The organism is Nonomuraea sp. 3N208 (genome assembly GCF_052245935.1).
Taxonomy (GTDB): Bacteria; Actinomycetota; Actinomycetes; order Streptosporangiales; family Streptosporangiaceae; genus Nonomuraea.
The window spans coordinates 281,733-443,635 of record NZ_JBQQBR010000002.1; the positions used below are offsets into that span (position 1 = coordinate 281,733).

The window sequence follows — 161,903 nt, forward strand, 5'->3', positions numbered from 1 at the left end:
GCCCTCGTCGGGCCCACCGGATCCGGCAAGTCCACGCTGGTGCAGCTGCTCGTGCGGCTGGTCGACCCCGACACGGGACAGGTGGTGCTCGACGGCGTCGACCTGCGGGAGCTGGCTTACGGCGGCGTCGCCGCGTCGGTGACGCTGGTGCCGCAGCAGACGTTCCTGTTCGACGACACCGTGCGCGGCAACGTCGCGCTCGGCCTGGAGACCGCCGACGAGGACGTGTGGGGCGCGCTGCGGCTCGCCCAGGCCGACGGCTTCGTCGCCAGGCTGCCCGACGGCCTCGGCACCCGCGTCGGCGAGCGCGGCGCGACTCTGTCCGGCGGTCAGCGCCAGCGCCTGGCCCTGGCCCGCGCGATCGTGCGCCGGCCGCGCCTGCTCGTGCTCGACGACGCCACCTCCAGCGTGGACCCCCAGGTCGAAGCCAGGATCCTGTACGGGCTCCGGGACGCCGCCGAGGCCTCAACCGTCGTGGTCGTCGCCTACCGCATGGCCACGATCGCGCTCGCCGACGAGGTCGTCTACCTCGACCACGGCCGGGTCGTGGACCGCGGGCCGCACGAGGAACTGCTGGCCCGCTGCGCCGGCTACCGCAACCTGGTGACCGCCTACGAACGCGAGGAAGCCGAGCATGCCGCCATCGACGTCCTGACAGAAGAAGACGTCCTGGAGGGACAGGAAGAAGTGACGGCGGGAGAGGAAGAAGAGGTCAGCGCATGACGGCGCAGAGCATCCAGCGCGACTCCGGTCGCTCGGCGCTGGCCACCATCCGCACGGGCCTGTCGCTGACGCCCGAGTTCCGCAAGGGACTTGTGGGCACGATGATCCTGGCCGTCGTCGCGACCGTCGGCAAGATCATCGTGCCGATCGCCGTCCAGCAGACGATCGACACCGGGCTCAAGGGCGGCGTCCCGGACATCTCGTACATCACCGGAGCCGTCCTGGTGTGCGCGGCGGCCGTCGTGCTGACGGCGCTTGCCGGATACATCATGAACGTCCGCCTCTACAAGGCCACCGAGTCGTCACTGGCGACCCTGCGGGTCCGCGGCTTCAGGCACGTGCACGACCTGTCGGTGCTCACCCAGAACACCGAGCGTCGCGGGTCCCTGGTCTCGCGCGTCACCAACGACATCGATCAGATCAGCACCTTCATGCAATGGGGCGGGCTGATGATCATCGTGGCGTTCGGGCAGCTGCTCGTCGCGACGGTGCTGATGTTCGTCTACTCCTGGCAGCTGACGCTCCTGGTATGGGCCAGCTTCATCCCGCTGATGATCGCCTTGCCGCGCTTCCAGCGGCTGCTGTCGCGGGCATACACGGTGGTGCGCGAGCGCACCGGCGACATGCTCGCCGCGATCAGCGAATCCGTCGTCGGCGCCGCCGTCATCCGCGCCTACGCGTCGGAGCGGCGTACCGCCGAGCGCATCGCCAAGTCCGTGAACGCCAACAGGTCTGCCCAGGTCAGGGCGCAGACCATCGTCGGCTTCGTGTTCCCGCTGACCGAGATCGTGGCCGCCATCGCGATCGCCGGCATCGTGCTCCTCGGGGTGCGGCTGGGCCTGTCGGGCGACATCACGCAGGGCGAGCTGGTCGCGTTCCTGTTCCTGGTCACGCTGTTCGTCTCGCCGCTGCAGACCGCCACCGAGGTCCTCAACGAGGCCCAGAACGCCGTCGCCGGCTGGCGGCGCATCCTCGGCGTGCTCGACACGCCGGCGGACGTGGCCGACCCCGGTGACAAGGGTGTGGAGCTGCCGCGCGGCCCCATCTCCGTCGCCTTCGAGGAGGTGCACTTCTCCTACCCCGGCGGCGCCCCCGTGCTGCGCGAGGTCACGCTCGAGATCCCGCCCCGTTCCCGCATCGCGGTGGTGGGGGAGACCGGCTCGGGCAAGACCACGTTCGCCAAGCTCCTGACGAGGCTGATGGACCCGGGCTCAGGCCGGGTCACGATCGACGGCCACGACCTGCGCGACGTGCGCTTCTCCTCGCTGCGCGAGCGCATCGTCATGGTGCCGCAGGACGGGTTCCTGTTCGACGGGACGCTGGAGGAGAACATCCGTTATGGCAAGCCGGATGCCACCCGCGCGGAGATCGAGCTCGCGCTGACCGAGCTGGGCCTGGCCGACTGGCTCGAGGGTCTGCCGGCCGGCCTGGACACGCCTGTCGGCCAGCGGGGCGAGTCGCTGTCGGCAGGGGAGCGCCAGCTCGTCGCCCTGGCCCGCGCCTACCTCGCCGACCCCGATCTGCTCCTGCTGGACGAGGCCACCTCGGCGGTGGACCCGGCCACGGAGGTACGGCTGGCCCGCGCGCTCGAAGGCGTCACCCGCGGCCGCACCGCCATCTCGATCGCCCACCGCCTGTCCACGGCCGAGAACGCCGACGAGGTGCTGGTCTTCGACGCGGGCCGCCTGGTGCAGCGCGGCTCGCACGCCGAGCTGGTGATCGAGCAGGGCGTGTACGCCGACCTGCACGCCTCCTGGGTCTCCGCCGCCCACTCGTGACGATCACTCGCAGACCGCGGCGAAGGTCACGGTCGTCCCCCGGGGCCCCGAGACGATCGTGATGTGATCGCACAGCATCCGTGTCAGCCACAACCCCCGCCCGCGGCTCTCGAACCCCGCGGGCGGGCGCATGTCGCCCAGCCATCCCGGCGGCAGCCCCGGCCCGTCGTCGCTCACCTCGCACCACAGCCGCCCGCCGTGCGCCCACAGCCGCAGCCGCCCGTGCCCGCCGCCGTGCACCACCGCGTTGGTGGTGATCTCGTTGGCCACCAGCACGAAGTCCTCAAGGCGCCGCCCCGTCATCCCCTCGTAGGCGGCGTGCTCCGCGATCGCCCTGCGCAAATCCGTGACCCGCCCGCGCGCGAAGCTCGCGCACCATACGTGCATGGCGGCTCCTCCTAGCACGTGTCGCCGAAGAAAATACCCCGCGCCACGCCATTACGTAGTGCATTCTCTGCAAAACCCACCGTGATGTGACGCTGATCGGTGTACCTTTTCGGCCGGGGCCGTCCACGCGCCGCAGATCGCGCCGACGTGGGCAGGGGGATGAGGAGCATGAGTGTGGATGTGCTGGAGATGACGCGACGCCGACATGGCGAGCTCGTGGTGGTCAGCCTGGCGGGAGAGGTCGACGTCGACAACGCGTCCGAGGTCCGGCGGTGCCTGGGCGAGGCGGTGGAGACCCACGGTCCCCGGCTGGTGGTGGACCTGACCTCGCTGACGTTCATCGACACGACGGGGCTCGGGGTCCTCGTGCGCCAGCTCGCCGACCTGCGCGCGCGGGACGGCAGCATGGCGCTGGTCGCGCCGGACGGCCAGGTGCTGCGGCGGCTGCGCAGGACCAACCTGGCTCCGCTCTTCCCGATCTACGACACCCTCTCCCAGGCCCTGGCCTGAGGCACGGGAGCGGGCCGGTTGAAGGGGCTGGTTGAATGGATGCCATGTCCCTCGACCCCAAGATCGCCGCACGGTTGAAGCGCAACACCGACGGCCTCGTCGCCGCCATCGCCCAGCAGTACGACACCGGCGAGGTGCTCATGCTGGCCTGGATGAACGACGAGGCGCTGCATCGGACGCTCACCACCGGCAAGGCAACCTACTGGTCGCGCAGCCGCGGCGAGTTCTGGGTGAAGGGCGGCACCTCCGGCCACGTCCAGCACGTCAAGTCGGTGGCGCTCGACTGCGACGGCGACACCGTCCTCGTCAAGGTCGACCAGGTCGGCGGCGCCTGCCACACGGGCGATCGCACCTGCTTCGACGCCGACCAGCTCGAGATCGCGCTCGGCTAGGTGCGCCCTATGGACTCCAGCGGCAGCTCGCCGACGGCCCGCAGGGAACTGTGGGCCTGGCTCGCGTTGACCGTCCTTGGCTGTCTCCTGGTGTTGCTGGCCGCCGGGCGAGAGTGGGCGCGGGTCGCCCACGCGGCGGCGATCGCGCCCACCGGCGGCGACCTCAGCCCAGTCCTGACGCCGGTGGCGCTGGCCGGGCTGGCCGGGGTGGTGGCCGTGCTGGCGACCAAGGGCGCGGGCCGCCGCGCCGTCGGCGTGCTGCTGGCCCTCTGCGGCGTCGGCGGGGCCTGGGGCGCGTGGACGGCGCTCGACGGCGCCACCGTGACCGACTGGGTCACCGAGCGCAACGCGCTGCGCACCTCGCTCGGGCACCTGACCTGGGAGATCGCCCCGCTCTGGCCCATTGTGGCGGGCGCCGGAGCGGCCCTGATGATCGCCGGGGGAGCCGTCGCGATCGTGCGCGGCGGCAGGTGGGCGGGCATGTCCGCCCGGTACGAGCGCGGCGGAGCTCGCGCGGACAAGAGCGGCGTGAGCCCCGCCGCGCCGGCGCACGACGACAAGGCGCTCTGGGACGCCCTCGACCGGGGAGACGACCCCACCCGGTAGCCACAAGGCCCAATGTCACGAACTATTCACTGTTCTGAACCTCCGTCGGCTTGCCCGCCGCTTCCTCAATAAGCTGCCGTTGCAACTCGCCACGAACAGTAGGAGCCAGGCGCATGAGCTACGGGGACCAGGGCGGAAACGGCGGTTATGGCGCACAGCCGCCCGGCGGAGGATACGGCCAGCAGCCGCCCAGCGGCGGGGGCCATGGCGGTGGCGGCTACGGCCAGCAGCCGCCGAGCAGCGGCGGGTACGGCGGGTATGGGCAGCAGCCTCCGAGCAGCGGCGGGTATGGGCAGCAGCCTCCGAGCGGTGGTGGTTACGGCGGTTATGGGCAGCAGCCGCCCAGCTATCCGCAGGAGCAGCTCGGCTATGGCCAGCTGCCGCCCAGCGGCGGGTTCGGCCAGCCCGGGGGCTACGGCTACAACCAGTACGGCCCTCCGCAGCAGCCCAGGTCGACCAACGGTATGGCGGTGGCCTCGCTCGTCCTGGGCATCATCGGCCTGATCTTCTGCGGATTGACCAGTCTCCCCGGTGTGATCCTCGGCCACGTCGCGCTCAACAAGATCAAGCGCACGGGTGAGGAGGGCCAGGGGATGGCCGTGGCGGGCCTCGTCACGTCGTACATCACGGTCGTGTTGTGGCTCCTGTGCTGGCTCATTTTCGGCGGCATGTTGCTGTCGCTGATCGGCCTCAGCGCCGCCGCCTCTTCCTCCGTGGACTACTGACGAGTAACTGTCATCTGCGTAGCCGGACCGTGACGGACCGCTTGCGTTCCGATTACGAATTGTCCGCAGATTGGGTGTTGCTCCACGTAGGAGATGGTTTCTCGCTAGGCTGCCGCGCACTCGCCACAAAGATGACTAACTGAGGAGTCACAGGATGACCTACGGTAACCAGGGCGATGGCGGCTACGGCTCGCAGCCGCCCGGCGGCGGCTACGGCCAGCAGCCCCCGAGTGGTGGTGGCTACGGCCAGCAGCCGCCCAGCGGCGGCGGCGGGTACGGGGGTGGCGGCTATGGGCAGCAGCCCCCGAGTGGTGGTGGCTACGGCGGCGGGTACGGCCAGCAGCCGCCGAGCGGCGGCGGTGGCTACGGGGGTGGCGGCTATGGGCAGCAGCCCCCGAGCGGCGGTGGCTACGGCGGGCAGCAGCCGCCGGACAACCAGCTGGTCCCTGCTATCCTCACCACGCTGTTCTGCTGCCTGCCTTTCGGCATCGTGGCGATCGTCAAGTCGTCGCAGGTGAACCAGAAATGGCAGATCGGTGACTTCCAGGGTGCGATGAAGGCGGCCGAAGAGGCCAAGACCTGGTGGAAGCGCAGCCTCATCTTCGGCGCCATCGCCATCGTGCTGGGCATCATCTTCTACATCGTCGTGTTCCTCATCGCCGCCTCGAGCCTGCCGTCCGGTTCGTACTAGGCCGGTACGAGGACGACCGGCGACAGGGAAGGCGGATACTGGAAACATGGGTATCGCAACCACCGAGCGGCGCGGCACCGACCGGCTCAAGGGCCTGCTGGCGCCGCTCGGTGTTGCGGCCGGGACGGGCGTCGTGTTCGCGTTCGTGGGCGCGGTGGACCCCAACGAGCCCGGCCACTACCCGACCTGCCCGTTCTTGTGGCTCACCGGCCTCTACTGCCCCGGCTGCGGCACGCTGCGCTCGATGCACGCCCTGGCCCACCTAGACCCGGTCGCGGCGCTCGGGCTCAATCCACTCGCGGTGGTGATGATCCCGTTCCTGCTGTTCTGGTGGGGCAGGTGGGTCGTACGCGCCTGGCAGGGCAGGCCCAGACGCACGACGCTCGCCCACCCGGCGTGGCTGTGGGCCTTCCTCGGGGTCGTCATGGTGTACTGGGTTGTCCGTAACCTGCCGTTCGGGGCGTTCCTCGCCCCCTAGTCCTGCCCCTGTGGTGAGGCGACCCCGCGGGGGCCGATACCATCGCAGGACAGGCTGAAGAGCGGACGCGACGCGAACTCTCAGCCACCCCCACAGTCGACCGGAGGGACCCCAGCGCGTGAGTGAGCGGACGGAAGGGCCGAGTGTCCTCGACGACATCCTCGACGGGGTGCGCGCCGACCTCGCAGCACGTCAGCAGGCTGTGTCCATGGACGAGCTCAAGCAGCGGGCGGAGCGGGCGCAGCCGCCCAGAGACGCGATGGCCGCGCTCGGGGGTGACAGGATCTCGGTGATCGCCGAGGTCAAGCGGTCCAGCCCGTCCAAGGGCGCGCTGGCCGCGATCGCCGACCCCGCCGCGCTGGCGGCCGACTACGAAGCCGGCGGCGCTCATGTCATCAGCGTGCTCACCGAGCGCCGCAAGTTCGGCGGCAGTCTCGACGACCTGGCCGCGGTCCGCGCCAGGGTCGACATCCCGATCCTGCGCAAGGACTTCATCCTGACCTCCTACCAGCTGTGGGAGGCCAGAGCCCACGGCGCCGACCTGGCGCTGCTGATGGTCGTCTGCCTGGAGCAGGAGGCCCTGGTGTCGCTGATCGAGCGGGCCGAGTCGATCGGGCTCACCCCGCTCGTCGAGGTGCACACCGAGGATGAGCTCGAGCGGGCAGTCGCCGCCGGCGCCCGGGTCATCGGGGTCAACGCCCGCAACCTGAAGACACTCGAGGTCGACCGCGAGGTCTTCGCGAAGCTGGCGCCGAAGATCCCCGATAATGTGATCAAGATTGCCGAGTCGGGCGTCCGCGGCCCGCACGACCTGCTCGCCTACGCGAGGGGCGGCGCCGACGCCGTCCTGGTGGGGGAGAGCCTGGTCACCGGCAAGGACCCGCGCAAGGCAGTGGAGGCGCTGGTGACCGCCGGCGCTCATCCGTCGACGCGCCCCGACCACTCAGCAGAGGGATAGCAGTGGCAAACGAAGGCTCCATCCTGACCGCCGCGGACCTGGCGGGCAACGGCGCGCGCGGGGACGACCCCGACGTGCACGGCAAGTTCGGCATCTTCGGCGGCCGGTTCGTGCCCGAGGCGCTCATCCCGGCGCTGGACGAGGTGGCCGCGGTCTACGACAAGGCCAAGAGCGACCCGGAGTTCCTGCGCGAGTTCGACCACCTGCTGCGGACCTACGCGGGCCGGCCCACCACGCTGACCGACGTGCTGCGCTTCAGCGAGCAGGCCGGTGGCGCCAGGATCGTGCTCAAGCGCGAGGACCTCACCCACACCGGTGCCCACAAGATCAACAACGTGCTCGGCCAGGCGCTGCTGACCCAGCGGCTGGGCAAGAAGCGGGTGATCGCCGAGACCGGCGCAGGCCAGCACGGCGTGGCCACCGCCACCGCCGCGGCCCTGCTCGGTCTGGAGTGCGTCATCTACATGGGCGCCGTCGACTGCGAGCGCCAGGCGCTCAACGTGGCCAGGATGAAGCTGCTCGGCGCCACCGTGGTGCCGGTGACGAACGGCTCGCAGACCCTGAAGGACGCCATCAACGAGGCGTTCCGCGACTGGGTGACCAACGTCGACACCACCCACTACCTGTTCGGCACGGTGGCAGGGCCGCATCCGTTCCCCGAGATCGTGCGCGACTTCGCCCGCATCATCGGCGTCGAGGCCCGCCGCCAGATGCTGGAGCTGACCGGCAAGCTGCCCGACGCGGTGTGCGCGGCGGTCGGCGGCGGCAGCAACGCGATCGGCATCTTCCACGCGTTCATCGGCGACGAGGGCGTCCAGCTGCACGGCTACGAGGCCGCCGGGCACGGCCTGGAGAGTGGCGAGCACGCGCTCACGCTCACCGCCGGCTCGGTCGGCGTGCTGCACGGCTCACGTACCTACGTGCTCCAGGACGACGAGGGCCAGACCATCGAGTCCCACTCCATCTCGGCCGGGCTCGACTACCCGGGCGTCGGTCCGGAGCACGCGTGGCTCAAGGACTCGGGACGCGCGACCTACCACGGCGTCACCGACGACGAGGCGATGGCCGCGTTCTCGCTACTGGCCAGGACCGAGGGCATCATCCCCGCCATCGAGTCCTCCCACGCCCTGGCGGGCGCGCTGCGGCTCGGGCGCGAGCTCGGCCCGGAGGCGACCATCCTGGTCAACCTCTCCGGGCGCGGCGACAAGGACATGGGCACGGCGATGAAGTACTTCGGCTTGTAGGCCGGGCCGGCACTGGGGCCGGGCTCGCGGCCTGGCCGCCGGCGCAGGCGACGGTTGACCCCGGCGCGACCCGCCCGCCGAGGCACGGCAGGCGTGCAGCCGGCGCGGGAGGCCGTGCGGTGCAGCTCCGGGCCGGGCCGGGCTCGCGCCGTCTCGGCGGCGCGGGGGATTTCGGGCCGGTGCGACGGCAGGGCATCATGGTGGGATCAGACCTTTGAAACGGACAGACATGACGACTCTTCAGACGGTGTTCGCCAAGGCGAAGGCGGACAACCGGGCCGCGCTCGTCGGCTACCTGCCCGCGGGCTTCCCCTCCAAGGGTGGCGACGTCGCCGCCGCGGCGGCCCTGGTGGAGGCCGGCTGCGACGTCATCGAGATCGGCCTGCCCTACTCCGACCCGCTCATGGACGGGCCGACGATCCAGGACGCGGTGCACAGGTCGCTGACCAACGGCACCCGCATCGCCGACGTCATGCGCACGGTCGAGGGCGTGGCCGCCACCGGCGCCGCCACGCTCGTCATGACGTACTGGAATCCGGTCGACAAGTACGGCGCCGAGCGGTTCGCCCGCGACCTGGCCAACGCCGGTGGCGTGGGCACGATCACGCCCGACCTGACGCCCGAGGAGTCCGAGCCGTGGCGGGCGGCCTCGGCGAGCGCCGGCATCGACACGGTGTTCCTGGTGGCGCCCAGCTCGACGGAGGCGCGCATCAAGGCCGTCGTCGACTGCTGCACCGGCTTCGTCTACGCGGCGTCGCTGATGGGCGTCACGGGCGCCAGGGAGAGCGTCAACGTAGCCGCTGAGGGCCTGGTCAAGCGGACGCGGGCGCACACGGATCTGCCGGTGTGCGTGGGCCTCGGGGTGGGCACGGGCGCGCAGGCGGCCGAGGTGGCGGCCTACGCCGACGGGGTCATCGTGGGGTCGGCGTTCATCCGGCGCGTTCTGGACGCGCCCGACGAGGCGGCCGGGCGGGAGTCGATCGCCGCGCTGGCCAAGGACATGGCGCAGGGCGTGCGCCGCTGACGTGTTCGCGGAGCGCGGTTCCCGGTGACCCGGGGGCCGCGTTTTACCGTTTTTGTCAGAAGATGCAAAGATCTGGCGCGTAGGTCCTTGGCGTGCGTGCCGTGCCGGGTGATGATCGGGGCTCCCGAGCGGTGTGACGCATGACCCGGAAGGACACCTATGCGTCAAGGTCCCGTTGTCTTAGCAGCCCTCGCACTCGCGGCCACGGCCATGGCCGCCCCGCCCACCCCAGCTCCGTCGCCCACGTACGAGCTGCCATCCCCTGACTCCTCGCCGACCGGCCCGCCGCCGCCCAGCCCCACGGCGCAGAACCTGTCGCCCAGGCCCGCCCAGGTGGCCGAGCCGATCGCGATCACGTCGGCGGACTTGCGCGTCGAGCTGGACCCGGGCTTCCCGCGCGTCCTGCGGTACACCGACCTGGCGAGCGGCGCGACGCTCGGCGGCGGCGCCGGCGTGCCCGCCGTCGTGCTGAACGGCCAGCCGCGCACCGCCACCGTGGCACTGACCGGGAACGACGGCGCGACCGCCAGCTACCGGCTGACCTTCCCCGACCTGCAGGGTGTCGCGCTGGGGGCGAGCATCGGGGTCAAGGGCCGGGTGACGACGTTCAGGATCGACTCGGTGTCCGACACCGAGGCGTTCCGCGTCGGCACGATCGACCTGCCCGGCCACGACCTGGTGTCGGTCTCGAGCGGGCAGCCGGGCGCCGCCACCGCGTTCACCAGGCTCGACCCGAACTCGACCCGCACCGCGGACGTGTTCGCCCAGGTGACCGGGGACACCGCGGCCGACGCGGCCCCGGTCGGGGCGACGTATGCGATCGTGAACACCGACCGGCTGGCCGCGGCGATCGAGTCGAACTCCACCTACGACCGTCCCTCCGGCGTCACCGACCGGGACGCCGCCAGGTTCTGGCACCAGGCCAGGAAGGACGCGGCAGGCACGGTCACGGTGGGGGTGTGGAGCGGGCAGTGGACGTACCGGGCGGCGGGCTCGCCGTTCACCGAGGAGGCGCCCTGGGCCAAGGTCGTGGTGACCCCCGACGCCAACGGCGACGGGACGCTGGACTGGCAGGACGGCGCGGTCGCGTTCCGGGGCATCGGCGTCAGAGCGCTCGGCGCTGAGCGGACCAGGGACCGGGTGGTGATCCACATCCCGTTCAACTTCTCCAGCCAGGCCACGCACCCGTTCCTGCGCACGCTCGACGACGTCAAGCGGATCTCGCTGGCCACCGACGGGCTCGGCCAGCTGGCGCTGCTCAAGGGCTACCAGTCCGAGGGGCACGACGCGGCGCACCCCGACTACGGCGGCAACTACAACCGCCGCGCCGGCGGCCTGAAGGACCTGAACACGCTGCTCAAGGCCGGCAAGGGGTGGAACGCCACGTTCGGCGTGCACGTCAACGCCACCGAGTCCTACCCCGAGGCCAAGAACTTCAGCGAGCAGCTGGTCAACAAGGACACCAAGGGCTGGAACTGGCTCGACCAGGCGTACCTGATCGACCAGCGCGGCGATCTGACCAGGGGGACGCTCGCCAGGAGGTTCGGGCAGCTGCGCGAGGAGGCCGACAGAAATCTCGCCGTGCTGTACGTGGACGTGTTCCGGCCGTTCGGCTGGGTCGCCGACCGTACGCTCGCGGAGCTGCGCGCGCAGGGCTGGCAGGTCACCACGGAATGGTCGGACAAGCTCGAACGGTCGTCGCTGTGGGCGCACTGGGCCAACGACCTCAACTACGGCGGGGTCACCAACAAAGGGCTGAACTCGCAGATCATCCGGTTCATCCGCAACGACGAGAAGGACGTCTGGAACGCGCATCCCATCCTCGGCAACGCCCGCATCGTCGAGTTCGAGGGCTGGACGGCGGAGAACGACTTCACCGCCTTCTTCCGCAACATCTGGGAGCACAACCTGCCTGCCAAGTTCCTGCAGCACCACAAGATCATGGACTGGAACGCCGACGAGATCGTCTTCACCGGCGGGGTGCGCGGCACGAACAGCAACGGCCGGCGGGAGTGGTTCGCGGGCGGGCGCAAGGTGCTCGACGGCGGCACGTACCTGCTGCCGTGGCAGGGCAGGCATTACCACTACAACCCGGCGGGCGGCGAGACCACATGGGACGCCGACCGGCCGATGACCGTCTACAAGCTCACCGACCAGGGCCGCGTCCCCGCGGGCACGGTCACCCCGGCGGGCGGGAAGATCACGCTGCGGGCCGAGGCCGGCGTGCCGTACGTGCTCTACCCGGGCAAGGCGCCCAAGCAGCCCGATCCCGGATGGGGGCAGGGCAGTGGCGTGCGCGACCCCGGCTTCAACGGCGACCGCCTCGACGGATGGCGGGTCATCGGGCCCGTGAGCGTCGAGACGAACGGGCTGGGCCATCGGGTGGCCCGGCTGGCCGGCGGTGCCCAGGCACGGCTTGAGCAGCGGCTGACCGGCCTGGAGCCGGGCCGCACGTACACAGCGTCGGCGTTCGTCGAGGTCGAGCCGGGTAAGACGCGTGCGACCACGCTCGAGGCCGGTGGGGCGGCGGTGACGATCGACCGGTCCACGGCCAAGAACTACATCGCCTCGGACGAGAAGCACGACACCTACTTCCAGCGGGTCAAGGTCACGTTCACGGCGGCAGGCGAGGCGGCCACGATGCGGATCACGGCCGCCGACGCGGCCGGGGACGTGCGGGTGGACGACGTACGGGTGTTCCGGCGGGAGCCGCCCGGCCGGGTCGAGACGTTCGAGTCGGCCGAGCCCGGGTGGGGGCCGTTCGTGAAGGGGGACGCGGGCGGGTCGTTCGACGCGCGCACGCACCTGGCCGAGCGGCACGAGCCGTACACGCAGTCCGGGTGGAACGGCAAGGCGGTCGACGACGTGCTGAACGGCGACTGGTCGCTCAAGGCCCACGAGGAGCGGCAGGGGCTGATCTACCGTACGTTGCCGTGGACCGCGCGGTTCGAGCCAGGGCACGCGTACGAGGTGTCGTTCAGCTACCAGAACACGCAGGCGGACACGTACCAGTGGGTGACCGGCTACGACGCGGGCGGCGCGAGCGTGGAGACGCGGCGCACGCCGATCCCGGAGCGGCGGACCACGGACACCTTCACCGAGCGGGTGGTCGGCGGCTGCGGCGACGTGTGGGTGGGGCTGCGCTCGCTCCGGCCCGAGCAGGCCGGGGCCGACTTCATCCTGGACGACTTCTCCGTCACCGACCTCGGGCCCGCGCAGGACGCGCAGGCATGCGGGTCGCTGGAGCTGACGCCCGCCTCGGCGGCGTTCGAGCAGGGCGCCGCCAACGACGTCACCACCGTGTTCACGAACCTGGAGGACGCGGCGGCCCAGGACGTGCGGGTCTCGCTGGACGTGCCGGAGGGATGGGCCGTCACCGGCGACGGGACCGGCACGATCGAGCCCGGCGCCACGCTGACCACGGCCTGGAGGGTCACCCCGCCCGCCGACGCCCCCTACGGCTTCTACGACCTGAAGGCCACCGTGGCCTACACGGTGAGGGGCGCGGCCAGGACGCTGACGGCCTCGGCACGGGTGCGGACCCTTCCGCCGCCGCCCCAGGCCGACGCCTACGCCGGCGACCTGGAGTGGGTCAGCGCCGACAACGGCTGGGGGCCCGTCGAGCGCGATCGGTCCAACGGCGACACCGGCGAGGCCGACGGCGGGCCGATCGTCATCGGCGGGCGGACCTTCGCCAAGGGGCTCGGCACGCACGCCCCCGCCAAGATTCGCTTCTACCTGAACGGGCGGTGCTCGGGGTTCAGCGCGTTCGTCGGCGTGGACGACGTGCAGGCAACGCGGGGGTCGGTGCGGTTCGGCGTGGTCGCCGACGGCGTGGAGCGGGCGCGCAGCCCGGTGCTGCGGGCCGCCGACCCGGCGTACGAGCTGGTCGCCGACCTGACCGACGCCAGGTACGTCGACCTCGTGGCCGACGACGCGGGCGACGGGAACGGCAACGACCACGCCGACTGGGGGGAGGCCAGGTTCACCTGCGGCTGAGCCCGGGAGTCCGCATCGGGATCCCATGCCCGTAACAGCCGTAAAGGCCGCAGGTCAGAGTGGGGAAATCCCGCTTAGCTGACGCTTATCCCCGGCGTGGTCGGATGGATCCCGGTACTGTGCGCCTCCCGGCACAGAGGCAGAGGAGAGTGACCCGTGGCCGCGTCGCAGCCATCACACAATGTCAGGAGAGCTGTACCCTGGGTGACGACCGTCGCGCGGCTCGTTCTGGGCGGAGTGCTGATCGTTGCGGGCGCGCTCAAGATCGGCAACCCGTCGGACTCCGTCGTGGCGGTCAAGGCTTACCAGCTGCTGCCCGAGTCGATCGCCGTCCCGGTGGGCTACATCCTGCCGATCCTGGAGATCGTCATCGGCGTGCTGCTGGTCGTCGGTCTGCTGACCAGGGTGGCCGCCGTGATCGCGGGGCTGCTCATGTTCGCGTTCGTGTTCGGCATCGCCTGGGCGTGGGCGAACGGCCTGCGGATCGACTGCGGCTGTTTCGGCGGCGGCGGCCAGCTGGGGAAGGGGCAGGAGCCCACCTACCTGCTCGACATCCTGCGTGACTTCGGCCTCGTGTTGCTCGGCGCCTGGACCGTCCGTTTCCCGCCGGGCCGCTTCGCGCTCGACGGCGCCCTCGGCCTGGGGGGCGACAGTGCAGACGACGAGGAGGACCAGCGATGAGCAAGGGCGACCGTGCGAAGACGAAGTCCGCGCGCGACAAGATCAAGGAGCAGCAGGCCGCGGCACGGGTGCGCGACCAGCGCCGGCGCGTGGTGACGTACGTGACCGCCGGCGCGGTCGCGGTGGCCGCGGTCGGGCTCGGCTGGTGGTACGCGGCCAGCACATCCCAATCGGAGGAGGCCTCCACCGCGCTCGCGCCGATCACCCCGCAGCCCGACGGCAGCGTCGTGATGGCGAAGAGCGGCGTCACGAAGCCCGTTGTCGACATTTACGAGGACTTCCAGTGCCCGGCCTGCAAGGAGGCCGAGCGGGTCAGCGGGCAGACGTTCAAGAACCTCGCCGCCGAGGGCAAGGCCAAGGTTGTCTACCACCCCATCACGATCTTCTCTCAGGAGCCGACCAAGTCCAACTCCGTACGCGCGGGCAGCGCCGCCAGGTGCATCGCGGACGGTAAGCAGTGGATGGCCTTCCACGACCTGCTCTTCGCGAACCAGCCGGCCGAGACCGTCGAGGGCTTCAAGAACGGACAGCTCGTGCAGTGGGGCAAGGAGGCCGGGGTGACCGCGCCGGACTTCGAGCAGTGCGTCACCTCGGGCAAGAACACCCAGGCGCAGCTGTCGTACAGCGAGAAGATCATGCAGAACCAGAAGCTGACCCATACGCCGACGGTGAAGTTGAACGGCACGGAAGTGGACAATGCGGTGCTCTTCAGCCCGCAACAACTGCGCGAAGCGATTACGAAGGCGGCTAAGTAGGCTCGCTTCCGCTACCCTCACCTGACATGCCCCTTGCCTCGATTCCCAGCCCCTCCGAAGGGGTCTGGTATCTCGGAATCATCCCGATCCGGGCTTATGCGCTGTGCATCGTGCTCGGCGTCGTCGTCGCCGTCTGGCTGAGCGAGCGGCGCTGGCGCGCCCGCGGCGGCCAGAAGGGGACGATCGTCGACATCGCCGTCCCCGCGGTCATCTTCGGCCTTATCGGCGGACGCCTCTACCACGTCATCACCGACTGGCAGACCTACTTCGGCAGCCGTGCGATCAAGGAGCCTTACCAGGCGCTGTTCATCTGGGAGGGCGGCCTCGGCATCTGGGGCGCGATCGCGCTCGGCGCCCTCGGCGTCTGGCTGGCCGTGCGCAGGCGCGGCCTCTCCTTCAGCGCCATCGCCGACACGGTCGCGCCCGGCATCGCCTTCGCCCAGGGCATCGGCCGGTGGGGCAACTGGTTCAACCAGGAGCTCTACGGCTCGCCGACCACGCTGCCGTGGGGCCTGGAGATCGACGCCGACCACGGGGGAGAGCCCGGCGTGCTCTACCACCCGACCTTCCTGTACGAGTCGATCTGGGACGTGGCACTCGGCTTCGCGCTCATCTTCGCGGGCCGGAAGTTCGCGCTGCACTACGGGCGGCTGTTCGCCCTCTACGTCGCCGGCTACACGCTGGGCCGCTTCTGGATCGAGGGGCTGCGCATCGACCCGGTCGGCGGGGTGGACCACGCGGTGACGTTCCTCGGGCTGCGGATCAACCAGTGGACGTCGATCGTGTTGTTCGTCGGGGCGCTGGTCTACTTCTGGGCGACCAGGAACAAGCAGGGGGTCGAGGTGGTCGTGCCGCCGTCGCCCGCCGTGGCGGACCCGGCACACCCGGCCGATCAGGCCGACGCCGACTCCCCGGACTCGACCACCGAGGACGGCGACCCCGCCACGACGGAGTCGGCCGAGCGGGGCGATGACGCCGCGGAAGCGACCGGCGAGGACGGGAGCAAGGCATCGGCTGACACCGCGGCGGAGAGCGGCGCAGACGAGAGCGGCACGCCCGGGGGCGGGGAGGCTGGCGACAGCGGGACCGAGGACGGCCGTTCGGACGACGCCCCCGGATCCCGTGGGTCCGCCGGGTCCGCGGACGCCTCTGAGGTGTCGGACGCGGACACCTCTGACCCTGTGGACGCGGACACCTCTGACCCTGTGGACGCGGACACCTCCGCCCCTGCGGACGCGGACGCGGCCGCTGCCGACCGTGCCGAATCCGACCGTGCCGAAGAGGTGACCGCGGAGCGGCCTGAAGCCGTGACCAAGGAGAAGAATTCGCGATGAGTGGCCGCGCGGAGGCGCACCACCAGCATCGCGACGTCACTGGGGGCTGGTTGCGGCCCTCGGTGTTCGGCGCGATGGACGGCCTGGTGTCGAACTTCGCGCTCATCGCGGGTGTCGCGGGGGGCACCGCGAACACCAAGGTCATCGCCCTCGGCGGCGTCGCCGGACTGGCCGCCGGGGCCCTGTCCATGGCGGGCGGCGAATACGTCTCGGTGGCCAGCCAGCGTGAGCTCGCCCAGGCCGAGATCGCCGTCGAGCGGCGCGAGCTCGACCGCCACCCCGACGACGAGCGGGCCGAACTGGCTCAGACCTTCGTCGACAAGGGTGTGGAGCCGGGACTGGCCGCCGAAGTGGCCAGGCAGATCTCCCAGAACCCGGACCCGGCGCTGGAGGTCCACACCCGCACAGAGCTGGGCGTCGTCCCCGGTGAGCTGCCGTCGCCGATGGTGGCCGCGGTGTCGTCGTTCTTGTCCTTCGCGGTAGGGGCGGTGCTGCCGCTACTGCCGTACGTGTTCGGGGCCGAGGGGCTGGTGGTGTCGGCAGTGGTGTCCTGCGTGGCGCTGTTCGCGGCGGGCGCGATGGTGTCGGCCGTGACGGCGCGCAGTTGGTGGTATTCCGGACTGCGCCAGCTCGTGGTGGGCGCCGTGGCGGCCGGGGTCACGTTCGGCGTGGGCAATCTGATCGGGGCGACGGGGCTGTGATGGCCCGCAGACGAGCCGGATCCCGACACAAGGGCGGCCGTCCGGCACCAGGGACGGACGAGACGGGCCTGAGCGGCGGCGTGCCCAGCGGTGGTGTGCCGGCCGGTGGCGTGCCCGGCGGTGGTGAGCCGGGTGGCGGCGCGCCCAGCGGCGGAGTGCCCGGCCGCGGTGTGCCGGGTGGTGGTGCCCGTTCGTTAACGGGCATGGACGGCGTCGGCCAGGTTGCTGGTGGCGAGTACGGCGGCTGGTCGGCGGGTGCGCATGGCGGCGCCGCCGGAGGCCCTCAGCCGACGGCGGGCGGATATGGCAACGCTGCCTCCGCCGGTCCCCTGCCGGCGGCTGGATATGGCAACGCAGCGCCGGTCGATGGCCGCCATTCGATCACCAGCGCTGACCGCGGTGAACGGGCCGCGGCTGCCGGCAGCGGGACGGCGGCGAATGCCGATCCGCGCGGCTACCCCGCTACCCCAGGTGGTGAGAGCGGTGCGTCGCTGGGGAATGCGGGCGAGGGCCGTCGGTCGTCGTCCCGCCTCGGCAGGCGCAGCCGGTCATCGGCGGGCTTTGGCGAAGACGCTCGGTCGTCGGCGGGCCTCGGTGACGGCGGGCCGTCGGCGGCTCATTTCGACGACAGCGGCCGGTCGGCCTCTCCTCGTGCGGACGGCGGCCGGTCGGCCTCTCGTCGCGCCGACGGCGGCCGGTTGGCGTCTCGTCGCGCTGACGGAGGTCGGTCGGCGTCTGGCAGGGGCGACGGCGGTCGGCCGGCGGACGTCGGCGACGATGACGGCCCATTGTTTTCCGGCATCGATGACGGTGGCCGGTCGGCAGGAGGCACCGATGAGGGTGGCGGCCAGGCAGTGGCCGCGTCCCGCGAGCGGCGGCGTACCCCGCGCTCCGACTGGCAGTTCCCGCTGCTCACCGACTGGGGTATGCGCCCTGAGCGGCAGCGGCTGCTCGTCATCATCGCCGCGGTCGTCGGCGTGCTGGCGAGCGGCGTCGGACTGGTGGCCATCCTCGGGTCGATCGGTGACTACTCGCCGGAACGGCAGGCCGGCGCCGCCGTGCCGGATGCCGACACCGCGTTGCCGCAGGTGTTCCGCGGGTGGGGCTCACCCAAGCTGTTCGACCCAGTCGCCGACAGGACCAAGGACGGCCGGGCGCTCACGGAGAAGGAGGTATTCGCGCAGAGTGAGCTGGCGGTGACCAAGAAGCTCAAGCTCAAGCTCGTCGCCAAGCGGCTTGACGCCGACTGCTCGGCCGCACTGTGGGGCGAGAACCTCCTCGAACAGGTGTCGGAGGCCGGATGCACTCAGGTCGCGCGAGGACTCTACGCCAGCTCCGACGGCCGCTACGTCGGCCAGTACACACTGCTCAACCTGAAAGACGGGCAGTCGGCCGCCGGGCTGGTCGAGTCGTTGAGGACCCTTTACCGCGGCGGCTGGGCACGTCCCCTGACCTCGTCCAAAGGCGCCTTTCCCGCGGGCGGGTATTCCGAGGCGGGCGGTTACGCCCTCGGCCACTACGTCGGCCTGGTCTGGCTCGGCAGGATCGACGGCACCGAGCCCGGTGCCAAGGACGACTTCGTCTCGCTCGCGCTGGCCCTGCGCGGGGCCGAGAAGGCCGTCTACCGCCGCGTCGTCTCCATCACGGGGCCGTCCTCCTGATGTCCGCCGAGCCAAGCGTCCGCGGTCGCCACACCGTTGTCCCGACGCCCGGCCGGGTCATGCGGGTCCGTCATGTTGTCAGCTGCAGGGGAGCGGTCGGCTGATGTCCCGACGTGTCGTCATTTCCGTCGTGATCGCCAACGTAGTGATCATCGCCGTGGTCGGGTGGCTGTGGTTGCGACGTGACGATCCGCGGCCGACCGCGTTCCACGGCGAATCCACGTCCGCCTTCTACACGGCCATCGACAACCGCCAGAACGACTCCGAGCCGCTGACCGGGCAAGAGGTCTTCACCCCCGCCAACCGGACCCTGGGCACCATGCGCCTGGACTCCACGCAGGAGTTCACCGACTGTGACGAGGTTCTCTGGGGCACCTCCGCCATGGGGTGCACGCAAGCGCTGCAGGGCACGTACAAGGGGAGCGCGGTGGCGGGCCAGTTCGTCATCTTCAACCTGAGCGACGGGCGGGCGGCCGACGCGCTGGTGGCGGCGCTGGGCAAGGACGGTTTTGTACGGCAGGGCATCATGTTCGACGCCGCCGGCAGCCGTGCTCAGGCCCGTGCCATGGGCCATTACGTGACGGTGAGCTGGGTCGGCGGCCCGGCGCCCGCTCAGGAGCTGGTCGCCGCCCTCGTCGCGCTGGACGGACTCGGGCGTGTGGTCCAGGGGCGGATCGTCGCCGCGACCTGACGACTCTCACATCGGGGCCGTGGCGAGGCTCCCAGGCTTGTCACGCTGAGCGCGCTCGGTTCGTCGTGCTGAGCGCCGCTCGGTTCGTCGTGGTGAGCGTTCTCAGGTCGTCGTGGTGAGGGCTGAGATCGTCGCCGCGACCGCCTGCGGGAGGGCGGCCAGGCGGTGGAGCGGAGCTTCCAGCGGGGTGAGGTCGTCCGACCACGGGGCGGCCTCGCGGATGAGGGTGCGAGCCTCGTTCTTGGTGAGCGTCGTGCCCTGGACGCGGGTCACGGCGATGAGCCCCTCACGCCACGTGTTGGCCAGCTTGGCGTGTCCGTTGTCCAGGATCCTGCGCAGCACGCCAGGTGCGTCGTCTTCCGGTGACGGGAGGCGTACGGCGTCGACAGAACCGGCGTCTGCGCTGAGCTTGTAGACGGCGGCCAGCACGTCGGGGACGGGCGGTAGCGAGGTCCCGAGTATGCGTACGTGGGCGGCGCGGGTGGCCAGGAGCAGGCGGGGGAGCGCGGCCTCCAGACCGGGCGGCACGGCGATCGCCACGCGGTCCACGGCGGCCGCGTAAGGCTTGGCCAGCCAGGTCGACAGCTTGACGCGGGGCTGGCTCAGGCCCTTCGGCCAGTCGCCCACCAGCAGGTCAGCGTCGAAGTCCGGCGGCAGGTCAGGGGTGGGAGGGGAGGCCGGGCGGGGCTTGTGCGGCGCTGAGACGGTGGTCTGGGCGGATTCGACCGACTGGGGGCCCTGAGTATAGATGGCGGTCGTCAGGCGGCTCAGACGGGATGTCACGGCCGGACGCGTCTTGGTGGTGGGGCGCAGAATGTACAGGTCAGCGGCGGAGCCGATGGCCTCAGCGCCGAAATAGCGATTGAAATCCGGGTAGATCGCCTCGTACGTCAGGTTGAGCTCCGACAGGGCCTGCTGCACCTTGAAGGCCAGCATCGGGGTGCGCTCGCTCGCCCCGTACGCCAGCAACACCCGCCCCTCGTCCGTCAACCCCTCCACGGCGCGTGCCACGAACAGGCCGGTGCCCTCCGGCGTGTACGGGGGATCGGTGAGCGCCAGGTCGTGGTCCCGGGCCGAGGCCGGCAGGCCGAGGCGCAGGTCGGCCCAGCGGGTGCGGACGCCCAGGTCCTGGTCGTCGATGTAGGCGAGGATGCGCTCGTCGAGGTCCACCACGGTGACGTCGGTCTCCGGGTGGACGAGTTTGACGGCCAGCGAGGTGAGGTCGTGGTCGCCGACGCACAGCAGGCGCGTGCCCGGGAGCCAGAAGCGGGCGCCGAGCAGGAGCGCGCGTCGCAGCACGGTGTCCGGCGTGGCGGAGACGTGGTCCAGCACGTGACGGGCGTGTGGGGCGCCGGCGACGAGTGCGGTGAGGCGTTCCAGCACGTGGGCGTAGTGGGGGACCAGGTGGGCCACGGGGTCCTCGGGCGGCGGGGCCACGGCGAGGAGGTCCTGATAGTCGGGGGTGTGGGTGAGCGGCACCCGGAAGCGGTCCCCCTCCTGCTCCAAATGGAGCTCGCGGAGCAGGGTCTCGATGGTACGCCTCGACGTGGCGCCGGCCCTGACCAGCTCCGCGAGCGTCCACCACTGCCCGTCGCACAGGAGCGCCAACGCGTGCCGCAGCCGCCTGCTGTCCGCACCCGCGGCGTCGAGCAGCCGTTCCAGGCCCTCCCGCTCCGTCCGGTCCTGCCCTACGCTGTCACGCTCCGCACCGACCTGCTCCATGGTTCAACCCTATCGAGGGTGCAGGGCCGGTCTCTGCTGTGCGGCAGGCAGGCGGGATCCCGCCCGACCGCCGGCTTCCGGCCGGGCTGGGTCGTCCCGGCATCCCGTGCGTTCCGCGTTCGCCCGCGGCGAGAGGGGCTCAAGGGATCGCAGGGAAGAAGAGTGCGAAGACGAACAAAAGAGGGTTTAGGGATAGGCGGGAACGACGTGGCGGCAAGGCTCTGCATGGGTGACAGGGAGCGTATGTGGCGACGGGGGAAGGGGTATCGGGTGATCGGCAGCGGTGTGGGCGTGGCCGGCCGGGAGGCGGAAGGAAATCGCTCCCTGTGGCGTAAATCGCTGCTCAGATCGGGAATTTCGCCGCCCTCGCCCGAGGTTTGGGATAGAGAGTTCGGATGCTGGGACGGGTTCGAATGTTCGCAATGCGGACGTGGCGGGCACCATTCCGGCAGGGTGCGGTAACCTCTACCCACGATATGCAGCAGGGCCAACGTCGTCCCCGCCTGTAGCCGGTTTTGAGACAGACGATGACGACGGGAGGGATTCAATGCCTGCTGCCCACCTCGGGTTCCCCGAGCCCCAGGGCCTGTACCACCCCGCCAACGAGCACGATGCCTGCGGTGTCGCCATGGTCGCCGACGTCGCGGGACGCCGGGGGCACGGGATCGTGGTCAAGGCGCTGACGGCGCTGTGCAATCTTGATCATCGGGGGGCCAAGGGTAGCGAGCCGGACACCGGCGACGGAGCCGGGATCCTGACGCAGATCCCGGATGCGTTCTACCGCGTCACCGTGCCGTTCGCGCTGCCCGCCGCGGGCGCGTATGCGACCGGCATCGCCTTCCTGCCGTTCGACGAGCAGGCCAGAAGCGTCGCGACGGGCCTGATCGAGGAGATCGCGGCCGAGGAGGGCCTCACCGTGCTCGGCTGGCGTGAGGTGCCGGTCGACCGCGAGCTGCCGGGGCCGAGCGCGCGGGCCGTCATGCCGCATTTCGCCCAGCTGTTCGTGTCGAGCCCCGACGAGCTCGAGGGGCTGGAGCTGGACCGGCTGGCGTTCTGCCTGCGCAAGCGGGCCGAGCACGAGGCGGACGTCTACTTCCCCTCGCTGTCGGCGCGCACGATCGTCTACAAGGGCATGCTCACGCCCGACCAGGTCGAGCCGTTCTTCCCCGACCTGTCCGACGAGCGCTACGAGAGCGCGATCGCGCTGGTGCACTCGCGCTTCTCCACCAACACGTTCCCCAGCTGGCCGCTGGCCCACCCATACCGCTACATCGCCCACAACGGCGAGATCAACACGGTCAAGGGCAACCGCAACTGGATGCGGGCCCGTGAGGCGATGCTGGCCTCCACTCACATCCCGGGCGATATTTCGCGACTTTTCCCCATCTGTGACCCGGATGGCAGCGACACCGCCAGCTTCGACGAGGCCCTGGAGCTGCTCCACATCGGCGGACGCAGCCTGCCCCACGCCGTGCTGATGATGATCCCGGAAGCCTGGGAGAACCACACGGAGATGGACCCGGCCCGCCGGGCCTTCTACGAGTTCCACTCCTCGATGATGGAGGCCTGGGACGGCCCCGCGTCGATCACGTTCACCGACGGCACCCTGGCCGGCGCCGTGCTCGACCGCAACGGCCTGCGCCCGGGACGCTTCTGGGTGACCGCCGACGGCCTGGTCGTGCTGGCCTCCGAGGCCGGCGTGCTGGACATCAAGCCCGAGGACGTCGTACGTAAGGGCCGCCTGCAGCCCGGCAAGATGTTCCTCATCGACACGTCGCGCGGCAAGATCATCGAGGACGACGAGATCAAGGCCGAGCTGGCCGCCGAGCTGCCGTACGAGGAATGGCTGCACGCCGGCCTGGTCCGCTTCGAGGAGCTGCCGGCCCGCCAGCGGGAGATCCCCACCCACGAGGCGCTCGTCAAGCGGCAGCAGACCTTCGGCTACACCGAGGAAGAGCTGCGCATCATCCTGTCGCCGATGGCGAAGGTCGGTCAGGAGCCGATCGGCTCGATGGGCACCGACACGCCCGTCGCCGTGCTGAGCGAGAAGCCGCGGCTGCTGTTCGACTACTTCACCCAGCTGTTCGCGCAGGTCACGAACCCGCCGCTGGACGCCATCCGTGAAGAGCTGGTCACCTCGCTGGCCAGCACCATCGGGCCTGAGGGCAACCTGCTCGACCCGGGGCCGAGCTCGTGCCGTCAGCTGGTGCTGCCGTACCCGGTGATCGACAACGACGAGCTCGCCAAGATCATCCACATCAACGACGAGCACGACCTGCCCGGCTTCCACCCGCACGTCATCAGCGGCCTGTACGAGGTCGCCGGCGGCGGCGAGGCGCTGCTGCGCCGCCTGGAGGAGATCAGGGCCGAGGCGTCCCAGGCGATCGCCGACGGCGCGCGCATCATCGTGCTCAGCGACCGCGGCTCCTCCGAGACCCTGGCGCCGATCCCGTCGCTGCTGCTGACCGGCGCGGTGCACCACCACCTGATCCAGGAGAAGACCCGCACCAAGATCGGCCTGGTCGTCGAGACCGCCGAGGCCCGCGAGTGCCACCACATGGCGCTGCTGATCGGGTACGGCGCCGGCGCGATCAACCCGTACCTGGCGATCGAGACCGTCGAGGACCTAGTCGACACCGGCGTCCTGCAGCTCGACAAGCGCAAGGCCGTGCGCAACCTCATCAAGGCGTACGGCAAGGGCGTCATCAAGGTCATGTCCAAGATGGGCGTGTCGACGGTGGCCTCCTACACCGGCGCGCAGATCTTCGAGGCGCTCGGCCTGAGCCAGGAGGTCATCGACTCCTGCTTCACCGGCACCACCTCGCGTCTCGGCGGCGTCGGCTTCGACGTGCTGGCTGAGGAGGTGGCGCAGCGGCACCGCCACGCCTACCCCCGCGTGGAGAACGCCCACCGCAGGCTGCAGGTCGGCGGCGAGTACCAGTGGCGGCGCGAGGGTGAGCCGCACCTGTTCAACCCCGAGACCGTCTTCAAGCTGCAGCACGCCACCAGGACCCGCCGCTACGAGATCTTCAAGGAGTACACGAACCTCGTGGACTCCCAGGCGGAGCGGCTGATGACCCTGCGTGGCCTGTTCAAGCTGCGCAAGGGCAACCCGATCCCGATCGAAGAGGTCGAGCCCGTCGAGAGCATCGTCAAGCGGTTCTCCACCGGCGCGATGTCGTACGGCTCCATCTCGATGGAGGCGCACGAGACGCTCGCCATCGCGATGAACCAGCTCGGCGGCAAGTCCAACACCGGCGAGGGCGGCGAGGACCCCGAGCGGCTCTACGACCCCGCCCGCAGGTCCGCGATCAAGCAGGTGGCCTCCGGCCGCTTCGGCGTCACCAGCGAATACCTGGTCAACGCCGCCGACCTGCAGATCAAGATGGCCCAGGGCGCCAAGCCCGGCGAGGGCGGCCAGCTGCCCGGCCACAAGGTCTACCCGTGGATCGCCAAGACCCGGCACTCCACGCCCGGCGTCGGCCTCATCTCGCCGCCGCCGCACCACGACATCTACTCGATCGAGGACCTGGCCCAGCTCATCCACGACCTGAAGAACTCCAACCCGGAGGCCAGGGTCCACGTGAAGCTGGTCGCCGAGGTCGGCGTCGGCACCGTCGCCGCGGGTGTGTCGAAGGCGCACGCCGACGTGGTGCTCATCTCCGGGCACGACGGCGGCACCGGCGCCTCGCCGCTCACCTCGCTCAAGCACGCGGGCGCGCCGTGGGAGCTCGGCCTGGCCGAGACCCAGCAGACGCTGCTGCTCAACGACCTGCGCGACCGCATCGTCGTCCAGGTCGACGGCCAGCTCAAGACCGGCCGCGACGTCGTCATCGCCGCGCTGCTCGGCGCCGAGGAGTACGGCTTCGCCACCGCGCCCCTCGTCGTCTCCGGCTGCGTGATGATGCGGGTCTGCCACCTCGACACCTGCCCCGTGGGCGTCGCCACGCAGAACCCCGAGCTGCGCAAGCGCTTCACCGGCAAGCCCGAGTTCGTGGTCAACTTCTTCGAGTTCATCGCGGAGGAGATCCGCGAATACCTGGCCGAGCTGGGCTTCCGCTCGCTCGACGAGGCGATCGGGCACGTCGAGCTGCTCGACATGACGGCGGCCGAGGAGCACTGGAAGGCGAGCGGGCTCGACCTGTCGCCGATCCTGCACCAGCCCGAGCTGCCCGCCGGCACCGCGCTGCACCGGGTCATCGAGCAGGACCACGGGCTGCAGCACGCGCTGGACAACACGCTCATCCAGCTCGCCGAGGGCGCGCTCAACGAGGGCACCCCGGTCACGCTGGAGCTGCCCATCCGCAACGTGAACCGCACGGTCGGCACCATGCTCGGCTACCAGGTCACCAAGCGGTACGGCGGCAAGGGCCTGCCCGACAACACCATCGACATCTCCTTCACCGGCTCGGCGGGCAACTCGTTCGGCGCGTTCCTGCCGCGCGGGATCACGCTGCGGCTGACCGGCGACGCCAACGACTACCTCGGCAAGGGCCTGTCCGGCGGCCGGGTCACCGTCCGCCCGCACGAGGAGGCCCCGCTCGACGGGCACATCATCTCCGGCAACGTCGCCCTGTACGGGGCCACGTCCGGAGAGGTGTTCATCCGCGGCGTCGTGGGCGAGCGGTTCTGCGTGCGCAACTCCGGCGCAACGGCGGTCGTCGAGGGCGTGGGCGACCACGGCTGCGAGTACATGACCGGCGGCCGGGCTGTCGTCCTCGGCCCGACCGGGCGCAACTTCGCGGCCGGCATGTCGGGCGGCATCGCGTACCTGCTGGACCTCAAGCCCGAGCGGGTCAACCGCGAGATGGTCGCCATCGAGGAGCTCACCGAAGAGGACACCGAGTTCCTCAAGGAGACCGTCGAGAAGCACTTCGCGGAGACCGCCTCGCCGGTGGCCAAGCAGCTGCTGGCGGAGTGGGACGAGGCGGTCGGCAGGTTCAGCAAGATCATGCCGACGGACTACAAGAGGGTGCTGGCCGCCGCCGAGGCCGCCCGCATCGAAGGCAGAGACATCGACGAGGCCGTCATGGCGGCTGCGGTTCAGGGTTAAGGGAGGCGTACCGAATGGCTGACCCCAAGGGTTTTCTCACGCACGACCGGGAGCTGCCGGCGCGCCGCCCTGTCGACGTGCGCATCAGCGACTGGCGTGAGGTCTACCAGGACTTCTCGCAGGAGAAGCTGACCAAGCAGGCGGCCCGCTGCATGGACTGCGGCATCCCCTTCTGCCACAACGGCTGCCCGCTGGGGAACCTCATCCCCGAGTGGAACGACCTCGTCTACCGCACCGACTGGCGCGAGGCGATCGAGCGGCTGCACGCCACGAACAACTTCCCGGAGTTCACGGGCAGGCTCTGCCCGGCTCCGTGCGAGGCGGCGTGCGTGCTCGGCATCAACTCCGACCCGGTGGCGATCAAGCGGGTCGAGGTCGAGATCATCGACCGGGCGTTCGCCGAGGGCTGGGTGACCCCGCAGCCCCCGGCCGTCAAGACCGGCAAGAAGGTCGCGGTCGTCGGCTCGGGCCCGGCGGGCCTGGCCGCCGCCCAGCAGCTCACCAGGGCCGGGCACGACGTGGTGGTGTTCGAGCGCGCCGACCGCATCGGCGGCCTGCTGCGCTACGGCATCCCCGAGTTCAAGATGGAGAAGCGGCACATCGAACGCCGCCTGGAGCAGATGCGGGCCGAGGGCACCGAGTTCCGCACGAGCGTCAACGTCGGAGTCGACGTCACCGCGGCAGAGCTGCGCCAGGAGTTCGACGCGGTCGTGCTGGCGGGTGGCGCCACCCAGTGGCGTGACCTGCCGGTGGCCGGGCGCGAGCTCAAGGGCATCTACCAGGCGATGGAGTACCTGCCGCTGTCCAACAAGGTCCAGGAGGGCGACTACGCGGTCCCGCCCATCTCGGCCGAGGGCAAGCACGTCGTGGTGATCGGCGGCGGCGACACCGGCGCCGACTGCATCGGCACGGCGATCAGGCAGGGCGCCAAGTCCGTCACCCAGCTCGAGATCATGCCGCAGCCGCCCGCGTCCCGGCCCGGCGGCCAGCCGTGGCCCACGTTCCCCATCCTGTTCAAGATGGAGAGCGCCCACGAGGAGCTGGCCGACGGCGGCGGGCAGCGGGTGTACGCGGTGTCCACCACCGAGTTCGTCGGCGACGCCGACGGCAACGTGCGGGCGCTGCGCCTGGTCGAGGTCGAGGGACCGCAGGCCGGGTTCAAGCCCATCCCCGGCACCGAGCGGGAGATCCCGGCCGAGCTGGTCGCCCTGTCCATGGGCTTCCTCGGCCCCGAGAAGGGCTCGCTGCTGCAGGACCTGGCCGAGGTCGGCGGTGACGGCTTCTACGACAAGCGGGGCAACGTCTCACGCGACAAGACGTACATGTCCAAGGTGGACGGCGTGTTCGTGGCCGGCGACATGGGCCGCGGGCAGTCGCTCATCGTGTGGGCCATCGCCGAGGGGCGTGCCGCCGCCTCGGGCGTGGACCGGCACCTGACCGGGGAGACGGCGCTGCCGTACCCGATCCTGCCGACCGCGCGCCCGCTGGTCTGATTTCGCCTGCCCCGGCCGCCGGGCGCGCCGCCGTCAGGCGCGTCCGGCCGCCGGGGCTTCGGCGCTCACGAGAGGTCTCGCGCGGCCGCACGTGGCCGTGACGGCGTCCAGAGCGCGCTGGGAGGCCGGGTCGGCGGCGCGGTAGATGACCAGCCGCTGGCCCGGAGCCTGCAGCGGGGCCAGCACCTCGTATTCGATGGTCAGCGGACCGGCCGTGGCATGCCGCAGCCGCTTCTTGCCCCGGCCGTTCACGCGGACGTCGCGCAGCGCCCACAGGCGGGCGACCTCCTCGCTACCGGAGGTCAGCTCGTCGATCAGCTCCGACAGGGCGGCGTCGTCCGGGTGGGCCGCCCACGCGGCCCGCAGGTCCGCGATGCCTTCGCGCAGCGTGCGCTCCCGATCGCGGTAGAAGTCGCGCAGACCCGGGTGCAGCACGCAGAGCCACATGCTGTTGCGCTGCTCCGGCGGCAGCGCGTCGAAGTCGACCACCAGGGCGGCCATCTCCGGGTTCCACGCGATGATGTCGAACCGGTGGTTGAGCAGCATGGCCGGCAGCGGGGACAGGTCGAGGACGAGCCGGGAGACCGGGCCGGCCTCGTCGGCGGTGGCCCGCCGGGGCGCCGTGCGCCGGGCGGTCGGCCGCTGCTCGGCGAGGTCGAACAGATAGACCCGCTCGTCCTCGCTCAGGAGCAGCGCCCCGGCCAGCGCCTCCAGCACCTCAGGGGAAGGACGCAGGCCACGGCCCTGCTCCAGGCGGATGACGTAGTCGACGCTGACGCCGGCCAGTTCGGCGACCTCCTCCCGGCGCAGGCCGGGGGTGCGGCGCTGGGTGCGGCGGGCGGGGAGCGCGACGTCGCGGGGATCCAGGCGTTCGCGGCGGGTGCGCAGGAAGGCCGCCAGTTCGCGGGTCTGGTCCACGGTGCTCATCATCATCTCGATCCTATGCCTGGGATAGCCCGTCCCAGGAAGAGCTTTCCCTTCTCCGCGCCTGGTGGGCGGAGCAGCCTGGAAGGCATGACGACTCTTGACACCTACCGCTTGCTGGGCCGTTCCGGGCTGCGGGTCTCCCCGCTCGCGCTCGGCACCATGACGTTCGGCACGGATTGGGGCTGGGGCTCGGACAAGGACGAGTCCCGCCGGATCTTCGACACGTACCTGGACCGGGGCGGCAACTTCGTCGACACCGCCAGCCAATACACAGAAGGCACCGCCGAGACGCTGGTCGGCGAGTTCGCGTCGGGCCGGCGCGAGCAAGTGGTGATCGCCACGAAGTACACCATGGCCAGGCGGCAGGGTGACCCGAACTCCGGCGGGAATCACCGCAAGAGCATGGTCCAGTCGGTCGAGGCCAGCCTGCGGCGCCTGAACACCGACTACATCGACCTGCTCTACCTGCATGCCTGGGACTTCACCACCCCGGCCGAGGAGATCCTGCGTGCCATGGACGACCTCGTCAGGATGGGCAAGGTGCTCTACGTCGGCATCTCGGACACGCCCGCCTGGCAGGTCTCCCGCATGCAGGCCATCGCCGAGCTGCGGGGTTGGGCGCCGCTGATCGCCCTGCAGATCGAGTACAGTCTGGCGCAGCGCACGGTGGAGCGCGACCTCATCCCGATGGCTCGCGAGATGGGGCTCGGCGTCATCCCGTGGTCGCCGCTGGCCAGCGGCGTGCTGACGGGCAAGTACACCAGAGCCGACCTCGACGCGGGTGCGGGCACCGCGGATCCCGCCGGGACCCGCAAGAACGTCGCGGCGGCCAACGGCGCGCTGACCGAGCGTGCCCTGGACATCGCCGACGTGGTCAAGCAGGTCGCCGCAGAGCTGGCCGTGAAGCCGTCACAGGTCGCGCTGGCCTGGACGACGCTCGATACCGCCGTGACGGCTCCCATCGTCGGGGCGCGCACGCTGGCGCAGCTCGAGGACAACCTGGGCGCGCTCGACGTGACGTTCAGCGAGAGCCAGCTGGCCGCCCTGGACGAGGCGAGCCGGATCGAGCTCGGCTTCCCGCACGATTTCCTCGCCTCGCCCATGCCGCGCCAGGTCATGTTCGGCGGCGTCGAGATCGACCTCACCCGCTGACCCACCGCCGTTATCAACCGTGCTGTTCACGCTGGTGGAGCGGGCGGTGGGCCGAGCTGGTGCGGCCGATGCTGCTGTTTCGCCCCTATCGACCGAAATTTCATCGCTAAGTTGCATCAGCCGGTAAGTGTCGGGAAGATGCAGGTTCTGCGGCAAGTCGGCGGATGGGGGAACAATGCGGCGAGTCGCTTCCGGCATGACGGCGTTGGCCGCCGTCGTCGCGCTCGCCGCCTGCTCACCCACGCTCCCCGCAGAGCGCGGCACGCAGGGCAAGCCGGCCACCCCCTCCGTCCAGCACGCCGACTACCTCGTCTTCTACGCCACGGGCCGGCACCAGCAGGCGCTGGCGGCGGTCGAGCGCGCGGGCGGCACCACCGTGGGGGAGGACGTCAGGCTCGGCTATCTCCTGACCCAGGGCGGCGGCAGCAAGTTCGCAGAGAACCTGGGGACCGACCCGGCCATCGTCGGCGTCTCCCCGGACCGGGTCATCGGCTCTGCCACGGCCCGCCGTACCCGGCCCGCGGCCTTCCCCGACGCGTCGTCGCTCATCGCGAGCCACGCGGGCGAGCCGCTCGCCGGCCGCCAGTGGGACATGCGGATGATCGGCGCCGACCGGGCGAACACCAAGGTGCCCGGCAGCAAGCAGGTGCTGGTCGGGATCATCGACACCGGCATCGACGGCAAGCACCCCGACATCGCCGCCAACTTCGACCGCGAGCTCAGCCGCAACTTCGTCATCGACAAGCCCAAGGACGAGAACGGCGAGACGCTCGACGGCCCCTGCGAGGCCAAGGACTGCAAGGACCCGATCGATGAGGACGACGACGGCCACGGCACCCACGTGGCCAGCACCATCGCCGCCCCGATCAACGGCATAGGCATCGCCGGCGTCGCCCCGGGCGTGCGGCTGGTGAGCATCCGGGCCGGCCAGGACTCCGGGTTCTTCTTCCTCAAGCCCAGCCTCGACGCGCTCACGTACGCCGCCGACATCGGCGTCGACGCCGTCAACATGAGCTACTTCGTCGACCCCTGGCTGTTCAACTGCGCGAACAACAGATCCGACACCAGAAAGCAGCAGCTCGAGCAGCAGGCCATCATCACCGGCATGCAGCGGGCGATCGACTACGCCCGTGGCAAGGGCGTCACGCTCCTCTCCGCGCTCGGCAACGGCGCCACCGACCTCGGGCGACCCGCGGTCGACGACAAGAGCCCCGGATACCCCGAAGGCGATCAGAAGGTCCGCAGGGTCGACAACTCCTGCATCAACGTGCCCGCCGAGTCCAACGGCGTCATCTCCGTCTCCTCGCTCGGCCCCTCCGGGCGCAAGGCCATCTACAGCGACTACGGCGTAGAGCAGGCCGACCTGTCCGCCCCGGGCGGCGACGTGCTCGACGGCACGGGCGCCAAGGCCACCCGGTCGATCCTGGGCGCCGCTCCCGAGCGCGTGCTGCGCGCCGCCGGCCGGATCGACGCCTCGGGCAACCCCAAGGGCGCGGACGTCGTACGCGACTGCACGCGCAGCCCCTGCTCCTACTACCAGTACCTGGACGGCACGTCCATGGCCGCCCCCCACGCCACCGGCGTCGCCGCCATCCTCATCAGCCGCTTCGGCAAGCCCGGCACCGGCGGCCTCGCCCTCCCCCCCGCCAACCTCGAGGACCTGCTCTACAAGAGCGCCGTCCAGAAGGCGTGCCCGACACCCCGCCAGTACGTCTACAAGGCCTACGGGCAGACCGACACGCACGTGTGCGAAGGGAACCAATCCCGTAACGGTTTCTACGGCCATGGCATGGTGGACGCCTGGAAGGCGGCTACCTTCGAACCATGATGTATCGCCTTGTCGCGGACGCCGCGATGGTGGTGCACTTCTTATTCCTCGCCTACATGGCGGTGGGTGGGTTCCTGGCCTGGCGGTGGCGGCGCACGATCTGGGCCCATCTCGCCGTGGCCGCCTGGGGCGTGTTTTCGATCGTCACCGGGGTAGAGTGCCCGCTGACACTGGCCGAGGACTGGGGGCGGCGGCAGGCCGGGACAGAAGGGCTGCCGGCGTCCGGCTTCATCGACCACTACATCGAGGGCGTGATCTACCCAGAGGCGTACACGAACTTGGCACGCCTGGGGGTAGTCGTTCTCGTGCTGTTCTCTTACGTCGGGTACGTTCTCCGGCGTCAGTGACTGCCAAGTGGTCTGTACCAATTAAGGTAGGACTCGTGACTCGTCGCGCGAAAATCGTCTGCACCCTAGGCCCCGCCACATCGTCCGAAGAACGCCTCCGCGAGCTGATCGCCGCGGGCATGGACGTGGCGCGGTTCAACCTCAGCCACGGCAACCATGACTTGCACCGAGAGGTCTTCGACCGGGTGAGGAGAGTGGCGGCCGATCTCGGCCGCGGCGTAGGCGTGCTCGCCGACCTGCAGGGCCCCAAGATCCGGGTTGGCACCTTCGAAGAGGGCCCCGTCAGGCTCGGCTTCGGCGACGTCTTCGCCATCACCACCGAAGACGTGCCGGGTGACCGCGAGCAGGTCTCCACCACCTATAAGGGGCTGCCCTACGACGTGCGGTCCGGTGACACGATCCTGGTCGACGACGGCCGCCTCGTGCTCGAGGTGACCCGGGTCGACGGCGATCGCATCGTCACCCGCGTCGTCATCGGCGGCATGATCTCCGACAACAAGGGGCTCAACCTTCCCGGCGTCAACGTCAGTGCGCCCGCGCTGACCGACAAGGACGAGGCCGATCTGCGCTGGGCGCTGCGCACCGGCTTCGACATGATCGCCCTGTCCTTCGTCCGCCGCCCGTCCGACGCCGACGTGGTGCGCAACATCATGGAGCAGGAGGCCGTGCGCCTGCCGCTGCTCGCCAAGATCGAGAAGCCGCAGGCCGTCGACCGCCTCCCCGAAATCATCGAGGCCTTCGACGGCATCATGGTCGCCCGCGGTGACCTCGGCGTCGAGCTGCCCTTGGAGCAGGTGCCGATCGTGCAGCGGCGCATCATCGAACTGTGCCGCGAGAAGGCCCGCCCGGTCATCGTCGCCACCCAGATGCTCGACTCGATGATGAGCGCCCCGCGCCCCACCCGCGCCGAGGCCTCCGACGTGGCCTACGCCGTCATGGACGGCGCCGACGCGATCATGTTGTCGGGCGAGACGTCAGTCGGCAACTACCCGATCGAATCCGTCTCCACGATGGACCGCATCGCCTGCGCCGCCGAGGCCTCCTCCCTGCGGGCCACCCACACGCTGGAGCGCATGCCCGAGACCACGGGCGGCGCCATCGCGCGGGCCGCGGCCGAGGTCGGCGCCATCGTCGGCGCGAAGGCGCTGATTGCCTTCACGATGTCGGGCGAGACGGCGCGGCGGCTGGCCCGCTACCGCTCGCCGATCCCGCTGCTGGCCTTCACGTCGGCGCCCCACGTGCGGGGACAGCTGTCGCTGACGTGGGGGGTGGAGACGTTCCACGTGCCGTTCGTGCATCACACCGATGACATGGTGCGGCAGGTCGAGGCGTCGTTGCTGTCGCTCGGGCGGCTGGAGAAGGGGGACAAGGTGGTCATCGTGGCCGGCTCGCCTCCCGGCACCCCGGGCTCCACCAACGCCCTCCGCGTCCACACCATCGGCTCGGCGGTGTCACACGCGAGCTAAATTTTTATTTTCTTTTACGGCAAGCCACGTGGGCTCCAACCGCCGACGCTGGTGACCGGCCCTCCAGGGGGACAGTTACCAGCTTCACCGGCGCGCCGCCGTAACGGCGCATCGTCGACCGAGGCCGTGGTTCGCCGCTGGGCCGGTGTGGTGCGCCGGCCCTGAGCCCCCGGCCAGGACATCCGCCGGCGGGGAAGAGCCGCTTGCCGCCGGCTCCCAGGCCGCGTCGGCCTGCTCCCAGCCCGGCCCCACGTGCTCCGAGTGCCCCGGTAGGGGCCGGGAGACATGGTCCCCAGCCCCCGTCACGACAACATGACGACAAGCTGTCTCAGTTGGCGTGGAGTGCGGCGTTCAGCTCGATGCCGGTGCCCGTGCGGGGCACCGCCTCGACGGCGCCCGACTGCGAGTTCCTCCGCAGGAGGATCCCGTTCGCGCCGGACAGCTCGGCCGCCTTGACGACCTTGCCGTCGGGGAGGGCGACCTTCGTGCCCGCCGTCACGTAGAGGCCGGCCTCCACCACGCAGTCGTCGCCCAGCGAGATGCCGATGCCGGCGTTCGCGCCCAGCAGGCAGCGCTGCCCGATCGAGATGACCTGCTTGCCGCCGCCGGACAGCGTCCCCATGATCGAGGCGCCGCCGCCCACGTCGGAGCCGTCGCCGACCACGACGCCCGCCGAGATCCGGCCCTCGACCATCGACGAGCCCAGCGTGCCGGCGTTGAAGTTCACGAAGCCCTCGTGCATGACCGTGGTGCCGCTCGCCAGGTGCGCGCCCAGGCGTACCCGGTCGGCGTCGGCGATCCGCACGCCCGACGGCAGCACGTAGTCCACCATCCGCGGAAACTTGTCCACCCCATAGACGGTCACCGCGCCCCTCGCCCGCAGCCGCAGGCGGGTCTGCTCGAAGTCCGGCACGGGGCACGGGCCGAAGTTGGTCCACACCACGTTCGCCAGCAGGCCGAAGACGCCGTCCAGGTTGGCCCCGTGCGGCCTGATCAGGCGGGCGGAGAGCAGGTGCAGGCGCAGGTAGACGTCGTGGGCGTCCACGGGCGCCTCCGACAGCTTGGCGATGCCGGTGCGCACCGCCACCACCTCCACGCCCCGCGCCGCGTCAGGGCCCGTCAGCGAGGCCAGCTCACCGGCCTCGGCGGCGGACAGCCGCTCGGTGCCCGAGAGGGGCGCCTCGCCCAGCTCAGGGGCAGGGAACCAGATGTCGAGTACGGTGCCGTCGGCGGCGATGGTCGCGAGGCCGACGCCGAACGCGCCGGTCGAGGTGGGATCGATAGCAGTCGTCACGGGGCCCAAAATACCGGTCCGCGGCTCAGGCCAGACCATCAGGCCGGGGGCAGGTCAGCCGAGGGCGCCCAGGTCGGCCGAGAGCCAGCGTTCCGGGCGCATCCTGAACGTCACGAGCGCGTGCAGGTCCGAGCCCTGCACATAGCCGGACACCGCATCAGGCGGCAGGTAACGGGCGGAGATGCGGGTCAGGTCCTCCAGCGTCGTGGGATCGGCACGCAGGACGGGCCCCTCCACCGAGACGTACCGATAAGTCGGGCTTACCCGCTGGACCAGCATCGAGAACCGGCCCGCCTTCGCGATCAGCCTCGCCTTGACCGAGTCGCCGTCCGTCAGGAACCGGACCTCCCCGCCAGGGCTGTAGTCGTACCAGACGGGCACCGCCAGCGGCGCCCGGCCCTCACCCGCCTCGACGGCCAGGCCCCCGATGTGCGGCTCCGCCAGGAACGCCTCCCGCTCCGCCACGCTCAACGGCATCCCGCCCCACCCCCCGTATTCGTTGATCTCGAGTCGGCTATTCCCGGTGGGAGCGGTCCCGAAAGCTGCCGCCGTTGTCAGGCCGGCGCGGGGGACAGGCGTTCGGCGACGGCCGAGGCCGTGCGGACGAAAGCCGCGAGCGCCCGCGACCGCGTCCGCTCCGGCCAGGCCAGCACCACCGTTGTCGGCGTGCCGTCCAGGACCGGCACGCACGCCAGGTCACGCCGCAGGTGAGGCGTCACCGACTCCGGCGCCATCGCGATCAGCCGCCCCAGCGCGACCAGCTGCATCAGCGTCGCGGGATCGTTGATGTCCGCATGCTGCCTCGGCCACAACGGGGTCGGGTCGGCCTCCAGCTCAGCCACACGTACGTACGCCCGCCCCGCCAGCCGGTGTCCCCGAGGGACGATCGCCACGCTGCCCTCGACCCGGAGCGGCTCGCTGTCGAACCCCGTCAGATCCTCGTACGGAATGTGCAGGAACGCCACGTCCGCCGTACCGTCCCGGACCAGCCGCGCCCGCTCCGCCACCCCGCACAACAGCAGCTCCACCTCGACGGCGTCCGGATGAGCGCGGTACGCCTCCAGGATGTCCGGCAGCAGCCCGCCGTCCCCGCCCGGCTTGAGCGCCACGACGAGCCGGGGATCGGCTCGCCCTGCCCGCCGTGTGCGCGCCGTCGCCGCGGCCACCGCGTCGAGGACCTTGGCCGCCTCCCTCGCCAGCACCTCGCCCGCCGCGGTCAGCGAGACCCCGCGGCTGGACCGGTCGAACAACCTGACCCCCAGCCGCCGCTCCAGCTTCTGGATCGCCCGTGACAATGGCGGCTGCGCCATCCCGAGCCGCTCTGCCGCCCGCCCGAAATGCAACTCCTCCGCCACCGCCAGGAAGTAGGCCAGCTCGCGCGTCTCCATACCCTCAGGGTATTGCCCATGACCCAGCCGGTGTTGGCCCCCCGATGCCACCCGGTGATGTGCTTCCCGACATGACCGACAAAACCACCGCCTTGGTGACCGGGGCGAACAAGGGAATCGGATACGAGGTCGCCGCCGGGCTCGCCGCCAAGGGCATGACAGTGCTGCTCGGCTCCCGCGACCGCACGCGCGGCGAGCAGGCCGCCGCCCGCCTGCGTGCGGCAGGAGGCGACGTGCGGTCGATCCTGCTCGACGTCACCGACCCGGCCACCATCGAAGCCGCGGCCGCCGCTCTGGGCCGCCTCGACGTGCTCGTCAACAACGCCGGCATCTCCGGCCCCTTGCACGGGCTTCCCAGCGCGACGTCAGCCCGGACCGTGCGGGAGGTGTTCGAGACGAACGTCATAGGCGTCCTCATGGTCACCAACGCCCTGCTGCCCCTCCTCCGGCGCTCACCCGCGGCCCGTATCGTCAACGTCTCCAGCGGCGTCGGCTCCCTCGCCCACCACACCGACCCCGATCACTACATGTCCGGCCTGCCGGCCTCCGCGACCTATCCGGTGTCCAAGACCGCGCTCAACCAGCTGACCGTCCAATACGCCAAAGAGCTCCGCAAGGACGGCATCCTGGTCAACGCAGCCGCCCCCGGCGCCTGCGCCACCGACTTCACCAAGGACCTGCCGTTCCCGATCACGCGCACGGCCGCCGAGGGCGCCGCCATCGTCGTCGAACTCGCCACCCTCCCAGCGGACGGCCCGACGGGCGGCTTCTTCGACGACGCGGGGACGGTGCCCTGGTAGATCAGTATTCGGGGCCGACGTAGAGGGCGCGGATACTCGTGCCAGTGGACGCCGCTCGGGAGCGCGCGGCGGACGAGATTCAACGCCCGGCAGCCGTCCGAGTGGAACAAACCCCGAGGATGTATGAGGCCAGAGCGACAAACGTCACTGACGGTTCTTGCGTTGCTACGGTGCCGGAAGCGGGATTCGAACCCGCACGCCCTTTCGAGCAGACGCTTTTGAGGCGTCCATGTCTGCCATTCCATCATTCCGGCTGAAAAATCCGGACTTGTCCGGATTGTTGACGCACTCTACCGCCAATGTTGATCAGCTGCAGGGGCGCCAGCGTGGCTCCAATGTACCGGACATCGGTACTCTTCTGCTCGTGAGTACGCAGCGGCGAGTAGTGATCGCGGAAGACGAGGCTCTGATCCGCCTCGACCTCAAGGAGATGCTCCAGGAGGACGGCTACGTCGTCGTGGGCGAGGCCGGGGATGGTGAGCAGGCGATCCGGCTGGCCGCCGATCTGAGGCCCGACCTCGTCATCCTGGACGTCAAGATGCCAGTGCTCGACGGCATCTCCGCGGCGGAGCGGATCGTGGCGGAGCGGATCGCCCCGTGCCTGATCCTGACCGCTTTTTCCCAGCGTGACCTGGTGGAGCGGGCACGGGACGCGGGGGCGATGGCCTATTTGGTGAAGCCGTTCACGAAGGCGGATCTGGTGCCGGCCATCGAGATGGCGGTCAGCAGGCACGAGGAGATGGTGGCGCTGGCGGCCGAGGTGTCGAGCCTGTCGGAGCGGCTGGAGACCAGGAAGCTGGTGGAGCGGGCCAAGGGTCAGCTGATGACGCAGCACGGCTGGTCGGAGCCGCAGGCGTTCCGGTGGATCCAGAAGGCGTCCATGGACCGGCGGTTGAGCATGCGTGAGGTTGCCCAGATCGTCATAGACGACACGGCCGAGCGGGGCTGAGCGGGGTCGTCCGCGATCCGCCTCGCACCGGGTGCCGGTTGCCGTTTCGTGAGGCCGGCGAGGCGGGCCGGCGGTCAGCCCTCCAGGCCGCACACCTTGGCCGCCCACTTGATGAGGCGATCCTGCTCCGGCTGGGGCGGCGTCACGATGACCACGCGCTCCTGGCCACCGTCGACGCTCGCCCGCACGGGGAACAGGAAGGCCTTCTTGGCCTCGGCGAAGGCGTGGAAGTCGCAGCGGGCGGGAGTGAGCCTGATCGGCACCTCCAGCCGCTGCCGGCCGGCGTCAAGCGTGCCGAGCGGCCGGTGCTCGGGCGTGACGATGTAGTGGGTGGTGCCGCCCATGTCGTTCAGTGTCACGTTGCCAGGGGTGCGGCGGGTGATCACCAGCGTGCCGAGCATGGCTTTGCCCGACTGCTTCCATTCCGGGCCGAACTCGATGCCGGCCACCTGCCTGATCAGGTATTCGGAGCATTCGTCGCGCAGCAGTCTGGCCAGCAGCGGGTCGGGGTGGGGGACGTTGAAGACCACCTTGTGCGGCTGTTCTGAGCCGGTGCTGAGGTGGGCCACGACCGTGGCCGGGCGCACCTCGGGCAGGCCCTGAGGCAGGCAGTTGCCGGCGCCGTAGGGGATGCGCAGGTCCGTACGCTCGGTCCGCTTGATGATGGCGTCGGTTTTTTGCGCGGGGAGCGTTTTGAACGAGGGCGTGACCAGTTGGAGGTCGGCGAAAAACACTGGCGTGTTCGTCGTATTGCGGACGGCTACGTGGAGCGCGTGCAACGGCTCGTCGGAGCGCCACTGCACCAGTGAGACGGATACGCCGGCGGGCGGTGTGGCGGGAGGCGGCGAGGGTGGCTCGGACGTGGAGCAACCGGCGGCGAGCATGGCGACGGCAAAAGCCCGAGTAAAACGCTTCACTCGATGCACTTTAAGCGTCCTTGCCCAGGTCCGTAAGTTGAGGACTGATTACGACTCCGCATCCAAGTGCCGACAGTTCCTCCCAGGATCTGGTTGGAACACGCGACGTTTTGTACGTTTCGGTTATTCGATCGGGAACGCTCAGCGGTGCTGAGGGATCCCGAACTGATTGAAGGAGACACTTCATGATCCGCATTGCTCCCGTGGGGCGGGCGCTGGCTGTCGTGGCTGCCACCAGCCTCGCCCTGACAGCCTGCGGCGGTGGCGGCGGCGACACCGCCACGCAGACTTCGCCAAGTTCTGCGGCCCCCGCCTCATCGGCACCCGCGGCGAAGGGTGACGGCACTCTTACCCTCGGCACGCTGCTGCCCCAGACCGGTTCGCTCGCCCAGCTCGGCCCGCCCGAGTTCGCGGGAGTCGACCTCGCGCTCAAGGAGATCAACGAGGCCGGTGGCGTGCTCGGCAAGCCGGTCGCGAAGTTCGACACCGACTCGGGCGACACGACCACCAACATCGCCTCGCAGTCGGTGGACAAGCTCCTGGCGCAGAAGTCCGACGCCATCATCGGTGCGGCGTCGTCGTCGGTGTCGCTGTCGGTGATCGACAAGATCACGGGTGCGGGCGTCGTGCACTTCTCGCCGGCCAACACCTCCAACGACCTCAGCACGGTCAACGACCGGGGGCTGTACTTCCGTACGGCGCCGCCGGACAAGCTGCAGGGTCGCGTGCTCGGTGACCTCGTCGTGTCCGACGGCAACGACACGGTCGGCATCCTGGCGATGCAGGACTCCTACGGCACGGGCCTGGCGGACCAGGTGCAGCAGACCGTCGCCGATGGCGGTGGCGAAGTGGTCGAGCGCGTCGACTACGACCCGAAGGCCGCCGACTTCTCCGCCGACGTTGCCAAGATCAAGGCGAAGAACCCCAAGGGCATCGTCCTGATCGGCTTCGAGGAGACCACCAAGGTCGTGAACGAGCTGATCAAGCAGGGCCTGACCGCGGACAAGCACAAGTGGTACATGGTCGACGGCAACATGTCGAACGAGAACTTCCTCGAGCTTCCGAAGGGCTCGCTCGACGGTGTCAAGGGCACGTACCCCGGTGCTGCGGCTCCTGACGAGTTCCGTAAGAAGCTCCTGGGCGTCAACAAGGGCCTCAAGGACTACACCTACTCCGCCGAGTCCTATGACGCGACGAACCTGATCGCGCTGGCTGCGGAGTCCGCCAAGAGCGACGCGGGCGTCGACATCGCGGCCAAGCTGATCGAGGTCAGCAAGGGCGGCGAGAAGTGCACCGACTTCAAGTCGTGCGTGGACCTGCTGAAGGCCGGCAAGGACATCGACTACGAGGGCGTCAGCGGCCCGGTCGAGTTCAACGATGTCGGTGACCCGGCCGTCGCCACCATCGGCATCTACCAGTACGGCAAGGACAACACCTACCCCGCCAAGGCGCTCGAGTACCGCAACGGCAACATCTCCGGCTAGATCGCCACAAGTCAGGGCCCGGTCACCTGACCGGGCCCTTTCGCGTGCCTGCTCATGACGCCGGCGTTCGGCTGCCTTCACACCCTGCCACGATCTCGTCGGCGGCCTCCCGGTACTGCTTCAGCAGCGCCACCTGCCGCTCTCGCGGCACGTCGCTCCTGGACAGGCCTGCGGTCGCCGTCTCGAACCGTGCCACGGCGCCCTGCAGCGATCGGGGCAGCCGGTCGCCGAACTCCAGCGTGATCCCGCGCGCCTCCGCCAGGCGGCCGATCACGGCGTCCTCGAAATTCTGGCCGTCTTCCTGACCTTTCGGCTCCAGCATCAGGCCGGCGTAGCCGATGGCGGAGACCACGCGCGCGCAGGGGTCGTCGGCGGGGTCGCCGCCGGTGCTGTACTTGGCCGTGGAGGGCGCGTTCTGCTGGCAGCCCGTGAGGAGGACGGACAGGGAGAGCGCTATTCCCGCCAGACGTTTCACACCGGACATTAAAGACGGCGAAGGGGCCCCGCGGGGAGCCCCTTCGCCGTCTCGATCGTGATTTACGCCTTGGCCAGCGTGCCCAGGTACAGCTCGATGACCTTGGGGTCGTTGGCGAGCTGCCGCCCGGTGCCGGTGTAGGCGTTGCGGCCCTGGTCGAGGACGTAGCCGCGGTGGCAGATCTGCAGGCAGCGGCGCGCGTTCTGCTCCACCATGATCACCGTGACGCCGGCCTTGTTGATCTGCTGGGCCTGGAGGAACACCAGGTCCTGCAGCTTGGGCGACAGGCCGGCCGAGGGCTCGTCCAGCAGCAGCACGGAGGGCTCGGTCATGAGGGCCCTGGCCATCGCCACCATCTGCCGCTCACCGCCGGACAGGGAGCCTGCGCGCTGCTTGCGCCGCTCCTTGAGGGCGGGGAACAACTCGGAGACGAACTCGAAGCGCTCCTTGAACTTCCCCGGCACCTGGAAGGCGCCCATCTCAAGGTTCTCCTCGATGGTGAGGCTGGGGAAGACGTTGTTGGACTGCGGTACGTAGCCGACACCGCGGGAGACCAGTGAGTGGGCCTTCATGTTCGTGATGTCCTCACCCTTGAGCAGCACTGTGCCGCTGCGGATGTTGACCAGCCCGAACATGGCCTTGAGCAGCGTCGACTTGCCGGCGCCGTTGGGGCCGATGATGCCGATCAGCTCGCCGTCCTTGACGTAGAGGTCGGAGCCGTTGAGGATGTTGACGCCCGGCAGGTAGCCGGCGATCAGCTCGTCGCACCGCAGCACGGCGTCCTCGGCGCCCTCCAAGTGGGCGCTGCGGTCGGTGACGGCCGCCTTGGATTCCGGGACGGTCACTTCTGCGTCTCCTCTTCGATCTCGGCCTCCAGCGCCGCCTCTGCCTCGTGGAGCTGGGCCTCGAGCTCGGTTTCCGACAGCGGCGCGTCGTGGTGCGCGCCGAGGTAGGCGTCGATCACGCGCTCATCGGACATGATCGTCTCGGGCGGCCCCTCCGCGATGACCGTGCCCTGCGCCATGACGATCACCCAGTCGCTGATGTCGCGGACCATGTCCATGTCGTGCTCGACGAACAGCACCGTCATGCCCTGTTCGCGCAGGTCCTTGACGTGGCCGAGCAGCGACTGCGTCAGCGCCGGGTTCACGCCGGCCATCGGCTCGTCCAGCATGACCAGCTCGGGCCTGACCATGAGCGCGCGGGCCATCTCCAGCAGCTTGCGCTGGCCGCCGGAGAGCGACCCGGCGAAGTCGTCCTGCTTGGCGAAGAGCTTGAACCGCGTCAGCAGCTCCTCCGCCCGGTCGGTGATCTCCTCCTCCTGGGCGCGCCAGAACCACGGTATGAGGGCCCGCCAGAAGGTCTCTCCGAGCTGCCGCTGAGCGCCCAGGCGCATGTTCTCCAGCACGGTCAGGCGCGAGAGCGCCTTGGTGAGCTGGAACGTGCGCACCATGCCGGCGCGGGCCACCTTGTGGGCGGGCACGCCGTTCATGGACCGCCCGTTGAAGGTCCACGAACCGGAGTCGGCCGTGTCGAAGCCGGTGAGCTGGTTGAAGAACGTGGTCTTGCCCGCGCCGTTGGGGCCGATCAGCGCGGTGATGGAGCCGCGCTGGACCTCGATGTGGTCGACCTCGACGGCGGTGAGACCGCCGAAGCGGCGCACCACGTTGTCCACCACGAGGATGGGGTCGGGCTTGGGCACGCCGGGCTCGCGCGCCAGGTCCTTGAACGCCGCCAGGGCCGCGGCCTTGCGATCGGTGGTCGTGGTTTCAGCGTGCATCGATTGCTATCTCCCTCTTGTCACCGAAGATGCCCTGTGGCCGGAAGATGAGCAACAGGATCAAGCCGAGGCCGACCAGGATCCAGCGCATGGCGCCGACCTGGTTGACGTCCATGAACGTGATGTACCCCGCGCCGACCGCCTCGGCGAACACGCCATAGACGAGGACCAGCAGCACCCAGAAGATCATCGAGCCGACGACGGGGCCGAGCACGCGTGCCGCGCCGCCGAGGATGACCATCGTGTACATGTAGAAGGTGGTCTCGGTGCCGAACACGTCGGGCTGCACGGAGGCGTAGGCCAGGCCGTAGAGGAAGCCGCCGAGAGCGCCGATGACGCCGCCCAGGACGAGTGACTGCATCTTGTACGAGAAGACGTTCTTGCCCAGGCTGCGCACGGCGTCCTCGTCCTCGCGGATGGCCTTGAGCACGCGGCCCCACGGGCTCTTCATGAGCAGGTAGACCAGGGCGCAGCACAGGGCGACGAGCACCCAGCCGACGAGGACGACCCACAGCTGCCTGTGGCTGAAGAACAGGGGCACGGGGCCGAGGTTGAAGCCGTACTGCCCCTCGGAGAACGGATTGAGGGCGTAGAAGGCGTCGGTGAAGCCGCGCCGGCCGTCGGAGCCGCCGAAGACGCCCTTGAACGCCACTGAGCGGAAGACGAGCCGGACGATCTCGGCGGCGGCGATGGTGACGATGGCCAGGTAGTCGGCGCGCAGCTTCAGGGTGGGTATGCCCAGCAGGATCGCCAGGAGCACGGCCGCGGCCAGGCCGACGATGAGGCCGAGCCAGAACGGCAGCCCGAAGGTGCTGACGGTGACGGCCATGCCGTAGCCGGCCACGCCCATGAAGGCGGCCTGGCCGAAGTTGAGCAGTCCGGTGTAGCCGAATTGCACGTTGATGCCGATGGCGGCGATTCCGTACAGCACCGTCTCGACGCCGATCGCGGCCTTGAGCGTGGTGCTGATGATCGTGATCCAGTCCATTCTGATCCTCCCCCGATCAGCCGATCCGCTCGCGGCGGCCCAGGATGCCCTGCGGCCGGACGAGGAGCACGATGATGAGTACGACGAGCGCGCCGACGGACTTGAGCTCCGGTGGCACCCACAGCACGGAGACCTGGATGAACAGGCCGACCACGAGCGAGCCCACCAGCGCGCCGAACGCGGTGCCGAGCCCCCCGAGCGTCACACCGGCGAAGATGAGCAGCAGGATGTCCTGGCCCATGGTGTATTTCAGGTTCTGCGACAGGCCGAGCATGATGCCCGCCAGCGCGGCGATGGCGCCGCCCACGGTCCAGATGATCCGGATGACCCGGTCGACGTTGATGCCGGACGAGGCCGCGAGCGCGGGGTTGTCGGCCACGGCGCGCGCCGCCTTGCCGGTGCGGGTGCGCAGCAGCGCGATACCGACGATGATCAGGACCGCGAGCTCGATGCCCATGGCGATGAAGTTCTTGGGGGCGGCCGAGATGGGGCCGACCTCAATGCCGGGCTGGCCGGTGTACTGGGCGAAGGACTCGTTCTGAGCGCCGAAGAAGATCAGGAACACGTAGCGCAGGAAGAGCGCCACGCCGATCGAGATGATCATCATGGCGATGGTGCCGGTGCCGCGCCTGCGGAGCTGGCCCCAGAACAGGCGGTCCTGCAGATAGCCGAGTATGGCGGCGACCACGACAGCGATCGCCGCGGCGGGGATGAGATGCAACCCCATACCCGCGTTGAAGGCATAGGCCAGAATCGCGCCTAGCGTGACCAGCTCCCCGTGGGCGAAGTTGGTCAGGCCGGTCGTGCCGTAGATGAGTGAAAGTCCGAGCGCCGCCAGGGCGATGATCAGGCCGAGGTTGAGCCCCTCGAAGGCCAGTTGGGCGGCCTGCCCCCAGAAGGTGGTCTGCCCGCTGGTGTCCTCCTGTGGCTGGCCCGGGGCGCCCTTGGGCTGGAGCGCGAACAAGACCGTCGAGCAGTTGCCCTCGTAGACGGTCGGGGTGCGGACATTGGTGCCGCCACGCACCGCGGCGTTCTGTGGAAGGCTGCCGACATCCAGGGTGACCTTGTACTTGCCTGGTTTGTCGATCTGAACGTCCCACGCGCCTTGCGCGTTGCTTGTGACCTCCTGGACGGGTTGTCCGCTCTCGGTGGTCACGGCAATTTTGGCGCCGTTCACTGGCTGGCCTTGGAGTTTGAGTGTTCCCCTCAGTCCCTGGCAATCGGCGGGACCCGCATGGGCGGGTCCTGCCAGCAGGATGACGAGTCCACCCAGGAAGGCCGTGAACGCGATCACGGCTCTGCGCAATGGTGCTCCCTCAAAGTTAGGTCAAGGCGGGGTTGTGCCCCTCCATCTCGACACGCGCGCATCGCAGGCACAACTGGGATGCAATGGCGGGAGCCTAATCCGGTGACGCCCGGTTCAGTATCGGTCGTCACCAATTAGTGACAACTGTGTGTCACTCATGTGAGGAAACAACACGCCAGGTCAGGGGCTACATCGGGGTAGACGCCTGGCGCTTGGCAGAGACAGATCAGCAATGATTTTACGAAAACATGGACGAGCCCACGGGGTGGCCTTTGGGGCCGTGTAGGGCGGAACATCCCGCTTGCGCGAAGCCAACACATTATCCACTGGGCCTCCGCGCGGGCTCACGGGAGCATCCCCGCAGGCGCGGGCCGGTACACGTTATCTACTGGGCCTCCCCGCAGGCTCGCCCGTCCACACAACCGTAGCGACCCGCGGGGGCGCTGCGCAAAGGATCCACCGAAGTGACCGAAGGGTCAGCGGTCGCGCAACATGCATGTGAGACGGGAGGTGCAGACGCGTCGTCCCTGCTCATCGGTGATCTCGATGTCGTACGTCGCCAACGTGCGACCGCCGTGCAATCTGGTCGCGACGCCCGTGACATACCCCGACGACGCCGCGCGGTGGTGCGTCGCGTTGATCTCGATGCCCAACGCGAGACGGTCAGGGCCGGCATGGATGGCCGCGGCCACCGAGCCCAGAGTCTCGGCGAGCACCGCCGAGGCGCCGCCGTGCAGCAGCCCGTACGGCTGCGTGTTGCCCGTGACCGGCATCCGGCCCACGACCCGCTCAGGGCCGGCTTCGAGGAACTCGATCCCCATGCGCTGGGCCAGTGTGCCGTCGTGCATGCCGCTCAGCACAAGGAGGTCCTGGGGGTTGGTCTGCGTCAAAGGGACGTCTCCACTCTTCCGAGCTCAGGTTTTCTGTCGCAGTCGCAGACTAGGCTGCGGGTGTGCCAAAGAGTGAAGTGACCCCCAACCGCCCGTGCCTGTTGCTGCTCGACGGGCATTCGCTGGCCTACCGCGCCTTTTTCGCGCTCAAGGACGCCAACCTCATGACCACCGACGGTCAGCACACCGAGGCGGTCTACGGGTTCACCTCGATGCTGACCAACGTCCTGCGCGACGAGCAGCCGACCCATGTGGCGGTGGCCTTCGACAGGTCGGAGCCGACGTTCCGCCACGAGGAATACTCCGAATACAAGGCCAACAGGAGCGAGACGCCCGAGGACTTCCGCGGCCAGATGCAGCTCATCTTCGAGCTGCTCGACACGCTGCGCATCCCGCGCCTGTCCAAAGCCGGGTTCGAGGCCGACGACCTCATCGCCACGCTCGCCACCCGCGCCTCCGCGCAGGGCATGGACGTCCTCATCGTCACCGGTGATCGCGACGCGCTGCAGCTGGTCGACGGCCACGTCACCGTCCTGATGACCCGGCGTGGCATCAGCGACATGACCAGGTTCACGCCCGAGGCGGTCGAGGAGAAATACGGCCTGACCCCGGTGCAATACCCGGACTTCGCCGCCTTGCGCGGCGACCCCAGCGACAACCTGCTGAGCATCCCCAGCGTGGGGGAGAAGACCGCGGCCAAGTGGGTGCGCGAGTTCGGCTCGCTGACCGCCCTCGTCGACCGCGTCGACGAGGTCAAGGGCAAGGTCGGCGACAAGCTGCGCGAGCACGTCGCCCAGGTGCTGATGAACCGGCGGCTCACCGAGCTGCTGCGCGACGTCCCGCTGGAGGCCGAGCTCGAGGACCTCAAGCAGGGCACCTGGGAGCGCGAGGAAATCAACAAGCTGTTCGACACCCTGCAGATCCGCGGCGAGCTGCGGGAGCGCGTGTTCAAGGTGCTCGGCACCGGTGAGCAGGAGCCCGACCAGGGCTTCGAGGTCGAGACCGTGCTGCTCGGCCCCGACCGCGTGGCCGGCTGGCTGGCCGCGCTGCCCGAGGGCCGCGCCGGGCTCGCCGTCAAGGGCGTCTACGGCAGCGGCACCGGCCGCATCGACGCCATCGCCATCGCCTCGCCCGCCGGCACCGCCGCCCACATCGACCTCGTCAAGCTCACCGAGGCCGACGAGGCGGCCCTGCGGGACTGGCTGGCCGACGAGACCAAGCCCAAGGCCGTCCACGACGCCAAGGGGCCCATCCTGGCCCTCTGGGCGCAGGGCATGGAGCTGCGCGGCCTCAGCTGCGACACCGCCCTGGCCGCCTATCTGGCGATGCCGGGGCAGCGCACGTTCGCGCTGGAGGACCTGGCCCGCCGCTACCTCAACCGCGACCTGCGGGCGGAGGAGGAGTCCACCGGACAGGCCGCGCTGTTCGGCGACGACGAGGACGCCCCCGCCAAGGACCTCGCGCTGCGCGCCCACGCCGTGAGCGAGCTGGCCGAAGCCCTGGAGCGCTTCCTCGCCGGGCGCGGCGGCACCCACCTGCTCGGCGAGGTGGAGCTGCCGCTGCTGAGCGTGCTGGCCGAGATGGAGCACGCCGGCATCGCCGTCGACAGCGAATACTTCGCCGGCCTGGAGGCCGAGTTCGGCGCCGCGGTCAAGCACGCGGTGGAGGAGGCGCACCGCGCCGTAGGCGAGCAGTTCAACCTGGGCTCGCCCAAGCAGCTGCAGGAGATCCTCTTCGTCAAGCTCAACCTGCCCAAGACGAAGAAGATCAAGACCGGCTACAGCACCGACGCCGACCAGCTCGCCTGGCTCGCCACCCAGACCGACCACGAGCTGCCCACGATCATGCTGCGCCACCGCGACCAGCAGAAGCTGCGCACCACGGTCGAAGGGCTGATCAAGGAGGTCGGCGACGACGGGCGCATCCACACCACGTTCAACCAGATCATCGCCGCCACCGGCCGGCTCTCCTCGGAGAAGCCCAACCTGCAGAACATCCCGATCCGCACCGCCGAGGGCCGCCGCATCCGGCAGGGCTTCGTGGTCGGCGAGGGCTACGAGACGCTGCTGACGGCCGACTACAGCCAGATCGAGCTGCGCATCATGGCCCACTTGTCCGGTGACGAGTCGCTGATCGCCTCCTTCGAGTCGGGGCACGACTTCCATCAGGCCACCGCGGCCCGCGTGTTCGACCTGCCGCCGGAGCAGATCGACGGCGACCTGCGGGCCCGCATCAAGGCCATGAACTACGGCCTGGCCTACGGGCTGTCCGACTTCGGGCTGGCCGGGCAGCTCAACATCCCGGTGGCCGAGGCGCGGGCGCTGAAGGAGGAATACTTCCAGGAGTTCGGCGGCGTACGCGACTTCCTGCACGCGATCGTCGCCCAGGCGCGCACCGACGGCTACACCGAGACGATCATGGGCCGCCGCCGCTACCTGCCCGACCTCACCAGCGACAACCGCCAGCGCCGCGAGATGGCCGAGCGGATGGCGCTCAACGCCCCCATCCAGGGCTCGGCCGCCGACATCATCAAGGTCGCCATGCTCCACGTGCACCAGGCGATCCGCGAGGAGCAGCTGGCTTCCAGGATGTTGCTGCAGGTCCACGACGAGCTCGTGTTCGAGGTGGCGCCAGGGGAGCTGGAGCAGCTCACACAGCTCGTGCGCGACCAGATGAACGCCGCCTACCGGCTGAGAGTGCCGCTGGAGGTCTCGGTGGGCGTCGGGCGCACCTGGGAGGACGCCGGCCACTGACCTCCCGTGTGGCCTGCCCACGGCGCCGGGCACCTGACCCTCCCGCCCGGCCGCCTGTGGGCCGGCCCCACGGCGCCGGCACCTGACCTTCCCGCCCGGCCGCCTGTGGGCCGGCCCCACGGCGCCGGCACCTGACCTTCCCGCCCGGCCGTCTGCGGGCCGGCCTCACGGCGCCCGTACCTGACCCGCCCCGGCCGTTCGCGAGGGCCTGGCCCCAGGGCCATCTGCACTACCCTGAAGTGACTTTTCCCCGAGCGGCACGGGAGTTCTGTGCGGATCTCAGCGTCCCTCACGCGGATCATCGGCATCGCGAACGTCGTCGTGGTCTCCGTGGCGATCACCGGGCTGAGCCTCATGCCGGCGGAGGACCGGCCGCACGCCAAGCCGCAGGTCGCGGCCAAGGCGCAGGAGACCGTCCCGCCACTCAACCCGACCCCGGTCGGCCAGCCGCCCGGGGTGGTGGCCACCCCCGAGTTCGCCAGGCAGGTCGGCGCCAACGAGTTAGGACTGGTGCCGGTCCTCATGTACCACCGGATCCTCCGCAAGCGGAAGGCCTCCCTCGACCGGACGCCCGACCAACTCAGGACGGAGCTGGAGAAGCTGGCGAAGAAGGGCTACGTGCCGGTCACCGCCACCGAGTTCGCCACCGGCGACATCCACGTGCCGGCGGGCAAGTTCCCGGTGGTGCTGACGTTCGACGACGGGCATCCCAGCCACTTCGCGTTGGACGGGACCGGCAACCCCGCTCCCGGCACGGCCGTGGCGGTGATCCAGGACGTGGCGGCCCGATATCCGGGATTCCGGCCGGTCGCCACGTTCTGGATCAACAAGGAGCCGTTCGGGCTGCGTGACCACGCCTCCCAGGCGGCCGCCATACGGTGGCTGGTCGAACACGGCTACGAGGTGGCCAACCACACCTGGGGCCACACCAACCTGCGCGCGCTCAAGAGGAAGCGGGTCCGCGAGCAGATCGTCCGGCTCGAGCGGCTGCTCAAGAAGCTCGGCGCGCCGCCGGCCAAGACCATGGCGCTGCCGTACGGGGCGTTACCCGGGGACAAGAAGGCGGCTCGGACCGGATCTTGGGACGGCACACGGTATGATTTCGCCGGCGTGTTCCTCGCGGGAGCCGAGCCGTCGGTTTCGCCCTACGCGAAAAAATTCGACCGAGGGGCGATCCAGCGCATCCAGAGCAACGGCAAGACAGGCGAGTGCCGCAAGTGGTGCTCGCAATACTGGCTGGAATGGCTGGATAGGCACCCTGGGGAGCGCTATGTCTCCGACGGAGACCCCGACCGGATCTCTATGCCAGGGGAACTTCGGGGTAATATCGGCGCCAAGCGAGGGCTCCAGGTCATCGCGTATTGACCGCTCCCCGGATTGACCCCGTGCGCCAGGTCTCATATGCTGATCGCTGCGCTGTGGGCTCGCGCGCGCCTCAGACGGAGCGGGCTCGCGCTCGGTCACGTCGATGTCGTAATTCACTCGGCTTGATGCGGAAGAGGGCCTGCCGCGCATCCGCCACATCGACATCCTGTCCGCGTTCGGAGCAATTCCACACATGACGTCCAGCACTGAGGCCACCTCGAGCACCCCGCAGGTAGCGGTCAACGACATCGGGTCCGAGGAAGCCTTCCTCGCCGCGATCGACGAGACCATCAAGTACTTCAACGACGGTGACATTGTTGAGGGCACCGTCGTCAAGGTCGATCGAGACGAGGTCCTTCTCGATATCGGCTACAAGACCGAGGGTGTCATCCCCTCGCGCGAGCTTTCGATCAAGCACGATGTCGATCCGGCTGACGTCGTGGAGGTCGGCGAACATGTCGAGGCCCTAGTTCTCCAGAAGGAGGACAAGGAGGGCCGGCTGATCCTGTCCAAGAAGCGCGCCCAGTACGAGCGCGCCTGGGGCACGATCGAGAAGATCAAGGACGAGGACGGCATCGTCACCGGCACCGTCATCGAGGTCGTCAAGGGCGGTCTCATCCTCGACATCGGGCTGCGGGGCTTCCTGCCGGCGTCCCTGGTCGAGATGCGCCGCGTCCGCGACCTGCAGCCGTACGTCGGCCGCGAGCTCGAGGCCAAGATCATAGAGCTCGACAAGAACCGCAACAACGTGGTCCTGTCGCGCCGCGCCTGGCTCGAGCAGACGCAGTCCGAGGTTCGCCAGACGTTCCTCAACACCCTCCAGAAGGGTCAGGTCCGCAAGGGCGTCGTCTCCTCGATCGTCAACTTCGGCGCCTTCGTCGACCTCGGTGGGGTCGACGGCCTGGTCCACGTGTCCGAGCTGTCCTGGAAGCACATCGACCACCCGTCCGAGGTCGTCGAGGTCGGCCAGGAGGTCACGGTCGAGGTCCTCGACGTCGACATGGAGCGCGAGCGCGTCTCCCTGTCGCTGAAGGCGACCCAGGAAGACCCGTGGCAGCAGTTCGCCCGCACCCACCAGATCGGCCAGGTCGTGCCGGGCCGCGTCACCAAGCTGGTGCCGTTCGGCGCGTTCGTCCGGGTCGAGGAGGGCATCGAGGGCCTGGTCCACATCTCCGAGCTGGCCGAGCGCCACGTGGAGATCCCGGAGCAGGTTGTCCAGGTCGGCGACGAGATCTTCGTGAAGATCATCGACATCGACCTCGACCGTCGTCGCATCAGCCTCTCGCTGAAGCAGGCCAACGAAGGCGTGGGCACCGAGGTCGAGTTCGACCCGACGCTCTACGGCATGGCGGCCACCTACGACGACCAGGGCAACTACATCTACCCCGAGGGCTTCGACCCGGAGACCGGGGAGTGGCTCGAGGGCTTCGACAAGCAGCGTGAGGAGTGGGAGCGGCAGTACGCCGAGGCCCAGCAGCGCTTCGAGGCTCACAAGAAGCAGATCGAGGAGGCCCGCAAGGCCGAGGCCGAGGCGGGCGAGGCTGCTCCTTCGTCCTACAGCGGCGAGACGCAGCCCCAGCAGGGCGGCACCACGTCGGCGGCTCCCGCCAGCGGCGCGCTCGCCTCTGACGAGGCGCTTGCGGCCCTTCGCGAGAAGCTCGCGGGCGGCCAGAGCTAAGGCATCCCGGCCTTCCTGAAGGCCCCGCACGGTTCGCCGTGCGGGGCCTTTTGCGTGCTCCTGCAGTGGCGGTGTGGGGATCCCCGTGGTTCGGCGTCAGGGGCGGCGCCTTCGGTGCGCTCGCCTCCTGGCGTCGTGCACCGGGGCGCCGCCGTGCCATGCGTGAGTGGCGATATGACGGGGAAACGCGGAAGGGCCCTTGCCGCTTTTGGTCCTAGCGTCGTGCGCATGGACGAGATCAAGCGTTTCCGCATCGATATCCCGCAGGCCGACCTCGAGGACCTGAAGGAGCGGCTGGGGCGGACCAGATGGGCCGGGCAGCTGCCGGGCGGGTGGAGCAGGGGCGTGCCGGTGGAGTACCTGCGCGAGCTGGCCGCATACTGGGCCCGCGGGTTCGACTGGCGGGCCCAGGAGGCCAGGCTGAACGCCTTCCAGCAGTTCACCACCGAGATCGATGGGCAGACGATCCACTTCATGCACGTGCGCTCCCCGGAGCCGGACGCGCTGCCGCTGATCATCACGCACAGCTGGCCGAACTCCGTCGCCGAGCTCCTCGACGTCATCGGGCCGCTCGCCGACCCGCGCGCCCACGGGCTCGACCCCGACACGGCCTTCCACGTCGTGGCGCCGTCGCTGCCCGGGTTCGCGTTCTCACCCTTCCCCGAGCCCGCCGACGAGCGGCCATGGAGCATCGAGCGAGTGGCGCGCACGTGGGCCGAGCTCATGCGCAGGCTCGGGTACGACCGGTACGGCGCGCAAGGCAACGACGCCGGAGCGCTGGTGACGCCGCAACTGGCCGTGCTGGACCGCGAGCACGTGGCCGGCGCGGTCATCACGGCCGGACTCGGAATCCCTACCGGCGACCCCGCCGAGATGGAGGGGATGAGCGAGGAGGAGCTGGCCGAGATGAAGGAGCTGACCGCTTGGATGACCGGCGGCAGCGGCTATGGGCCCTATCTCGCCGCCCGGCCGCAGACGCTCGCCTACGGGTTCGCGGACTCGCCGGTGGCGCAGCTGGCCTATCTGGTCGAGCGGTTCAAGGAGTTCGACGGATGGGGATCGGAGGCCGAGCCCATCGATCGCGACCTGGTGCTGACGAACGCCAGTCTGTACTGGCTGACGGCGACCGGCGGCTCGTCGTCGTGGACGTACTACGAGGGGGCGGCCGGCATGCCCATCGACCAGACCGTGGTGCCGACGGGGACGACACACGGCGGGCCGGCGCTGCTGCGGCGGATCGCCGAGCGCAAGAACGACATCGTGTACTGGGGCGAGGCTCATGCCCCCAGCCACATGGTGGCGATGGCGTCACCGGACTCGCTGGTAGAGGGCATTCGCGCATTTTTCCGAATTATTGGGTAACCGGGGCGTGCTCGACTCTCTTGGGGTTTGCCTGGCCGACATGCCCGCCGCGGCGACGCCCGACCGGATAGGGTGCCGACCGGATAGGGTGCTGCGCGTGATGATCGAACGAGCGGTGGCGGCGGACGCGGGGGAGATCCTCACCGTGCAGCGGGCGGCGTACGTGAGCGAGGCCCAGCTCTACGGAGATCCGTTCATCCTGCCGCTCGTCGAGTCGCTGGAGCAGCTGCGCAAGGTCATCGAGACCGCCGTCGTGCTCAAGGCGCTCGACGCCGGCCGGATCGTCGGCGCCGTACGCGGGCAGGTGTCCGGCACCACCTGCCTGGTCGGTCGCCTTGTCGTCGCCCCCGACCGGCAGGGCGAGGGGCTGGGCACGGCCCTGCTGACCGCGCTGCACGAAGAGGTGCCGGAGGCCGCGGCGTTCGACCTGTTCACCGGGCACCTGTCGGAGGTCAATCTGCGGCTCTACCGCCGTCTGGGCTACCGGGAGACGCATCGTGAGCGGATGGACGATCATCTGACGATGGTTCACCTCCGGAGGCCGCGGCCAGATCGATCCCCTCCTCAGCAATGATCATGGCACGGCCCATGTCGTCGTCGACCCAGTTCCAGCCCCACCGCCACTCCGAGCCCGCCGGATGCTCGGCGTTGAGCCGGTCGAGCACCTGCTGGAGCCTGGACGCGGGCACGACGATCTGGTGCCGGCCCCGCCAGGGTACGTAAACCGGCGGGTCGAGCGGCGGCACTCGGACACCGCGCCCGCGCAGCGCCTCGACCACCCGTGCCGGGTCAAGGCCGAACATGTGCAGCGGTGTCGCCTCCCTGTTCTGCGCCTCGTACGCCAGCGCGAGCAGCCAGTGCTCGGGTGCCGGGCTCCGGTCCCCGGCGGCCAGCGCCAGGCCGGTGGCGATGCCGTACAGCTTGTGGAAGGCGGGGTTGGCGAAGCCGCCCGCGCCGTGTCCGGGCCTCGTGCGGCGGCGCGGCAGGCACTCCAGCGCCCGCGCCCGGTCGAGCCCGGCGTCGGCGAGCACGCGGGCGGCGATCGAGTCGCGGGCCAGCAGGGCCAGCACGATGTGCTGTGGCCCCACCCAGTCGTCGCCGACGGCCGTGGCCTGGTCGTGCGCGGCCTCTACGATCGTGGTGGTCATACTTTCGATGATGACCCCGTACGCCACGATGGTGGATAGGCTCTTCCGGTGTTGAAGATTGGGCTCACCGGAGGCATCGGTTCGGGCAAGAGCGAGGTGTCCAAGCGGCTCGCGGCCAGGGGCGCCGTCGTGATCGACGCCGACAAGATCGCGCGCGAGGTGGTCGAGCCCGGCACGGCTGGCCTGGCGCGGGTGGTGGCCGCGTTCGGGGACGAGGTGCTCCATCCCGACGGCTCGCTCAACCGGGAGAAGCTGGGGTCGATCGTCTTCGCCGACTCGGAGCGGCTGGCGACGCTCAACGCGATCGTCCATCCGCTGGTGGGGGAGCGGGTGGCGCAGCTGCAGGGCGCGGCGGACGATGACGCGATCGTCGTGTACGACGTGCCGCTGCTGGCCGAGAACAATCTGGCCCCGATGTACGACGTGGTCATCGTGGTGGACGCGGCCGACGACGTACGGATCAGGCGGCTGGCCGAGCACCGGGGGATGGCGGAGGCCGACGCCAGGGCCCGCATCGCGGCGCAGGCGAGCCGGGAGGAGCGGCTGGCCGTCGCGGACATCGTGGTCTCGAACGAGGGCCGGCTGGAGGAGCTGGACGTGCGGGTGAGCGAGGTGTGGGAGGACCTGCGCCGGCGCGCCGCCCGCGGCTGACCGGGGATCGCCGGCGATCGGGTTCGAGCCCGGTTTCTGGCCTTGCTCGACGGCCAGGTGTATCTTCGTGGTCAACCCGCCCTGGGATGGACTGACTCCCAGCGTCGGCGGGGCTCGGTGGCGATTCCGCCGGTTTTCTTCCTTCGCTCGTCCCTCTTTCTCGCGCGCCCCGACCGCGCCCCGACCGCGCCCCGACCGCGCCCCGACCGCGCCCCGACCGCGCCCCGACCGCGTTCCGGCGCGCGCGGACGCTCGTGGAATCCACCGACAGGTCCCAGGTGATCTACCCGATCGCGTCCGCGCGCGCTCACGAGCAAGATCATTCCGGCTTGTTCAGAAAGGCGATCAGACGACGATGAAGCGCTACATCCTCACCGGCACCCCCGGTGCCGGAGCTTCGAAGACTCCCTGACGTTCGAACGCCTCCACGAGCAGACCTACCGCGCATTCGGCTATCACCTCATCGACGTCCCCGCCGGGCCGCTACCCGAACGAGTGACCGCGATCCGCAGTGTGATCTCCCAGCTCGCGGACCTCTGATGCGCGCCCTAGTCGGAGGCGGTCCCGTCCGTCCCGGGGTCGGCTTGCTGCTCCTGAGCCTGGGCCGAGGCCTGGCCGGACAGTTGCCCCGAGCGGCGCTGAGCGGCCGGCGCGGACGGGGAGGTCGCCGGTTCGGTGGTCAGGGTGGCAGACGGGGTCGTAGAACTGCTCACGACCACCTCGGCCGTGTGCCGGGTCACGACCGACTTCTTGGGGCGGACCGCTCGCGGGCGGATCGAGCGCGGCCGTGCTTCACGGGTTCTTGTCGTCGTACGCGCCCCCTGCGGCTGGACGGCGCCGGGCGTGTCCGGGAGGCCGGAGGCCGTGGCCCCCGTGGAGGCCGGGGCGGTGGTGGAGGGCGGGGCGGCGGGGGCCGGGCTGCTGGAGATCCGGGTGCCCGCGTCGGGGAGGCCGGAGGTCGGGGCGGGGGTGGCGGCGGGACTGCGGCTGAGGGCCGCCGCGGGAGGTGTGGCGCGATCGCCGGCCGGGGTGGGAACGCTGTCCAGCGTCGTCCTGATCCCGGGGATCCCGATCAGGATCCCCGCCGCGACCAGGTTGACCACGCCGGCCAGCACGACTGCGATCTTGACAGCCCGCGATCGGCCCGCGGGGTCCCGCTCACCGGTCACGGCCGGCCAGGGCGCTAAGTTCGGCTCGGCGACCACAGACCCGGGCTCGGAGTCCCGCTCACCAGTCACGAGCGCAGCTTCCGGCAGGTAGCCATGCGTGATCCCCTTCGCGATGCTCGGCGCCACCGAAACGATCTGGACATGGATCTTGCCACAGTCGCCACTGTCCCGGGACCTCGTGCCCATTCGGCCGGCACGTCAGAAGGGTGAGTCGAGCGGGACCTGCCGCACCGCCGTCAGGTACGGGTCCAGCTCGCCCAGCTCGAACCGCGACATCCCGATGACGTGCCAGAACTGCCCGGCCGGCGCCCCATGGATCTTGTAGCGGCCGTCGGGCGCCAGCGCCGCCCACCCCTCGGGCAGCCCGAGCAGCGTCGCCTGCCGCTCGCCTCCTTTCCAGAGGATCACCACGCCGTCGTCGCCCGCGCTCGCCAGCAGATCGGAGGTGGGGCTGAAGGCGACCGACCACACGCGCCGGGCGTGCCCGGCCAGCTCGTGCAGCAGCCGCCCGGCGGCGGTGTCCCACACCCGCACCATCAGGTCGTCGCCCCCCGTGGCCAGGCGGTCGCCCGTGGCGTTGAACGCCACGCTCCACAGCCGCCCGTCGTGCCCGTCGAGCGTGTGCGTCAGCCGCGGCTGCCAGGGCTGGCCGGGCCGCAGCTCCCACACCATGGCCCGGCCGTCGTTGCCGGCGCTGGCCAGATGGCGCCCGGTGGGGGAGAAGGCCACCGAGTACACCCGGTCGGTGTGCCCCTCGAGGGTCGCCACCCGACCGCCCGAGGCCACGTGCCAGATGCGGACGAGCTTGTCGTCGCAGGCTGTGGCCACGTACACGCCGTCCGGGCTGAACGCGATCGAGCGCACCCGCCCGCGGTGGTCCATCAGGTGGACCGCCAGCCGCCCGGTCGGCCGGTTCCAGATCTTGACGCTGTCGTCGTCGTTGGCCGTGGCCAGCATGTTGCCGTCGGGGCTGAACGCCTCGGCCCAGACGTGGTCGGTCTCGGCGTTGAGCTCGCGCGCGTAGTCGCCGGTCGTGGCGTTCCAGAGGTGCACGCCGCCGTCGTTGCTGGAGGTGGCCAGCAGCGGCTCGGCGGGGGAGAACACCGCGGAGATCAGCCGGTCGGAGGTGCCGGTGAACTCCCTCAGCCGCCGCCCCGTACGCGGCTCCCACACGCGGACGACGCCGTCGTTGCCGCTGGTCGCCAGCATCGAGCCGTCGGCGCTGAAGCGGACCGACGAGATCCGCCGCCCGTGCCCGCGCAGCACCCGCTGGCACTTGCCCGTGTCCGGGTCCCACAGCCGCACCGTGCCGTCGTTGCTGCTGGTGACGAGCTGACGCCCGTCAGGACGGTACGCGAACGGCCAGACCGAGCTGCGGTGCCCGGACAACTCCACCCGCTGCCCGCCGTCCACCTGCTGCAACCTGATCACGCCGCTGGAGTCGCCGCTGGCCACGGTACGGCCGTCCGGGCTGAACGCGACGTGGTAGACGAACGCCGGATGCGTGGTGAGCACCCCGCGGGCCACACCGCCCACCGGGTCCCACAGGCGGACGCTGCAGGCCGTGTCGCCGGAGGCCAGCAGCGAGCCGTCGGGCGAGAACGCCACGCAGTAGACGCTGCCCTGGTGACCGGTCAGCGTGTGCAGCAGGTCCCAGCCGGAGGTGTCCCACACCCTGAGCGCGCCTGCCTCGTCGCCGGTGACCAGCAGACGGCCGTCGGGGTCGGCCACCACGCGGTAGACCTTGCCGCGGTGGCCGTCGAGCGTGCGCGTCATCCGCCCGGAGGCCAGGTCCCAAACCCGCACCACAGCTGCGGCGTCGCCTGTCACCAGCGCCCCATGGATGAACGCCGCCGTGTAGATCGGCGCCTGGTGTCCGTCCAGCTCGTGGACCAGCCGCCCCGTGGCGGTCTCCCACACACGCACGACGCCGTCCCCGCCGCCGGCCGCGACCAGGTCGCCCGCGGGGCTCAGGCGCAGCGGCCAGACGCCGTCGGCGTGGCCCGTCAGCGTGTGCCGCAGCTCACCGGTAAGGGCGTCACGCAGCAGCACGACGCCGTCGCTGGCACCCGTGGCCAGCAGGTCGCCCACGAACGTGACCGCATAGACGCGGCCACGATGCCCCTGCAGCGTACGCACGGGTGCGCCGCCGGCGCACAGCAGCACGCTGCCGTCCTCGTTGCCGATCGCGATCGTGGCGCCGTCGGGACTGTAGGCGATCGGCTCGGGCAGGCGGCTGGTCTGGAAGTGGTAGCCGTACGGGACGCCGATCGCGGCCGGCGCGAACTCCACCTCCACCGGCTGCCCGGGCACCACCGCCGCGCCGGGCAGGCGCGGCAGCGTCCCGGTCACGTTGATGAGCGAGGCGCGGTGCCAGCGGGCGCCCTCCACGGCCGCGTCGCTCAGGTCCACCTGCGCCAGCCGCGCCCCCGACAGATCCGCGCCGGTCAGGTCGGCCCCGGTCAGCGCGGCGCCGTCCAACCGCGCCCCCACCAGCTTGGCGTCACGCAGGACGGCCCTGGACAGGTTCGTGCCCGCCAGCGTCGCCTCCGACAGGTCCGCGCCGGTCAGGTCGACCTCTCGCAAGTCCCTGGCCGACAGGTCCTCGCCCTTGAGGTTCGCGCCGCGCAGGTCGGCGCGGGCAGGGGTGCGCAGCCTGGCCGCGATCTTGACGGCGTTCGCCCTGGACACGTCGTCGCCGGGCGGATCCGCCACCCACGCCCGCAGCACCCGCATGTCGGCCAGGTCGCACAGGAACTCCACCGTGAGCGCCGACAGCGGCCTGCGGGACAGCAGCGTGACGTCGTCCACGGCGATGTGCCGGGCGATCAGCCACTCCATTACCGACGCGTGGATGAACCCGAACATGCCCTCCTCGGTCCGCACCAGCAGGCTGCCCGAGCCCATCGCGTGCGCGGCGTGCGCGGCCGACAGCTGCCCGCCGGCCAGGTCGGTCAGCGTCTCGCCGATCTCGGTCAGCTCGTCCAAGCCCAGCAGCGACTCCCCGGACTCCCATAGCCGCAGCGCCAGCGCGGTCACGGCCCGCCGCAGCTCCTCGACGCTCAGCGCCGTCGCCGAGCCGGGAACCCTGGCCCGCCGCTCCTCGAACGCCAGCCATGAGCCGAGGATCTCCTGGTACAGCAGCGCGGGGCTGAGCGTGTGGCGGGCGCCGGCCACCGTACGCAGCCGGTCGGCGTCGAGGTCGGCGATGAAGCTCAGCATCCGCGGGTTCTGCGCGAGCGCCAGCAGGTCCTTGATCTCGCCCATCAGCGACATGCGGGCCCTGGACTCGGCGGCGTCGTCGAACCTGTTGTCCAGGTAGGAGCGGATCTGGTCGGGCGTGAAGTCCTCGACGCTGAGCACCCGCCGCTGCGGCAGCACCCCGACCATCTCGCCGAGCGAGGTCAGCACCTGGCTGTTCGACTTGAAGTGCTGGGTACGGCTGGCCACCACGATCTTCGCCTTGTCCTCGGCCGCCGACAGCAGCGTGGCCAGGTGGTCGGCCGCCCGGTCGTAGGTCAGCCGGTTCACCAGCTCGTCGAACCCGTCGAACAGCAGCACGATCCGTCCCTGCCGAAGCAGGTAGCGGAACGCCTTGAGGTCGATGAACTCCTCGCCGTGGTTGGCCAGGTGGGCCGCCACGAGTGCGTCCACCGAATGCGCCTTGTCCAGCGCACGTAGCTCGATGAGGATCGGCGTCAGGTGCGGCAGCTCGGCGGGGATGCGGCGGGCGAGCTCGCGCAGCGCGAACGTCTTGCCGTGCCCGAAGTCGCCGAGCAACAGCAGGAACCTGCCGTGGTCGGTGGCCAGCAGGCGCATCAGCTCGTCGGTCAGCCCGTGCCTGACCTGGCTGCCCGGCCGGTCCAGCTCGCGGTAGCGCTGCGGCACGTACAGGCCGGGCGGGTAGCGGCGGTCGGTGGTCAGCCTGGCCGTCTGGTCGGTGACGTATCCGGTCAGGTCGAGCAGGCCCTGGAACTCGGTGAAGCTGCGCAGCCGCACCCCTTTGCGCATGAGGTCGTCGCGGACCGCGCGCGAGACCGGCGGACCCTGGTAGACCAGCTCGGCGGCCAGACCGGTGGCGTGAGCCTGCCGGGCGAAGGCGTCGGCCGCCTCCGCGGTCACCTCGCCGGCGTGCGCGCCGATCATCGTCTGGCGTACGAACCCGTCCTCCGGATGGGTGACCACGAGATGGGCGGCGAACCTGCGGATCTTGGCCCGCTCGTGCCTGGCCTCGCAGACCTCGGTGATCCGGTCCAGCAGCAGCTCGACCGGGCTAGGCTCGCGCTCGTCCGGCTTGGGTCCGGGCGGCGGGGCGGGCGGGGCCTCGCCGGTGAACGTCGCCCGCGCGGCCCGCCACTTGTACGGCACGAGCTCGGGCTCGCGCTCGTCGGGCCGCCACGTGCGCAGCCCGTCCGGGGTGATCTCCAAGACCTGGTGCAGCCCGGCCCGCGGCGCGGCGATCCGCCCGTCGGCGGCCTCCCGGGATCCGCCGTGGAAGAGCAGGTTGAGCCGGTGCGCGAGCAGCCGCTCGAACGTCGGCGCGTCCCGCAGCGCGCCCGGCGGGTGCCCGAGCGCGCCGAGCCGCAGCCAGGAGCTCTCCTCGTACGGCCGCAGCCGCTCGGCGAACCAGGCCGCCTGCGCCTCGCCCAGCAGCGCGTACGCGTCCCGTTCCAGATGGCTCATCGCCATCGTCGAGTTGAGCCCCGCCACGACCACTTTCAGGTCGGGCACCTCGAACAACGTCCACGGCTGCCCGCCGTCGAACACCCGGTCGTCCAGCCCCTGGTACACCTCGCCGAACAACCCCGCGTAATGCCGCCACTTGGGCCAGTAAGGAGGCTGCGGGCTTACGTCGTCGGCCTCGCACGTCATGAAGTAGGCGCTGGCCGCCGCCTTGGTGACGTCGCGCGGCCCCGGCAGCAGCACCAGCCGGTGCGGCTCCAGCCCGATCAGCAGCCGCAGGTCGGTCACGAACCGCGTCGCCTGCCCGAACTGCCCCAGGCTGCCGGACTCGGTCAGGTCGCCGCTGACGACCATCAGATCCGGGCGGGGCATGCCCCGGTCGTACATGGCGGTCAGATCCGCCCAGATCCGCGCCTGCATGTCCTCCGGCGTGAACGGGTCGCCCGGGTCGGGCAGCGCCCTGCCGAACCGCGGGCCGCCGATGTGCAGCACGCTGATCGACTCCCGCCCGCTGTCGGAGCTCGCCGCGGGCGGGAACTTGGGCGCGGTGACCGGCGCGCGGCGCGCCCTGGCCCGCTCCTCGCCGGGCGGCGGCAGCGTCGGCGCGGCCAATGGCGCGCCGGACCCGTCGGGGAACGCCGGCGCCGCCTCGGGCTTGGCCCGGCCCGCCAGCGCCTCCCTGACCCGGCCCAGCAGCAGAGCCCTGGCCTGCCCTGGGTCGGTGACGCCGAGCAGGTCGACCCAGGTGATCGTGGACAGCAGGCCCTCCAGCTGGACGTCCTCCAGCCGGATCGTGACGAGCTTGTTGGAGGGGTTGTCGGGGTCGGCCCGCAGCGCCGCCTGCCACTCCATCCGGCCGTACCGGGAGGTCAGGTAGTTACGCGAGAGCACCGCCACGACCAGCTGCGCCTCAGTGACCCCGCGGTCCATGAAGTCGATGAAGTTGGTGCCCGGCACGAAGTCCCAGGCCTGGATCATGGTCTTGTAGCCCGCCGCTTCGAGCTCCCAGGCGATCCACGTCGCCCAGGCCGTGTCGGCCGGGGAGTAGCTGACGAAGATCGCGGTCCGCCTGCCGTCACGTGCCATGCCGCCCAGTATCCCTTGCCCCGTCGGCGTTTTGGAGACTGTGTGCGATCATCGACGGGTGTGGCGGCGTTTTGGGGTGCTCGACTGGATCAGGATCGGGCTGCTCGTTCTGGGTGTGGTCTCGGTGCCGGTCGGGTGGCTCCCCTGGGAGGCCGCGGCCGAGAGTCTGGATGACATCGGCCCGCTGCTGATCTTCGTGGTCGCCGTCATCGTGCTGGCCGAGCTGACCAAGGAGGCCCAGGTCTTCGACGCCATCGCGGCACGGATGGCGGTGCTGGGCCGCGGCAATTACGCCGCCCTTTTCTTTCTTTGTGCGGCTTTCGCGTCTTTTGTCACGATATTTCTGAACTTGGACACCACGGCGGTGCTCCTCACCCCGGTCATGCTCGCCCTGGCCCCCAAGGCCCGCATCGCCGCCCTTCCCTTGGCGATGACCACGATCTGGCTGGCCAACACGGCGAGCCTGCTGCTGCCGGTGTCCAACCTGACGAACCTCCTCGGCATGGAGAAGATCGGCCTCGACGCGCAGGAGTTCGCGGCCCGCATGTGGGCGCCCCAGATCGTCTCCATCGCCGTGACGATGGTCTTCCTGTGGGTGTTCTTCTGGCGTCGCGGCGAGCGGCGCGACCTGCGCTACACGCCGCCGCTGCTGGAGCCGGTCGCCGACCGGGTGTTGTTCGGCGCGGCGTCGGCCGGGTGCCTGCTGTTCATCGTCCTGCTGCTGCTCGAGGCGCACGTGGCCGTCGCCGCCACCGCGGCCGCCGCGATTGTGCTGGGAGCCTTCCTGGTGCGCGCCCGCGAGCGCCTGACGTGGAGCCTGTTCCCGTGGCAGCTGGTGATCTTCGTGACCGGGCTGTTCCTGGTGGTGCCCATGCTGAGCAGGAACGGCCTGTCGGACCTGATGACGTGGATGATCGGCACCGAGGGCGATCCCTACCGCACGGCCGCCGTGGGCGCCGGGTTGTCCAACCTGATCAACAATCTGCCCGCCTACCAGGCGGTCGAGACCGTCATCCCGGCCGCCGAGCGGGACCGCCTGTTGTCCCTGCTGGTCGGGACCAATGTGGGCCCGGTCGTGACGCCTTGGGCGTCGCTGGCCACGCTGCTGTGGTTCGAGTCGTGCCGCCGGCACGGCGTCAAGGTGCCGATGCGGCGCTTCCTGCTCACCGGCGCCGGGCTGGCCGTCGTGGGGTTGCTCGCCACGGTGTGGGCGCTGGTCGAGTTATGAGCTTCACGCGGCGGCCAGGGCGTAGGCGCCGGCGACGGCGTTCAGCGCCCAGCGCATCCGCACCACGTACGTCTCGGGGTGGTCGCCGGCCTCCTGCGCCACGTACGCGGTGCACCACGCGGGGTCGCCGCCGCACGCGCACAGCCGCTCGTCCACGGCCTCGCGGATCTGGCAGGGGGACAGCTCGTCGGACGGCTGCAGGGTGGTCGTGAAGAGCACCTGCGCCAGCTCGGTCGTGGTCATCATGTCGGGCTCCTCTAGCGAAGTGCCGTTGTCCGGCTTCCTCTAAATAGACGTCGAACGGCGGCGGAACTCATCGACATTCGACACACTTCATTCGCGTACTTTTCCTCACTGGACGAGTGCGAGGAGCCCGGGGATGGCACGCGGGTGTGCGGCGACGAAACTGCGCTGCTCGGCGGTGGTGTCGATGCACGCCTCGAACGGGCCGCCGTCCAATGTCCTGATCTCGATGCCGGCCTCCTGGGCGAGCAGCGCGCCCGCCGGCAGGTCCACCAACTCGGCCCGGTAGCCGACGATGCCGTCGATGTCGCCGCGCGCCAGCATCGCCCACGCCAGCAGCGGCGCCCATAGCTGCAGCACCCTGCGCGCGTTGAGCTCCAGAGCCTGCTTCAGCGCGCGTACGGTCGCGTCACCTCTGCTCACTCCGTGCCCCTGGGTCCAGGCCAGCAGCGGCCCGTGCGGCCGCGGCGCGTACGGCGGCGCCAGGCGCACCCCTTCGGACGAGTGCGCGCCGCGCCCCCTGACGGCCGACCACGTCTGGGCGGAGACAGGATCGTGCACCACGCCCAGCACCGGCAGCCCGTCCCGGCACAGCCCCACCCCCACCACGAACGCGGACAGCCCGATCGCCACGTTGTTGGTGCCGTCCAGCGGATCGACCAGCCACGTCCATTCGCCGCCCGCCGCGCCGACCAGCCCCGACTCCTCGGCGATCACCGAGTGCGCGGGATAGGCGGTCAGGATGCGCTCCAGCAGCAGCTTCTCCGAGGCCAGGTCGAGATCGGTGACCACGTCGCCCGCCTCGCCCTTGGCACGCACCCCGATCGCGCCCCGTGTGCCCTCCAGGAGCAGCGCCCCAGCGGCCTCGGCGGCTTCGACGGCGACCGTGCGAGCGTGGTCCAGGTCCATCGGGTACCTCTCAGGTCAGGTGCGCGGTGATCAGTTGTACGGCCAGGGCCGTCTCGGCGGCGTCCAGCGGCTGCCTGGACACATGGTGCGGGCCCGCGGCCAGCGGGCCGAGGGACAGGTCGCGGCTGCCGGGCCGGCCGCGCCCCAGCGCGATCGTGGCCGCCTCGCCGCCCTCAGGGACGACGCTGCTGTGGAAGCGGCCGGACGGCAGCGTGTAGGTGTCGCCGGGCCCGAACACCTCCACCAGGCCGGTCGCGTGCCGCACGGTGCGGCCGGTCGGTGCGATGCGGTCGCCGTCGGCCCCGCTGACGACCTCGAACACCCGGTGGGTGGCCTCCGCGCCGGCGTCGGTGACCACCGCGTGCACGTTGCGCACCTGGCCGTAGAGCACGTGACTCACCAGGTCCCAGCTGTGGCAGTGGATCTGCGAGGTGGTGCTCTCGGCGTGTGCGAGCGAGTCGGACCACAGGTGCAGGCATACCCCCTCGCCTGCGTCCCGCTCCAGCGGCAGGCAGACGAACCCGAGCGGGTGGCGCACGGCCGTCAGGTCAGCCCTCGACAGCGTCTCCAGGGCCCAGGACCTTGCGTCCCCTTCATGTAACAGCTCGTGGACTCCCTGGTAGCTCATGGGGCACCGTACGGATCCACGGCCCGCAGCGCCTTGCGGGCGATGTCCACGACGTCATGGCCGTTGTAGGACTTGGGCAGGGGCATCCCGATGCGCTCGAACAGCTCCTGCACCTCCTCGATGGTGGGCTCGTCGCTCAGCGGCGCCTTCTTGTACATCTCCAAGGGCACCCGCCGCGCCTGCTCGAAGCTGAGCCGCAGCTCGGTGTCGCAGTTCTCGTAGTAGAACGTGCCCGCCAGCGCCGTCATCGCCATGTTCGGGTCCTCGACCGTCATGATCAGGCGGGTGGTCGACAGGTCCCAGCGGAACGTCGTCATCGTCCGCGACAGGCCCACCGCGATGTCGAGCAGGCCGTAGCGCTGGCGGTGCCAGAAAGCGGCCAGGACCGTCGCGTACGACTCCTTCCTGACCCGGTCGGTCGTCCACGTCTCGCCGGTGCCGTCGGGCACGTCGGACAGCGAGCGGCGGTAGTGGGCGTACGTCTCGCACACCTCGGCGTCGGACGGGTCGATCACCTCGATCCTGATCGTGAGATGGCGCTTGTCCCTGCGGGCCGCGGCCACGCACTCGGGGAGGGTGACCGCGCGCATGTAGGTGCCGGTGCCGCCCTTGAAGCTCCATCTGGCGGTGTCCTTGCGCGACTCGGCGTGCGACTGGGCGATCTCCTGCCTGCTGCCCAGCACCCGTACCAGCTGCAGCGTGTCCAGGGCCCGGCGGGTGCTGTGGACCAGCGTCTCGATCTGCTCCAGGCGGGCCAGCCGCACCGGCAGCTCGGCCAGCACGCCCGAGGTGATCGTCTTCTCGACGGGGGCCTGGCGGGCGCGGTCGCGCAGCAGCGCGGTGGCCACCAGCGCGAGGATGACCAGGGTCGCGGCGGTCACGAGCTGGCGCTGGACCTCCTCGCCCTTCGGGCCGAAGATGTCGTCCGGCATGATGCCGAGCACGCCGACCACGATGGCCAGGCCGAGCGCGATGGCGCCGTCGGCGTTCCGCGCCGCCCATGGGGCGACCCGCTTCATCGCCGCCATGAACCGTGCCATCGCTCGCCCCGTCGTTCGACGATCAGTCAGTTCCCGAGGTCATGGTAACGACCATGCCATCGGACCACCAGAGAACGATCACGTGGCGAAAGGTGCCGGGGAATATTGCCTCGAGCCGGATGAGGGCCGCTCGATAGGATTCCTGGACATGATCTTGGATACTGACGTCCTCGGCTATTACGAGCGCGGTGGCGAGCTGACCAGGCTGCGGCACGGCCGCAACCGGCTGGAGTTCCTGCGCACGCGTGACGTGCTGCGCCGCACCCTCCCGCCGGCGCCCGCCCGGGTGCTGGACGTGGGCGGTGGCGCGGGCGTGCACGCGGAATGGCTGGCGGCGGATGGGTACGAGGTCGAGCTGATCGACCCCGCCGCGCCGTCCGTCCGGGTGGGCTGGTCGCGGTGGCGTTCATCAGCCGGTACGCCGCCCTCCACGACAGCGTCTACCACGGGTATTTGACGCGCGAGGAGCAGCGGGCGGCCGAGTACCACGCGATGGAGACAGGTGTGATGATCTCGCCCCGGGCGGCCGGGTTCCGCGGTTACCTCCACGACCCCGACGAGATCATGGCCGAGTTCGCCGACGCCGGCCTGCCCGAGCCACGCCGCTATGGCCTGGAGGGCGCGTTCTGGCTCTATGGCGACATCGACGCGTGGCTGGACGACGACGAGCGGCGCGAGCTGCTGCTCGACGCCGCCCGCCGCCTGGAGTCCGAGCCGTCCCTCCTGGGCGTCAGCGGCCACCTGCTGGCCGTCACGCCGGTGTGAGCACGACCGTCAGCCGCTCCAGCTTCTCGGTCATCCGCCGCAGGATCGTCCCCTCCTCACCGTGGACCCGGCCCAGCTTGCGGGCCTCGGCCAGGACCTGCCGCGCCCGCGTGGCGACCTGGGACAGCTCGCCCGGCAGCTCGCGCAACCGGTCCCAGGCCTCCACCACTGCCTGACGGATCTCCTGGACCACGGCCGCTGCCTCGGGTGACAGGGAGGTGACGACGGGCGGCTCCTCCCGCTTGCGGCGGGAGAACAAGCCCATCAGAACCATCCGCGATGGCGGGCCATCTGCTCCAGACCCCGCTGCAGGGTCGCGTCGGCCGAGTTCGGCGGGTCGTCGTAGCGGACCGTGAAACGGTTGTAGGCGTCGTGGCTGGAGGTCAGGAAGCCGCCCCGCTTGTCGGCCTCCAGGATGACGTCCATCTGCCGCGGCCCGGCGATGAACGTCAGCTCCAGCTCGTTGAAGTACCGCCGCCACTGCCCGCCGGCGTAGTACTCGATCTCCTGGAAGAACGGCATCGTCGAGCCGTACAGCGTGCCGCGTTCCAGGTCGGCCTTCTTGAACTGGAAGCCCAGCCGGTCGAGCGCGCCGATGACGTTCTCCTGAGCCGGCAGCGGGCTGACGAACAGCGGGTCGAGGTCGCCCTTGTCGAGCGCGCCCGCCAGCGCCAGCTCCGTCTGCACGCCCAGCTTCATCCCGTGCAGCGGGTGCCCGGCGATCGCGCTGATCGGCGTCTCCCACGGCATCATGATCTCGAAGGTCTGCTGGTGCTGTGCGCCCTTGGCGAGCTGGAACGTCCCCGCGACCTGCTGGCGCAGGAAGCTGTATGTCGTCTTGTACTCGTTGTCGCCCGACTCGATCTCGACCACCGCGGTCAGGTCGATGTAAATGCCCTCGACCTTGTATTCGGAGTTGCCGCCGCGGAAGTGCACGACGCCGCGCAGCGGCTCGCCGGGGCGCACGCCCGTGTTGGTCAACACCGTGTCAACCTCGACGCCCGCGCCGAACGCGGCCATCAACTTGCGGAACACCATGGGGTTCTCCTATGCGGAAGGTGTGTGGCCGTTCACTTGACCTGTTCCCGTGCCCGAGATGCGGGGGAGCAACTGGGCCAGGAGGAGGGTGGAGAGCGCGGAGTCCGACTGCCCCTGCTGGGTGCGTACGACCAGCGCCTGGGGTGCGTTCTCCGCCAGTTTGGCGCCCACGTCGAGGCGCTTGCGGGCCAGCTCGTACTGCAGCACGGCCCGGTTGTCCCGGTATGACTCGGCCAGCCGGCGCAGCGCCTTGGCCTCGTTCTCGGCGGAGGTCAGGTCGGCCCTGCCCCGCGCCTCGATCTCCCACGTCACCCGCTGCGCCTCGGTCTCCTGCTCCTCCAGCATGCGCGCCACATTCTTGCGCGCGTTGTTGTGGGCGGCCTTGACCTCGACGACGCGGGCGTCACGGGTCTTCTTGGAGCGCTCGATCTCCATCAGCAGGGTGTCGATGCGGCGCTTGCGGGTCAACTCCCACTCGCGCTCGTACGCCGACAGCTCCTTGGCGACCTTCTCGCGGGTGGCCAGGTGCTGCTGGTACTGGTCGGGCAGCTGCACGTCGGGGATGTTCGCGCCGGTGATGCGCACGCCGTAGCGGCCGAGCTGGCGGTTGAGCGCGTCCTGCATGTCGCCGACGTCGGAGCCGCGCAGGTCGTACGCGCGCTCGGTGTTCACCCTGCGGCTGCGCTGCCTGATCGCGTCCTGCACCGCGCTGGACAGCACCAGGTCGAAGTTGCCCGCGCCGATGGTGCGCACGAACGCGACCGGGTCCACGATGCGGAACTTCAGGAAGAACTCGATCGACTTCAGCGGCACGTTCTCGGCCGTCGGGCAGGCCACGATCGGTGCCGAGTACGGGATCTCCGTCGAGGTGTCGACGACCGCGTCCACCCGGTCCCACGGCAGCCACAGGTAGTGGCGGCCCGGCGGGAGCGTGCCGGTGATGGCCCCCCAGCGGCTGCGTACGCCGGTGGTGCCCTCCTCGATCTCGATGATCGCCTTGCGCCACATGGTGACCCCCGCCAGCAGCAGGAAGGCCAGTGCCGCCAGCGCCGCGATCATCGTGAGCTCGGTCAGCGCCGCCATGCCGGCGAAGTAGAGCGCCAGGAACACCAGTGACATCCACGCGAAGCCGCGCCGGTCCTTGGGGATCACGACGGGCACGAGTTGCCCCTGCTCGCCGCCGCGCAGCAGCTGGCGGATCTCACCCCAGGAGGCCAGCGACTCCTTGATCTTCGAGAACTCGCGTGTCATATCAGATCTCCCCCTTGCCGGGCAGCAGGCGTTCGACGGTGCGTGCCAGGTCCGCGTCCGGCTCCGGCGGGTCCTGGGGCACGGTCACGTCGGCGGCGGCCTTCTTGAGCAGGGCGGCGATCTCGGCCTCGCGGCCTGCCACGCGGGAGGCGATCTCGTCGAGCCTGGAGCGGATGGCGGCCATGTCCTCGGCCGAGAACAACGCCGTGCCCTTGCCGCCCACGAGCTGCTGGGCCAGGGCCAGGAAGTCGATGTCGGTCTGCTCGCCGATCTGCACCACCTGGGGCAGCCTGGTGGCGACCGATTCGAGCTTGTTCAGCAGGTCCTGCTGGAAGCGGTAGTCGAGGATCTCGGGCGCCTCGGCGGCCGACAGCGCCCTGATGTCCAGCGCCTGCGCCTCAAGGAGCGCGGCGTTGGCGTTGGCCGTGGACTCCGCCTCGACCAGGCGCTGCCCGGCCTGCGCCTTGGCCTGGTGGCTGGCGCGTTCGAGCGCGGTGTCCATGCGGGCCTGGTAGCCGGCGATCTCCGCCTGGATGGCGCTCAGCGTCTCCTGAAGCCCGGCCAGCTCCTTGATCAGGTCGCCCTCGTTCTGCTCCTTGCGCAGCTGGAGCTCGTACTCGTAGGTGTAGGCCTCCTTGGCGACGCGGACCATCTCGGGGGCGGCCAGGTCCATGCGGTATTCCTGGCTGGACGGCTCGGCGTGGGTGATGTTCACGTCGGTGAGCCGGACGGCGGGCAGGAACTGCTGGTTGAGGCTCTCCAGCATGCCGAGCGTGCTCTCGCCCACGAGGTCGTAGATCTCCTCGGCCCGCTGGGCGTAGATGAGGGAGCGGGTGACCTCGCTGATGGCGTTCTGCAGCTTGGACTGGAAGCCGCTGACCGAGCCGAGCACGAAGATGAACTCCGCCGGGTTCTCGATCCTGAACTGCAGGAACAGGTCCACGCTGGCCTTGACGCCCTGCTGGGTCGGGGCCTCGCTGATCGGCGCGTTGAACGGGTACTCGCGGGTGGTGTTGACGATGTAGCTGACCCGCTTCCACGGGTTGAACAGCGTCACCCGGCCCGGGTCCGCGATGTGCACCAGCTTGCCGAACTGGGTGATCAGCGCCTTGCAGCCCTCAGGCACCATCACCACGCTGCGCCGCCACCACAGGAACACGGCGGCCAGGACCAGCACCGCCCAGTAGTGCGGCCCGAAGATCAGATCGGTGTTCGGGATGACGTTGCCGAGCGCGCCGATCAGGCCGAGCACCACCAGGATGCCCAGCGGCACGATCACCTTCGCGGTGCTGCCCTTGGGGATCACCACCGGCGAGATGACGTGCATGCCGTTTTCGGCGAAGCTGCGGTTGACGATCTCCCCGGCCTCGGTCAGCGACGCCGTCCTGGCCTCGATGAGCGTGCCGACGGAGGCGCCTCCGTCACGCGCGGCGGCGAAGTCGTGCGGGTTCAGCGCGAAGCCGCGGCCCTGGCCGGCCAGTTGCCCCGCCTGGTCGACGACCTGTCCCACGGCCTGGCCCATCGCCTGTCGTACATCACCCCCTTGGGCGACCGCTTGGGCTATGCCCTGACCTGCCTGGATCAGTGCCTCTCTGGGTCGTGACATTAGACCTTCCTTTTCCGCTACAGGCGAATCCGACCGTATCGGGTGTGACTTGCTGTTCGCTTGCAATGCCCTGTCACAGGTCTATTGCGTCTCGTAGTAGGTGTGCTATCTCTGTAGTAGACGTACTACTTGGAGGTCTCATGGAGGCGGTGAGAGCGCTTGAAGGAGGCCTCGACCGCGTGAACACGGGAGCTGCGATCGAGGTCCGCGGCCTGCGTATGGCGTACGGCCCGAAGCAGGTGTTACAGGGTGTCGGCTTCACGGTGGGCGCCGGCGAGGTGCTCGCCTTGCTCGGGCCGAAGGGCGCGGGCAAGACCACGACGATCGAGATCCTGGAGGGCTTCCGCGCGCCCTCGGCGGGCCACGTGCGGGTGCTCGGGCATCGAGCCGGTCCGCGGCGACGAGCGCTGGCGGGCCAGGCTGGGCGTGGTGCTGCAGTCGTGGCGCGACCACGCAGGATGGCCCGGCGCGAGTCGGGCTCGCTGATGGAGGCGCGGCGCCGCCGGGCACTCCAGCGGGCCGGCTGAGAAGATACGCGGTGATGAGCGAGACCGTCTACAACCGCATCGCGCTGCTGCGCGCGGAGCGAAACGTAACCCGCAGGCAGCTGTCCGATGCCCTGGGCGTGCACTACCAGACCATCGGTTACCTGGAACGGGGGGAGTACAGCCCGAGTCTTTACCTGGCGCTGAAGATCGCCGGATACTTCGAGGTGCCCGTCGAGGTCGTCTTCTCCACCACCCCGTTCCCGCGGATCGGGGAGCGGCCAGCCTGAGAACGAATTCTGTCAGCCGCGCCGCCTACAGTGGCAACATGCGACCGGTCACAGATTTGCAGCGGAAGGTGGCGCCGTTCGAGGTCGTCACCGAGATGACTCCCTCTGGCGACCAGCCCACGGCCATCGCCGAGCTGGAGCGCCGCGTCAAGGCCGGGGAGAAGGACAACGTCCTGCTGGGCGCCACCGGCACCGGCAAGACGGCCACGATCGCCTGGCTGATCGAGCGGCTGCAGCGGCCCGCGCTGATCATGCAGCCCAACAAGACGCTCGCCGCGCAGTTCGCCAACGAGCTGCGGGAGATGTTGCCCAACAACGCGGTGGAATATTTCGTCTCTTACTACGACTACTACCAGCCCGAGGCATACGTCCCGCAGAGCGACACCTACATCGAGAAGGACTCCTCGATCAACGACGAGGTCGAGCGGCTGCGCCACTCGGCCACCAACTCGCTGCTCACCCGCAGGGACACGATCGTGGTCGCCTCCGTGTCCTGCATCTACGGCCTGGGCACGCCGCAGGAATACGTCGACCGGATGGCCCGGCTGCGCGTCGGCATGGACGTCGACCGCGACCAGCTGCTGCGCCGCCTGGTCGACATGCAGTACACGCGCAACGACCTCGCCTTCACCCGGGGCACGTTCCGGGTGCGCGGCGACACGATCGAGATCATCCCGAAGTACGAAGAGCTCGCCGTGCGCATCGAGATGTTCGGCGACGAGATCGAGAAGCTGTCGACCATGCACCCGCTGACCGGCGAGGTCATCACCGAGGACGAGGAGCTCTACATCTTCCCCGCCTCCCACTACGTCGCCGGCGAGACGCGCATGGCGGCCGCGGTCGCGGGCATCGAGGCGGAGCTGGCCGAGCGGCTGTCGGAGCTGGAGCGGCAGGGCAAGCTGCTGGAGGCGCAGCGGCTGCGGATGCGGACCACATACGACATCGAGATGATGCGGCAGATCGGCACCTGCTCCGGCATCGAAAACTACTCACGCCACATGGACGGGCGTGAGGCCGGCAGCGCGCCCAACACGCTGCTCGACTACTTCCCCGAGGACTTCTTGCTGGTCCTGGACGAGTCGCACCAGACGGTGCCGCAGATCGGCGCCATGTACGAAGGCGACGCCTCCCGTAAGCGCACGCTGGTCGAGCACGGGTTCCGGCTCCCGTCGGCGCTCGACAACCGGCCGCTGAAGTGGGAGGAGTTCCTGGAGCGCATCGGCCAGACCGTCTACCTGTCGGCCACGCCGGGACCTTACGAGCTGGGGCGGGCCAAGGGCGAGGTCGTCGAGCAGGTCATCCGCCCGACCGGCCTGGTCGACCCCGAGATCGTCGTCAAGCCCACCAAGGGGCAGATCGACGACCTGGTCCACGAGATCCGCGACCGCGCCGAGCGGGACGAGCGCGTGCTGGTCACCACGCTGACGAAGAAGATGTCCGAAGACCTCACCGACTACCTCCTGGAGCTCGGCATCCGGGTCCGCTACCTGCACAGCGAGGTCGACACGCTGCGCCGCATCGAGTTGCTGCGCGAGCTGCGCACCGGCGAGTTCGACGTGCTCGTCGGCATCAACCTGCTGCGCGAGGGCCTCGACCTGCCCGAGGTGTCGCTGGTGGCGATCCTTGACGCCGACAAGGAGGGCTTCCTGCGCTCCGAGACGTCCCTGATCCAGACCATCGGCCGGGCCGCCCGTAACGTGTCGGGACAGGTCCACATGTACGCCGACAAGGTCACCCCGTCGATGGAGCGGGCGATCGACGAGACCAACCGGCGGCGGGCCAAGCAGGTCGCCTACAACCAGGCCAACGGCGTCGACCCGCAGCCGCTCCGCAAGAAGATCGCCGACATCCTGGACTCGCTGCAGCGCGAGGACGCCGACACCGACAAGCTGCTCGGTGGCGGTGGCCGTCAGCAGTCGCGCGGCAAGGCGCCCATGCCGGGGTTCGCGTCGCGGCAGGCCGGGCAGCACGCCAAGACCATCGCGGGCGAGATGCCGCGGGCGCAGATGGAGTCGTTGATCGAGTCGCTGACCGAGCAGATGCACCAGTCCGCGGCCGATCTGCAGTTCGAGGTGGCCGCCCGGTTGCGCGACGAGATCAAGGAGCTCAAGCGCGAGCTCAGGGACATGCGCGAGGCCGGAGTGCAGTAAGGGCACCTGGCCTGGGCGAACGTGCTCAGGGAAACCACGTGACGGGGCCTCCGGCCGCGCCGACAGGCTTTGCCGCGGCCGAAATGTTCGCGGGTCATGGGACTGTGGACCGGCCAGGTGGTGGACGCGAAGATCCTGCGCCGGTCGGTGGTGTATAGGCGCGAGGCCGGGCCGGCGGAGAGGCGGTCGGCACGGCATGGGCCTAGGTGAGAAGGGTCCTGAGGGTCTGGGCGAAGGCCTCAGGGTTGTCCAGCATGATGTTGTGGCCGGACTCGGGAATGCCGAGGACCTGGACACCGGCCGCCCGTAGGTCGTCGGCCGCCTCCGGCGGGTCGCCCTCCGGGTGCAGGAAGGCGCGGGGGATCGTCAGGGCCTTGAGCATCTCACGCATCGTGGGGTCTGTGCCTTGGGCGAGGCTGACGGCCGTGCGGTGCAGGCCGCGCAGGTCCGCCAGCCGCATCGTGGACCACCAATGCGGCCCCACCCGGTCGCGGACCTCCTGCCACCCATTTGCGACGAACTCCTCCTCCGTGTAGCTCGCGATGCCGCTGGTGCCGGGCCGTACCGGAATCGGGGAGTACGGGTCCAGGTTGGCGTCCACGAGGATCAGATTGGCGACCAGCTCGGGGTGGTGGGCCGCCAGAACGATGGCCACCGCCCCGCCCATGCTGTGGGCGATCACGGACGCACCCGCGACCCCTGCCTTGCCCAGCGCTTCGGCCAGGGCGTCGGCGTGGGCTTCGAGTGTGTAGGCGAAGTCCGGCGGCCGGTCGCTGATGCCGAAACCGAGCAGGTCGATCAGGAGAGAGCGGTGGCGCGCCAGGAGGGGATGGGCGGCGACCTCCGCGTAGTAGGGGGCCGAGGTGGCGCCGAGGCCGTGAACGTAGACACGGGCCGGCTCCGCGCCCGGCAGCTCTACCCAGCGCATGCGAGCGCCGCTGGGGTGGACGATGGCATCGTGCATGGCGATCTCCTTATGTATCGGGGCCAATATATATCGGTCCCGAGGTATGATCGTCGTCATGCTGGAGCTGGCGATACTCGGGTTCCTCAGAGATAGGCCACTACACGGATACGACCTGCGTAAACGTGTGGCGGCTCTGATGGGGCACGTGCGCCCGGTGGCCGATGGCACGCTCTACCCGGCGATCAAACGCATGGCCGCGGCCGGATGGCTCATCAGGAAAGATGAGCCAGGCGCCGCGGCCGCGCCACGGCGCACGCTCTACCTGACGGACGAGGGCCGTGCGGAGCTGGAGCGGCGGCTGCGGGAGCCGGGCGATCTCGACATCAGCGATGAGAACCGGTGGTTCACGTTACTGGCGTTCCTCCGCCATCTGGGCGAGCCCAAGGAGCAGGGGGTCGTGCTGCGCAGGCGGCTGGCGTTCCTGGAAGAGCCGACCAGCTTCTTCTACGACGGGGACCGGCCGATGGCGGCCGAGGAGTTCGGGGATCCGTTCCGGCAGGGGCTGCTGACCATCGCCCACGCCACGAGCCAGGCCGAGCTGGCCTGGCTCCGCGCCACCATCGAGTCCCTTGAGGGCTCCCTTTGACGGTGCGTCACCGGGAGATTCCGGCCTCGGTACGCAGGAGTGCGGCCAAAGCCTCCGGGTCCGCCGCTGCGACGCCCTTGGCGGCGAACCAGGTGGCGACGTTGCGGGCGTCGCGGTCCAGGAACGACGGGCCGGTCGGGTGGGCGATGACGTCCACGATCTGCGGCAGGTCGATGATCACCAGCCTGCCGTCGTGGACCAGCAGGTTGTACGGAGACAGGTCGCCGTGGGCGAGGCCTTCCCGGGCCAGCGTGACCATGGCGGCGACCAGCTGTTCCCACAGGTCGTCGAGGCCGTCGGACACCTGGGCGAGGCGCGGGGCCGCGTACCCGTCCGGTGTTCCGATGAACTCCTGCAAGATCTCCGTCCCCACGATCTGCACCGGGTACGGCACCGGAACCCCCAGCTCCCACAACCTGCACAACGCCCCGAACTCGGCCACCGCCCACTGGGCGGCGATCGCCTGCCTGCCGAACGCGGTGCGGCTGGCCATGGCCCGGTTCATGCGGTCGTCGCGAGTCCTGCGGCCTTCCAGATAGCCGGAGTCGCGATGGAAGAGGCGATGCTCGGTGGAGCGGTATCGCTTGGCGGCCAGCAGGCACACCCGATCCGTGCCCGGCACGCCACGGGAGATCAGATGGACGTCGGCTTCCTTGCCGGTCTTGAGCACGCCGTGCTCGGTGTCGACGGCGGCCAGCTCGGTGACCAGCCAGCCGGGGTACGGCCGGGGGCCCTTCTCCGTGGGCGTGCTCTGGTCCCAGGTGGACCAGCGGTCACCCTCGGGCGGGCCGTCATCGGCGACGGCGATGTCGGGAGTGCTCTCGAGCCATTCGATGTCGTCGGTGTCGAGGGCGTACTTGCCACGGCGGCGGTGTTGCGAGTGCTTCGGCACGGTGGGATTGCTCCAGGTGTGAGGCCCACCGGCACGTCGATCAGATCAATGAGCACGCGGTGGGAAAGAATGAGGACGCGGAAAACGGCACGCGAACAGTCGTCGTCACGGTCTCACCCTCCCCTCGGGTCGCGGCAAACGATCAACGTGGCCGAGTATGCCGGGGTGTGTTCCGGTGCCGCAAGCGATTTATTCGCCCGCTGATGGTTTCCAGTCCGCCGGCCGATAATGCGGTGCGGCGGGTCCGGAGCCGCTTGTAGCGTGCGGGCATGCGGCGATGCGGGATGTGCGATCACTGGGAGCCGGCCGGGGCGCCTGCTTGTGCCCGGTGTGCCGCGCTGGTGGACGAGATCGTCGAGGAGGGCTGGCGGGCCTTTCTCGAGCGTGAGTTCGGAGCGGCGAGCCTGGGGCGGAGAGCGGTAGCTTGCGTGACCAGCGGAGCCCCGTGCGAGCGCGACCATGGGCAGGGTACGGCCGAGCCGCTCGAGCAGGAGCGTCTGATCGCCGAAATGGTCGTGGACGAGCCCGACAAGCATCCGTGGCGAGTGGTCGACGCCGCTTACGACCGCCTGACCTGTGCGGAATGCGGCGGCAGACTCAGCAGGGGACCGGCCTCGTGCGCCGCCTGCAACCTGGCGAACGGCTTCCGGTATTCGGCCATCGAGGTCGATCGTCCAGGTGTTCCACCGGGAAACGAGCATGCGCTGCGGGTGAACGTGGCCGTGACGCGCAGACCGTACGGGATCTCGGAGTCGGAGGTGCTGTTGCGGCGACTGTCACTGCCTGTGCTGCTGGACGGCCTGCTGCCCACGAAAGCCCAGGCCCAGGCCACCAAGGCCAAGGCCAATGAGGGCGCCACGGAGGCCGAGCTCGCCGCGCTGGTTTACGGGGAGTGGGGCCGTGCCTAAGCGGGTCGCTGTCCCAATGTGAGGTCGATGTCCACGTCGAACCCGATGGTGGTCTGCAGTCGCTTGCGATGGATGCCGGTGGGGACATAGGCCCTGACCGTCGGCTCGAGCTCGAAGGTGTACGCGACAGGGAGGCCGCCTTCTTCCTCCACCCGCCAGAAGTACTTGATTCCGGCGTTCGAGTATTTGATCGGCTTCGTGGTCCGGTCCCGCTCCCTGGACTCATCCGAGACAACCTCGACCACGAGGTGCACATCCTCCGGCTTGAAGGAGGTGAGCCTCATGGAAGTGGTCGCCGACCTTTTCACCACGAGGATGTCGGGCTCCGGCCGCTGGCGCAGGCCCAGAGTGACCGTCATCTCGCGCAGGACCTCCAAATGCGCGGGCGGTTTGATGGATTGCTTAATCAGCTCGACCGTATAGAGGTGAAAGAGCGTCTGCGGCGACATCATGATGAGTGACCCATCGATCAGCTCGACGTGCTGTGGCGCGTCGGGGGGAAGATGATCGAGCATGTCGGCGGTCCAGCCACCGGGGGGGCCGGGATAGAACCACTCAGGAAGGGCCATAGTCATCAGTCTGCCTCCTCAGCGTGTTCACGCGGCGCATCTATTGTGCCACGCTTAGTAGCCGTCAGGGGAGGTCTTTGCGTTCCTCCATCGAGCGGCGGTAGAGCTCGTCGATCTCCTCCAGCGGGTCCGGCGCGCGGCGGCGGGCCTCGATCTCCAGGTCCGTGCGGGAGCCGAGGTCGGCGATGCCGGCGGACGTGTGGTGGACCTGGTCGCCGAGGAGGTCGGCGCGGATGCGGGCGCACATGGCCGTCAGCTTGGCCTGGTGCTCGCGCAGCCGGTCCAGGGTGGCATGGTCGATGTACGGTGACACGCGCCGCTGCTGGGCGTACATGCCGAGCTGGCCGTCGTGCACGTTGGCCTGTGCCTCGAGGTCGGCCAGTAGCCGTGGCAGGTCGCCGAGCCCCCATCCCTGATGCTGCGCCTGCTCGACCGCCTGGCGGGTGAGCGACACCTCGCGGCGCAGGTCGAGGCGCAGGCGCTCGACCTCGGCGGCGTCGCCGGTGCCCATCGCGTTGACATGCGTGCTCAGTCGTGTAGCCGCCTGCTTGGCCTTGCCTGCCGCCTTCTTGCCCACCTTGACCAGCAGGTAGACGCCCACGCCCATCAGCAGCAGGAGGAACGCCAGGATCACTAGCACGATGACAAGGACTTCGCCGATCTTCGCCACCCCCTGTTGGTGTTGATGCCTAGAGGATAGTGCGCCCGGGCGGTTCTGGCGCGCGCGACCAAGCAAGCCCTTGATACGCAACGGACGGCTGTGTTTCAGTGCACTTGTTCGCGGTCAGGGCGGAGAAGGGGCGGTGGCGCGTGCTGGACGGCAAAGTTGTGATCATCACCGGAGGTGCGAGGGGGATGGGGGCGGCGACCGCACGGCGGTGTGTCGCGGCCGGTGCGCGGGTCGTGCTCACCGACGTGCTCGTGGAGGAGGGCACGGCCACCGCCAAGGAGCTCGATGCCCGCTTCATTCCGCACGACGTGACGAGCGAGGACCAGTGGGCGGAGGTGGTCACGCGGACCGTGGAGGAGTTCGGACGGCTCGACGGCCTGGTGAACAACGCCGGCATCGCCACCATGGTGCCGATCGAGCAGCAGCCGCTGGAGGAGTTCCAGCGGGTGCTCCAGGTCAACCTGGTGGGTGTTTTCCTGGGGCTCAAGGCCGTGGCCGGCGCTATGCGGACATCGGGCGGCGGCGCCGTCGTCAACCTGTCGTCGGTCGCGGGGCTGTTCGCGCTGCCGGGTACGGGCGGGTACGGCGCGTCCAAGTGGGGCGTGCGCGGCCTCACCAAGATCGCCGCCCTGGAGTTCGGCAGGGACCGCATCCGGGTCAACTCCGTGCACCCGGGCATGATCGTCACCCCTATGACCCAGCAGTTCGGCGCCGTGTCGGGCGAGGGCACCTTCCCCCTGGCCCCTGCCGGGCGGTGGGGCGAGCCGGAAGAGGTGGCGGAGGCGATCGTGTTCCTGCTGTCCGACGCCGCCTCGTACGTCACCGGCGCCGAGCTCGCCGTCGACGGCGGCTGGACGGCGGGGGAGTCGGCGCTGCTGCCCCGCCAGGAAGACGTGGGGTGAGCCATGCCGTACGCGGACGTCGGCGACGACATCAGGCTCTTCTACACCGACGACGGGAGTGGCGACGGGCCGCCGCTGCTGCTGGTGCACGGCTGGGGAACCGACTCCCACCAATGGTCCTGGCACATCGACGCGCTGGCGGCCGCCGGGCGCCGCGTGATCGCCGCCGACCTGCGCGGGCACGGCTACTCGTCGGTCCCGGAGACGGGCAACACACCCCGCATGATGGCCGAGGACCTGAACGCCCTGCTCGACCGCCTCGACGTCCCGCAGGTCGTCGCCGTCGGGCACTCGATGGGCGGCCAGGTGGTGTCGATCCTGGCCGTCGAGCACCCGGACCGGGTACGCGCGCTCGTCGCCCTCGACCCGGGTTACGGCATCACCGACGACATCGCCCAGGGTTTCCCCCAGATGATCGAGGGCCTGCGCGGCGAGCGGCCCCACGCCGTCGCCGAGGCGATCGACGAGTGGTGCACGAACGCCGCCACGCCAGCCGTCATCCGCCGCTGGCACAAGCGCAGGCTGTACGGCATGCCGCCGCACGTGCTCGCCGAGGCGTTCGAGGCCATGTTCACGGCGCCGGACGCCATCGGGGTGCGGCCGGCCAGCGACGACTACCTGGCACGCAGGCGGTGTCCGGTGTTGTCGATCTGGGCCGATCAGGGGCGCGCGACCTGGGAGTCGGGCCTGCTCAAGGTGCCGAAGTCGAAGGTCGTGTGCTGGGAGGGCTCCAGTCATCGGCTGCACGAGGAGCGCCCGGCCGAGTTCGTCCACCTCGTGGGAGGGTGGCTGCGGCGTTTACGCGTGTGAGGAGCCCGGCGGTGCGGATACCGCCGGGCCCTCGGTCGTGTGAGCGTGCCAGGGGCGGGGGCCACGGTGCCGCTCACACGTCTGTTGTGGTTTGTTCGCTAACCGGGATCACCGTATGAGGCGGGGAGCGGCGGCGGATCAGCCCGCAGGGGGAGTGGGGGTCAGCCCGGAGGCTGACCCCGGGCGGCTCGGCGGCGGGCCCGGAAGCGGCGTACCCTCCTGATCAGCCACCAGGCCAGGACGGCGAGCACCAGCAACGCGACGATCACCAGGATCGGGGCGAACACCGCGATCAGGCTCATGCCGAGCGACCCCGCGTCCTCCGCCGTGCTCACCACCGGCGCCCCCACGCCTGCCGTGCCCGCGTTGACCACGGGGCGGGCCGCCGCCTTCATCGCGTGCACGGCCAGGGCCACGACGATGCCCAGCAGCCAGCCCACCCAGGGGTTCTCCGTCATCCACGTGGACTTCTCCAGCTCGGCGGCGGCGTTCGTGGCCGAGAAGACCACGCCGCCGGAGGCCGGGCGGATGACGGTCTGGATGGCGTCGTTGACGCTGTCGACGGCAGGCACCTTGTCGAGGACCATCTCCGCGAGCAGCAGCACCGCGATCACCGCGAGCACGCCCCAGTTGGACAGCCAGGAATAGCCGTCGGGCAGCTTCACGGCGTCGGTGACGTTCGACAACACGCCCACCACCAGCAGCGGGATGTAAGCGTTCAAACCGGCGGCCGTGGACAGGCCCAGACCGGTCAAAGCGGCAAGCATGCCCCTAGTCTGCCCTCGCCGCCTCGTTCATGAGGGACGTCAGCTCAGGCCCGGTGAACTCGGCCACGGCCCGCTCGTACTTCGCCATCCCCCACGACCAGAAGTCGAAGTCGATGCTCTCGTTGGCGCCGTCCTGGATGGAGGCCCACAACGTCCAGCCGTACTTGGACATGAGGCCGAGCAGCCGGGCGCGGGCGATCTTGTGGCGGAGCCGGCGCCCGTAGTACGCGGTGACGAGCTCCTCCAGGTGGCCCAGCGGCAGGTCGGACTCGCTCCAGACGTTGCCGAGCTCAAAGCAGGGGTCGTTGTTGCCGGCGTACTCATAGTCGATCAGGCGGAGCCGCTCGCCGTCATCGAGGATGTTGCCCGGCAGCAGGTCGTTATTGCAGGGAACGGTGCCTTCGTCGCGCAGGGCCAGACATTTCTGGATTTGAGCGACAGCGGGCATGAAGTCGAGATATTTGGCGGGAAGTCGGAAACCGCGACTCTGGACGATCTCCAGATAGCGCTGCTGGACGTCGAACATGTCGAAGTCGCGGACGAAACGCGGCCCGGCGTGGAGGCGCCGGCAGGCCTCCGCCACGCGGGGCAGGTTCGCCGGATCCCGCAGATCGGCCTCCGTGAACGTCCGCCCCGGCAGGAACCCCACCACCAGCACCCTGAGCTCGGGCAGGTACGCGTGCACCGGCGCGCCCACCCCGGCGGCCGCCGCCGCGATCGAGTTCGCGTGCTCGGCGTCCCTGTCGATGGCCAGCAGCGCACCGTCGCTGGCCCACACTCGCACCACGTACGCCCCGCCGGGCGTGACGACCTTGTAGTTGTGGTTGGTCAGCCCGCCGGGCAACTCCTCGACGGTACGCGGCGCGCCGGACAGCAAGGGGATACGATCGAGCACCTCGGGCACGGCCATGCTCGATGCTAGGACGACCCGCGCTAAACGGTCTAGACCTTTTACGGCGTGGCGGCTAGCCTCGCGACCATGAGCGACTCGGCCCGCATCGTGATCATCGGCGGCGGCGTGGGCGGCGCGTCCGTCGCCTACCACCTCACCCAGCTCGGCGAGCGCGACGTCGTCGTACTCGAGCGGGACGAGCTGACCAGCGGCTCCACCTTCCACTCCGCGGGGCTCGTCGGCCAGCTGCGCGCCGACCCCACACTGACCAGGATGAACCAGTACTCGGTCGAGCTCTACCGCACCCTCGACGCCGGCTGGACCGAATGCGGCGGCATCAAGCTAGCCTCCACACCCGAGCGGATGGCCGAGATCCGGCGCCAGATCGGCTGGGCGCGGACGTTCGGGCTGCCGCTGGAGGAGATCTCGGTGGCCGAGGCCGTGGAGCTGTTCCCGCTCATGGACCCCGAGGGCGTCGTCGGAGCGGCATACCTGCCGACTGACGGCCAGATCGATCCGTCGCAGCTGTGCTACGCCCTGGCCGCGCGGGCCCGCGAGGGCGGCGCCGTCATCCGCACCGGCACCCGCGTGCTGGGCATCGACACCGTGAACGGCCGGGTCACCGGGGTCCGCACCGACCAGGGGGACATCGCCTGCGAGATCGTGGTCAACTGCGGCGGCATGTTCGCGGCCGAGATCGGCCGCATGGCCGGTGTGCGGGTCCCGATCGTGCCGATGTCGCACCAGTACGTGGTGACCGACGCCTTCCACGACCACACGGGCCTGCCCACGCTGCGCGACCCCGACCTGCTCGTCTACTACCGGCAGGAGGTGCAGGGCCTGGTCATGGGCGGGTACGAGCGCACGTGCGCGCCCTGGACGGCCGGCCCCAATGCCTACGACGCGGTGCCCGGCGACTTCAACGGCCGCCTGTTGCCCGAGGACTGGCCCAGGCTCGAGGAGATCTTCGACAACTCCCGGATCCGGGTGCCGGAGATGGCCGACGTCGGCATCCGCAAGCTGATCAACGGCCCCGAGGCGTTCACCCCCGACAACGAGTTCTGCCTCGGCGAGACCGAGGTGGCCGGGTTCTTCGTGGCCGCAGGGTTCTGCGCGCACGGCATCGCGGGCGCGGGCGGCATCGGCAAGGTCATGGCCGAGTGGATCGTCGAGGGCGAGCCCAGCATGGACCTCTGGCACATGGACGTGCGCCGGTTCGGCCGCCACTACCGCTCGCCGTCGTACACGCTCAAGCGGGCGGTCGAGAACTACGAGACGTACTACGACATCCGCTACCCCGGGCACGAGCGGTCGGCGGGGCGGCCGCTGCGGGTCTCGCCCGCCTACGGCTGGCACGCCGCCCACGGGGCCGTCTTCGGGGAGAAGTCGGGCTGGGAGCGGGTCAACTACTACGCGTCCAACGAGGACGGGGGAGGGCAGCGGCCGGCAGGCTGGGCGGGCCGGCTGTGGTCGCCCGCGATCGGGGTCGAGCACCGTGCCACCCGCACCACGGCGGGGCTGTTCGACGAGAGCTCGTTCGCCAAGATCGAGGTCACCGGCTCCGGCGCGGCGGAACTGCTGGAGTGGGTCTGCGACAACCGGGTCGCCCGTGAGGTGGGCGCGGTCACGTACACGCAGGCGCTCAACCGGCGCGGCGGCATCGAGTGCGACTTCACCGTCACCCGGCGCGGCGAGCAGGAGTTCCTCATCGTCACCGGCACCGCGTTCGGCTCGCACGACCTGGGGTGGCTGCGCAAGCAGGCCGCGCACACCGGCTCCACGGCCAGGATCGCCGACGTGACCGGCCAGTACGCCTGCTTCGCCCTGTGGGGTCCGCGCGCCCGCGACATCGTCAAGGAGCTGACGCCGGACCCGATGGACTTCCCGTTCATGTCGTCGCGGGAGATCACCGTGGGGGACGTGCCGGTGCTGGCGCTGCGGGTGACCTTCGTGGGCGAGCACGGCTGGGAGCTCTACTGCTCCAGCGAGTACGGCCTGGCGTTGTGGCAGGCCTTGTGGCGGGCGGGGGAGCCGTACGGGCTGGTGGCCGGCGGGTACAAGGCCATCGACAGCCTGCGGCTGGAGAAGGGGTACCGGGTGTGGGGCGCGGACATCGGGCCGGAGACCACGCCGTACGAGGCGGGGCTGGGGTTCTGCGTCAAGCCGGACAAGGACTTCCTCGGCAGGGACGCCCTGGACCCCGCTCCCGAGCGGCGTCTGCGGTGCGTGACGCTGAGCGATCCGCGGGCCGTGGCGCTCGGCAACGAGCCCGTCCGGCTGGACGGGCGGATCGTGGCCCGCGTCACCTCCGGCGGGTATGGCTACACCGCCCGTGAGTCCATCGCCTACGCCTACCTGCCGGCCGAGACGGGGGCTGAGGTCGAGATCGAGGTGGAGGGGGCATGGGTGCCGGGCACTGTGGTCAAGACCCCGCTGGTCCCGTGACGCCGCTGCGCACCGAGATGCGGACCCGGTCGGGGCGGAACAGGTCGCGCGCGAACTCCACCGGCGTGCCGTCCACCGCGTAGGCCGTGCGCTCGATCAGCATGAGCGGCGTGCCCGGCGCGATGCCCAGCTCGGCGGCGTCCCCGGGACGGGCGATCACCGGGTCGAGGTGCTCGACCGCGGTGCGCGGCTCCAGGTCGTAGTGGGTGGCGAGCAGCGTGTAGAGGGAGCCGGTGAGGTCCTGGTCGAGCAGCCCGGGCAGGTCGGGGAAGTAGGAGCGCTCGAGCGCCACCGGCGAGCGTCCGGCCGAGCGCACTCTGGCCACCTCGTGCACCGGCGAGCCCGCCTCGACCTCCAGCGCCCTGGCCACCGTGCCCGTCGCCGGCACCGTCCTGGCCGTCAGGATCCTCGCCTCGGCCCGCAGATGGGCGCGCCGCATCTGCTCGGTGAACCCGGCCAGTCCCGTCAGGTCGCACTCGATGCGCGGCTCGGCCACGAACGCGCCGCCCGCCCTGCCGGGCACCCTGACCAGCACGCCGTCGTGCTCCAGGGTTGCCAGGGCCTGTCTGAGCGTCATCCTGCTCACGCCGAGCCGCCCGGCCAGCTCCCGCTCGCCGGGCAGCCGGTCGCCCGGCGCCAGCTCGCCCCGGTCGATGGACTCGAGCAGCCATCGTTCGATCTGCACGTGCGCGGGGACGCCGGTGCCACGCTCCAGCTCAGGCGGGGTCCCGACCACACCGCATCTTGACACGGGGGGTGGCACGAACGCCAAAAACCCAGCCCCACGCCCGGACCATCCCGCCGACAGTGGCCGAGGGTCCTTTCGTGGGGAGAGCGTGGAGGAGTGCGCCGATCGGATCCGTTTCCAGGGGAGGTCAGCCCTTGATGGCGCCCTGGGTGATGCCGCTGACGAAGCTGCGCTGGAAGAGGAGATACACCACGACGATCGGCGCGATGACGATCAGGCAGGCGGCCCCCAGCAACGGGATGTCCGTTGTGTACTCGCCGACGAAGAGCCCCAGCCCGCTCGGCGCGGTGCGCCGGTCCGGATCCTGCATCATCACCAGTACCAGCATGAACTGGTTCCACGACCACATGAAGTACAGCACCGACAGCGTGGTGATCGCCGGCCACGAGATGGGCACCAGCACCCGCGCCAGCACCACGAGATCCCTGGCGCCGTCGATGCGCGCCGCCTCCACGAGCTCCTCGGGCACGTTCGAGAAGTGCGTCTGCATCCAGTACACCCCGAACGGCATGAACAGGGCCGCCTCGGCCAGGATGATGCCGACGTAGGAGTTGGTGAGGCCGACTTCGCGGAGGTTGAAGTAGAGCGCCACCACGATCAGCTCGATCGGCAGCGTGAGCCCCATCACGAACCCGAACGACAGCGTCCGGTGCCCCCACACCCTGAGGATCGCCAGCCCGTAGCCGGCGAGCGTGGCCAGCACCACCGACAGCGGCACCACGAAGACCGCGATCAATAGGCTCGAGCGCATGAGGGCGGTCATGTTGCCGCGCTCCCAGGCGAGCGCGAAGTTCTCCCACGACCATCGGTCTGGGATGCTCAGCCCGTTGAGCTGCGAGCCGGGCGGATGCAGGGCGGCCAGGATGATGCCGACGAAGGGCACCAGCACCATGACCGCCAGCAGGACCAGCACTCCGTACCTGAGACTGACACCGCCGCGCATGCTCAACTCTCATCCCTGGTGAAGTATCGGACGGCGCTGACGACGGCGACCACGATCACGGTCAGCACGACGGCCAGCGCGCTGGCGCCGCCGATGTCGCCCTCGTTGAAGGCCAGCCGGTAAACCAGCAGACCGGGCACGTTGGTCTGACCCGCCGGACCGCCGTTCGTCGTGACGAAGACCAGGTCGAAGCTGGCCAGCGCGGCGATCGTGGTGATGACGCCGGCGACGGTGATCTCCCTGCGCACCCCGGGCAGCGTGACGTGGCGGAACTGCCGGAACGACCCCGCGCCGTCGAGCTTGGCCGCCTCGTACAGGGAGGGGTCGATCTTCTGTGCGCCGGTCAGGAAGAGCATCATGCAGAGCCCGCTCATCACCCAGGTGCCGATGAGCCCGAGCGCGATGAGCGCCAGCTGGTAGTCGCCCAGCCAGGCGCGGGTGATCGCGCCCAGGCCCACCAGGTCGAGGAACTGGTTGACGACGCCGGACTCGCTGTAGAGCCACCGCCAGGTGATGCCGACGGCGACGAGCGGCAGCACCTGGGGGAGGAAGAAGACGACGCGGAAGAACGTCATCCCCCGGCGCACCTTCCCCATCAGCAGCGCCGTCATGAGCAGCCCGACGCCGATGGGGATGAACGAGAAGAAGATGATCAGCACGAGGCTGTGCAGGATGGCCTCGTACAGCGCCGAGTCCTGAAAAATCTCGACATAGTTGTCGAAGCCTGCCCAGGTCGCCGGCAGGATGCCGTCCCACGTCAGGAGGGACAGGCGCAGCGTGTTCAGCGCCGGCCAGATGGCGAATCCCAGGTACACCGCGAGCGCGGGCAGCACGTAGAGCCAGCCGCGTGCGCGCCGCCCGCGCCAGCGCGGCGGGCGGGCGGGCGCGTGGGGCGCCCGCCCCCCGTCGCGTGCCTCGACGGCGCGCGGCGGGGAGACGGACGAGGTCAGCTCACGAGCCATGGTGGGCGTCCCACGACTCCTGCAGGGAGCGGAGGAAGGCGTCGGGGGCCATCTTGTCGTTGATGAGGCCCTGGATGCCGGGGGTCAGCTTGTCGATCATGCCGGGGGAGGCGAAGTCGGGGAAGGGGACGATCCCGTTGTTCTGCGCCACTTGCGCGAAGACGGTTGCGATCTCGCTGCGCAGCCCTTGGGCGCCCACCTCGGTCTTGGTGTCGACCGGCATGAACCCGCCGTCGAACTCGATCTTCGCCGCTTCCGGCGAGCCCAGGTAGTCGAGGAACGCCGCGGCGACGTTCGGGTTCTTGCTCTTCGCCGAGATCGCGTAGGCGACGCTCGCCCCGGAGGCGACGTTCGCCGGCTTGTCCGCCGACTCCGTCGGCATGAGGAAGAAGCCGACGTCGTTCCCCATCTCGGTCTCCAGGGTGGAGGCGGCCCAGTTGCCGGTGATCAGGAACGCGCTGCCGCCCTTGGCGAAGCTCGCCAGCGCGTCGGCGTCCGCGGTGGCGCTCGCCGAGCTGGAGATGTATCCCTTCTTCGCCCAGTCGGTCAGCATCTGGGTGGCCTTCAGCGCGGCGGGGTTCTCAATCGTCGAGCCCGGCTTGCCGTACACCCAGGACCGGTAGTCGGCGACGTCGCCGGTGACGTTGAGCAGCGCGTTCCACAGGTGGAATCCGCCGACCTGGAGCGCGCCGTTGCTCAGCGGGGTGTGGCCGGCGTCCTTCGCCTGCTTCATCGCGGCCTCGAACTCGGCCAGCGTCTTCGGCGCCTCCTTCACGATCTTCTTGTTGTAGAAGACGCCGAGCACGGAGAGTCCGCCGGGCGCGGCGTACAGGCCACCGGTCCCGAACTGCTTGGCCGACTTGTCGGAGCTGAGGACCTCGAGGCTGGCCGGCGGGAACTTGGTGTTCCAGCCGTACGCCTTGGCCCACGGGCCCAGGTCCAGGATGAGTCCGGCGGGGACCAGGGAGTTCATCGCGCCCGGGTTGTACTGGGCGATGTCCGGCGCCGCGTCGGACGACATCGCCAGTTTGATGGACTTGATGTAGTCGTTGAACGGTGTCATCTGGGGCTTGATGGTGACGTTCGGGTGCTTCTTGGTGAAGCCGTCGATGAGCGCCTTGGTCGGCGGGTCGTTGGTATAGGCGAGGGTGAGCGTCACCGGGTCGCTGGGGATGGTCGTCGAGACGTCGACCTTCGGCGCCGGGTTGCCGGCCGTGCTGCTGGTGCCCGCGCAGGCCGTCAGGGCGAGTGTCGCCGTGACGCCCAGCGCCACGAGCGCGTGCCGCCGGGCTGGTGTCGTAATACGCATGACCTTTCTCCTCTATCGGGGGGTGGTGGCGTCAGGTCCTCAACGGCCCTCATGACGACCGGTTCTCACCAGGCCGAACCTGGTGCGCTCGATCTCCTCCAGCGAGTGGCGCAGCGCCCCGTGGACGACGGCGTCCTCCTGGAGCGTCGAGACCTCCAGCGCGGGCTGGTCCAGCGGCTCGCCGGACAGATGCCGCCGGAGCGCCGCCAGCAGCGTCTCGCCGCATCTGGCCAATGGGCCGCCGATGACCACGAGCCGCGGGTTGAGAATGGCTCGGAGCACGGCGATGCCCTTGGCGAAACGGCGTGCCACCACGTCCATCGCCTCCAGAGCCGCCGGCCGGCCGTCGACGACGGCGTCCAGCACGGTCTCGAACGCGCGATCTCCCGCGGCCTCGATCCCAGCGCGGAATTCAGCGTCGCCGGCCCGTTCGGCCGCCGCGGCGGCCTGGCGCACGATCTCCTCGCCGCCCACCCGGTACTCGAACGGGCCGAGGCCATGGGGATGGCGGGACTCGGCGGGGCCGCCGCCCGCCGCGTCGGTGAACAGATCGAGGAAGCCAACGTCGCCCGCGTCGTTGGAGGCGCCGCGGTAGAGCTCGCCGTTGAGCACGATCCCGGCGCCGACGCGTTCGCCCCAGTGGACCATCACCAGCGAGTCCTCGCGCCGCTGCGCGCCTCGCCACCGCTCGCCCTGCGTCGCCAGCTTGACGTCGTTGTCCAGGTAGATCGGGCAGCCGAGCGTCTCCTGCAGCCGGCGCAGGAGGACGTCGCCGGTCAGCCCCGGCATGCTCGGGATGAGCTTGATGATCCCGGACGCCGGGTCGACGATGCCGGGGGTGCCCGCCGAGGCGAACCAGAGGTCGCCGGTCGTGAGGCCGGCCGCCCGCAGCGTCAGCGCCACCGTGGACAGCAGCGTCTCCACCACCTGGGCCCCGCCGGAACCGGGGCCGAGCTGCACCGCGTCGGCAGCGATGACCGTGCCGGACAGATCCGCCACCGCAACGCGCACGTCCTGTGGGCTGATCGACAGGCCCAGCACGTGGCCGGCCTCCGCCCGGAACCGCACCAGCTGCGCCGGCCGGCCCGCGCGGTTGGTGTCGCGGTCGAGGGGGCCGAACTCGACGAGGCCCTCTTCGGCCAGGGCGTTGAGCGAACGGGTGACCGCCTGCCTGGACAACCCCACCGCCTTGGCCAGCGCCGACACGCTCATGCTGGTCTCGGCCCGCAGCCTGCTCAGGATCGCGGCCGCGTTGACCTCCCGCATGAACTGCGTGCCCGCGGCGACCAGCTGTTCCATGAACCTCTCCGAGCCCTTCGACCGATGTCCTGGCACGCTAGCATAATAATTATGTATCGTACGGAACTAATTCGTCGAGGGGTGTGATCTGCGATGTTGCCCGGTGACGGCGAGCATGTGCCACTGTGGGCGGACACCGTCCGAGGCCTCGCCCATCGCGTTCTGGGGCCGGTGGCTGAGTCGGTCCGGTTCGCTGGCTCGGCCGCGCACGACGGAGCTCGCGGCGAGGGGCGCGAGTACGCGTACGAGGCGAGGGGCGGCATGCTCACCGTCGCCGCAACGGACGGGGTGAGCGCCGCCGTCGCGCTGCATCACTATCTCCGGGAGCATTGCGACATGTCCGTGGGCTGGGACACGGTGCTGCCCCTGCGGTTGACGTCGTTTCCCGACGCCCCGCTCCGCCGGGGCTCGGCCCGAGTGCGGGAGGGGTATTACTTCAACTTCTGCACCTTCAGCTACACGATGCCTTACTGGGACTGGGCCGACTGGGAACGCGAGATCGACTGGATGGCCCTGCACGGCATCACCATGCCGCTCGCCGTCACCGGCCACGAGGCCGCACTGCACGCCGCCTACTCCCATCTCGGCCTCGACGACGACCGGATCCGGAGCTTCCTGGGCGGACCAGGCTACCTGCCGTTCCAGTTCATGGGCTGCCTGGACGACTTCGCCGGCCCGCTCTCCTCGTCCTGGATCGAGAGTCATCGCGAGCTCGGGGCACGCATCCTCGACCGTGAGCGGGCCTTCGGGATGACGCCCGTGCTCCCGGCCTTCACCGGACACGTTCCACGCGAGATCGCATCGACGGCGCGTGCCGGCCGCCGCCAGTGGCAGGGGTTCGAGACCTGGGCCCTCGATCCGGCCGACCCGCTGTACGAGCGCATCGCCGCCGAGATCGCCCAAGCCCAGATCAAGCTCTTCGGCACCGACCACCTGTACGCCGCCGACCCCTTCATCGAGATGATCCCCATTGACGCCGACCCGGCCTTTCCCGGCGCCGTGGCGGCGGCGACGCTGGCCGGTCTGCGAGCCGCCGATCCGGACGCGGTCTGGCTCATGCAGGCCTGGCCGTTCTCCTACCAGCGGGACTTCTGGACCGAGGACCGCGTCACCACGTTCCTCGACGCCATTCCACACGACCGGATGCTCGTGGCCGACCTGTGGGCCGAGCACGATCCGCTGTGGCGCACCTTCGAGGGGTTCTCCGGGAAGCCGTGGCTCTGGTGCGCGCTCCTCAACTTCGGCGGCCGGACCGATCCCGCCGCCGACCTGCGTAGTGTGCCGGCCGGGATCGACGCGGCCCTGGCCTCGCCGAGCCCGCCCGCCGGGCTCGGCCTGTCCATGGAGGCCACCCGCAACAACCCCGTCTTCTTCGAGCTGGTGGCCGACCAGATCTGGAACCGGGTCCCCGACCTCGACGGCTGGCTCGACGCCTTCGTGACCCAGCGCTACGGGGGCCAGGGGACGGCCGAGCTACGGGCGGCCTGGCACGGGCTCCTCGGCACCGTCTACGCGCAGGGCGTGCGGATCACTCCCGACCAGTTCAAGGGCGTGCTCACCGCCAACCCCTCCTACGCGCTGACACCCGACGTCTCTCGTGCCCTGTGGTACCGGCCGGCCGTGCTGGCGCAGGCCTGGGAGCGGATGATCGAGGTGGCCGAGCAGGATCCCGGCCTGGTGGCCGGGCCGCTCGGGCACGACCTCGTGGAGACCGGCATCGCCTACATGGCCAGGGTGGCCGACCGCCTCTACTTCGACGTCGTGGAGTCGGCGGGCGACCCGCGGCGTGCCGCCCGGTTCCTGAAGGTCTTCGAGGACCTCGACCGGATGCTGGCCTGCCGTCCCGAGTACACCTTCCGGCACTGGGAGGACAAGGCCGTGTCATGGGCCGCCGGGCCGGCCGACCGCGAGGTCCTGCGGGACAATGCCCGCCGCATCATCACGGTGTGGGGCACCGCGGACAGCCCTCTGCTCGACGACTACGCAGGCCGGCACTGGGCGGGACTCGTCGGCGGCTACTACCGCGACCGCTGGGAGCTGTGGGCGCGGGGCCTCGCCCGCGCGCTCGCCGGCGATCCCGGCGCCGAGACGGAGCTGCGCGAACGGCTCCGCGAGCGGGCCGAGACCTTCCTGCGGGACGGCGCGGCCCCGGTGCGGCCCGGAGACCTGGCCACGGAGTCGCGCCACCTGCACAGCACGTACGCGGGCACACTCGACGCAGCACACGAATGACGAGGAGCACGATGAGTCAGGCGGCACCGCCCACGGAACTCCGCAACCCCCGCACCGCCGACATCGACACCCTGGAGTCCGGCGACGTCCTCCGGCTCCTGCTGGACGAGGACGCCCGCGCCGTCGAGGCGGCCCGCGCCGCCACCGGGCCGCTCGCCCTCGCGGTGGACGCGGCGCATCGCCGGCTTGCCGCGGGCGGTCGCGTGCACTACTTCGGCGCCGGCGCGTCGGGGCGGCTCGCGGTGCTGGACGCCACCGAGATCACGCCGACGTTCGGGGTGGCGCGTGAGTTGTTCACGGCGCACTTCGCCGGCGGGGCCGTCGCGCTCACCGACTCCTCCATCGACCGCGAGGACGCCGAGGCGCTGGGAGAGGCCGACGCCCAGGCCCTCGGGTCAGGGGACGTGGCGGTGGGGATCACGGCGTCGGGTTCGACGAGATACGTCGCCGGCGCCCTGCACGCGGCCGGCGCCGCGGGCGCCCTCACGGTGCTGGTCACCTGCAACCCGGACGCGCCCCTGCGTGACCTGGCCGAGATCGTGGTCGTCGCCGACACCGGGCCGGAGGCGCTGACCGGGTCCACCCGGCTCAAGGCCGGCACGGCGACCAAGGTGATGCTGAACGCGTTCTCGACGGCGTTGATGATCAAGGCAGGGCGGACGTACGGGAATCTCATGGTCGGGCTGGTGGCCACCAACGCCAAGCTTGCCGAGCGTGCGGTGAGCCTGCTCATGGAGGCCACCGGCGCCGGCGTGGATGCCTGCCGGGCCGCACTCGCCGAGGCGGACGGGGCCATTCCTGAGGCGCTCGTACGGCTGCTCACCGGCTGCTCCGCCGCCGAGGCGCGGGCGGCGCTCGGCACGCGCCAAGGCGTCAGGGCGGCCGTGGCGGCGCTCACCGACCCGGCACACGGCGGGCGGGCTCGGTGAGCCGGGTGAGCCGGGCCGGATTCGCCGGCGTCGACGTCGGCGGCGGGGGAGTCAGGGCCCGGATCGAGGCCGGAGGGGTGATCGCCTACGGGGAGGACTCGGCGCCGGTGCCACGGGACCAGGGCCGCGTCGACCTCGACCGGCTCGCCGCCCGGATCGCCGCGGTCGTGGAGAACGCGACCCCGGCCAGGACCGCCGGGTTCGAGCACGCGACCCCCGCTCGGATCGCCGGGTTCGGGCAGGAGACCGGTGCGCCAGGGCGGAACGCCCTGCCGGCTCTCGACCGGTTCGCCGGCATGGCGGTGGGGGTGACCGGGCTGCCCGGCCTGGTCAAGGATCCCGGCACGTTGTGGCGGGCGCTGCGGGAGCGGTTCGCGCTGGGCACGCTCGTGGTCGCCGGTGACATGGTGACGACGCACGTGGGCGCGCTCGGGTTCCAGCCGGGGGTCGTCGTGGCCGCGGGCACGGGGGTCATCACGCTCGGCACCGACCTGAACGACGTCTGGAACCAGGCCGACGGGTGGGGGCACCTGCTCGGCGACCACGGCGGCGGCGCCTGGGTCGGCACGCAGGGCCTGCACGCCGCCCTGCGTGCACACGACGGCCGGGCCGGTGGCTCGGCCGCCCTGCTCGAACGCATGACGGCCCGCTTCGGCCACCCCCTCGACCTGGTGGCGCTCGTCTACGAGTCGGGCTCGGCGGCACACCATCTGGCGTCGTTCGCGCCGTGCGTCGGCGAGGCTGCCCGCGCCGGCGACCCGGTCGCCCGGCGGATCTGGACCGAGGCCGGCCGGCAGCTCGGCCAGACGGCCGTCGCCGCCGCGGCCGGTCTCGAACCCGTCTTCTCCTGGGGCGGACGCCTCTTCGACGCCGCGGACTTGCTGATGGACGCGTTCCAGAGCACCGTGCGCGAGTCGCTGCCCGGCGCCCGCTTCACGCCGCCGCTCGGGACCTCGGCCGACGGCGCGCTCGCCCTGGCCAAGGCCGCCGCGGACGGCTCGGTCCGGCCACGCCACCCCTACCTGTACGTCTTCACTCGGACAGGCGCGCCAGACGCTCCAGAGCCGCACCGAACTCGCTGATCATGTCGTACACCACCTCGCGGGCCGGCTTCACCTGGTCGAGCTGGCCCACGACCTGGCCCACGTAGTAGTTGACCAGCTCCACCGCCCCCGGCTCGCCCTTCTCCGCCGCCGCCCCGATGCGGGCCATCGCCCCCTCCGACAGCAGGATCTGCAGCGGCATCCCCAGCGGCCCCGGGCTCTCCGGTCCTGAGTCCCACTCCTCCGTCCAGGCCGACTTGAGCTGGCGGGCCGGCTTGCCCGTACGCGACCTGGACCTGACCGTGTCCAGTGACGACGCGGCCAGCAGCTTGCTCTTGACCGCGGGCGCCGTCTCCGCCTCCTCCGTGGTCAGCCACACCGAGCCGCACCACACGCCGTCGGCGCCGAGCGCCATGGCCGCCGCCATCTGCCGCCCCGACGCGATCCCGCCGGCCGCCAGCACGGGCACCGGGGCCACCGCGTCCACCACCTGAGGCACCAGCACCATCGTGGCGATCTCGCCGGTGTGCCCGCCCGCCTCGGTGCCCTGCGCGACGATGAGGTCCGCGCCGGCCGCCACCTGCCTGCGGGCGTGCTCCACCGTGCCGACCAGCGCGGCCACCGGCACGCCTGCCTCTCTGGCTTTGGCCACCATCTCCTGCGGCGGCGGGCCCAGGGCGCTGGCGATCAGCCCGATCGGGTGCTTCAACGCCACGTCGATCAGCCCCGTCGCCCCCGACGCCGTCACCCGCCTGCCGAGCTCGTCCGCCGCCGCGGTCAGAGGCTGCGCCGGAGCGCTCACGCCGTACTTGGCCAGCAGGTGCGTGACGAAGTCGCGATGCCGGTCGGGGATGAAGTCCAACAGGTGCGCGCGCCGGTCCAGCACCGAGTCGTCGATCTTGCCGGGTACGAGCACGTCCACGCCGTAAGGCCGGCCGCCGACACGCTCGTCGATCCACGTCAGCTCGGTGTCGAGCTGTTCCGGTGAGTACGCGATCGCGCCCAGCACCCCGAACCCGCCCGCGTTCGTGACCGCCGCCACCACATCCCGGCAGTGGCTGAAGGCGAACAGGGGGAACTCGATGCCAAGGCGCTCACTGATGGCGGTCCGCATGACACGACGCTAACGGTTAGAAGGATGTTCGGTCCATCCCCGGTTCGACGGCCACGGCGCCGTTCGGGGCGTGCCAGCCCAGCTCCGGCGTGTAGCCGCGCACCCGCTTGGCCGGCACCCCGGCGACCACGCTGTGGTCGGGGAAGGTTCCGCGGACCACGGCCCCGCCCGCCACCACGCACTGGCGGCCCAGCGTGGTGCCCGGCAGGATGATCGCCCCCGCGCCCAGCCACGAGCCCGAGCCGATCGAGACCGGGCTGTTGCGCGGCCACTGCCGGCCGATCGGCACGCCCGGGTCGTCGTAGACGTGGTTCTGGTCGGTGATGTAGACGTACGGGCCGGTGAAGACGTCGTCGCCGATGTCGATCGAGGTGTGGGCCACGATGTGCGAGCCTCGGCCGATCGAGCAGCCGCGGCCGATCCGCAGGATCGAGTCGGGGCCGAGGTCGGGGCCTGGCATCATGCCGCACGAGAGTGACACGCGCTCGCCGATCAGCGTGTGGTCGCCGATCTCGATCCACTGCTCGCCGAAGATCGCGCCGGGGGGGAACGCGATGCAGGCGCCGTCGCCCAGCCGCCGGAACCGGTGTCCGCCAGGCGAGGCCGGAGTGATCGCCCCGGCGTGGCGGATCGCCCGATAGGCTCGGTGAATCAGCGTGCCCACTGCCCGCCGTACTAATGACATAGGGACCAAAGTTACCGCTAGGTCATGTCTGTTCGGGCATGTGAGGGGCGTTGTTTGATATCCTGAGAGCCCGTGGACACTTCGACCACACCTCGAGCCACGGGAGCCCCTTTGCGCAGCGCATCGCAAACCAAGCATCTGTTCGTCACCGGCGGTGTCGCCTCCAGTCTCGGCAAGGGGCTCACGGCATCCAGCCTCGGTCGCCTCCTCAAGGGACGCGGTCTCCGGGTCACCATGCAGAAGCTCGACCCGTACCTCAATGTCGACCCCGGGACCATGAACCCGTTCCAGCACGGCGAGGTGTTCGTCACCGACGACGGCGCCGAGACCGACCTCGACGTCGGCCACTACGAGCGGTTCCTCGACACCGACCTGCACGGGTCGGCCAACGTCACCACCGGCCAGATTTACTCCAACGTCATCGCCAAGGAGCGGCGGGGCGAATACCTGGGCGACACCGTCCAGGTCATCCCGCACATCACGAATGAGATCAAGGACCGGATCAGGGGCATGGCCGGTCCTGAGGTGGACGTGGTCATCACCGAGGTCGGTGGCACGGTCGGCGACATCGAGTCGCTGCCGTTCCTGGAGGCCGTGCGGCAGATCAGGCACGAGGTGGGGCGGGACAACGTGTTCTTCCTGCACGTGTCGCTGCTGCCGTACATCGGTCCCTCCGGGGAGCTCAAGACCAAGCCGACGCAGCACAGCGTGGCGGCGCTGCGCAGCATCGGCATCCAGCCGGACGCGATCGTGCTGCGGTCCGACCGGCCCGTGCAGACGGCGATCAAGCGCAAGATCAGCCTCATGTGCGACGTGGACGAGGACGCCGTGGTCTCCGCCGTTGACGCCGTCTCCATCTACGACATCCCGAAGGTGCTCCACTCCGAAGGGCTCGACGCGTACGTGGTGCGGCGGCTCGGGCTGCCGTTCAGGGACGTGGACTGGAAGGAGTGGGAGCAGCTCCTGCGCCGCGTGCACCGCCCGGCCAAGGAGGTGACGATCGCGCTGGTCGGGAAATACATCGACCTGCCCGACGCGTACCTGTCCGTGACCGAGGCCCTGCGCGCCGGCGGGTTCGCCAACGACGCGCGGGTCAACATCCGCTGGGTCAAGAGCGACGACTGCGAGACCTCCGACGGCGCCGAGCGGGAGCTCGACGGCGTGGACGGCGTGCTGATCCCCGGTGGGTTCGGCGTGCGCGGCATCGAGGGCAAGATCGGCGCGATCCGCCACGCCCGCGAGAACAAGGTCCCGCTGCTCGGCATCTGCCTCGGCATGCAGGGCATGGTCATCGAGGCCGCCCGCAACATTGCCGGCATCGAGGGAGCCAACTCCGCCGAGTTCGACCCCGACACCAAGCACGCGGTCATCTCGACCATGGCCGACCAGGAGGACGTCGTCGCCGGCGAGCGCGACATGGGCGGCACCATGCGCCTGGGCATCTACACCGCCAAGCTGGGCGAGGGCACGCTCGCCCGGCAGCTGTACGGTGGCAAGGCCAAGGCCGACGAGCGGCACCGCCACCGCTACGAGGTCAACAACGCCTACCGTGAGCAGCTGGAGAAGGTCGGCATGGTCTTCTCCGGCGTGTCGCCCGACGGCCGCCTGGTCGAGTACACCGAGCTGCCCGTCGACGTCCACCCGTTCTTCATCGGGACCCAGGCGCACCCGGAGTTCCGCTCCCGCCCCACCCGCGCCAACCCGATGTTCAAGGGTCTCATCGGCGCCGCTTTGATCTATGCCGACGGCCGCGTCGGCGCGAAGGTCAGCCCGTGAGAACAACCAGAGCGGCGAGCCGGGGGCGGAGAGCGGTAGCTTGCGTGACCAGCGGAGCCCCCGAGGGAGCGCGACCATGATCGCAGACACGCCCGAGGCGTGGGACGTCGTCGAGACGAAGGAGCGGTTCGAGGGTCGCGTCATCCGCGTGGTCACCGACACCGTCAAGATGCCCCGCGACGAGGTCGCTGACCGCGACTACGTGGTGCATCCCGGCGCCGTCGCCGTGCTGGCGCTCGACGACGAGGACCGGGTCCTCATGATCAGGCAATACCGCCATCCCACCCGGCAGCTGATGTGGGAGCTGCCGGCCGGGATCCGCGACGTCGAAGGCGAGCCGCTCGTGGCAGGCGCCGCCCGGGAGCTCGCCGAGGAGGCCGGGTACCGGGCAGAGACCTGGCAGACGCTCATCGATCTGCGTTCCTCGCCCGGCATGAGCGACGAGCGCATCCGGGTCTTCCTCGCCCGCGGCCTGACCAAGATCCCCGACGAGGAGAACGGCTTCGTCCACCGGCACGAGGAAATCGACATGCCGGTCGAATGGATCCCCCTGGCCGACGCGGTCGAGAAAGCGCTCATGGGAATGATCCACAATTCCCCGGCCGTGGCCGGTATCCTCGCCGCATATGCGGCTTCGGTTGAGGGATTCGATTGCTTGCGTCCCGCCGACGCCCCGGAGGCGTGACGGAAGGACCGGTTCGTGGAGGCAGTGCTCTCCAGCTACCTCGCCCATCTGGCGGTGGAGCGGGGCCTGGCCGCCAACACGCTCGCGTCCTACCGTCGTGACCTGCGCCGCTACTTCGAGCACCTGCAGGCTCGCGGCCGCGCCGAGCTCGACGAGGTGGGGGAGGCCGATGTCCAGGCCTTCCTCGCCGCGTTGCGCGAGGGCGACGGCGAGCACCCGGCGCTGGTCGCCAGCTCGGCCGCCCGCGCCGTGTCCGCTGTGCGCGGGCTGCACCGTTTCGCCCTCCGGGAAGGCGTCACCGCCCACGACCCCGCCCACCAGGTACGCCCGCCGCGCCTGCTCCGCAGGCTCCCCAAGGCCATCGCCGTGGACGAGGTCGAACGGCTCATCGCCGCCTCCGGCCCCGACGGCGCGCCTCTCACGCTGCGCAACCGCGCCCTGCTCGAGGTCCTGTACGGCACCGGCGCCCGCATCTCCGAAGCCGTCGGGCTGGCCGTGGACGACCTCGAGGACGACCAGGTACGCCTGCGCGGCAAGGGAGGCCGTACGCGAGTCGTGCCTTTGGGGCGTTATGCCCGCTCCGCCCTGGACGCGTACCTGGTGCGTGCCCGGCCCGGGCTGCTCGCCCACGGACGTGGTACCCCCGCCGTTTTCCTGAACGCCCGGGGCGGGCGTCTGACCAGGCAGGGAGCCTGGGAGGTGCTCCAGGCAGCCGCCGAACGCGCCGGACTCGACGGGATAAGTCCACACGTTCTCCGGCATTCCTTTGCAACTCATCTGTTGGACGGCGGCGCTGACGTTAGGGTGGTGCAGGAGTTGCTCGGCCATGCCTCGGTGACGACCACCCAGGTCTACACACTGGTCACGGTCGACAAGCTCCGCGAGGTCTATGCCGCCGCGCATCCTCGCGCCCGTCAGTGATCTATAGTCTTTTGCGACGTGCGGCGCTCTCGGCGTGCCGCCTTGCCGCGTTAAGTGGTGACGCCATAGTGTCCGTCCGGACGGTCCGGTTCGGGATCGTCAGGGAGGTTCGAGCTGGTGACTGTGACGACCAAGGGTTCTACCCCGGGGACCCCCGACAACCCCTGGGGCGACACGAAGACCAACGCGCCTTCCAATGGCGTCAACCTCGGGCCCACGCGGCGGCCCAGACCGGTGTTCCCAGAACCGGTGCCCCCTGCCGTGCACGGCCCCGCGCGCGTGGTCGCGATGGTCAATCAGAAGGGCGGGGTCGGTAAGACCACGACCACCATCAACCTGGGCGCCGCGCTGGTCGAATACGGCCTCAAGGTGCTGCTGGTCGACTTCGACCCGCAGGGCGCGCTCTCCGTCGGGCTGGGCATCAACCCGCTCCAGCTCGACCTGACCGTCTACAACCTGCTCATGGAGCGCAACGTCACCGCCGAGGACGTGCTGCTCGGGACCGGTGTCGAGGGGCTCGACCTGCTGCCGAGCAACATCGACCTGTCGGCCGCCGAAGTGCAGCTCGTCACCGAGGTCGCCCGCGAGCAGGTGCTCGGCCGCGTGATCAAGCCGCTGCTGCCGCACTACGACGTGTGCCTCATCGACTGCCAGCCGTCCCTGGGCCTGCTCACGATCAACGCGCTGACCTGCGCCCACGGGGTGATGGTGCCGCTGGAGTGCGAGTTCTTCGCGCTGCGCGGCGTGGCGCTGCTCATGGACACCATCTCCAAGGTCCAGGAGCGCCTCAACGAGGACCTCGAGATCGAGGGCCTGCTCGCCACCATGTACGACGCCCGGACCCTGCACGGGCGCGAGGTGCTCGCCCGCGTGGTGGAGGCGTTCGGCGACAAGGTGTTCCACACCGTGATCAACCGTACGGTGCGGTTCCCCGACGCGACCGTGGCCGGCGAGCCGATCACCACGTTCGACCCGTCGTCCCTCGGCGCCAACGCTTACCGTGAGCTGGCCCGTGAGGTGCTGTCGCGCTGGCCGGCGCCTGCGACAATGACCAGGTGACCACCGCTGAGCAGAGCGAACCTCAGGGCTTCCAGGTCCACCTGGACGTCTTCGAGGGACCCTTCGATCTGCTCCTTGGCCTCATCGCCAAGCACAAACTGGACATCACCGAGGTTTCGCTCTCCAAGGTCACCGACGAGTTCATCGCGTACATCCGTTCGCGCGGGCCCGAGTGGGACCTCGACCAGACCAGCCACTTCCTGCTGGTGGCGGCGACGCTGCTCGATCTGAAGGCGGCCCGGCTGCTGCCGTCCGGCGAGGTGGAGGACGAGGAGGACCTGGCGCTGCTGGAGGCCAGGGACCTGCTGTTCGCCCGGTTGCTGCAGTACAAGGCGTACAAAGAAGTGGCGAAGATCTTCGCGGGGCGGATGGCGGAAGAGGCGCTGCGTTTTCCGCGTACCGTGACGATGGAGCAGCAGTTCGCCAACCTGCTGCCCGAGCTGGTGCTGGGCATCGGGCCCGAGCAACTCGCCAAGATCGCCGCGCGCGCCTTCACCCCCAAGCTGCCGCCCACCGTCAACGTGGGGCACATCTACCAGCCGCTGGCGAGCGTCAAGGAGCAGGCCGCGATCCTGGTCATGCACCTGCGCCGGATGCGGCGGGCCACCTTCCGTGCGCTGGTGTCCGACTGCGATGGCACCTTCGAGGTCATCGCGCGGTTCCTGGCGGTGCTGGAGCTGTTCCGGGAGTCGGCGGTCACCTTCGAGCAGGTGGAGCCGCTCGGGGACCTGCACGTGACCTGGACGGGCTCCGACGACGGGGACGTCGCGGTGGGGGACGACTACGAGGAATCCGCGGAGAAACCAACGCAATGACTGACAACCCCAACTCGCTGCCCAACCCCCGCCGGTCCCCGGACTCCGAACCTCCGCTCCCCGTCTGGATGACCTTGCCCGGCGCCCTCGCACAGTCGCCGCCGCCGGTTGCGGAGGACGACACGTCCGAGGACACGCCCGTCGCGGAGGCGGATTCGGCGTCTGCGGACGCGCCGGTCAGAGAGGCGGACGCGCCGGTCATGGAGCCGGACGCGCCGGTCGCGGAGGCGGATGCGGCGTCTGCGGATGCGGCGCCGGAGGACGTGCCGGCTGCAGAGGCGGCGGCGGCGTCGGAGGACGCGCCGGTTTCGGGCGTCGCGCCGGACGAGGGCGCTCCGGTCTACGATCCGGCGTCCAGCCCTCCGCCTACGGTCCTGGACGCGGCGTCTGCGGGCGCCGGGTCGAAGGACGGCCCTTCGGTCGCCCACGGGCCGAAGCGCGCCGGGCCGGCGGGGCGTAGTGCGGTGGAGACCGGCGCAACGCGCGCGGCTGAAGACATGGGTGCCGGTGAGGACGCCGGCCTCGATGTGACGGACGCGCCGGAGGACGACGCGGCGGAGGCGTCGGAGGAAGGAACGGGGGGGCCGACGCTTCAGGCGGCATTGGAGGCTATCCTGCTTGTCGTTGACGAGCCTGTCGCTGAAGTGATGCTGGCGCAGGTGCTGGAGCGGCCCACCCATGAGGTGGCCGCGGCCTTGCGCGGTCTGGCGGCGGAATATACCGCTGCCGGGCGGGGTTTTGATCTGAGAGAAGTGGCGGGCGGCTGGCGGTTCTACACGCGGGCCGACTGCGCGCCGCTGGTCGAGCGGTTCGTACGCGACGGCCAGCAGACGCGGCTGACCCAGGCCGCGCTCGAAACTCTCGCGGTCGTGGCCTACCGGCAACCGGTGAGCCGTGCCCGCGTCGCCGCCGTGCGCGGCGTCAACAGCGACGGCGTCATGCGGACGCTCGTCGCCAGGGGGCTGGTCGAAGAGGCCGGCACCGACCCGGAGAGCCAGGCAGTGCTCTACCGGACAAGCTCATACTTCCTTGAACGTCTGGGACTGCGGGATCTCAGCGAGCTCCCCGAGCTCGCCCCCCTCCTCCCGGACGACGTGGAAAATCTCGAGGAGACAACAAAGTGATCAACAGGCGAAGCACCCCGTCCGGTGATGGACGCGGTCGTGGACGTACCGGCGGCTCTGGCCGTAGTGCCGACCGCGGCGGACGTCCCGCCTTCCGCTCCGACCGCGACGACTTCCGCGGCGGCTCTCGACGCGACGACTCTCGACGTGACGACTCTCGACGTGACGACCGCGGCCGTGGGTACGGCCGCGACTCCGTGAGCGACACCCGCCGCTCCGACGCCCGTCCCTCCCGTGACTCCTTCCGCGCCGACCGGTCCGGGACCCGCGCCCCGTACGGCAGGTCCGGCGAGCGTGAGAACCGACGTGACGATCGAAACGGACGTGACGACCGCGAGGCTCGTTACAGCTCGCGTGGTGACAGCGACTCATGGCCGCGCGGTGATCGAGACGACCGGGATGCGCGCGGCGACCGCAACGAGCGTTCCCGCGGTGACCGGGATGGTTACCGTTCCGACCGCCGTGACGAGCGCGGCGGCTACAGTGCCCAGCGTCGTGATGATCGCGGTGGCTATGGTGCCGCCCGTCGTGATGACCGTGGTGGCTATGGTGCCCCGCGTCGTGATGACCGTGGTGGCTATGGTGCCGCCCGTCGTGACGAGCGTGGTGGCTATGGTGCCCCGCGTCGTGATGACCGTGGTGGCTATGGTGCCGCCCGTCGTGACGAGCGTGGTGGCTATGGTGCCGCCCGTCGTGACGAGCGTGGTGGCTATGGTGCCCCGCGTCGTGACGACCGTGGTGGCCACGGTGCCCCGCGTCGTGACGAGCGTGGCGGCTACGACGCCCCGCGTCGTGATGACCGTGGCGGCTACGGTGCCGGCCGGCGTGACGAGCGTGGCACCACCGACAGGGGCGGGTTCCGGGCCGACCGCAGCGGGCGCAGGGACACCGAGCGTACGTCCCGCGGCGGTAGAGACGATGTCGCCCCCCGGGCCGCGTCCGCGAGCCGCGCCCGTTACGGCAGGCGGGACGGCGACGCCGCCCGCGACACCCGTACCGGCCGCACCCCCAGGCGCGACGACGTGCAGACCGTCGGCAAGAGCTACGGCAGCCCGCAGCGGGACCGGATCAAGGCGGCCCGCCAGCCCATCCGCGACCGCGACCTCTACCCCGAGGGCTACACCGACGAGCGCGACACCACCGAGGTGCCGGACGGCGTACGGCTGCAGAAGGTGCTCGCGCAGGCGGGCGTGGCCAGCCGCAGGGCCTGCGAGGAGATGATCGGCGAGGGCCGCGTCACCGTGAACGGCCAGGTCGTACGGCGCTTCGGCGCCAAGGTCGACCCCGCGACCCAGGTCATCCACGTGGACGGCAAGCGCATCCCCACCGCCCCCGATCTGGTCTACTACGCCCTGAACAAGCCCATCGGCATCGTGTCCACCATGGACGACCCGCAGGGCCGCCCGTGCCTGGCGGACTTCGTACAGGAGCTGGCGCCGCGGCTGTTCCACGTGGGCCGGCTGGACACCGAGACCGAGGGCCTGCTGCTGCTCACCAACGACGGCGAGCTGGCCAACCGGTTGACGCACCCCAGCTACGGGGTGCAGAAGAAGTACTGGGCCAAGGTGCCGGGGCCGATCCCCAGGGACCTGGCGCGCCGGCTCAAGAAGGGCATCGAACTGGAGGACGGCATTGCGAAGGCCGACGATTTCAGCATCGTGCAGGAGCATGGCCAGCAGGCGCTGGTCGAGATCGTGCTGCACGAAGGGCGCAATCACGTCGTCAGGCGCATGCTGGAGGAGGCCGGGCACCGCGTGATCGACCTGGCCAGGATCGAGTTCGGCCCGGTGAAACTGGGCCGTACCAAGCCCGGGACCGTACGCGCGCTGAGCTTGAAAGAGGTCGGCGAACTGTACGCTGCCGTGAAGCTGTAATCTGGCCGGAACGCAGGAGCCCGTGCGCATCTCCGCACGGGCTCTCCGGCTATGAGAAGGGGACAAACCAGATGGTGCGGGCGATCCGCGGGGCGATTCAGGTGGACGCCAACGATCGTGACTCGATCGTCGCGGGCACGACTGAGCTGGTCAGCGCGATCATGGAGCGCAATGAGCTGACCACGGATGACGTGATCAGCGTGCTGTTCACGGCGACGCCCGACCTGACGGCCGAGTTTCCCGCGCTGGCGGCGCGGAAGCTGGGCTTCCACGAGGTGCCGCTGATCTGCTGCACCGAGATCGACGTGCCGGGCGCGCTGCCTCGCGTCGTACGCCTGATGGCGCACGTCGAGACCGATCGCCCCCGGGCCGAGATCCAGCACGTCTACCTGCGGGGCGCCGTGGCGCTCCGGCAGGACATCGCGCAGTAACCCGCCGGCAAGCACGACCAGAGATACTCACCTCACCCCAACGGCCCGAAATATCAGGACATCGAGATGGAACTTCGTACCGTGCTCGTCGTCGGCACTGGTCTGATCGGCACCTCCGCGGCGCTGGCGCTGCGCAAGCGCGGCGTGCGCGTCCTGATCGCCGACCGTGACCAGGGAGCCGTACGGCTGGCACGGGAGCTCGGCGCGGGCGAGGAATGGGACGGCCACGAGACGGCGGATCTGGCGGTCATCGCGGTGCCCCCGGCCCACGTGGCGACCGAGTTGCTGGAGCTGCAGCGGCACGGCGTGGCCAGGTTCTACACCGACGTCGCCAGCGTGAAGGTCGAGCCCATCGACCGGGCCACGCAGCTGGGCTGCGACCTGGCGACCTACGTCGCCTCCCATCCGCTGGCCGGCCGCGAGAAGTCAGGGCCCGGCGCCGCGCGGGACGATCTGTTCCTGGGCCGCCCGTGGGCGCTGTGCCCCACGAAGGAGGCCGGCCGCGACGCGAAAGCGGCCGTGCTGCGGCTGATCGAGCTGTGCGGGGCCAACCCGGTCGAGGTCAACGCCGATGACCACGACCGCGCGGTGGCCGTCGTCTCGCACGCGCCACACGTGGCCTCCTCCGCCGTGGCCGCGCGCCTGGCCGACGCCACGGATGTCGCGCTCGGCCTGGCCGGGCAGGGCGTACGCGACGTCACCAGGATCGCCGGCAGCGACCCCGGGCTGTGGATCGGCATCCTGTCCGGCAACGCCACTCCCGTCGCCGAGGTACTCGAGGCCGTCGCGCACGACCTGGCCGAGGCCGCGACCGCGCTGCGTGCCCTGGCGGAGGGCGACGGCACCGCCACCGGCGAGCTGACCCAGCTGCTCAAGCGCGGCGTCGCCGGGCACGACCGCATTCCGGGCAAGCACGGCGGCCCGGCCTCCGCCTACGCCGCGGTCCAGGTCGTCATCGGCGACCGGCCCGGCCAGCTCGCCCGGCTGTTCCAGGTGTGCGACGAGGTGGGGGTCAACGTCGAGGACGTGCGCCTGGAGCACGCGCCTGGGCTGCCGCTGGGCATCGCGGAACTGTCCGTGCAGCCCGACGCCGCCACCCCGCTCACCGACGCGCTGCGCGAACGCGGCTGGCACGTCCCCTAAAGGTGCGGCCCGGTGGCCTGCGCTCGCGCCGCCGAGCTTCCTCGCGACGGCTGAACCATGCCGGCCACAAGTGCCGGCCACAAGTGCCGGCCACAAGTGCCGGCCACAAGTGCTGCGCTGCAGGTCCACGCGAATTTTCGCCGCGGGCTAGGCGGCATGTCACATCCGAGCCTCCTCGATACGTCCGTGCTTTGAATCGAGGAGGTAAGGAAAATGAACGACATTCTCGTTCTGGGCGCCGGTTACACCGGCATCGCGGCGGCCATCCGGGTCGCCGTCAGGACCCGCCGCATCGGTGGCAAGGTCACGCTGGTGAACGCCTCGGCGCGGTTCACCGAACGGCTCCGGCTGCATCAGACTGCGGCCGGTGAGAAGCTGGCCGACCATTCACTGAAAGACCTGCTCGCGGGCACCGGCATCCGGTTCGTCCAAGGCAGGGTGGCAGGGCTCGACGCCGGGCGGCATGAGGCACGGCTCGACGACGGGCGCGTGCTCGGCTACGACAAGCTGATCTACGCTCTCGGCACCGTCACCGACGCCTCGGTGCCAGGTGTGGCCGAGCACGCCCACGTCTACGACGACTACGAGGGCACCAAGCGGCTCGCCGAGCGCCTCGCCGCACTCCACGACGGCACCGTGGTCGTCGCCGGCGGCGGGCTCACCGGCGTGGAGTCGGCCACCGAGCTGGCCGAGGCGTACCCGGACCTGCACGTCGTCCTGGTCACCCGGGGCCGGCCGGGCGCCATGATGGGCAAGCAGGCCCGGGCCTACCTGGACGCGGCGCTGGAGCGGCTCGGCGTCGAGGTACGCGCCGGCGTGGACGTCGCCAAGGTCCTGCCCGACGCGGTCGAGCTGGCCGGCGGCGAGCTGATCCCGTCCGACGCCACCCTCTGGACCACCGGGACCAGAGGGTTGCCGGTGGCCGCGAAGTCCGGGCTGACCGTCGACGAGCGCGGCAGGATCGTCGTGGACTCCGCGCTCCGCTCGGTGTCACACGCGGACGTCTACGCCGTCGGCGACGCCGCCGCCGTCGCCCAGCCGTTCGGGGTGCTGCACGGCACCTGCCAGGGCGGCATCCCGACCGGGCTGCACGCGGCCGACTCCCTGGCCGCCACGCTGCGCGGCAAGACGCCCAAGCCGTTCAGGTTCGGGTACATACACCAGCCTGTCAGCTTGGGGCGTAAGGACGCGGTCATCCAGTTCACCCGACCGGACGACAGCCCGCGTCGGTGGTTCCTTACCGGGCGGGCGGCGACCGTGTACAAGGAAACGGTGTCCAGCAGCCCGATCCCAACGTTCAAGCTGCTCAAGCGCGGTCTGGCGCCCGTCTGGGCGTTCGCCCTGACGGCCGGGCTCGCATGATCGGACAAAGCGCGGCGGACGAGCCGGTGATCTCGCCCGCCGCGCCCCCATGTCATTTCTTGGTGACCGCCTGACTGACGGCGTTCGGGCCGTCGTACTGGCGGTCCGGCATCTTCTCCAGGGCCTTGACTATGTCCTCGCCCGCGCCGTGGTCGCGGGCGGCCTTGACGAGATCGTCCTTGCTGGCGGGGTAGTCCACGCCGCTCAGGTGTTTCTGCAGGTCGATCGGATTCGGTGCAGTATTCATGACTGCCTGCTACCCCTCGTTCACGAGACGTAACGGCGGGCGTGCGAGCCGGCCTGCGATGCCTCCAGACTGGCGACCTCGCGCCGCACCACCGACGCCCCGGCCAGGAAGCTGCCCAGCACGGGCCCGGGAAGCCACGAAGGGCCTGGTACGGGCGAGTCGCGCAGCTCCTCCACGATCGGGTCGTCGTGGCCGCCGGGCTCGGTCAGGATGCGAGCCGTGACGACGGCCAGCCGGGGGTGCGCGTCCTCGGGGGAGGCGGCGGTGACGGCCTGGGCGATCCCGTCGCCGGAGCCGTTGTCCACCAGCACCACGTGCGGTCGTTCCGGCAGGGTGAGCAGTCTGCCGAGCGAGGTCAGTGCCTCCTCCCGGCGGTTCCACGTGATCACGACCGCCCCGACCCGCTGATCAACCATCGGCGCGCTCCAGCCGGCGGCGGGCCCGTTCCACCGCGAGGGGGAGTTCGCGTCGCTCAGCCAGCGCCCGGGGGAACCGCCGCACCGCCGTACGCAGCCCCTCCCAGCCGGCGGGGCCGCCGCGCAGCGCGTCGAAGGAACGCCGGGCCACCACCCGCCACGGCCGCCGCAGGACGGCGGTCAGCACGGCGTTGCGTGCCGCCAGCACCTGCCTCCCCCGCGGATCCCGCGCGGGCGACGGATGATGGTGCGCCACGACGTCGTCCACGTACGCCAGCCCCCACCCTTTCGCCGCCAGGTCCACGGCCAGCCGCTCCTCCTCGCCGAAGAAGAAGATCACGTCATCGAACCCGCCGGCATCGAGGAACGCCTCCCTGCGCACCACCACCCCGCACGCCAGGAACCCCAGCACGCTCGGCCCCGGCAGATCGGGCTCCACGCCGAGCGGCGAGCGTGCCATCTGCTCCGACACCGGATCCAGCCGCTCCTCCGGCCCCACCAGCACCCGCGCCCCCAGCACGGCCAGCCGCGGATGAGCGTCCAGCACGTCGGCGGCCCGCTCCAGCGCGCCGGGCGCCCACCATGAGTCGTCGTCGGCGAAGGCCACGTACGGGGTCTCGGCCAGCCGCACGCCGACGTTGCGCGCGGGCGCCCCCAAGTTCGTGCCCGCCTCGACGACGTGGACGTCGGGGAAGTGCTTGCGGACGAACGCCGCCGTCCCGTCGCTCGAGCCGTTGTCGACGAGGATCACCGGGCGCGGGTGCAAGGGAAGCGAGCGGGCCAGCGCCCGCAGCCTGTCCCTGCTGGCCACGACCACCGTGACCCGGGCTCCGTCTGCCACACGAGGTCACTTACCAGGAGGAATGCGCTTAGTCCTCGGCAGCGCCGTCGACACCTGGGCGGAGCAGGCGTACAAAGGGCGGGTAACAGTGTTACCGAGAAGAAACGGCGTTACCGACATGACGAGCACCGCGTACCAGCAAGCGCAGCAGGAAGGGCAGGACGTCGTCCGGGCGGCCATCCTCGACGCCGCCACGCACCTGCTCGTCACCGAGGGCCCGGCGGCGCTGACGGTGCGGCGCATCGCCGGTGAGGTCGGCTGCTCCACGAAGGTGATCTACACGCTGTTCGGCGGTAAGGACGGCCTCGGCGAGGCGTTGTGGCTGGAGGGGTTCGCCAGGTTCGAGCGGTGGTTGCTCGCCGTGCCCGCCCAGGGCGACCCGCTGGCCTGCCTGCGCGCCGGCCTGGAGGCCTACCGGGACTACGCCCTCGCCGAGCCCGACTACTACCGGGTCATGTTTCAGGGCGCCCTGCCGGGGCTCCAGCCTGGGCCCGAGGCCGTGGCGACGGCCAAGCGCACGTTCGAGCTGCTCGTCCGCCGCGTCCAGTACTGCCTGGAGCCGGGACTGCTGCGCGGTGGCACCGCCGAGGAGATCGCCGACCTGCTGTGGATGGCGATCCACGGCGCGGTGAGCCTGGAGATCTCCGGCTTCTTCCACGAGCCCGATGCGGCGCGGCGCTACCGGGTGCTGTGCTCCTCGGTGCTCTCGCCCTTCCTGCTTCCCCCTGACCTTCCTCCCGACGAGAGGACCACGCCATGACCACGACACCGTTCAAGGGCGGCTTCACGCCCGTGACCGAGGAGATCACGGCCTTCGACCTCGAGGTCACCGGGCGCATCCCGGCCGAGCTCAACGGCCGCTACCTGCGTAACGGCCCCAACCCGCTCAGCCTCGACGACCCGAGCGCGAGCCACCTGTTCATCGGCGAGGGCATGGTGCACGGCGTGCGGATGCGGGACGGCCGCGCCGAGTGGTACCGCAACCGCTGGGTCCGCAGCGCCGCCGTCGCCCGGCGGCTCGGCGAGGAGCCCCGGCCGGGCCCCACACACGGCGGCATGGACTTCGCGGCCAACACGCACGTCATCGGGCTGGCCGGGCGCGCGTTCGCGACCGTCGAGGCGGGGTCGCTGCCGTACGAGCTGAGCTACGAGCTCGGCACCATCGGCTCGTGCGACTTCGACGGCGGCCTGCCCGGCGGGTACGCCGCCCACACCCACGCCGACCCCGCCACCGGCGAGCTGCACGCCATGGCGTACTTCTTCGGCTGGGACCACCACCAGCACATCGTGATCGACGCCAAGGGCACCGTGACGCAGGTCAGGGACATCCCCATCGCCGGCGCGCCGATGCTGCACGACTTCGCGCTCACCGAGCGGTACGTCGTGATCTACGACCTGCCGGTCACGTTCAGCATGGCCCACGCCGAGAAGGGCATCGCGCTGCCGTACGCGTGGAACGACGCCCACGGCGCCAGGGCCGGCCTCATGTCCCGCGCGACCGGCGAGGTGCGCTGGGTCGACGTGGAGCCGTGCTGGGTGTTCCACACCCTGAACGCTTACGACGACGGCGACGAGGTGGTCGTGGACCTGGTGCGTTACCCCAAGAGGTTCGTGGACGCGCGGCTCGACCTGGGCGGCACGCCCACGCTCGACCGGTGGCGGATCGACCCGCGCGCGGGCAAGGTCGTCCAGAAGCGGCTGGACGACCGGGCGCAGGAGTTTCCGCGCATGGACGAGCGGCGCACCGGCCGCGCCTACCGCTATGGCTACACCGCGACCACCCGCGACCTGAACGACCTGGTCTACCCGGCGGACACTGAGCTGGAGGACCTGCCCGACGAGGCCTTCGACAACACGCTCATCAAGCACGACCTGGAGCGCGGCACGCAGGAACAGCGGCAGTTCGGGCGGGGCGCGTACGTGGGGGAGCCCGTCTTCCTCGCCTCCGGCGAGGCGGAGGACGGCGGGTACGTGCTCTCCTACGTCAACAACCCGGCCAGGGGAGCGGCCGACCTGGTGATCCTGTCCGCGCAGGACTTCACCGGCGAGCCGATCGCCACCGTACACTTGCCCGCCCGGGTGCCGCTCGGCTTCCACGGGAGCTGGATCGCCGACTGAGCCGGAGGCGGTACCCTCTTCAAGTTGGACTGAAACGTGAAGAGGGAGAGACCCGTGGCCGGTCTGGTCATCGCCATGGACGGCCCTTCGGGGTCGGGCAAGTCGAGCGTCTCGCGCGGGGTCGCCCGCGCGCTGGGGCTGCGCTACCTCGACACCGGGGCCATGTATCGCGCGATGACCTGGTGGGTGCTCCAGCAGGGCGTCGACCTGGCCGACCCTGCCGCGATCGCGGCCCGCTGCGGCGAGCCGCGGATCGTCTCCGGCACCGACCCCGACGGTCCCACGATCCACGTCGACGGCGTCGACGTGGCCGGGCCGATCAGGGAGTCCGAGGTGACCGGCGCGGTCTCCGCCGTCGCCGCCGTCCCCGAGGTGCGGGTGCGCCTCGTTGAGCGCCAGCGGGAGATCATCGGCGCCGGTGACATCGTGGTCGAGGGCCGCGACATCGGCAGCGTCGTCTGCCCGGACGCCACCGTCAAGGTCTACCTGACGGCCAGTGCGGAGGCGCGTGCCCAGCGGCGCAGCGCCGAGCTGGCCGGCACCACGGCGGAGGCGCAGCAGGAGGCCATGGCCAGGCGTGACACCCTGGACTCGACACGTAAGACGGACCCACTCTCGATGGCGGCTGGCGCCGTCGAGCTCGACACCACCGCGCTGACCTTGGAAGAGGTCATCGCGGAGGTGTTGAGGCTGGTCAAAGAGCGCACCTGACTCCCATGTCGGGTGCGGTACTCACATTAAGGATGAAATTTCGTGACAACGGGGGACTGGGTCGAGGCCGAACTCGACGAACTTGAGATCACCGAGCACGGCGACGCCACGCCGGTGCCGGTCGTCGCCATCGTAGGACGGCCGAACGTCGGCAAGTCCACGCTGGTCAACCGCATCATCGGCCGCCGTGAAGCGGTCGTCGAAGACGTGCCGGGCGTCACCCGCGACCGCGTCACCTACGACGCCAACTGGCGCGGCCGCCGCTTCACCGTGGTCGACACCGGCGGCTGGGACCCCGACGCCACCGGCATGAGCCTGCGCATCGCCGAGCAGGCCCAGGTCGCGGTCGAGCTGGCCGACGTGATCGTGTTCGTGGTCGACGCCACCGTCGGCGCCACCGACGCCGACGAGATCGTGGGCTCGATCCTGCGCCAGTCGGGCAAGCCGGTCATCTTGGCCGCCAACAAGGTCGACAACCAGCAGATGGAGCTCGAGGCCGCGGGGCTGTGGTCGCTCGGACTCGGCGAGCCGTACCCCGTCTCGGCCCTGCACGGGCGCTCCAGCGGCGACCTGCTCGACGTGGTGCTCGACGCGCTGCCCGAGACGCCGCAGGTCACCTTCGAGGCCCAGCGCGGCCCGGCCAGGGTGGCGCTGCTCGGCAAGCCCAACGTGGGCAAGTCCTCGCTGCTCAACAAGCTGGCGGGGGAGGAGCGCGTGCTGGTCGACCCCATGGCAGGCACCACCCGCGACCCCGTGGACGAGCTGATCGAGCTGGGCGGGCGCACCTGGCGCTTCGTCGACACGGCCGGCATCCGGCGGCGCGACCGCGAGCTGCAGGGCGCCGACTTCTACGCCGCCATGCGCACCCGCGCCGCGCTGGAGCGCTCGGAGGTGGCGATCGTGCTCATCGACGCCAGCGAGCCGCTCACCGAGCAGGACCTGCGCATCATCGGCCTGGTCATCGAGTCGGGGCGGGCCATGGTGGTCGCGTTCAACAAGTGGGACCTGGTCGACGAGGACCGCCGCTACTACCTGGAGAAGGAGATCGACCGGCAGCTCGTCCGCACGCCGTGGGCGCTGCGGGTCAACATCTCCGCCAAGACGGGGCGGCACGTGGACCGGCTGGTCCCGGCGCTGGAGAAGGCGCTCGACTCGTGGTCCACGCGGGTGCCGACGGCCCGGCTCAACGCGTTCCTGACCGAGCTGGTGCACCAGACGCCGCCGCCGGTGCGGGGCGGCAAGCAGCCGAAGATCCTCTTCGCCACGCAGGCGTCGGTCGAGCCGCCCAAGTTCGTGTTGTTCACCTCCGGCTGGCTGGAGGACACCTACCGGCGCTTCGTCGAGCGGCGCATCCGCGAGGAGTTCGGCTTCGCCGGCTCGCCGATCGAGGTCACGATGAAGATCCGCGAGAAGCGGGGGAAGAAGGACAAGTAATCGCTTTGCCGGTGGCTCGGGCGTGACCGTAAGATCGACGGCAAACGTCGAGGGAGATGAGTAGCCGCGGACCCGCGCGGGTCCAGAGAGCCGCCGGCAGCTGCGAAGGCGGCCCCGCGTCCCGCGGGCGAAGACACTCCTGAGTGCGGGGAGGAAATGCCCCGCCGGTCTGACCCCCGTCATCGGGTCGTCCGAGGCCGCCCCGTTTTCGGCGGGGCGGTGAAAGTGCGGTGGCACCGGGAGCAACCCTTCTCCCCCGCACTTCCAAGGGATCATGCACATCCTTCTCCGAGGAGCTGTAATGATCTCTCGTGTCATGACCGCGGAGCTCGCCGAGCACGCGGGTCAACGAGTGACGATCGCCGGCTGGGTCCATCGCCGCCGGCAGCTGAAATCCGTGTCCTTCCTCGTGGTCAGGGACCGTACCGGCCTGGCGCAGGTGGTCGCCGAGGGTGACCTGCCGGGCGAGGAGAACGTCGTCCAGGTCACCGGCACCGTGACTGCCTCCTCGCAGGCGCCGGGAGACGTCGAGCTGGTCAAGCCGGAGATCGAGGTGCTGGCCGAGCCGGACGCGCCGCCGCCGTTCGACCTCTACCGGCCGGTGGTGCCGGCGGCGCTGCCGACGATCCTGGACCACCGCCTTCCCGCGTGACCTGCACCGGCTCTCGCCATAGGCCTTTCCTCAGGCAAACGCCCTGGGAGTGTCGCCTCGACACGCAATTCGACATCCACTAGAAAGGATCAAAGCCAGGATCTGGGGAAATGACGTCCGACGAACCCCAGCGGAATTCACGTGGTGTTCCACATCGGATGTGGGATCGGGGCGCGGATGGACCCACCCTCCTTTAGGTGGCCCCGGTACGTCTGGTTCATACCGGCCGCCCTGATCGTCATCGGCACGGTCCTGAATATTCTGTCTCCGCGTGACTATTGGGGCGACTACCAGCTGGGTGCCGCGGTCGTGCTGGCCGGAGCACTGCTCTCGCTACGGCACACGATCGCGGCCGGATTGGCCCTTGTCCTGGTCGAGCTGGCACTGTTGATCAAGGACGGTTACTTCGGTCATGCCGCCGGCACCTTCTCATTGGTCAACGCGGTGTTCACGGCGCTCGTCGGCCTCGGGGTGAACCGCGTGGTCGCTCGCCATGGGCGCCGGCTGGAAGCGGTGCGTTCCGTCGCCGAGGCCGCCCAGCGTGCCGTGCTGCCCGCTCCGCCGGCACGTGTCGGCCCGCTGGCGATCGCCGCCGTCTACAAGACCGCGCAGATCGAGGCCTTGATCGGTGGAGACGCGTACGCCGTGCAAGACACGCCGTACGGCACCAGGCTGCTGATCGCGGATGTGCGGGGCAAGGGCCTGGGCGCGGTCGGCATCGTGTCCGTACTGCTGGGCACATTCCGGGAGGCGGCAGACCGGGCACCCGACCTTGTGGTGCTGGCCGAGCGTATAGAGCGCGCACTGGTCAGAGAGGCCTCATCGCGCGAGGAGAACGTCCGGATGGAAGGGTTCGTCACGGCGGTGCTCGGCGAGATCCCGGCGGGCGCGGACCGTGTGTGGCTGCTGAACTGCGGCCACCCCTCGCCGTATCTCCTCGAAGGCGACACGGTGTCCTCGCTGGATCCAGGCGAGCCTGGTCTTCCACTGGGCATGAGCAGCCTGGGTGTGCCGCAGGCGGAGCCCAGGGACTGGCCGTTCCCGGCCGGGGGCACGCTCCTGCTGGTCACCGATGGAGTGACGGAGGCCCGAGACCGTTCCGGCACTTTCTACGACCCGGCGAGCCGACTCGCCGGGTGGGGCCCGTTCCGGAAGCCGGACGAGGTGGTCGGGGTCCTGGTACGTGATGTCGAGCGCTGGACCGGCGGTCCGCGCGATGACGACATGGCGATTCTGGCGATCACCCGGTGCGGCTGATGTCCATGCCCGTTGTGCGGGGCATCAACAGCGCGACGGCTGCGCCCAGCAGGCAGATGAACGCCGTGACCAGGAACATCTCCGTGTATTCGGTGTGCAGCGCCGCCTGCACCTTCGCGGTGTACTCGGCCAGTTGCCGCTGGTAGACGGCCGCGTCCACGCCGAACGGGAGCGGCGTGTCCAGGTGCGCGGTCAGCGACTGGAACCGGTAGAAGCCCCACGCCGACACGGCTGCGATGCCCACCAGCATGCCCATCATCCTGGCCACCACGACCGCCGCCGACGCCACGCCGTGCTGGGTCGCCGGGCTCACCCGCAACACCGCGGAGGAGACCGGGGCGATGACCACACCGAGGCCCAGCCCGGCCACGACCAGGTCCACGTCGACGACGAGTCCCGCGCCCGCGAGGTCGAGCGGCCAGCGGCTCATCAGCCAGTAGCCGATCGCCGCGACCGCCATGCCCGCCACCGCCACGAGCCGCTCGCCCAGCCTGCGGGCCAGGAGGCCGCCGAGCAGGGCGCCGACGGTGAGCGCGGCCAGGAACCTGGCCAGCACCAGCGCGGCCTCCCACTCGTCCTTGCCGAGCAGGGTCTGCGCGGTGAACTGCACGAACACCATGGTGACCAGGAGCGCCGCGCCCGCCAGGAAGCTCACGCCCAGCGTCGCCAGCAGCGGGCCCTTGCGCGTGCCGGACAGGTCGAGAAGGCGGACCGGGGAGCGGATCTCCCAGACGATGAAACTCGCGGCCGCCACTACTCCCGCCACGATCGCCGGCAGGCCCCACGGTGGCAGGACCGCCTTGGCCGGGTCGGGGTTGTAGAGGCCGACGACCAGGAGCGCGAGCGTCAACGCCAGCAACCCGCCGCCCACCAGGTCCACGCGCCCCGCCCCACGGGTCACGGTCGCGGTTCGCCGCGCCCCACCGCGGCCGGCCACCGAGCTCTCCTGCCCGTCGGCGTCCGCCGACGGCGTTCGCGTGCTGCGGCCGGGGACCGTCAGGTGGACCGCCACCGCCGCCAGCGCCGCCAGCGGCACGTTGATCCAGAAGATGGCGTGCCAGCCGCCCAGCTCCACCCCCGCCACCGTGACACTGGAGATCTTCGCCAGCAGGGCGCCGTACAGCGGCCCGAGCGCGCTCCCCAGCTCTTGAGCCGCCCCCACCGCCCCCAGCGCGACCGGCCGCTCGTGTTCGTCCCACTGGTCGCCGATGAGCGCCATGGTGATCGGCAGCAGCGCCCCGCCGGCCACTCCCTGCACGGTACGTCCCGCCACCACCATCACGTCGCCCGCCGCCAGCGCCGTCAGCACCGACCCGAGCGCGAACACCGCCAGGCACGCGTGGATGAGCGGCCGCCGCCCGTAGCGGTCGGACAGGCCGCCCAGCAGCGGCATCGCCGCCACGTAGCCCAGCAGGAAGCCGGTGACGATCGGGGTTGCCCGCTCCAGGTGGTTCAGTGGGATGCCCACGTCCTTGGCGATGGAGATGAGGACGGACGCCACCACGTACGCGTCGAGCGCGGCCAGCAGCACCACCGCGCCCCCGGCGCCGAGGGCGACCCGGCGGGCGGCCCTCATCCGGCGGCGGGCGGCGTGATCGTGACCGGCGCGTCGTAGTCGCTGAACGACACCGTCACCGTGCCGTCCTGCAACGGCAGGCTGGCCTTGGTGAGCCTGCTGGTGGCCTGGTCGACCCAGACCTGGCCGTTGACGCCCTGCGTGACGCCCGGGACGATCTGCCCGACCACCTGGCCGGGGAACGTCGTGGCGACCCGGTACGAGCCGCTCTCCAGGGCCTCGACCTTCGGGTCCGTGGCCGCGGACAGCAGCTGCGCGATGCCCTTGGTGGGCTCGAGGATGACCGATGGGTCGTAGAATTGCGCCAGCTGCTGCCTGGTCATCTTCTGGAAGCCGCCGGTCGGTCCCTTGAAGTGCACGGTGTCCCCGACCAGGGCGAAGGTGACCTCCTGCAGGTTGCCCAGGATGTCGATCGTGATCGTGCCGTCGGCGTCGCCGGTGGCGGTGAGCCGGCCGTCGGCCTTCTTGACCGGCACTTTCGGCTTGCCCTCTGTGGCGATCGAGAAGGTGGCCGACTTGACCGTCTTCATGGCCTCCGAGGCCTTCTTCATCAGGTCGGGACCGGCGGGCAACTCGGCTCCGCCACCGCTCGACGAGCATGCGGACGCCAGCGCGAGAACGGCCACGATCAGTAGCTTTCTGAGCATGCCCGGATCGTAGCGAGCGCTTGGGAACGCCGTGAGCCGTCGCGGATATCGGTTGGGTGTCAGCGCAGCTTCTTGAGATGCTCGACGATCGGCGCGAACGCCGCCTCGATCGCGTTGAGCTGGTCGTCGGTGAGCCGCTCGACGAAGTGCTCGCGCACGCTCGCCACGTGGTCCGGCGCAACCCGCTGGATCGTCTCCCAGCCCTCGTCGGTCAGCACCGCGAACGTGCCCCGCCGGTCGTCCCGGCAGTCCTCCCTGGTCACCAGGCCCTTGGCCTCCATGCGCGAGATCTGGTGCGACAGACGGCTGCGCGACTGGATCGTCGCGTCCGCCAGGTCGCTCATGCGCATGCGCCGCTCTTGGCTCTCGGACAGGTTGACGAGGATCTCGTAGTCGTTCAACGAGAGGGAGTGCTCCTGCAGCTCTCGGTCGAGCCGGTGCATGAGCAGCTTGTGTAGCGCCAGATGCGTACGCCAGGCACGCTGTTCGGCGGGAGATAGCCAGCGAGGCGCGCTCATGATCTCCAATCTAGCGCACGTCCTCGAACCGGCCACGGCTCAGGCGAACTCCATGACGATCGCGAGCCCGACGACGTGCATGAGGACGACCGCCACGATCAAGGAGATGAACACGAACTTGGCGGGCCCGTGCTCGAAGGTCTTGCCCTCTTCGAGCGGCCGGCGCTTGGCCATGCGGTCGGCGATCCGCTCCTCGACCGATTTCCGGTAGAACATGCCTTCAGCCTATCCGCGGGATGGGCAGCCTCTTGACCGGGGCGTCCGCGATGACCGCCACCCTGATGCCGGGCTCGGCGCGCCACTCCAGCAGATGCCGGCCGTTGAGGTCGTCGCCGCCCGAGCCGAGCCGGTCGAGCGACAGCTCGCCACGTTTGATCAGCGCCTCCTTGCGCGTCCAGTGCTTGATCAGGTCGTCGTTCCCGGTGACCAGCGCGCGTTCGCGAGGGGTGAGCACGCGGTCGGCCAGCATCTCGTCCAGCGGGCCCGCCGGCACGTGCTCGGCGTCCACGCCGACCTTGCCCAGGCCGGCCGCGGCGCACACGTACCGGCGGGTGTGGCTGAAGCTGAGACCGAGCTCGGGGGCCTGTTCGAGGTACGGCCTGCCGTGCCCGGGTCCGTGCAGGTCGCAGTGCTGCAGGAGCGTCAGCTCGCCGGGTTCGGCGCCGAGCGCGGCGGCGGCGCACAGGCGGGCGAGGAGGTGGGCGGCGACGAAACTGGCGCGGTCCTCGGGGAACCTGAACCGGTCCGCTCGCTCCCGCTCCACGGCGGTGAGCCAGTCCTCCGGAGCGCGCACCTCGTCGGGGTGGCCGCCCATCGCAACCGGGTCGATGGTCAGTCCTTCTTCTTCTGGTCGCCGCCGTCGAGGTTGTACTGGTCCTCGGAGGCCGCGCCGAGCACGGTCACGTCGTGGACCTTCCAGATGCCCTTGTCCTTCACAAGAGAGATCTTAAGGTGCGAATCCTTCACCGAGCGGATCGCTTCCGAAGTGTTCACCTGTTGATCGACTACGACGATGGCGTGCGCGGTGGCCTCGTCCACGTCGGCTAGATACACCTCGCGAACGGTTGCCTGCGAGACGGCCTTCAGTTTCACGATGACCTGTGCCATCGCCCCGCCGAACGCGGTGTCGTAGGTGGTCAGGAAGTCGCCCGTGGCCTGGGCGGTGAGGGTCGCACGGGTGGTCTGGAGATCCCGGTAGTCGTAGCTGAGCAGGGCCTTGCTGAAGGCGCTCGCCGCGCCCGACACCTCCAGGCGCAGCGCCCGCTCGGCCTCCAGCGTGGCCCGCGCGTCACCGGCCTGAGCGGCGGCGACCCACTGCAGCACGGCGGTCGCCGCGACGGCGGCCACCAGCATGGCGGCCAGCGCCCCGACGATGCGGGCACGGGTCACCCGCCCGACCCGCCGCCCGCCGCTCTCGGCGGCCGTCGCCGCAGCACCGTCCGCCGCGGTGGATGGGGCGTCTTCGGAGATGTCGGCATCCGTCGTGGTCGCGGAGGCGACGGTGGTCGCCGTGGTAGAGGCGGCGTCGTCTGCGGTCACGGCATCGGCGTCGGCGCTCACGGCATCGGGCGCCTGCGATGCGTCGCCGGGGGCGGGTGCGGTGGGGGGCTCGTCGGTGCTGGTCGCGTCGGCGAGGTCCTGCTTGGGGGTCACGGTGACTCCTCACGGCGGCGGGCGGCCCGGCCCGCCGCGATCCAGCCCACGATGCCACCACATGCCACAACGGCGAGGAATATCGCGACAATCAGCGGGACGGGGTTCGGTGTGGTGCGAGACGACGCGGCGCCGGTGGCGGCCACGCCGCTGGGGGACGTCTTGGCGACGTGCTCGCTTTCCTTGGTGGGCTCCTCGGTCTTCTTCGCCGCAGGCCCCGGGGATGCGGCGGCGTCCTGGCGGCGGTCGGTGCCACGGTCGGCGACGTCGTCGTCGGCGGCGTCGGCGGGATCGGACACGGCCGGGCGATCGGGACACGCACGCAGCCGGGGCACCTTCGGCGGTCCTATCGGCCCCGCGTACTCCTCGGCAGGTGTCGGCCCGCCCGGCACGCTGAACACGAACGCCGCCTTCGCGTAGACGGTGCCGTCACGCCGGTCGCTGACGTCGTCGGTCAGGCTCAGCGCGGTCGGGACGATGCTGAGCAGATGGTGCACGTTCCGCTCGGTCTCCGCCGAGAACGCCGGCCGGTGCGGCAGCCCCGCCGCCGTCAGCAGGCATGAGAACCCGGGCCTGGAGGCCCTGATCGCCGCGTCGAGCTGCGCGAACACCCCAGGCCCTTGGTCCAGGATGGTGTTCAGGTCGGTACGTGACGCGCGCAGCGTCGCCGTTACCGTGCTCAGGTCCGTGATCCCGGACGCCAGTTGCTCCCTCTTGCCCGCCAGCGTGTGCGTCAGCTGCGTGAGCTGTACCGACAGGTCGTCGAGGACGTCGGCGTTGTCGGCGAGGGTGTCGGTCAGGGAGTGGGCGTCGTCGATGAGGTTCCTGATCGCCGGCGCCCGGCCGTCCAGCGCGACCGCCAGCTCATGGGTGATCGTCTTGGCGTCCCGCGGCGGCACCGCGTTCAGGAGCTTGCCGACGCCCTCGAACAACTTCTTGTAGTCGAGCGGGACGGTCGTCTTGGTGAGCGGGATCGTGTCCCCGGCCGCGAGCGACGGCCCTCTGACGCCGGTGGCCGGCGGTGAGAGCTCCACGTACGGCTCCCCGATGGCGGACTTGCGCCGCACCTCGGCCGTCACGCCCTTCGGCAGCCTGATCTCCTTGTCGATGTCCAAGCCCACGACGATCTTGCCGGGCGCCAGCCCCACGTCGCCGATCTTGCCGACCCGTACGCCCAGATAGGCCACGTCGAAGCCGCGCACGAGACCGGGGGAGGAGATGAACTCCGCCGACACCCGGTACGGCCGCTCGATCGCGTCGAGCCGGATGATCGTGCTGAACGCCCAGATCGTCATCACGATCCCCAGCACCACGAAGAACCCCAGGTTCAGATAAATCCGGTTTCTCATCGCGGCGGCTCCAGCAGCAGGCGGAAGTCCTCGGCCCGGTTCGGCCGCGGCCCCTCGTCGGACCTCTGGGGCAGCAGCACACCCTTCAGCCAGACGTAGATCAGCACCTGGCCGTTGGCCGTGATCGGTGGCGCGTCGAGGAACGTCTGGACCTTGGCCACCAGCGCCTTCAGATCCTCCTTGCCCCGCTGGATCGAGGACGAGATGGCCCCCAGCTCGCGCAGCAGTGTACGCAGCCGCGCCGCGTGACGCGGGTACACGGTGAGGTTGGCCTCCCTGGCCAGGTTCGTCAGCGCGACGATGGTCTTCTTGATGTGCTTGCGCCCGTGCGCGACCCGCGAGGTGGCCGCGGCGAGCGTGCCCGGCAGCCGGTCCAGCTCGTCGCTGCCCGCCGCGAGGTCGTCGCCCAGTCTCGCCAGCGCGTCGATGGTGGTGGCCAGGTCGGCGCGGGCCGCGGAGTAGGCGTCGGTGACCTCGGCGGTCTGCTTGATGAGCTTGTTGACGTCGTCGCCCTGCCCGGCGAACGCGGTCGAGGCGGCGTCCAGGATGGCGTTGACGTCCTGCGCGCCGAGCGCCTCGATGAGCGGCCCCGCCTTGGCGGTGACCTGCTCGATGTCCGGCTCGACCGACGTGTCGTCGATCGTGGCCCCGTTCGCCAGGTACGGGCCCGTGGACAGGTCCTTGCCCTTCGGTGGGGTGAGCAGCACGTAGTTCTCGCCCAGGACCGAGGTCTTGGCCACGGTCGCCGTGCTGCCCTGGGGCACCCGGTGCTCCGACTTGACCGACATCGTCACCTTGGCCCGGTAACCCTGCAGCCGGATCTCGGTGACCGTGCCGACCCGCACGTCCGCGATCTGCACGCTGTGCCCGGCCACCAGGCTCTGCACGTCGTCGAAGACCGCGTGCAACGTGAGGTCGCCCGTGGTCGCGCCGAGCGTCTGCAGCGAGCACGACGCGGTGACGGCCAGCGCGAGCGCCGCGGCGATGACCCTCATTGCCGCCTCCCCTGCCGCTCGGAGGGACAGTTGCTCAGCCCGCCGGGCAGGCACGGCACCTGGCCCAGGTTCAGCGCCTCGAAGAGCGGTGTCAGCCACGCCTTCGTCATCGCGTTCAGCACGACGCGGATCTTCAGCACGTGCTGCTTCTTGTCCCACGCCTCGATGATCACGTCGGCGAAGTCGGCCGCGCTCTTGACCGCCTGCGCCATGGACGCGCTGTTGGCCCGGACCGTCAGCACCAGCTCGGCGAGCGTCCCCGCGGCCTGCGGCAGCCGTTCCGCGTACTGCTCGATGATCACGTCGCCGCGCCGGACGAACCCGGCCATGCTGGTGACGAAGCCGCGCAGCCGCCGCCGTTCGTCGGCCAGGATCGCGCTGGCCTCGGAGAAGGAGTCGATGGCGCCCGTCACCTGGCTCTCGCGCTCGTTGAGCGTGGTGGCCAGCCTGTTCAGGCCCTTGGCCAGATCGATGAGCTGCTGGTCCTGTTTGGCGAGGGTGCCGGTGAGGTCGGCGGTGTCGGCGATCGCGTTGTTGATCGTCTTGCCGCGGCCCCTGACGCCGTCGGCCAGGTCCCCTGCCACGTCGCCCAGTTTGTCGTCGTCGAGCGCGTCGGTCAGCTTGGTGAACGCGTCGAGCGCGTCGTCGATCTCCACCGGCAGGTCGGTCCGCTCAAGCGGGATGGTCGTCCCCGGTGTGATCTTCGCATCGCCGGGCTTCCACGGCGGGTAGAGCACGACATTGCGCTCGCCGAGGGTGTTCTGCGGCGCGACCACGGCCTTCACGCCGGCCGGGAGCGGCACGTCCCGGTCCACCCGCAGCTCGACCCGGACCTTGTCGCCGTCGATGCGGATGCTGTCCACGTACCCGGCGTCGAGGCCCATCACCTTGATCCGCGCCTCCTCGTACAGGGAGGGCGCCTTGCTGAAGATCGCCACCAGCCGGTACGGCTCCGCTCCCAGCACAGAGCACCCGGAAGCCAGGAACGCCCAGGCGACCAGCACCGCCGCCAGCCGCCTCATCGGGCCTCCTCTCCACCCGACGGAGGCCGGGGGCCCTCGGCGGGAAATCCGGGCCGCCCCCTCCGGCAGGAGGCGGGAACATTGGGCTGGGTGCGGTGGCGGAGAGCGCGGTGGCGCATGCCCGGGCAGGGAGGGCCAGGGTGCGGTGGTCGCGAGGGCGGCGGGGAGGAGATCAACGGTCGTTCCTCCTGTCCTTGGCGATGGCGGCGAGCACCTCCGGGTTGATGGGGCCGAGGCCCGTGGCTATGGCCTCGAGCCACGGGCCCTGACCGCCCATCGTGGACAGCCCGGAGAACGTCGGGCCCGCCCATGCCAGGAGCGAATTGAGCTGCTCGTTGCTGTCGCTGAGCCGGGTGGTGATGGCCGCGTTGTCGTCGAGGACCTGGACGAGCGACCGCTCGTGCTCGTTGATCAACCGGGTGGTGCTCTGCACCAGGTCGCTGCCGTCACCGAGCAGGACGCGGAGTTCGTTCCTGCGTTTGCGCAGCTCGTTCAGCATGATCTCGATGCCGTCGATGAGCCGGACGAGCTGTTTGTCCTTCTTCTCCAGCAGGTCCATGATCTTGGTGCCATGGTCGAGCAGCCGCTCGAGCTGCGGCTCGCTCTTGCTGATCGTGTCCGACAGGTCGCCGATGTTCTTCATCAGCCGGGTGATGCGACCGCGCTTGGCGAGGTCGACCTTGCCGAGCTCGGTGAGCAGGTCGTCCACCGCCTCGGTGTCCAGGCGCTCGACCAGGCGGGTCGCGTCCTTGATGGCGTCGTTGATCAGCGTGGGCACGCCGGTCCTGTCCATGGGGATGCGCCGCTGCGCCTCGGGCAGCTGGTCCATGTACGGGGCCGACACGGCGCCGGTGAGCTTGACGTAGCGGCCGCCGAGCAGGTTCGACAGGGTGATGTCTGCCCGGGTGCCGCGCCCGAGCCGCACCTCGTCGTCGACCCGCCAGGTGACGATCACGTGGCCCTGTGCGTAGTCGGGCCGCACCTCGGTGACCTCGCCGACACGCACCCCGGCGACTCTGACGTCGTTGCCGGTACGCACACCGCCGGAGTCGGCGAACACACCCGACATCAGGTAGCCGCCCTCCAGCAGACCGAGGTTCCCGACCAGGAACGTGGCCACCAGGATCACGGTGAGCGTGGCCACCGACACCAGACCGACGGCGTACTTGTTGCGATCGCGGAAGGACTTGAGCGCCATCACCCACCCACCATGAGCTTCTGGAGGTCCTTGGTGCTCTGCACCCGGGTGTTGCGCAGCGGTGGCGGGGTCTGCATCCCGTACGGGCACGGCGCCGGGCTCAGCGCCAGACAGGGGACCGCGGTGATGAAGTAGTGGCCGCGGTTGACGGTGGAGTAGCCGCGGGCGAGCGACGGCTGCAGCGTGCCGACCGCCTTGTCGATCTTGCCGACGTTCCGCCGGATGCCGCCGGTCAGCCCGGTCAGGTTGTCGACCAGCGCGCCCAGCTCGCCGGCGTTCTTGCCGAGCACCTCGTTCTGGGTGTGGATCGTGGTGGACAGCTCCACCAGCGAGTCGTCGATCAGCTTTCGGTTGTCGGCGAAGGCGTCCGACAACACGACCAGGTTGTCGATGAGCTGCTCGATCTGCTTGTCTCGCTGCGCGACCACGCCGGTCACGGTGGCGTAGTCCTCCAGCAGTTGCTCGATGGTCTTCTTGCGTTCGTTGACGGTCGTGGTGATGGCGTTGACGTTGTCGAGCAGCCGCGGGATGTTGTGCTGGTTGCCCTTCAACGCCTTGGCGGCGGCGGTGAGCAGCTGGTTGATCTGCTCGGGGTCCAGGCTGCGGGTCAGCGGGCCGAGGTCGCTGACCAGCTCGCCGATGTCCACCACGGACGAGGTGCGGGCGATGCGGCCGCCGGCCGGCAGCCGGCCGGGGGCGGTGCCGGGCAGCAGATAGACGACACGCTGGCCGACGGCGTTGCGCCAGCGGATGGCGGCCTCGGTGTCGGCGGGCACCGTGACCGCGTCCTGCACCTCCATGGTCACCTCGGCCCGCCCGTCGACGACCCTGATGCCGGAGACCTGGCCGACGGGAGTTCCGGCGATCTTGACCTGGTCGCCCTCGGTCAGCCCGGACACGTCGTCGAACGTGGCGACGAGCCGGTAGCCGCCGCCGGTGACGATCCGCTCGATCTGCACGCTGATCAGCACGATCAGCGTCATGGTCAGCCCGATGAACAGCGCGAACCTGACGAACAACCATCCCCGGCGGGCCATGTCAGCGCCTCCCGTCGGTGGGTCCGCAGGAGCCGACGATCAGCTCGCAGACGTCGGTCGCGAGGAACGCCTCGACCTGGAGCTGGCGGGTGTTGCCTGGGCCCTGGGCCTCGATCAGCTCGTTGAGCAGGTCTACCAGCCGGTTGATCCCGCGCACGCCGTCGCCGGCCAGGCCGAGCTGGGCGTAGATGAGCGCGGCCACCCGCTCGCCCGAGTGCACCCCGGCCCGCAGGTTCTGGCGGTGCTTGCGCAGGCCGTGCGCCGCCTGGCCGGAGACGGAGGTGACCTCGTCGAGCAGGACGCGTACCTTGTCGGCGCGCTTGAGCAGGTCGGGCGTGATGACGTTGACGTCGGAGGAGATGGAGACGAGCTCGTCGCCCTTGTCCGACAGCGCCGTGCCGAGCGCGGCGGTGTCATGCAGGAACTGCCTGGCCCGCCCGCGGTGCCGGTGCGCGACGTCGACGACGGTGCCGGCGTCGCCGATCAACTCGCGCAGGTGCTCGCCCTTGCCGTCGAGCCCCTTGGCGATGGTGTGCACGATCACGGTGACCTCGCGCGGGTCGACGGCGTCCAGGCCGCGATAGGCGGCGCCGAGCGTGTCGGACAGGTCCAGCGGTCCCTCGGTGTCGGTGATGACGGCGCCACTGGCCAGGTAGGGACCGGTGGTCTCGCCCGTGCCGGGCGTGAGCGCGAGGAACTTCGGGCCGAAGACCGACGACGGCTCGATGGAGGCGACCGCGGTCTTGGGCACCTTGACGCCGGGCTCGATGTGCATGGTCACCACGGCCTGGCCCTTGGCGTCGAGCGACACGGCCGTCACGTCGCCGACCGTGATGCCGCGGATCTTGACCGGTGAGTTCGTGTCCAGGCCCTGGCCGGACCGGGCGAAGACCGCGTCGATCCGGGTCCCGCTGATCTGGGTGGCGGTGCGCACGACGTACACCGTGGCCGCCGCCAGCAGGGCGAGCACAGCGAAGGCGATGCCCACCCGGGCGGCGAGGGAGAGTTCGAATCGGGCCACCGGCTCACCCCGTCAGCGGTATGTTGCCGCCGCCGCCCCAGAACAGGTACGACAACAGCAGGTTGAGCAGCACGATCGTGACGATCGACTGGCGGATGGCGCGGCCCGCCGCCACTCCCACGCCCACCGGCCCGCCGGTGGCGTAGAAGCCGTGGTAGCAGTGGATCACGATGACCGCGAAGGCGAACACGCCCACCTTGGCGACGCTGAACACGATGTCGCTGACCGGCAGGTAGAGGTAGAAGTAGTAGTCGTAGACGCCGGGCGCCAGCCCGAACAACACCGTGCACATCAGCCGCGTGGCGAAGAAGCTGGCGAACAACGCGATCAGGTAGATCGGCATGAGCGCCAGCAGCGCCGCCACCACCCGGGTGCAGATCAGGTAGGTGAAGGCGTTGATGCCCATCACCTCCAGCGCGTCGATCTCCTCCGAGATCCGCATCGCGCCCAACTCCGCCGTGAACGACGAGCCGACCTGCGCCGCCAGCGCCGTCGCCGCGATGATCGGGGTGATCTCGCGGACGTTGGCGAAGCTGCCCACCAGGCCCATGAACGACTCCGCGCCGATCGCCTGCAGCCCCTGGTAGCCCTGCAGACCGACGGTCGCGCCCACGACGAACGCCATCGTGAACACCACGAAGATCATGCCGCCGCCGATGACGGTCGCGCCGACGCCCACGACGACGTCGCTGACCTGCCGTAAGACGACCTTGAAGTACCGCAGCCGCAGCACGACGTCGCGGACGGAGTAGTACAGCACCTTCCACACGAACAGCGGCCAGTCGGCCAGCGTCGCGAACCGCTCGGCGAGATCCCGCCCCCGGAGGGCGAGTCTGAGGCCGGCCGTCCGCGTCACCATCAGAGCGACCTCGGCGGGTAGGCCAGGAAGTACACCGCGGAGATCACATAGTTGAACGTGAACACCAGCATGAACGTCACCACGGTCGACTGGTTGACCGCGCGCCCCACGCCGACCGGGCTGGTCGCGCAGGTCATGCCCTTGTAGCAGGCGACCGCCGCCGCGATGAAACCGAAGATCCACGCCTTGAACAGCGTGACGTACAGGTCGGAGGCGACCACCAGGGACAGGGCGCCGTCGAAGTACGCGCCCGGCGTGACGCCCTGCACGACCACGTTGAAGAAGTAGCCGCCGCTCGCGCCGGCCAGGATGACCAGCGGGCACAGGCACACCGCGATCGTGCTGGCCGCCCACATACGCGGCGTGACCAGGCGATGGATCGGGTTGACCGACATGACCTCCATCGCGGACAACTCATCGCGGATGTGGCGCGCGCCGATGTCGGAGGTCATGGCGCTGCCGCCGGCGCCGGCGATCAGCAGGGCGCTGGCCAGCGGCGCCACCTCGCGGATCAGGCCGACGAAGACCGCGCTACCGGTGGCCGAGCCCGCGCCGAGCTGCCAGGCCAGCTCACCCACCTGCAACGCCACGGTGGCGCCCAGCGGCAGGGAGACGAGCAGGACGGGCACACTGGTGACCCGGGCCAGGAACCAGCACTGGTCGACGAACTCCCACCACCAGCTCTTGACGTCCCAGCTGCGGCGCAGCCCCTCCAGGGCGATGACGAACAGGTCGCCGACCTGCCCGAGCACCGACCCGGCCTTTCGTCCGACATATCCGGACAAGGCCATGAGCTGACCACCTCCGCCGCCTACGGATCAGTCACCCTACTGACGGGTTGTCCAGTAGTCGACGCGTTTCGCGGAATTTGAGGAAAAGGTATGAGACGCAGCTCACACCTTGTCAGCCCAGCACTAAACGTGATGGCTTCGTTACGCCAGGGCACTCATCCAGGACTCGATCTCGTCCGCGCGCCGCGGCAGCCCGGAGGACAGCAGGGTGGAGCCGTCTGCGGTGACGACCAGGTCGTCCTCGATGCGGATGCCCATGCCACGCAGCTCTTCGGGCAGGGTCAGGTCGTCAGGCTGGAAGTACAGGCCCGGCTCCACGGTGAGCACGTGGCCCTCCTCCAGGACGCCGTCCAGGTAGACCTCCGCCCGCGACTTCGCGCAGTCGTGCACGTCCAGGCCCAGCATGTGGCCGCTGCTGCAGAGCGTGTAGCGCCGGTAGAGCCCGGTCTCCATGAGCTCGTCGGTCGTGCCCTTCAGCAGGCCCCAGTCGCGCAGGCCGTCGCAGATCACCCGCATGGCCGCCAGGTGGAAATCGCGGAAGCGGGCGCCGGGGCGGAGTGTCGCGATGGCCGCCGTCTGGGCCTCGTACACCAGCTCGTACGCCTGCCGCTGCACCGCGCTGAACCGCCCCGACAACGGGAACGTGCGCGTCACGTCGGCGGTGTAGAGCGTGTCCGCCTCGACGCCCGCGTCGAGCAGCAGCAGGTCCCCGCCGTTCAGCGCGCCGTCGTTGCGGATCCAGTGCAGCACGCAGGCGTGAGATCCGGACGCCACGATGCTCTCGTAACCGACCGCGTTGCCCTCCAGCCTCGCCCGCAGCCCGAAAACACCCTCCAGGTACCGCTCCCCGCGCGGATGCCCGACCGCCTGCGGCAGCGCCCGCACGACATCCTCGAAGCCGCGCACGGTGGCGTCCACGGCCGAGCGCAGCTCGCCGACCTCCCACTCGTCCTTGACCAGCCGCATCTCCGACAGGAACGACTCGAACTCGGCGTCCCCCTCGCCCCGCGGCGCCCGCGCGTCCACCGAGGCGTCCACGCCGCGCAGCACCCGGGCGGGCCTTTCGAGCTCCAGGTCGCGGATGTGCCGGCACGCCACCTGGTACAGCTCCGCCGCCTCCGCCAGGTCAGGGCGGCGTCCGGCCCAGAACTCGCCGTAGCGGCGGTCGCGGTAGAACTCCTGGCCCTCCTCGCGGGGCGAGCGCGGCCGCACGTACAGGACGCTCTCCCCGGACGGCTCGATCACCAGCACGTCGTCCGGCTCGCCCGCGCCCGTCAGGTACGAGTACGCGCTGTGCGGCCGGAACCGGAAGTCGCTGTCGTTGCTGCGGACCTTGAGCGTGCCCGCCGGAACCACCAGCCGCTCACCGGGGAACCGGGCGGCCAGCGCGGCCCGGCGCTTGGCCGCCCACGGCGCGATCGGCAGCGCCGCCACATCGAGGCGCCGGGTGTCCGCCCAGCCGGTGCGCATGAACGCAGCCAGTTCCTCGGTGATGGGAAGGTCATGACTTCCGATGTTGAGCGGCTCGGTCATCTAGTCTGTGTCCTTATATCGGATTTAGTACGGCAAGCAGCCTACGTGACGCCTTGACGGCGTACCCGCATGGTTGTTTGCCTGGACCCAGGATTTGGAACACTGAGGGCAGAGGTGGTGCACATGCTCATCGGGACGATCCTTCGCGGCAAAGGCAGTGACGTGACGACGGTGGCGCCTGAGGCGTCCGTCCGGGACCTGCTTGCCAAGCTGGCCGAACACAACATCGGCGCCGTCGTCGTCTCCACCGACGGTGTCACGATCCAGGGGATCGTCTCTGAGCGTGACGTCGTGCGCCACCTGAACGACCGCGGCGCGGCGGTCCTCGACGAGCCGGTCTCCGCGATCATGACGACGGACGTGCGCACAGTCGGGCCGGGGGAGAACGTCGACGCGCTGCGGCGGATCATGACCACGCAGCGGTTCCGGCACATGCCCGTGGTCCAGGACGGCCGGCTGGTCGGCATCGTCAGCATCGGCGACGTGGTGAAGAGCGCCATCGAGGAGCTGGAGACGGAGAAGGCGTCGCTCGTCGACTATCTCCACCGTTGACAGGGGTGGCACGCTTAAGTCCGTGATGTACGGACCTCCTGAATACCCGCCTCCCTATCCGCGGGCGACGAGCAGTCCGACGATCATTCTGCTCGTGTCCGGGCTCGCCGCGTTGCTGGGCTTCCTCCTGGGCGTCTTCGTGGGGTTCGGCGCGGGGACGGTACCGGAAGGGTCCGCGCCCACGATCACGATCACCGCCAAGGACACCGCCCCGCCCGCCGACCAGCCGACCACAGGGCCGACCGAGAACACGCCGCCCTCGAGCGCGCCCCAGCAGAGCGCGCCGACCCAGCCCGGTGCGACCCAGCCCGGTGCCACACAGCCCGGTGCCACACAGCCGGGGGGTACGCAGCCGCCCGGCGGGGGGACCACCGCTCCGGTGACCAACCCCGCCTCGCTGCGCACGTTCGTCGTCGGCAAGGACATCCAGCCGGGCACCTACCGCACGGCCGGGCCCACCACGGGCTTCACCATGTGCTTCTGGGCCCGGATGAAGAGCACGTCCGCCGACCTGGCCGACGTCATCACCTCCGGCATGCCGACCGGCCCCGACACCGTCACCATCGAGCCCACCGACAAGGCGTTCCAGACCGGCGGTTGCGCGGAGTGGACCCGAGCGTGATGACGGTGTTTGCAGTGGTTGATCGCGCGTAGGAGGATGCGCTCAGCCCACCAAGGAGGATGACATGTCGGTGTTGCAGAGCTTCGTGGACCACGTGCGCAGCGGCGCGATCGAGGTGATCGACCTCACCGCCCCGCTCTCCGCCGAGACGCCGATCCTCCAGCTGCCCGAGCCGTTCGGCAACACGATCCCGTTCCGGCTGGAGGAGATCAGCCGGTACGACGACCGCGGCCCCGCCTGGTACTGGAACGACATCCACACCGGTGAGCACACGGGCACCCACTTCGACGCCCCCGTCCACTGGATCACCGCCCGCGACGGTCAGGACGTCTCCCAGGTGCCCGCGGGGAAGCTGATCGCACCCGCAGTCGTCCTCGACTTCTCCGCCGAGGCCTCCAAGGACCCCGACTTCCTCCTCCAGATCGACCACGTCAAGGAGTGGGAACGCGCCAACGGGCCGCTGCCCGAGGGCGGCTGGCTGCTCTACCGGACCGGCTGGGACACCCGCGCCGCCGACCAGGCCGCCTTCCTGAACGCCAACGAGACCGGGCCGCACACGCCGGGCGTCTCCGTCGAATGCGCCTCCTGGCTGGCGTCCGACACGCCGATCATCGGGCTGGGTGTCGAGACCGTCGGCACCGACGCCGGCACCGCCCACTCCTTCGACCCCGCGTTCCCCTGCCACTCGTTCCTGCTCGGCGCCGGCAAATACGGCCTGACCCAGCTGCGCAACCTCGACCGCCTGCCGGTGACCGGCGCCGTCGTGGTCGCGCCGCCGCTGCCCATCGTGGGCGGCTCGGGCAGCCCTGTGCGCGTGCTGGCCCTGGTGGAACGTTGATCGTCGCCGAGGCCGTGGGCCGGGCCCTGGCCGCCTGCGGCGCCGGGACCGTCTTCGGCGTGGTCGGCAGCGGCAACTTCCACGTCACGAACGCTCTCGTCGCCGCCGGCGTGCGGTTCGTCGCGGCGCGGCACGAGGGCGGGGCGGCGACGATGGCCGACGCGTACGCCCGGATGAGCGGACGCGTCGGGATCGTGTCCGTGCACCAAGGGCCCGGGCTCACGAACGCGCTGACCGGCATCGCCGAGGCCGCCAAGAGCCGGACCCCGTTGATCGTGCTCTCCGGTGAAGTCACCGATCCCCGTTCGAACTTCCACATCGACCAGGACGCCCTGGTTGCGGCGGTGGGGGCGGTGCCGATGCGGGTCGCGTCGAGGCAGGGGGCGTGGGAGCAGGCGGTGGAGGTGTACCGGGTGGCCGTGGAGGAGCGGCGCACGGTCCTGCTGAACCTCCCGCTCGACGTTCAGTCGATGCCCTGCGACCCACCCCCTGCAGCCCCACTGACGGCCCACCGATCCGGCGGCCCCAGGATCGCGGCCTTCGGCGAGCCCGGCGCCACGCCGGAGGCCTTCGGCGAGTCAGGCCCCGCGCCTGCGGTCTTCGGTGAGCCCGGCCCTTCCCTCGTGGACGGGGAGGAGGCGGCGGCGCTGGCGCGGTTGCTCGGGGAGGCTCGGCGGCCGGTGTTCATCGCCGGGCGCGGCGCCCGGCACGCGCGCCGGGAGCTGGAGGCCCTGGCCGACCGGGTGGGCGCCCTGCTGGCCACCTCGGCCGTGGCCAAGGGGCTGTTCCGCGGCAGCCCATGGGACCTGGACGTGAGCGGCGGCTTCGCCACCCCGCTGGCCGCCGAGCTGATCGGCGGCGCGGACCTGATCGTCGGGTGGGGATGCGCGCTCAACATGTGGACCACCCGCCACGGCACCCTGATCCCGAGGGACGGGAAGGTGGCGCAGGTCGACCTCGACCGGTCCGCGTTCGGCACGCACGTGCCCGTGGACCTGGGCGTGGTGGGCGACGTGGCAGCCGTCGCAGCCGCCCTGACGGAACATCTCACCACGCCCGCCACCGGGAGCGGAGCCGCCGCGCCCGCCACTGGGGCCGAGGCCGGCACGCCGAGCGCCAGGGCCGCCACGCAGGACACCAGAGCTCCCCAGCCGACCGACGTCCGGGGTTATCGTTCCCCGGCGCTCGCGCACCGCATCCAGGCCGAGGGCCGCTGGCGGGACGTGCCGTACGAGGACGAGAGCGGCGACGGCCGGATCGACCCGAGAACGTTCAGCATCGGCCTGGACGACCTCCTGCCGATCGAGCGCATTCTCTCCATCGATTCCGGAAATTTCATGGGATACCCGTCGATGTTCCTCGACGTCCCGGACGAACGTGGGTTCTGCTTCACGCAGGCGTTCCAGTCGATCGGGCTGGGCCTGGCGACGGCGATCGGCGCCGCCCTGGCCCAGCCGGACCGGCTGCCGGTGGCCGCGCTCGGCGACGGCGGCGCCCTCATGGGTGCCGCTGAGCTGGAGACCGTCGTCCGCCTGGGCGTGCCGATGGTGATCGTGGTCTACGACGACGAAGCGTACGGCGCCGAAGTGCACCACTTCGGCCCGCACGGCCACCCGCTGGACACGGTGACGTTCCCGCCCGCCGACCTCGCCGCCATCGCCCGAGGCCACGGCTTCGCCGCCGTGACCGTCACAGCGCCGGCCGACCTGGCAGGCGTGGCCGACTGGCTCAAGGGCGGCAGGGACCGCCCGCTGCTGGTCCACGCCAAGGTCACGAGGAGCCGCGGCTCCTGGTGGCTGGAGGAGGCGTTCAAGGGGCACTGATCGCCGGGTGTCCGAGAGGCTCCGAAGCCGCGGATGACCTGCGCCACCTCGTGCCCATGCCGTGCGCGGGACGGCGGCCGTCGACGGTGGGCGTGTTCCTAGAGCTTGCGGACGGTACGGGCTTCCTCGGCGGCGGCCAGCACGTCGGCCAGCGGCGCGCCCGCCCCCGCTGCCACGGCCGCCGCGATCGCGCCCTCCACGAACGGGACGTCCGCCACCACGATCCGCTCGGCCTCCTCCAGCAGGCGGGCAGTCAGCACCGCGCTGCCGAGGTCGGGCACGATCACCACCCCGTCGCCCTGATCGACGGCCCGCACCGCCGCCTCGATGAGGTCCAGGCTGGTGCCCAGCCCGCCGTCATCCGTCCCACCGGCCGCCGCCACCGGCGGGCCCACACCGGCGATGCCCCGGACCAGCGCCACCGCCTCCGCGGCCAGCCCCGCACTGTGGGACACCAGCACCACTCCCACCATCACCGGGCCCCCGTCAACGCGCTGATCCGGTGCCTGGTCATCGACACCCGGCCGCCCTCATCGCCCAGGGGATCGCCGCCCTCCGTCGCACGGTCGACACGACTCTGCCCGAGGGGACGCACCCTCAGGCGCCTTGGCCGGGACGGGACGGTCGTCGCGGGCCGCCGCCGGATGGGGGCGGCGCGAGGCAACACGATGCGCGGGCCGGGCATCAGGACGCCACGGTGGCGAGTGCCTCCATGAACAACGCCGCCGAGGCCGCGCCCGGGTCCTCGTGCCCGATGCTGCGCTCGCCCAGGTAGCTGGCCCGGCCCTTGCGGGCCTGCATGGGGATCGTCGCCTGCGCGCCCTCCGCCGCCGCCCGCGCCGCCTGCTCAAAGGCCTCCCGAACCCCCACTCCGTCCCGTACGGCCAACGCCAGCGCGCGGGACGCGGGTGCCAGCGCGTCCACCATGGTCTTGTCACCCAGAGCCGCCTTGCCCAGCCGCTCCAGCGCCACGACCCCCTCCTCGAACGCCGCCGAGAACCCCGCCAGCGTCACCGGCGCCCGCAACGCCTTGCCCGCTTGCCGGAACACCGATCCGTACAGCGGCCCGGAAGCCCCGCCCACCCGCCGGATCAGCGCCGCCCCGGCCGATGTCAGCACCTGCACCGGCGTTTCGGGCGGCCACTCGGCCAGCGCCTTGGTGACCTCGGTGAGCCCGCGGTCGAGGTTCGTGCCGTGGTCGGCATCGCCGATCGCGGCGTCCAGCTCCGTCAGCCGGTCACGATCCCGGCGCACCAGCCTGGCCGCCTCCTCGAACCACGCCACGAAGAAGGCGGTGTCCAAGGTGTCCATGGTGTCCATCAACGCCCCCAGCGCAGCCCCGGCGTCTCGACCGGCGCGTCCCACAGGCGCGTCAGCGCGTCGTCCAGCAGGCAGATCGTCACGGAGAAGCCCTGCATGTCCAAGCTTGTCACGTAGTTGCCGACCAGCGAGCGCGACACCCGCGCCCCTTTGCCCTTGACGAACGCCGCCACCTCCGCGAAGACCACGTACAACTCCATGAGCGGCGTCCCGCCCATGCCGTTCACCATCACCAGCAGATCGCCGTGGAGCGGCAGGTCGCCGTGGATCGCCTCCATCGCGATCCCGGCCAGCTCGCGTGCCGACACCATCGGCGCCCGCGTGCGCCCAGGCTCGCCGTGGATGCCGATGCCCAGCTCCACCTCGTTCTCCGGCAGGTCGAAGGTCGGCTTGCCGGCGTGCGGTGTCGTACACGAGGTCAGCGCGATCCCGAACGACCGGCTGCGCTCGTCCACCTCCCCCGCCACCGTGGCCACCTGGGCCAGCGGCGCACCTTCCTCGGCGAGCGCGCCCGCGATCTTCTCCACGAACAGTGTGGCGCCGGTGCCGCGGCGTCCCGCCGTGTAGAGGGAGTCCCGCACGGCCACGTCGTCGTCGACCAGCACGCTCGCCACCTCGACGCCCTCGACCAGTTCGGCGGCCATCTCGAAGTTGAGCACGTCGCCGGTGTAGTTCTTGACGATGTGCAGGACTCCGGCGCCGCCGTCGACCGCCTGCGTCGCGTCGATGATCTGGTCGGGCACCGGCGAGGTGAAGACCTCGCCTGGGCAGGCCGCGTCGAGCATGCCGTACCCGACGAAACCGGCATGCAGCGGCTCATGCCCGGAGCCGCCGCCCGAGACCAGGCCGACCTTGCCGGGGCGCGGGCCCTCGGCCCGGTAGACCACCTGGTCGCGGATCCGCAGCGAGCGGTGGGCCGCGGCCATGCCGTTCAGCGCGTCCTCAACGACGGAACCTGCCGTGTTGATGAGCTTCTTCATGGTGCCAAGATCTGCCCGTTTTCACGAAGGCGCAAGCGTCGTAGCGTGGACGGAGTGGATGTCGCCTACACACCTTACGATCCGTCGATCAACGACGATCCGTACCCCGTCTACGCGCGGCTACGCCGGGAAGCGCCGATCTACCACAATCCGGACCTCGACTTCTGGGCGTTGTCCCGCCACGCCGACGTCTCCGCCGCTTTCACGGACTCCGCCCGCTACTCCAGCGATCATGGCCCCATGCTCGACCCGGGCGCGTGGGGGCCGCACGCGCGGACGTTCCTGTCGTTCGTGGCCATGGATCCGCCCGAGCACACCCGGATGCGGGCGATCGTGTCGCGCGCTTTCACACCGCGCCGCGTCGCCGCCCTCGAACCCATGATCAGGGAGATCGCCCGAGGCTACATCGCACTGGGCCTCGAGAAGGGCACGTTCGACTTCGCCCGCGATCTGTCGGCCAAGCTGCCCTTCGACGTGATCTCCGAGCTGATGGGCGTGCCGCCGTCCGACCGGGCCGAGGTACGCCGCAAATCCGACACCCTGGTCAGGTACGACCCGCAGGGCCAGATGGCCGACGACGGGCTCAAGAGCATCCTGTCGCTCGGCGACTACTACGCCTCGATCATCGCCGACCGCAAGGCCACGCCGCGTGACGACCTCGTCTCGGCGCTCGTGGCCGATGGCGGGCTGACCGACGAGGAGATCGTGGCGTTCATCTTCCTGTTGATCGGGGCCGGCTCGGAGACCACGACGCACCTGCTCAGCGCCGCCTGGTACTGGGCGTGGCGCAATCCGGACCAGCGCGCCGCCGCCTTCGGCGGGGCGATCACGCAGTGGGTCGAGGAGTCGCTGCGGTACGACACCCCGGCGCACGGCCTGGCCCGCCGCCTCACCGAGCCCACCGAGCTGCACGGCACGCTCGTACCCGAGGGCGCCAAGATCTGGCTCCTCGTCGGCGCCGCCAACCGGGACGAGTCAGTCTTCCCCGATCCCGACGTCTACGATCTGACCCGCGACACCTCCCATGCCATCAGCTTCGGCGTCGGCCGCCACTACTGCCTCGGCGGCCCGCTGGCGCGGCTGGAGGCGCGGGTGACGCTGGAGGAGCTGACGAAGGCGGTCTCGCCGAGCTACGAGGTTCACGAGGAGGGCATCAAGCGCACGGCGCACGGTAACGTGCGGGGCATGGTCCGCCTTCCGACCACCGTCAGAGCAAGCTGAAGAGACTGCTACCTTCTGGTCATGGCTGAGATCGTGTACCCGCCGGTTATCGCCGCCGCGCGGACCTTGTTTCGCGCGCTCGACATCCGCTTCCACCTAGAGGGAACCGAGCACGTGCCGCGGTCAGGGGGAGCGGTGCTGGTGAGCAATCACATCAGCTACCTCGACTTCATCTTCGCCGGGTTCGGCGCGGTGCCGTCGAAGCGGCTGGTGCGCTTCATGGCCAAGCAGGACGTGTTCGAGCACCGGATCTCGGGGCCGCTGATGCGGGGCATGCACCACATTCCGGTCGATCGGGGGGCGGGTGCGGGGTCGTACGCGACGGCGCTGCGGATGTTGAAGGCCGGTGAAGTGGTGGGCGTCTTCGCCGAGGCCACAATCAGCCGGTCGTTCACCGTCAAGGAGATCAAGAACGGCGCGATCCGGATGGCGCAGGCCACCAACACGCCGATCATCCCGGTGGCGTTGTGGGGCAGCCAGCGGCTCTGGACCAAGGGGCGGCCGCGCAAGCTGCTGCAGCGGCACGTGCCTCTCACCATCCTGGTGGGGGAGCCGATGCACCCGAAGCGGGGCGAGGACGTCAACCAGCACACCGCCGACCTGCATGCCCGCATGTCGGAGTTGCTGGACCGGGCCCAGCGCTCCTATCCGGAGATCCCCCCTGGGGTGTGGTGGCAGCCGGCCCACCTGGGCGGCACCGCCCCGACGCCGGAAGAGGCTGCGGCCATGGACGCCGCGGAGGCCGAGGCACGAGCGAAGAAGGCGTAACCCCGGCCCCGGCGGTTGCGCTGGGGTGCGGGACCGATGATGCTGCGGTGCTCTAGATGCGCGGGCTGCGGCGACACGACCGGCCGAGGCCTGCGGGGTGTGTCACAGAGCCCCGCGGCGCTCGGTGGGTCAGATGGCGGCCTGGAACGTGCTGGCGCGCATGCCGGCCAGCAAACCGGCCGTCTGCTCAGGCGTGAACCGGCGTACCGGGTCGTGGTGCAGCAGTCCTTCGATCAGCGGCCGCATCACCCCGGCCCGGCGGGGCGGTGGATAGGGGCCGCTCCTCGCCATGCCGAGCACTGTGGCGGCGTCCTGGCCCGGGTAAGGCGGCTGGCCCTCGACGGCGCTGTAGAGAGTGGCGCCGAAGGACCACATGTCGGCCTCCTTGCTGGCCGGCCCGCCGTGGAGCCGCTCGGGCGCCATGAAGGCAGGCGTGCCGCGCAGCCGCCGCGACGTCGTCATGCGGATGTCGCCCTCAGCCGTGGCGATGCCGAAGTCGGTCAGCACGACCCGGTCGCCGGTCAGCATCACGTTGGCGGGCTTCACATCGCGATGCAGCACCCCGGCCTGGTGGGCGGTCCGCAGCGCGGCGAGCAGGTGCTGCCCGATCGCGGCGACCGACTGGGCCGGTAACGTGCCGACTTGGGAGAGTAACTGGTGCAATGAGAGCCCGTCGAGATACTCCATCACGATCCAGAGCTTGCCGCCCTCTTCGATCAGGTCGTGCACCGTGACGATGTTGGGGTGCGTCAGCCCAGCAGCCATCCTGGCCTCACGCAGCACCCGGCGGCGCACCATCTCGACCTCACCGGCCAAGGTCAGCTCCTTAAGCGCCACCGTACGGTGGAGGAGCTGATCGAACGCACGCCAGACGACTCCCATACCTCCACGACCGGCCTCCTCATTCAGGAGGTACCGTCCGCCGATCTTCCGCATACCATCCCCTCAAGCTCGGGGATAATCATGTCACTTCAGCACAGTGTCTAGGGTGACTAACGTGATCCGGATATGTCGGAAAGTGTTGATGCGCTGGTCAGCGGCCTAGAAATTCGTTCCGACAACGCGCGCCACACCAGTCCGACACCGGCCAAACATACTCCTGTCGCGCCCACGAGGACGGCGGCAATGCCCGCGAACTCGGCCACGACGCCCCCGAGCGCCGCCCCCAAGGGCATCCCGCCCATCCCGACGAGGCGGTATGCCGAATTGACCCTCCCGAGCAATTCCGCCGGGATGAGCCGCTGCCGCGCCGAGATCACCAGCACATTGCCCCCCGCCCCTACCACGCCCCACAGCACGGCGGTCGGGTAGAGCGTCCACGGAGACGGCACCAGTACGGGCACCAGGAGAAGGAGGCTGCTGATCAGCCAGGCCCACGCGAGCGTGCGGAACTCCCCGAAGATCCCCGCGACACGCCCGCTCAGCAGGGACCCGAACACCGCACCGGCCGCGAACGCCGTCATCATCAATCCGTAGCCGCCCGGCTCCAGCCCGACCGCTGATCCGTCGCCCACGGCCCACAGCACGAAGACGGCGAAATAGGCGGCGTTGGCGAGGTTGAGTATGCCCGCCGTGATCGCCAGGCTCCGCAGCACATGGTGAGAACGCAGAAAGCGCAGTCCTTCGCCGATGTCCTGCCGCAGCGGGCGGCGGTCCGCGCGGGGCTCGGCTAACCGGTACGTGCCACGCATGCCCAGCAGGAGTAGCCCCGCGGCGCCGTACAGCAGGGCCGGGGCGCCGAACAGGGCGGCGGGCAGCACCGCGACGAGGAGCCCGGCCACGGGGGCGCCAACGAAGTCGTTGCCGATCAGCTGGGCACTGGACACCCGGCCGTTCGCTCTGGTCAGGTGATCCGCAGGGACGGTCATCGGCAGGATGGACTGCGCCGAGGTGTCGGCGAAGACCTCGCTCACCCCGGCCGCCAGCACCGCCGCGAGCAGGACCCACAGGTCGAGCAGGCCGAACGCGGCGAGCAGCGCCGTGGTGGCGAGGATCGTGGACCGGGCGGCGTTGGCCAGCACCATGACGCGGCGCCGGTCGGCCCGGTCGGCGATCGCCCCCGCGTGCAGCGCCAGGAGCAGCCACGGCGCCGTCGCGGCGGCGCCTACCAGGGAGACCAGGGTCGGAGAGCGGGTCATCGACACCGCCAGCAACGGCGCGCCGATCTTCAGCACGCCGTCCGCGAGGTTGGACAGCGCGGTGGACGACCACAGGAAGGCGAACGGACGCCCAAGACCTGCCACGACTCACTCCTATAGGGTGGAAGTGTCCAAAAGAAAGTGTGCATAGATTCCTTTGCAAAGATAGGCTTGCACAGTGAAGCAAGGCAAGAGCTTTTCCGCTCGTACGCTCGATGCGAACGCGCTGAAGTCGTTCGCGCACCCGCTGCGACTGCGGATCTACGAGCTGCTGGACGAGCGGGGACCGGCCACGGCGACCGGGCTCGCCGGCCTGCTCGGGCAGAACACCGGGGCGACGAGCTATCACCTGAGGGAGCTGGCCAGGCACGGCATGATCGAGGTCGTGCCCGATATGGGGCGGGGGAAGGAGAAGTACTGGCGCATCGTGCCCGGCGGCTTCAGCTACGGTGAGACCCCGCCAGATCCCGAGGCGGCCAGCGCTCTGGAGCTCCTGCTCGACGACCTGGTGCGCCAGCGGGGCGCGGAGCTGGCCAGGTGGCGCGAGGAGGGGGCGCGGGCGCCGGAGGAGTGGGTGCAGGCCAGCGGATTCGGGCGGCGGTCGCTGCGGCTCACGGTGGCGGAGACGACCCGGTTGCGGGACGAGGTGCTGGAGGTGCTGGAGAGCTACCGCACGGTTTCCGATCGCCGCGAACACGAGCCGTCGCCGAGTGAAGGGTCGGCTGGCCATGTGGTCATCCACTTCGACGTGCTGCCGCTGGGGGCGATCGCCGACGAACAAGACGCTGAGAGGGCACTCTAGGGTCTTCCCGGGCGTCGCTCTGCCGTCAGGGCGACGCCCCTGATGCGCGACCATGACGTTGCCCTGGTGCCAGGCCACCAGCTCTGGAGAGAGCGCAGCCAGCCAACCGACAGCGATCTGCATGTGGACGTTGGATCACTGAAAGCGAGTTGCAGGCGGCGTACCTGTCAATGGTGACGCGAGCCCCAACAGGCTCCGCACGGTTCACACCATCACATGGGAGATTCCGATGAGCCGCACCATCCGCACCCTGCTTGGAGTCACCGCCACCGCGGGCGTCGTCGCCCTGGGCATCCCGGCCCTCAGTGCCGCCGCGAACGCGTCGACCATGTCCGCCGCGGGCGTCACCAGCACGGGCTCCGCCGGCACCTTCGACGAGGCCAGGCAGGATCGGCCCTTCCTGTTCAATTACACCTTCAACGGCCACCTCAAGATCGCTGGCGGCGATTTCACCATGGGAGGCCGCGTCTTCCTGACCGTCAAGTACGACTCCGGGCGGGCGGCGTTCTCCAAGTGGCAGATCGCTCGGCCGCATTCCATCACGCCCGGCGGAACAATCTATGTCGACACGACCATCGCCGCTCCCTGTGCCGGAAGCAAGAACGGGTACGCTCGCGCCTACGACGAGGCCACCAAGAGGTGGTCTGCTCGGCTGCCGGTGAGCATCTGCCAGCGGATCGACTGAAGCCCGTTGCTATAAGCGCCGCCCCAGAGACCCGGGAGCTGGGTGAGGCCGGCACGGAGCCCCCGCGCGGGGCCGCCACCTCCACCCGGTACCCGTTCGGACGCGCGACCAGGTGCGCCGTCGCGAACACGTCCGCCGGGCCGCCAAGTCGACCAGTTGGAAACCGGGGAAGACGACGATCAGGACCCGTTGCGGCATGCCCTCATGCTGTTGCGGGCCTTTCATGGCGTCAACGACACGTCTACTGCAGATTACGCCACGAGCAGCAAATGCATGCATGTTGCATGCTAGAGTGCTGACATGGGGATCATTCAAATCAGAGATGTTTCTGACGAGACCGAGCGGATTCTGAAGGCCCGGGCCGAGCGTGAGGGCAAGTCGCTGACGGCCTACCTTCGAGACCTGCTGAATGAAGAGGCGTCCACGCTGACCTTGGACGAGGTGATGACCAAGATCGCGGCTGACGAGCCGGTGCCGTACGACCCCGATTTCGTGCGCGAGACTATGCATGAGGGACGCCGATGAGCTTGGTCGTAGACGCCTCGATCGTCTTCCGCTTGCTGGCCAACGTGAAGGGCGATGAGCTACTCCGGCAGCGGTTGGCCCGCAGGGTGCACGCCCCGGCGTTGATAGATGTGGAGATCGCATCGGTCGTGCGCGGGCACGTGATCACCAGCAAGCCGGAGGTGCGGATCTCCGAGACCCGGGCCAAGGTCATGTTGGAGCGATATGGCCAGCTCAAGATCGTGCGGCACCCCATGCTGCCCCTGCAGTCGCGGGTGCTGGAACTGCGGAACAACCTCACCGCATATGACGGCATGTACGTGGCACTCGCCGAACTGCTGGGCGTGCCGTTGCTCACCGATGACGCCAAGTTCGCCGGCTCGACGGGACATCAGGCAGACATCCATCGATACCCGCCGCCGATTGCGCTGTAGGGCTTCGCGCCGGGCCGCCGCGCGGTCTGGCGGAGGTTTCCGCCAGAGCTCGGACCGCAGCGCGCCCCTGGCGGAGGCCCGTGCACCGACCCGCTGCCTCTGCCGGCGGCCTACGGTGGCACGCATGCGCACGTCCTTGCAGTGACGACTTGGTGCGCCAGCGCGGGGAGGAAATGGCCCGGTGACGCGAGGAGAAGGCGGGGGCGCCCGAGGAGTGGGTGCGGGGCCGCTCTAAGGGGAGGATGGGCCGAGGCTCCATCCTGTGACGTTTCCCTTGACGTCGCCCGCGGCCAGCCAGGACTCCCCGTCGTCCTCGGCGATCACCACTGAGTAGACGCGCCCGCCGGGAGACTTCAGCGGGTCGCCGATCGGCTTGCCGCTGCGCAGGTCCCACACACGGATGGTCCCGTCGAACCCCCCGGAGGCGACGACCGCGCGACCCTTGACCCGCCCCACCGCCAGGCAGGCGACCTCGGCGGTGTGACCGGAGAACGAGGTCACCTCCTGGCCGCTGCGCAGGTCCCAGACGCGGACCTTGTGATCGGAACCGCCGCTGATCCCCAAAGGCTGGCCGTCCATCACCGCGGTCGCCACGGTGAAGACGTCACCGATGTGACCGCGGAAGGTGGCGGCCAGGGCGCCGGTCTCCAGGTTCCACACCTGCGCGGTGTCGTCGGCCGACGCGGTCACCGCGAACGGGTGCCCGTCCATCGTGCCGGTCGCGACACCGAACACCGGGTCGTCGCCCGCCGTCTTGGGCTGGGGCCCGGAGTCCTTGCCCGTCTCCGGGTCCCACACGTGGACCTTTCCGGCCTCGTCACCGCTGACCAGGACCGTCTTGCCCGACACCTGCGCGGCGGCGATCGTGTAGACGATCTTCTGGTGGCCTTTGTAGGCAGGGCCGAGCGGCTCGAGGCTCTCCCCGCCGGAAACGATGACCCCACCGTTCTGCAGGCGCTGGAACATGGCCGCCTGCCCGTCCACCTCGCCCACGTCGATGGCGGCGTCCGTCTCCTCGCCGCCGGAGTTCTTCAGCTCGGCCATCTCGCTGGGGCGCGTATCGAACCTCCACGCCTTGGCCACGCCCTTGGTGCTGCCGGCCAGCACCGCTCGCTGACCGCCGTAGGTGCTCACCGCAAGGCTGTTCACCTCGCCGCCGAGGGTGGTCTTCGCCACCAGCCTGCCGTACGGCCGGGCGGCGACGCTGACCGTCGCCGACGGTATGCCCGTGTTCGCCGAGCGCGTGGGTGTCGCCGTGGAGTCGCTCCCTCCCCCTTCCAGGGCCACCACGATCACGCTCACCAGCACCGCCACGGCGGCGGCCGAGCCCGCCACCAGGAGCCTGGACCGCCTCCGCTGGCGCTGGTCTGTGGTGAGGTCGGCGGGCGGAACGCCACCCGTGGGCGGCGTTCCCCGAGTGGGTGTCCCGGCGGGCCAGACGGAGGACGGCCCGGCCGGCGGCATGCCGGCAGAAGGCGCCCAGACGGGGGTCACTCCGGTCTCAGGAGCCCCGGCTGGGGGAGCTCCGGTCGGGTGCGCGGCCGAGTCACCGCCGACGGGCTTGGTCGAGGTCTGGCCATGGCCGAGGAGGAGGTGGAGGACCTCGGCTGCCGTGGGACGTTCCTGCGGCGCCTTGGCCAGGCAGCGGGCGAGCAGGGCGCGCAGGGGCTCGGGAACGCCGTCCAGATCCGGCTGGGCGTTGAGGATGCGGTACATCACCGCGGGCAGCGTGTCCTGGCCGAAGGGCGCGCGGCCGGTCGCGGCGAAGGCCACGGTCACCGCCCAGCTGAACACGTCGGACGCGGGCTGCGCCGGCTCACCGTGGATCAGCTCGGGAGCCATGTACGCCGGGGTGCCCACCGAGCCGCCGGTGGCGGTGAGGTCGATCGCGCGCGCGATGCCGAAGTCGATCACCCGGGGGCCGTCGGAGCCCAGCAGGACGTTGGACGGCTTGAAGTCACGGTGGACGATCCCAGCCCGGTGGATCGCCGCAAGCGCGGTCGCCGTGCTGACCGCGATGCGGTCGAGCGCGCCGCCGGACCTGGGCCCGTGCTCGCGGACGGAATTCTCCAGCGACAAGCCGTCGATGAACTCCGACACGATGTAGGGCCGGTCGCCGTCGACCGCCACGTCCAGCACGCGGGCCGTGCAGAACGCCGCCACCCGCATGGCCGCGTCCACCTCGCGTAAGAACCGCTCGCGCGCCTCGCTGCTCCCGGCCAGCCTGGCGTGCAGCACCTTGACTGCCACCCGCTCGCCCGAGGCGTCCTCGGCCAGGTAGACCACGCCCTGCCCGCCCTCACCGAGGCCCGCCACGATGCGGTAGTCACCCAGCCGGGTCGGCTCTCCGGCGTGCAGAGGGCGGAACATGGTTCCCGACGATACACGTCCCGTGCGATCAACGGCGATGCCGCGATCTTACGGCCTGGCGAGTCCCTCACCGTCGCCACAGTCGCCCGCTCCGCGACCGTCACTCGGGCGTGCGGTTACCCATTTCCACGTGCTCCCGGGTGGGAGCCGGCCGAGACAGGCCAGGGGAGATCACACCTTAGGTGATGAGCTTGAGCGCGCGCTCGGACGTCCCTTCCGGCGCGGTCTTCGGCGATCCGGCGTGGAACGGCGGGTGCGGGTCGTACTCGATGGCCAGCTGCACGGCCTGCGCCGTTGCCACGTCGGCGGCCTGCCCCAGCAGCGTCAGCGCCATGTCGATCCCCGCCGACACACCTGCGGCGGTCACGATCTTGCCCTGGGCCACCACGCGCTCGCTCACCGGCTCCGCCCCGACCTGCCGGAGCATGTCCAGGACGGCCCAGTGGCTGGTCGCCTCCAGCCCTTCCAGCAGTCCGGCCGCCCCGAGCAGGAGCGAGCCGCTGCAGACGGAGGTCGTCCACCGCGTGTGCTCGTGGGCCTGCTGGATCCACGCCAGCAGTGCCTCGTCGGACATCGCCTCGAGGGTCCCCAGGCCACCCGGCACCACGATCACGTCGGGGCGGTCCACATCCGCGTACGAGGCGGTGGCGGTGAGGGTGAGGCTGCCCTGGTCGTCGGTCACCGGCCCGGCCTGCGCCGCGACGAGCGTGACCGTCCAGCCGGGTGCGAAGGCCAGCACCGTGTACGGGCCGACCACGTCGAGCGCGGTGAAACGGGGATAGAGCGGGATGGCCACGTGCATGGCTACTTCTCCTTCGATTGGAAACGCCGGCGGTGATCGCCGGGTGAGATCCGCCAGTGGCGGCGGAAGACGCGGTAGAGGGTCTCTGGTGTGCCGAGCCCCGACTCCCTGGCCACCGTGTCCAGGGGATGATCGGTGACCTCCAGGAGCCGCCTGGCGGCGTCGGCTCGGCTGCGTTCGACGTACCGGCCGGGGGAGAGGCCCGTCTGCTGCGTGAAGACGCGGGAGAAGTGGCGCTCGCTCATCCCCGCACGCCGCGCGAGCGCGGGCACGCTCAGGTCCGCCTCCGGATGGGCGTCGATGTACGCCTGGAGCTCCCGCAGCGGCTCGCTGCGCGGCGTGAGCGTCCGCATCGGGGTGCTGAACTGGCTCTGCCCGCCCGGCCTGTGCAGATAAACCACGAGCCCGCGGGCGACGTCGCGGGCCAGCGCGTGGCCGTGGTCCCTGGCCACCAGCGCCAGCGCGAGGTCCACGCCGGACAACACGCCCGCCGAGGTCCACACGTCGCCGTCCTCGATGTAGAGAGGATCGGCGTCCACCTCGACGCACGCGTACTGGGACTGGAGGTCATGGGCGGCCAGCCAGTGCGTGGTGACCCGGCGGTGGTCCAGCAGCCCGGCCTCGGCCAGCAGGAACGCCCCGTTGCACACCGAGGCCACCCGCCGCGCCGTGCCCGCCAGCTTGGCGATGCCGCCGACCAGTTCCTCGTCCTTCACCTGCGCCGGCATGGACAGGCCGCCCACCACGAGCAGCGTGTCGACAGGACCCTCGACCTCGCCGAGCGCCGCCGCCGTGACCTCGATGCCGTTCCCGGCTCGGATGGCGCCCCCGCGCGGGGCCGCCACCTCCACCCGGTACCCGTCCTCGGATACGAGCAGGTTCGCCGTCGCGAACACGTCGGCAGGACCGGCCATGTCGAGCAGCTGGAAACCGGGGAAGACAACGATCAGGACCCGCCGATGCATGCCTTCATGCTGGTCGCGGCCCGGGGATGGCGTCAACGACACAGGTATTGCACATTACGCCGAACCCGGTTCTCTGGGTCACGCGTCCAGGTGGTCGAGGATGATGACGGGAGCGTCTTCCACATCCACTGAGTCGCTCTCGAGTCCCACGCCGGTTTCCGCCTCGATGAACGCGAACGCCGCGCCGCGCTTGCCGCTGTAATCCTCTGGGCCGAGGCTGTCGAGCATGGCGCGGAAGCCGGCCAGGACGCCGGGATCGCCGTCCTCGATCCGGTGCGCGACGAAGATGAAATCGCGCATCCGTGCCCTGATCTTGCCGTCGGCCGCGTAGAGGATCGTCCATCCCCCGTTGAAATGCCAGGTCGTCATCCACACGCGCGAGTCCCTGCTGAGATCGGTGATGATGTGGTCCGGCGTGGCGTAGCCGTAGGTGAACTCGAGGAAACCCCATGATCCTTCGCCCTCGACGACCAAGAGGACAGGTCGGTCTTCTCCCAGGGCGTCCTCCCTGGGGTAGGCCATGACGCGTTCCTCGGGATCACGGCCTCCGTTCAGCCGCCACAGGAGATCGTCGACCGTCAGCTCCTCGTCGCGGGGTTGCACGACGGTCCAGCAGAGTGAGTCTTCCAGCCACCCGTGCCGCTGGAAGAGATCGCGGTAGTGATCGATCACGCGATCATTGTGGCGGGAAGTCGCCCGGCCGACATGCCGAGAGCCCCCGGGGGCAGGACCCAGGGGCTCTCGGAGCGGGATGAGCTGAGAAATCAGCCCATGTGCGGATAACGGTGGTCGGTGGGCGGGACGAACGTCTCCTTGATCGTGCGGGCGTTCACCCACCGGATCAGGTTGAAGATCGAGCCCGCCTTGTCGTTGGTGCCGGAGGCGCGGGCGCCGCCGAACGGCTGCTGCCCCACGACCGCCCCGGTCGGCTTGTCGTTGACGTAGAAGTTGCCCGCCGCGAAGCGCAGCCGGTCCGAGGCCGCGGCGATGGCGTAGCGGTCCTGCGCGATGATCGACCCGGTCAGCGCGTACGGGGCGATGCCCTCCATCTGGTCGAGCACCTGGTCGAAGTCACGGTCCTCGTAGACGTGCAGGCCGAGGATCGGGCCGAAGTACTCCTTGACGAAGATCTCGTCGGCGGGGTCGGCGCACTCCAGGATGGTCGGCTTCACGAAATATCCGACGCTGTCGTCGTACGAGCCGGTGAGCATGTCGATGTTCGAGGCCGCCCGCGCCCGGTCGATGGCCGCCTTGTGCTTGGCGAAGGCCCGGCCGTCGATGACCGCGCCCATGAACGTCGACAGGTCCCCGGAGACGTCACCCACGGTCAGCGACTCGGTGGCGGCGACGAAGTCGTCGCGCATCCGGTTCCAGACCGAGCGCGGCACGTAGGCCCGCGAGGCCGCCGAGCACTTCTGCCCCTGGTACTCGAACGCCCCCCTGACCAGCGCCGTCGCGAGCACACCCGGGTCGGCGGACGGGTGGGCCACCACGAAGTCCTTGCCGCCGGTCTCGCCGACGAGCCGCGGGTAGCCGTGGTAAGAGGCGATGTTGGCGCCGACCGTGCTCCACAGGTGCTGGAACGTCGCGGTGGAGCCGGTGAAGTGGATGCCGGCCAGCGCGGGGTGTGTGAGGGCGACGTCGGAGACAGCCTGGCCGTTGCCGGTGACCATGTTGATCACACCGGGAGGCAGCCCGGCCGCCTCCAGCAGCCGCATCGTGAAGTGCGCGGCGAACTGCTGCGTCGGCGACGGCTTCCAGACGACGACATTCCCCATCAAAGCGGCAGATGTCGGCAAGTTTCCGGCGATGGCGGTGAAGTTGAACGGCGTGATCGCGAGCACGAACCCCTCGAGCGGCCGGTACTCCATCCTGTTCCACACGCCGGGCGACGACATCGGCTGGTCGGCGTAGAGCTGCCGGGCGTAGGCCACGTTGAACCGCAGGAAGTCGATCAGCTCACAGGCTGCGTCGATCTCCGCCTGCTGCACCGACTTGGACTGGCCCAGCATCGTGGCCGCGTTCAGCGTCGCCCGCCAGGGACCGGCCAGCAGGTCCGCCGCCTTGAGGAAGATCGCGGCCCGCTCGTCGAACGACAGCGCCCGCCACGCGGGTGCCGCCTGGAGCGCAGCGGAGATCGCGTCCCGCACGTCCTGGGCCGTAGCGTCGTTGGTACGGCCCAGGACGGAGGCATGGTTGTGCGGCTGCACGACGTTGATGGGCGCGCCGCCGCCGAGCCGCTGCTCGCCGCCGATCGTCATGGTGAGGTCGACCGACGCCCCGGCCAGCTCCTTGACGCGGTCCTCGAGCGCGCTGCGCTCGGCGCTGCCCGGCGCGTAGCCGTACACCCGCTCGTTTGCGGGAACGGGGACGTTGCTGATGGCATCCATTACTTACCCCCAAGGGCGCGAAGGAAGAAGGCGACGTTGGCCGGGCGCTCGGCCAGGCGGCGCATGAAGTAGCCGTACCAGTCGTCGCCGTACGGGACGTAGACGCGGACCGTGTGACCGGCCCCGGCCAGGGCCTCCTGCCGGTCGGTCCGGATTCCGTAGAGCATCTGGAACTCGTGGTCGCCGATCGCTCGCCCGTATCGGTCGGCGAGCAGCTCCGTGATCGCGATCATGCGGTCGTCGTGCGTCGCCACCATGGGGTACCCCTTCCCCGCCATGAGGATCCGCAGGCATCGCACGTACGCCTTGTCCACGGCGCTCTTCCCCTGGTGGGCGACCGAGGCGGGCTCGCGGTAGGCGCCCTTGACCAACCGCACCCTGGAGCCCTCCGCCGCCAGGTCGCGGCAGTCCTCCTCGCTGCGGAACAGGTACGCCTGGATCGCCACGCCCGTCGACGGGTGGTCCTCGCGCAGCTTGCGCAGGATGCCGAGCGTGGAGTCGACCGTGGTGTGGTCCTCCATGTCGAGCGTGACGGCCGAGCCGTTCGCCGCGGCGGCGGCGCAGATCTCGCGGGCGTGCTCCAGCGCCATGGTCTCGTCGAGCCGCTGCCCGACGGCCGACAGTTTCACCGACACCTCGCCCTTGGCGCCGAGCTCCAGCGGCCGCAGCGCCTCCAGCAGCTTGATGTAGGCGTTCGCGGTGGCCTCGGCGGCACGCGCGTTGCGCGTCTCCTCGCCGAGGTGGTCGATCGTGACGGCGAGGCCGGCGTCACGCAGCCGTTCGACGGCGTCGCGGGCCTCCCCGACGGTCTCGCCCGCGACGAACCGCCCCACCACCTTTCTGGTGAGCGGGAGGCCGGAGACGGCACGACGTACGACGCCGCTCCCTGAAGCGGCGAGCAGCAGTTGACCGAGCATGCACTCAGTTTAAAAACGCAGCTCAGAGGGGGCCATCGACGCGCGTAACGCGGCGTGTGGCAGGCTGTTGTACAAATGCACAACTCGGCCGACCTACAAGAGCTCGTCGACGAGATCGCCACCCGGCTGGGGGCGTCCGCGACGCTGGAGGACCGCTCGTTCCGGCTGCTGGCCTACGGCGCGCAGCACGGCGACATCGACACGGTCCGCCAGGAGTCCATCCTGCGCAGGCGCGCCACCGGCGAGGTGCGCGACTACTTCGAACGCTACGGCATCGCCAAGGCCGAAGGCCCGGTCAGGATCCCCGGCGACGCCGACCTCAAGGTCCTGGCCAGGGTGTGCTGGCCGCTGCGGCACGGCGACGTCGTCTACGGCTACCTGTGGCTGCTCGACTCGGGCGTGCTCACCGGCGAGCGGCTGCGCTCGGCCGCGCCGCTCGTGGCCAGGGCCGCCGCCGCGCTCGCCCAGGAGGCCAGGAGCCGCCGCGACCTAGGGCGCGGCCTGCTGGCGCTGTTCTCGCCCGACCCCGAGGAACGCGCCGGGGTGTCCATCGAGCTCACCGGGCCGGTCACGGCCATCGCCGTACGCGAGTCGCAGGAACGCCTCGCCGAGCTCTGGACGCTCCCGCGCGGCGTCCTGTCTCGCCCCGGCTCGCCGGTCGCCCTGCTCGCCCCCGCCCACCTGGCCGGCGAGGTGGCGCAGACCGTCCAGAGCGCGTACGGCACCGCGGCCGGCGTCGGCGCGCCCAGGGCCGACTCGGCCGACGCCTGGCTGAGCTGGCGCGAGGCCCGCCAGGCGTTGCGCATCGCCGAGCACTTCCCGCGGCACTCTCCCGTCGCCCGCTGGGAGGACCTGGGCGTGCACCGTCTGCTGGCCCGGCTCGGCCGGCCGGACCTACGCGAGCTGGCCGCCGAGACCGCCGCGTTGGACGCGGAGCTGGCGCAGACCGTGGAGGTCTACCTCGACCGCGGCGGCCACGCCCAGAAGACGGCCGCCGAGCTCGGCATCCACCGGCAGACGCTCTACTACCGGCTGGGCAAGGCCGAGCGGCTCACGCACAGGGACCTGTCGGACGGCGACGACCGCCTGGCCGTGCACCTGGGGCTCAAGGCCGCCAGGCTGCTGGGTCACGACGCTTTGTAGACCTTCACCCAGTCGACGTACATCGACACGGTGGCCGGCGTCGAGGCGTCCCGGCAGCGCGGCTCGCACACCACGTCGTTCTGCAGCGCCAGCCCCATCCGGCCGCCGTCGGGGGCGTACGCGCCGCGGTAGTCCCACACCTTCCTGCCGTCCAACCAGAACGTCAGCCGCCCCGGCAGCCAGTCCACGGCCGCCGTGTGCCAGCGGGTGAAGTCGGCACGCAACAGTCGCTGGGCCCGGCCGTGACCGCCGTGCACGAAGATGCCGCCGCCCTGCCGCTTCGGGTCCACGATCTCGGCGAAGTTGACCTCGGCGTAGCCGCCGCCCTGGCCCTGCGCCGTCGGCCACAGCAGCGCCACCGGCGTGTAACCGGCGCCCGCCTCTGCCCGGAACCTGACCTCCCACCGGCCGTACTTCTGCGCGTGCCGGGTGGCCACGCCGCCCGACAGGTCCTTGCCGCCGTACATGCCGCCTTTGAGGCGCAGGACGCCGTTCGCGACCGTGGCCGCCCGGCCTGTGCGGGGATTCCGCTCGGCGTTGGGGGAGTGGTAGATCATCCACTTGCTCGTGTTGATCGAGGAGCCGTTGAAGTTCTCCACGAGGACGGGTGGGCCCCACGTGTGTGCTTGCGCGGTCTGGGGGAGCGCGGCGACGCTCAGGAGCGCCGCCGCAGCCGTGATCGAACTGCGTCTGAGCATGCGCCCCATAGAAGCAAAGATTTCACTCCGGTAACACCCCATCCATCTCATCCATCACTTCGGTCACCGGATCCGTGGCTCCGAGCAGGGAGCGGGTCAGCGCCTCGTGGTCGCGCAGCATCTCCTCCTCGCACACGCCGCCCGTTCCCGGCCACGAAAAACGGCCCCGGCAGAGCCGGGGCCGTTTCGCGGAGGGGGTCAGGCGCAGGCCGCCTCGTAGACCCGTACCAGTTCCTGGCTCACCCGCTCCCAGGAGTAACGCGAGCGGGCCCGGTCGGCGCCCGCGTACCCGAGCGCGGTCCGCAGGGTCGGGTCCCACAGCAGCTCGCGGGCCAGCCGCGCGGTACGTGCCGGCCGGTCGGGCGGCACCAGCAGGCCGGTGACGCCGTCGATGACCGAGTCCAGGTGCGCGCCGACGGCCGAGGCGATCACCGGCACGCCACAGGCCATGGCCTCCAGCGCGACGATCCCGGTGACGGCCTCGCGCGGCACCGACACCACGGCGTCCGCGCTGCGCATCAGCTTCGGCACCGCCGCCCGCTTGACCTGGCCCAGCAGCGTCACCCGGTCGTCGACGCCGAGCTGCTCGGCCAGGGAGCGCAGGCGGCGCACGTCCCTGTCGTCGTCGAGGTCATCGGGCTCGGGCCCGCCGGCGATGATCAGCTCGACGTCGGAGAGTCCCTGCAGCGCCCGCACGATGGTGTACGCGCCGCGCTCCGGCGTGAGCGGGCCGACGTGCAGCAGCCGCTTGCGCGAGCCGCGCGTGGCCATCGGGCCGCGCCGCTGGAAGCGCTCGGTGTCGACGCCGTAGGGGACGATCGCGATGTTGCCGCGCGGCACGCCGAGCCGGATCAGCGCCGACTCCTCGTCGCCCGAGCCCGCGATGACCGCGTTCGCCCTGCGACCCAGGGCCCTTTCCACGTCCTTGTGCAGCGTGTCGACGGTGTGGAACGTCTGCGTGACCGGCACCGACAACCCCTTGGCGCCGGCCACGGCGGCCAGGCCCCAGGTCCAGGTGTGGGCGTGGATCACGTCGGGACGGTCCTGGTTCCATCGTCGCATGAGGTGGTCGCCGAGGTCGTTGAGGTACGGCACCACGTCGTCGGCCGGCAGGTCCTTGGGCGGGCCCACCTGGAGCTGCTCCAGCGTGACCCCCGGGGCCACCCGCGTCCTGGGCTTGCCCTCGGCGTTGTCACGGCGGGAGTAGATGGTGACGTGATGCTCGCGCCCCAGCTGGCGTGCGACCGCGAGTATGCGGTGGCGCTGGTTTCCCCCGGCAGATGCGACGATCGCAATATTCATGGCACACCTCAGCAGCGTGGAAAGCGTTTAAGGTGTGCCTGCGTCTTAGGCACATGCGTCTACGTCTACGACGATACCCAGGTTTACTGCGTTCGCAAACCCCTACAGATCAGACACCTCGGAGGGCCAAAACCACGATCTCATCCCACACCTGGCCGGCTGAGAACGCGTTCCGGTCCGACTCCACCGCCTTGACCACGGTGGACGGCGCCTGGCCCGCGCACCGGCCGAGCACGTCGGCCAGACGCTCCTCGCCGTACGGCTCGCCCTGCTCGTTCCTGGAGGAGATCAGCCCTTCCGAGTACAGCAGCAGCGTCTCGCCCGAGCAGACCGTCAGCGTCTCCACCCCGGTCTCAGCCTCGGGCGCGATGCCCAGCGGCACACCGCCGCCGGCCGCGTACCGCACGCCGCCGTCGGGCTGCAGCAGTATGGCGGGATGGTGCCCGGCCGACGACAGCCGGATCTCACGACCTCGTACGAACCCCGCCACCGCCATCACGAACATGCCGGTGCCCTGCGCGACCAGCGCCTCATTGACCTTGCGCATCACCAGGTCGGGATCGGACTCCCAGGTGCTCAGCACCCGCAGCCCGCCGCGCACCATGGCGCTGACCGACGCCGCCTCCTCGCCCTTGCCTGCCGCGCCGCCCAGCGCGAACCCCCACCCTTTGGAGACCGGGAACACGTCGTAGAACTCCGCGCCCACCGACGAGCCCGGGTGGTAGACGGCCGCCGCCTCGTAGCCGGGCACGTCGGGCAGGTTGCGCGGCGCGACGCTCGCCGAAAGCGCGTCCGCCGCCCGCGAACGGCTCTGGTAAGTGCTCTGCGCGCGGACCGCCAGCCCGAGCTGCAGCCCCACCTCCTGCATCACGGCCAGGTCCGCCAGCGTGAACGGCGGCCTTTCGTGTGTGCGCACCAGCGTCAGCGCCCCGTCGCCGGCCCCGATCGGCACGCACACCATCGAGCCCGCGCCCATCGCCGTCAGCACCGGGCCCTCGGCGCAGAAGCCCAGCATGGTCTCGTCGTCCACCATCTCCTGCACCACGCCGGAGCCCCGCTCCAGCACCTGCAGCACCACGTGGCCGGCGGCCGGATCGGCCGCCTCGATCTGGCGTACGAGCTCGCCGACCGGATGATCCTTGGGCCCCATCACGACCGAGCGGCGCGGCAACCCGCCGCGTACAAGATCGGCGACCACCCAGTCCGCCCACTCGGCCGCCAGCAGCCGGGTCGCCCGCGCCATCGCGACAGGACGCAGCAGCGCCTGCTCGTCGAGCAGCAGCTTGCCCATCTTGACCAGCAGGTCCTGCCGCTTGGCCGCGGCGATCAGCAACGCTCCGTCGGACTGCTCGGGCCGCCGCGCGCCCGGCTCGGGCAGCTGCACCTCGGTCGGCAGCGCCACGGCCGCCACCATCTGCTGCGGCTCGCCCGGCATGGTCAGCCGGGTCAGCGCCACCTGCACCGTGTGGGTGCGCCCCTGGTGCGCCAGCCGGGTCTCGAACGCCGACGGCTGCCCGGTCTGCAGCACCGACGTCAGATGCGAGCGGAACGCCGCTCGCCGCGACACGTCCACGAGTAGCGGGAACGAGCGCCCCACCAGGTATCCGTCGGGGCTGCCGAGCATCCGCGAGGTCTCCGGGTTGATCCTCCTGACCACGCCCCCGCCGTCCAGCACGATCACCGGCACCGGGAACGCCCGGAACACCTGGCGCAGCAGCTTCAGCTCCCGCTGCGCGCCGTCCTTCTTGCCCCCGCCCCGCTTGGCGCCCTTGCGTAGCTGCTCGCCGGCCTCGGCCAGCAACTCGACCGCCGTGTCGAGCTCGGCGAGCGCGGCGTCCAGGGTTTGCGCCAGGTCGGCGGGGTAGGCGGTCCTCGCTTCACGCAGCGACGAGACGCGCCCGGCCAGCGCGTCCAGCGCGTGTTCGAGGTCCGGCATGGTCACCCTCTGACGCTACGCCACTCAGGATATTGACTGCTATATGGGGGTAGAGCCTTATCGCTATGGAATCAACCGCGATGATCACCCCCGGTCTCGCCCGCGATCTGGCCACGCTGGGCCGGCTGGGCGAGGACACGTCGACGGAGAGCGTGCTGCGCGGGCTGACCACGGCGCTGGCGGCCGGCGTGCCGGGCTGCTCGGGGGCCTCCGCCGAGCACTGGCGCGACCACCGAGTCCTGGTCTCCGGCTCGCACAGCGAGCTGATCATGCTCGTTGAGGGCGAGCGTGAGCTGGGTGAAGGCCCGTCCATCGAGGCCAGGAAGAGCGGGGCCCGCGCCTCCGTGGCGGACGTGCTGACCGACAGCCGATGGCCGCGCTACGACGCGCTGGCCACCCGATGGGGCGTGCGCTCGGCGCTGGTCGTGCCCATCGACGTGGCGCCCGCCGAGCTGGTCGTCGGCCTGTACTCCGTACGCCCTGGCGCGTTCTCGGCACAGGGCGCCCACTCGCTCACCGACATGCTGACCGAGCAACTCGGTGTGGCCATGGCCAACATGTCGGAGTTCGACGAGGTCCGTACCGACGCCGCCCAACTGCAGGCGGCGCTCGCCGGGCGGTCCGTCATCGACCAGGCCAAAGGCATCATCATGCAGACCAGCGGATGCACGGCCGAGGCCGCGTTCGAGGAGCTGCGCAGGATCTCCCAGCACCACCAGGTCAAGGTGGCCGACCTGGCCAGGCTCCTGGTCGACGAGCACCAGCGCAAGTCGCGCCGCTGAGGTCGGGTATTCAGCCGACCTCAGCTATCCAATGGCGGCGAGAGCGTCGTCGAGCGAGTCGTAGAGCGGCAGCCGTTGAGCCAGCCCCGTGATCCACATCACCTTGGACTTGGAGTATTCCACTCCGATGAGCGCGAACCGCGCGCCCGACGCCAGGCTCGTCTGCCAGTGGTGCACGATCAGGCCGAGTGCGCGCGAGTCCATGAACGTCACCCCCGCCAGGTCGAGGATCACATCGGAACCCGCCATCGACAGGTAATCGGCGAACTGCTCGCGCGTGGTCGCGTCGAGCACGCCGTCGACTCGGATCACGGTGATCCCGTCGACGGTCGACGACGTCAGGCTCAGGGCGGCCGCGGGCCCGTCGCCGTTCTCCGGCATTGTCACGCAGCAACCCTACTGTCACCGCACGAGGGAGGAATACTTCTGACGACACGGGGGACACTGGATCCGAAGTCCAGCAGCGGGCTTTCGTCTCGAGAGAAGAGCGAGGCGCGCCACTGCATGGGCTTTTCTGCTCAGCAGAGGCCGCCTGCGTCCATATGAGGAGCAGCGATGGCTGTGCAGGAATACGTCCTCGAGGAGATGACAGCAGAAGAGCTCCTGGCCGAGATGGCCAGGGACGAGACACCGGACAGCCATAAGGAGCGGCTGCGCGAGCGCATCGTCGAGATGCACCGGCCGCTCGCCATGGAGATTGCCAGGCGATACCGGTATCGGGGCGAACCTTTGGAGGATCTCCTCCAAGCCGCGTATGTTGGCCTGATGAAGGCCGTCAACGGCTTCGACCCGAGCCTCGGGCACGCCTTCAGGGGCTACGCGGTCGTCACGATGACCGGCGAGGTCAAGCGTCACTTCCGCGACCGCACCTGGGCCATCCGAGTGCCCCGCCTCTATCAGGAACGGCGCTCCGAGCTCAACAGGCTCGTCGCCGACCTCAGCCAGGACCTCGGCAGGTCGCCGACCGTGGCCGAGCTGGCCGCCAAGATGAACATCACCGAGGAGGACGTCCTGCTGACCCTCGACGCCTCCGCCGCCTACAGCACGTTGTCGCTCGACGCGCCGCTCGGCACCGACGACGACGCCGCCTCCCTCGGCGACGTCATCCCGGAGGACGACGACACGTTGAGCACGATGGTCGACAGGGAGGCCGTCAAACCCCTCATCGACGCGCTTCCCTCGCGCGAGAAGCACATCCTGTTGCTGCGGTTCTTCGGCAACATGACGCAGGCCGAGATCGCGGCCGAGTTCGGGATCTCCCAGATGCACGTCTCGCGCATCCTCCGCAAGGTCCTCGACCAGCTACGTAGCGAGCTGGTCGGCTGAGAAGAAGGTCGCCGGGTGAACGAGGACGTAGAGCCTCCTTCGGGCTACACGAGCCCGCCACCCGGCGCGCCCGTGAGACGGCTCCGTTTCCGACTGCCGGATCTGCCACGGGTCCGGCAGTTCGCTGAGGACGAGGCCCGTGACGCCGGTATGGCCGAGGAGGCCGTCGGCGACTTCGTCATCGCCGTCAACGAGGTCGCGACCAACGCCGTCACCCACGGGGCCGAGCCCGCCACCCTGCGCACCTGGACGGCGAGCGGGGACCTGGTCGTCGAGGTGCACGACGAGGGCTCGTGGAAACCGGGGCCGATGCCGGGCGCCGTGGGCGGCATGGGCCTGTGGGTGGCCCGTCTGCTGTCGTCCGACCTGACGCTGCGCGTGGGCAACGGCGGCAGCACGGTGATCATGCGCTTCCCGGGCAAGGACTGAACGCGTCCGTCGCCCGAACACGCGTCCGCCGCCGGTGCTCACCGGCGGCGGACGTTGCTGTTGCCGGGGGCGGGCTGGACCCGCCACCTGCTGCCTTGGGCGGGCTGAACCCGCCACTTGCTGTCTTGGGCGGGCTGAACCCGCCACTTGCTGCCTTGGGCGGGCTGAACCCGCCCGAACTGCTGTCAGCGGCGGGCCCGGCCGCGCCAGTTGCTGTACCCGGTGCGGATGCCGGCCGTGCCGACCCCTGCCTGATGCAGGGCCAGCAGGCACAGCCCCAGCAACGCGAACGTCATCCCCGAGAACCCTCCGGGAATCCGCACACCGACCAGGTCGAGCAGGAAGCCCAGCCCGAAGATGATCGCTGCCACTATCGCGAGCATGTCATGTCACCTCGATCCCTCACTCGGGTGGCCTGACGCCTGGTACGTTTGCGTGCCCTGCGTTCCGGACAGGGCCAGCAGGCGTTCCAGGACGTTCCTGTAGTCGCGCAGCGCCAGGCGCAGCTGCTCGGTGTCGGAGGACTCGGTGTCCTTCCAGCGGTCGCGCAAGGCGTCCATACGGGTGGCGAGGCTGCTGGTGAGCGACTCCACCACCTCGCCCACCAGGCCGTCGGCGCGCTGCACGGCATCGCCGGGATCGTCCACGAAGGACGCCTGCAGGTCGCGCCAGCGGGCCTGCACCTGGGCGGGATCCTGATCGAACAGGACGACGTCCTCGGGAGCGGCGTGCCCCGGCGCGTGGGCCGGATCCGGTTCGGCCGCAGACTCGGGCTCCGGCTCGGCCGCAGACTCCGGCTCGGCCGCAGACTCCGGCTCGGCCGCAGACTCGGGCTCGGCCGCAGACTCGGGCTCCGGCTCGGCGACAGACTCCGGCTCCGGCTCCGGCTCGGACAGCATGTCACCACCGCCGGTCCTGGCGTACGGATCCCGGTAGGGGGCGTCTTCGTCCTCGGGAGCGGGAGTCACGACGGCGCCCGGGACGGCCGCCGCATATTCGTCGTCGTTCCTGGGGCTCTCGGCCCTCAGCTTGTCGTCGTCCTCTTCGTCCACCTGCCCAGAGGCGGGCGTGGTGGCCTGCTCGCTTCGAGCGAATTCCTCCTCATCGGCGAGATCGCCGCCGGGCTGACCGCTTGGGGAGCGCCCTTCCGTCACGTCAGCACCCTCATCAGTCCGCTTATCGGCGTACTGATCAGCGCGCTCATCGGCGCGTTGCGACGGCACTTTCAGCTCGTCGCTGCTCATATCGTGTCACCGTCCTCCTCGGGTGGTTTTCTGCAGCAGCTCCTCGAACAGCGCGCGGTAGTGCACCATGGCCTGCCGGAGCTCCTCTGTGGAGGCCTCCTTCCTGGCCGCCCGCCCGCTGATCTCGTGAGCCGTCCTGTAGTGATCGAGAGTCGCCGCGTGCCCCACCGACAGGTCGGACAGCCGCTGCTCGAAGTCCTCCGTCGGGTAGCCCCGTTCCGCCATGACCGCCGTGACCAGCTGATCCGCCTCGGTCACCGCGAACCCCGGCGCGTCCACGAAGCGCTCCTGCACCTCGGTCCACCGGTTGGCGTAGGTGTCGCGGGCCTCCGCGGGGAGGGGCCGGATGTCGAGCTCGGCGTGACGCTGCTCGCGGGCGAGCAGCTCCTGCTCGGCTTCCCGCCGGTTCTCACGCTCGGCGACCATGCGTTCGTACTCTGGGCCGAAACGTTCGCGGAGATGGTTACGGCGCTGCTGCCGCTGAAGCATGACGTACACGACTGCGGCGACCGCCACCACCGCGACCACGACGACGGCCACCCAGACATAGGTGGTCATGATGTTCGCCTCCGGTCTCTATGTTGAGACCGCGACTGCCCTCGAACAGGCATGTGAAACTCACCCGGCCATACCGGCCAGGGCGTGCTCAGCGGCCTTCGAGCCCTTTTCTCGCCGCCGCGAGCACGGCTGCGACATGTGAGCCTGATGGGGGAGCGGGGACCTCGCTGAACCCTTCAGCGGCGTCGTACCGGACATCCAGTCCGGCATCGACGAGCCGCTGCGCCCACCGCAGCGCGGTGTTCATCCGCTCGGCCGCCGGCGGCTTCCCCTGCGCGGCCGCCGACAGGTTACGCAGATTGGTCGCGGGCCCCGACTGGGCATGCGCCCGGGCGAGCTTCCACGGCACGGCGTCACCGTGGTCCATCATCGGCTTGGCCAGCCCCGCAGCCCGCTTCGCCTGCAACACCCCGGACTCGCTGACCCCGAAATGAGCAGCCAGCTCCTGCACGCTCATTCCCTGGGCGACCAGCTCGGCCAGCTCCCTTCGATCGATGGTCGGCTTACGCCCCACCGGCCACCTCCGCTCCCGCTTCACGTGTGCGCGTACACCTCCGATGTGCGCTAAGGTTATGACGTCGCGCTCCACAGGGAGCAACCGACACAACCGGGACGTAGCGCAGCTTGGTAGCGCACTTGACTGGGGGTCAAGGGGTCGCAGGTTCAAATCCTGTCGTCCCGACCAGGTTTTCGCTGGTCGAGCAGGGTGTCACTCATCAGGGTGGCACCCTTTCGCATTGCTGAGTGACCAACTGAGTGACTACCGGGCGAAGAGGGTGTCCATCGCCGCAGCTCCTTGCAGGAGTACGGGGCGGATCTGCTTACGGTAGACGGCTTCGGTGACGGCGGTGCCACTGTGGCCGACGAGGCGGGCGATGTCCTCCAGGGGGACGCCGGAGTCGGAGAGCAGTGAGACGAAGCTGTGCCGCATCTCGCGGGGTGTCCAGTAGTAGGCGGGCATTCCGGCATCCTTGACGATCTTCCGGAAAGCGCGGCGGACGTTGTGGGCGGCGAGGGGTGTACCGACGAGCGAGGCGAAGACGAGCCCATGATCCTGCCACTTCTCGCCTGCCTCCTTCTTGTCCCTGCGCTGCTGCTCCCGGTGCGTCTTGAGCGCTTCCACGCATCGCTTGGGCAGCGCTAGTGATCTCCGTGAGCGCTTGGTCTTGGTGTCGCCTCCTTCGCGTACCGAGCGCCACACGGCGATCCACGGCGGGATGTCCTTGTCCGGATCGCCGACGAGATCCACCTCCTTCCACGTGAGCGCCCGCAGCTCTTCCGTACGGGCACCGATCAGCAGCGACAGGACGACGTAGGCGTATAGGCGTGTGCCCTCGGCCGCGTCGAGGAGGGCGGTCGCCTGGTCGAGGGTGAGGGACTTGGACGGGCGGCCTTCCTTGCCTTCCGGGATCTCGCACAGGCCCACCACGTTGCGCTTGACCTTGTCGCGGGCCTGGGCAAACTTCACCGCGCGGTTCAGGCACGAGTGGAGCAGCCGCACCGTGCGGGCGCTGAGGAGCTTGGCCTTGCTGACGGGCCACCGGTCCACGTCCTCGGCGCTCAGCTCGCGCAACTTGCGGGCGCCCAGGTCGGGGAGGATGTGCTTGTCGCACAAGGTCCGGTAGTTGATAACCGTGGTCTGGTTGCGGCCATGCAGGCCGTAGGCGAGCCAACTCGTCACGGCGTCCGCCACGGTGTAGTTCGCCGGGCCGCTGGCAAGCCCGTCCTCATGGTCGCGGATGATCTCTTTGAGCTTGGCCTTGGCTTCAGTCTTGGTCTTGCCGCTGGTCCGTCGAGCCGGACGATGGCGTGAAAGTGGATCAGGCCCCGCCGCTGGTACTCGGCGACTTTGGCGAACGACACCCGGACCAGACGGCTGAACTGCCGTCGGCTCAGACCGGCTTCACTCGCCAGGCTGCGGCGCACTTCCAGGGCGAAGCGATGCCAGAGCCCGCCCGCGTGCGCCTGCCAGAGCGCGGCCCCGACGTAGTCGTAACAGTCTAGACAGAGCGGCTGACCGAGGCACGGATCGTGCGGCTCATGCCGGACACTGCAGCCGACCGGCCGCCCGTGCTCACACACCCCCTCTCGCCTACGCGGACGGCAAGGCTTTCCGTCACGCAGGGAGTGGACGGGCCCGAACGAAGGAGCCGTCAGGGTCACGAAGACCCGAGGATGGCTGCTCACGGTCTCGGGGGTGCCTTTGCCGCCCGACAGTCCAGCACGGATGAGCTGGAACGTGTCGGCGCGGTAGACCTCTGAACAGGAGGGGCAGACCGAGGCGCGGCGATTGCCGCAAGCCACCAGGAGCCGCCCGGACGGCTCGTCCTCCGTGCGGTAGCTGTGTAGCACCTCGCCCGTACCCGCATCCACGATCATGGACTCTCCCGTCAGGTGGATCGGGTGAGCGCATCCGCCAATGGCGGCGACCATGGACTTCCACCGCGAGTAGCCGGGATCGTTGACGACTCGCGCGAGATCAGCCAGCCACTCCGGCTGGCCGCCGTTCACTACCTCCTTGCTGCTGATGACAACCTCCTTCGCATCGGCTCCGACTGTTGCTTCAACACGTGCTACGTCTTGGCCCATATCGACATGGTAGCCAAGACGTGCTACCTCTTGTAAAGAGCAAATGTAGAGCGGGAGGTAAAGAGCATGACCGACGACAAGACAGCGGCCCGGTGGCGGGTCATCGCCGACCTACTGCGCACCGACGTGCTGCAAGACCACTACAAGCCTGGCCAGGCGCTACCAGGCGAGGCGTTCCTCGCCAACGAGTACGCCACTTCGCGGCCCACCATCCGGAAGGCCATCGCCCAGCTCGTCGGCGAAGGACTCCTCACCGTCGCGCACGGAAGGGGCACCTTCGTCCGCCCGACCCCCGACCGCCGGCTCATCCTCCTGGGCGCCGCAGAACGGGAAGATCTTCTCAGCCCGGCCTACGACCCTTCGCGCCAGGGCTGGGAACACGTCACCGTCCCCAGCGACGCAGAGCGTGCCGACTCGCGGCTTGGCCCCAATATGCCGATCTTCATGAGCATCGAAGGCTCAACGGCCGACACCCTGAACGTGCGCCGAGGCCGCATGGGCCTCTACCGCTACGCCCACTGGCAGCACACCAAGACACACGCCCGCATCCACCTCAGCTCCTACGTCCTGGCCGACCAGGTAGGCACCGTCACCACCCACGAAGGCCAGCCACGGCTAGAGGATGAGGTCGCGCCGGAGGAGTACTACGTCCGCCTGGAGCGCATGCATGGCTCGCTGCGCTGGATCACCAGCGTCCACGCGCAAATGCCGTACGGCGACACGTGGGAAGACCTCAACATGGAACCCATCGGCACCCCGCTTCTGATCGTCCGCCGAGTCATGCTCAGCAGCGACGGACGCCCCTTGGAAGTCACCGAGATTGAGGCTCCCGGCGACCGCTTCGAGGCGATCCCAGCCAGCGAAGCGGAGCAGGCCGGGGGCGACAGCCAGATCACCCTCCGAGTTTGATGGGCTCAAAGTTTCTTCACTCGGCCCGCCGATCCCGTACTGGCAAACGGAGGCAGCCCGAACAGGTTGGCCGTGGACATCACGTTGCCCGCGCGGCGTTCCAGGTCGGTCAGTGGTACTCGCTTGGCGAAGACCGGCACGCCGTCGATGGCCAGCAGGGCGGAGGTGCCGCCTATCCCCGTCCCCAGAAGCTGCGCTTGCTCCAGCAACTCACCGAGCCGCCGGTCGCTGTGCAACGCCAACGCGCTGGCGACATCGCTGTATCTGCTGACACGCTCACTCTGAGACATGTCCAACCGTGTATCTTGCAGTTCCAATGGCAGGCACCCTTCTGATCAACTTCGCGTGTCAGACGCTACCTCCGAGGGAAGTGCTCGGACGGCTGATTTCGAAGTGGGTTGGGGCCGTGACGATCGCCGACTTCGGGACTTACCGCACGTGGCTGGGCGATCGGCTGCCGCGGACCGACTTCGTCGGCCCTTGCCATCGAGCCCGAAGGCTGAGGTCTGCTGTACAGCAACCAGTACAGCAACCAGTACAGCAACGCCGACGCATTCAACCGCACGGCGACCATCCGGATCCGCTGGTCAGGTCCGTTCGAGGGCGATCGACGTGGTGTCTGCCCTGCCCTTGTAATCAAGGATTCATCAGAGCCCGTGTCGATTTCGCGGGCGTAAACCTGGGCCTGACGGGCTCTGGGAACTTCAAGATCTGATGTTCGTTGGCCTGTGTAGATCCGTCCGTTGGTCGATCGGGCAGGCTGTCGGTTCAATTCCGGCCGGGATTGCAGCATGGGTGATCCTTGTGGTGACACTGACCGTAGTCCGCCATTTGCTTGATCGGTCCTCGGGAAGCCCGAGCCAAGAAGGCTCTTCGAACTTGATCGGGGTTGAAGCCTGACTGCTCGTGCTCGCGTGGCTGGGGTGCGGTCGGCTCTTGAGCGAGCTCGCGGCTCCCGTCGATCATTTCTGTTGTCGACGCAGAAGATCACAAC

General features: G+C 70.1%; 154 protein-coding genes, 2 tRNA genes and 3 pseudogenes (1 of these 159 only partly in view). 81 read left to right on the forward strand and 78 right to left on the reverse strand.

Going from position 1 to position 161,903, the window contains the following annotated elements; genetic code table 11:
- Together ACTWPT_RS03705 and ACTWPT_RS03710 are read left to right on the forward strand one after the other, a co-directional pair.
- Window positions 1-723: the final stretch of an ABC transporter ATP-binding protein gene (locus ACTWPT_RS03705; protein ID WP_443175938.1), read on the forward strand. The gene continues 1,104 nt to the left of window position 1, outside the view; 723 of the gene's 1,827 nt are visible here — the last part of the coding sequence; its start codon lies off the left edge, out of view; it ends in the stop codon at window positions 721-723.
- Entirely contained in the window at window positions 720-2,501 is a 1,782-nt protein-coding gene (locus ACTWPT_RS03710) for an ABC transporter ATP-binding protein (protein WP_443175787.1), read from the forward strand. The genes ACTWPT_RS03705 and ACTWPT_RS03710 overlap by 4 nt, the downstream gene beginning before the upstream one ends.
- Window positions 2,502-2,504: 3 nt before the next feature.
- Here ACTWPT_RS03710 and ACTWPT_RS03715 read toward each other — a convergent pair whose 3' ends face one another.
- Complete coding sequence (locus tag ACTWPT_RS03715) at window positions 2,505-2,888, reverse strand: ATP-binding protein (protein ID WP_443175788.1); 384 nt, start codon at window positions 2,886-2,888, stop codon at window positions 2,505-2,507.
- 168 nt (window positions 2,889-3,056) lie between these two features.
- On the opposite strand from ACTWPT_RS03715, the gene ACTWPT_RS03720 reads away from it, so the two are divergent.
- From ACTWPT_RS03720 to ACTWPT_RS03795, 16 genes are all read left to right on the forward strand, one after another.
- Window positions 3,057-3,398: an STAS domain-containing protein gene (locus tag ACTWPT_RS03720; RefSeq protein WP_443175789.1), complete on the forward strand. Its 342-nt coding sequence runs from the start codon at window positions 3,057-3,059 to the stop codon at window positions 3,396-3,398.
- A 35-nt stretch (window positions 3,399-3,433) separates the two neighbouring features.
- Window positions 3,434-3,790: a phosphoribosyl-AMP cyclohydrolase gene (gene hisI / locus ACTWPT_RS03725; RefSeq protein ID WP_443175790.1), complete on the forward strand. Its 357-nt coding sequence runs from the start codon at window positions 3,434-3,436 to the stop codon at window positions 3,788-3,790.
- A gap of 9 nt (window positions 3,791-3,799) precedes the next feature.
- Window positions 3,800-4,396, forward strand: coding sequence for a Trp biosynthesis-associated membrane protein (locus ACTWPT_RS03730; protein ID WP_443175791.1), 597 nt, complete (start codon window positions 3,800-3,802; stop codon window positions 4,394-4,396).
- 113 nt (window positions 4,397-4,509) lie between these two features.
- Entirely contained in the window at window positions 4,510-5,121 is a 612-nt protein-coding gene (locus ACTWPT_RS03735) for a DUF4190 domain-containing protein (RefSeq protein WP_443175792.1), read from the forward strand.
- Between the two features lie 154 nt (window positions 5,122-5,275).
- Window positions 5,276-5,812 (forward strand): CD225/dispanin family protein, encoded by a 537-nt coding sequence (locus ACTWPT_RS03740; RefSeq protein ID WP_443175793.1) that lies wholly within the window; start codon window positions 5,276-5,278, stop codon window positions 5,810-5,812.
- A gap of 46 nt (window positions 5,813-5,858) precedes the next feature.
- Window positions 5,859-6,290 (forward strand): DUF2752 domain-containing protein, encoded by a 432-nt coding sequence (locus tag ACTWPT_RS03745; protein ID WP_443175794.1) that lies wholly within the window; start codon window positions 5,859-5,861, stop codon window positions 6,288-6,290.
- 118 nt (window positions 6,291-6,408) lie between these two features.
- The gene (gene trpC, locus ACTWPT_RS03750; protein ID WP_443175795.1) at window positions 6,409-7,248 is read left to right on the forward strand and encodes an indole-3-glycerol phosphate synthase TrpC; all 840 of its coding nucleotides are present in this window, start codon (window positions 6,409-6,411) and stop codon (window positions 7,246-7,248) included.
- A gap of 38 nt (window positions 7,249-7,286) precedes the next feature.
- Entirely contained in the window at window positions 7,287-8,492 is a 1,206-nt protein-coding gene (gene trpB / locus ACTWPT_RS03755; RefSeq protein WP_443175939.1) for a tryptophan synthase subunit beta, read from the forward strand.
- A gap of 229 nt (window positions 8,493-8,721) precedes the next feature.
- On the forward strand, window positions 8,722-9,516 hold the full coding sequence (gene trpA, locus ACTWPT_RS03760; protein ID WP_443175796.1) for a tryptophan synthase subunit alpha: 795 nt from the start codon (window positions 8,722-8,724) through the stop codon (window positions 9,514-9,516).
- Window positions 9,517-9,675: 159 nt separating this feature from the next.
- Window positions 9,676-13,515: an endo-alpha-N-acetylgalactosaminidase family protein gene (locus ACTWPT_RS03765; protein WP_443175797.1), complete on the forward strand. Its 3,840-nt coding sequence runs from the start codon at window positions 9,676-9,678 to the stop codon at window positions 13,513-13,515.
- A gap of 204 nt (window positions 13,516-13,719) precedes the next feature.
- On the forward strand, window positions 13,720-14,196 hold the full coding sequence (locus ACTWPT_RS03770) for a DoxX family protein (RefSeq protein ID WP_443175798.1): 477 nt from the start codon (window positions 13,720-13,722) through the stop codon (window positions 14,194-14,196).
- Window positions 14,193-14,951, forward strand: coding sequence for a DsbA family protein (locus tag ACTWPT_RS03775; RefSeq protein WP_443175799.1), 759 nt, complete (start codon window positions 14,193-14,195; stop codon window positions 14,949-14,951). Before ACTWPT_RS03770 ends, ACTWPT_RS03775 begins: the two co-directional genes overlap by 4 nt.
- A gap of 26 nt (window positions 14,952-14,977) precedes the next feature.
- Window positions 14,978-16,285 carry a prolipoprotein diacylglyceryl transferase gene (gene lgt / locus ACTWPT_RS03780; RefSeq protein ID WP_443175800.1) on the forward strand — a complete coding sequence of 436 codons (1,308 nt, stop codon included), beginning with the start codon at window positions 14,978-14,980 and terminating at the stop codon, window positions 16,283-16,285.
- Window positions 16,282-16,986 (forward strand): VIT1/CCC1 transporter family protein, encoded by a 705-nt coding sequence (locus ACTWPT_RS03785; protein WP_443175801.1) that lies wholly within the window; start codon window positions 16,282-16,284, stop codon window positions 16,984-16,986. The genes lgt and ACTWPT_RS03785 overlap by 4 nt, the downstream gene beginning before the upstream one ends.
- Window positions 16,987-17,840: 854 nt before the next feature.
- Entirely contained in the window at window positions 17,841-18,647 is an 807-nt protein-coding gene (locus tag ACTWPT_RS03790; RefSeq protein ID WP_443175802.1) for a hypothetical protein, read from the forward strand.
- A 103-nt stretch (window positions 18,648-18,750) separates the two neighbouring features.
- A complete protein-coding gene (locus ACTWPT_RS03795) occupies window positions 18,751-19,338 on the forward strand; it encodes a hypothetical protein (protein ID WP_443175803.1) in 588 nt (195 codons plus the stop codon).
- Between the two features lie 102 nt (window positions 19,339-19,440).
- Here the strand turns inward: ACTWPT_RS03795 and ACTWPT_RS03800 are convergent, their stop codons facing one another.
- Complete coding sequence (locus ACTWPT_RS03800; RefSeq protein ID WP_443175804.1) at window positions 19,441-21,060, reverse strand: bis-aminopropyl spermidine synthase family protein; 1,620 nt, start codon at window positions 21,058-21,060, stop codon at window positions 19,441-19,443.
- 547 nt (window positions 21,061-21,607) lie between these two features.
- On the opposite strand from ACTWPT_RS03800, the gene gltB reads away from it, so the two are divergent.
- Complete coding sequence (gene gltB / locus ACTWPT_RS03805; RefSeq protein ID WP_443175805.1) at window positions 21,608-26,113, forward strand: glutamate synthase large subunit; 4,506 nt, start codon at window positions 21,608-21,610, stop codon at window positions 26,111-26,113.
- 14 nt (window positions 26,114-26,127) lie between these two features.
- A complete protein-coding gene (locus tag ACTWPT_RS03810) occupies window positions 26,128-27,606 on the forward strand; it encodes a glutamate synthase subunit beta (protein ID WP_443175806.1) in 1,479 nt (492 codons plus the stop codon).
- Between the two features lie 33 nt (window positions 27,607-27,639).
- On the opposite strand, the gene ACTWPT_RS03815 is transcribed toward ACTWPT_RS03810, so the two are convergent.
- A complete protein-coding gene (locus ACTWPT_RS03815; protein WP_443175807.1) occupies window positions 27,640-28,536 on the reverse strand; it encodes an MmyB family transcriptional regulator in 897 nt (298 codons plus the stop codon).
- Between the two features lie 84 nt (window positions 28,537-28,620).
- Between ACTWPT_RS03815 and ACTWPT_RS03820 the strand changes: the two genes are divergently transcribed.
- From ACTWPT_RS03820 to pyk, 4 genes are all read left to right on the forward strand, one after another.
- On the forward strand, window positions 28,621-29,685 hold the full coding sequence (locus ACTWPT_RS03820) for an aldo/keto reductase (RefSeq protein ID WP_443175808.1): 1,065 nt from the start codon (window positions 28,621-28,623) through the stop codon (window positions 29,683-29,685).
- Window positions 29,686-29,860: 175 nt separating this feature from the next.
- Window positions 29,861-31,513, forward strand: coding sequence for a S8 family peptidase (locus ACTWPT_RS03825; RefSeq protein ID WP_443175809.1), 1,653 nt, complete (start codon window positions 29,861-29,863; stop codon window positions 31,511-31,513).
- Complete coding sequence (locus ACTWPT_RS03830; RefSeq protein WP_443175810.1) at window positions 31,510-31,860, forward strand: DUF2784 domain-containing protein; 351 nt, start codon at window positions 31,510-31,512, stop codon at window positions 31,858-31,860. Before ACTWPT_RS03825 ends, ACTWPT_RS03830 begins: the two co-directional genes overlap by 4 nt.
- A gap of 35 nt (window positions 31,861-31,895) precedes the next feature.
- Window positions 31,896-33,326 carry a pyruvate kinase gene (pyk, locus tag ACTWPT_RS03835; protein ID WP_443175811.1) on the forward strand — a complete coding sequence of 477 codons (1,431 nt, stop codon included), beginning with the start codon at window positions 31,896-31,898 and terminating at the stop codon, window positions 33,324-33,326.
- A 328-nt stretch (window positions 33,327-33,654) separates the two neighbouring features.
- Here pyk and dapD read toward each other — a convergent pair whose 3' ends face one another.
- The 3 genes from dapD to ACTWPT_RS03850 all read right to left on the reverse strand — a co-directional run bounded on the left by dapD (window position 33,655) and on the right by ACTWPT_RS03850 (window position 36,008).
- Window positions 33,655-34,620: a 2,3,4,5-tetrahydropyridine-2,6-dicarboxylate N-succinyltransferase gene (dapD, locus tag ACTWPT_RS03840; protein ID WP_443175812.1), complete on the reverse strand. Its 966-nt coding sequence runs from the start codon at window positions 34,618-34,620 to the stop codon at window positions 33,655-33,657.
- A 54-nt stretch (window positions 34,621-34,674) separates the two neighbouring features.
- Complete coding sequence (locus tag ACTWPT_RS03845) at window positions 34,675-35,097, reverse strand: pyridoxamine 5'-phosphate oxidase family protein (RefSeq protein WP_443175813.1); 423 nt, start codon at window positions 35,095-35,097, stop codon at window positions 34,675-34,677.
- Between the two features lie 77 nt (window positions 35,098-35,174).
- Window positions 35,175-36,008, reverse strand: a complete 834-nt coding sequence (locus ACTWPT_RS03850) for a LysR family transcriptional regulator (RefSeq protein WP_443175814.1) — start codon at window positions 36,006-36,008, stop codon at window positions 35,175-35,177.
- A 71-nt stretch (window positions 36,009-36,079) separates the two neighbouring features.
- On the opposite strand from ACTWPT_RS03850, the gene ACTWPT_RS03855 reads away from it, so the two are divergent.
- Window positions 36,080-36,808 (forward strand): SDR family NAD(P)-dependent oxidoreductase, encoded by a 729-nt coding sequence (locus tag ACTWPT_RS03855; RefSeq protein ID WP_443175815.1) that lies wholly within the window; start codon window positions 36,080-36,082, stop codon window positions 36,806-36,808.
- 171 nt (window positions 36,809-36,979) lie between these two features.
- Here the strand turns inward: ACTWPT_RS03855 and ACTWPT_RS03860 are convergent.
- Window positions 36,980-37,062 (reverse strand) — tRNA-Leu (locus ACTWPT_RS03860).
- 110 nt (window positions 37,063-37,172) lie between these two features.
- On the opposite strand from ACTWPT_RS03860, the gene ACTWPT_RS03865 reads away from it, so the two are divergent.
- Complete coding sequence (locus tag ACTWPT_RS03865) at window positions 37,173-37,757, forward strand: ANTAR domain-containing response regulator (protein WP_443175816.1); 585 nt, start codon at window positions 37,173-37,175, stop codon at window positions 37,755-37,757.
- A 74-nt stretch (window positions 37,758-37,831) separates the two neighbouring features.
- Here ACTWPT_RS03865 and ACTWPT_RS03870 read toward each other — a convergent pair whose 3' ends face one another.
- Window positions 37,832-38,674: a hypothetical protein gene (locus ACTWPT_RS03870; protein ID WP_443175817.1), complete on the reverse strand. Its 843-nt coding sequence runs from the start codon at window positions 38,672-38,674 to the stop codon at window positions 37,832-37,834.
- A 185-nt stretch (window positions 38,675-38,859) separates the two neighbouring features.
- Between ACTWPT_RS03870 and ACTWPT_RS03875 the strand changes: the two genes are divergently transcribed.
- A complete protein-coding gene (locus ACTWPT_RS03875) occupies window positions 38,860-40,158 on the forward strand; it encodes an ABC transporter substrate-binding protein (protein ID WP_443175818.1) in 1,299 nt (432 codons plus the stop codon).
- Window positions 40,159-40,210: 52 nt separating this feature from the next.
- Here ACTWPT_RS03875 and ACTWPT_RS03880 read toward each other — a convergent pair whose 3' ends face one another.
- The 6 genes from ACTWPT_RS03880 to ACTWPT_RS03905 form a co-directional block, all read right to left on the reverse strand.
- Window positions 40,211-40,633, reverse strand: coding sequence for a hypothetical protein (locus ACTWPT_RS03880; protein ID WP_443175819.1), 423 nt, complete (start codon window positions 40,631-40,633; stop codon window positions 40,211-40,213).
- Between the two features lie 62 nt (window positions 40,634-40,695).
- Window positions 40,696-41,478: an ABC transporter ATP-binding protein gene (locus ACTWPT_RS03885; RefSeq protein WP_443175820.1), complete on the reverse strand. Its 783-nt coding sequence runs from the start codon at window positions 41,476-41,478 to the stop codon at window positions 40,696-40,698.
- On the reverse strand, window positions 41,475-42,413 hold the full coding sequence (locus ACTWPT_RS03890) for an ABC transporter ATP-binding protein (protein WP_443175821.1): 939 nt from the start codon (window positions 42,411-42,413) through the stop codon (window positions 41,475-41,477). The genes ACTWPT_RS03885 and ACTWPT_RS03890 overlap by 4 nt, the downstream gene beginning before the upstream one ends.
- The gene (locus ACTWPT_RS03895) at window positions 42,403-43,401 is read right to left on the reverse strand and encodes a branched-chain amino acid ABC transporter permease (RefSeq protein ID WP_443175822.1); all 999 of its coding nucleotides are present in this window, start codon (window positions 43,399-43,401) and stop codon (window positions 42,403-42,405) included. The genes ACTWPT_RS03890 and ACTWPT_RS03895 overlap by 11 nt, the downstream gene beginning before the upstream one ends.
- Before the next feature lie 16 nt (window positions 43,402-43,417).
- Window positions 43,418-44,707 (reverse strand): branched-chain amino acid ABC transporter permease, encoded by a 1,290-nt coding sequence (locus ACTWPT_RS03900; protein ID WP_443175823.1) that lies wholly within the window; start codon window positions 44,705-44,707, stop codon window positions 43,418-43,420.
- Between the two features lie 476 nt (window positions 44,708-45,183).
- Window positions 45,184-45,555: a PaaI family thioesterase gene (locus tag ACTWPT_RS03905; RefSeq protein ID WP_443175940.1), complete on the reverse strand. Its 372-nt coding sequence runs from the start codon at window positions 45,553-45,555 to the stop codon at window positions 45,184-45,186.
- Between the two features lie 104 nt (window positions 45,556-45,659).
- Here ACTWPT_RS03905 and polA point away from each other — a divergent pair, with 104 nt between their 5' ends.
- The 5 genes from polA (at window position 45,660) to ACTWPT_RS03930 (ending at window position 53,329) form a co-directional block, all read left to right on the forward strand.
- Entirely contained in the window at window positions 45,660-48,350 is a 2,691-nt protein-coding gene (gene polA / locus ACTWPT_RS03910; RefSeq protein ID WP_443175824.1) for a DNA polymerase I, read from the forward strand.
- 270 nt (window positions 48,351-48,620) lie between these two features.
- A complete protein-coding gene (locus tag ACTWPT_RS03915; protein WP_443175825.1) occupies window positions 48,621-49,715 on the forward strand; it encodes a polysaccharide deacetylase family protein in 1,095 nt (364 codons plus the stop codon).
- Window positions 49,716-49,908: 193 nt separating this feature from the next.
- Window positions 49,909-51,393 carry a 30S ribosomal protein S1 gene (gene rpsA, locus ACTWPT_RS03920; protein ID WP_443175826.1) on the forward strand — a complete coding sequence of 495 codons (1,485 nt, stop codon included), beginning with the start codon at window positions 49,909-49,911 and terminating at the stop codon, window positions 51,391-51,393.
- Between the two features lie 228 nt (window positions 51,394-51,621).
- Window positions 51,622-52,755 carry an epoxide hydrolase family protein gene (locus ACTWPT_RS03925; RefSeq protein WP_443175827.1) on the forward strand — a complete coding sequence of 378 codons (1,134 nt, stop codon included), beginning with the start codon at window positions 51,622-51,624 and terminating at the stop codon, window positions 52,753-52,755.
- Window positions 52,756-52,855: 100 nt separating this feature from the next.
- Window positions 52,856-53,329 (forward strand): GNAT family N-acetyltransferase, encoded by a 474-nt coding sequence (locus ACTWPT_RS03930; RefSeq protein WP_443175941.1) that lies wholly within the window; start codon window positions 52,856-52,858, stop codon window positions 53,327-53,329.
- A gap of 433 nt (window positions 53,330-53,762) precedes the next feature.
- On the opposite strand, the pseudogene ACTWPT_RS03935 reads toward ACTWPT_RS03930, so the two are convergent.
- Window positions 53,763-53,903 (reverse strand): annotated as a pseudogene (locus ACTWPT_RS03935) (Clp protease N-terminal domain-containing protein); the annotation flags it as partial.
- A 48-nt stretch (window positions 53,904-53,951) separates the two neighbouring features.
- On the opposite strand from ACTWPT_RS03935, the gene coaE reads away from it, so the two are divergent.
- Window positions 53,952-54,554 carry a dephospho-CoA kinase gene (gene coaE, locus ACTWPT_RS03940; protein WP_443175828.1) on the forward strand — a complete coding sequence of 201 codons (603 nt, stop codon included), beginning with the start codon at window positions 53,952-53,954 and terminating at the stop codon, window positions 54,552-54,554.
- A gap of 548 nt (window positions 54,555-55,102) precedes the next feature.
- Here the strand turns inward: coaE and ACTWPT_RS03945 are convergent.
- The gene (locus tag ACTWPT_RS03945) at window positions 55,103-55,792 is read right to left on the reverse strand and encodes a hypothetical protein (RefSeq protein WP_443175829.1); all 690 of its coding nucleotides are present in this window, start codon (window positions 55,790-55,792) and stop codon (window positions 55,103-55,105) included.
- A 129-nt stretch (window positions 55,793-55,921) separates the two neighbouring features.
- Window positions 55,922-61,492, reverse strand: coding sequence for a TIR domain-containing protein (locus ACTWPT_RS03950; protein WP_443175830.1), 5,571 nt, complete (start codon window positions 61,490-61,492; stop codon window positions 55,922-55,924).
- 58 nt (window positions 61,493-61,550) lie between these two features.
- Between ACTWPT_RS03950 and ACTWPT_RS03955 the strand changes: the two genes are divergently transcribed.
- Window positions 61,551-62,720 carry an SLC13 family permease gene (locus ACTWPT_RS03955; protein ID WP_443175831.1) on the forward strand — a complete coding sequence of 390 codons (1,170 nt, stop codon included), beginning with the start codon at window positions 61,551-61,553 and terminating at the stop codon, window positions 62,718-62,720.
- 3 nt (window positions 62,721-62,723) lie between these two features.
- Here ACTWPT_RS03955 and ACTWPT_RS03960 read toward each other — a convergent pair whose 3' ends face one another.
- The 4 genes from ACTWPT_RS03960 to ACTWPT_RS03975 all read right to left on the reverse strand — a co-directional run bounded on the left by ACTWPT_RS03960 (window position 62,724) and on the right by ACTWPT_RS03975 (window position 65,540).
- Window positions 62,724-62,966: a hypothetical protein gene (locus ACTWPT_RS03960; protein WP_443175832.1), complete on the reverse strand. Its 243-nt coding sequence runs from the start codon at window positions 62,964-62,966 to the stop codon at window positions 62,724-62,726.
- Between the two features lie 105 nt (window positions 62,967-63,071).
- Entirely contained in the window at window positions 63,072-63,872 is an 801-nt protein-coding gene (locus tag ACTWPT_RS03965; protein ID WP_443175833.1) for an inositol monophosphatase family protein, read from the reverse strand.
- Between the two features lie 10 nt (window positions 63,873-63,882).
- On the reverse strand, window positions 63,883-64,500 hold the full coding sequence (locus ACTWPT_RS03970) for a hypothetical protein (RefSeq protein WP_443175834.1): 618 nt from the start codon (window positions 64,498-64,500) through the stop codon (window positions 63,883-63,885).
- The gene (locus ACTWPT_RS03975; RefSeq protein WP_443175835.1) at window positions 64,497-65,540 is read right to left on the reverse strand and encodes a hypothetical protein; all 1,044 of its coding nucleotides are present in this window, start codon (window positions 65,538-65,540) and stop codon (window positions 64,497-64,499) included. Before ACTWPT_RS03975 ends, ACTWPT_RS03970 begins: the two co-directional genes overlap by 4 nt.
- 148 nt (window positions 65,541-65,688) lie before the next feature.
- On the opposite strand from ACTWPT_RS03975, the gene ACTWPT_RS03980 reads away from it, so the two are divergent.
- Both ACTWPT_RS03980 and ACTWPT_RS03985 read left to right on the forward strand, forming a co-directional pair.
- The gene (locus ACTWPT_RS03980; protein ID WP_443175836.1) at window positions 65,689-65,997 is read left to right on the forward strand and encodes a methyltransferase domain-containing protein; all 309 of its coding nucleotides are present in this window, start codon (window positions 65,689-65,691) and stop codon (window positions 65,995-65,997) included.
- A complete protein-coding gene (locus ACTWPT_RS03985; protein ID WP_443175837.1) occupies window positions 65,940-66,305 on the forward strand; it encodes a hypothetical protein in 366 nt (121 codons plus the stop codon). The genes ACTWPT_RS03980 and ACTWPT_RS03985 overlap by 58 nt, the downstream gene beginning before the upstream one ends.
- Here ACTWPT_RS03985 and ACTWPT_RS03990 read toward each other — a convergent pair.
- From ACTWPT_RS03990 to ACTWPT_RS04005, 4 genes are read right to left on the reverse strand one after another with little or no spacing between them, the layout of a single operon-like run.
- Window positions 66,292-66,570: a hypothetical protein gene (locus ACTWPT_RS03990; RefSeq protein ID WP_443175838.1), complete on the reverse strand. Its 279-nt coding sequence runs from the start codon at window positions 66,568-66,570 to the stop codon at window positions 66,292-66,294. The two genes, ACTWPT_RS03985 and ACTWPT_RS03990, sit on opposite strands and share 14 nt — an antisense overlap.
- Window positions 66,570-67,343, reverse strand: a complete 774-nt coding sequence (locus ACTWPT_RS03995) for a sporulation protein (protein ID WP_443175839.1) — start codon at window positions 67,341-67,343, stop codon at window positions 66,570-66,572. Before ACTWPT_RS03995 ends, ACTWPT_RS03990 begins: the two co-directional genes overlap by 1 nt.
- A gap of 9 nt (window positions 67,344-67,352) precedes the next feature.
- Window positions 67,353-68,594, reverse strand: coding sequence for an SPFH domain-containing protein (locus tag ACTWPT_RS04000; RefSeq protein ID WP_443175840.1), 1,242 nt, complete (start codon window positions 68,592-68,594; stop codon window positions 67,353-67,355).
- A 1-nt stretch (window position 68,595) separates the two neighbouring features.
- Window positions 68,596-70,200: an SPFH domain-containing protein gene (locus ACTWPT_RS04005; protein WP_443175841.1), complete on the reverse strand. Its 1,605-nt coding sequence runs from the start codon at window positions 70,198-70,200 to the stop codon at window positions 68,596-68,598.
- Between the two features lie 140 nt (window positions 70,201-70,340).
- Between ACTWPT_RS04005 and ACTWPT_RS04010 the strand changes: the two are divergent.
- The 3 genes and pseudogenes from ACTWPT_RS04010 to uvrB all read left to right on the forward strand — a co-directional run.
- Window positions 70,341-70,662: pseudogene (locus tag ACTWPT_RS04010) on the forward strand (ATP-binding cassette domain-containing protein); the annotation flags it as partial.
- Between the two features lie 79 nt (window positions 70,663-70,741).
- Window positions 70,742-70,975 carry a helix-turn-helix transcriptional regulator gene (locus ACTWPT_RS04015; protein ID WP_443175842.1) on the forward strand — a complete coding sequence of 78 codons (234 nt, stop codon included), beginning with the start codon at window positions 70,742-70,744 and terminating at the stop codon, window positions 70,973-70,975.
- 38 nt (window positions 70,976-71,013) lie between these two features.
- Window positions 71,014-73,125 carry an excinuclease ABC subunit UvrB gene (uvrB, locus tag ACTWPT_RS04020; protein WP_443175843.1) on the forward strand — a complete coding sequence of 704 codons (2,112 nt, stop codon included), beginning with the start codon at window positions 71,014-71,016 and terminating at the stop codon, window positions 73,123-73,125.
- A gap of 202 nt (window positions 73,126-73,327) precedes the next feature.
- Here uvrB and ACTWPT_RS04025 read toward each other — a convergent pair whose 3' ends face one another.
- The gene (locus tag ACTWPT_RS04025) at window positions 73,328-74,089 is read right to left on the reverse strand and encodes an alpha/beta fold hydrolase (RefSeq protein WP_443175844.1); all 762 of its coding nucleotides are present in this window, start codon (window positions 74,087-74,089) and stop codon (window positions 73,328-73,330) included.
- 58 nt (window positions 74,090-74,147) lie between these two features.
- On the opposite strand from ACTWPT_RS04025, the gene ACTWPT_RS04030 reads away from it, so the two are divergent.
- Window positions 74,148-74,678, forward strand: a complete 531-nt coding sequence (locus ACTWPT_RS04030) for a PadR family transcriptional regulator (protein WP_443175845.1) — start codon at window positions 74,148-74,150, stop codon at window positions 74,676-74,678.
- 7 nt (window positions 74,679-74,685) lie between these two features.
- Here ACTWPT_RS04030 and ACTWPT_RS04035 read toward each other — a convergent pair whose 3' ends face one another.
- Window positions 74,686-75,570: a serine protein kinase RIO gene (locus tag ACTWPT_RS04035; protein ID WP_443175846.1), complete on the reverse strand. Its 885-nt coding sequence runs from the start codon at window positions 75,568-75,570 to the stop codon at window positions 74,686-74,688.
- Between the two features lie 269 nt (window positions 75,571-75,839).
- Here ACTWPT_RS04035 and ACTWPT_RS04040 point away from each other — a divergent pair, with 269 nt between their 5' ends.
- Complete coding sequence (locus ACTWPT_RS04040) at window positions 75,840-76,478, forward strand: hypothetical protein (protein ID WP_443175847.1); 639 nt, start codon at window positions 75,840-75,842, stop codon at window positions 76,476-76,478.
- Here the strand turns inward: ACTWPT_RS04040 and ACTWPT_RS04045 are convergent.
- Window positions 76,475-77,047: a Uma2 family endonuclease gene (locus tag ACTWPT_RS04045; protein ID WP_443175848.1), complete on the reverse strand. Its 573-nt coding sequence runs from the start codon at window positions 77,045-77,047 to the stop codon at window positions 76,475-76,477. The two genes, ACTWPT_RS04040 and ACTWPT_RS04045, sit on opposite strands and share 4 nt — an antisense overlap.
- A gap of 64 nt (window positions 77,048-77,111) precedes the next feature.
- Window positions 77,112-77,717: a hypothetical protein gene (locus ACTWPT_RS04050; RefSeq protein WP_443175849.1), complete on the reverse strand. Its 606-nt coding sequence runs from the start codon at window positions 77,715-77,717 to the stop codon at window positions 77,112-77,114.
- A 98-nt stretch (window positions 77,718-77,815) separates the two neighbouring features.
- Here ACTWPT_RS04050 and ACTWPT_RS04055 point away from each other — a divergent pair, with 98 nt between their 5' ends.
- Together ACTWPT_RS04055 and ACTWPT_RS04060 are read left to right on the forward strand one after the other, a co-directional pair.
- Window positions 77,816-78,619 (forward strand): glucose 1-dehydrogenase, encoded by an 804-nt coding sequence (locus tag ACTWPT_RS04055; protein WP_443175850.1) that lies wholly within the window; start codon window positions 77,816-77,818, stop codon window positions 78,617-78,619.
- 3 nt (window positions 78,620-78,622) lie between these two features.
- The gene (locus ACTWPT_RS04060; protein ID WP_443175851.1) at window positions 78,623-79,429 is read left to right on the forward strand and encodes an alpha/beta fold hydrolase; all 807 of its coding nucleotides are present in this window, start codon (window positions 78,623-78,625) and stop codon (window positions 79,427-79,429) included.
- A 161-nt stretch (window positions 79,430-79,590) separates the two neighbouring features.
- On the opposite strand, the gene ACTWPT_RS04065 is transcribed toward ACTWPT_RS04060, so the two are convergent.
- Both ACTWPT_RS04065 and ACTWPT_RS04070 read right to left on the reverse strand, forming a co-directional pair.
- Window positions 79,591-80,196, reverse strand: a complete 606-nt coding sequence (locus ACTWPT_RS04065; protein ID WP_443175852.1) for a DUF4126 domain-containing protein — start codon at window positions 80,194-80,196, stop codon at window positions 79,591-79,593.
- A gap of 4 nt (window positions 80,197-80,200) precedes the next feature.
- Window positions 80,201-81,106: a phosphotransferase gene (locus ACTWPT_RS04070; RefSeq protein ID WP_443175853.1), complete on the reverse strand. Its 906-nt coding sequence runs from the start codon at window positions 81,104-81,106 to the stop codon at window positions 80,201-80,203.
- A gap of 69 nt (window positions 81,107-81,175) precedes the next feature.
- Between ACTWPT_RS04070 and ACTWPT_RS04075 the strand changes: the two genes are divergently transcribed.
- Window positions 81,176-83,533, forward strand: a complete 2,358-nt coding sequence (locus ACTWPT_RS04075; RefSeq protein WP_443175854.1) for a GcvT family protein — start codon at window positions 81,176-81,178, stop codon at window positions 83,531-83,533.
- On the opposite strand, the gene ACTWPT_RS04080 is transcribed toward ACTWPT_RS04075, so the two are convergent.
- From ACTWPT_RS04080 to ACTWPT_RS04100, 5 genes are all read right to left on the reverse strand, one after another.
- Window positions 83,511-84,269: a GntR family transcriptional regulator gene (locus ACTWPT_RS04080; protein WP_443175855.1), complete on the reverse strand. Its 759-nt coding sequence runs from the start codon at window positions 84,267-84,269 to the stop codon at window positions 83,511-83,513. The two genes, ACTWPT_RS04075 and ACTWPT_RS04080, sit on opposite strands and share 23 nt — an antisense overlap.
- Before the next feature lie 139 nt (window positions 84,270-84,408).
- A complete protein-coding gene (locus ACTWPT_RS04085; protein ID WP_443175856.1) occupies window positions 84,409-85,224 on the reverse strand; it encodes a carbohydrate ABC transporter permease in 816 nt (271 codons plus the stop codon).
- Between the two features lie 2 nt (window positions 85,225-85,226).
- Window positions 85,227-86,186 carry a carbohydrate ABC transporter permease gene (locus ACTWPT_RS04090; RefSeq protein WP_443175857.1) on the reverse strand — a complete coding sequence of 320 codons (960 nt, stop codon included), beginning with the start codon at window positions 86,184-86,186 and terminating at the stop codon, window positions 85,227-85,229.
- Window positions 86,176-87,495 (reverse strand): ABC transporter substrate-binding protein, encoded by a 1,320-nt coding sequence (locus ACTWPT_RS04095; protein ID WP_443175858.1) that lies wholly within the window; start codon window positions 87,493-87,495, stop codon window positions 86,176-86,178. Before ACTWPT_RS04095 ends, ACTWPT_RS04090 begins: the two co-directional genes overlap by 11 nt.
- 39 nt (window positions 87,496-87,534) lie before the next feature.
- Window positions 87,535-88,794 (reverse strand): ROK family protein, encoded by a 1,260-nt coding sequence (locus tag ACTWPT_RS04100; protein ID WP_443175859.1) that lies wholly within the window; start codon window positions 88,792-88,794, stop codon window positions 87,535-87,537.
- Window positions 88,795-88,887: 93 nt separating this feature from the next.
- Here ACTWPT_RS04100 and ACTWPT_RS04105 point away from each other — a divergent pair, with 93 nt between their 5' ends.
- The 3 genes from ACTWPT_RS04105 to ACTWPT_RS04115 are packed head-to-tail and all read left to right on the forward strand — an operon-like array spanning window position 88,888 to window position 93,037.
- Window positions 88,888-91,026, forward strand: a complete 2,139-nt coding sequence (locus ACTWPT_RS04105; RefSeq protein WP_443175860.1) for an alpha-N-acetylglucosaminidase TIM-barrel domain-containing protein — start codon at window positions 88,888-88,890, stop codon at window positions 91,024-91,026.
- 11 nt (window positions 91,027-91,037) lie between these two features.
- Window positions 91,038-91,955 (forward strand): N-acetylmuramic acid 6-phosphate etherase, encoded by a 918-nt coding sequence (locus ACTWPT_RS04110; RefSeq protein WP_443175861.1) that lies wholly within the window; start codon window positions 91,038-91,040, stop codon window positions 91,953-91,955.
- Window positions 91,952-93,037 carry a BadF/BadG/BcrA/BcrD ATPase family protein gene (locus ACTWPT_RS04115; protein ID WP_443175862.1) on the forward strand — a complete coding sequence of 362 codons (1,086 nt, stop codon included), beginning with the start codon at window positions 91,952-91,954 and terminating at the stop codon, window positions 93,035-93,037. The genes ACTWPT_RS04110 and ACTWPT_RS04115 overlap by 4 nt, the downstream gene beginning before the upstream one ends.
- On the opposite strand, the gene ACTWPT_RS04120 is transcribed toward ACTWPT_RS04115, so the two are convergent.
- Window positions 92,988-94,112, reverse strand: a complete 1,125-nt coding sequence (locus ACTWPT_RS04120; protein ID WP_443175863.1) for an NAD(P)H-dependent flavin oxidoreductase — start codon at window positions 94,110-94,112, stop codon at window positions 92,988-92,990. The two genes, ACTWPT_RS04115 and ACTWPT_RS04120, sit on opposite strands and share 50 nt — an antisense overlap.
- Before the next feature lie 16 nt (window positions 94,113-94,128).
- Window positions 94,129-94,797, reverse strand: a complete 669-nt coding sequence (locus ACTWPT_RS04125) for a DapH/DapD/GlmU-related protein (protein ID WP_443175864.1) — start codon at window positions 94,795-94,797, stop codon at window positions 94,129-94,131.
- A 111-nt stretch (window positions 94,798-94,908) separates the two neighbouring features.
- Between ACTWPT_RS04125 and ACTWPT_RS04130 the strand changes: the two genes are divergently transcribed.
- The 12 genes and pseudogenes from ACTWPT_RS04130 (at window position 94,909) to ACTWPT_RS04185 (ending at window position 105,987) form a co-directional block, all read left to right on the forward strand.
- Entirely contained in the window at window positions 94,909-96,573 is a 1,665-nt protein-coding gene (locus tag ACTWPT_RS04130) for a CTP synthase (protein WP_443175865.1), read from the forward strand.
- 76 nt (window positions 96,574-96,649) lie between these two features.
- A complete protein-coding gene (locus tag ACTWPT_RS04135) occupies window positions 96,650-97,258 on the forward strand; it encodes an NUDIX domain-containing protein (protein ID WP_443175866.1) in 609 nt (202 codons plus the stop codon).
- A gap of 15 nt (window positions 97,259-97,273) precedes the next feature.
- On the forward strand, window positions 97,274-98,179 hold the full coding sequence (gene xerD, locus ACTWPT_RS04140) for a site-specific tyrosine recombinase XerD (protein WP_443175867.1): 906 nt from the start codon (window positions 97,274-97,276) through the stop codon (window positions 98,177-98,179).
- A gap of 123 nt (window positions 98,180-98,302) precedes the next feature.
- A complete protein-coding gene (locus tag ACTWPT_RS04145; protein WP_443175942.1) occupies window positions 98,303-99,238 on the forward strand; it encodes a ParA family protein in 936 nt (311 codons plus the stop codon).
- Window positions 99,235-100,053 carry a segregation and condensation protein A gene (locus tag ACTWPT_RS04150; protein ID WP_443175868.1) on the forward strand — a complete coding sequence of 273 codons (819 nt, stop codon included), beginning with the start codon at window positions 99,235-99,237 and terminating at the stop codon, window positions 100,051-100,053. The genes ACTWPT_RS04145 and ACTWPT_RS04150 overlap by 4 nt, the downstream gene beginning before the upstream one ends.
- A 497-nt stretch (window positions 100,054-100,550) precedes the next feature.
- Window positions 100,551-101,177 (forward strand): SMC-Scp complex subunit ScpB, encoded by a 627-nt coding sequence (scpB, locus tag ACTWPT_RS04155; RefSeq protein ID WP_443175943.1) that lies wholly within the window; start codon window positions 100,551-100,553, stop codon window positions 101,175-101,177.
- A gap of 27 nt (window positions 101,178-101,204) precedes the next feature.
- Window positions 101,205-101,378, forward strand: coding sequence for a hypothetical protein (locus ACTWPT_RS04160; RefSeq protein ID WP_443175869.1), 174 nt, complete (start codon window positions 101,205-101,207; stop codon window positions 101,376-101,378).
- A pseudogene (locus tag ACTWPT_RS04165) lies at window positions 101,375-102,139 on the forward strand (pseudouridine synthase); the annotation flags it as partial. The gene ACTWPT_RS04160 and the pseudogene ACTWPT_RS04165, both read left to right, overlap by 4 nt.
- Before the next feature lie 60 nt (window positions 102,140-102,199).
- A complete protein-coding gene (locus ACTWPT_RS04170) occupies window positions 102,200-103,051 on the forward strand; it encodes a pseudouridine synthase (protein WP_443175944.1) in 852 nt (283 codons plus the stop codon).
- A gap of 71 nt (window positions 103,052-103,122) precedes the next feature.
- Window positions 103,123-103,482: a chorismate mutase gene (gene aroH / locus ACTWPT_RS04175; protein WP_443175870.1), complete on the forward strand. Its 360-nt coding sequence runs from the start codon at window positions 103,123-103,125 to the stop codon at window positions 103,480-103,482.
- A 66-nt stretch (window positions 103,483-103,548) separates the two neighbouring features.
- On the forward strand, window positions 103,549-104,625 hold the full coding sequence (locus ACTWPT_RS04180; protein ID WP_443175871.1) for a prephenate dehydrogenase: 1,077 nt from the start codon (window positions 103,549-103,551) through the stop codon (window positions 104,623-104,625).
- A 213-nt stretch (window positions 104,626-104,838) separates the two neighbouring features.
- On the forward strand, window positions 104,839-105,987 hold the full coding sequence (locus ACTWPT_RS04185) for an NAD(P)/FAD-dependent oxidoreductase (RefSeq protein ID WP_443175872.1): 1,149 nt from the start codon (window positions 104,839-104,841) through the stop codon (window positions 105,985-105,987).
- A gap of 52 nt (window positions 105,988-106,039) precedes the next feature.
- Here the strand turns inward: ACTWPT_RS04185 and ACTWPT_RS04190 are convergent, their stop codons facing one another.
- The 3 genes from ACTWPT_RS04190 to ACTWPT_RS04200 are packed head-to-tail and all read right to left on the reverse strand — an operon-like array spanning window position 106,040 to window position 107,491.
- Window positions 106,040-106,234, reverse strand: a complete 195-nt coding sequence (locus ACTWPT_RS04190) for a DUF2795 domain-containing protein (RefSeq protein WP_443175873.1) — start codon at window positions 106,232-106,234, stop codon at window positions 106,040-106,042.
- A 20-nt stretch (window positions 106,235-106,254) separates the two neighbouring features.
- Window positions 106,255-106,650 carry a glycosyltransferase family 2 protein gene (locus ACTWPT_RS04195; protein WP_443175874.1) on the reverse strand — a complete coding sequence of 132 codons (396 nt, stop codon included), beginning with the start codon at window positions 106,648-106,650 and terminating at the stop codon, window positions 106,255-106,257.
- The gene (locus tag ACTWPT_RS04200) at window positions 106,643-107,491 is read right to left on the reverse strand and encodes a glycosyltransferase family 2 protein (protein ID WP_443175875.1); all 849 of its coding nucleotides are present in this window, start codon (window positions 107,489-107,491) and stop codon (window positions 106,643-106,645) included. Before ACTWPT_RS04200 ends, ACTWPT_RS04195 begins: the two co-directional genes overlap by 8 nt.
- 118 nt (window positions 107,492-107,609) lie before the next feature.
- Between ACTWPT_RS04200 and ACTWPT_RS04205 the strand changes: the two genes are divergently transcribed.
- From ACTWPT_RS04205 to ACTWPT_RS04230, 6 genes are all read left to right on the forward strand, one after another.
- The gene (locus ACTWPT_RS04205; protein WP_443175876.1) at window positions 107,610-108,251 is read left to right on the forward strand and encodes a TetR/AcrR family transcriptional regulator; all 642 of its coding nucleotides are present in this window, start codon (window positions 107,610-107,612) and stop codon (window positions 108,249-108,251) included.
- Window positions 108,248-109,609 (forward strand): carotenoid oxygenase family protein, encoded by a 1,362-nt coding sequence (locus tag ACTWPT_RS04210; protein WP_443175877.1) that lies wholly within the window; start codon window positions 108,248-108,250, stop codon window positions 109,607-109,609. Before ACTWPT_RS04205 ends, ACTWPT_RS04210 begins: the two co-directional genes overlap by 4 nt.
- A gap of 54 nt (window positions 109,610-109,663) precedes the next feature.
- A complete protein-coding gene (cmk, locus tag ACTWPT_RS04215) occupies window positions 109,664-110,320 on the forward strand; it encodes a (d)CMP kinase (RefSeq protein ID WP_443175878.1) in 657 nt (218 codons plus the stop codon).
- Window positions 110,321-110,362: 42 nt separating this feature from the next.
- Window positions 110,363-111,754: a ribosome biogenesis GTPase Der gene (der, locus tag ACTWPT_RS04220; protein WP_443175879.1), complete on the forward strand. Its 1,392-nt coding sequence runs from the start codon at window positions 110,363-110,365 to the stop codon at window positions 111,752-111,754.
- 301 nt (window positions 111,755-112,055) lie between these two features.
- Complete coding sequence (locus ACTWPT_RS04225; RefSeq protein WP_443175880.1) at window positions 112,056-112,406, forward strand: OB-fold nucleic acid binding domain-containing protein; 351 nt, start codon at window positions 112,056-112,058, stop codon at window positions 112,404-112,406.
- Between the two features lie 177 nt (window positions 112,407-112,583).
- Entirely contained in the window at window positions 112,584-113,663 is a 1,080-nt protein-coding gene (locus tag ACTWPT_RS04230) for a PP2C family protein-serine/threonine phosphatase (protein WP_443175881.1), read from the forward strand.
- Here ACTWPT_RS04230 and ACTWPT_RS04235 read toward each other — a convergent pair.
- The 15 genes from ACTWPT_RS04235 to ACTWPT_RS04305 all read right to left on the reverse strand — a co-directional run bounded on the left by ACTWPT_RS04235 (window position 113,647) and on the right by ACTWPT_RS04305 (window position 127,862).
- The gene (locus ACTWPT_RS04235; RefSeq protein WP_443175882.1) at window positions 113,647-115,239 is read right to left on the reverse strand and encodes an MFS transporter; all 1,593 of its coding nucleotides are present in this window, start codon (window positions 115,237-115,239) and stop codon (window positions 113,647-113,649) included. The genes ACTWPT_RS04230 and ACTWPT_RS04235 overlap by 17 nt on opposite strands.
- Window positions 115,236-115,886: an LppX_LprAFG lipoprotein gene (locus ACTWPT_RS04240; RefSeq protein ID WP_443175883.1), complete on the reverse strand. Its 651-nt coding sequence runs from the start codon at window positions 115,884-115,886 to the stop codon at window positions 115,236-115,238. The genes ACTWPT_RS04235 and ACTWPT_RS04240 overlap by 4 nt, the downstream gene beginning before the upstream one ends.
- A 59-nt stretch (window positions 115,887-115,945) precedes the next feature.
- Window positions 115,946-116,404, reverse strand: coding sequence for a MarR family winged helix-turn-helix transcriptional regulator (locus ACTWPT_RS04245; protein ID WP_443175884.1), 459 nt, complete (start codon window positions 116,402-116,404; stop codon window positions 115,946-115,948).
- A 39-nt stretch (window positions 116,405-116,443) separates the two neighbouring features.
- Window positions 116,444-116,620: a hypothetical protein gene (locus ACTWPT_RS04250; RefSeq protein WP_443175885.1), complete on the reverse strand. Its 177-nt coding sequence runs from the start codon at window positions 116,618-116,620 to the stop codon at window positions 116,444-116,446.
- 4 nt (window positions 116,621-116,624) lie between these two features.
- Window positions 116,625-117,218: a 4'-phosphopantetheinyl transferase family protein gene (locus ACTWPT_RS04255; protein WP_443175886.1), complete on the reverse strand. Its 594-nt coding sequence runs from the start codon at window positions 117,216-117,218 to the stop codon at window positions 116,625-116,627.
- A 17-nt stretch (window positions 117,219-117,235) separates the two neighbouring features.
- Entirely contained in the window at window positions 117,236-118,057 is an 822-nt protein-coding gene (locus ACTWPT_RS04260; RefSeq protein ID WP_443175887.1) for a hypothetical protein, read from the reverse strand.
- The gene (locus ACTWPT_RS04265; protein WP_443175888.1) at window positions 118,054-119,406 is read right to left on the reverse strand and encodes an MCE family protein; all 1,353 of its coding nucleotides are present in this window, start codon (window positions 119,404-119,406) and stop codon (window positions 118,054-118,056) included. The genes ACTWPT_RS04260 and ACTWPT_RS04265 overlap by 4 nt, the downstream gene beginning before the upstream one ends.
- Window positions 119,403-120,401: an MCE family protein gene (locus ACTWPT_RS04270; RefSeq protein ID WP_443175889.1), complete on the reverse strand. Its 999-nt coding sequence runs from the start codon at window positions 120,399-120,401 to the stop codon at window positions 119,403-119,405. The genes ACTWPT_RS04265 and ACTWPT_RS04270 overlap by 4 nt, the downstream gene beginning before the upstream one ends.
- On the reverse strand, window positions 120,398-121,423 hold the full coding sequence (locus ACTWPT_RS04275) for an MCE family protein (RefSeq protein WP_443175890.1): 1,026 nt from the start codon (window positions 121,421-121,423) through the stop codon (window positions 120,398-120,400). The genes ACTWPT_RS04270 and ACTWPT_RS04275 overlap by 4 nt, the downstream gene beginning before the upstream one ends.
- A 172-nt stretch (window positions 121,424-121,595) precedes the next feature.
- The gene (locus ACTWPT_RS04280; protein WP_443175891.1) at window positions 121,596-122,621 is read right to left on the reverse strand and encodes an MlaD family protein; all 1,026 of its coding nucleotides are present in this window, start codon (window positions 122,619-122,621) and stop codon (window positions 121,596-121,598) included.
- A complete protein-coding gene (locus ACTWPT_RS04285; RefSeq protein ID WP_443175892.1) occupies window positions 122,621-123,658 on the reverse strand; it encodes an MCE family protein in 1,038 nt (345 codons plus the stop codon). The genes ACTWPT_RS04280 and ACTWPT_RS04285 overlap by 1 nt, the downstream gene beginning before the upstream one ends.
- A 1-nt stretch (window position 123,659) precedes the next feature.
- Window positions 123,660-124,679 carry an MCE family protein gene (locus ACTWPT_RS04290; RefSeq protein WP_443175893.1) on the reverse strand — a complete coding sequence of 340 codons (1,020 nt, stop codon included), beginning with the start codon at window positions 124,677-124,679 and terminating at the stop codon, window positions 123,660-123,662.
- 4 nt (window positions 124,680-124,683) lie between these two features.
- Window positions 124,684-125,538: an ABC transporter permease gene (locus tag ACTWPT_RS04295; protein ID WP_443175894.1), complete on the reverse strand. Its 855-nt coding sequence runs from the start codon at window positions 125,536-125,538 to the stop codon at window positions 124,684-124,686.
- Window positions 125,538-126,329: an MlaE family ABC transporter permease gene (locus ACTWPT_RS04300; protein WP_164903553.1), complete on the reverse strand. Its 792-nt coding sequence runs from the start codon at window positions 126,327-126,329 to the stop codon at window positions 125,538-125,540. Before ACTWPT_RS04300 ends, ACTWPT_RS04295 begins: the two co-directional genes overlap by 1 nt.
- Window positions 126,330-126,470: 141 nt before the next feature.
- Window positions 126,471-127,862, reverse strand: a complete 1,392-nt coding sequence (locus ACTWPT_RS04305) for an aminopeptidase P family protein (protein ID WP_443175895.1) — start codon at window positions 127,860-127,862, stop codon at window positions 126,471-126,473.
- Between the two features lie 123 nt (window positions 127,863-127,985).
- On the opposite strand from ACTWPT_RS04305, the gene ACTWPT_RS04310 reads away from it, so the two are divergent.
- From ACTWPT_RS04310 to ACTWPT_RS04325, 4 genes are all read left to right on the forward strand, one after another.
- Window positions 127,986-128,414: a CBS domain-containing protein gene (locus ACTWPT_RS04310; protein WP_443175896.1), complete on the forward strand. Its 429-nt coding sequence runs from the start codon at window positions 127,986-127,988 to the stop codon at window positions 128,412-128,414.
- 22 nt (window positions 128,415-128,436) lie between these two features.
- Window positions 128,437-129,036, forward strand: a complete 600-nt coding sequence (locus ACTWPT_RS04315; protein WP_443175897.1) for a hypothetical protein — start codon at window positions 128,437-128,439, stop codon at window positions 129,034-129,036.
- 64 nt (window positions 129,037-129,100) lie between these two features.
- Window positions 129,101-129,874, forward strand: a complete 774-nt coding sequence (locus ACTWPT_RS04320) for a cyclase family protein (protein WP_443175898.1) — start codon at window positions 129,101-129,103, stop codon at window positions 129,872-129,874.
- Window positions 129,871-131,697 carry a thiamine pyrophosphate-binding protein gene (locus tag ACTWPT_RS04325; RefSeq protein ID WP_443175899.1) on the forward strand — a complete coding sequence of 609 codons (1,827 nt, stop codon included), beginning with the start codon at window positions 129,871-129,873 and terminating at the stop codon, window positions 131,695-131,697. The genes ACTWPT_RS04320 and ACTWPT_RS04325 overlap by 4 nt, the downstream gene beginning before the upstream one ends.
- A 98-nt stretch (window positions 131,698-131,795) precedes the next feature.
- On the opposite strand, the gene ACTWPT_RS04330 is transcribed toward ACTWPT_RS04325, so the two are convergent.
- The 3 genes from ACTWPT_RS04330 to dhaK all read right to left on the reverse strand — a co-directional run bounded on the left by ACTWPT_RS04330 (window position 131,796) and on the right by dhaK (window position 133,997).
- Window positions 131,796-132,170, reverse strand: coding sequence for a PTS-dependent dihydroxyacetone kinase phosphotransferase subunit DhaM (locus ACTWPT_RS04330; RefSeq protein WP_443175945.1), 375 nt, complete (start codon window positions 132,168-132,170; stop codon window positions 131,796-131,798).
- Between the two features lie 211 nt (window positions 132,171-132,381).
- The gene (gene dhaL / locus ACTWPT_RS04335) at window positions 132,382-133,008 is read right to left on the reverse strand and encodes a dihydroxyacetone kinase subunit DhaL (protein ID WP_443175900.1); all 627 of its coding nucleotides are present in this window, start codon (window positions 133,006-133,008) and stop codon (window positions 132,382-132,384) included.
- 8 nt (window positions 133,009-133,016) lie between these two features.
- Window positions 133,017-133,997, reverse strand: coding sequence for a dihydroxyacetone kinase subunit DhaK (gene dhaK, locus ACTWPT_RS04340; RefSeq protein ID WP_443175901.1), 981 nt, complete (start codon window positions 133,995-133,997; stop codon window positions 133,017-133,019).
- Window positions 133,998-134,042: 45 nt separating this feature from the next.
- Here dhaK and ACTWPT_RS04345 point away from each other — a divergent pair, with 45 nt between their 5' ends.
- Both ACTWPT_RS04345 and ACTWPT_RS04350 read left to right on the forward strand, forming a co-directional pair.
- Entirely contained in the window at window positions 134,043-135,218 is a 1,176-nt protein-coding gene (locus ACTWPT_RS04345) for a cytochrome P450 (protein WP_443175902.1), read from the forward strand.
- A 21-nt stretch (window positions 135,219-135,239) separates the two neighbouring features.
- Window positions 135,240-135,986, forward strand: a complete 747-nt coding sequence (locus ACTWPT_RS04350; protein WP_443175903.1) for a lysophospholipid acyltransferase family protein — start codon at window positions 135,240-135,242, stop codon at window positions 135,984-135,986.
- A 129-nt stretch (window positions 135,987-136,115) separates the two neighbouring features.
- On the opposite strand, the gene ACTWPT_RS04355 is transcribed toward ACTWPT_RS04350, so the two are convergent.
- Both ACTWPT_RS04355 and ACTWPT_RS04360 read right to left on the reverse strand, forming a co-directional pair.
- Window positions 136,116-136,922 (reverse strand): serine/threonine-protein kinase, encoded by an 807-nt coding sequence (locus tag ACTWPT_RS04355; protein ID WP_443175904.1) that lies wholly within the window; start codon window positions 136,920-136,922, stop codon window positions 136,116-136,118.
- Between the two features lie 56 nt (window positions 136,923-136,978).
- Window positions 136,979-138,229 (reverse strand): MFS transporter, encoded by a 1,251-nt coding sequence (locus ACTWPT_RS04360; RefSeq protein ID WP_443175905.1) that lies wholly within the window; start codon window positions 138,227-138,229, stop codon window positions 136,979-136,981.
- Window positions 138,230-138,302: 73 nt separating this feature from the next.
- Here ACTWPT_RS04360 and ACTWPT_RS04365 point away from each other — a divergent pair, with 73 nt between their 5' ends.
- From ACTWPT_RS04365 to ACTWPT_RS04380, 4 genes are all read left to right on the forward strand, one after another.
- Complete coding sequence (locus ACTWPT_RS04365; RefSeq protein WP_443175906.1) at window positions 138,303-138,926, forward strand: ArsR/SmtB family transcription factor; 624 nt, start codon at window positions 138,303-138,305, stop codon at window positions 138,924-138,926.
- A gap of 229 nt (window positions 138,927-139,155) precedes the next feature.
- Window positions 139,156-139,611, forward strand: coding sequence for a hypothetical protein (locus ACTWPT_RS04370; RefSeq protein WP_443175907.1), 456 nt, complete (start codon window positions 139,156-139,158; stop codon window positions 139,609-139,611).
- Window positions 139,612-139,911: 300 nt separating this feature from the next.
- Complete coding sequence (locus ACTWPT_RS04375; RefSeq protein ID WP_443175908.1) at window positions 139,912-140,136, forward strand: FitA-like ribbon-helix-helix domain-containing protein; 225 nt, start codon at window positions 139,912-139,914, stop codon at window positions 140,134-140,136.
- The gene (locus tag ACTWPT_RS04380; protein WP_443175909.1) at window positions 140,133-140,549 is read left to right on the forward strand and encodes a type II toxin-antitoxin system VapC family toxin; all 417 of its coding nucleotides are present in this window, start codon (window positions 140,133-140,135) and stop codon (window positions 140,547-140,549) included. The genes ACTWPT_RS04375 and ACTWPT_RS04380 overlap by 4 nt, the downstream gene beginning before the upstream one ends.
- Window positions 140,550-140,780: 231 nt before the next feature.
- Here ACTWPT_RS04380 and ACTWPT_RS04385 read toward each other — a convergent pair whose 3' ends face one another.
- From ACTWPT_RS04385 to ACTWPT_RS04410, 6 genes are all read right to left on the reverse strand, one after another.
- Window positions 140,781-142,919: a protein kinase domain-containing protein gene (locus tag ACTWPT_RS04385; RefSeq protein WP_443175910.1), complete on the reverse strand. Its 2,139-nt coding sequence runs from the start codon at window positions 142,917-142,919 to the stop codon at window positions 140,781-140,783.
- A gap of 178 nt (window positions 142,920-143,097) precedes the next feature.
- Window positions 143,098-143,721 carry a DJ-1/PfpI family protein gene (locus tag ACTWPT_RS04390; protein WP_443175911.1) on the reverse strand — a complete coding sequence of 208 codons (624 nt, stop codon included), beginning with the start codon at window positions 143,719-143,721 and terminating at the stop codon, window positions 143,098-143,100.
- Between the two features lie 2 nt (window positions 143,722-143,723).
- Window positions 143,724-144,686: a GlxA family transcriptional regulator gene (locus ACTWPT_RS04395; protein ID WP_443175912.1), complete on the reverse strand. Its 963-nt coding sequence runs from the start codon at window positions 144,684-144,686 to the stop codon at window positions 143,724-143,726.
- Between the two features lie 78 nt (window positions 144,687-144,764).
- Window positions 144,765-145,358: a hypothetical protein gene (locus ACTWPT_RS04400; protein WP_443175913.1), complete on the reverse strand. Its 594-nt coding sequence runs from the start codon at window positions 145,356-145,358 to the stop codon at window positions 144,765-144,767.
- A 92-nt stretch (window positions 145,359-145,450) separates the two neighbouring features.
- Window positions 145,451-147,076: an L-glutamate gamma-semialdehyde dehydrogenase gene (pruA, locus tag ACTWPT_RS04405; RefSeq protein ID WP_443175914.1), complete on the reverse strand. Its 1,626-nt coding sequence runs from the start codon at window positions 147,074-147,076 to the stop codon at window positions 145,451-145,453.
- The gene (locus ACTWPT_RS04410; protein ID WP_443175915.1) at window positions 147,076-147,993 is read right to left on the reverse strand and encodes a proline dehydrogenase family protein; all 918 of its coding nucleotides are present in this window, start codon (window positions 147,991-147,993) and stop codon (window positions 147,076-147,078) included. Before ACTWPT_RS04410 ends, pruA begins: the two co-directional genes overlap by 1 nt.
- Window positions 147,994-148,068: 75 nt before the next feature.
- Between ACTWPT_RS04410 and ACTWPT_RS04415 the strand changes: the two genes are divergently transcribed.
- Window positions 148,069-149,136 carry a PucR family transcriptional regulator gene (locus ACTWPT_RS04415; RefSeq protein WP_443175916.1) on the forward strand — a complete coding sequence of 356 codons (1,068 nt, stop codon included), beginning with the start codon at window positions 148,069-148,071 and terminating at the stop codon, window positions 149,134-149,136.
- Here the strand turns inward: ACTWPT_RS04415 and ACTWPT_RS04420 are convergent.
- The 3 genes from ACTWPT_RS04420 to ACTWPT_RS04430 form a co-directional block, all read right to left on the reverse strand.
- Window positions 149,121-149,834 (reverse strand): glycoside hydrolase family 16 protein, encoded by a 714-nt coding sequence (locus ACTWPT_RS04420; RefSeq protein ID WP_443175917.1) that lies wholly within the window; start codon window positions 149,832-149,834, stop codon window positions 149,121-149,123. The genes ACTWPT_RS04415 and ACTWPT_RS04420 overlap by 16 nt on opposite strands.
- A gap of 198 nt (window positions 149,835-150,032) precedes the next feature.
- Complete coding sequence (locus ACTWPT_RS04425; RefSeq protein WP_443175918.1) at window positions 150,033-151,136, reverse strand: glycosyltransferase; 1,104 nt, start codon at window positions 151,134-151,136, stop codon at window positions 150,033-150,035.
- 109 nt (window positions 151,137-151,245) lie between these two features.
- Window positions 151,246-153,072: a SpoIIE family protein phosphatase gene (locus ACTWPT_RS04430; RefSeq protein WP_443175946.1), complete on the reverse strand. Its 1,827-nt coding sequence runs from the start codon at window positions 153,070-153,072 to the stop codon at window positions 151,246-151,248.
- Window positions 153,073-153,137: 65 nt separating this feature from the next.
- On the opposite strand from ACTWPT_RS04430, the gene ACTWPT_RS04435 reads away from it, so the two are divergent.
- The gene (locus tag ACTWPT_RS04435; RefSeq protein WP_443175919.1) at window positions 153,138-153,854 is read left to right on the forward strand and encodes an ANTAR domain-containing protein; all 717 of its coding nucleotides are present in this window, start codon (window positions 153,138-153,140) and stop codon (window positions 153,852-153,854) included.
- A gap of 24 nt (window positions 153,855-153,878) precedes the next feature.
- Here ACTWPT_RS04435 and ACTWPT_RS04440 read toward each other — a convergent pair whose 3' ends face one another.
- On the reverse strand, window positions 153,879-154,235 hold the full coding sequence (locus ACTWPT_RS04440) for an STAS domain-containing protein (protein ID WP_443175947.1): 357 nt from the start codon (window positions 154,233-154,235) through the stop codon (window positions 153,879-153,881).
- Window positions 154,236-154,409: 174 nt separating this feature from the next.
- Between ACTWPT_RS04440 and ACTWPT_RS04445 the strand changes: the two genes are divergently transcribed.
- Window positions 154,410-155,180 (forward strand): SigB/SigF/SigG family RNA polymerase sigma factor, encoded by a 771-nt coding sequence (locus tag ACTWPT_RS04445; protein ID WP_443175920.1) that lies wholly within the window; start codon window positions 154,410-154,412, stop codon window positions 155,178-155,180.
- A 15-nt stretch (window positions 155,181-155,195) separates the two neighbouring features.
- On the forward strand, window positions 155,196-155,609 hold the full coding sequence (locus tag ACTWPT_RS04450; RefSeq protein WP_443175921.1) for an ATP-binding protein: 414 nt from the start codon (window positions 155,196-155,198) through the stop codon (window positions 155,607-155,609).
- Between the two features lie 185 nt (window positions 155,610-155,794).
- Here the strand turns inward: ACTWPT_RS04450 and ACTWPT_RS04455 are convergent, their stop codons facing one another.
- The 4 genes from ACTWPT_RS04455 to ACTWPT_RS04470 form a co-directional block, all read right to left on the reverse strand.
- Entirely contained in the window at window positions 155,795-155,992 is a 198-nt protein-coding gene (locus ACTWPT_RS04455) for a hypothetical protein (RefSeq protein ID WP_138668425.1), read from the reverse strand.
- Window positions 155,993-155,998: 6 nt separating this feature from the next.
- Entirely contained in the window at window positions 155,999-156,763 is a 765-nt protein-coding gene (locus ACTWPT_RS04460; protein ID WP_443175922.1) for a hypothetical protein, read from the reverse strand.
- Window positions 156,764-156,859: 96 nt separating this feature from the next.
- On the reverse strand, window positions 156,860-157,411 hold the full coding sequence (locus tag ACTWPT_RS04465; RefSeq protein ID WP_443175923.1) for a hypothetical protein: 552 nt from the start codon (window positions 157,409-157,411) through the stop codon (window positions 156,860-156,862).
- A gap of 88 nt (window positions 157,412-157,499) precedes the next feature.
- Window positions 157,500-157,925: a hypothetical protein gene (locus ACTWPT_RS04470; protein ID WP_443175924.1), complete on the reverse strand. Its 426-nt coding sequence runs from the start codon at window positions 157,923-157,925 to the stop codon at window positions 157,500-157,502.
- A 94-nt stretch (window positions 157,926-158,019) separates the two neighbouring features.
- On the opposite strand from ACTWPT_RS04470, the gene ACTWPT_RS04475 reads away from it, so the two are divergent.
- Window positions 158,020-158,096 (forward strand) — tRNA-Pro (locus tag ACTWPT_RS04475).
- A gap of 75 nt (window positions 158,097-158,171) precedes the next feature.
- On the opposite strand, the gene ACTWPT_RS04480 is transcribed toward ACTWPT_RS04475, so the two are convergent.
- Together ACTWPT_RS04480 and ACTWPT_RS04485 are read right to left on the reverse strand one after the other, a co-directional pair.
- Window positions 158,172-159,092: a tyrosine-type recombinase/integrase gene (locus tag ACTWPT_RS04480; protein WP_443175925.1), complete on the reverse strand. Its 921-nt coding sequence runs from the start codon at window positions 159,090-159,092 to the stop codon at window positions 158,172-158,174.
- Complete coding sequence (locus ACTWPT_RS04485; RefSeq protein ID WP_443175926.1) at window positions 159,089-159,922, reverse strand: replication initiator; 834 nt, start codon at window positions 159,920-159,922, stop codon at window positions 159,089-159,091. Before ACTWPT_RS04485 ends, ACTWPT_RS04480 begins: the two co-directional genes overlap by 4 nt.
- A 144-nt stretch (window positions 159,923-160,066) precedes the next feature.
- On the opposite strand from ACTWPT_RS04485, the gene ACTWPT_RS04490 reads away from it, so the two are divergent.
- Window positions 160,067-160,909 (forward strand): GntR family transcriptional regulator, encoded by an 843-nt coding sequence (locus ACTWPT_RS04490; RefSeq protein WP_443175927.1) that lies wholly within the window; start codon window positions 160,067-160,069, stop codon window positions 160,907-160,909.
- Between the two features lie 5 nt (window positions 160,910-160,914).
- Here ACTWPT_RS04490 and ACTWPT_RS04495 read toward each other — a convergent pair whose 3' ends face one another.
- Complete coding sequence (locus ACTWPT_RS04495; RefSeq protein WP_443175928.1) at window positions 160,915-161,226, reverse strand: hypothetical protein; 312 nt, start codon at window positions 161,224-161,226, stop codon at window positions 160,915-160,917.
- Between the last annotated feature and the right edge of the window lie 677 nt (window positions 161,227-161,903).

What these genes read in the sequence shown, in the direction of transcription:
- ACTWPT_RS03710 (WP_443175787.1), top strand. Translation starts at nt 720, where the DNA reads ATGACGGCGCAGAGCATCCAGCGCGACTCCGGTCGCTCGGCGCTGGCC.
- ACTWPT_RS03715 (WP_443175788.1), bottom strand. Translation starts at nt 2,888, where the DNA reads ATGCACGTATGGTGCGCGAGCTTCGCGCGCGGGCGGGTCACGGATTTG.
- ACTWPT_RS03720 (WP_443175789.1), top strand. Translation starts at nt 3,057, where the DNA reads ATGAGTGTGGATGTGCTGGAGATGACGCGACGCCGACATGGCGAGCTC.
- hisI (WP_443175790.1), top strand. Translation starts at nt 3,434, where the DNA reads ATGGATGCCATGTCCCTCGACCCCAAGATCGCCGCACGGTTGAAGCGC.
- ACTWPT_RS03730 (WP_443175791.1), top strand. Translation starts at nt 3,800, where the DNA reads ATGGACTCCAGCGGCAGCTCGCCGACGGCCCGCAGGGAACTGTGGGCC.
- ACTWPT_RS03735 (WP_443175792.1), top strand. Translation starts at nt 4,510, where the DNA reads ATGAGCTACGGGGACCAGGGCGGAAACGGCGGTTATGGCGCACAGCCG.
- ACTWPT_RS03740 (WP_443175793.1), top strand. Translation starts at nt 5,276, where the DNA reads ATGACCTACGGTAACCAGGGCGATGGCGGCTACGGCTCGCAGCCGCCC.
- ACTWPT_RS03745 (WP_443175794.1), top strand. Translation starts at nt 5,859, where the DNA reads ATGGGTATCGCAACCACCGAGCGGCGCGGCACCGACCGGCTCAAGGGC.
- trpA (WP_443175796.1), top strand. Translation starts at nt 8,722, where the DNA reads ATGACGACTCTTCAGACGGTGTTCGCCAAGGCGAAGGCGGACAACCGG.
- ACTWPT_RS03765 (WP_443175797.1), top strand. Translation starts at nt 9,676, where the DNA reads ATGCGTCAAGGTCCCGTTGTCTTAGCAGCCCTCGCACTCGCGGCCACG.
- ACTWPT_RS03775 (WP_443175799.1), top strand. Translation starts at nt 14,193, where the DNA reads ATGAGCAAGGGCGACCGTGCGAAGACGAAGTCCGCGCGCGACAAGATC.
- lgt (WP_443175800.1), top strand. Translation starts at nt 14,978, where the DNA reads ATGCCCCTTGCCTCGATTCCCAGCCCCTCCGAAGGGGTCTGGTATCTC.
- ACTWPT_RS03785 (WP_443175801.1), top strand. Translation starts at nt 16,282, where the DNA reads ATGAGTGGCCGCGCGGAGGCGCACCACCAGCATCGCGACGTCACTGGG.
- ACTWPT_RS03795 (WP_443175803.1), top strand. Translation starts at nt 18,751, where the DNA reads ATGTCCCGACGTGTCGTCATTTCCGTCGTGATCGCCAACGTAGTGATC.
- ACTWPT_RS03800 (WP_443175804.1), bottom strand. Translation starts at nt 21,060, where the DNA reads ATGGAGCAGGTCGGTGCGGAGCGTGACAGCGTAGGGCAGGACCGGACG.
- gltB (WP_443175805.1), top strand. Translation starts at nt 21,608, where the DNA reads ATGCCTGCTGCCCACCTCGGGTTCCCCGAGCCCCAGGGCCTGTACCAC.
- ACTWPT_RS03810 (WP_443175806.1), top strand. Translation starts at nt 26,128, where the DNA reads ATGGCTGACCCCAAGGGTTTTCTCACGCACGACCGGGAGCTGCCGGCG.
- ACTWPT_RS03815 (WP_443175807.1), bottom strand. Translation starts at nt 28,536, where the DNA reads ATGATGAGCACCGTGGACCAGACCCGCGAACTGGCGGCCTTCCTGCGC.
- ACTWPT_RS03820 (WP_443175808.1), top strand. Translation starts at nt 28,621, where the DNA reads ATGACGACTCTTGACACCTACCGCTTGCTGGGCCGTTCCGGGCTGCGG.
- ACTWPT_RS03825 (WP_443175809.1), top strand. Translation starts at nt 29,861, where the DNA reads ATGCGGCGAGTCGCTTCCGGCATGACGGCGTTGGCCGCCGTCGTCGCG.
- ACTWPT_RS03830 (WP_443175810.1), top strand. Translation starts at nt 31,510, where the DNA reads ATGATGTATCGCCTTGTCGCGGACGCCGCGATGGTGGTGCACTTCTTA.
- ACTWPT_RS03845 (WP_443175813.1), bottom strand. Translation starts at nt 35,097, where the DNA reads ATGCCGTTGAGCGTGGCGGAGCGGGAGGCGTTCCTGGCGGAGCCGCAC.
- ACTWPT_RS03850 (WP_443175814.1), bottom strand. Translation starts at nt 36,008, where the DNA reads ATGGAGACGCGCGAGCTGGCCTACTTCCTGGCGGTGGCGGAGGAGTTG.
- ACTWPT_RS03855 (WP_443175815.1), top strand. Translation starts at nt 36,080, where the DNA reads ATGACCGACAAAACCACCGCCTTGGTGACCGGGGCGAACAAGGGAATC.
- ACTWPT_RS03875 (WP_443175818.1), top strand. Translation starts at nt 38,860, where the DNA reads ATGATCCGCATTGCTCCCGTGGGGCGGGCGCTGGCTGTCGTGGCTGCC.
- ACTWPT_RS03890 (WP_443175821.1), bottom strand. Translation starts at nt 42,413, where the DNA reads ATGCACGCTGAAACCACGACCACCGATCGCAAGGCCGCGGCCCTGGCG.
- ACTWPT_RS03895 (WP_443175822.1), bottom strand. Translation starts at nt 43,401, where the DNA reads ATGGACTGGATCACGATCATCAGCACCACGCTCAAGGCCGCGATCGGC.
- ACTWPT_RS03905 (WP_443175940.1), bottom strand. Translation starts at nt 45,555, where the DNA reads ATGCACGACGGCACACTGGCCCAGCGCATGGGGATCGAGTTCCTCGAA.
- rpsA (WP_443175826.1), top strand. Translation starts at nt 49,909, where the DNA reads ATGACGTCCAGCACTGAGGCCACCTCGAGCACCCCGCAGGTAGCGGTC.
- ACTWPT_RS03925 (WP_443175827.1), top strand. Translation starts at nt 51,622, where the DNA reads ATGGACGAGATCAAGCGTTTCCGCATCGATATCCCGCAGGCCGACCTC.
- ACTWPT_RS03930 (WP_443175941.1), top strand. Translation starts at nt 52,856, where the DNA reads ATGATCGAACGAGCGGTGGCGGCGGACGCGGGGGAGATCCTCACCGTG.
- ACTWPT_RS03950 (WP_443175830.1), bottom strand. Translation starts at nt 61,492, where the DNA reads ATGGCACGTGACGGCAGGCGGACCGCGATCTTCGTCAGCTACTCCCCG.
- ACTWPT_RS03960 (WP_443175832.1), bottom strand. Translation starts at nt 62,966, where the DNA reads ATGATGACCACGACCGAGCTGGCGCAGGTGCTCTTCACGACCACCCTG.
- ACTWPT_RS03965 (WP_443175833.1), bottom strand. Translation starts at nt 63,872, where the DNA reads ATGGACCTGGACCACGCTCGCACGGTCGCCGTCGAAGCCGCCGAGGCC.
- ACTWPT_RS03970 (WP_443175834.1), bottom strand. Translation starts at nt 64,500, where the DNA reads ATGAGCTACCAGGGAGTCCACGAGCTGTTACATGAAGGGGACGCAAGG.
- ACTWPT_RS03975 (WP_443175835.1), bottom strand. Translation starts at nt 65,540, where the DNA reads ATGGCACGGTTCATGGCGGCGATGAAGCGGGTCGCCCCATGGGCGGCG.
- ACTWPT_RS03980 (WP_443175836.1), top strand. Translation starts at nt 65,689, where the DNA reads ATGATCTTGGATACTGACGTCCTCGGCTATTACGAGCGCGGTGGCGAG.
- ACTWPT_RS03990 (WP_443175838.1), bottom strand. Translation starts at nt 66,570, where the DNA reads ATGGGCTTGTTCTCCCGCCGCAAGCGGGAGGAGCCGCCCGTCGTCACC.
- ACTWPT_RS03995 (WP_443175839.1), bottom strand. Translation starts at nt 67,343, where the DNA reads ATGGTGTTCCGCAAGTTGATGGCCGCGTTCGGCGCGGGCGTCGAGGTT.
- ACTWPT_RS04000 (WP_443175840.1), bottom strand. Translation starts at nt 68,594, where the DNA reads ATGACACGCGAGTTCTCGAAGATCAAGGAGTCGCTGGCCTCCTGGGGT.
- ACTWPT_RS04005 (WP_443175841.1), bottom strand. Translation starts at nt 70,200, where the DNA reads ATGTCACGACCCAGAGAGGCACTGATCCAGGCAGGTCAGGGCATAGCC.
- ACTWPT_RS04015 (WP_443175842.1), top strand. Translation starts at nt 70,742, where the DNA reads ATGAGCGAGACCGTCTACAACCGCATCGCGCTGCTGCGCGCGGAGCGA.
- uvrB (WP_443175843.1), top strand. Translation starts at nt 71,014, where the DNA reads ATGCGACCGGTCACAGATTTGCAGCGGAAGGTGGCGCCGTTCGAGGTC.
- ACTWPT_RS04025 (WP_443175844.1), bottom strand. Translation starts at nt 74,089, where the DNA reads ATGCACGATGCCATCGTCCACCCCAGCGGCGCTCGCATGCGCTGGGTA.
- ACTWPT_RS04030 (WP_443175845.1), top strand. Translation starts at nt 74,148, where the DNA reads ATGCTGGAGCTGGCGATACTCGGGTTCCTCAGAGATAGGCCACTACAC.
- ACTWPT_RS04040 (WP_443175847.1), top strand. Translation starts at nt 75,840, where the DNA reads ATGCGGCGATGCGGGATGTGCGATCACTGGGAGCCGGCCGGGGCGCCT.
- ACTWPT_RS04045 (WP_443175848.1), bottom strand. Translation starts at nt 77,047, where the DNA reads ATGGCCCTTCCTGAGTGGTTCTATCCCGGCCCCCCCGGTGGCTGGACC.
- ACTWPT_RS04060 (WP_443175851.1), top strand. Translation starts at nt 78,623, where the DNA reads ATGCCGTACGCGGACGTCGGCGACGACATCAGGCTCTTCTACACCGAC.
- ACTWPT_RS04065 (WP_443175852.1), bottom strand. Translation starts at nt 80,196, where the DNA reads ATGCTTGCCGCTTTGACCGGTCTGGGCCTGTCCACGGCCGCCGGTTTG.
- ACTWPT_RS04070 (WP_443175853.1), bottom strand. Translation starts at nt 81,106, where the DNA reads ATGGCCGTGCCCGAGGTGCTCGATCGTATCCCCTTGCTGTCCGGCGCG.
- ACTWPT_RS04075 (WP_443175854.1), top strand. Translation starts at nt 81,176, where the DNA reads ATGAGCGACTCGGCCCGCATCGTGATCATCGGCGGCGGCGTGGGCGGC.
- ACTWPT_RS04085 (WP_443175856.1), bottom strand. Translation starts at nt 85,224, where the DNA reads ATGCGCGGCGGTGTCAGTCTCAGGTACGGAGTGCTGGTCCTGCTGGCG.
- ACTWPT_RS04090 (WP_443175857.1), bottom strand. Translation starts at nt 86,186, where the DNA reads ATGGCTCGTGAGCTGACCTCGTCCGTCTCCCCGCCGCGCGCCGTCGAG.
- ACTWPT_RS04095 (WP_443175858.1), bottom strand. Translation starts at nt 87,495, where the DNA reads ATGCGTATTACGACACCAGCCCGGCGGCACGCGCTCGTGGCGCTGGGC.
- ACTWPT_RS04100 (WP_443175859.1), bottom strand. Translation starts at nt 88,794, where the DNA reads ATGGAACAGCTGGTCGCCGCGGGCACGCAGTTCATGCGGGAGGTCAAC.
- ACTWPT_RS04105 (WP_443175860.1), top strand. Translation starts at nt 88,888, where the DNA reads ATGTTGCCCGGTGACGGCGAGCATGTGCCACTGTGGGCGGACACCGTC.
- ACTWPT_RS04110 (WP_443175861.1), top strand. Translation starts at nt 91,038, where the DNA reads ATGAGTCAGGCGGCACCGCCCACGGAACTCCGCAACCCCCGCACCGCC.
- ACTWPT_RS04120 (WP_443175863.1), bottom strand. Translation starts at nt 94,112, where the DNA reads ATGCGGACCGCCATCAGTGAGCGCCTTGGCATCGAGTTCCCCCTGTTC.
- ACTWPT_RS04125 (WP_443175864.1), bottom strand. Translation starts at nt 94,797, where the DNA reads ATGTCATTAGTACGGCGGGCAGTGGGCACGCTGATTCACCGAGCCTAT.
- ACTWPT_RS04135 (WP_443175866.1), top strand. Translation starts at nt 96,650, where the DNA reads ATGATCGCAGACACGCCCGAGGCGTGGGACGTCGTCGAGACGAAGGAG.
- scpB (WP_443175943.1), top strand. Translation starts at nt 100,551, where the DNA reads ATGGGTGCCGGTGAGGACGCCGGCCTCGATGTGACGGACGCGCCGGAG.
- ACTWPT_RS04160 (WP_443175869.1), top strand. Translation starts at nt 101,205, where the DNA reads ATGGACGCGGTCGTGGACGTACCGGCGGCTCTGGCCGTAGTGCCGACC.
- aroH (WP_443175870.1), top strand. Translation starts at nt 103,123, where the DNA reads ATGGTGCGGGCGATCCGCGGGGCGATTCAGGTGGACGCCAACGATCGT.
- ACTWPT_RS04180 (WP_443175871.1), top strand. Translation starts at nt 103,549, where the DNA reads ATGGAACTTCGTACCGTGCTCGTCGTCGGCACTGGTCTGATCGGCACC.
- ACTWPT_RS04185 (WP_443175872.1), top strand. Translation starts at nt 104,839, where the DNA reads ATGAACGACATTCTCGTTCTGGGCGCCGGTTACACCGGCATCGCGGCG.
- ACTWPT_RS04190 (WP_443175873.1), bottom strand. Translation starts at nt 106,234, where the DNA reads ATGAATACTGCACCGAATCCGATCGACCTGCAGAAACACCTGAGCGGC.
- ACTWPT_RS04195 (WP_443175874.1), bottom strand. Translation starts at nt 106,650, where the DNA reads ATGGTTGATCAGCGGGTCGGGGCGGTCGTGATCACGTGGAACCGCCGG.
- ACTWPT_RS04205 (WP_443175876.1), top strand. Translation starts at nt 107,610, where the DNA reads ATGACGAGCACCGCGTACCAGCAAGCGCAGCAGGAAGGGCAGGACGTC.
- ACTWPT_RS04210 (WP_443175877.1), top strand. Translation starts at nt 108,248, where the DNA reads ATGACCACGACACCGTTCAAGGGCGGCTTCACGCCCGTGACCGAGGAG.
- ACTWPT_RS04225 (WP_443175880.1), top strand. Translation starts at nt 112,056, where the DNA reads ATGATCTCTCGTGTCATGACCGCGGAGCTCGCCGAGCACGCGGGTCAA.
- ACTWPT_RS04230 (WP_443175881.1), top strand. Translation starts at nt 112,584, where the DNA reads ATGGACCCACCCTCCTTTAGGTGGCCCCGGTACGTCTGGTTCATACCG.
- ACTWPT_RS04235 (WP_443175882.1), bottom strand. Translation starts at nt 115,239, where the DNA reads ATGAGGGCCGCCCGCCGGGTCGCCCTCGGCGCCGGGGGCGCGGTGGTG.
- ACTWPT_RS04240 (WP_443175883.1), bottom strand. Translation starts at nt 115,886, where the DNA reads ATGCTCAGAAAGCTACTGATCGTGGCCGTTCTCGCGCTGGCGTCCGCA.
- ACTWPT_RS04245 (WP_443175884.1), bottom strand. Translation starts at nt 116,404, where the DNA reads ATGAGCGCGCCTCGCTGGCTATCTCCCGCCGAACAGCGTGCCTGGCGT.
- ACTWPT_RS04250 (WP_443175885.1), bottom strand. Translation starts at nt 116,620, where the DNA reads ATGTTCTACCGGAAATCGGTCGAGGAGCGGATCGCCGACCGCATGGCC.
- ACTWPT_RS04255 (WP_443175886.1), bottom strand. Translation starts at nt 117,218, where the DNA reads ATGGGCGGCCACCCCGACGAGGTGCGCGCTCCGGAGGACTGGCTCACC.
- ACTWPT_RS04265 (WP_443175888.1), bottom strand. Translation starts at nt 119,406, where the DNA reads ATGAGAAACCGGATTTATCTGAACCTGGGGTTCTTCGTGGTGCTGGGG.
- ACTWPT_RS04270 (WP_443175889.1), bottom strand. Translation starts at nt 120,401, where the DNA reads ATGAGGGTCATCGCCGCGGCGCTCGCGCTGGCCGTCACCGCGTCGTGC.
- ACTWPT_RS04275 (WP_443175890.1), bottom strand. Translation starts at nt 121,423, where the DNA reads ATGAGGCGGCTGGCGGCGGTGCTGGTCGCCTGGGCGTTCCTGGCTTCC.
- ACTWPT_RS04280 (WP_443175891.1), bottom strand. Translation starts at nt 122,621, where the DNA reads ATGGCGCTCAAGTCCTTCCGCGATCGCAACAAGTACGCCGTCGGTCTG.
- ACTWPT_RS04285 (WP_443175892.1), bottom strand. Translation starts at nt 123,658, where the DNA reads ATGGCCCGCCGGGGATGGTTGTTCGTCAGGTTCGCGCTGTTCATCGGG.
- ACTWPT_RS04295 (WP_443175894.1), bottom strand. Translation starts at nt 125,538, where the DNA reads ATGGTGACGCGGACGGCCGGCCTCAGACTCGCCCTCCGGGGGCGGGAT.
- ACTWPT_RS04300 (WP_164903553.1), bottom strand. Translation starts at nt 126,329, where the DNA reads ATGGCCTTGTCCGGATATGTCGGACGAAAGGCCGGGTCGGTGCTCGGG.
- ACTWPT_RS04305 (WP_443175895.1), bottom strand. Translation starts at nt 127,862, where the DNA reads ATGACCGAGCCGCTCAACATCGGAAGTCATGACCTTCCCATCACCGAG.
- ACTWPT_RS04310 (WP_443175896.1), top strand. Translation starts at nt 127,986, where the DNA reads ATGCTCATCGGGACGATCCTTCGCGGCAAAGGCAGTGACGTGACGACG.
- ACTWPT_RS04320 (WP_443175898.1), top strand. Translation starts at nt 129,101, where the DNA reads ATGTCGGTGTTGCAGAGCTTCGTGGACCACGTGCGCAGCGGCGCGATC.
- ACTWPT_RS04330 (WP_443175945.1), bottom strand. Translation starts at nt 132,170, where the DNA reads ATGGTGGGAGTGGTGCTGGTGTCCCACAGTGCGGGGCTGGCCGCGGAG.
- dhaL (WP_443175900.1), bottom strand. Translation starts at nt 133,008, where the DNA reads ATGGACACCTTGGACACCGCCTTCTTCGTGGCGTGGTTCGAGGAGGCG.
- dhaK (WP_443175901.1), bottom strand. Translation starts at nt 133,997, where the DNA reads ATGAAGAAGCTCATCAACACGGCAGGTTCCGTCGTTGAGGACGCGCTG.
- ACTWPT_RS04350 (WP_443175903.1), top strand. Translation starts at nt 135,240, where the DNA reads ATGGCTGAGATCGTGTACCCGCCGGTTATCGCCGCCGCGCGGACCTTG.
- ACTWPT_RS04355 (WP_443175904.1), bottom strand. Translation starts at nt 136,922, where the DNA reads ATGCGGAAGATCGGCGGACGGTACCTCCTGAATGAGGAGGCCGGTCGT.
- ACTWPT_RS04370 (WP_443175907.1), top strand. Translation starts at nt 139,156, where the DNA reads ATGAGCCGCACCATCCGCACCCTGCTTGGAGTCACCGCCACCGCGGGC.
- ACTWPT_RS04375 (WP_443175908.1), top strand. Translation starts at nt 139,912, where the DNA reads ATGGGGATCATTCAAATCAGAGATGTTTCTGACGAGACCGAGCGGATT.
- ACTWPT_RS04380 (WP_443175909.1), top strand. Translation starts at nt 140,133, where the DNA reads ATGAGCTTGGTCGTAGACGCCTCGATCGTCTTCCGCTTGCTGGCCAAC.
- ACTWPT_RS04385 (WP_443175910.1), bottom strand. Translation starts at nt 142,919, where the DNA reads ATGTTCCGCCCTCTGCACGCCGGAGAGCCGACCCGGCTGGGTGACTAC.
- ACTWPT_RS04390 (WP_443175911.1), bottom strand. Translation starts at nt 143,721, where the DNA reads ATGCACGTGGCCATCCCGCTCTATCCCCGTTTCACCGCGCTCGACGTG.
- ACTWPT_RS04395 (WP_443175912.1), bottom strand. Translation starts at nt 144,686, where the DNA reads ATGCATCGGCGGGTCCTGATCGTTGTCTTCCCCGGTTTCCAGCTGCTC.
- pruA (WP_443175914.1), bottom strand. Translation starts at nt 147,076, where the DNA reads ATGGATGCCATCAGCAACGTCCCCGTTCCCGCAAACGAGCGGGTGTAC.
- ACTWPT_RS04410 (WP_443175915.1), bottom strand. Translation starts at nt 147,993, where the DNA reads ATGCTCGGTCAACTGCTGCTCGCCGCTTCAGGGAGCGGCGTCGTACGT.
- ACTWPT_RS04415 (WP_443175916.1), top strand. Translation starts at nt 148,069, where the DNA reads ATGCACAACTCGGCCGACCTACAAGAGCTCGTCGACGAGATCGCCACC.
- ACTWPT_RS04420 (WP_443175917.1), bottom strand. Translation starts at nt 149,834, where the DNA reads ATGCTCAGACGCAGTTCGATCACGGCTGCGGCGGCGCTCCTGAGCGTC.
- ACTWPT_RS04425 (WP_443175918.1), bottom strand. Translation starts at nt 151,136, where the DNA reads ATGAATATTGCGATCGTCGCATCTGCCGGGGGAAACCAGCGCCACCGC.
- ACTWPT_RS04430 (WP_443175946.1), bottom strand. Translation starts at nt 153,072, where the DNA reads ATGCCGGACCTCGAACACGCGCTGGACGCGCTGGCCGGGCGCGTCTCG.
- ACTWPT_RS04435 (WP_443175919.1), top strand. Translation starts at nt 153,138, where the DNA reads ATGGAATCAACCGCGATGATCACCCCCGGTCTCGCCCGCGATCTGGCC.
- ACTWPT_RS04440 (WP_443175947.1), bottom strand. Translation starts at nt 154,235, where the DNA reads ATGCCGGAGAACGGCGACGGGCCCGCGGCCGCCCTGAGCCTGACGTCG.
- ACTWPT_RS04445 (WP_443175920.1), top strand. Translation starts at nt 154,410, where the DNA reads ATGGCTGTGCAGGAATACGTCCTCGAGGAGATGACAGCAGAAGAGCTC.
- ACTWPT_RS04455 (WP_138668425.1), bottom strand. Translation starts at nt 155,992, where the DNA reads ATGCTCGCGATAGTGGCAGCGATCATCTTCGGGCTGGGCTTCCTGCTC.
- ACTWPT_RS04465 (WP_443175923.1), bottom strand. Translation starts at nt 157,411, where the DNA reads ATGACCACCTATGTCTGGGTGGCCGTCGTCGTGGTCGCGGTGGTGGCG.
- ACTWPT_RS04490 (WP_443175927.1), top strand. Translation starts at nt 160,067, where the DNA reads ATGACCGACGACAAGACAGCGGCCCGGTGGCGGGTCATCGCCGACCTA.